At 37.7% G+C, this 230,686-nt stretch carries 226 protein-coding genes, 2 pseudogenes and 1 other annotated feature (1 of these 229 cut by a window edge); of the genes and pseudogenes, 42 read left to right on the forward strand and 186 right to left on the reverse strand.

Translation table 11 applies throughout. From position 1 onward, the window contains the following. Nucleotides 1-446 precede the first annotated feature (446 nt). From rpsB to smc, 56 genes are all read right to left on the reverse strand, one after another. Nucleotides 447-1,205: a 30S ribosomal protein S2 gene (rpsB, locus tag MHH51_RS14400; RefSeq protein ID WP_077601189.1), complete on the reverse strand. Its 759-nt coding sequence runs from the start codon at nt 1,203-1,205 to the stop codon at nt 447-449. A 179-nt stretch (nt 1,206-1,384) separates the two neighbouring features. After that, the gene (locus MHH51_RS14405) at nt 1,385-1,849 is read right to left on the reverse strand and encodes a hypothetical protein (protein WP_147209527.1); all 465 of its coding nucleotides are present in this window, start codon (nt 1,847-1,849) and stop codon (nt 1,385-1,387) included. Nucleotides 1,850-1,877: 28 nt separating this feature from the next. Beyond that, nucleotides 1,878-2,654 (reverse strand): FliA/WhiG family RNA polymerase sigma factor, encoded by a 777-nt coding sequence (locus MHH51_RS14410; RefSeq protein WP_339282371.1) that lies wholly within the window; start codon nt 2,652-2,654, stop codon nt 1,878-1,880. A gap of 26 nt (nt 2,655-2,680) precedes the next feature. Next, a complete protein-coding gene (locus tag MHH51_RS14415) occupies nt 2,681-3,172 on the reverse strand; it encodes a chemotaxis protein CheD (RefSeq protein ID WP_147209529.1) in 492 nt (163 codons plus the stop codon). 1 nt (nt 3,173) lies between these two features. Further along, nucleotides 3,174-3,809, reverse strand: a complete 636-nt coding sequence (locus MHH51_RS14420; RefSeq protein ID WP_339282372.1) for a chemotaxis protein CheC — start codon at nt 3,807-3,809, stop codon at nt 3,174-3,176. A gap of 2 nt (nt 3,810-3,811) precedes the next feature. Continuing rightward, entirely contained in the window at nt 3,812-4,285 is a 474-nt protein-coding gene (locus MHH51_RS14425; protein ID WP_147209531.1) for a chemotaxis protein CheW, read from the reverse strand. Between the two features lie 23 nt (nt 4,286-4,308). After that, nucleotides 4,309-5,376, reverse strand: coding sequence for a chemotaxis response regulator protein-glutamate methylesterase (locus MHH51_RS14430; protein ID WP_339282373.1), 1,068 nt, complete (start codon nt 5,374-5,376; stop codon nt 4,309-4,311). A gap of 4 nt (nt 5,377-5,380) precedes the next feature. Beyond that, nucleotides 5,381-6,232, reverse strand: a complete 852-nt coding sequence (locus MHH51_RS14435; protein ID WP_156986086.1) for a MinD/ParA family protein — start codon at nt 6,230-6,232, stop codon at nt 5,381-5,383. Then, nucleotides 6,229-7,338, reverse strand: a complete 1,110-nt coding sequence (gene flhF / locus MHH51_RS14440; protein ID WP_147209534.1) for a flagellar biosynthesis protein FlhF — start codon at nt 7,336-7,338, stop codon at nt 6,229-6,231. Before flhF ends, MHH51_RS14435 begins: the two co-directional genes overlap by 4 nt. Continuing rightward, a complete protein-coding gene (flhA, locus tag MHH51_RS14445) occupies nt 7,335-9,368 on the reverse strand; it encodes a flagellar biosynthesis protein FlhA (RefSeq protein WP_147209535.1) in 2,034 nt (677 codons plus the stop codon). The genes flhF and flhA overlap by 4 nt, the downstream gene beginning before the upstream one ends. Before the next feature lie 20 nt (nt 9,369-9,388). Continuing rightward, nucleotides 9,389-10,468 carry a flagellar biosynthesis protein FlhB gene (gene flhB / locus MHH51_RS14450; RefSeq protein ID WP_339282374.1) on the reverse strand — a complete coding sequence of 360 codons (1,080 nt, stop codon included), beginning with the start codon at nt 10,466-10,468 and terminating at the stop codon, nt 9,389-9,391. A 1-nt stretch (nt 10,469) separates the two neighbouring features. Further along, entirely contained in the window at nt 10,470-11,249 is a 780-nt protein-coding gene (gene fliR / locus MHH51_RS14455) for a flagellar biosynthetic protein FliR (RefSeq protein ID WP_339282375.1), read from the reverse strand. A 5-nt stretch (nt 11,250-11,254) separates the two neighbouring features. Then, a complete protein-coding gene (gene fliQ / locus MHH51_RS14460) occupies nt 11,255-11,524 on the reverse strand; it encodes a flagellar biosynthesis protein FliQ (protein WP_040980134.1) in 270 nt (89 codons plus the stop codon). A gap of 28 nt (nt 11,525-11,552) precedes the next feature. Continuing rightward, nucleotides 11,553-12,218, reverse strand: coding sequence for a flagellar type III secretion system pore protein FliP (gene fliP / locus MHH51_RS14465; RefSeq protein WP_077601177.1), 666 nt, complete (start codon nt 12,216-12,218; stop codon nt 11,553-11,555). Then, nucleotides 12,211-12,879: a flagellar biosynthetic protein FliO gene (gene fliO, locus MHH51_RS14470; RefSeq protein WP_198048623.1), complete on the reverse strand. Its 669-nt coding sequence runs from the start codon at nt 12,877-12,879 to the stop codon at nt 12,211-12,213. The genes fliP and fliO overlap by 8 nt, the downstream gene beginning before the upstream one ends. Nucleotides 12,880-13,014: 135 nt before the next feature. Beyond that, entirely contained in the window at nt 13,015-13,377 is a 363-nt protein-coding gene (locus tag MHH51_RS14475; protein WP_147209539.1) for a response regulator, read from the reverse strand. 27 nt (nt 13,378-13,404) lie between these two features. Then, on the reverse strand, nt 13,405-14,637 hold the full coding sequence (gene fliY / locus MHH51_RS14480; protein WP_339282376.1) for a flagellar motor switch phosphatase FliY: 1,233 nt from the start codon (nt 14,635-14,637) through the stop codon (nt 13,405-13,407). Further along, a complete protein-coding gene (gene fliM, locus MHH51_RS14485; RefSeq protein WP_147209541.1) occupies nt 14,627-15,619 on the reverse strand; it encodes a flagellar motor switch protein FliM in 993 nt (330 codons plus the stop codon). Before fliM ends, fliY begins: the two co-directional genes overlap by 11 nt. Before the next feature lie 31 nt (nt 15,620-15,650). Then, a complete protein-coding gene (fliL, locus tag MHH51_RS14490) occupies nt 15,651-16,070 on the reverse strand; it encodes a flagellar basal body-associated protein FliL (protein ID WP_147209542.1) in 420 nt (139 codons plus the stop codon). Further along, nucleotides 16,063-16,281 carry a flagellar FlbD family protein gene (locus tag MHH51_RS14495; protein WP_147209543.1) on the reverse strand — a complete coding sequence of 73 codons (219 nt, stop codon included), beginning with the start codon at nt 16,279-16,281 and terminating at the stop codon, nt 16,063-16,065. The genes fliL and MHH51_RS14495 overlap by 8 nt, the downstream gene beginning before the upstream one ends. Nucleotides 16,282-16,337: 56 nt before the next feature. Continuing rightward, nucleotides 16,338-17,195, reverse strand: coding sequence for a flagellar basal body rod protein FlgG (gene flgG, locus MHH51_RS14500; protein ID WP_147209544.1), 858 nt, complete (start codon nt 17,193-17,195; stop codon nt 16,338-16,340). Nucleotides 17,196-17,282: 87 nt separating this feature from the next. Next, nucleotides 17,283-17,648 carry a TIGR02530 family flagellar biosynthesis protein gene (locus tag MHH51_RS14505; protein ID WP_147209545.1) on the reverse strand — a complete coding sequence of 122 codons (366 nt, stop codon included), beginning with the start codon at nt 17,646-17,648 and terminating at the stop codon, nt 17,283-17,285. Then, a complete protein-coding gene (gene flgD, locus MHH51_RS14510) occupies nt 17,648-18,157 on the reverse strand; it encodes a flagellar hook assembly protein FlgD (protein WP_307725834.1) in 510 nt (169 codons plus the stop codon). The genes MHH51_RS14505 and flgD overlap by 1 nt, the downstream gene beginning before the upstream one ends. Before the next feature lie 38 nt (nt 18,158-18,195). After that, complete coding sequence (locus MHH51_RS14515) at nt 18,196-19,992, reverse strand: flagellar hook-length control protein FliK (protein ID WP_339282377.1); 1,797 nt, start codon at nt 19,990-19,992, stop codon at nt 18,196-18,198. 67 nt (nt 19,993-20,059) lie between these two features. Further along, entirely contained in the window at nt 20,060-20,707 is a 648-nt protein-coding gene (locus MHH51_RS14520; protein ID WP_147209547.1) for a hypothetical protein, read from the reverse strand. Between the two features lie 5 nt (nt 20,708-20,712). Next, nucleotides 20,713-21,159, reverse strand: coding sequence for a flagellar export protein FliJ (fliJ, locus tag MHH51_RS14525; RefSeq protein WP_156986075.1), 447 nt, complete (start codon nt 21,157-21,159; stop codon nt 20,713-20,715). 13 nt (nt 21,160-21,172) lie between these two features. Then, nucleotides 21,173-22,483, reverse strand: a complete 1,311-nt coding sequence (gene fliI / locus MHH51_RS14530) for a flagellar protein export ATPase FliI (protein WP_156986074.1) — start codon at nt 22,481-22,483, stop codon at nt 21,173-21,175. After that, entirely contained in the window at nt 22,480-23,217 is a 738-nt protein-coding gene (gene fliH / locus MHH51_RS14535; protein ID WP_198048622.1) for a flagellar assembly protein FliH, read from the reverse strand. The genes fliI and fliH overlap by 4 nt, the downstream gene beginning before the upstream one ends. After that, the gene (gene fliG, locus MHH51_RS14540; protein ID WP_147209551.1) at nt 23,210-24,220 is read right to left on the reverse strand and encodes a flagellar motor switch protein FliG; all 1,011 of its coding nucleotides are present in this window, start codon (nt 24,218-24,220) and stop codon (nt 23,210-23,212) included. Before fliG ends, fliH begins: the two co-directional genes overlap by 8 nt. Nucleotides 24,221-24,232: 12 nt before the next feature. Then, nucleotides 24,233-25,846, reverse strand: coding sequence for a flagellar basal-body MS-ring/collar protein FliF (fliF, locus tag MHH51_RS14545; RefSeq protein WP_339282378.1), 1,614 nt, complete (start codon nt 25,844-25,846; stop codon nt 24,233-24,235). 300 nt (nt 25,847-26,146) lie between these two features. After that, nucleotides 26,147-26,449 (reverse strand): flagellar hook-basal body complex protein FliE, encoded by a 303-nt coding sequence (gene fliE, locus MHH51_RS14550; protein WP_147209553.1) that lies wholly within the window; start codon nt 26,447-26,449, stop codon nt 26,147-26,149. A 20-nt stretch (nt 26,450-26,469) separates the two neighbouring features. After that, entirely contained in the window at nt 26,470-26,925 is a 456-nt protein-coding gene (gene flgC, locus MHH51_RS14555) for a flagellar basal body rod protein FlgC (RefSeq protein ID WP_156986071.1), read from the reverse strand. Between the two features lie 2 nt (nt 26,926-26,927). After that, nucleotides 26,928-27,320, reverse strand: coding sequence for a flagellar basal body rod protein FlgB (flgB, locus tag MHH51_RS14560; protein ID WP_147209555.1), 393 nt, complete (start codon nt 27,318-27,320; stop codon nt 26,928-26,930). 659 nt (nt 27,321-27,979) lie between these two features. Beyond that, the gene (gene codY / locus MHH51_RS14565; protein ID WP_077601158.1) at nt 27,980-28,759 is read right to left on the reverse strand and encodes a GTP-sensing pleiotropic transcriptional regulator CodY; all 780 of its coding nucleotides are present in this window, start codon (nt 28,757-28,759) and stop codon (nt 27,980-27,982) included. Nucleotides 28,760-28,788: 29 nt separating this feature from the next. After that, nucleotides 28,789-30,186, reverse strand: a complete 1,398-nt coding sequence (hslU, locus tag MHH51_RS14570; protein ID WP_156986070.1) for an ATP-dependent protease ATPase subunit HslU — start codon at nt 30,184-30,186, stop codon at nt 28,789-28,791. A gap of 161 nt (nt 30,187-30,347) precedes the next feature. Further along, complete coding sequence (gene hslV, locus MHH51_RS14575; protein WP_147209557.1) at nt 30,348-30,893, reverse strand: ATP-dependent protease subunit HslV; 546 nt, start codon at nt 30,891-30,893, stop codon at nt 30,348-30,350. Nucleotides 30,894-31,041: 148 nt separating this feature from the next. Next, complete coding sequence (xerC, locus tag MHH51_RS14580; protein WP_339286312.1) at nt 31,042-32,007, reverse strand: tyrosine recombinase XerC; 966 nt, start codon at nt 32,005-32,007, stop codon at nt 31,042-31,044. 479 nt (nt 32,008-32,486) lie between these two features. Further along, nucleotides 32,487-34,565 carry a type I DNA topoisomerase gene (gene topA / locus MHH51_RS14585; protein ID WP_147209558.1) on the reverse strand — a complete coding sequence of 693 codons (2,079 nt, stop codon included), beginning with the start codon at nt 34,563-34,565 and terminating at the stop codon, nt 32,487-32,489. Between the two features lie 431 nt (nt 34,566-34,996). Further along, nucleotides 34,997-35,884: a DNA-processing protein DprA gene (gene dprA, locus MHH51_RS14590; protein ID WP_339282379.1), complete on the reverse strand. Its 888-nt coding sequence runs from the start codon at nt 35,882-35,884 to the stop codon at nt 34,997-34,999. 118 nt (nt 35,885-36,002) lie between these two features. After that, on the reverse strand, nt 36,003-36,905 hold the full coding sequence (gene sucD, locus MHH51_RS14595; RefSeq protein WP_339282380.1) for a succinate--CoA ligase subunit alpha: 903 nt from the start codon (nt 36,903-36,905) through the stop codon (nt 36,003-36,005). 61 nt (nt 36,906-36,966) lie between these two features. Beyond that, nucleotides 36,967-38,127 carry an ADP-forming succinate--CoA ligase subunit beta gene (sucC, locus tag MHH51_RS14600; protein WP_339282381.1) on the reverse strand — a complete coding sequence of 387 codons (1,161 nt, stop codon included), beginning with the start codon at nt 38,125-38,127 and terminating at the stop codon, nt 36,967-36,969. Nucleotides 38,128-38,241: 114 nt separating this feature from the next. Further along, nucleotides 38,242-38,523, reverse strand: coding sequence for an EscU/YscU/HrcU family type III secretion system export apparatus switch protein (locus tag MHH51_RS14605; protein ID WP_339282382.1), 282 nt, complete (start codon nt 38,521-38,523; stop codon nt 38,242-38,244). Next, nucleotides 38,520-40,679, reverse strand: a complete 2,160-nt coding sequence (locus tag MHH51_RS14610) for a hypothetical protein (protein ID WP_339282383.1) — start codon at nt 40,677-40,679, stop codon at nt 38,520-38,522. Before MHH51_RS14610 ends, MHH51_RS14605 begins: the two co-directional genes overlap by 4 nt. Nucleotides 40,680-40,700: 21 nt before the next feature. Beyond that, nucleotides 40,701-41,471 (reverse strand): ribonuclease HII, encoded by a 771-nt coding sequence (locus MHH51_RS14615; protein ID WP_156986066.1) that lies wholly within the window; start codon nt 41,469-41,471, stop codon nt 40,701-40,703. A gap of 167 nt (nt 41,472-41,638) precedes the next feature. Continuing rightward, nucleotides 41,639-42,478: a ribosome biogenesis GTPase YlqF gene (ylqF, locus tag MHH51_RS14620; RefSeq protein WP_156986065.1), complete on the reverse strand. Its 840-nt coding sequence runs from the start codon at nt 42,476-42,478 to the stop codon at nt 41,639-41,641. A gap of 135 nt (nt 42,479-42,613) precedes the next feature. Continuing rightward, a complete protein-coding gene (gene lepB / locus MHH51_RS14625) occupies nt 42,614-43,162 on the reverse strand; it encodes a signal peptidase I (RefSeq protein WP_147209564.1) in 549 nt (182 codons plus the stop codon). Between the two features lie 259 nt (nt 43,163-43,421). Further along, entirely contained in the window at nt 43,422-43,766 is a 345-nt protein-coding gene (gene rplS, locus MHH51_RS14630; RefSeq protein ID WP_077601146.1) for a 50S ribosomal protein L19, read from the reverse strand. Between the two features lie 126 nt (nt 43,767-43,892). After that, nucleotides 43,893-44,624 (reverse strand): tRNA (guanosine(37)-N1)-methyltransferase TrmD, encoded by a 732-nt coding sequence (trmD, locus tag MHH51_RS14635; RefSeq protein ID WP_156986063.1) that lies wholly within the window; start codon nt 44,622-44,624, stop codon nt 43,893-43,895. Beyond that, the gene (gene rimM / locus MHH51_RS14640; protein ID WP_156986062.1) at nt 44,625-45,137 is read right to left on the reverse strand and encodes a ribosome maturation factor RimM; all 513 of its coding nucleotides are present in this window, start codon (nt 45,135-45,137) and stop codon (nt 44,625-44,627) included. It lies immediately after the preceding gene. Between the two features lie 14 nt (nt 45,138-45,151). Then, on the reverse strand, nt 45,152-45,541 hold the full coding sequence (locus MHH51_RS14645) for a YlqD family protein (protein WP_156986061.1): 390 nt from the start codon (nt 45,539-45,541) through the stop codon (nt 45,152-45,154). Nucleotides 45,542-45,680: 139 nt separating this feature from the next. Further along, a complete protein-coding gene (locus MHH51_RS14650) occupies nt 45,681-45,908 on the reverse strand; it encodes a KH domain-containing protein (protein WP_156986060.1) in 228 nt (75 codons plus the stop codon). A gap of 13 nt (nt 45,909-45,921) precedes the next feature. Next, nucleotides 45,922-46,194, reverse strand: a complete 273-nt coding sequence (gene rpsP / locus MHH51_RS14655) for a 30S ribosomal protein S16 (RefSeq protein WP_040980064.1) — start codon at nt 46,192-46,194, stop codon at nt 45,922-45,924. A gap of 120 nt (nt 46,195-46,314) precedes the next feature. After that, nucleotides 46,315-47,661, reverse strand: coding sequence for a signal recognition particle protein (gene ffh, locus MHH51_RS14660; RefSeq protein ID WP_156986059.1), 1,347 nt, complete (start codon nt 47,659-47,661; stop codon nt 46,315-46,317). 13 nt (nt 47,662-47,674) lie between these two features. Next, nucleotides 47,675-47,992: a putative DNA-binding protein gene (locus MHH51_RS14665; protein WP_147209570.1), complete on the reverse strand. Its 318-nt coding sequence runs from the start codon at nt 47,990-47,992 to the stop codon at nt 47,675-47,677. 87 nt (nt 47,993-48,079) lie between these two features. After that, entirely contained in the window at nt 48,080-49,090 is a 1,011-nt protein-coding gene (ftsY, locus tag MHH51_RS14670) for a signal recognition particle-docking protein FtsY (RefSeq protein ID WP_339282384.1), read from the reverse strand. Nucleotides 49,091-49,102: 12 nt separating this feature from the next. Then, entirely contained in the window at nt 49,103-52,672 is a 3,570-nt protein-coding gene (gene smc / locus MHH51_RS14675) for a chromosome segregation protein SMC (protein WP_339282385.1), read from the reverse strand. Nucleotides 52,673-53,145: 473 nt separating this feature from the next. On the opposite strand from smc, the gene MHH51_RS14680 reads away from it, so the two are divergent. Further along, on the forward strand, nt 53,146-53,367 hold the full coding sequence (locus MHH51_RS14680; protein WP_147209573.1) for a DUF1128 domain-containing protein: 222 nt from the start codon (nt 53,146-53,148) through the stop codon (nt 53,365-53,367). Between the two features lie 91 nt (nt 53,368-53,458). Here the strand turns inward: MHH51_RS14680 and rnc are convergent, their stop codons facing one another. The 11 genes from rnc to MHH51_RS14735 all read right to left on the reverse strand — a co-directional run bounded on the left by rnc (nt 53,459) and on the right by MHH51_RS14735 (nt 64,589). Continuing rightward, complete coding sequence (gene rnc, locus MHH51_RS14685; protein WP_147209574.1) at nt 53,459-54,145, reverse strand: ribonuclease III; 687 nt, start codon at nt 54,143-54,145, stop codon at nt 53,459-53,461. 293 nt (nt 54,146-54,438) lie between these two features. Then, nucleotides 54,439-54,672: an acyl carrier protein gene (gene acpP / locus MHH51_RS14690; protein WP_077601135.1), complete on the reverse strand. Its 234-nt coding sequence runs from the start codon at nt 54,670-54,672 to the stop codon at nt 54,439-54,441. Between the two features lie 65 nt (nt 54,673-54,737). Beyond that, complete coding sequence (gene fabG / locus MHH51_RS14695) at nt 54,738-55,478, reverse strand: 3-oxoacyl-[acyl-carrier-protein] reductase (RefSeq protein WP_147209575.1); 741 nt, start codon at nt 55,476-55,478, stop codon at nt 54,738-54,740. Continuing rightward, nucleotides 55,478-56,416, reverse strand: coding sequence for an ACP S-malonyltransferase (gene fabD / locus MHH51_RS14700; RefSeq protein WP_147209576.1), 939 nt, complete (start codon nt 56,414-56,416; stop codon nt 55,478-55,480). The genes fabG and fabD overlap by 1 nt, the downstream gene beginning before the upstream one ends. Then, nucleotides 56,417-57,418: a phosphate acyltransferase PlsX gene (gene plsX / locus MHH51_RS14705; protein ID WP_147209577.1), complete on the reverse strand. Its 1,002-nt coding sequence runs from the start codon at nt 57,416-57,418 to the stop codon at nt 56,417-56,419. Between the two features lie 4 nt (nt 57,419-57,422). Next, nucleotides 57,423-57,995 (reverse strand): transcription factor FapR, encoded by a 573-nt coding sequence (gene fapR, locus MHH51_RS14710; protein ID WP_147209681.1) that lies wholly within the window; start codon nt 57,993-57,995, stop codon nt 57,423-57,425. A 432-nt stretch (nt 57,996-58,427) separates the two neighbouring features. Continuing rightward, the gene (recG, locus tag MHH51_RS14715; RefSeq protein ID WP_339282386.1) at nt 58,428-60,455 is read right to left on the reverse strand and encodes an ATP-dependent DNA helicase RecG; all 2,028 of its coding nucleotides are present in this window, start codon (nt 60,453-60,455) and stop codon (nt 58,428-58,430) included. A gap of 289 nt (nt 60,456-60,744) precedes the next feature. Further along, a complete protein-coding gene (sdaAA, locus tag MHH51_RS14720; protein WP_156986057.1) occupies nt 60,745-61,620 on the reverse strand; it encodes an L-serine ammonia-lyase, iron-sulfur-dependent, subunit alpha in 876 nt (291 codons plus the stop codon). Nucleotides 61,621-61,641: 21 nt separating this feature from the next. Then, nucleotides 61,642-62,304 (reverse strand): L-serine ammonia-lyase, iron-sulfur-dependent subunit beta, encoded by a 663-nt coding sequence (gene sdaAB, locus MHH51_RS14725; RefSeq protein WP_156986056.1) that lies wholly within the window; start codon nt 62,302-62,304, stop codon nt 61,642-61,644. A 244-nt stretch (nt 62,305-62,548) separates the two neighbouring features. Beyond that, entirely contained in the window at nt 62,549-64,207 is a 1,659-nt protein-coding gene (locus MHH51_RS14730) for a DAK2 domain-containing protein (RefSeq protein WP_339282387.1), read from the reverse strand. 22 nt (nt 64,208-64,229) lie between these two features. Then, nucleotides 64,230-64,589, reverse strand: a complete 360-nt coding sequence (locus MHH51_RS14735) for an Asp23/Gls24 family envelope stress response protein (RefSeq protein WP_339282388.1) — start codon at nt 64,587-64,589, stop codon at nt 64,230-64,232. A gap of 963 nt (nt 64,590-65,552) precedes the next feature. Between MHH51_RS14735 and rpmB the strand changes: the two genes are divergently transcribed. Continuing rightward, a complete protein-coding gene (rpmB, locus tag MHH51_RS14740) occupies nt 65,553-65,741 on the forward strand; it encodes a 50S ribosomal protein L28 (RefSeq protein WP_010649390.1) in 189 nt (62 codons plus the stop codon). A 121-nt stretch (nt 65,742-65,862) separates the two neighbouring features. Here the strand turns inward: rpmB and spoVM are convergent, their stop codons facing one another. From spoVM to MHH51_RS14810, 14 genes are all read right to left on the reverse strand, one after another. Next, nucleotides 65,863-65,946: a stage V sporulation protein SpoVM gene (gene spoVM / locus MHH51_RS14745; protein ID WP_042535106.1), complete on the reverse strand. Its 84-nt coding sequence runs from the start codon at nt 65,944-65,946 to the stop codon at nt 65,863-65,865. Between the two features lie 42 nt (nt 65,947-65,988). Beyond that, a complete protein-coding gene (locus MHH51_RS14750; protein WP_147209582.1) occupies nt 65,989-66,636 on the reverse strand; it encodes a thiamine diphosphokinase in 648 nt (215 codons plus the stop codon). After that, the gene (rpe, locus tag MHH51_RS14755; protein ID WP_147209682.1) at nt 66,636-67,289 is read right to left on the reverse strand and encodes a ribulose-phosphate 3-epimerase; all 654 of its coding nucleotides are present in this window, start codon (nt 67,287-67,289) and stop codon (nt 66,636-66,638) included. Before rpe ends, MHH51_RS14750 begins: the two co-directional genes overlap by 1 nt. Before the next feature lie 2 nt (nt 67,290-67,291). After that, the gene (gene rsgA, locus MHH51_RS14760) at nt 67,292-68,173 is read right to left on the reverse strand and encodes a ribosome small subunit-dependent GTPase A (protein WP_339282389.1); all 882 of its coding nucleotides are present in this window, start codon (nt 68,171-68,173) and stop codon (nt 67,292-67,294) included. After that, nucleotides 68,174-70,318 (reverse strand): Stk1 family PASTA domain-containing Ser/Thr kinase, encoded by a 2,145-nt coding sequence (gene pknB / locus MHH51_RS14765; protein WP_339282390.1) that lies wholly within the window; start codon nt 70,316-70,318, stop codon nt 68,174-68,176. It abuts the gene before it with no gap. After that, entirely contained in the window at nt 70,315-71,076 is a 762-nt protein-coding gene (locus MHH51_RS14770; protein ID WP_147209585.1) for a Stp1/IreP family PP2C-type Ser/Thr phosphatase, read from the reverse strand. The genes pknB and MHH51_RS14770 overlap by 4 nt, the downstream gene beginning before the upstream one ends. 288 nt (nt 71,077-71,364) lie before the next feature. After that, the gene (gene rsmB, locus MHH51_RS14775) at nt 71,365-72,711 is read right to left on the reverse strand and encodes a 16S rRNA (cytosine(967)-C(5))-methyltransferase RsmB (RefSeq protein ID WP_339282391.1); all 1,347 of its coding nucleotides are present in this window, start codon (nt 72,709-72,711) and stop codon (nt 71,365-71,367) included. 7 nt (nt 72,712-72,718) lie between these two features. Next, entirely contained in the window at nt 72,719-73,660 is a 942-nt protein-coding gene (fmt, locus tag MHH51_RS14780) for a methionyl-tRNA formyltransferase (RefSeq protein ID WP_339282392.1), read from the reverse strand. Nucleotides 73,661-73,678: 18 nt separating this feature from the next. Continuing rightward, on the reverse strand, nt 73,679-76,087 hold the full coding sequence (gene priA, locus MHH51_RS14785) for a primosomal protein N' (protein ID WP_339282393.1): 2,409 nt from the start codon (nt 76,085-76,087) through the stop codon (nt 73,679-73,681). Next, a complete protein-coding gene (coaBC, locus tag MHH51_RS14790) occupies nt 76,084-77,292 on the reverse strand; it encodes a bifunctional phosphopantothenoylcysteine decarboxylase/phosphopantothenate--cysteine ligase CoaBC (RefSeq protein WP_339282394.1) in 1,209 nt (402 codons plus the stop codon). Before coaBC ends, priA begins: the two co-directional genes overlap by 4 nt. Nucleotides 77,293-77,630: 338 nt before the next feature. Beyond that, on the reverse strand, nt 77,631-77,825 hold the full coding sequence (rpoZ, locus tag MHH51_RS14795; RefSeq protein ID WP_147209589.1) for a DNA-directed RNA polymerase subunit omega: 195 nt from the start codon (nt 77,823-77,825) through the stop codon (nt 77,631-77,633). Next, complete coding sequence (gene gmk, locus MHH51_RS14800) at nt 77,822-78,442, reverse strand: guanylate kinase (protein ID WP_339282395.1); 621 nt, start codon at nt 78,440-78,442, stop codon at nt 77,822-77,824. The genes rpoZ and gmk overlap by 4 nt, the downstream gene beginning before the upstream one ends. A gap of 27 nt (nt 78,443-78,469) precedes the next feature. After that, nucleotides 78,470-78,730: a DUF370 domain-containing protein gene (locus tag MHH51_RS14805; RefSeq protein WP_042535126.1), complete on the reverse strand. Its 261-nt coding sequence runs from the start codon at nt 78,728-78,730 to the stop codon at nt 78,470-78,472. A gap of 780 nt (nt 78,731-79,510) precedes the next feature. Beyond that, nucleotides 79,511-82,165 (reverse strand): cation-translocating P-type ATPase, encoded by a 2,655-nt coding sequence (locus MHH51_RS14810; protein WP_339282396.1) that lies wholly within the window; start codon nt 82,163-82,165, stop codon nt 79,511-79,513. Nucleotides 82,166-82,265: 100 nt separating this feature from the next. Here MHH51_RS14810 and MHH51_RS14815 point away from each other — a divergent pair, with 100 nt between their 5' ends. Together MHH51_RS14815 and MHH51_RS14820 are read left to right on the forward strand one after the other, a co-directional pair. Then, complete coding sequence (locus MHH51_RS14815) at nt 82,266-83,969, forward strand: NFACT RNA binding domain-containing protein (protein ID WP_339282397.1); 1,704 nt, start codon at nt 82,266-82,268, stop codon at nt 83,967-83,969. Nucleotides 83,970-83,994: 25 nt separating this feature from the next. Further along, a complete protein-coding gene (locus MHH51_RS14820; RefSeq protein WP_339282398.1) occupies nt 83,995-84,537 on the forward strand; it encodes an NAD(P)H-dependent oxidoreductase in 543 nt (180 codons plus the stop codon). Nucleotides 84,538-84,651: 114 nt separating this feature from the next. Here the strand turns inward: MHH51_RS14820 and MHH51_RS14825 are convergent, their stop codons facing one another. Together MHH51_RS14825 and MHH51_RS14830 are read right to left on the reverse strand one after the other, a co-directional pair. Next, nucleotides 84,652-85,074: an organic hydroperoxide resistance protein gene (locus MHH51_RS14825; RefSeq protein WP_339282399.1), complete on the reverse strand. Its 423-nt coding sequence runs from the start codon at nt 85,072-85,074 to the stop codon at nt 84,652-84,654. Between the two features lie 90 nt (nt 85,075-85,164). Next, complete coding sequence (locus MHH51_RS14830) at nt 85,165-86,031, reverse strand: LysR family transcriptional regulator (protein WP_156986048.1); 867 nt, start codon at nt 86,029-86,031, stop codon at nt 85,165-85,167. Between the two features lie 136 nt (nt 86,032-86,167). Here MHH51_RS14830 and MHH51_RS14835 point away from each other — a divergent pair, with 136 nt between their 5' ends. Further along, nucleotides 86,168-86,929 (forward strand): methyltransferase domain-containing protein, encoded by a 762-nt coding sequence (locus MHH51_RS14835; protein WP_339282400.1) that lies wholly within the window; start codon nt 86,168-86,170, stop codon nt 86,927-86,929. A 50-nt stretch (nt 86,930-86,979) separates the two neighbouring features. Here the strand turns inward: MHH51_RS14835 and pyrE are convergent, their stop codons facing one another. The 37 genes from pyrE to MHH51_RS15020 form a co-directional block, all read right to left on the reverse strand. Continuing rightward, a complete protein-coding gene (pyrE, locus tag MHH51_RS14840) occupies nt 86,980-87,588 on the reverse strand; it encodes an orotate phosphoribosyltransferase (protein WP_147209597.1) in 609 nt (202 codons plus the stop codon). Continuing rightward, nucleotides 87,578-88,267, reverse strand: a complete 690-nt coding sequence (pyrF, locus tag MHH51_RS14845; RefSeq protein WP_339282401.1) for an orotidine-5'-phosphate decarboxylase — start codon at nt 88,265-88,267, stop codon at nt 87,578-87,580. The genes pyrE and pyrF overlap by 11 nt, the downstream gene beginning before the upstream one ends. Further along, a complete protein-coding gene (locus MHH51_RS14850) occupies nt 88,264-89,178 on the reverse strand; it encodes a dihydroorotate dehydrogenase (protein WP_339282402.1) in 915 nt (304 codons plus the stop codon). The genes pyrF and MHH51_RS14850 overlap by 4 nt, the downstream gene beginning before the upstream one ends. Further along, nucleotides 89,175-89,930: a dihydroorotate dehydrogenase electron transfer subunit gene (locus tag MHH51_RS14855; RefSeq protein ID WP_339282403.1), complete on the reverse strand. Its 756-nt coding sequence runs from the start codon at nt 89,928-89,930 to the stop codon at nt 89,175-89,177. Before MHH51_RS14855 ends, MHH51_RS14850 begins: the two co-directional genes overlap by 4 nt. Beyond that, nucleotides 89,930-93,130 carry a carbamoyl-phosphate synthase large subunit gene (gene carB, locus MHH51_RS14860; protein WP_156986043.1) on the reverse strand — a complete coding sequence of 1,067 codons (3,201 nt, stop codon included), beginning with the start codon at nt 93,128-93,130 and terminating at the stop codon, nt 89,930-89,932. Before carB ends, MHH51_RS14855 begins: the two co-directional genes overlap by 1 nt. Beyond that, entirely contained in the window at nt 93,123-94,223 is a 1,101-nt protein-coding gene (locus tag MHH51_RS14865; RefSeq protein ID WP_156986042.1) for a carbamoyl phosphate synthase small subunit, read from the reverse strand. The genes carB and MHH51_RS14865 overlap by 8 nt, the downstream gene beginning before the upstream one ends. Then, nucleotides 94,216-95,499: a dihydroorotase gene (locus MHH51_RS14870; protein ID WP_339282404.1), complete on the reverse strand. Its 1,284-nt coding sequence runs from the start codon at nt 95,497-95,499 to the stop codon at nt 94,216-94,218. Before MHH51_RS14870 ends, MHH51_RS14865 begins: the two co-directional genes overlap by 8 nt. After that, nucleotides 95,456-96,385 carry an aspartate carbamoyltransferase catalytic subunit gene (locus MHH51_RS14875; RefSeq protein WP_147209603.1) on the reverse strand — a complete coding sequence of 310 codons (930 nt, stop codon included), beginning with the start codon at nt 96,383-96,385 and terminating at the stop codon, nt 95,456-95,458. Before MHH51_RS14875 ends, MHH51_RS14870 begins: the two co-directional genes overlap by 44 nt. 151 nt (nt 96,386-96,536) lie before the next feature. Continuing rightward, nucleotides 96,537-97,085 (reverse strand): bifunctional pyr operon transcriptional regulator/uracil phosphoribosyltransferase PyrR, encoded by a 549-nt coding sequence (pyrR, locus tag MHH51_RS14880; RefSeq protein ID WP_339282405.1) that lies wholly within the window; start codon nt 97,083-97,085, stop codon nt 96,537-96,539. A 164-nt stretch (nt 97,086-97,249) separates the two neighbouring features. Then, entirely contained in the window at nt 97,250-98,161 is a 912-nt protein-coding gene (locus tag MHH51_RS14885) for an RluA family pseudouridine synthase (RefSeq protein WP_339282406.1), read from the reverse strand. Beyond that, nucleotides 98,158-98,628: a signal peptidase II gene (gene lspA, locus MHH51_RS14890; RefSeq protein ID WP_147209606.1), complete on the reverse strand. Its 471-nt coding sequence runs from the start codon at nt 98,626-98,628 to the stop codon at nt 98,158-98,160. Before lspA ends, MHH51_RS14885 begins: the two co-directional genes overlap by 4 nt. A gap of 446 nt (nt 98,629-99,074) precedes the next feature. After that, complete coding sequence (gene ileS / locus MHH51_RS14895; RefSeq protein WP_156986038.1) at nt 99,075-101,831, reverse strand: isoleucine--tRNA ligase; 2,757 nt, start codon at nt 101,829-101,831, stop codon at nt 99,075-99,077. Between the two features lie 70 nt (nt 101,832-101,901). After that, nucleotides 101,902-102,118, reverse strand: a binding site (T-box leader). A gap of 93 nt (nt 102,119-102,211) precedes the next feature. Continuing rightward, nucleotides 102,212-102,715, reverse strand: a complete 504-nt coding sequence (locus tag MHH51_RS14900) for a DivIVA domain-containing protein (protein WP_077601503.1) — start codon at nt 102,713-102,715, stop codon at nt 102,212-102,214. Between the two features lie 79 nt (nt 102,716-102,794). After that, nucleotides 102,795-103,571 carry a YlmH/Sll1252 family protein gene (locus tag MHH51_RS14905; RefSeq protein WP_339282407.1) on the reverse strand — a complete coding sequence of 259 codons (777 nt, stop codon included), beginning with the start codon at nt 103,569-103,571 and terminating at the stop codon, nt 102,795-102,797. A 21-nt stretch (nt 103,572-103,592) separates the two neighbouring features. After that, nucleotides 103,593-103,856, reverse strand: coding sequence for a YggT family protein (locus tag MHH51_RS14910; protein WP_147209608.1), 264 nt, complete (start codon nt 103,854-103,856; stop codon nt 103,593-103,595). Between the two features lie 6 nt (nt 103,857-103,862). Further along, on the reverse strand, nt 103,863-104,300 hold the full coding sequence (locus MHH51_RS14915) for a cell division protein SepF (RefSeq protein ID WP_147209609.1): 438 nt from the start codon (nt 104,298-104,300) through the stop codon (nt 103,863-103,865). 15 nt (nt 104,301-104,315) lie between these two features. Continuing rightward, a complete protein-coding gene (locus tag MHH51_RS14920; protein WP_339282408.1) occupies nt 104,316-104,996 on the reverse strand; it encodes a YggS family pyridoxal phosphate-dependent enzyme in 681 nt (226 codons plus the stop codon). Nucleotides 104,997-105,008: 12 nt separating this feature from the next. Next, nucleotides 105,009-105,827 carry a peptidoglycan editing factor PgeF gene (pgeF, locus tag MHH51_RS14925; RefSeq protein ID WP_339282409.1) on the reverse strand — a complete coding sequence of 273 codons (819 nt, stop codon included), beginning with the start codon at nt 105,825-105,827 and terminating at the stop codon, nt 105,009-105,011. A 134-nt stretch (nt 105,828-105,961) separates the two neighbouring features. After that, nucleotides 105,962-106,222, reverse strand: coding sequence for a YlmC/YmxH family sporulation protein (locus MHH51_RS14930; RefSeq protein ID WP_147209612.1), 261 nt, complete (start codon nt 106,220-106,222; stop codon nt 105,962-105,964). A gap of 497 nt (nt 106,223-106,719) precedes the next feature. Continuing rightward, entirely contained in the window at nt 106,720-107,502 is a 783-nt protein-coding gene (gene sigG, locus MHH51_RS14935; RefSeq protein WP_147209613.1) for an RNA polymerase sporulation sigma factor SigG, read from the reverse strand. 121 nt (nt 107,503-107,623) lie between these two features. Beyond that, nucleotides 107,624-108,343, reverse strand: coding sequence for an RNA polymerase sporulation sigma factor SigE (sigE, locus tag MHH51_RS14940; RefSeq protein ID WP_147209614.1), 720 nt, complete (start codon nt 108,341-108,343; stop codon nt 107,624-107,626). A 15-nt stretch (nt 108,344-108,358) separates the two neighbouring features. After that, entirely contained in the window at nt 108,359-109,279 is a 921-nt protein-coding gene (spoIIGA, locus tag MHH51_RS14945) for a sigma-E processing peptidase SpoIIGA (RefSeq protein ID WP_339282410.1), read from the reverse strand. Between the two features lie 424 nt (nt 109,280-109,703). Then, nucleotides 109,704-110,861 carry a cell division protein FtsZ gene (ftsZ, locus tag MHH51_RS14950; RefSeq protein WP_147209616.1) on the reverse strand — a complete coding sequence of 386 codons (1,158 nt, stop codon included), beginning with the start codon at nt 110,859-110,861 and terminating at the stop codon, nt 109,704-109,706. Between the two features lie 65 nt (nt 110,862-110,926). Beyond that, a complete protein-coding gene (gene ftsA / locus MHH51_RS14955) occupies nt 110,927-112,213 on the reverse strand; it encodes a cell division protein FtsA (RefSeq protein WP_147209617.1) in 1,287 nt (428 codons plus the stop codon). Nucleotides 112,214-112,410: 197 nt separating this feature from the next. Then, complete coding sequence (locus tag MHH51_RS14960; RefSeq protein WP_339282411.1) at nt 112,411-113,223, reverse strand: FtsQ-type POTRA domain-containing protein; 813 nt, start codon at nt 113,221-113,223, stop codon at nt 112,411-112,413. 537 nt (nt 113,224-113,760) lie between these two features. Then, the gene (spoVE, locus tag MHH51_RS14965; protein WP_307725836.1) at nt 113,761-114,885 is read right to left on the reverse strand and encodes a stage V sporulation protein E; all 1,125 of its coding nucleotides are present in this window, start codon (nt 114,883-114,885) and stop codon (nt 113,761-113,763) included. A 140-nt stretch (nt 114,886-115,025) separates the two neighbouring features. Further along, a complete protein-coding gene (gene murD / locus MHH51_RS14970) occupies nt 115,026-116,375 on the reverse strand; it encodes a UDP-N-acetylmuramoyl-L-alanine--D-glutamate ligase (RefSeq protein WP_339282412.1) in 1,350 nt (449 codons plus the stop codon). Next, nucleotides 116,375-117,355 (reverse strand): phospho-N-acetylmuramoyl-pentapeptide-transferase, encoded by a 981-nt coding sequence (gene mraY / locus MHH51_RS14975; RefSeq protein WP_147209621.1) that lies wholly within the window; start codon nt 117,353-117,355, stop codon nt 116,375-116,377. The genes murD and mraY overlap by 1 nt, the downstream gene beginning before the upstream one ends. A 312-nt stretch (nt 117,356-117,667) precedes the next feature. Further along, on the reverse strand, nt 117,668-119,023 hold the full coding sequence (murF, locus tag MHH51_RS14980; protein WP_339282413.1) for a UDP-N-acetylmuramoyl-tripeptide--D-alanyl-D-alanine ligase: 1,356 nt from the start codon (nt 119,021-119,023) through the stop codon (nt 117,668-117,670). 3 nt (nt 119,024-119,026) lie between these two features. Then, nucleotides 119,027-120,508 carry a UDP-N-acetylmuramoyl-L-alanyl-D-glutamate--2,6-diaminopimelate ligase gene (locus tag MHH51_RS14985; protein WP_339282414.1) on the reverse strand — a complete coding sequence of 494 codons (1,482 nt, stop codon included), beginning with the start codon at nt 120,506-120,508 and terminating at the stop codon, nt 119,027-119,029. Nucleotides 120,509-120,668: 160 nt separating this feature from the next. Continuing rightward, nucleotides 120,669-122,603, reverse strand: a complete 1,935-nt coding sequence (locus MHH51_RS14990; RefSeq protein WP_147209624.1) for a stage V sporulation protein D — start codon at nt 122,601-122,603, stop codon at nt 120,669-120,671. Nucleotides 122,604-123,105: 502 nt separating this feature from the next. Next, nucleotides 123,106-125,370, reverse strand: a complete 2,265-nt coding sequence (locus tag MHH51_RS14995) for a penicillin-binding protein (RefSeq protein ID WP_339282415.1) — start codon at nt 125,368-125,370, stop codon at nt 123,106-123,108. A gap of 17 nt (nt 125,371-125,387) precedes the next feature. Then, complete coding sequence (ftsL, locus tag MHH51_RS15000; protein ID WP_307725835.1) at nt 125,388-125,774, reverse strand: cell division protein FtsL; 387 nt, start codon at nt 125,772-125,774, stop codon at nt 125,388-125,390. Next, on the reverse strand, nt 125,759-126,739 hold the full coding sequence (gene rsmH, locus MHH51_RS15005; protein WP_147209626.1) for a 16S rRNA (cytosine(1402)-N(4))-methyltransferase RsmH: 981 nt from the start codon (nt 126,737-126,739) through the stop codon (nt 125,759-125,761). The genes ftsL and rsmH overlap by 16 nt, the downstream gene beginning before the upstream one ends. A 20-nt stretch (nt 126,740-126,759) precedes the next feature. Continuing rightward, entirely contained in the window at nt 126,760-127,191 is a 432-nt protein-coding gene (gene mraZ / locus MHH51_RS15010; protein ID WP_147209627.1) for a division/cell wall cluster transcriptional repressor MraZ, read from the reverse strand. A gap of 196 nt (nt 127,192-127,387) precedes the next feature. Beyond that, complete coding sequence (gene bshC, locus MHH51_RS15015) at nt 127,388-129,016, reverse strand: bacillithiol biosynthesis cysteine-adding enzyme BshC (protein WP_339282416.1); 1,629 nt, start codon at nt 129,014-129,016, stop codon at nt 127,388-127,390. 102 nt (nt 129,017-129,118) lie between these two features. Next, on the reverse strand, nt 129,119-129,499 hold the full coding sequence (locus MHH51_RS15020; protein ID WP_147209629.1) for a DUF3397 domain-containing protein: 381 nt from the start codon (nt 129,497-129,499) through the stop codon (nt 129,119-129,121). Nucleotides 129,500-129,861: 362 nt separating this feature from the next. On the opposite strand from MHH51_RS15020, the gene MHH51_RS15025 reads away from it, so the two are divergent. Beyond that, complete coding sequence (locus MHH51_RS15025) at nt 129,862-130,344, forward strand: N-acetyltransferase (protein WP_147209630.1); 483 nt, start codon at nt 129,862-129,864, stop codon at nt 130,342-130,344. A 248-nt stretch (nt 130,345-130,592) separates the two neighbouring features. Here the strand turns inward: MHH51_RS15025 and MHH51_RS15030 are convergent, their stop codons facing one another. From MHH51_RS15030 to MHH51_RS15040, 3 genes are all read right to left on the reverse strand, one after another. After that, nucleotides 130,593-131,060 carry a Myb-like DNA-binding domain-containing protein gene (locus MHH51_RS15030; RefSeq protein ID WP_147209631.1) on the reverse strand — a complete coding sequence of 156 codons (468 nt, stop codon included), beginning with the start codon at nt 131,058-131,060 and terminating at the stop codon, nt 130,593-130,595. Nucleotides 131,061-131,204: 144 nt separating this feature from the next. After that, entirely contained in the window at nt 131,205-131,378 is a 174-nt protein-coding gene (gene rpmF, locus MHH51_RS15035; RefSeq protein WP_077601073.1) for a 50S ribosomal protein L32, read from the reverse strand. A gap of 45 nt (nt 131,379-131,423) precedes the next feature. After that, nucleotides 131,424-131,954 carry a YceD family protein gene (locus MHH51_RS15040; RefSeq protein WP_147209632.1) on the reverse strand — a complete coding sequence of 177 codons (531 nt, stop codon included), beginning with the start codon at nt 131,952-131,954 and terminating at the stop codon, nt 131,424-131,426. A gap of 312 nt (nt 131,955-132,266) precedes the next feature. Here MHH51_RS15040 and MHH51_RS15045 point away from each other — a divergent pair, with 312 nt between their 5' ends. Then, nucleotides 132,267-133,472 (forward strand): nucleotidyltransferase, encoded by a 1,206-nt coding sequence (locus tag MHH51_RS15045; protein WP_339282417.1) that lies wholly within the window; start codon nt 132,267-132,269, stop codon nt 133,470-133,472. Nucleotides 133,473-133,638: 166 nt separating this feature from the next. Here MHH51_RS15045 and MHH51_RS15050 read toward each other — a convergent pair whose 3' ends face one another. Continuing rightward, entirely contained in the window at nt 133,639-134,664 is a 1,026-nt protein-coding gene (locus MHH51_RS15050) for a SepM family pheromone-processing serine protease (protein WP_339282418.1), read from the reverse strand. 438 nt (nt 134,665-135,102) lie between these two features. On the opposite strand from MHH51_RS15050, the gene ylbJ reads away from it, so the two are divergent. Then, complete coding sequence (gene ylbJ / locus MHH51_RS15055) at nt 135,103-136,311, forward strand: sporulation integral membrane protein YlbJ (RefSeq protein WP_147209635.1); 1,209 nt, start codon at nt 135,103-135,105, stop codon at nt 136,309-136,311. A 156-nt stretch (nt 136,312-136,467) separates the two neighbouring features. On the opposite strand, the gene coaD is transcribed toward ylbJ, so the two are convergent. From coaD to MHH51_RS15090, 7 genes are all read right to left on the reverse strand, one after another. Beyond that, nucleotides 136,468-136,947, reverse strand: a complete 480-nt coding sequence (gene coaD, locus MHH51_RS15060) for a pantetheine-phosphate adenylyltransferase (protein WP_147209687.1) — start codon at nt 136,945-136,947, stop codon at nt 136,468-136,470. Between the two features lie 3 nt (nt 136,948-136,950). Continuing rightward, nucleotides 136,951-137,520 (reverse strand): 16S rRNA (guanine(966)-N(2))-methyltransferase RsmD, encoded by a 570-nt coding sequence (rsmD, locus tag MHH51_RS15065; RefSeq protein ID WP_147209636.1) that lies wholly within the window; start codon nt 137,518-137,520, stop codon nt 136,951-136,953. Between the two features lie 439 nt (nt 137,521-137,959). Next, nucleotides 137,960-138,232 carry a DUF2129 domain-containing protein gene (locus MHH51_RS15070; RefSeq protein ID WP_147209638.1) on the reverse strand — a complete coding sequence of 91 codons (273 nt, stop codon included), beginning with the start codon at nt 138,230-138,232 and terminating at the stop codon, nt 137,960-137,962. A 215-nt stretch (nt 138,233-138,447) separates the two neighbouring features. After that, complete coding sequence (locus tag MHH51_RS15075; protein ID WP_156986032.1) at nt 138,448-138,885, reverse strand: YlbF family regulator; 438 nt, start codon at nt 138,883-138,885, stop codon at nt 138,448-138,450. Between the two features lie 401 nt (nt 138,886-139,286). Next, complete coding sequence (locus MHH51_RS15080; protein ID WP_339282419.1) at nt 139,287-139,520, reverse strand: YlbE-like family protein; 234 nt, start codon at nt 139,518-139,520, stop codon at nt 139,287-139,289. 10 nt (nt 139,521-139,530) lie between these two features. Continuing rightward, entirely contained in the window at nt 139,531-139,935 is a 405-nt protein-coding gene (gene ylbD, locus MHH51_RS15085; RefSeq protein ID WP_147209641.1) for a spore coat protein YlbD, read from the reverse strand. A gap of 193 nt (nt 139,936-140,128) precedes the next feature. Then, entirely contained in the window at nt 140,129-141,196 is a 1,068-nt protein-coding gene (locus tag MHH51_RS15090) for a CAP domain-containing protein (RefSeq protein WP_147209642.1), read from the reverse strand. A gap of 807 nt (nt 141,197-142,003) precedes the next feature. On the opposite strand from MHH51_RS15090, the gene MHH51_RS15095 reads away from it, so the two are divergent. Further along, nucleotides 142,004-142,369 (forward strand): YugN family protein, encoded by a 366-nt coding sequence (locus MHH51_RS15095; protein ID WP_147209643.1) that lies wholly within the window; start codon nt 142,004-142,006, stop codon nt 142,367-142,369. A gap of 106 nt (nt 142,370-142,475) precedes the next feature. On the opposite strand, the gene MHH51_RS15100 is transcribed toward MHH51_RS15095, so the two are convergent. From MHH51_RS15100 to cyoE, 7 genes are all read right to left on the reverse strand, one after another. Then, a complete protein-coding gene (locus tag MHH51_RS15100) occupies nt 142,476-142,931 on the reverse strand; it encodes a DUF420 domain-containing protein (protein WP_147209644.1) in 456 nt (151 codons plus the stop codon). Between the two features lie 239 nt (nt 142,932-143,170). Continuing rightward, on the reverse strand, nt 143,171-144,076 hold the full coding sequence (gene ctaG / locus MHH51_RS15105) for a cytochrome c oxidase assembly factor CtaG (protein ID WP_339282420.1): 906 nt from the start codon (nt 144,074-144,076) through the stop codon (nt 143,171-143,173). Nucleotides 144,077-144,376: 300 nt separating this feature from the next. Next, the gene (gene ctaF, locus MHH51_RS15110) at nt 144,377-144,697 is read right to left on the reverse strand and encodes a cytochrome c oxidase subunit IVB (protein WP_156986030.1); all 321 of its coding nucleotides are present in this window, start codon (nt 144,695-144,697) and stop codon (nt 144,377-144,379) included. Between the two features lie 3 nt (nt 144,698-144,700). Continuing rightward, complete coding sequence (locus MHH51_RS15115; protein ID WP_147209647.1) at nt 144,701-145,324, reverse strand: cytochrome (ubi)quinol oxidase subunit III; 624 nt, start codon at nt 145,322-145,324, stop codon at nt 144,701-144,703. Between the two features lies 1 nt (nt 145,325). Next, the gene (ctaD, locus tag MHH51_RS15120; RefSeq protein ID WP_147209648.1) at nt 145,326-147,179 is read right to left on the reverse strand and encodes a cytochrome c oxidase subunit I; all 1,854 of its coding nucleotides are present in this window, start codon (nt 147,177-147,179) and stop codon (nt 145,326-145,328) included. A 36-nt stretch (nt 147,180-147,215) separates the two neighbouring features. Then, the gene (gene coxB / locus MHH51_RS15125) at nt 147,216-148,298 is read right to left on the reverse strand and encodes a cytochrome c oxidase subunit II (RefSeq protein ID WP_147209649.1); all 1,083 of its coding nucleotides are present in this window, start codon (nt 148,296-148,298) and stop codon (nt 147,216-147,218) included. A gap of 68 nt (nt 148,299-148,366) precedes the next feature. Next, nucleotides 148,367-149,311: a heme o synthase gene (gene cyoE, locus MHH51_RS15130; RefSeq protein ID WP_339282421.1), complete on the reverse strand. Its 945-nt coding sequence runs from the start codon at nt 149,309-149,311 to the stop codon at nt 148,367-148,369. 497 nt (nt 149,312-149,808) lie between these two features. Between cyoE and MHH51_RS15135 the strand changes: the two genes are divergently transcribed. After that, nucleotides 149,809-150,726, forward strand: a complete 918-nt coding sequence (locus MHH51_RS15135) for a heme A synthase (protein ID WP_339282422.1) — start codon at nt 149,809-149,811, stop codon at nt 150,724-150,726. Nucleotides 150,727-150,973: 247 nt separating this feature from the next. Here MHH51_RS15135 and pyc read toward each other — a convergent pair whose 3' ends face one another. The 3 genes from pyc to MHH51_RS15150 form a co-directional block, all read right to left on the reverse strand. After that, entirely contained in the window at nt 150,974-154,414 is a 3,441-nt protein-coding gene (gene pyc / locus MHH51_RS15140; RefSeq protein WP_339282423.1) for a pyruvate carboxylase, read from the reverse strand. Continuing rightward, complete coding sequence (gene ftsW / locus MHH51_RS15145; RefSeq protein WP_147209653.1) at nt 154,411-155,595, reverse strand: putative lipid II flippase FtsW; 1,185 nt, start codon at nt 155,593-155,595, stop codon at nt 154,411-154,413. The genes pyc and ftsW overlap by 4 nt, the downstream gene beginning before the upstream one ends. 357 nt (nt 155,596-155,952) lie before the next feature. Further along, the gene (locus MHH51_RS15150) at nt 155,953-156,234 is read right to left on the reverse strand and encodes a YlaN family protein (RefSeq protein ID WP_077601049.1); all 282 of its coding nucleotides are present in this window, start codon (nt 156,232-156,234) and stop codon (nt 155,953-155,955) included. 490 nt (nt 156,235-156,724) lie between these two features. Here MHH51_RS15150 and MHH51_RS15155 point away from each other — a divergent pair, with 490 nt between their 5' ends. Then, nucleotides 156,725-157,171: a hypothetical protein gene (locus MHH51_RS15155; RefSeq protein ID WP_339282424.1), complete on the forward strand. Its 447-nt coding sequence runs from the start codon at nt 156,725-156,727 to the stop codon at nt 157,169-157,171. 133 nt (nt 157,172-157,304) lie between these two features. Here the strand turns inward: MHH51_RS15155 and MHH51_RS15160 are convergent, their stop codons facing one another. Continuing rightward, a complete protein-coding gene (locus MHH51_RS15160; RefSeq protein ID WP_339282425.1) occupies nt 157,305-157,577 on the reverse strand; it encodes a hypothetical protein in 273 nt (90 codons plus the stop codon). A gap of 152 nt (nt 157,578-157,729) precedes the next feature. On the opposite strand from MHH51_RS15160, the gene MHH51_RS15165 reads away from it, so the two are divergent. Next, complete coding sequence (locus tag MHH51_RS15165; RefSeq protein ID WP_147209657.1) at nt 157,730-157,933, forward strand: YlaI family protein; 204 nt, start codon at nt 157,730-157,732, stop codon at nt 157,931-157,933. 111 nt (nt 157,934-158,044) lie between these two features. Here the strand turns inward: MHH51_RS15165 and MHH51_RS15170 are convergent, their stop codons facing one another. Further along, nucleotides 158,045-158,353 (reverse strand): YlaH-like family protein, encoded by a 309-nt coding sequence (locus tag MHH51_RS15170; RefSeq protein ID WP_339282426.1) that lies wholly within the window; start codon nt 158,351-158,353, stop codon nt 158,045-158,047. A 155-nt stretch (nt 158,354-158,508) separates the two neighbouring features. Between MHH51_RS15170 and MHH51_RS15175 the strand changes: the two genes are divergently transcribed. Beyond that, nucleotides 158,509-158,682: a DUF5325 family protein gene (locus MHH51_RS15175; protein ID WP_186813573.1), complete on the forward strand. Its 174-nt coding sequence runs from the start codon at nt 158,509-158,511 to the stop codon at nt 158,680-158,682. Here MHH51_RS15175 and MHH51_RS15180 read toward each other — a convergent pair whose 3' ends face one another. Next, complete coding sequence (locus MHH51_RS15180) at nt 158,683-159,489, reverse strand: inositol monophosphatase family protein (RefSeq protein ID WP_147209659.1); 807 nt, start codon at nt 159,487-159,489, stop codon at nt 158,683-158,685. A gap of 162 nt (nt 159,490-159,651) precedes the next feature. Beyond that, nucleotides 159,652-159,840, reverse strand: a complete 189-nt coding sequence (locus MHH51_RS15185) for a hypothetical protein (protein WP_077601043.1) — start codon at nt 159,838-159,840, stop codon at nt 159,652-159,654. A gap of 240 nt (nt 159,841-160,080) precedes the next feature. Between MHH51_RS15185 and MHH51_RS15190 the strand changes: the two genes are divergently transcribed. Next, a complete protein-coding gene (locus tag MHH51_RS15190) occupies nt 160,081-160,704 on the forward strand; it encodes a DUF1054 domain-containing protein (RefSeq protein ID WP_156986025.1) in 624 nt (207 codons plus the stop codon). A 29-nt stretch (nt 160,705-160,733) separates the two neighbouring features. On the opposite strand, the gene MHH51_RS15195 is transcribed toward MHH51_RS15190, so the two are convergent. From MHH51_RS15195 to MHH51_RS15205, 3 genes are read right to left on the reverse strand one after another with little or no spacing between them, the layout of a single operon-like run. Next, entirely contained in the window at nt 160,734-161,003 is a 270-nt protein-coding gene (locus MHH51_RS15195; protein WP_147209662.1) for a UPF0223 family protein, read from the reverse strand. 2 nt (nt 161,004-161,005) lie between these two features. Then, nucleotides 161,006-161,968 carry a nitronate monooxygenase gene (locus MHH51_RS15200; RefSeq protein WP_147209663.1) on the reverse strand — a complete coding sequence of 321 codons (963 nt, stop codon included), beginning with the start codon at nt 161,966-161,968 and terminating at the stop codon, nt 161,006-161,008. Between the two features lie 18 nt (nt 161,969-161,986). Next, the gene (locus MHH51_RS15205; protein WP_339282427.1) at nt 161,987-162,868 is read right to left on the reverse strand and encodes a polysaccharide deacetylase family protein; all 882 of its coding nucleotides are present in this window, start codon (nt 162,866-162,868) and stop codon (nt 161,987-161,989) included. Nucleotides 162,869-163,028: 160 nt separating this feature from the next. Here MHH51_RS15205 and MHH51_RS15210 point away from each other — a divergent pair, with 160 nt between their 5' ends. Together MHH51_RS15210 and MHH51_RS15215 are read left to right on the forward strand one after the other, a co-directional pair. Beyond that, complete coding sequence (locus MHH51_RS15210) at nt 163,029-164,567, forward strand: BCCT family transporter (RefSeq protein WP_147209665.1); 1,539 nt, start codon at nt 163,029-163,031, stop codon at nt 164,565-164,567. A 311-nt stretch (nt 164,568-164,878) separates the two neighbouring features. Further along, entirely contained in the window at nt 164,879-165,259 is a 381-nt protein-coding gene (locus tag MHH51_RS15215) for a hypothetical protein (RefSeq protein WP_339282428.1), read from the forward strand. Between the two features lie 208 nt (nt 165,260-165,467). Here MHH51_RS15215 and lpdA read toward each other — a convergent pair whose 3' ends face one another. The 5 genes from lpdA to MHH51_RS15240 form a co-directional block, all read right to left on the reverse strand. After that, nucleotides 165,468-166,874: a dihydrolipoyl dehydrogenase gene (gene lpdA / locus MHH51_RS15220; RefSeq protein WP_147209667.1), complete on the reverse strand. Its 1,407-nt coding sequence runs from the start codon at nt 166,872-166,874 to the stop codon at nt 165,468-165,470. Nucleotides 166,875-166,877: 3 nt separating this feature from the next. Further along, nucleotides 166,878-168,161: a dihydrolipoamide acetyltransferase family protein gene (locus MHH51_RS15225; protein WP_339282429.1), complete on the reverse strand. Its 1,284-nt coding sequence runs from the start codon at nt 168,159-168,161 to the stop codon at nt 166,878-166,880. Between the two features lie 19 nt (nt 168,162-168,180). Continuing rightward, nucleotides 168,181-169,158, reverse strand: coding sequence for an alpha-ketoacid dehydrogenase subunit beta (locus MHH51_RS15230; RefSeq protein ID WP_147209669.1), 978 nt, complete (start codon nt 169,156-169,158; stop codon nt 168,181-168,183). 3 nt (nt 169,159-169,161) lie between these two features. Continuing rightward, nucleotides 169,162-170,244 carry a pyruvate dehydrogenase (acetyl-transferring) E1 component subunit alpha gene (pdhA, locus tag MHH51_RS15235; RefSeq protein WP_147209670.1) on the reverse strand — a complete coding sequence of 361 codons (1,083 nt, stop codon included), beginning with the start codon at nt 170,242-170,244 and terminating at the stop codon, nt 169,162-169,164. A gap of 558 nt (nt 170,245-170,802) precedes the next feature. Continuing rightward, on the reverse strand, nt 170,803-171,486 hold the full coding sequence (locus MHH51_RS15240) for a YkyA family protein (RefSeq protein WP_246145070.1): 684 nt from the start codon (nt 171,484-171,486) through the stop codon (nt 170,803-170,805). A 1,027-nt stretch (nt 171,487-172,513) separates the two neighbouring features. On the opposite strand from MHH51_RS15240, the gene def reads away from it, so the two are divergent. The 4 genes from def (at nt 172,514) to MHH51_RS15260 (ending at nt 176,204) form a co-directional block, all read left to right on the forward strand. Beyond that, nucleotides 172,514-173,065 carry a peptide deformylase gene (gene def / locus MHH51_RS15245; protein WP_339282430.1) on the forward strand — a complete coding sequence of 184 codons (552 nt, stop codon included), beginning with the start codon at nt 172,514-172,516 and terminating at the stop codon, nt 173,063-173,065. Between the two features lie 545 nt (nt 173,066-173,610). After that, nucleotides 173,611-173,820 carry a DNA-directed RNA polymerase subunit epsilon gene (locus tag MHH51_RS15250; RefSeq protein ID WP_147211071.1) on the forward strand — a complete coding sequence of 70 codons (210 nt, stop codon included), beginning with the start codon at nt 173,611-173,613 and terminating at the stop codon, nt 173,818-173,820. A 2-nt stretch (nt 173,821-173,822) separates the two neighbouring features. Then, nucleotides 173,823-175,490, forward strand: coding sequence for a ribonuclease J1 (gene rnjA, locus MHH51_RS15255; RefSeq protein ID WP_077601031.1), 1,668 nt, complete (start codon nt 173,823-173,825; stop codon nt 175,488-175,490). Between the two features lie 99 nt (nt 175,491-175,589). Beyond that, nucleotides 175,590-176,204 carry an SAM-dependent methyltransferase gene (locus MHH51_RS15260; RefSeq protein WP_339282431.1) on the forward strand — a complete coding sequence of 205 codons (615 nt, stop codon included), beginning with the start codon at nt 175,590-175,592 and terminating at the stop codon, nt 176,202-176,204. Nucleotides 176,205-176,297: 93 nt separating this feature from the next. Here MHH51_RS15260 and MHH51_RS15265 read toward each other — a convergent pair whose 3' ends face one another. The 4 genes from MHH51_RS15265 to MHH51_RS15280 form a co-directional block, all read right to left on the reverse strand. Then, nucleotides 176,298-176,960, reverse strand: coding sequence for a TrkA family potassium uptake protein (locus MHH51_RS15265; RefSeq protein WP_147211068.1), 663 nt, complete (start codon nt 176,958-176,960; stop codon nt 176,298-176,300). Between the two features lie 84 nt (nt 176,961-177,044). Continuing rightward, nucleotides 177,045-178,874, reverse strand: a complete 1,830-nt coding sequence (locus MHH51_RS15270) for an ABC transporter ATP-binding protein (RefSeq protein ID WP_147211067.1) — start codon at nt 178,872-178,874, stop codon at nt 177,045-177,047. A 17-nt stretch (nt 178,875-178,891) separates the two neighbouring features. Further along, complete coding sequence (locus tag MHH51_RS15275) at nt 178,892-180,640, reverse strand: ABC transporter ATP-binding protein (RefSeq protein ID WP_156986022.1); 1,749 nt, start codon at nt 180,638-180,640, stop codon at nt 178,892-178,894. A 244-nt stretch (nt 180,641-180,884) separates the two neighbouring features. Beyond that, a complete protein-coding gene (locus MHH51_RS15280; RefSeq protein WP_147211065.1) occupies nt 180,885-181,325 on the reverse strand; it encodes a thioredoxin fold domain-containing protein in 441 nt (146 codons plus the stop codon). A gap of 123 nt (nt 181,326-181,448) precedes the next feature. Here MHH51_RS15280 and MHH51_RS15285 point away from each other — a divergent pair. Then, nucleotides 181,449-181,646 (forward strand): annotated as a pseudogene (locus tag MHH51_RS15285) (AraC family transcriptional regulator); the annotation flags it as partial. A 57-nt stretch (nt 181,647-181,703) separates the two neighbouring features. Beyond that, complete coding sequence (locus tag MHH51_RS15290; RefSeq protein ID WP_147211064.1) at nt 181,704-182,081, forward strand: VOC family protein; 378 nt, start codon at nt 181,704-181,706, stop codon at nt 182,079-182,081. Between the two features lie 100 nt (nt 182,082-182,181). Here MHH51_RS15290 and MHH51_RS15295 read toward each other — a convergent pair whose 3' ends face one another. From MHH51_RS15295 to cbpB, 3 genes are all read right to left on the reverse strand, one after another. Then, nucleotides 182,182-183,300 (reverse strand): N-acetyldiaminopimelate deacetylase, encoded by a 1,119-nt coding sequence (locus tag MHH51_RS15295; RefSeq protein ID WP_339282432.1) that lies wholly within the window; start codon nt 183,298-183,300, stop codon nt 182,182-182,184. Nucleotides 183,301-183,316: 16 nt separating this feature from the next. Continuing rightward, entirely contained in the window at nt 183,317-184,024 is a 708-nt protein-coding gene (dapD, locus tag MHH51_RS15300) for a 2,3,4,5-tetrahydropyridine-2,6-dicarboxylate N-acetyltransferase (RefSeq protein WP_339282433.1), read from the reverse strand. A 223-nt stretch (nt 184,025-184,247) separates the two neighbouring features. Beyond that, the gene (gene cbpB, locus MHH51_RS15305) at nt 184,248-184,697 is read right to left on the reverse strand and encodes a cyclic-di-AMP-binding protein CbpB (RefSeq protein ID WP_147211061.1); all 450 of its coding nucleotides are present in this window, start codon (nt 184,695-184,697) and stop codon (nt 184,248-184,250) included. Between the two features lie 405 nt (nt 184,698-185,102). Between cbpB and MHH51_RS15310 the strand changes: the two genes are divergently transcribed. The 3 genes from MHH51_RS15310 (at nt 185,103) to MHH51_RS15320 (ending at nt 187,422) form a co-directional block, all read left to right on the forward strand. Then, nucleotides 185,103-185,948, forward strand: a complete 846-nt coding sequence (locus tag MHH51_RS15310) for a metallophosphoesterase (protein ID WP_339282434.1) — start codon at nt 185,103-185,105, stop codon at nt 185,946-185,948. A 174-nt stretch (nt 185,949-186,122) separates the two neighbouring features. After that, nucleotides 186,123-186,695 (forward strand): SCO family protein, encoded by a 573-nt coding sequence (locus MHH51_RS15315; RefSeq protein ID WP_147211059.1) that lies wholly within the window; start codon nt 186,123-186,125, stop codon nt 186,693-186,695. Nucleotides 186,696-186,951: 256 nt separating this feature from the next. Continuing rightward, nucleotides 186,952-187,422: a YkyB family protein gene (locus MHH51_RS15320; protein ID WP_147211058.1), complete on the forward strand. Its 471-nt coding sequence runs from the start codon at nt 186,952-186,954 to the stop codon at nt 187,420-187,422. Nucleotides 187,423-187,547: 125 nt separating this feature from the next. Here the strand turns inward: MHH51_RS15320 and MHH51_RS15325 are convergent, their stop codons facing one another. Together MHH51_RS15325 and MHH51_RS15330 are read right to left on the reverse strand one after the other, a co-directional pair. Continuing rightward, nucleotides 187,548-187,871: a hypothetical protein gene (locus tag MHH51_RS15325; protein WP_339282435.1), complete on the reverse strand. Its 324-nt coding sequence runs from the start codon at nt 187,869-187,871 to the stop codon at nt 187,548-187,550. A 265-nt stretch (nt 187,872-188,136) separates the two neighbouring features. Then, nucleotides 188,137-188,301, reverse strand: coding sequence for an FbpB family small basic protein (locus MHH51_RS15330; protein ID WP_077601015.1), 165 nt, complete (start codon nt 188,299-188,301; stop codon nt 188,137-188,139). A 111-nt stretch (nt 188,302-188,412) separates the two neighbouring features. Between MHH51_RS15330 and MHH51_RS15335 the strand changes: the two genes are divergently transcribed. From MHH51_RS15335 to MHH51_RS15345, 3 genes and pseudogenes are all read left to right on the forward strand, one after another. Then, a complete protein-coding gene (locus MHH51_RS15335) occupies nt 188,413-189,570 on the forward strand; it encodes an aminotransferase A (RefSeq protein ID WP_339282436.1) in 1,158 nt (385 codons plus the stop codon). 126 nt (nt 189,571-189,696) lie between these two features. Then, complete coding sequence (gene lepB / locus MHH51_RS15340; protein WP_281289854.1) at nt 189,697-190,221, forward strand: signal peptidase I; 525 nt, start codon at nt 189,697-189,699, stop codon at nt 190,219-190,221. 547 nt (nt 190,222-190,768) lie between these two features. Beyond that, nucleotides 190,769-190,849 (forward strand): annotated as a pseudogene (locus MHH51_RS15345) (YjcZ family sporulation protein); the annotation flags it as partial. 78 nt (nt 190,850-190,927) lie between these two features. Here MHH51_RS15345 and MHH51_RS15350 read toward each other — a convergent pair. Both MHH51_RS15350 and MHH51_RS15355 read right to left on the reverse strand, forming a co-directional pair. Continuing rightward, entirely contained in the window at nt 190,928-192,292 is a 1,365-nt protein-coding gene (locus MHH51_RS15350) for a TrkH family potassium uptake protein (protein ID WP_147211055.1), read from the reverse strand. 359 nt (nt 192,293-192,651) lie between these two features. After that, a complete protein-coding gene (locus MHH51_RS15355; RefSeq protein WP_147211054.1) occupies nt 192,652-193,053 on the reverse strand; it encodes a YwpF family protein in 402 nt (133 codons plus the stop codon). A 279-nt stretch (nt 193,054-193,332) separates the two neighbouring features. Here MHH51_RS15355 and nfsA point away from each other — a divergent pair, with 279 nt between their 5' ends. The 8 genes from nfsA to MHH51_RS15395 all read left to right on the forward strand — a co-directional run bounded on the left by nfsA (nt 193,333) and on the right by MHH51_RS15395 (nt 198,612). Next, a complete protein-coding gene (gene nfsA / locus MHH51_RS15360) occupies nt 193,333-194,079 on the forward strand; it encodes an oxygen-insensitive NADPH nitroreductase (RefSeq protein WP_147211053.1) in 747 nt (248 codons plus the stop codon). Nucleotides 194,080-194,886: 807 nt separating this feature from the next. Then, entirely contained in the window at nt 194,887-195,090 is a 204-nt protein-coding gene (locus MHH51_RS15365; RefSeq protein ID WP_147211051.1) for a DUF1657 domain-containing protein, read from the forward strand. Nucleotides 195,091-195,175: 85 nt separating this feature from the next. After that, entirely contained in the window at nt 195,176-195,619 is a 444-nt protein-coding gene (locus tag MHH51_RS15370; protein ID WP_339282437.1) for a hypothetical protein, read from the forward strand. A 63-nt stretch (nt 195,620-195,682) separates the two neighbouring features. Beyond that, nucleotides 195,683-196,162 (forward strand): stage V sporulation protein AC, encoded by a 480-nt coding sequence (gene spoVAC / locus MHH51_RS15375; protein WP_147211049.1) that lies wholly within the window; start codon nt 195,683-195,685, stop codon nt 196,160-196,162. After that, nucleotides 196,162-197,178 (forward strand): stage V sporulation protein AD, encoded by a 1,017-nt coding sequence (spoVAD, locus tag MHH51_RS15380; RefSeq protein ID WP_186813667.1) that lies wholly within the window; start codon nt 196,162-196,164, stop codon nt 197,176-197,178. Before spoVAC ends, spoVAD begins: the two co-directional genes overlap by 1 nt. Next, the gene (gene spoVAE / locus MHH51_RS15385; protein WP_147211047.1) at nt 197,175-197,525 is read left to right on the forward strand and encodes a stage V sporulation protein AE; all 351 of its coding nucleotides are present in this window, start codon (nt 197,175-197,177) and stop codon (nt 197,523-197,525) included. Before spoVAD ends, spoVAE begins: the two co-directional genes overlap by 4 nt. Before the next feature lie 11 nt (nt 197,526-197,536). Next, the gene (locus tag MHH51_RS15390; protein WP_147211046.1) at nt 197,537-197,740 is read left to right on the forward strand and encodes a DUF1657 domain-containing protein; all 204 of its coding nucleotides are present in this window, start codon (nt 197,537-197,539) and stop codon (nt 197,738-197,740) included. 14 nt (nt 197,741-197,754) lie between these two features. Next, nucleotides 197,755-198,612: a DUF421 domain-containing protein gene (locus tag MHH51_RS15395; RefSeq protein ID WP_147211045.1), complete on the forward strand. Its 858-nt coding sequence runs from the start codon at nt 197,755-197,757 to the stop codon at nt 198,610-198,612. A gap of 81 nt (nt 198,613-198,693) precedes the next feature. Here MHH51_RS15395 and MHH51_RS15400 read toward each other — a convergent pair whose 3' ends face one another. From MHH51_RS15400 to citZ, 6 genes are all read right to left on the reverse strand, one after another. Then, complete coding sequence (locus MHH51_RS15400; protein WP_147211044.1) at nt 198,694-199,239, reverse strand: GNAT family protein; 546 nt, start codon at nt 199,237-199,239, stop codon at nt 198,694-198,696. A gap of 25 nt (nt 199,240-199,264) precedes the next feature. Beyond that, a complete protein-coding gene (locus tag MHH51_RS15405) occupies nt 199,265-200,245 on the reverse strand; it encodes a zinc-binding dehydrogenase (RefSeq protein ID WP_147211043.1) in 981 nt (326 codons plus the stop codon). Nucleotides 200,246-200,449: 204 nt separating this feature from the next. Further along, nucleotides 200,450-201,862 (reverse strand): hypothetical protein, encoded by a 1,413-nt coding sequence (locus MHH51_RS15410; RefSeq protein ID WP_147211081.1) that lies wholly within the window; start codon nt 201,860-201,862, stop codon nt 200,450-200,452. A 209-nt stretch (nt 201,863-202,071) separates the two neighbouring features. After that, nucleotides 202,072-203,010, reverse strand: coding sequence for a malate dehydrogenase (gene mdh, locus MHH51_RS15415; RefSeq protein WP_147211042.1), 939 nt, complete (start codon nt 203,008-203,010; stop codon nt 202,072-202,074). Nucleotides 203,011-203,159: 149 nt separating this feature from the next. Further along, complete coding sequence (gene icd, locus MHH51_RS15420) at nt 203,160-204,434, reverse strand: NADP-dependent isocitrate dehydrogenase (protein WP_339282438.1); 1,275 nt, start codon at nt 204,432-204,434, stop codon at nt 203,160-203,162. A gap of 61 nt (nt 204,435-204,495) precedes the next feature. After that, nucleotides 204,496-205,614, reverse strand: coding sequence for a citrate synthase (gene citZ / locus MHH51_RS15425; protein ID WP_147211040.1), 1,119 nt, complete (start codon nt 205,612-205,614; stop codon nt 204,496-204,498). 752 nt (nt 205,615-206,366) lie between these two features. Between citZ and ytvI the strand changes: the two genes are divergently transcribed. Continuing rightward, on the forward strand, nt 206,367-207,473 hold the full coding sequence (gene ytvI, locus MHH51_RS15430; protein ID WP_339282439.1) for a sporulation integral membrane protein YtvI: 1,107 nt from the start codon (nt 206,367-206,369) through the stop codon (nt 207,471-207,473). 4 nt (nt 207,474-207,477) lie between these two features. On the opposite strand, the gene MHH51_RS15435 is transcribed toward ytvI, so the two are convergent. The 7 genes from MHH51_RS15435 to dnaE all read right to left on the reverse strand — a co-directional run bounded on the left by MHH51_RS15435 (nt 207,478) and on the right by dnaE (nt 218,560). Further along, complete coding sequence (locus MHH51_RS15435) at nt 207,478-207,873, reverse strand: FxsA family protein (protein ID WP_147211038.1); 396 nt, start codon at nt 207,871-207,873, stop codon at nt 207,478-207,480. 312 nt (nt 207,874-208,185) lie between these two features. Beyond that, nucleotides 208,186-209,946, reverse strand: a complete 1,761-nt coding sequence (pyk, locus tag MHH51_RS15440) for a pyruvate kinase (protein WP_147211037.1) — start codon at nt 209,944-209,946, stop codon at nt 208,186-208,188. Between the two features lie 43 nt (nt 209,947-209,989). Further along, nucleotides 209,990-210,949, reverse strand: a complete 960-nt coding sequence (gene pfkA / locus MHH51_RS15445; RefSeq protein ID WP_147211036.1) for a 6-phosphofructokinase — start codon at nt 210,947-210,949, stop codon at nt 209,990-209,992. Between the two features lie 357 nt (nt 210,950-211,306). Continuing rightward, nucleotides 211,307-212,263, reverse strand: coding sequence for an acetyl-CoA carboxylase carboxyl transferase subunit alpha (gene accA, locus MHH51_RS15450; RefSeq protein ID WP_339282440.1), 957 nt, complete (start codon nt 212,261-212,263; stop codon nt 211,307-211,309). Nucleotides 212,264-212,269: 6 nt separating this feature from the next. Further along, on the reverse strand, nt 212,270-213,124 hold the full coding sequence (accD, locus tag MHH51_RS15455) for an acetyl-CoA carboxylase, carboxyltransferase subunit beta (protein WP_339282441.1): 855 nt from the start codon (nt 213,122-213,124) through the stop codon (nt 212,270-212,272). Between the two features lie 555 nt (nt 213,125-213,679). After that, nucleotides 213,680-214,918 (reverse strand): malic enzyme-like NAD(P)-binding protein, encoded by a 1,239-nt coding sequence (locus tag MHH51_RS15460; protein ID WP_156986012.1) that lies wholly within the window; start codon nt 214,916-214,918, stop codon nt 213,680-213,682. A gap of 324 nt (nt 214,919-215,242) precedes the next feature. Continuing rightward, nucleotides 215,243-218,560, reverse strand: coding sequence for a DNA polymerase III subunit alpha (dnaE, locus tag MHH51_RS15465; RefSeq protein WP_339282442.1), 3,318 nt, complete (start codon nt 218,558-218,560; stop codon nt 215,243-215,245). Between the two features lie 353 nt (nt 218,561-218,913). Between dnaE and MHH51_RS15470 the strand changes: the two genes are divergently transcribed. Then, nucleotides 218,914-219,246 carry a YtrH family sporulation protein gene (locus tag MHH51_RS15470; protein WP_147211031.1) on the forward strand — a complete coding sequence of 111 codons (333 nt, stop codon included), beginning with the start codon at nt 218,914-218,916 and terminating at the stop codon, nt 219,244-219,246. Beyond that, complete coding sequence (ytrI, locus tag MHH51_RS15475) at nt 219,246-219,752, forward strand: sporulation membrane protein YtrI (protein WP_339282443.1); 507 nt, start codon at nt 219,246-219,248, stop codon at nt 219,750-219,752. The genes MHH51_RS15470 and ytrI overlap by 1 nt, the downstream gene beginning before the upstream one ends. Nucleotides 219,753-220,032: 280 nt before the next feature. On the opposite strand, the gene MHH51_RS15480 is transcribed toward ytrI, so the two are convergent. Continuing rightward, entirely contained in the window at nt 220,033-220,977 is a 945-nt protein-coding gene (locus MHH51_RS15480) for a bifunctional oligoribonuclease/PAP phosphatase NrnA (RefSeq protein ID WP_339282444.1), read from the reverse strand. A 247-nt stretch (nt 220,978-221,224) separates the two neighbouring features. On the opposite strand from MHH51_RS15480, the gene MHH51_RS15485 reads away from it, so the two are divergent. After that, nucleotides 221,225-221,518, forward strand: a complete 294-nt coding sequence (locus MHH51_RS15485; protein WP_147211028.1) for a YtpI family protein — start codon at nt 221,225-221,227, stop codon at nt 221,516-221,518. A gap of 161 nt (nt 221,519-221,679) precedes the next feature. Here the strand turns inward: MHH51_RS15485 and MHH51_RS15490 are convergent, their stop codons facing one another. The 4 genes from MHH51_RS15490 to MHH51_RS15505 form a co-directional block, all read right to left on the reverse strand. After that, complete coding sequence (locus tag MHH51_RS15490) at nt 221,680-222,987, reverse strand: DRTGG domain-containing protein (protein ID WP_147211027.1); 1,308 nt, start codon at nt 222,985-222,987, stop codon at nt 221,680-221,682. Nucleotides 222,988-223,059: 72 nt separating this feature from the next. Further along, nucleotides 223,060-223,287, reverse strand: coding sequence for a hypothetical protein (locus MHH51_RS15495; RefSeq protein ID WP_147211026.1), 228 nt, complete (start codon nt 223,285-223,287; stop codon nt 223,060-223,062). Nucleotides 223,288-223,387: 100 nt separating this feature from the next. Further along, nucleotides 223,388-224,071 carry a metal-dependent hydrolase gene (locus MHH51_RS15500; protein WP_339282445.1) on the reverse strand — a complete coding sequence of 228 codons (684 nt, stop codon included), beginning with the start codon at nt 224,069-224,071 and terminating at the stop codon, nt 223,388-223,390. A 92-nt stretch (nt 224,072-224,163) separates the two neighbouring features. Then, nucleotides 224,164-224,829 (reverse strand): PspA/IM30 family protein, encoded by a 666-nt coding sequence (locus MHH51_RS15505; protein WP_339282446.1) that lies wholly within the window; start codon nt 224,827-224,829, stop codon nt 224,164-224,166. A gap of 184 nt (nt 224,830-225,013) precedes the next feature. Between MHH51_RS15505 and MHH51_RS15510 the strand changes: the two genes are divergently transcribed. After that, on the forward strand, nt 225,014-226,111 hold the full coding sequence (locus tag MHH51_RS15510) for a Xaa-Pro peptidase family protein (RefSeq protein ID WP_339282447.1): 1,098 nt from the start codon (nt 225,014-225,016) through the stop codon (nt 226,109-226,111). A gap of 236 nt (nt 226,112-226,347) precedes the next feature. Next, entirely contained in the window at nt 226,348-226,776 is a 429-nt protein-coding gene (locus MHH51_RS15515; protein ID WP_147211022.1) for a universal stress protein, read from the forward strand. A gap of 109 nt (nt 226,777-226,885) precedes the next feature. On the opposite strand, the gene MHH51_RS15520 is transcribed toward MHH51_RS15515, so the two are convergent. From MHH51_RS15520 to tpx, 4 genes are all read right to left on the reverse strand, one after another. After that, a complete protein-coding gene (locus tag MHH51_RS15520; RefSeq protein WP_339282448.1) occupies nt 226,886-227,731 on the reverse strand; it encodes a DUF2785 domain-containing protein in 846 nt (281 codons plus the stop codon). 255 nt (nt 227,732-227,986) lie between these two features. Beyond that, entirely contained in the window at nt 227,987-229,171 is a 1,185-nt protein-coding gene (locus tag MHH51_RS15525; RefSeq protein ID WP_156986008.1) for an acetate kinase, read from the reverse strand. 22 nt (nt 229,172-229,193) lie between these two features. Continuing rightward, on the reverse strand, nt 229,194-230,186 hold the full coding sequence (locus tag MHH51_RS15530; protein WP_339282449.1) for a class I SAM-dependent methyltransferase: 993 nt from the start codon (nt 230,184-230,186) through the stop codon (nt 229,194-229,196). Between the two features lie 299 nt (nt 230,187-230,485). Then, nucleotides 230,486-230,686: the end of a thiol peroxidase gene (tpx, locus tag MHH51_RS15535; RefSeq protein WP_147211018.1), read on the reverse strand. 300 nt of this gene lie beyond the right edge of the window; 201 of the gene's 501 nt are visible here — the last part of the coding sequence; its start codon lies off the right edge, out of view; its stop codon occupies nt 230,486-230,488.

The raw sequence follows: 230,686 nt of genomic DNA on the forward strand, positions 1-230,686 counted from the left end.
TAAAATATTCGATTATACAAGCTGAATTTCTTTCCTAAGAAAAACCAAGAAAATCGCTTGGTCTTTAACATACTGATGTTCTTGCCAAGGAGATGTCCGCTGCGACGGTTTTCGATGGGACGAGTAATCGCAGCCCCAGAAGAAATACACGGAGACTCCTGTGGGAATGCGCAAAACGGAAGGAAGTTCGGTTAAGTTCGCGACATCCTGTCGCAACACCGAACTGACATACGTCCTGTATGCCTCCGCAGGAAAAAAGTGCTCTTCTTTTTTTCGAGGAGGCTGAGCTCAAGCCCACGGAAAGCGTAGTGTATTTCTGGGGTTGCGATTACTCCCCCCATGAAAACCGCTGGAGCGGCTATCCTCAACATTTTATACTTTCTTACTCTTTGAAAAAAGGGTGATAAAAGGCTTCTATCCTCTTATCACCCTCACCTTTTAAAAGATTACTCTTTGGAAGCAGCTTCTTCAGCAACTTCTGCTTCTAATTGGTCTTGTTCAGAAACAGGTTCTTCTGTTTCTTCACCTTGTTTTACTTCCAAAATAGCATCTGCCATTTTTGAAGTAAGAAGTTTCACTGCACGGATTGCATCATCGTTTGCAGGGATAACATAATCGATTTCATCCGGATCACAGTTTGTATCAACGATTCCGATGATTGGAATGTGTAGTTTATGTGCTTCTGCAATTGCAATACGCTCTTTACGAGGATCAATTACAAATAAAGCATCAGGAAGTTTTTTCATTTCTTTAATTCCGCCTAGGAATTTAACAAGACGATCTTTTTCTTTTAATAAATTTACTACTTCTTTTTTAGGAAGCACTTCGAAAGTACCGTCTTCTTCCATTTTTTCAATATCTTTCAAACGATTGATACGTTTGCGAATTGTTTGGAAGTTAGTTAACGTTCCGCCTAACCAGCGTTGGTTTACAAAGAACATTCCAGAACGGATTGCTTCATCGCGCACTGAATCCTGAGCTTGTTTTTTTGTACCGACGAAAAGGATTGTACCGCCGTTTGATGCGATTTCCTTAACGTAGTTGTATGCTTCATCCACTTTTTTAACTGTTTTTTGTAAGTCGATGATATAGATGCCGTTACGCTCCGTAAAAATGTATTTTTTCATTTTTGGATTCCAACGACGAGTTTGGTGGCCAAAGTGTACACCAGCTTCTAGCAATTGTTTCATTGAAATTGCTGCCATAATAAATTCCTCCTAATTGGTTGTATTCCTCCGCATTTATCTTCTTTATAAGAATACTGTCATTTCAGCACCAATCTTATAAATCCAAATGCGTGTGATTTTTATCTAACTAATTTATAGATAGACTATTTACACCAAAAGTTACTATACCATAACCTTCCTATGTAAGCAAGTAATTTCTATGACTTTTTCTGATACATTTTGATAATTATTTCAGCTTCTGTTTTTCCACAGTTTAATTTTTTAGCAATATCATCTATTGTTTCACCATTCGTATGAAGCTGAAGCACTTTTGCTTCTAAGGAGGTTTCTACTTCATCCTGATATGCAGCTGATTGAGGAATTTCAATATCAGGCCATTCCATCTCTGATTGTGCATCATTTTCTTTATTTTCTATTTGAGGCTTTAAAGATTCTGGTTTTACTTTTTCATTATTAAACGGCTTTTTATCTGGCTGCTTCTCTTCCACTAAGAGATTTTGCAATGTCCTGTTTTCCCTCTGAATTTCTTCCAGTGTCTCTTTCAATATCTTTTCCGTCTGTTTATTGCCGCCGGCGTTCTGTCTGTCTTTTAATAATAAATAAATAGCTAAAATGGAAATGCCGTGTAATAAAAAGCTGATCATCCATAATAATGTTGACATATACATTCCCTTCCATACCTGCTTTATATTAAATCTGGCTGATTTTCTGAAGCGTTGTACGTAATTTAACAATACTTCGTTTATGAATTTGTGAAATTCGGGACGTCGTTAAGCCCAGAACCTGTCCAATTTCCGTAAAGGTTAACTCTTCCTGATAAAAAAGACTGATTACAAGCTGTTCTTTATCATTCAGTGACTTGATGCCTTCTATTAATTCCTGCTTCCATTCTTCCTGGATAAGGCGGGCTTCCGGCCTTAAATCCGGTTTATCTGTTACGCTGTAGCCAATGCCTTCTTTGAGGTCATTCTCATGCCCTTTCGGCTTATCTTCAATAGAAAGCATGTTACTCATTACTGCATCCCGTAATGTGGTCTCTACGTCTTGTACAGTCATTCCAGTAATTTCAGCAATATCTTCCGGCTGCGCCTCCCGTTGATATTTTTGCTCAAAAGCTTCACTTGCCTGTTCTACTTTTTTTGTTTTTTCACGGATAGACCGGGGCAGCCAGTCCCCTTTTCTTAAGCCGTCCATAATCGAACCTTTTATTCGAAATGAAGCATATGTATCAAACTTCAAATCACGTTTCAATTCAAATTTGTGCAACGCATCATAAAGTCCAAGCAGACCATAACTGCGTATTTCCTCACGGTCAACACTGTTCGGCAGTTGACTTACAATTCTTTCCGTGTGAAAGGAAACAAGATACATATAGTTTTCAATAAGTATATTTGCTGCTTCATTATCTTGACTGGTCATCCATTTATTCCATAACGCTTGCTCTTGTGAAGGGTCCAATGAACTCAAAGAATGACACGCTCCTTTCAAATCGGTTAAATCGTATAAATATCATGATTGCGTTTTCTAATCGAAAGCCTTGACGTTTCTGGATCAAATTCAATTGTTCTTCCCAGATTCCCGCCAACGTCTGAGGAAACAATTCTTATATTTAATTTCCGAAGTGCTTCCTGTACAGCTTCTATATTTTTGTCACCAATTCGCATAAAGCTGGTTCCCTTTCCAGCTTGAAACATTTGAGCCCCGCCGGCCATTTTAGCTTTAATATCTCTGGCGCCCTGGTCCTGTAACATTTTTAAAAGCTGTGGAATGGCAGTATCTGCATATTTCATAGGATTAGAATTAGCTGCTCTTGCCTGATTAGAGTCTGGCAGTAAAATATGTGATAATCCCGCTATTCTGCGTTTCTCATCGTATAGTACCGTACCGACACAGGAGCCAAGTCCTAAAGTGCGAATCGTATTGGGGTGTTGAACTGTTTTCGTATCTGCAATACCTACATTGACAATCGTTTTTGTAGTAGTCATATTAATTCCATCCTAATTTGGCAAAGAGCTTTTGAAAGGATTCTGGATCAGGAATAAACAGGAAATTACCTTTAATATTTTCATGATTTTCTTCCTCTTGCCTTATTTCCGTATCAATAATAATTGCATAGTCAGTCACTTGAGAAATTTCTAATAGCCCCAATGTCATAATAGCACCTGCCATATCTATTCCCAGATGGGGCACAGAAGGCTGCAGATTCATCCCTGTAAAATCAGATAGTGCTGTAAGATAAGATCCTGTTAAAATATTTCCGATTTCACTTAATGCAGACATAGCAATTTCTAATTCAGTTCCATTTGTTTGTTCAGATAACCGGAATTGATCGTTATGAGTCAGCTTTTGTACCAGATACTCCGCCTCATCAATTTCGACGACAATGGCCATCACACCAGTGATTTCACCTTCTATCTGAAACATTAATCCGACAATGGGCTGTTCCGGGCCGCCAACTAATTCAATGACTTCATTAAAATCAGCAATCTCTACACTTGGAACCATCATGTCTATTTTTTGTCCAAGCAGCATCGACAGAGATGTCGCAGCATTTCCAGCACCGATATTACCTATTTCCTTTAAAATATCCTTTTGAAAAGTAGTTAATTGAAATGCATCCATGATTAATCATCCGTCTCTTTTGTCTTTATTTCTTCTAAATTTAATAACTTATAAATATCTAATAAAATAATAAGACGGTCATCAAAATTAACAACAGAATGCATATATTCTTTTTTAGCCATGCCAATTGTTTCCGGCGGTTCTTCCAAAAGACCGGACGGGATGTCTAAAACGTCATTGGCATTATCTATAATCAAGCCTACCTGCGTATCATCAATTCTGGTAATAATAATCTGGTCATCTGTACCATGTGCCTTCTGTTCCCCCAGGCGAATTCGCAGGTCTATTACAGGAATAATCTTTCCTCTTAAATTAATAACACCTTTAATGTAGCTTTTCTCGTGTGGAACACGGGTAATCGGCAACGATGTCTCGATAGATTCCACAAAGTTCACCGGTAAACCGTATTCACTGCCATTTAAATCAAAAATAATTGTTTTTTCCAGTCTTTCTGTAGTTAACTGTTCTTGTTCCATTCCAATCTATCCCTTCAAGTTATTTAGTCTACAAGATTGCTCAGCTGGCTGGCCATTTGATTCAAAGGTACTTGATAATCAGCTAACCCTTCATTGATAATTGATTTGGGCATTCCATAAACAATTGCCGTCTCTTCTGTTTCAGCAATAGACAATACATGTGGATTGGCTTTTTTCAGCTCTTTCAGACCGAGTGTTCCATCATTTCCCATTCCTGTTAAGACACATGTAATAATTTGATAGTTCTTCAACGCACACAAAGAGCGGAATAAAGTATTTACAGAAGGGCGATGTCCGTTATCTGCCGGTTCCTGGTTTAAAGAGACAATTAACGCCATGCCACTGCTCTTCACTTCCATATGATATCCACCAGGCGCGACATAAACAGTTCCCTTTTTCATTAACTCCCCGTGCTCTGCCTCTTTTACGGTCACCTTACTAATTTGGTTCAACCGTTCAGATAATGATGCTGTAAATCCAGGGGGCATATGCTGTACAACTGCCACAGGTGCACGAAGATTTTTTGGCAAAGCGGTAATCACTTCCTGCAACGCTCTGGGACCCCCGGTGGACGTTCCAATTGCAACTAATCTTTTAACGTTGAGTGATGGCTTCTCAGACAGGCTTATCGGCTGCCGAATATGCTCTATTGGTACATGCTTTTCTGCATTATTTATTTTTTTATGTACTTTGACTGCAGCTGCAGTGTATACTTTATTGCAAATTTCTTTTTCTACCGTTTTTATATCTAATGAAATAGCGCCAGACGGCTTTGTAATAAAGTCAACAGCACCAGTGGAAATGGCCTGGATGGTCTGATCTGCGCCTTTTCTTGTTTCACTGGAAAGCATAACTACCGGGGTAGGACATTGTTCCATAATCTGTTTTAGAGCTTCTAAACCATTAAGCTTCGGCATTTGAACATCCATCGTAATTACGTCAGGATGCAGTTTTTTTACTTTATTTACACCGTCCAAACCATGAACGGCTGTTCCAACAACTTGAAATCTGCCATCCTCTGTTAAAATTTCTGAAATCATTTTTCTCATAAATGCAGAATCATCTACGACAAGTACATTAATCAGAGTCATTCTCTCACCTCTCCATAAAATGTTTTATCCGCTCCATGAAACTGCCAGACTTACGTAAAGGCCCGCTTGTTTGATTTACATAGGTATGCAGAATTGAATCTACAGCTTTAGAAGCCTTTGTTTTCGGATATAGTATAGTATATGGTTTTTGATGCATTACTGCTTTCATAACATTTCCGTCTTCTGGAATGAACCCCAGACCTTGGGCTTCTCCATCTAAGAAACGGTGAATAATGGTATGAAAATTATTTAAAATATTTTGCCCATCCCTGCTATTTCTTGAACGGTTTAAAATAGTGTAAATTGGCATATCTGCCTGATTTAATAAAATATGCTTTATCATCCCATATGCATCTGTAATAGAAGTAGGCTCGGGTGTGGTTACGATAAAGCATTCATCTGCTGACATGATGAAAAATAACGCCGTTTCTGTAACACCGGCCCCCATATCAAACAGAACATAATCATATTCTCTTAATGTCAGCTCCAGCCCTTGATAAAAAATAGCTTTTTTATGCTGATCTATCTCTAAAAAGTCACGCAGACCAGAGCCCCCGGGAACGTAGTCAACGCCGTAGTTGCTTTTTACAATAGCATCTTGAATGGAGATTCGATTATTTAAAACATCTGCTATAGAATGCTTTGTCTGCATACCAAGAAGCAAATCAATATTTCCCATGCCAACATCCAGATCAAATACTAAAATACGATGTTTTTCTTTTGCAAGTTTAATAGAAAAATTCAAAGTGAAATTTGACTTTCCTACACCACCCTTACCGCTGCATATGGCTATCGTTTTCGCTGCTCTGTGCGGAGCAAGCTGGTTTCTTAGTTTTTCAGCCTGATCATAACTCATTGTTCATCACCTGCAATAAAACGACTAAGCTGCTTTATTGTTGGATCGACCATATCCTCCGGAACATCCTGACCATTTGTTATATACCCTATCCGAATGCCTGAATAACTTGATACCGCATTTAGGATATTGCCGTATTGTTCTGTTTCATCCAGCTTTGTCAATATAAGGCCATGTATTCCAATCGCATCAAACTTCCCGTAAATATCCAGAAAATCTTTCGGCTTTGCAGTCATGGACAAGACAAGATAATTTGTTACCTCGTCAGGGTTTATCCAGTCTGCTAAATCGTTTAAGTAAGCATCGTCCCGATAATTTCTGCCTGCTGTATCTACTAAAATCACATCATAGTCCTGTAATTGTTCTATATACTTGCGATATTCTTGTTTATTATAAGCCACTTGTACAGGTATATGAAGAATCTTCGCATATGTTTTCAGCTGTTCAACAGCTGCAATCCGGTACGTATCCAGCGTAATAAACGCTACTTTTTTATTCTCAGCTAGTTGCATCCGTGCAGCAATTTTTGCAATAGTGGTCGTCTTCCCTACACCAGTTGGTCCAACAAATTGAATCACCTTATGATTATAGGTGAAGCCTAATTCCAGACCTTCTAAACGTTTTTCTATCTTTTCGTGAACAGCTTGCTTTAATGTACTTGAATCTTCTTGAGAGGCAGTTCCTGGGTCGTTTCCTTCCTTCACGATATTCAAAGCAATATCAGGAAGTACTTCCTGCTGTATTAAGCCATCATAGATTATCTGTTCCTCTGGCGTTAACCTGAACTGCAGCTGTCTGCTTTGCGCTTCTAACAGTTTATAAACCTGTTCCATTTCTTTAGAACGCGGAGCATCTTTTATTTCTTCCCGAACCATTTCTTTCTTAAGAACAGGAGCTTCCTTTCGAATTGCAGCTTTTTTAGCAGGTTTCACCGGCTCTGGATCATAACCGGCAACAACCTCGATATAATTTTTTTTAAAGAGCCCTAAGATACCGCCTGATTTAATTTGTCTTGATTGTAAAATCACTGCATCTGTGCCAAAATCTTTTCTAACTTGCTTCATCACTTCCGGCATAGATGGAGCTTTATATTTTTTTATTTTCATGCGATATTCACCACCCCAACGCTTTGTACCTCAACAGTAGGTTCTAATTCATTATACGACAATACAACAACTTGAGGTAAAAACCGGTCTAACAATTGTTTTAAATACATCCGGACTGCAGGAGAGCAGATAATAATAGTTGTTTCTTCCTGTAAGGATACTTTTTCAGCTTCTTTATGAATTGCTTGAATAATAGCCTGCTGCTGATCTGGATCTAATGATAGATAATTTCCATGCTCTGTTTGTTGAATATGGTCAGCAATTGCTTTTTCGACTTTGCCGGAAACAGTAATTACCTTTAACAAGTTATCATCTTTCACATAGCTTTTTGTAATTTGTGATGCCAATGCTTGTCTAACGTATTCTCCTAAAACATCAGTATCATTTGTCAATTTAGCAAAATCAGCAAGCGTTTCAAAAATCACTGGCATATTTCGAATAGATACACTTTCTCTTAGCAGTTTTGCCAATACTTTTTGAATATCACCAATAGATAAAGGTTCAGGAGTTACTTCTTCCACTAAAATTGGGTTGGTTTCTTTTAAATGATCGATAAGCTGTTTTGTTTCTTCTCTTCCCAAAAGCTCAAATGCATGCTTCTTGATAACTTCTGTAAGATGAGTGGACACAACTGAAGGTGGATCAACCACTGTATAACCAGACAATTCTGCTTCATCTTTTACATTTTCACTAATCCATTTTGCCGGCAGACCAAAAGCCGGCTCTTTCGTATCAATTCCCTCTACATCATCCTCTAAAAAGTCAGGTGCCATTGCTAAATAATGATCCAGCATTAACTCCCCGCTGGCAACCGTGTCACCTTTTATCTTTAATTGATATTCATTCGGCTGGAGCTGTATATTATCCCGTATTCGGACTACTGGTATGACCATCCCTAATTCAATAGCAAGCTGTCTCCGAATCATAATTACTCTATCCAGCAGATCACCGCCCTGAGATGTATCGGCTAAAGGAATTAACCCATAACCAAATTCAAATTCTATCGGATCCATATTTAAGAGATTTATAACATTCTCCTGCTGTTTTAAAGCAGTTGATTCCGTTTCTTCTTCCTCTTCTTCTGTAACCTCTTCTGGTTCCGTCGTTCTTTTTTCCATCCAATAGCCGCTAAAAGCCAGGAAGGCTGCAAGAAGCGTAGTTAAGAAAAAGTTTATCGGTGTTAGACCAAGCAAGAAAATAGCTCCTGCTGCAATATATAAAAGCTTTGGGAACTGCAGCAGCTGATCTGTCACATCAGCGCTTAAATTACTTCCTCTGGCGGACCTTGTAACAACAATCCCGGTTGCGGTTGAAATTAGCAATGCTGGAATTTGGCTCACCAGGCCATCCCCGACAGTAAGTCTCATAAATAAATCAACAGATTCCTGCATGGACAGACCCATTTGCACAACACCAATAATCATTCCAAAAAGAATATTGATAAGAACAATAATAATTCCGGCTATGGCATCTCCTTTTACGAATTTACTTGCCCCATCCATGGATCCATGGAAATCTGCTTCATTTTCGATTTTTTCCCGTCGTTCCTTTGCCTGACTTTCCGTAATTAAACCGGCATTTAAATCAGCATCGACACTCATCTGCTTCCCTGGCATCCCGTCAAGGGAGAACCTGGCAGCTACTTCAGATACACGCTCTGCACCCTTGGTAATAACAATAAAATTAATAATAACCAAAATAATAAATACGACAAATCCGACTAAAGGATTGTTTCCAATTACAAAAGAGCCGAATGTTTCTACGACTCCTCCTGCATCACCTTCAGAGAGAATGGCCCGGGTCGTTGACACATTTAAAGCTAACCGGAATAATGTCAAAAGCAAAATCAGTGTTGGAAACACCGAAAACTGCAACGGTTCCGTTGTATTCATTGCCACTAAAATAACAACCAATGCAAGTATTATATTAATTAATATGAGAAAGCTTAAAAGTCCTCCTGGCATTGGTATAACCAGCATGACAATTACTAGTATAACGCCTAAGAGAACCGCAATATCCCGGACTTTCATTTCCATTCTCTCCTAACTTCTTACGCTTTTTTCTCCATTTGATAAACATAAGCAAGAACTTCTGCAACCGGCTGAAAGTATTCCTCTGGAATGACTTCGCCAATTTCTGCTGCTGCATATAATGCTCTTGCCAGAGAACGATTTTCTATCATATGTACATTGTGTTCCTTTGCAATTTCTTTGATACGCTGCGCAATGCTGTCCGTTCCTTTCGCAATAATAAACGGTGCCTCTGCCTTTGCTTCATCATATTTAATTGCAATTGCATAGTGGGTGGGATTTGTAATAATAACATCCGCGCCTGGAACTTCACTCATCATTCTTCTTGTTGCTATCTGCCGCTGTTTTTCTTTCATTTTTGATTTAATTAAAGGATCCCCTTCAACATTTTTATACTCATCTTTAATATCCTGCTTGGACATACGAATGTTTTTCTCAAAATCATACTTTTGATACATATAATCTAAAACACCTAAAAAAATTAATAAAGCAATAGCCGAAAATGCCATTATTGCTGTAACCCGTGCAAAGAATCCCAATGCTCCCTCTGCATCTAAAAAAGCTGTCATGAGCATCTGATCTTTATTCATCCAAATTACTGTAAATGTTACCGCACCAACCAATGTAATTTTTAATAAAGATTTTAAAAACTCCACTAACGCACGTATGGAAAAAATCCGTTTTGCTCCTTTAATAGGATCAATTTTTTTCAAATCAAACTTCAAGGGCTCTGTTGTAAATAAGAACCTGACCTGAAGCAGGTTAGCAGCCAAACCGGAAATAATGGCAATCAGCATGATGGGAGCAACCATTAAAACTGCTTGAAGAAATGAATCATTAAACATCGTTTGAATCGAATTATTAGTCACTTCCCAATGAATGTATTCCGTAAATGATTTTTTATAAAATCCTGTCATATACTGAAGTATATAACCGCCAAAAACAAACAAACCGATAAAACATCCAAGCAGCAGGACGGCTGTATTTATATCCTGACTTTTGGCAATCCGCCCTTTTTTGCGTTCATCCTGTCTTTTCTTTGGAGTGGCTTTTTCTGTTTTTTCACCCGCGAAAAATTGTAAGTCTAATGTCAAAAACACATTAAGCACCTCCAAATAAAGCCATTAATTCCACCATTACACGATACATTGCCTCAAAAACATATTGTAATAAGCCTATGTAAAGTGCGAGAAAAACAAGGATTGCTGCAAAGCTCACAAGAATTTTTATTGGCAAGCCGACAACAAAAACATTCATTTGCGGTACCGTACGCGCTACGATCCCCAAAGCAACATCTACTAAAAACAAGCAGCCTACAATGGGGATAGCGATTTGAAAAGCAATGAGGAACATCGTATTAAATGTCGTCAGTACAAGCTCAATAATACTCTCTTCGCCAAATGGGATAAATTGATCTAATGAAATATAAGAAAAGCTGTTCATCATTCCATTTAAAATCATATGATGGCCGTCTACAGATAAAAGAAATAATAACGCAATAATATAAAAATATTGACCTGTCAATGGACTTTGTGCACCTGTTTGCGGGTCTACAACATTGGCAATAGCAAAACCCATTTGGAAATCAATAAAACCGCCGGCAACTTGAATAGCAGATACTAAAATAAACGCAATTAATCCAATACAAATACCGACAAGCGCTTCTTTCACCAGCAGAAATATATATAAATCATTCAGGGCAACATTACCGATGTCCACTGAGGAAATTAAAATGATTGTCAGAAAAAAACTGATTCCTATTTTAAATTGAACCGGAACTGACCGATAAGAGAACAGAGGCATAATTACAAAGAATGCCATAATACGAACAAAAATCAGAATGAATGCCGGAACAAGATTCCAGTTTATAATATCAATCATTCGTACTACCCTATATATTGATTAATATTCATATATAAATTGGAAGTGAATTCAACGATTGTCGTTAACATCCATGGTCCGAAGAATACTAAACCAAGTAACACTGCTAAGATTTTTGGAATAAATGCCAATGTCTGTTCTTGAATTTGTGTTGTTGCCTGAAAAATACTTACAAGTAGTCCGACTGCTAAAGCCAGCAGCAGTAACGGGACTGTTATTAACAAAATTGTAAAAATCCCCCGTTCAGCCAGGGTTAATACCAATTCACTACTCATTGATTCTACTCCCTTCAATGAATCTCATCTAAAAACCACCGAGTAGTGACTGCGTAATCAAATACCAGCCATCCACCAGTACAAATAGTAATATCTTAAACGGCAATGAAATCATTACCGGCGGCAGCATCATCATCCCCATTGACATAAGAATACTTGCGACAGCCATGTCAATAATTAAAAATGGGATAAATATCATAAAACCCATCTGAAATGCTGTTTTTAATTCACTGATTGCAAATGCAGGAACTAAAGTGGTTAAAGGGATATCCTGTACGGTTTCTGGAGGTTCTGCCTCTGTATAACGCATGAATAATTGCAAATCCTTCTGTCTTGTATGCTGTGCCATAAATTCCTTTAAAGGAACACTTGCATTATCATAAGCTTCATCCAAGGTAATCTCCTCAGCAAAGAGCGGCGACAAACCTTGCTCATAGACTTCTGAGAAAGTCGGAGCCATGATAAAGAAAGTCAAAAATAACGCAATACCAATGAGCACCTGATTTGGGGGCATCTGCTGCGTTGCTAAAGATGTACGTACAAATGACAATACAATAATAATCCGTGTAAAGCTGGTCATTAAAATTAAAATTCCCGGAGCCAGAGAAAAAATCGTTAATAACAGCAATAGCTTCACTGATGTTGCTATATTCGTTGGATCAGAACCTGAAAATATATCTATAAATTCATTCATTTAAATCGTCCTTATGCTTCTTAATAAGATCTTGGCGATTTTTGCGGATTGACTGCAGCTCCCTAGTAAGTAATTGATTAAAGGATTTGTCAGATGACTTACTAGATTTTTCATTTTTTCCTTTTGAAAATAAGGATAAGGTATCCGGATTCTTTTCTTCCGATTGATCAATCAGCTGTTCAATCGTTTCAGGATCATCGATTTCCTCTAACAGCTCCACATTATCTCCAACACCAATAAGATAATATCTGTTTCCAACACGGATAATTTGCACAGATTTATTTGCTCCTACAGATACTCCACCCACATTGCGCAGGAGGCCTGGCTGCTGATTAAACCCATTTCTTTTTCCTAAAAGCTTTAATACGATATAGACTAACCCCAGTACCAGAGCCAGACCAACAATTAACCGGACAATTTGCCAGCCCATCGATGTATTTGAAGAATCATCTTCTATCAAAAATCCACTGTCATTTTCCAGGATACTGTCTTCCTCATTCGTATCCGGCTGCTCATTATCCATATTTTGTTCATCGTTACACTCCTCACCATTTTCAAGGCAGTCTAACACATTTGTTTCTGCGCTTATACTGACCGGGAGCAATATAAAAAACAACACTCCCGCTCCCAGTACAAATATACGCCATGATTGCTTCTTCAATCTCGTCAACTCACTTTTTAAACACACTTGGGGAGTAAATACATCCCTGTGATACCCCTTCACTTCATACGGGTGGACGCTGTCCCCCATTCATTAGTGAGAAAAGATATATCCGTCTCACTAAATGAAGTTTACTTATCCAAGTGCTTTTTGAATAGCTTCAATAACACGTTCTGCCTGGAATGGTTTAACAATAAAGTCTTTTGCTCCGGCTTGAATAGCATCGATAACCATAGCCTGCTGTCCCATTGCTGAACACATAATTACCTTTGCTTCTGGATTTACTTGAAGAATTTCTTTTAAAGCTGCCAACCCATCTTTTTCTGGCATCGTAATATCCATGGTCACTAAATCAGGTTGACTTTCCTTAAATTTTTCAACAGCTTCATTACCGTCTTGTGCTTCAGCAACTACTTCAAAATCATTTTTTGTTAAAATATCCTTAATCATCATTCTCATAAAAGCTGCATCATCTACGATTAAAATCTTTTTGCTCATTTTTTTCTCTCTCCTCATTATACTAATCTACTTTTTCAAATGTTGAATTCTATCTAACTGACTAACAATATCCGTTACACGTACTCCGAAGTTTTCGTCGATAACAACAACTTCCCCTTCAGCCACTAATTTTTCATTTACAAGAATATCTACAGGCTCCCCGGCCAACTTATCTAATTCAATAATGGATCCTGCTCCAAGTTCTAAGATTTCCTTAATGGACTGCTTTGTTCTTCCTAACTCAACAGTGACTTTTAAAGGGATATCCATCAGCATATCCAAATTACGTTGTCCCTGACTGCTTAAAGGGGGCTGTTTAAAATCTGAAAAAGCTGCCTCCTGTATATTTGCTTCATGCAGGCTGCCGTGTCTGCCCAGAATGTCATCATTTTTTTGATGTGTTGATTCTGTCCTTGCTGCTGTCCGGCTGACAGACTCTTCCGCTTGAATGTTTTCCTGCAGTGGTGCTGAAGGAGTATTTAAGCTTGTATTTACATTCGTTTCAGGGATATCAGCCGGTTCGCTTGCTGCTGCTTTCTCTGGCTTCTTTTCTGCCGGACTTTCTTCTGTAGCTGCAGGAGCCGGATTCATTAATTGCTGTACTAATTCTTTAGCAAAATCAATTGGAACAAGTTGTACCATATTAGAATCTATTAAATCTCCAACCATTAATTTAAAGAAGACTTTGACATAAACGTCATCTTCAAATAGACCTTCTTTTCTTTCATTCCCCAATCCATGAATAATCTGCGGAGGAGAAATGTCAATTTTCTTATTAAATACTGTGGACATACTTGTGGCAGCAGCACCCATCATCTGATTCATTGCTTCCTGAACTGCACTGAGGTGCATTTCGTTCAGTTCCTTATCCGGGCTTGTCCCATCACCGCCAAGCATAATATCAGCAATTACTTCTGCATCCTCTGATTTAATGAAAAAAACATTATTGCCAGTAAAGCCTTCTATGTAATTTACTTGAACACTTACAGGTTTAAATGTCACTTCTTCTTCTAATTCATCTTTTGTAATTGTTGTAACAGCTGGTGTTGTAATCTCTACCTTTTGGTTTAAAAGTGTAGACAGAGTAGTAGCGGAGCTTCCAAAGGAAATATTTCCAATCTCTCCTAAAGCGTCTTTTTCTATACTCGTCAGGAACTCGTCCCCACCCGTTTGCTCCTGCTGGTTTTCATCCTCTTTATTTTCAGATACATTAAGCAGTGCATCAATTTCTTCCTGCGACAGCTTGCCGTCATTCATCATTTTCCATCACCCCATTCAGTTCCTCTAATACTTGAACAGACATTTTATGCCGATACTTACCTGGCTGCACAAGAAACTTAAACTCATCATTCACAGCCATCTTTAACGGCGAATCAATCGGCTGATCTAATGCAATCACATCCCCGGCAGAGAACTTCAAAAATTCATCAATATTAATTGTTGCTTCACCAAGGATTGCTTTTACTTCAACATCCGTATTTTGAAGATACTGTGACATTCTTTGCAGACTTTTTTCATCTTTATTTTTATTCGTCTGCATCCAATAGCTTGCAGAGAGCTTTGGTATAATTGGTTCCAAAATAATATGCGGAATACATATATTAATCATACCTGATACTTCTCCAATCATAGCTGTTAAAGAAACAACAACAACTGTTTCTGTTGGTGCAACAATCTGCATAAATTGGGGGTTCTCTTCAAATTCTTCTAAAACCGGTTCAATATCTGCAACAGATGACCAAGCATTTTTTAAACTGTCTTCAGCTTTCTCAAACAATTGTGTGAGCAAAAGCTTTTCAATTTCTGTCAGACTGCTTTTTTTTGAATCACTGGAACCTTTTCCGCCCAGCAACCGCTCCAATAATGCGAAAGCGATATTCGGGTTAATTTCCATAATCAAATTTCCGTCCAACGGCTGCAAACTATAAATATTAAGCACTGTCCGTTTCGGTACAGAGCGTATAAATTCCTCATAAGGTACCTGGTCCACAGAGGTAACATTTATATTTACATACGTTCGGAGCTGCGTAGCAAAAAAGGTTGTAAGCAATCTTGCATAGTTTTCATGAAGCCTAGAAATGCTTCGTATCTGGTCTTTAGAAAAACGTAACGCTCTTTTAAAATCATATACGCGAATACGTTTTTCATCTTCTTCCTTTTTCAACTCTTCTGCATCCATTTCTCCTGATGTTATCGCTGAAAGCAAGGCATCAATTTCATTTTGTGATAATACCTCATCCATAAAATTTGGTCACCTCCTAGCATGATATAATCTATTGAAGTATTTTCTTAATGGTATATACTTCGGTAACCGTTCCTTCTGTCATCATTTCATTTAAATTTGTTTTCAGCGTCTCCTCCAGATCATCAAGACCTGTTTGAAAATCCTCTTCTTCCATAACAGCCAATTCTTTAATTAATAGATTGGTGATTTGGAAGTCTCTTTTTTGTAATTCTTCCATCGCTTTTTTATCATCTGTAATCACTTGAAACTGAACCTGTACATATCTATCATCTTTAATATCTGTTGTTACTTCCGGCGTTTCATAGGAATGACTGACCATATCATCAATAGATTGCTCGCCGGATGTTTCTTCCGGTTCATTCACATAGATGACAATAATAAGCGTAGCTACAACACCAACAAGTAAAGTAATGATTGACGTTACAGCTATTTTTAATATTTTACTCATCTTTTTCACCTGCCTTTAAAGGAAGTGCAGGAAACCCAATCTCGTGATAAAAGGCTGTTACCTTTTTAATAATTTCTTCTTCACTTTCTTTTACAAACACTTTTTTTCCATTTAACAATGAAATACTTGTATCTGCATGGGCCTGAACTTGCTCAATCATTATTGCATTAAGAACAAAAGGTTCATTATTTAATCGGGTCAATCGAATCATGATTTATCGGGACTAGTCTGAGCATGTTAGTTCAGGCTAGCCCCTTCCTCCCTTGCTTATCGTTTTAGATTAACAAGCTCCTGTAAAATTTCATCAGATGTTGTAATTATTCTGGTGTTCGCCTGGAATGAACGCTGTGCTGTAATCATTTCAGTGAATTCTTCGGATAAGTCTACGTTGGACATCTCAAGCTGACCAGTTCTAAGTACACCGGCGCCTTCCTGTTCCGGTGTAAAGAATTCTGCACCTCCTGGGGCAGGCATTATACCAGAGTTATCTGTTGCACGATACAAATTACCGCCTAATTTTTCTAAACCATTAGGATTGGAAAAACGGGCCAAGCCTATATTAACGTTATTATCTACAACTTCTCCGTCTGCATCTATATACGTAACTGATCCATCTGTTAAGATACTGAAATCCTGTGAACCTGGTGGAACCTGAATGGCTTCTCCCTCGCTATCTAATAAATAAAGACCTTCCGCGTTTACAATATATCCGTTATCATCAAAACCAAAGCTCCCGGCACGTGTATAGTATCTATCATTTGGATTGGTTGTCACTGTTGCTCCTGCCCCTTCACCAGTAACCTGACCACCGCCTACAACAAACATACCATCTCCATCAATCATAAAATCTAACGGATAATTTGTAGTTTGCGTAAATCCCTGTGTATGGACATTATTAATCGCTCCTTGCTGTGAACCAAGACCAACCTGTTTGGCATTAACACCGCCTCGATTTCCGCCAGCACCCTGTGCTCTTGATGAAGTTTGGCTCAGCATATCCTGAAAATTAATCGTTGCTTTTTTATAACCATTGGTATTAACGTTAGCAATATTATTTCCGATAATATCTAATTTTGTTTGTGAATTTTTCATTCCTGAAATACCTGCATACATTGAACGTAACATGATTATTTCCCCTTTTTCCTTTTAATTTGACCGCTTCTGTCATTCCGCGGTTACAGACTTCCCTTAAAGGGTCCAGCCTTTTTGAATTTACAATAAAATTGTTCCATCGATATTAGTAAATACTTTTTTATCTGCCTCGGATTGATTCAACGCAGTAATCACTGTATTATTTTTGACACTGACAACCATTGCGCTTCCATCAACAACAACCAAAGCATCCTTAACTCCCATTTGTTTAGCTTCTTTTACTTTCTCATGAATAGATTCCCATTCCTTGTTGCTAAACTGGATATTCCTCTCCCGCATTCGATCTGCTGCATGCTTGCTGACAGCCAGTCCTTGTTGCTGTTGGAGAATATCGCCAAAGGATACATTTCCTTTTTTCGGTGCCGCTTTTTGTATATATTGCTCCTGTGATATAGCTGGTACGATTGGTTGAATTGGGCGAACCATTATTTTTCCTCCTCATTCTCAGAAGGGTCTGTTACATTATTTTCTGATTCATCATCTGTTTCCTGTCCTGATGTTCCTACCTCAATCACTGTATCAGCATAGATTTTCTTACCATTTTCCAAATGGAAAACAGCCCATCCATCCTGCTGAGATACAGAAACAATTTTACTTGATTCAATACCTTTTTCTCTTCCTGTTTCCTCGTCAAATGTTCTATAATTCACCGTTTCGCCGATCATATGGCTATACTGGATAGCTGGAGAAACAAGCTGATTATTAACCAGTAGCTCCATCGACTTTGACATATTCATCATTTGCTCCAAGGAAGAAAAAGTTGCCATTTGGGCAATAAATTCACTTTCATCCATTGTGTTCATTGGATTCTGATTTTGCATTTGCGCAACCAATAATTTTAAAAATTCATCTTTTCCTAATTCAGATGAAGGTGCCCTTTGCGTCGATTGATTACTTAAATATAAAGATGGATCTATGGAAGTAATTATTGTCACCGCCTTTCAAAAATGGATAAGAGCCATTACAAGCTAGGTTAACTCTGTATCTGTTCTTCTTCATTTTGAGATAATAGCTTCTCCATAAACGATTCAAATGACTCTGTTTCAGAATATTGCTCCTGTTCATTTGACTCAGAAGACTCTTCAAAATGATCTGCCTGCTGCTGGTCATTTTGATTTTCTTTCGAATTTTTAGATGCATCCGTTCCGTTGGAAAGCATCACATTATCCTGCTTTTCAATAGTTACCTGATGCGGAGAAAATACATTTCTCAGCTGATGCAGATTAGATTCTAATACTTCTTTTACGGCCTTAGAGGATACGAGCATCTGTACTGTCAATTCACCATTTGTCTGAACAAAACGGATTGTCATTTCCCCTAAATTATCTGGCCTTAATTGAATAGATATCGGATTTTGTCCTTGTACAAAGTTGTGCAGACGCTGGCTTTGAACAAGACTTTCAATCTTATCAATCAATTCTTTTCCTGATAAAGCCTTTGACAAATCTGTTTGCCCCATATTGACAATAAATTGCTCTACTTTTGAGATAGGCAGGCTCTCTTGTCTGAAAACATTTGGAGATGCACCTTGAATAGTTGTTTGCAGCCAGGCAGCTAATTTCGGCTCTATACGCTGTGCAGCTTCAGATACTGTTTTTGCCGATTGAGCTTCTGTTTGATCTGCAAAATTAACATTACTGTTCTGCTTAATAACTCCTGGAGCTACCTCTTTAAAAATTGATTGCAGCCATGTTACTATTCTGGCTTCTGTGCGCTGTGATCCTTCCATAACTAATTCAGATCTAACTGCTTTTTGCGGTTGAATCAGTATTTGTTCTACCAGCTTCCAGTCTTGCAATTGTTTCATTATTTGCTTTACCGTCTGTTCAGCAACTGCAGGGTTAGCTTTTTCCATCTGTTGGCTTATGACTTGTATTAATTGCTGTATTCTTGCTTGCCTATTATCCTCTGCCGGTTGGTTGGCAGCTTGTCCAGCATTGCTTCCAATATCCTTCAACAATTGTTCTTCCATTAAACCTGACTCTTTGAATAAATCAGCGATCTGCTTTACCATTTGCTCTGCTGTTGCAGAATCAGCTCTTAATATGAATTGATTTAAATCCTGCAAAGCTTTATTTACCTCTACTGCTTTAGGATTCAATTCATCATTTGTCTCTGTTCCTTCAGGCAGATTGGCATCAAGCAATTGATAAACCATCTGGTTTACTGTCTGACTAAAAATGAATGAGTCAGCTCTTTGCATGTACTGATGAATATCGTCCAAAGCTTCTTTTTTATCCAACTCAGGATTTTCCTGGAAAAACCGATCCCAATCCTGCTTTAATTTTGCTAACAGACTGGCTGTATCATCTATAACCGCCATTTCACCTACACTTTGCAACAGATTTACTATTTCATTGTAAATATCTGCAGCTCCCTGTAAATCTGCTGTTTCTTCTGAAGGAGATAGATGCTGTTTAAGCAGTTTTTGAATAAGTAATTTCTGCTGCTCGTCATTATCATCCATAGAAACTTCTTGTTGAGAATATAAGCTTTGCATTACTAATGTAAGTATTTCTTCTTGCAAGCCATCATTTTCTTGCAAAATAGCGAGTACTTCATCTGGTAATAGCTCCTTCAGCTGTTGATACGTTTTATCCAGCTGTTTCTTCTTATTTTCTTGCATTGGGACTGATATATCATCGGATACTGGTACTGTTTGCCGTAATAATAAATCACGGAAACCCGAATTCTGGTTCATTCCCTGTCCGGTATGCATCTTCTGATTGGAAAGCATAAATTCAGGCATACTTAATATCATCGGATTCATTTATTCACCTCCCTTCAATTTTTTATAAATAAAGAAAATCTATGATTCTAACATAAAATTGTATTTATTAAGGAACAGCTACGTCCAGCTCAATCAACATTTTGGTATAGGTTGTCGCTGCTTCCAATTCCATTTTCTGTAAAATATCACCGCGATCACCCGTTGACATTTCTTCTAAAATATCAACAGCTAAATCATCCTCTAAATTTTCGAGGATAGCGGCTGCTTCTTTACTTTTCATACCTTCCAGCGTTTTCGTCATAGAACTTTTTTCTGAAGCATTTGCCTGCCCTTGCGGATGCTCTACCTCTTGCTCTCCATCCGCATTTTCTTCTGCATCAGCACTTGCTGTTTCTTCCAGTTCATCCTGCAAACTGCTGATCTGGCTTTCCAGTTCAGTGACGGTATCCTCAAGACCTTGAATTTGTTCATCCTTGTTATCAATAATTTTATCTTTGCTTTCCAGCTGATTTTGTAGTGCCTGGATGTCATTGCCAGCATTTTTTTCTTCATCATCTATGAACATTTCTCCAACAACAGGAATGGATTTCCCCTGTTCCTTCAGCCAATCCAACGTATTAAATCCTGCAATATGTAAAACAAAAACAACAATGACAGCCAGAATAAAGAGTGGCATAGCTATTAAAAACAGCTTCATAAAGACACCACTTGAAGACTTTTGAACTTCTGTTTCGCTTTGTTTTTTATTCTTCATTTTTTTCACCTTTGCTTTTGTCTCAGATACTGTTGCATTGACATTTCATCCATAAAACTGGCTTCCTGTCTTCTTACAATTGCTTGAGCTTCTTCTTTTTTCAATTCAATAATCTTGTCATATTTTTTATATTCAATATAAGCTTCAGATAATTTGCTTTGTTTCTTATTCATATCGTTTCTTGCTCTTTGAACTAAAAGCTGGACAGTTTGAATTTGATTTGTCAGTTTCTCAATATAGGCAGACTGTTCTTTTATTTTCTCGATCGATGTAGACGCTTGAATGGCAGTTTCAAAGGAGTTCTCTGCAACTTCTTTTTTCTGCAATAGATTATACAGCTCCGTAGCAATCTTCTCGAACGTTTCTTGTGACTGCGCATAAGCCTTCTGAGCTATTTGCTTCTCATTATCATGTATATCTCTTATCTTTGCTAAACTGGATATCCCAGCCATAAAAACAACTCCTTTATTCAACCAGATTTCTCATCATTTGAACGGTTTCTTCAAAGCTTACCTGCTCATACACCCCTTGTTTTAAAAAAGAAACAATTTTGGGATAAGATGAAACAGCTAAGTCTACCTCAGGATTTGTTCCTTTTTTATATGCGCCAATAGAGATTAACTCATTATTTTCTTCATACGTTGCAAGAAGTGTTCTTAAACCTGTCGCTATCTGTTTATGCTCATCTGTTGCAATAACATTCATCACCCTGCTGATTGACTTTAAAACATTAATTGCGGGATATTGACCTCTTTCTGCAATTTTACGGTCCAGAACAATGTGACCATCAAGAATACCTCTTACTGCGTCAGCAATCGGTTCATTCATGTCATCTCCATCAACCAGCACCGTATAAAATCCAGTTATTGAGCCTTTTTCATCCGTGCCGGCCCGCTCTAACAACTTAGGTAAAATAGAGAATACGCTTGGAGTATATCCTTTTGTCGTCGGCGGTTCGCCAACAGCTAAACCAATTTCTCTCTGTGCCATAGCAACACGTGTAACAGAATCCATCATTAAATTCACATTAAATCCTTGTTCTCTGAAATATTCACTGATAGCAGTCGCTGTATATGCTCCGCGAATTCGCATGAGTGCAGGCTGATCAGAGGTTGCTGCAACAATAATGGATTTTTTTAATCCCTCTTCGCCTAAATCATGCTCAATAAATTCACGAACCTCTCTTCCACGCTCCCCAATCAGTGCAATAATATTTACATCCGCATTACTATTCCTTGCAATCATTCCTAATAGTGTACTTTTTCCGACACCGCTACCGGCAAACAGGCCGACACGCTGACCGATTCCCATTGACAAAAATCCATCAATAGCCCGCACACCAATTTGTAATGGCTGTCTGATTGTCGGGCGGGAAAGCGGGTTAGGAGGCTTTCTCTCCGTCTGGTATCTTGTTAAGCCCTTTGGTAATGATTCAGAATCAGAAAGCGGCTTTCCCAAAGGATCTAATACATGACCTATCAGACTTCTTCCTACCTTCACCATTAATGGATTTCCAGTAGCCTCCACTAAACAGCCTGAACCAACTTCATTAACTTCCCGATAAGGCATCAAAATAATTTTTTCGTTCTGAAAGCCTACTACTTCTGCTAAAATGAGATTACCATCGTTTGTACTGGTATGTATGTAACAAACCTCACCAATATTCGCAGCCGGCCCTTCTGATTCAATCATTAAGCCTACTACGCGAGTAACTTTTCCAAATCGTTTATATGAATCAGTTTTTTCAATTATTGAGATGAGCGCCTCTGTATTCATTGCATATCCTCCATAACATAATCCATCAATGCCTCTCTTATTTTCTGCAGCTGTGCATTGACACTTGTTTCCACTTGCCCATGAGGGTATTGAATAATACAGTCTGTTGACTCGATATGTACATCTGCATGGATAGACAGCTTAGTATCGTCGCCTATTAGACGCTGCAGCTCATCCTGATGAGAATGAACCTCTTCATAATAATCCGGGTGAACAATGATTGTAATGGACGGCTGGGACTTCACATCTTCAATCGCCGCCTTGATTAATTCCATAATATAATCTGGTTTTCCCTTTAACTCCTGATGCAGGATTTTATTCGCAACTGTCATGGATATCTCCACAATGCTTTCTGTTTGCTTTTCCAAGGTTTGATGATAATCCTCTTTTGCTATATCAATGATATGATTAGCTTTGTTCAGCCGACTTTCAAACTGCTGAAAAGCCTCTTGCCTTCCATCCTCATATCCTTTTTGAAATCCTTGCTCCTGTGCTTCCTCAATTAACTTTTGTTTTTCTTCTTCCCACTTGCTGCGAGCTTCTTTTATCTGATTATCAGCTTCTTCAACCCGTTTGTCCTGCTGCTCTTCAATAGAGGCTAACTCTTGTTTTCGTAATAAAATGGTCTCAGATAATTGCTGATGCACTTTATTTGCGTCCTCTTGATGCGTATCTGCCGGCGGAACAATGGATTCAATCGGTTTAATCGATATTTGTTTTTTGTAACTAGACAATAATATCGTCTCCTCCGCCTCGCGCGATAACAATTTCTCCTTTTTCTTCCAGACCACGTATTACATTGACAATTCGTGTTTGTGCCTCTTCTACATCTTTTAAGCGCACTGGTCCCATATACTCCATCTCTTCTTTAAAGGTAGTCACCATACGTTCAGACATATTATTGAACACAATATCCTTCACCTCATTGCTGGCAACTTTAAGAGCTAATCGTAAATCATCATTATCCACTTCTCTGATGACACGCTGAATGGCACGATTATCCAAGGTAACAATATCTTCAAATACAAACATTCTTTTCTTAATTTCTTCTGCTAAATCCGGATCCTGAGACTCTAAAGCATCTAAAATTGTTTTCTCTGTTGCACGATCTACTCCATTAAGCACCTCTACCACCGTTTGAATACCGCCAGTCTGTGTGTAATCCTCAGTCATAGAAGAAGATATATTTTTTTCTAACACCTGCTCTACCTGGCTGATAATCTCTGGTGATGTTGAATCCATCGTAGCGATTCTACGGGCAACATCTGCCTGTACATTTTTAGGCAGGGCAGAAAGGATTTGGCCACTTTGCTCAGCATCTAAATACGAAAGGATAAGCGCAATGGTTTGCGGATGCTCTCCTTGAATATAATTTAAAACCTGCTGCGGGTCTGCCTTTCTTGCAAAATCAAATGGTCTTACCTGCAAGGAAGAGGTCAGACGATTGATAATGCTCGATGCCTCCTGCTTCCCGAATGCTTTTTCCAAAACTGTTTTGGCATATCCTATACCTCCTTGAGAGATATAATCCTGTGCAACTGCAATCTGATGAAATTGATCTAATATATCTTCTTTTAAATGTGAATCTACCTTTTTCACAGAGGAAATATCTAAGCTGAGCTTCTCAATTTCTTCTTCTGATAAATACTTATACACTTGTGCTGATACATCCGGACCTAATGAGATTAAGAGAATGGCTGCTTTTTGTCTTCCTGTGAGTGTATTTTTTCTTGCCATCAATAAAACCTCCTAGTCTTCATTCATCCAGCTCCGTAATAATTTCGCAAATTCTTCTGGTTTTTCATTTGCAATTTTCTCAAGCTGTTTTCTCCTGATAACTTCTTCTGTATCTTTTGCGGTAGTAAGATCTGGAATAACCGGTTCCTCGTTATTGGTTACAGATGTTAATGGCTGTTCTTCCTGTATTTCTTCTTCCAACCATTCTTCCTCAGCACGATTTCTTCTGAGCATAACTATTAAAATAACTATGACAATTAGTAATATTCCGCCGGCAATATACAGCCATAAAGGAATTCCTGCTCCAGATGGTTCTTCTTGTTCTCCGGCAGAAGCGCTGAATTCCTGGAAAACAATCGATGTATTAGCAACGGCCTCTTCATCCTGTAAATCACCATCAACCGATGTTTCGATGATAGAATTCAAAATGGATTCGACACCTTCTTGAACATCTGTCTGTTCTTGCTGGTTTAAAAATTCTGTTTCTCCATCTGCACTTTGTCTTGCGCTGTTAACTGCCACCTGTATACCAAGGTCTCTGACTTGGTAAGGACTTTCTACTATCTCACGACGGATACGGTTAAACTCATAATTAATGGTTTCTTTATCTAATTCGTATTCACCGTCGTCACCATCACCGGCAGGAAAGTTAGCAACATCTTCCTCTCCAGTGCCCGCAACACCATCCAGGCCTCCCTGGCCTGCATAAGACTCTTGTATCGTTTCTAAGCTGACAGGAATACCTTCCATTGCTTCTAAATCGACAGGCTCTACTAAGTCTTCTGTTCGATTCTCCTGTGAAAAATCAATATCTGCAGTAACGGAAACAACAATATTTTCATTTCCTAACATTGTACCGAGCATCTGCTGTAATCTTCGTTGAATATCCCGCTCTACATCTTTCTTAATAGATTGCTGATTTGAATATGTATCCTGACCTCCGGCAAATTGCGTATCCCGATCATAGTATTCAAAGTACTGGTTCATAATGATGATATCTTCCGGATCTAAATTAGGGACTGCCTTCGATACAAGATGATAAAGTCCTTCTACCTGATTTCCTTCAAATTGATATCCTGGCTGTGTATGCAGCATGATAGCAACACTTGCTTCTCCAGATGCTTCATCAGCAAATACAGGCTGCTCTGGCATGTTGATCATGACATTTGCATCTTGTATGCCATCGATACCGGAAATCAAATTCCCAAGTTCAGTTTGCATTGCATCCAGTTTCATAACACTAAATTCATTCTCTGTAATACCCCAGGAGGCATTTTCACTAAAAAAAGAATAATCTATACTTCCGCTGCTTGGAAGACCCATAGAAGCAAACTCCAATAATAACGAATCAACCTGTTCCTCGGGAACCAGAATAGAGGCTCCGCCATTTTCAAGCTCATATGGAACAGCTCTCGTATCCAGCTCAGCTGTAATCTGGCCAGCCTCTTGCAGGGATAAATTATTATACAGAGGAACAAATTTCGTATTTGCAGTAAAGAAAACCATCGCAGCAATCAGCATAATGATCAGAACTGCTCCACCAATCATTGTTCCTTTTTGTCCCTTAGATCTGGATTTCCAAAAAGTAAAAGTGGATTCTCTCCATCTTTGTAATCTCTCTTTCATATACACTACCCTCACTAAATTCAAAAAACTGTAATCTTTATTATTACTTACGGTATTCACTCCAAAATATGGAAACAAATTTCATCAGACGAGTACCCATAAACTTTCGCCAATTAGTTTAATTACCATCAGAATTAAATTATATTAATCTGATAACATTGGTAACCATAGTCCAGGCTCCAGTTCTGTATTAACTTCACACTGTCATAGTGACTTATGCACCAGCTATATAATATTCGTAATTCATTATTCCAATGCTTGTCATTTAGGAATTTTTTTAACATCCTCTTATAATTATCTTTACACCTGCATTCGCATAATTTCGTTGTATGCGTCAATTACTTTTCTCTGTACCTGTACTCCAGTTTCCAGTGTAATACTTGCTTTTTGAGCTGAGATCATTACATCATGAAGGTTCTCCACATTACCATTTGCTAATCCTTCTGTCTGCTTGTCTGATTCTAATTGAATATGATTTAAATCCTCTATAGCACTTTTTAACATGGAGGAGAAATTACTTTGTACTTCGTTTGGAGTTATACGCGAAGGTTGATCATTTCCAATTTCATTCAAAGAAGGAAAATTAGTTCCAGCTATGTTCATTCCACTATACCACCTTTATTTTAGTTTTTTCCTATTTCTAATGCTTTCATCAGCATTCCTTTACTGGCATTGAAAGCTGTCACGTTTGCTTCATAAGAACGGGAAGCGCTCATCATATCAACCATTTCTTTTAAAGGATCCACATTGGGCATCTCTACATAGCCATCCTCATTTGCATCTGGATGCTCCGGATTATATACAAGCTCAAATGGCGTCTGATCCTCGACAATCCCTGTAGCTCTCACACCATCACCAGAGTTATTGCCACCTTCAGCGTATTTTAACATTTGCTTAAATGAAGGCTGTCCCGTACCAAAGGTAGCCATTTTCCGACGATATGGCTCGAATTCCCCGTCTGCATTCTGTGTAGCCCGGGTTGTCTGCGCATTTGCCAAATTGGAAGATACTAAATCCATGCGCAGTCTTTGAGATGTTAGTCCGCTTGCGCTGGTATTCATCGACTGAAAGATAGACAATTTTAATTTCCTCCTCGGATAACTGATTGTAAACTGCTGAATTTCCCATTCATACGATCAATAAGACTATTATAATAGATTTGATTTTTAGCCAGTTCTGACATTTCTTTATCAATATCGACATTATTACCGTTATGATTATATGTAGTTGATGAATCTTTTACAATACGAAAAGCTTTATTTTCTCCATCATTAAAGCTCAAATGACGTTCATTAGTTTTTTTTGCTTGAAGAGCACCCAGTTCATTTTCTAAAGCAGATCTAAAGCTTACTTTTTCAGCTTTATAATTCGGTGTATCTGCATTTGAAATGTTATTGGAAATAGCATTATTCTTTGCAGAAGCATACTGTATCGAATTTTCTAACTGGCTAATAGTTCCACTAAATAAATCCATTTGTATTTCACACCTTCTTTTTTAACATTAACACCCATAAAAGATATTCATTATACGAATTAATTTTAAATTAAGTGATTGATAAAGTCTATGCAATTTCTACATAATTCTTGACAAATATCAAAATGAATCGTTCGAACTAGAACAAAACACCCAACTTATTGATATTTTGTAACAAATTATTACAAAATAATACAGAAAATAAAATTAACCTCACTTTTGCCAGCATAAATGAATAAGACTTTTTAATTAAAATAAAGCTATATATCAAATTTCGATCAAAAAACAGGTAATTAGACCTCTTTTTTTCATTTTACCCTTTCTTGCTCAGGAATTCAATATACTCATTTTAAATTATATTTAAATCTAATTTACTATAAATATATATTTATTTCTTATTACACATTAGAAAGCTTCCATTTTCACTTTTTCTTAAATGTTTTACATTAAGAATTTTACTGCACTGCGTTAAGTTCTCCTTTGAAACAGCCCTTACTTTTTCCTCATAACCTGTTGCAGTGATACCCGAAAATCATAATTAAATCTGATTTATTCATCATAGACATTTACAGAAGAACGATTTTGAAACTTTTCCAATCATTTTCTCACACAAAAAAAGCAGTGAGAGAATATTCCTCCACTGCTTTTTAACAGTTTATTTAGCGTGTACGGATTTTTTCCAGTTCTACTAAGAACTTATCATTTAATACTTTAATATAAGTTCCTTTCATACCCAGAGAGCGGGATTCAATAACTCCTGCACTTTCCAGCTTACGTAGTGCATTAACAATTACAGAGCGTGTAATCCCTACACGGTCAGCAATCTTACTTGCAACTAATAAGCCTTCTTTTCCGTTTAATTCTTCAAAAATATGATCAATTGCTTCTAGTTCACTATAAGACAGAGAGCTAATTGCCATTTGTACAACAGCTTTGCTTCGAGCTTCCATTTCAATTTCTTCTGTTTTCTCATGAAGAATTTCCATACCTACTACAGTTGCCCCATATTCAGCCAATAATAAATCATCATCATTAAATGTTTCATTTACGCGGCCAATGATTAATGTGCCAAGACGTTCTCCGCCACCGATAATTGGGACGATTGTAGTGTAGCCATCTTTAAATAATTCTTTATTTTCAACAGGAAACACTGTGTGCTTATTGTCAATATCAAGGTTTGCAGTAGTCTCGCGGATTTCCTGTAATCCTTCTGTATATTCTGCAGGAAATTGCTTTTCTTCAAGCATTGATTTCATACGATCATTTTCTACCTCTTGATTTACTGCGACACCTAATAATTTTCCGCGTCGGCTGACAATATAGACATTCCCGCGAATCACGTCACGTAATGACGCTGACATTTCATTAAAGTTTACCGACTTCCCTGTTGCTGTTTGTAACATTGCATTAATTTTTCTTGCTCTAGTTAATAAATCCATTTAATATTCCTCCATTTTAGAATTTTAAATTATAGTATAAATTGACTGAGATCCTTGTTTTGAGCAATAGTCGAAAGCTTATCATTAACATACCCTCCGGTAATTTCAACTTCTGTCATTGAAATATCAGGAGCTTCATAGGATAGGTCTTCTAATAATTTTTCTAAGATAGTGTGCAATCTGCGTGCTCCAATGTTATCTGTATTCTGATTTACATCAAAAGCAATTTGCGCAAGTCTTTCTATAGCTTCGTCCGTAAATTTAAGTTTTATACCTTCTGTTTCTAGCATTTTCTTATATTGTTTTAATAAAGCATTGGAAGGCTCTGTTAAAATTTGCTTAAATTCATTGATTGTAAGCTTTTCTAGCTCTACACGAATCGGAAATCTGCCTTGCAGTTCAGGAATCAAATCAGATGGCTTAGACATGTGAAAAGCTCCTGCTGCGATAAACAGGATATGATCTGTTTTTAGTGTTCCATGTTTGGTGACAATTGTTGATCCTTCCACAATCGGCAGAATATCTCTTTGTACACCTTCTCTGGAAACATTCGCAGAGCCTTCCTGTTTTCCAGCCACTTTATCAATCTCATCAATGAAAATGATACCTGTCCGCTCAGAACGTTTAATGGCTTCCTGGGTGACCTCATCCATGTCGACAAGCTTTTGTGCCTCTTGACGGGTCAGCACTTTTCTCGCCTCTGAAACCGTCAATTTGCGTTTCTTTTTCTTCTTGGGCATAAACTGACCGAAAGCATCCTGCATATTCATCCCCATTTGTTCCATTCCCGATCCTTGCAGCATGTCAAACATAGAAGGTGGAATTTCTTCGATTTCAACAGAAACATAATGGTCTTCCAACTCGCCTAAAGCTAATTGATGAGCTATCCGCTTTCTCTTTGATTTAATTTCTGATTCTTCATTAGAAGTATCATCCTCTTGATCTTCTTCTGAACCAGAAGCTTGAAACAGCATTTCAAAGGGGTTTTTCGCAGAATTTTTTGATTTTGTTTGAGGGACGAGCAATTTTATAAGCTTTTGATTCGCTTCTTCTACTGCTAAGTCCATAACATCTTCCATCTTTTCTTCTTTAACCATTCGAACAGCCTTTTCAACTAAATCACGAACCATTGATTCAACATCTCTGCCGACATAACCAACTTCGGTAAACTTTGTAGCTTCTACCTTAATAAATGGGGCACCTACCAGTTTTGCAAGACGTCTTGCAATTTCAGTCTTTCCTACACCTGTCGGCCCAATCATTAAAATATTTTTGGGCACAACCTCATCTTGAAAATCTTCATCCAGCTTCATGCGTCTATAACGATTTCTAAGAGCTACAGCCACAGATTTCTTGGCCTGCTTCTGCCCTATTATATATCGATCTAACTGAGTCACAATTTGCTTTGGCGTTAAGTTTGCCGTCATCAAAAGTATCCTCCTTTATCAAGACCTCATTAAAAGCATGCAATCACTTTAAAGAAAAGTCCAAAAAATCAGCAGCTTATCATTTAGGAAAATATTCGTAACCCCAAATGATAAGCTTTAATCTTTTTTGCTGATCTGTTTTTGAACACTTATTTATAGTTTTATTCTAACACCTTTAATGTAATCTGATCATTGGTAAACACACAAATATCTCCTGCAATTTCTAATGCTGTCTGTGCAATTTCAGCAGCAGACAGCTGAGGTGCTTTTTGAAGCAACGCTCTGCCTGCACTTAACGCATAATTGCCTCCAGAACCAATAGCTAAAATACCGTCATCCGGTTCAATAACTTCACCTGTACCGGATACAAGGTACATATTCTCTCTATTCATTACTATCAGCATAGCCTCCAGTTTTCTAAGAACTTTATCAGAACGCCATTCTTGTGCCAATTCAACAGCTGCTCTTGTCAAATTACCATTAAAAGCCTGTAACTTATTTTCAAATTTCTCAAACAGCGTGAAAGCATCTGCAACAGAACCGGCAAAACCTGCCAGAACTTTACCATTATACAAAGTCCTTACCTTTTTTGCAGTATGCTTCATAATAACGGCATTACCCAGTGTAACCTGACCGTCACCGCTCATTGCACACTTTCCATTATGCTGCACTGCAAATATAGTTGTGGCGTGCATTTGGGAATCCATATATCCACCTCATCTAATTTTTAATAGTAAAGTAAGAATACAATTTTGCAGAATTTATTTCTGTTTCGAGAATAGCTGCATCCAGCTCCGAGCGCCTAACAACTACCGCAACTTCCCTCAGCTCCGTACGATAAGTCAACATCGACTCCTACTGTCGTCGTGTTTCCTTTATCTCCTGCGCCTCGGTCCAGTTCGTACGTTGCTGAACGGGCGCTCTTCGCTTTAGATTCTCACTTGCGCGCGGATGGCTTTTCATATAAGCCTTCTTCAAATGCTCTTTAGAAACATGTGTATATATTTGTGTAGAGGATAAACTTTCATGCCCTAACAATTCCTGTACTGACCTTAAATCGGCCCCCTCATTCAGCATATGTGTTGCAAATGTATGTCTGAGTTTATGGGGATGTATTTGAATATTTAAAGAAGCTTTTTCTACTATTTTATTTAAAACAGTACGAATGCCTCTTATTGTTATCGGATTTCCTCTTGCATTTAGAAATACATTCTCTGTCATGTTATTTGATTTATTCAGTAAATTTTCCCTTCCATTAATCAAATACTTTTCTAAAGCAGATGCTGCAAAACTGCCAAAAGGAACATAACGCTCTTTACGTCCTTTTCCTTTGACAAAAATAGTTCCTATTGAAAAATCAATATCCTGCAGCTGCAGCTGCTGACATTCGCTGACACGGATTCCGGTTCCATACAAAACCTCCAGCAGCGCCTGATCACGCTGTCCCAGGTTCGACGTCAAATCACTCACACAAAAAAGATTCTCCAATTCTTCTTCATATAAAAAACCAGGTACAGGCTTTTCTGCTTTAGGCAAAGTGAGCTGTTTAAACGGATTCTCCAGAACGAGGTTTTCCCGTTCTAAAAAACGGTAAAAACTTCTTAACGAAGATATTTTTCTGGAAACAGACCTTCTGCTTAATGCAGCATCATATAATTCTGTGAGAAATATCCGGACTTCCCGATAACTTACTTCTCTTAAATCATTTATGCCTTCTCTTTGCATAAAAGCTTCGAATGTTTCTAAATCGCTCCGATAATATTGCACAGTATACGGTGAGGCATTTTTTTCAATTTGTAAATACTCTATAAATTGATCCATATATGCTTTTAATTTCACAAAGAATTCACCTCATCATCGTATAACGGATAAAGCATAGCATAATCCATATTAGAATGCAATGAATTTAACGAAATTGTAATAAAATTCTGAAAGATGCTTACGTTTAAGAAAATTCAATGAAATGAAGAAACAGGTAACCAGGTAATTAAAAGTTATATATATCCCCTCTGCCTTATTTATCTGTGAAATGATTGAAGAGAATCACCCGCTATAGTATAAGAATCTCTCTAAAGTTAAGGGATATGAATAACTGTTCAAATAATTGAAGGTAATATTTTCATTTGGCGTATCGTTTATCTTCTGTAAAGGTAATTACCTTACCAACTAGTGATTATAATAACAAATGTATTTTAAGTCAACTTTAATGTTCTTATATTTGTTATTACCTTTGAAACCAGATTGTTATCTTCAAATCCATATTTTCCACTCACAACAAAAATAGCTAATTAAATAATCAGCTATTTCTGTGCAACTTCCTTATATTCACAATTCGAGCATTGAACCTGCGTTTCTTTTTTACTTTTCTTTTCAACAAGCATGGAGTCACATTTCGGACAGCTTCTGGCGATAGGTTTATCCCATGAGACAAAATCACATTCCGGGAATTGATCACAGCCATAGAATGTTCTTTTTTTCTTTGATTTTCTTTCTACTACTTCACCTTTATGACACTTCGGACAGGTGACACCGATTTTCTTTAAAATAGGCTTTGTGTTTCTGCAATCAGGGAAATTGGAACATGCCAGGAATTTGCCGTATCGTCCCATTTTATACACCATTTCGTGACCGCATTCCTCACAAGTGATACCAGCAGGCTCGTCACGTATTTCTACCTTCTCCATTTCAGCGTCTGCTTTTTCAAGCCGTTTGCTGAAGTCTTGATAAAATGCATCAATAATTTGAATCCAGGCTGTTTTTCCTTCTTCTATAGAGTCTAAATCTGTCTCCATTTTTGCAGTAAATTCTGCATCAATAACTTCCGGGAAAAATTCTTCCACAAGCTCACAGACAATAGTACCCAGTTCAGTAGGAATAAACCGTTTATTATCAATAGATACATAACCTCTACGTTGAATTGTATCAAGAGTCGGAGCATAAGTAGATGGGCGGCCTATGCCCATTTCTTCCATTGTTTTTACCAGCCTTGCATCTGTATAGCGTGGAGGCGGCTGAGTAAAATGCTGATTCGGTTTCACTTCTTTGGATTCAACCTTTATACCTTCCTCCAGCTCAGGTAATATTTTATCTTCTACTTTTTTATTGTCGTCATTTCCTTCTACATAGACCTTCATAAAGCCTTTAAACTTTATTTTTGAACCGGTTGCACGAAACTCTACTCCGTTATTTAACAAGTGCACCGTCATTGTATCCATTACTGCCGGAGCCATTTGACTGGCAACAAAACGTTCCCAAATCAACTTATACAGTCTAAGCTGGTCTCTTGATAAAATATTCCTTAATTCTTTTGGGTCACGTAAGGTCGATGTCGGCCGAATTGCTTCATGGGCATCCTGGGCACCACTCTTATTTTTGGCAGGGCCCTGTTTGCCAAGGAAACTTTCTCCATAATTCTCTTTGATATAGCCTTTAACTTCTTCTTTGGCTCCATCTGAAATTCGTGTGGAGTCGGTACGCATATATGTGATTAAGCCTGTAATTCCTCCGGAAGAACGGCCCAGGTCAATTCCTTCATATAATTGTTGAGCGATCATCATTGTTTTCTTCGCCCGGAAGTTAAGTTTTCTTGCTGCTTCCTGTTGAAGTGATGAAGTAGTAAATGGAAGTGCAGGATTTCGTTTTCTTTCCTTCTTGTTCACACTGTTAACCGTAAACTCTTTCCCATTCAGCTTCTTCTTAATTTCATCAACATCTTCTTTTGTTTTAAGCTTTGTTTTCTTACCATCAACACCATAAAAAGATCCTTCAAATGTTTCATTCCCTTTTGCAAATACCGCATCAATGGACCAATATTCTTCAGGTTTGAAATTCTCAATTTCTTTTTCTCGATCAATAATCATTTTTAAAGCAACAGACTGCACACGTCCTGCACTCAATCCTTTTTTCACTTTCTTCCATAATATAGGACTGATGTTATAACCTACTAACCGGTCAAGAATACGGCGCGCCTGCTGTGCATCAACTAAGTCTAAATCTATTGGACGGGGATGCTTAAAGGATTCTTTAATGGCGTCCTTCGTAATTTCATTAAACACCACGCGGCATTTTGAATTCTCATCAACATCAAGAATATGCGCTAAATGCCATGCAATCGCTTCTCCTTCACGATCCGGATCGGCTGCAAGATATATTTTTTTTGCTTTTTTTGCTGATTTTCTTAGGTCTTTAAGTATATCTCCTTTTCCTCGGATAGTAATATACTTTGGTTTATAATTTTCTTCTACATCTACTCCCATTTGGCTTTTTGGCAAATCACGAATATGCCCCATGGAAGCCTTTACTGTATATTTTTTTCCTAAATACCGTTCAATCGTCTTCGCTTTTGCTGGCGATTCAACGATAACAAGATAATCTGACATGTACGTTCCTCCCATAATGAGGTTGACAATTTACGAATAGAAATCGCTCCTAATATTATAGATAGAATACGATTTTGTCAAACACTATTTATTGAATAATTCAAGAAATGCGCAGAGCACCCGTTTAAAAACGCAGAGATTGGAGCGTGGAGCGACACTACTGAGATAAAGGAATCATGTCCCTTTAGGGTATGCCGACGTTAGTCTTTAGCCCGGGGTTAGTCGGCTTTCCTTCACCTCGAACTGATGATGACATTCACCCTCAGGGCATAAGTTTGACTAAGGCTCTGTCTACGCCTGACGGATTGCTCATCGCCAAGTCTTCTTTATCATAGGGCGCTTACGTGTTAGCTCCCTAGTTTTGGCACTTTGAGCTAGACAGCTGCATCTCTAGCCCGAAAATAAATTTATGAAAAAAGTCAATACTTTCTTTATTTATGAAAATAATTCCACTCTGTGTAAATATCCTCGGCAGATTGGATTAATTTTGCGCCATTTTGAATAAGCTCATTACAACCTGTGGACTGTTTTAAAAATGGATTACCCGGTACAGCGAACACATCTCTTCCTTGATCCAGAGCTTGGTCAACAGTAATCATTGTTCCGCTCTTCTTCATTGCCTCAATAACTAAAGTCCCCATTGTCAAACCGCTTATAATCCGATTTCTTTCTGGAAAATGATATTTTTGAGGCGGCTGGTCAGGAGGATACTCTGATAGAACCAGCCCTTCTCTTGCTATTTGTTGGTACAGAGGAATATGCTCTCGTGGATATATTGAATGAAATCCGCTGCCCAAAACAGCAATCGTATTTCCTCCCCGCTCTAACGTCAAGCGATGTGCCATACTATCAATTCCCCGGGCCATCCCGCTGACAATAACCCATTTATTGTCTATAAGAGGAGTTACGGTAAACTTAAGCTTTCTAAAAGCTTCATTAGATGGATTTCTTGTACCAATAACACTAAGTGTCGGCTGTTTTTTTAAAAGACCGGGATTTCCTGCTCCATATAAAACTAGCGGCGCGTCTTTAATTGTATTTAACATACTGGGATAATATTCGTCAACTAAAGTGATGATATGAAAATCTCTTATTTCTGTCAAAATCTTCTTTTTTAGTACGTTATTATGAAGGTCTTTCAAGAGGATTTGTGCTTTTTTCTGAGGAATTTGAATAATTTTTGACAATTCTTGAGAGGAAATTTGATAAATCTTTTTTAAATCAGAATCTATTTCAAGCCATTTTCGAATAAAACCCCGGGTAGCGTAACGGCACCGGCTGAGATGAATGAAGTCTAGTCGATCAATATGATTATTCAATGCATATAATTCCCCTTTCACCTAAAATGAGAAGCCTGGACAGAATTTTGCTTCTATCTAACAGTAAGATAGAAGCTTCATATTCTGACAGGCTTCTTTAAAGCATACTATAACAGGCTTAGTGCGTTTTACATTTTTCTTCCAAACCATTTTCTTTTAATGCTTCAATCATTGTTTCTCCCATTACAGAAGGTGTAGCTGCTACTTTAATACCGCAGGACTCCATAACACGGATTTTTTCATCAGCTGTACCTTTTCCTCCAGAGATAATCGCACCGGCATGACCCATACGTTTTCCTGGAGGTGCTGTAACACCACCTATAAATCCGACTACTGGTTTTGTCATATTAGCTTTGACCCATTCAGCAGCTTCTTCTTCAGCTGTACCGCCAATTTCACCAATCATAATAACAGCTTCTGTTTCAGGATCATTATTAAATTCCTTCAACACATCAATGAAGTTGGTTCCGTTAACGGGATCACCGCCGATACCAACTGCTGTCGTTTGTCCATAACCAGCTTCTGTTAGTTGATGAACTGCTTCATATGTTAATGTACCAGAGCGAGAAACAACACCGATATGACCTTTTTTATGGATATATCCAGGCATAATTCCAATTTTTGTTTCATCAGCGGTAATAACACCTGGGCAGTTAGGTCCGACAAGGCGTGTTTTCTTGCCTTCCATATAACGTTTTACTTTAACCATATCCATTACTGGGATATGTTCTGTAATACAGATAACTAAATCAAGCTCCGCATCTGTTGCTTCAATAATTGCATCTGCAGCAAAAGGTGCTGGTACATAGATAACAGATGCAGTTGCTCCAGTAGCTTTTACAGCATCTTCAACTGTATTAAAAACAGGAACCCCTTCTACTTCAGTACCTGCTTTTTTAGGAGTAACACCACCAACAATTTTTGTACCATATTCTAACATTTGCTTTGTATGGAAACGTGCAGTTCCACCTGTAATCCCTTGGACTATTACTTTTGTATCTTTATTAATATAAACACTCATTCTAAGTCCGCCCTTTCCTATTATACGTCCTTTATTTGTAAGTAATCATACGGTAACTACTTTATTTCACTGCAGCAACAATCTTTTCTGCGCCGTCTGCCATAGAAGCTGCAGAAGTAATATTCAGACCTGACTCGTCTAAAATTTGCTTTCCGCGTTCTACGTTTGTACCTTCTAAACGAACAACTAATGGAATGGTTAAGCCAATTTGTTTGGTTGCTTCTACAACACCTTCAGCAATAACATCACATTTCATAATTCCGCCAAAAATGTTTACAAAAATTCCTTTTACATTTTTGTCTGAAAGAATGATTTTAAATGCTTCTGTTACTTTTTCAGCTGTAGCACCGCCCCCCACATCAAGGAAGTTAGCCGGATCCCCGCCATAGTGTTTAATAATATCCATTGTAGACATTGCTAAACCGGCACCATTTACCATACATCCAATATTTCCATCTAATGAAACATAGCTCAAGTCATGTTTAGATGCTTGAATTTCCTTTTCATCTTCTTCGCCTAAGTCACGTAATTCCGCTATATCTGGATGACGGTACAGCGCATTATCATCAAAGTTTAATTTTGCATCTAAAGCAAGCACTTCATTATCACCTGTTGTTACCAGTGGATTGATTTCAGCGATAGAGCAATCCTTTGCAACAAAAGCTTCATAAAGTGCTGTCATAAATTTAACTGCTTTCCCTAGTAATTCATTCGGAATATTAATATTAAATGCCAGTCTTCTAGCTTGATAAGGTGCTAAACCGACAACAGGGTCAATCACTTCTTTGAAGATTTTTTCAGGTGTTGCTTCTGCTACCTCTTCAATTTCTGTGCCGCCTTCTTCAGACGCCATCATAACAACCCTGGATGTTGCCCGATCCAGTACTACCCCTACGTAATATTCTTTTTGAATATCACAGCCTTCTTCAATAAGTAAACGTTTTACTTCTGTACCGTCAGGACCGTTTTGATGTGTTACAAGTGTCTTTCCTAAAATTTCATCCGCATATGTACGAACTTCCTCCAGGCTCTTTGCAACCTTTACACCGCCAGCTTTTCCACGTCCACCTGCATGGATTTGCGCTTTGACAACGGTTACAGGTGAGCCAAGCTTTTCTGCAGCTTCTACAGCTTCGTCAACTGAATAGGCAACATGACCGTTCGGAACTTTTACACCAAATTCTCGTAAAACTTGCTTACCTTGGTACTCATGAATGTTCATCTTCCATCCTCCTATCAAAATCAATGCAATACTATTGTATTAAAAATATATAAAATAAACAAGAAATAGGGAAAACAAATTGAATATTATTTCTCTATTTCATTTTAAACGGGCTTATCTGCTTTTTTCTTTTCCAGTTTGTTTATCTGTCCGATAAATAAAGGCAAACACCTCTGAAACTACTTGAAACAGCTCTTCTGGAATCTTTTTATTAATATCCAGTTCTCCCAAAAGCTCTACTAAAGATGGATCCTCTAAAATTGGTATATTGTGCTCAACGGCTCTTTCTATGATTTCATCAGCAATAAATCCTTTCCCGGATGCTGTCACTTTTGGGGCATCGTCCATATTTTGTTCATAGCTTAAGGCTACTGCTTTTTTCCGTTTCTCATTCACACTCGAAAATCCACCTTTCCCTGACCAGCCATTTCATCAGCTTTTCTTCCTGGCTGCTGCTGTCTATCAGCTTCTGTATAAGGTTTACAGACAATAGACGCTATCTGATAATTTATTTGCTCCAGCGCTTTCTGCAAATTGGGTCGAAATTTGTCTATTAACCCCGGTGTAGTAGATTGATCATTATAAATAGTAATAGATAGTGCCTTCTTTTGAACATGAAGGTCAATGATTGTCTCTTTCATACTTTGCAGCTGCAAATCAAAAATAATACGGCAATATTCAGGATCAATGTTTCCGTCAGCAGTTTTCTTTCCTTCAAAATGCAGATTAATATCCTTCGATAAACCAAGCTTTTGACTTGGGATCTGTATATTAGCCTGAACAAAATAACTGCTGTCATTTATATTATTTAATTGCATGCCATTTAAAAAGTGTAAAGCCTGCTGAGCATTCTCTCTTCCTGCCCCTCTACTGTTATTCTGAAGCATTTCCAATAATAAATGCTTCATCTGCATGGAGCTTGCATCATCTGTTTTTAATGAGCTTTCTGCATTTAAACCGGCATCGCGAAGAACCCACTGAATCTGGTGCAGGAATTGCTCCTTAGGATTATTAATTATATTTTCATTTGACGCTGTCCAAATATTCATAAGCCGTTCTATCGCTTGATAACTTTTCGCTTCTGCTAACGATTCCAGTAATGGACGGATTGCCCCCTCATTCCCTTGCGTAACCTGAACTGGATTTGTAAAGTACTGCGGAAATTGAGCAGTTAAATTTGCTTTTGGGTGTTCAGAAGAACTGGTCCCTTGCATCATTGCTCCATGTAACACTCTGGCTTCTGTCATTAATTGCTTTTGATTTTCCAAAATAGACTGCAGCTGCTCCCTTACTCCTTCAAAGCTTGTAGTAAATGGCGGAGTTACTGTACCCTGATTTTGCGCTCCAGGAGGATTCCATTGCTGTAATGTATTGGCCCACGCTTGCTTGTCCAGTATCTTTGAAATAAATCCTAAATCCTGCAAAAGAGGAAATAGTATCGGTTTTGCCTGCTTTGCATCAGTAGTCAGCACTATTTTTACAGCTTTTTCATTAGAAAACTCCAAAATATTCATGAGCCGCTCTAACACTTGAAAATTTTTAGGTTCTGATAGAGCTTCAATAACCTGGCGGGCAGCTCCTTGATCTCCTTGTACATGATTTGAAAAATATTTTGGAAATTGAGCTGCTAAATTAGGCCTGTCCTGTGCTGGAACAGAGCTTCCCTGTGCAGCGTTAGCTTCCATTATCAGCTGCTGTTGATTCGCTAGAATAGATTTAATCTGTTCCTTCATCCCTTCAAAGCTGGCAGTAAATGGTGCAGCTGCTGCTTGATTTTGTGAGACTGGTTGGCTCCATTGCTGTAAGGCACTCGTCCACCCCTGTTTATTTAGTGCTTTGGAAACGAGTCCAAAGCTTTTGAGAAGTGGAAATAAAACAGGTTTTTCCTGTTGTATATCAGCAGTTAAAATAGCACGTACGGCACTTTCTTCAGATACAAAGCCTTTTAAAACATGCTCTAAATTAGCTTGCAGCATTGGCTGCTGACCAGGTGGAAGTGAGCGTTGAAGTACTGCTAAACTTTCACCTAAATCACCGCTCTGATACGTTTGTACTGCCTGGAAAGAAGCTGCCGTCACTGGAATACGCAATTTCATCAATTGCATTAGAATTGGCTGAGCCTGCTGCGTTGAAATTTTATTATCCTGAATATATTGAATTGCCTGCAGCAGGTCCCTTCTCTGCATCGGGATTTGTTCTCTGACAAGCATACTGACCAATTGAGAAGATAGCCTGGTTTCTTTTATGCCAAGCTGTTGCAGCAGATTACCAATTAATTGTTTCCCGTTTTGCTGTTCACCTGTCATTACTTTCAATTCAGGCATTTTTCCTTCATTGGACGTTACTTGAAAAAAATACTTTCCTCCTACAGAAAGAGAAGCCTCAATCTGGGCAATAAGCTGATTGCCTTGCATTTGTATGACTGCCTTATGATTTGGATAAAGATGCTTTACAGTGCCTTGTAAAACATCCCCTGATTTCAAATTGTTAAGCAGGCTTGCTTTTGATGAATCCAATAATTTTCCCGCTGTCGTGTTTCCTTGAATCCTCATAGCTTCTCCTCTTTTTCTTTATCATTTTCCAAGAGTCTTAATTGGTGCAAATGATCTTCTGTGATAAGGTGTCACTCCAAATTCGGCTAATCCATCTAAATGGACTTTTGTGCCATATCCCATATTCTTATCAAATCCATAGCCGGGAAACTCCTTATGCAATTCCTTCATAAACTGATCACGAGCCACCTTTGCCAAAACACTGGCAGCTGCAATACTGATGCTTGACGCATCTCCCTTTATAATTGCTTCCTGGGAGCAGTTTAAATTCGGTAAATGGACTGCATCAATCAATACATGATCAGGAGATGCTGTTAATCCAGATAAAGCTTCATACATTGCTTTTTTTGTAGCTTCATAAATATTAATTTGATCGATAACCTGATTATTTATAAATGAAATATGATAACTGATGGCATGCTCCTTGATATAAGCACTATATTCTTCCCTTACATTTTCCTTTAGTTTCTTAGAATCATTTAAGCCGATTAACCGGAAATCTTTGGGCAGTATAACTGCCGCTGCAACAACAGGACCTGCAAGCGGCCCTCTCCCTACCTCATCTACACCTGCAATTCGTTCTGCGCCATTCTGAAAAGCTTTATTCTCATATTGCTGCATTTCTTCAAACTGATTGATTAAAATCTTCTCATGTTCTTTTTTTCGCTGATATGATTTTAAAAGTGTCTGCACACCTTTTCTATCATCTTGAACGAGTATTTCCCATTCTTCAGATGTCAGATTGTCTTCATTAAGTAATACTTTAATCTCGGCGATAGACTGCTTCTTCATAACTTTCCTACTTTCTTTTATTATCGTCATTTTATCAGACATATTAAGTCATCTTATTTCTTAAAATAAGAAAATAGCCTACAAAGAACAATCCCTTGCAGGCTACCGGTTGAATAAATTTATTTTTTGCTTTATCTGGAAATCTGTAGAGTTCGGGAGGGAGTGAATTACGGTTGTTCTAACGTAAATTTCCCCAGCTTTCCTGAACGTAAATCCTGAAGTACAATATCTGATACCTTATCAAAATTCACATGTCCTCCACTTTCCAATGCTCCACGTTTTCTCCCTATCCCTTCAAATAACTCTTCCATATCAGAGCTATCCTCAATGTCATAACGGTCCTTCAGAAGAGTGGGATATTCTTCAAACAGAAAACGAATAACAAATGCTGTTATATCTTGTAGAGGGAGCAGCTGGTCTTTTATCGTCCCTATTGCTGCAAGCCGGTATCCTACAATCTCTTCCTCAAATTTCGGCCATAAAATACCTGGCGTATCGAGTAGTTCAAAGTCTTTCTTTATTTTAATCCATAATTGTTGTTTTGTAATTCCAGGGCGGTCCCCTGTCTTAGCAATTTTTTTATTGGCAAGCCGATTAATTAATGTAGACTTCCCTACATTTGGAATACCGACAATCATTGCTCTTGCAGGTCTTGGTTTAATTCCTTTAGCTTTTAGCTTTTCCATTTTCTCCTGACCCATTGCTTTAGCCAGCTGAACAACTTGTTGAATATCTCCCTTTTGGTTCACATCAACTGCAGCTGCCTGTACCCCTTTTTCCTGATAGCTTTCTATCCACTCAAGCGTTCTTGAAGGATCTGCTAAATCCTTTTTCATTAAGAGAACAAGCTTTGGTTTTTGACCTAAAACTTCCTGCAGCATTGGATTTTGTGAGGAGTATGGGGCTCTTGCATCTACTAATTCAATGACAAAATCAACGAGCTTTAATTGCTCCTGCACTTCTCTCCGTGCTTTCGCCATATGACCTGGAAACCATTGTATAGGCATTTAGATTCACGATTCCTTTCACTCCTGAGAGTCTTTAGTACTTTTTATCTTTAATTGGTAAATCTGTAAATGATTCGTAAACATTGTACTTTTTGATCTCAAATAAAACATTGTTTGCGGACTATTTGATCACCCTTATTCACTGAAATGTATACGATCCAATGGCCAGTAGACGAATCTTGCTTTTCCAACAACCTCATCCATTGGTACAACGCCAATAATCCGGCTGTCTGTTGAGTTGCTCCTGTTATCACCCATCACGAAAACACTGTCCTCAGGAACTACTTCATACCCCTCTTCTAATTCTTCCAACTTAAAATCATTCGTATAGATCTGATCGTTTAGAAAAGGCTCATCTATAGGCTCTCCATCTATATATAATACATTATCCTTTACTTCTACATGCTCTCCAGGCAAACCAATTACACGCTTGATAAAATCATTTTGCTCAGGAGCATGAAAAACAACAATATCAAAACGATCCGGTTCCCCGAGTGTATAAGTAATTTTATTAACAATCATTTGATCGCGGTCATGCAGGGTTGGAAGCATGGAAGGCCCTTCTACAACGATAGGTGCAAATAAAAACATCCGTACGATGAATACAAAACCAACAGCAATCAGTATTGCTTTTATCCATTCCAACCATTCATTTTTTTTCTTTTTTTGCTCTTTCTCTGTCATCTGACTTCCTCCGATAACTTCAGTCTACTTTTTATTGTAGCTAGTAACCATTAGATAAACAACTTCTAAGTATTATTAATTTTTCTGAAGAGAAAAGAAAAATTGATAAACTGTTCTTTAAAAGGTGCTGGATAAGCACAATATCATATAAACTCTATTTAGCATCTGCTCTGATTATATTTTCCTTTACAATGAAAAAGAGCTACTGCCAATATTGACATAGCCCCTTTTTATTAGTTTCATATTTCTCACTCGTTGATTAACGACGTTCTTTAATACGAGCTGCTTTTCCACGAAGGTTACGCAGATAGTAAAGCTTCGCACGACGTACGATACCGCGACGAGAAACTTCAATTTTATCAACTCTTGGTGAATGTAATGGGAAAGTACGTTCAACACCAACACCGTAGGAAATTTTTCTTACTGTGAATGTTTCGCTGATTCCACCGTTTTGACGCTTAATTACAACACCTTCAAAAACCTGGATACGTTCGCGAGTACCCTCAACAACCTTAACGTGAACCTTTAAAGTATCACCAGGCCGAAAATCAGGATGATCTGTACGTAATTGATCTTTTGTTACATCAGCAATAATTTGTTGCATGATTTTCACTCCTTCCAAACTAATGCTCATGCCCTTATTTGAACAGCGGAACATCGTTCTACATGCTTATACGCATATAAGCACAATTAATAATATAGCATATCCTATCGTAAAGCACAACTATTTTTAGTCATTTTTTATTTCCTGAACTATTTTTTTATCTGCTTCATTCAGCTCATGATTTTCTAATAAATCAGGCCGTCTTTGGGCAGTCCGCTTCAAGGATTCCTTCCTTCTCCAGGCTTCAATATTGGCATGATTTCCTGATAATAATACATCTGGAACCTTCATTCCGCGAAAATCAGATGGACGGGTATAATGAGGGTGCTCCAGTAATCCGGTCGAAAAAGAATCCTGTTGTGCTGACTCTTCATTCCCCAACGCTTCTGGTAACAGCCGGACAACACTGTCAATAATAACCATCGCCCCTAACTCTCCACCTGTCAGAACATAATCCCCAATAGAAATTTCATCTGTTACAAGGTGTTCACGAATCCGTTCATCGTAACCTTCATAATGCCCGCAGATAAAAATAAGATGATCTTCCTTTGCCAGTTCCTCTGCTTTTCCCTGTGTGTATGTTTCTCCTTGAGGGCACAATAAAACCACACGGGGTTGTGATGCTTTTTCTTTTCTCACTGCTTCAACAGCATCAAACACAGGCTGCGGGGTCAGTACCATACCAGCTCCCCCGCCATAAGGATAATCATCCACCTTCTTATGTTTATGAGTGGAGTAGTTACGGAAATCAACAAGCTGATATGAAAATTGTTCCTTCTCTTTTGCTTTTTTTAAAATAGAACTCTCCATAACACCATGAAACATCTCTGGAAAAAGGGTCAGAATATCAATATGCATCTAATCTAACATCCCTTCCATTAATTCCACGGAAATTGTACCTGTTTCGATATCTACGTTTTTAACTACATCTTCAATATAAGGCAATAACAAATCTTTCTTACCGGGTCTCTGTACTACCCATACATCATTTGCTCCAGGAGACAATATTTCTTTTATTTTCCCTAAAGACTCACCTTCCGTTGTCTCAACCCTGCATCCGATAATTTCATGATAATAATAAGCATCTTCTTCCAATTCTTCAGCCTGATCCTTATCAATATACAAATTCATACCCTTCCACTTTTCAACATCATTAATATTTGAATATCCTTTAAATGTAATCAAATCAAATCCTTTATGGATACGGTGTGAATCAATCGTTAAAATGATATCCTTTTGTTCAGATGTAATAATCACTTCATTTCCTGGTGTAAAACGCTCTTCAAAATCTGTGATCCGCAAAACCTTTATCTCGCCGCGAATTCCATGTGTATTAACGATTTTACCAATTTTTAATTTCTCTGTATTCATATCTCTCACCTATTCTACTCATCAATTCGGATAACTTTATCATCTTTAATTACGATAGCCTGCTCTTTCATAATATGATTCCAATCAGAACCGACTTCGACCTCAACAAGAGCTTCAACCTCTTTTTCAACGATTTCGCTACCCATTTTTAACTCATCCAGCTGTTCTATTTTAAAATCCAATAGCTTCATTTTTTCCTGTCGATTTTTAATTTCCTGGTTAAACCGTGTTTCCATATCTGAACGAACATTAACACTTTTATTTTTTAATTTTCGTATTTCAAATTGGAGTTGTTGACACTCTTGTTCAAGACGTAATTTATGATTATTAAAATTCTTGCGGATCTTTTCTTTACTATCTTCTGTCACTACTAGCTTGATGGGAACTTTTTTTATTAATTTCATTCAGATTCAGCTCCTGCCTGATAGATTCGAGTAACAAATGTGTAAAAAAGGGAAAGTTGAGCCCCTAAAAGCAGGGTCAGCTTTCCCTTTACCAGTTTATTCAAAAAGACTGGATATATCAGCTTTTTGAATACGAACCTTACATAATATCCAAAAAAATGCGTTTATTACCACCAGTGTTCGCTGCATATACAACCGTACGTATCGCTTTAGCAATACGTCCATTTTTGCCAATGACTTTTCCAACATCATCCGGATGAACTGTTAAATGATAAATAACCTTTGAATCTTCTTCCGTTACTTTAATAACAATATCATCCGGATGATCTACTAATGAGGTAACAATCGATTTAATCAGGGCTTTCATGATATCACACTACTTATTTAGAATTTTTTTGTTCGTGAAATTTTTTCATGATGCCTTCGTTAGAGAATAAATTACGTACTGTATCGCTAGGTTTTGCACCTTTTGTCATCCAATCAAGTGCTTTTTCCTCATCTATTTTAACCTCAACCGGATTCACTACAGGATTGTACGTACCGATTTGTTCGATAGAACGTCCGTCACGTGGAGAACGAGAGTCTGCTACTACAATACGATAGAATGGATTTCTTTTTGAACCCATACGTTTTAAACGAATTTTTACTGCCATGCTTTGCACCTCCAATAATTATGTTATCACAAGAATTGATTCTAACAGATAGTTTTTAGTCTGTAAAGTATTTTTCCATTACAAGCATATTTTATTATAAAAATACGCAAGAATCAACCCTTACATGAAAGGAAATTTAAATCCGCCTTTTCCTTTTTTCCCTTTTTGCATATTGGTCATTTGCTTCATCATTTTTTTCATCTCTGAAAACTGCTTTAATAAGCGGTTTACAGCCGCAACAGAAGTTCCTGAACCTTTTGCAATACGTTTTCTTCTGCTTCCATTAATGATAGCAGGATCTTGACGTTCTTTCTTCGTCATGGATTGAATAATTGCTTCTACTTCTGTTAATTGACTTTCATCTAATTGCGCATTTTTCAACCCTTTCATTTTGTTAGCACCAGGAATCATTGCCATTAAGTCATCCAGCGGTCCCATTTGGCGAACCTGTCCCATTTGCTCCAAGAAATCATCAAATGTAAAGGACATCGTACGCATTTTTTCTTCTAATTCTTTTGCCTGCTTCTCATCAACATTAGTTTGTGCCTTTTCAATTAAGGAGAGAACATCCCCCATGCCCAGAATTCTGGACGCCATGCGCTCAGGATGAAAAGCCTCTAATTGATCCAGTTTTTCACCCATCCCGGCAAATTTAATCGGCTTATCTGTAACTGCTTTGATAGAAAGTGCAGCACCCCCGCGGGTATCTCCATCTAATTTTGTAAGAACTACTCCTGTAATATCAAGCTGTTCATTAAAGCTCTCTGCTACATTGACAGCATCTTGTCCCGTCATAGAGTCAACCACTAAGAAAATTTCATCCGGTTTGACATCTGCTTTAATCTGCTGCAATTCTTCCATAAGATTCTCATCAACATGAAGACGGCCTGCTGTATCAATAATGACATAATCATTATGATCTTCTTTTGCTTTGGCAATCGCCTGTTTAGCAATATCAACAGGATTCGCTTCTGTGCCTAATGAAAACACAGGCATATCCAGCTGTGTACCAAGTGTTTCCAGCTGTTTAATTGCCGCCGGACGGTAGATATCACATGCAACTAATAATGGATTGCGATTATGCTTCTTACGTAAATGGTTAGCCAGCTTTCCAGTTGTTGTCGTTTTACCGGCACCTTGTAAACCAACCATCATAATAACTGTTGGAGGACGGTCGGCCACTGCAATTTTACTTTGTTCTCCACCCATTAAATTCGTTAATTCATCTTTTACAACTTTAATAACCTGCTGTCCTGGGGTCAAGCTCTCCATCACTTCTTGCCCGACAGCTCTTTCTTTTATCCTGGCAATTAACTGTTTTACAACTTTGAAGTTTACGTCTGCTTCTAAAAGTGCCAGGCGGACTTCTCTTGTCATCTCTTTTACATCTTGCTCAGAGACCTTACCCTTACCAGTAATTTTCTTTATCGTACCCTGGAGACGGTCCGCTAATCCTTCAAATGCCATAGAAGGTATCCCCCTAATCTAAATCTTGTAATTGTTGAACATACTTCTTTACTTCCGGACTTGTTACAGCTTCCGAAAGCTTTGAGATAATTTGCGTACGTTTTTCAAACTTCGAAAAAAGATGAAGCTTATCCTCATAGGACTCTAACATTTTTTCCGTTCTTTTAATATTATCATATACAGCTTGTCTGGAAACTTCAAAGAGCTCGGAAATTTCGCCTAAAGAATAATCTTCGAGATAATACATTTCCATATAACTGCGCTGTTTTGGTGTTAACAGCGGTTGATAAAAGTCAAACAAATAATTTATCCGATTCGTCTTTTCCAGCACCGGGTACACCTCTTGTTAAGTGATTTTCCTTTACATTTATCATATCCAACAAAATCAGCAATTGTCAAGTAGACGAGCAGCTGTCGCCTATTTGTCTTCCTCTACTTCTTCATTTATTCCTAAATCAGCAAACAGCCCATATACAAATGCATCTGCATCAAATTGCTGCAGGTCGTCAATTCCTTCACCTAAACCGACAAATTTCACAGGAATCTGCAGTTCATTACGAATAGCTAACACAATTCCTCCTTTGGCAGTACCATCTAATTTTGTTAATACAATGCCTGTTACATCTGTTGCTTCTGAAAAAGTGCGTGCCTGCGTTAATGCATTCTGGCCTGTAGTCGCGTCCAAAACAAGCAGAACCTCATGGGGCGCACCAGGAATCTCACGTTCGATTACACGTTTTACCTTGGCAAGCTCATTCATCAGGTTTACTTTATTTTGAAGTCTTCCGGCAGTGTCACAAATCAGAACATCCGCTTCACGGGATTTAGCAGCTTTAATTCCATCATAAATCACTGCTGCCGGATCGCTTCCTTCACTATGCTTAATCACCGGAACATCGGCGCGCTCTCCCCAAACCTCCAGCTGTTCAATTGCTCCGGCACGGAAGGTATCCCCAGCTGCTAAAATGACGTTCTTGCCGTCTGCTTTCAACTGGTGCGCAAGCTTACCGATGCTAGTTGTCTTCCCGACACCATTAACACCCACAACAAGAATAACCTGCAATCCCTCTCCATCCAGCTGTAAATGCTGGATGGACTTATCTTCTTCACCATAATAAATTTCTACGAGTTTCTCCGAGATAACGTCCTTTATCTCAGAAGAATCCTTAATTTTTTGACGTTTCACTTCCATTTTCAGTTCCTCGACAAGATCCATAACTGTCGAAACACCTACATCTGCTGTAATTAAAACCTCTTCTAACTCTTCAAAGAAGTCCTCGTCTACTTTACGATAACGCGCAATTAAGTCATTTATTTTCCCTGAGAAGGTATTTCTTGTCTTCGCCATACCTTCTTGATATTTCTCAGAAACTTCCTTTGTCTCTTCATTTTGCTTAAAACGAGCTTTAAGCTTATCCATAAATCCCATATTGATATCCCCCTACGATTGAATCAATTCTTTTGTATCCTCTAAACGGACAGAAACAAGTCTTGATACGCCTGATTCCTGCATTGTTACACCATAAAGAACATCGGCTTCCTCCATGGTCCCTTTACGATGTGTTATTACGATAAACTGCGTCTCACTGCTGAATTTCTTCACATACTTAGCAAAACGCACTACATTTGCTTCATCTAACGCTGCTTCTACTTCATCCAATATGCAGAAAGGAACTGGCCGGACACGCAAAATAGAAAAGAGAAGTGCAATTGCAGTTAAGGCCCGCTCTCCTCCTGATAAAAGACTTAAATGCTGCAGTTTTTTACCTGGCGGCTGTGCGATAATGTCTACGCCGGTTTCTAATAAATTTTTAGGATCTGTTAATTTCAACTCTGCGTGACCTCCGCCGAATAAATGCATAAATACTTGGGAGAACTCTTCCTTTATTTTTGAAAAGGTTGACTCAAATCTTTCTTTCATTTCCGTGTCCATCTCTCCAATAACAGTATATAGCGTTCTCTTTCCTTCTACAAGGTCATCTCTTTGTTCCTTTAAAAACTGATATCTTTCAGAGATACGATCGTATTCACCAATAGCTCCCAGATTAATCGTGCCTAATTGGTTGATTTTATCTTTTAAGCTGCTGACAACTGTTTTTGCCTCTTCCATGTTTTCAACCTTAGGATAATCCCGTTTCGCCATCTCATATGTCATCGTATACTCTTTTTCAAGCTGATGCAGACGGTTATCAAGCTCTACATCCATGCGATTGGATTTCACTTCCTGCTTTTGGTAATGCTCATTTGTAATGGCATACTGCTTCTGGGCTTCTTTCAGCTTCTCTTCAAGAGTCTGCTGGATATCGGAGCTTTCTTTTCTTTTTTTTCGGAGCCTTTCAATGCTTTCAGTTATTTCTTGTTTGGAGCTTCTGGTGCGAATAATTTTTTCTTCTATTTCTTCCTCGGTCTCTTCTTGATTTTTAATTGCTGTTATTGTTTCAAGCTCTTCTTCTACCTGCTTCTTTTCAAGCACAGCCCGTTCAAGCTGTGTCTGCAACGCTTTTGTATTAGCCTGCTGATATTTAAAACGTTCTTCCTGCTCTGCTAATGCTACTTTAATTTCGTAGAATGAATCCTGTAATTTTGCACGTGTTTCTTTTAATTTTGATTCTTCTTCTGTTAAATCATCTACTTCTTTTTGTACAATTTGAAGCTGCTTACTAATTTTTTCTAATTCCTTTGTCAGCACTTCATTTCGGTCTTCTAATTCTGTATGACTCTTTTCATTCTGCTTTTTATCCATATCATAGATGGATAAATTATCATTTATAGATGTCAGTTTTGCCTGCAGCGTTTGAAAATCAGCTTGACTGTCCTGAACATCTTTTTGCATTTTCTGTACAGCTTGTTCAGTTAGATTTATTTTTTCATCTAATTCCCTTAAATAATCTCTTTTTTGTTGTACGCCTTTTTCGAACTGCTCTGTTTTTTGCTTGTATTCCCCTAATCTCATGTGCAGCTCTTGTAAATCTTTTTCACGGGTAAACAGAGATTGATTTTGCTTCTTCTGCGCCCCCCCTGACATAGACCCGCCCGGATGCACCATATCTCCATCTAAGGTCACAATCCGGTATCTCCTATGCAGTTTTATTGCAATATCATTCGCATCACGTAATGTTTTGGCAATGACAACATTTCCGATTAAATGCTGTACAGCTTTTGCATATTTTTTTGCCTTTGGGCGTACTAATTCAGAAGCAATCCCGATAAAGCCGGGATGATTTTTTAATTCCTGCTTTCCTTCACTTGATAAAAAGCGCGGCTGGATAGACTGCAGCGGCAGAAATGTTGCCCGTCCGCTATTGTTTTTTTTCAGCCAATTAATAGCTGCTCTTGCTGCCTGATCTGATTCCACAACAATATGCTGTGCCTGGCCTCCTAATACTGTTTCAATCGCTGTAATATAGTCCTTAGGGACATCAATCAGTTCAATTACTGCTCCTTCAATATCGGTTAATTTCCCTTCTTCTCTTGCCCGTAAAACCTGACGGACACCCTGAAAGAAGCCTTGGAAATCTTCCTTCATTTCTTCAAGCATTTCTTTTTTTGATTTTACCTTTTCAATATATTGATAACCTTGATAAAGCTTTGATTGTGCATCTTCGTATTTTGCCCGTTCCGACTGCATTTCAAGCTTTAACGTCTTTAGTTTCTGATTTTTAGCTTCTAAATTTTTCTGATGTGACTGCAGAATTGCTTCTACTGACGTTTGTTTATCCTCCAGCTCATTTCTTTCCGTGAGCATGCCTTTAAACTTCATTGATTGCGAAACATTTTTAGCATCAATTTGTTCCTGCTGCCGATTGACTGATTGCTTTTCATTTCGGTAAGCTGCCTGCTGATTCAATAATTCAATATACTCCGCCTTTAAATCCTCAATTCGATTTGCAACGTCTTCCGGGCTTATTGCTAAATTCTTTTCTATTTCTTTTTTTTGGGTTAAGGTATCTGTTTTTTCTGCTTCCAGCTGCTCCAGCTTGTTCTGCTCTTTTGCTTTTTGCTCCTCGAGCACTTTTACATTAGAGATAACCCGATCTAATTGCTGAGCAAGTTTTTCTTTATTTTCGTCTGCATGCTTGGAGCGTTCTTCAAATAACTGTTTTTTGCCTTCAAACTTCTCCAATCGTTCTGTTACATCTAATAAGTTTGACTGCTGCAGTTCTATCTCTGCTTCATACTGCTGTGCGAGTTCTTTTTCTTTACCTAAATCTTCTTCGATAAGACGAATTGTTTCCGATTGCTCTTTCTGTTTCCTCTCATTCACTGCTAAATTTTCTAAAACCCGCTGCCATTCATTATGAATCTGCTCCATTTCGGTAATTAACACTGAAATCTCTGTTTCTTGAAGCTCGGCCTGTAGGGTCTGATATTCTTTTGCTTTTTTAGATTGCTGTTCAAGCGGCTCCAGCTGCTGTTCTATTTCATGAACAATATCCTCGACACGGTTCAGATTTTCCTGTGTTTCAGCCAGTTTATATTCGGCTTTTTTCTTACGCTGTTTATATTTTAAAACGCCTGCTGCTTCTTCAAAAATGACACGGCGCTCCTCCGCTTTTGAGCTGAGAATCTCTTCTACCCTGCCCTGACTGATGATAGAAAAAGCTTCTCTGCCCAGCCCCGAGTCAATAAACAAATCAACAATATCCTTCAGACGGCACGCCTGCTTATTTATATAAAATTCGCTTTCTCCAGAACGGTAAACTCTCCTGGTCACACTGACTTCCTCATAATCCAGCGGCACACGCTGGTCTTTATTATCTAATACAAGTGTTACTTCAGCGATATTTAAAGGAGATCTTGAGTCGCTCCCCTGGAATATAATATCTTCCATTTTTGATCCGCGAAGGGATTTCATAGATTGTTCTCCCAGCACCCAGCGTATCGCATCCGTAATATTACTTTTCCCGCTGCCATTTGGGCCTACTACCGCTGTCACACCAGGTACGAAATCTACACTAATACGCTCTGCAAAGGATTTAAATCCAACACTTTCTAATCGCTTTAAATGCATAATCATTCTCCTAAAACTTACTAATCTTTATAGTTATTAAATCTATCGTACATGTTCAAAAAGTCGGTAAATCAGAAACTAGAAGACCACAAAATACTTATCATTCGGAACTCGGACTGTAGTTATCGATATTATCCGGTTAATGAAATGAGTTTTGATGGTAATACACTAACTAACGTAGTATTATTCTGTAGCGGTCTCCTTAACATGACAACATCGATGTAGTTACTCGTCCATCCGAAATCATTTGATGACTTTTTGTACAACTTCTTATATGATTGTCTTTCAAATTCTATGTAGAACATAATATGTTTTTCTATCATTTCCCGAATTCTTTAGCTAATATATTTTATCATATTATGTCACTTTAGCCTATGTGTTGCACGCTATTAATTAAGAAACCGGTCTTTAACGATTTAGAAAAATTATGCTATAATAAATTCTGGACTAGGGACAGATATAAGGAGGACATCATGCAATTAGAACAGCCAAGTATAGAAAATATGGAATACATGCTTCAAGAATTAGCTGAAAAGCTGCAAGTAGTAAATCGTTCTATTATGGATGCAGAGGATTACAATATCGAAAAATATGAAGATTTAAAATGGATGTATGATATGGTCGTAAGTAAAGGCCGTTTAAGCGCCTCAGAAACGCAAGCTTTTATTAATGAATTAGCGGCTATACGAAAATAAAGATTTAGTAAAAAACGTTACGCAAGAACAAGCAACCAAATTACTCTTGCGTAACGTTTTTTGAGTTTTTTTCAAGATAAGGAGCTCTTTTTTATTTTGGAAGTTTTTTCTCCAATGCTGCTTTCGCTGCCTTTTGCTCTGCTTCTTTTTTCGTTCTTCCATTCCCTTTTCCTGCCGGTTCTCCCTGAATCATAACCTGGGCAATAAACTCTTTATGATGAGAAGGACCCTGCTCACTAATAATTTGATATTCAATTTTTCTGTCTTTCTGCTGCTGGACAATTTCCTGCAGATGGCTTTTATAATCCATCACACTTGTTGATGTATCTACTGTTAATGTGGGGAAAATATGTGTGTTCAAAAAGTTCAGCACTGCATCAAAGCCTTGATCCAAATAGAGGGCTCCTAAAAAGGCCTCAAAAGCATCGGCTAAAATTGCCGGTCTTTGTCTCCCACCGGTCTTATCTTCTCCCTTCCCTAAAAGGATGTACTGTCCAAAGTTAGATTGCTTTGCGAAGACAGTTAAAGATGCTTCACAAACAATGGCCGCCCGTAATTTGGTCATTTCTCCTTCAGGCATATCGGGATTATTTCTATACAAATATTGTGAAACAGCTAATTCAAGCACTGCATCACCTAAAAATTCCAGCCGTTCATTATCCTTCAGCTTACTTTTTTTATATTCATTGACATAAGAAGAATGTGTAAATGCTTCTTTTAATAAATCCTTTTGTTGAAAGGTTATTCCTAATTCCTGTTCCAGCTGACTTAAGTCCATATTAACCTCCTTTATTGTGTAAGAAAAAACAAGAAAATTATTTGGTCTTTAAAATACTGGTGTTCTTGCCGAGGGGATGTCCGCTGCGGAAAGTCGCTTTCCGCGGGCAACGCCTCAGCCCCCGGAAAGCGTAGTGTATTTCTGGGGCCTAAGATTAATCACCCCATGAAACCCGTTGCGGCGGCTATCTCCAGCATTTTTTATACTTGCTTATTCTTATAAATATTTACTTCCTCATAAACAATACAAGGAAAGCCTCTTACAAAGAAGCTTTCCCCTTAGCCATTTATTCATTAAGATTTGCTGTTTATGTAATCCACAGCATCACCTACTGTATTAATCTTTTCAGCATCTTCATCAGCGATTTCAATATCAAACTCGTCTTCTAATTCCATAACAAGCTCAACAACGTCTAATGAATCTGCTTCAAGGTCATCTTTAAATGAAGCTTCTAAAACTACTTTTTCTTCGTCTACATCAAGACGATCAGCAATAATTGACTTTACTTGTTCAAATACGTCTGCCATTCCCGTTCACCTCCTTTCAAGAATATACCATTATTTTTTGTTTTTATTTTTGTTCTGCAATTGTATTACATCACCATTCCACCGTCAATATGAATGGTCTGCCCTGTAATATAATTCGCATCCTCGCTTGCTAAAAAGCGGACAACTCTTGCTACATCTTCCGGTTTTCCTAAACGCTCAAGTGGTACCAATTGTAATAAAGATTCTTGCTGTTCTTCACTTAATTGATCGGTCATATCTGTAGAAATAAAACCTGGAGCAACGGCATTCACCAAGATATTGCGGGAGGCCAGCTCTTTTGCTGTCGTTTTAGTCAAACCGATTACACCGGCTTTTGCTGCAACATAGTTAGCCTGTCCAGGATTTCCACTCACTCCGACAATAGATGCAACATTAATAATACGTCCTGCTTTTTGTTTCATCATTTGACGGCTGACTGCTTTTGTACACAAGAATGTACCTTTAAGATTTGTTTGAATCACCTGATCAAATTCATCTTCCTTCATTCGCATCAACAAATTATCTTTGGTAATCCCGGCATTGTTAACCAGAATATCTATCGAACCGAATTCTTTAATTGCCTGCTTCATTAATTGCTTTACAGACTCTTCATCAGCAACATTTGCCTGAATTTTAACTGCTTTTACACCAAGATCCTGGATTTCTCCCACAACCTCTTCGGCTTTTGCTTCACTTCCTGAGTAATTTACAATAATATTGGCTCCATTTTTAGCCAGCTCCAAAGCAATTGCTCTGCCAATTCCCCTGGAAGCTCCTGTTACTACTGCTGTTTGACCTTGTAACATTATTCTTCCTCCTTATACCAGCGAATAAACGCTTCGAGTGATTCCTGATCCTGGACAGCAAACGTTTTTGTTTTCCGGTCAATTTTCTTTAATAATCCGCACAATACTTTACCTGTACCCACTTCAACAAATGCATCAATATCTTCTTTTAACATATTTTGAACAGATTCTTCAAATCGAACTGGTGAGTATAGCTGCTGTACTAATAGTTCTTTAATTGTTTCCTTCGAAGTGACTGCTCCTGCAGAAACATTTGCATAAACAGGTATTTTGGCATCTTCTAAAGCTGTGTCGCTTAAATAAGCTGCAAAACCTTCGTTCGCCTGCTTCATCAATCTGGAATGGAATGGGCCACTTACATTTAGCGGAAGTACACGTTTTGCTCCAGCCTCTTTTAATAATACTGTTGCTTGTTCAACTCCTGAAACGGAACCAGAGATAACGATTTGACCCGGACAGTTTAAATTTGCCATATCTACAATTTCATCCGTTACTTGATTCAGAGCTTCCTGGACTTTGTCCTGATCAAGACCTAAAACAGCAGCCATCGTTCCTTGCCCTTTAGGAAATGCCTGCTCCATTAAACGGCCTCTTACTTTAACTAGCCGGATGGCATCTTGCCACTTGATTGCACCAGCTGCCACGAGTGCGCTGTACTCTCCTAAACTATGTCCGACAACCATAGAAGGCTGAATGCCGTTTTCCTCTAAAAGCTGAGAAACGGCAACACTGGATAGCAATAATGCAGGCTGTGTGTTTTCTGTCTCTGTTAATGTTTCTTTAGGACCCTCAAACATCAGGGTCTGTAAATCCATATCCAGAACTTCATTTGCTTCTTTGTACAATTCTTTCACCTGCGGGTAAGCATCATACAAGTCTTTCCCCATACCTACTGCTTGCGACCCTTGACCCGGGAACATAAATGCAATACGTTTCATTTATTTCTCCTCCTCGTTATTCATCATCTCAATCGTTTCTTGAATCGTTGCTGTTACATTATTGTCAACCATATAAACAGCTTGTTTTACAGCATTTGTTACCGCTCTGCTTTTTGAGGAGCCATGCGCTTTAATAACAGGCGCACGGAGCCCAAATAAGCCGGCACCGCCATATTCCGAGTAATCTAAACGATCCTTTATGCCTTTCAAGTCTTTTTTAACAAGCGTCGCAGCAATTTTTGTCTTCGTAGAGGACATAAACGCACCTTTTAAAAGTGAAAAGATAGTTTCAGCAACACCCTCCATTGTTTTTAATGCTACATTTCCGCTAAACCCATCTGTAACAACAACATCGGCAACACCGTTTAATATATCTCTCGCCTCTACATTACCAACAAAATGAATTGGAGCATTTTCTAAAAGCTGAAATGCCTTTTTAGTTAAATCATTCCCTTTTCCATCTTCAGTGCCTACATTTAATAATCCAACCCGAGGGCTTTTGATATTTCTTACCCTCTCTACATATATCGAACCCATAATAGCATATTGAAGCAGATGCTCTGGTTTCGCATCCACATTTGCTCCAACGTCCAGCATCAGGAACCCTTGTCCATCTACAGTGGGGAAAGTAGGACTTAACGCTGGACGGTCAATTCCAGGTATACGCCCCACGACAAATAAACCAGCGCTCATTAAAGCTCCTGTATTACCAGCAGAAATACAGGCGTCTGCTTCGCCATCTTTGACAGCCTTCGCCATTAATACAAGAGAAGAATTCTTTTTGCGGCGTACAGCTTTCACAGGCTCGTCCTCTGATGTAATTTTTTCATCTGTATGTATTATTTTGATTTGTCGATTATCCGTTAAAATTGGTTTAATCTGTTTCTCATCACCATAAAGTGTTATTTGTAAATCCTTATTTTCTTTTACAGCATCCATTGCACCTAAAACAATTTCTTTTGGTGCATGGTCGCCTCCCATTGCATCAATTGCTAATCGCATTCATCTATTCTCCTTTACTTTCACTGGAATGAAACATGAAAAATTCACCCGTAAGTACAGGTTCATTATTTACGAAGCTGTTTACTTCTACAATCGTGTGTCCGCGGTTATCCTTGCCTTTAACAACAGCTTTTGCAACCACTCGCTCTCCTTCTTTCACCTGTCTTTTAAAGCGCAGGTTAGACTTGGCTGTCAAAGCAAGTTCATCGTTAATTACAGCTACTGCCAATGAATTAGCCTGGGCAAACAGATGATGCCCTCTGGCAATCTTATTTCTGGAAAAAACAAACTCTGATGTTATATCAAGCATAGATATTGCCCGCTGATCCAATTCCAAATCTATGATATCTCCAATTACTTCTTCGACTGGCAAGGCTTTTACAGTCTCATTCCATTGCTTTGTAGCAACATACTTTATCCGTTCACGGAGTTCAGGAATAGATAGCTCCATACGGTCCAGCCGGATTGTTTGTATACTCACCTGAAAATCCTTCGCAAGCTGCTCATCTGTTACAAATGGAGAGTCTTCTATTTTTTCTCTTAATAACGATTGTCGTTCTGCTTTTGAGCGTCTCATTTTTACCATCAAACTTTCATTTAATATTTTTCAGAGAGTCAATTCAATTTATCAAAGTATAATTATCCGTCATTCCCCTATGGAAGTTCGAAGGAAACAATGCGTATAAATGGGGAAAACAGTCAGTTTATCTCCTGATTAGCTCAGGTTTCCGCAGGGAAAGAACCCAACCCCCATCAGAGAGAAGCATCGCTTTATGACTTGGTACTAATAGTAATATATAATAGCAGCCTTTTTTATGCAAGTAATCTATTAATTAATCGGTACACAAAGTAATACATTTTAACAGAAAGAAATCACTGTTGAGTAAACACATTCCCGGAGAAAATTCATAATAATAATGGTGTTTCATGCCTAATAGGTCAAAATTAAATTTCTAATATAGAGTCTGTCGTAAGATGATTCTTCACGATAGCCCGACTATACTTTTATTTAGTCCAATTTTTCCAAAAGACCTTCTTCATCTGCTAATATTTCTTTCAATTGCTGATAGTCTTTGGTTTGCAGTAAATTGTTCTCAACAATATTTTGGGCATCCTGCCGTGCGGTTTCCAGTGCTCGGTAGTCGTGCACCATATCAGCTACTTTAAATTCCGGCATACCGCTTTGTTTTCTGCCAAAGAAATCTCCCGGTCCGCGTAACTGCAGGTCTTGTTCAGACAGCTCAAATCCGTCACTTGTTTCTGACATGATGCGCATACGCTCCTTGCCGACCTCTCCTTTAGGCTCTGCAATCAGAATACAATAGCTTTGTTTATCTCCTCTTCCTACTCGTCCCCGAAGCTGATGCAGCTGTGATAAGCCGAAACGCTCGGCATCATAGATAACCATCACCGTAGCATTGGGAACATTTACCCCTACTTCAACAACAGTAGTTGATACTAAAACTTTTACTTTATTATCAGCAAAATCACGCATAACCTCATCTTTTTCTGCCGAAGATAAACGGCCGTGCATTAAACCAATTTCCATTTCATTATCGTAATAAGCTGATAACTGATGGTACAGATCAACAGCATTTTGAATATCTAATTTATCCGATTCTTCGATTAGAGGACTTATAATATATGCCTGCTCACCCTGTTTAACCCGCTCTTGAATAAAATCAAGAATCCGCTCAAACATATTTTCCTTGACCCATAATGTTTCTATCTCTTTTCTCCCGGAAGGAAGCTGATTAATGATAGAAACGTCCATATCACCGAAAGTTGTAATTGCAAGTGTCCGGGGAATTGGTGTAGCTGTCATAAATAATACATCAGGGTCCAGTCCTTTATCCCGCAATGTTCTGCGCTGCGCAACACCAAAGCGATGCTGCTCATCAACAATTGCTAAGCCGAGATTTTTAAACAGGACATCTTCTTGGATAAGTGCATGTGTGCCGATTACGATATCTATTTCCTGATTTTCAATTTTCTGTGTCAGCTCTTTGCGTTTCTTCCCTTTCACAGATCCGGTCAGCAAAGCGACGCTCGCTCTTTCCCCCAGCATAGACTGAAAAGATTGATAATGCTGTTCTGCTAAAATTTCTGTGGGTACCATTAATGCCCCCTGCTTGCCTGCAGTAACAGCAGCGTATAAACAAATTGCTGCCACAGCCGTTTTCCCAGAACCAACATCACCCTGGAGGAGCCGATTCATTCGATAGGCACTCTTCATATCTTTTAAAATCTCTGTCAACGCTTTTTGCTGTGCCTCTGTGAGGGTGAAAGGGAATGAGGCGATAAAACTATCTACCTTGTCCGTCTGAAACGCTTGAGCATTTCCTTTTGTTGATTCACGATTTATTTTTCTAATTAATTGCATTTTCAACTGAAACAGTAAAAATTCTTCATAAATAAACCTGCGCCGTGCATGTTTTAAAGCAACTCTGCTCTCGGGAAAATGCATCGTTTTTACTGCTTCTTTCCGTTTCGGAAGCTTATAATTTTCTAGATAAGAGACAGGAAGAATCTCCGTTACATCTTCTTCATGTGAGTCAAAGATCTGCTTTAAAAGCTTGTGAAATTTATAGGAAGTCAACTCTCCCTTCAACGAATAGACAGGAGTAATCGAATCATTTTCTTCCATTTTCCCTATTTTATATTTGCTGACTGTAATTTGCAGCCGGTAAGCATCCCATTTTCCTGTTAAGGTAATATCTTGTCCTTGCTGAATCTGTTTTTTTGCAAATGCCCGGTTAAACATAATTGCTTTGACAGCAATACCTTCTACTTCTATTGTAAAACTTAGCCTGGACTTTTTCTTTCCAAAAAAAGTAAGAGAAGGATCGTAAATGACCTTCCCTTTAATCGTGACCTTCTCATCATGCACCAGCTCTTGCAATGGTTTTTCTTCATAGATATCGTATCGATATGGGAAATATTCTAATATATCGTCAGTTTCATAAATATGCATTAAAGCAAGCTGTTCTGCTAACTTTTCGCCAACACCTTTAACTTCTAATATCGATTTGTTCATTTCCAACATCCTTTTCTAAAACTAAAAGCGCAAGCTGCGCCTATTTAAAAGCAAAGAGATTGCTCCCTCCATTTTCGGAGATGATTCGACTTTGGCCGAATTTTCTTTGCTCTTGAGGTATAGGAAGCATCCCCTTTTAAAGGGGTGCCAAAGTTATGCTTCAGCCTGTTTTTCAACTACATTCCGTCATTTTGAACCGATGTTGACTTTCACCCAAGAACATAAGTGAGATAGTTTTAACAAGGCGAATAATCCCAATGGTTTCGATGGGACATCATATTTCTATCAGCTAGACAGTTACGCCGAAGATTTTTTCTTTCAAAAACCGCCCTGTCGGTGTATCAGCCAGGCCGCCTTCTCCAGTCTCACGCAGAGATGAAGGCATTTGCTTTCCGATTCGGTACATTGCACCAATCACTTCATCACATGGGATACGGCTTTCTACACCTGCTAATGCCAAATCAGCTGATACAATAGCTAGAGATGATCCTGCTGCATTTCTCTTCACACATGGGACTTCCACTAAACCCGCAACCGGGTCACACACTAAACCGAGCATATTTTTTAATGTAATTGCAAAAGCATGAGATGATTGTCTGGGTGTGCCTCCTGCCATCTCTACAATAGCCGCTGACGCCATTGCTCCTGCAGACCCTACCTCAGCCTGACATCCGCCTGCTGCACCAGAAATAAAAGCATTATTTGCCACTACAAAGCCAAAGGCCCCTGAAGTGAATAGATAGCGTATCATTTCTTCTCTCGTCGGGTTTAACTGCTCTTTTACTGCAAATAATGTGCCTGGTACACAACCTGCACTTCCCGCCGTTGGTGTAGCACAAATAATCCCCATAGCAGCATTTACTTCATTTGTCCCCATGGCTTTACTGACAGCATCCATCATTAAATTACCGGAAAGAGGAGTCTTCTCCTTCATATATTTTTGTACTTTAACAGCGTCCCCTCCGGTGAGTCCCGTCACTGATTGGACACCTTTTAGAGCATCCTCAATAGCTTTTTCCATAACGACAAGATTTTTTTCCATTTCTGAAAAAACTTCTTCCCTTGACTTCTCTTTGACATCCATTTCTTGACGTATCATCACTTCTGAAATCGGAATATTCTCTTTTTCTGCCATCTCTATTAATTCTGCCACTGTTCTAAACATAATCTTCCCCCTTTCTCCTTTTTAACTAACAATCTTTGCAATAGAGGTAATATGGTCAGCTGCCTGAAGCTCCTGCAGTATAGCGTCATCTACATTCTGGTCTACTTCAATAACCATCAGTGCCTCTTTACCAATATCTTTGCGATTTACTTCCATATGACCAATATTCAATTCATGTTTCGCTAAGATCTTTGTTACGGATGCAATCGCTCCAAAACGATCATTATGCATTATTAGAATAGCCGGATGATTTCCGGATAACCTGAGTTCAAAACCGTTTAGTTCTGTAATCTCCACTTTACCGCCACCAATGGATATCCCCATCAGTTCCTGCTGTTCGCTGTCATCTCCAATTATCATACGAACCGTATTCGGATGATTTGCCGATGCACTATCTTCAATGAATTCAATCTCCAGTCCTTTTTCTTGAGCCAGCTGCAATGCTTTACTAATTTGGGGATCATCCGTTTCCATCCCTAAAAGACCGCCAACAAGTGCAAAATCTGTTCCATGCCCCCGATAGGTTTTAGCAAAAGATTCATAAAGGTGTATTTTCGCCCATTTAGGCTGTCTGCCAAAAAGATTCCTGGCTGCTTTGCCAATACGCGCAGCTCCAGCTGTATGTGAACTTGAAGGTCCAACCATAACCGGACCGATAATATCGAATACGGAATTATATTTCATAGAATAACACCGTCCTATAATTATTTAAGCCTACTAATATTATTATAACAAAAATCCGGGATTGATTCACAATTTAATCAAAAAAAGCAATCATGCGTTCGAATCCCTTATAAAAAATTAATACAGAACAAAGCCCAGCCTGATTATATACATCAGGCTGGGCTTTGTATCGATTAAAAAGGTTATAAACTATTCTTTAAGCTGGGAGCATTTCTCCCAACCTTCAAACATTTTAATTTTATCCTTATTCAACAGAAAATATATAAGAATAGATTGGCTGTTCTCCCTGATGAACTTCCACTTCCAGTTCATCGTATTTCTCTTCTACATAGGATTCTAACGCCTCGACCTCTTCTTCTGATACATCTTCTCCTGAAAGAATTGTTAATATCTCGCTGTCATCAGAAATCATTTTGTCAATAAGGTCCCGGGCTGCTTGTTGTTTATCCTTATGTGTTGTTACAATCTTACCCTCATCTATCCCCATAAAATGTCCTTTAGCAATATCAATCCCATCAATTTGAGTATCTCTTACTGCATAAGTGACCTGCCCGCTTCGTACTTGTTTACCTGCTTCTTCCATAGCAGATTTATTCTCATCTAAAGATGCTTCTGGATGGAAAACAAGCATAGCACTAATACCCTGAGGGATTGTTTTTGTCGGTACAACCTTGACATGGTCACCAGCCATTTCGGCTGCCTGCTCGGCTGCCATTAGGATATTTTTATTGTTAGGAAGGATAATAATTTTTTCAGCATTTGCTTTTTCTATCGCATCAGTAATGTCTTTTGTACTAGGGTTCATTGTTTGTCCACCTTCAATTACCACTGCAACTCCAAGATTCTCAAATAGCTCCTTCAGCCCATTTCCCATTGCCACAGTAACAATGCCGTAAGCAGATTTTTCTTTTTGCTTTTCATTTTTATCTCCAACGATAGCTGTATGCTGTTCACGCATATTTTCGATTTTTAAATTAATCAGGCTGCCGTACTGCTGGGCCAGGTTTAAGCATGTCCCCGGTGATTCTGCATGTACATGGACTTTTACAATATTTTCATCAGAAACAACCAGAAGGGAGTCGCCCCATTCGCTTAACTCATTACGAAAAGCCGTTTCATCAAATGGGTGCTGTTTTAATTTTTCATCCTCTAATTTCACCATAAACTCTGTACAGTATCCATATACAATATCTTCTGTATTCATAAAGTCCTGTGTTACTTTATGATGCTCAGCGTTAACCATTTCTTCCATTTTATTATCAGCATCAGATTCTTCCGGCAGCTCTTCTCCTTTTAAAGCAGCCAAAAATCCTTCATAGATGGTCACTAAGCCTTGTCCACCAGAATCAACTACACCTACTTCTTTTAGAACTGGCAATAAGTCCGGTGTACGCTTTAATGATGCTTTTGCTTCTTTTAATATTTCTTCCATAAATTCAATGATATCTAAATCATGATCTACGATTTCAACTGCTTTGTTTCCTGAGTCTTTTGCTACGGTTAAAATCGTACCTTCTACAGGCTTCATAACTGCTTTATAAGCTGTATTAACAGCGCCTTCGAAAGCCTCGGCAAAATCTTTCACATAGAGTTCTTCTTTACCTTCGCACGCTCTTGCAAAGCCTCGAAAAATCTGTGATAAAATAACACCGGAATTTCCTCTGGCTCCCATCAATAGTCCTTTTGCAAATGCACTTGTAACTTCATAAACTTTATCAGTATCCAGTTTTTTCACTTCATTTGCTCCAGAAGTAATTGTTAAATTCATATTTGTTCCGGTATCCCCGTCAGGAACAGGGAATACATTTAAAGCGTCAATTTTTTGTGCATTATTTGAAAGATGGTATGCTCCTGTCAGCACCATCTGCGATAATAACGCCGCATCAATTTTCTCGACTACCACATCTTCTCCTCCTTCTGCTCTATTATTTTTCTACTCGAACACCTTGAATAAATATATTTACCGAATCAATTTCTAAGCCAAGAGATTGACTAAGCGTATATTTCACTTGTGATTGGACATTATGCGCCACTTCAGAAATTTTTGTCCCATAGCTTACAATAATGTACAAATCAATATGTAGCTTTCCGTCTTCTTGACGAACAACAATTCCCTTGGAATAATTTTCTTTACGCAATATCTCTGCAATATTATCTTTAATTTGGCTTTTAGAAGCCATTCCTACAATTCCATAGCATTCAACAGCTGTTCCACCAGCTATTGTTGCAATAACATCTGTTGTTATCGTAACGAGTCCATCGTTTGTATGTAACTCTATTGACATAACTACAGCTCCTTTTATTACGAATTATGATTCATCAAATAATTTATAGTATCATCTTTTCAGACTTTACGTCTTGATATTTTCAATTTCTCAACTATTTATGCTTAAGATTATACTATACGCTCTGTTATTTTAAAAGTAAGCCTGCGAGAATCGGGAAACCTGCGTCCCCGCTATTCCCTATAAGTTTTTTTCATGAAGAAAAACTCCACTATTACAATGGATTATTTTTATTCATCTGTCAAGCAATTTTTCTTTATTACTTACTCAACTTTCGCACCCGAGAATAAACATCTATGCCTTACCATCCCAGGATGAACATGTTCTTCATTATCCTGCTTGTATTTTGTTAAATCATCTTACTATTGAAATGGAGATTGTGTATAGCTCCTGCAACCAACCACTACGCTTTCTGACGTACAAATGTTTTCGATGGGGCAAGTAATCGTGACGGGACATTTTTTATATGCACCACGAAAAAGATGTTCTTTACTGGTCTAAATTCTATTTGCTCCGTTGTATTAAACAGTATAGAATCCCCTGCTAGCGAAGGCGGACCGTTTTAACTCCTGAGGGATTAGCATCATCTGAAGATCCACTTTTGCCAAGTGCTCTTCTTGGCAAGAGTTAGCTGAAGAGTATACCCCCGGGAAAGAAAAACGGTCCACCGCAGCGGTGGCCTTACATGTTACCTTCTTTCTGGCAAGAGTTTATGCTTTGTCAAGAGATAGATGGAAGGAATGATCAGTATCTATCACTACGATAAGCAAGTTATTTTTTAGGTGCGAAAGTAGAGTTACTTATTTAACAAAAAAACATTTCAAAAGAGTAAAATAAAATGTTTTGAAATCTATTTGCTTTAGCTTCTCCTGCGATAATAAAAAGATTCAATTGCAATATTGGGTGAGTTATGATAAATTAAGTTAGTGGTATACTGATTTTGGAATGTAAGGAGGGAATAGCATGGCTAGAAAATGTGTTGTAACTGGACGCCAAACACGTAGTGGTAACCAACGTTCTCACGCTATGAATTCCAACAAGCGTAATTGGAAAGCAAATGTACAAAAAGTACGTATCATGGTAGATGGAAAACCGAAGAAAGTATATGTATCTGCTCGTGCATTAAAATCAGGCAAAGTAGAACGTGTATAATATACGAAAATATGTGCATATGCCCTAAAAACACCATAATTACATGGTGTTTTTTTGTTGTCTGGTCAAACCTATCCTAAAAAACGAGCTTTTGCCATCTGTGACAAAAGCTCGTTTACTATTACTTTTCTTTTTTGAATACACCAATGATGACTTTTACAAACCCGCCTACAAACTTAGGAAGCTTAATCGTATAGAATTTCATTTATAAAGGCCCTCCCTGTTTAACCATCCTGTTTGCTTCTAGTTAAACTGCATCAAAACTCTTTACTAGTATTAGTATGCCTTTACAGAAAGAAAAAGTACCTTTTTTTTGACTAAGCTCATTAGATATGCATAAAGAAGATCCCCAATGTATGGTCTGGTTCTCTAATGGATATAAAAATCCTGACAAAGTTAATCCGGCAACCTCCGGAGTAAATGATAAAAAAGAAATATAGGAATATCCCTCAGGCTCAATGGAATAAACACCTGGTTCAAACATTTCCATATAATTTCCTTGATCAATAATAACAGCACGCTTTCCCTGCTTTAATAATGGATATAGCAATTGAATATTCATTAATGCATGATCCAGTCTGCCTCCGGTTACACCAAAAAGATAAAATTCACTTGCTTCTTTCTCTATTCCCATATCAATAGCAATCTCTAAATCTGTCTGATTCTTCATCACTGGATGTTTATCAAAAACCTTTGCATACTTTTCGATTATAGAGTACTCATTTTCAGAGACAGAATCAAAATCTCCCAGTGCGACGTCAATAGTTATTCCTTGTTCTGCTAAATAAAGCGCTCCCCGGTCAGCACCAATCCAAAAATCCATTTTTTCCTGATAGTCTAAAAGAGTGGGTAGTTGCCCTTTAGGACCGTTACCCACAATGCCAACACGTTTCATTATTTCTTCGCACTCTTGCGAATCAAGTCAATAGCTTCTTTTCGATTACTCTGGTTAAAAACAGCACTTCCAGCAACTAATACATCTGCACCATTTTCGGTACAGATAGGAGCAGTTTCCTCATTAACTCCTCCATCAATCTCAATTTCAAAATCCAAGCCCATTTCTTCACGCCATGCTGCAATTTGAGCAATTTTAGGAACTACCTCTTTAATAAAAGATTGACCTCCAAAGCCTGGATTTACTGTCATTAATAATACAAGATCCACTTCTGTTAAAACAGGTTTAATCATTTCTGCCGGTGTTCCCGGATTAATTACTACTCCCGGCTTTACACCATGAGAACGGATTAATTGTAATGTCCGGTGCAGATGTACACATGCCTCCTGATGAACGGTGATGATGGAAGCACTTTTAGCAAATTGCGGTATATATGCATCCGGGTTTTCTATCATTAAATGGACATCTAACGGCAAATTCGTAATTGGCTTAATGGCATCTGCTATTAAAGGACCGATTGTAATATTAGGAACGAAATGTCCATCCATCACATCAACATGAATGTAATCAGCTCCGGCTTTCTCCACCTCTTTAATCTCTTCTCCAAGCTTTGCAAAATCCGCTGATAAAATAGAAGGTGCTATTTTTGTCATCATTAATACCTCGGCTTTCTTGTTTTAATTTCTTCCAAAAAACGTAAATAATGATTATATCGGAATTCAGCTATAGTACCATCATCAACAGCTGCTTTAACGGCACATTTAGGTTCTTTATCATGCAGACAGCCTCTGAACTTGCAATCTGACATATGAAGCCTTATTTCCGGAAAACAAACACCTAAATCCTCGGACTCTAAATCAGAAAACTCTAATGCGCTAAATCCTGGTGTATCAGCTACAAAACCTTCTCCGATTGTCAAAAGCTCAACATGTCTTGTTGTATGCTTGCCCCTCCCGAGACTTTTAGAAATCTCCGCCGTTTCTATAAACAAATTAGGATCGAGCGTATTTAACAGGGTTGATTTCCCTACTCCGGACTGGCCAGCAAATACGGAAACTTTATCTTTGAAATAAGGTATTACTTCAGAGATCCACTCAGGCTCTTTCGAAGATAATAATTTCACTTCATAGCCAATATGCTGGTAGGCTGCTTGATATTCCTGAATTTTGGCTGTTTCCTGAGGTGTCGTTAAATCCATTTTTGTAATAAAAATTAAAGGCTGAATATGCTTGGACTCTACAAGGACAAGAAACCGGTCAAGTAATAACGGATTAAAATCCGGTGAAGTAGCTGCATTGACAATACATACCTGATCAATATTAGCAATAGGAGGCCGAATAAGCTCATTCGACCTGTCTTTTATTTTCATAATATAACCTTCATCTTCGTTACGGATTTCAAATTCTACATAATCACCTACTAACGGAGAGATTTTTTTATTTCGAAAAAGGCCTCTCCCCTTGCAGGCATAAATTCCTTCATTTGACTGTACGTAGTAGAAGCCGCTTAATGCCTTAATAATTCTGCCTACTGCCATCTACTCTTCCTCTCCCTCATAGGATACAGTCCTTTCAGCAACTACCTCATCATCTCTGGTAATTCGATACTCTGCATCAGTTCCCTGTGCAATGGTCAGTGTAAACCTTACCTCTGTATCTTCTGTGATGGTCTGTTCTTCATATACATCTGAGATGTCGTTATTGGCATCACCGATATAAATTCGGACTATTTGTTCTCCAGACTCCTGGTTTTCAGTATCTTCTTCATTTCCTTCATCTGTATTTTCACTGTCTTCGTTTCCATCATCGGTATTTTCTTCGTTTGTCTCATCATTTTGATCTTCTTCATTATTTTCATCACCAGATGATTCTTCTCCAGCTCCGGGGTCTTCTTCATCCAATGTGTACGGAACCGTAAAAGAAACAGAGTGAGACCGCGGCGGTTCTTCTTCCGGTCCAAGAGAGAGATAAACATCTACTGTTGATCCTTTTTCTACCTCCGTTCCGGATTCAGGAGATTGACTGCTGACCAGCCCTTCCTCGACACTATCGGAATGCTCCTCATGCTGATTTATGCTTAATTCATTACGATCTAAATAAGCCTTTACTTCCTCTTCATTCATTCCTGTCAAATTATTCAGGCTCACCATTTCTGGTCCAGCGCTGACTTCAAAAATTACTTTTGTATCAGCTGGCACTACAGATGCCCCCGGATCCGGCTGGACTTGGGAGATAATCTCACCCACCGGCTGATCAGAATTTCTTTCAAATGGCGTGATATCGTCAAACCCTTCCTGATTCAGCTGTGTTTTAACTTCTTCAAAATCTTCTCCGACATAATCATCAAATTCCACCTGTTCAGGCCCTTGGCTGACAAACAGGGTTATCGTTGCCCCTTCTTTGACCGTTCTTCCGGCAACAGGATCTGTTCTTTCAACATATCCTGATTCAACCTCATCCGAATTGACCTCTTCTATTTCAACGATCAGGTTCTGGCTTTCCAGCGCATCTCTCGCCTCATCAGCCGGCTGATTGACAAAATCGTCTATCGTAACATCTTTCGGCTGCATAGCATACACAATAGCAACAGTGCCGATAGCAATAAGCAATAGTAAGATCAGAGAAATCCAGATTATTTTTTTCTTTTTACTGGAAGGCTTCTTTTTATCCTTCTTTTTCTTATTTTTTTTCTTCTCATTACTCTCTTCAGGGTAGCTTTTTGTCGGTTCCGTATCTGCCTGATGGACAATTGTCTGGCCTGCTTCATCCTCCGAGGACAAATCTTCATCTGTAATAATCGGAATTGCTTTTGTCTCATCGCCATCTTCATCCGGAATCTTAAATGGCTCTTCATTTAATTTTTCAGGTGAAAGTGCCGTCTCAAGAGCTGCCTCAAATTGATAGACATCCGCATAGCGGTAAAATGGATTTTTTGCTGTTGCCTGTAACACAATATTCTCCACACTCTGCGGGATATCCGGGTTAATCTCTTTAACAGACGGCGTATCATTTTGTAAATGCTTTAAAGCAATGGACACAGGAGACTGTCCGGAAAAAGGAAGCTTTCCTGTTAATAATTCAAATAGTACAATCCCTAAAGAATAGACATCGGATTTTTTTGTTGCCATACCGCCCCGAGCCTGCTCTGGTGACAAATAATGAACAGAACCCAAAATAGAATTTGTTTGTGTTAATGCTGTAGCACTAAGAGCCATAGCAATCCCAAAGTCTGTTACCTTTGCCTGGCCAAAACGATCAATTAATATATTCTGAGGCTTAATATCACGATGAATAATATCATTCTCATGTGCTTGTGCAATCGCAGAAGAAATCTGCTTCATAATATCCAGAGCAAGTGGAACCTCTACTGGTCCAAATTGTTGGATATATTCCTTTAAAGTCATTCCCTCCACATATTCCATGACCATATACAGTGTTTGGTCTTCCTCACCCACGTCATAGATATTTACAATATTCGGGTGGGAAAGAGAGCTTGCAGATTGTGCCTCACGGTCAAAACGGGCAATAAACTCCTGATCATGGATATAGTCAGTCCGCAATGCTTTAACTGCTACATCACGGTCAAGAATAGTATCTCTGGCAAGGAAGACATTCGCCATGCCTCCTCCGCCAATTTTTCTTTCGATTTTATAACGGTCATTTAATAAGTGTCCCTTTTTCATGCAGGTTCACCTGCCTCCGAGTCTGAACCGTCATGTGCTATTAATATAAGCGAAATATTATCTTCTCCACCGCGCTCGTTCGCTAAATCAATAAGTTCTTGACCTATCTCATTCATCCCTTTATCTGCTGTAATAAATTGTGCTAATTCAGTTTGACTCAGCTTATCAGATAAACCATCTGAGCATAATAATAATCGGTCTCCGGCATCCCATGTCAGAGTTTTTATGTCTGTATCCACTTGAGCCTCTGTCCCCAACGCACGGATAATATAATTTTTATAGGGGTGAACTTCAGCGTCCCCCTCTGTTATCTCGCCTCTTTTAACAAGCTCATTAACAAAGGAATGATCTTCCGTCACCTGTTCAACATGCTCGCCTCTGGCAATGTACAAACGACTGTCTCCAATATGGGCAATGGTAAGCGAACTGCCTGACATAACTGCAGCAACAAGTGTCGTTCCCATTCCTTCCAGTTGTTTGTTTTCTTGAGATTTCCGAAAAATTTGCTCATTCGTTTCTTTTATTATATTTTGAAGCCATTGTTCAATATCGTTTGGATTTTGAACTGTTTCTGTTTCTTCCCATCTTTTTTTCATATTTTCCACAGCCAGCATACTTGCTACATCCCCGGCTTTGTGACCACCCATGCCATCAGCTATAATCGCAATGGGCTGGCTGGTTTTATTTTCAAAAATACCGCCTGCATCTTCATTATGGTTGCGAACTTGGCCGCAATGCGTTAAGAAAAGCCCTTCCAAGAGCTGCTCCCCCCTTTACAGATCCAAATATATCCTTTTCAAACATTTATTATTACTTTGTTATTAAGTGCTTTTCAATAAAAATGTTATTACGAATTTCTCATTTTTTGAATAAATATTTCTATCCTTAATTATTGCACAATCTTCCGCATAATAAAACTATGCAGTGTACAAGTTGAATAATATATTTAAACTTCTTTCATATGCGTTAACTATAAAAGGGCTTAAATTATCCACTATCCGTTTGAAGCTTGGTATTCACGGCCGATTTTCCTTAATAAGAATTGCTCACTTATTCCGCTTAATCCGTGTAAGGAAAAATCCATCTGTCTGAAAATCCTGAGGAAACAGCTGTAAACCTTCCGGCGACCAGCCTGGAGCATGCTGTAATGGTTCGGAAAGCTCTTCCCTGAACGAGAAATCTATGCTAAAAGCTGGATTATTTTCTAAAAATGTTTGAACAACTTGATTATTCTCCAATTTATCAACTGTACAAGTACTGTAAATAAGCAGCCCCTCAGGCTTAAGCAGTTTGGCTGCAGACTGGATAATATCCAGTTGTACCGTTGCAAGCCGTTCAATATCAGACGCCCGCTTCTCATACTTAATCTCAGGCTTCCCATTAATAACACCTAATCCTGAACAAGGGGCGTCGATAAGAATCCTGTCAAAGCTCTCCTCTTCATACTGCTCATAAAGGTTCCTGGCATCGCCTTGAAAAGCAGATATAGCATGCAAATCCAATACAGCTGCCTTTTCTTCTATCAATTTCACTTTTTTCTTATGCAAATCATAGGCATGAATTTCACCTTGATCCACCATTTTTTCAGCAATGTGCGTAGCTTTTCCACCTGGAGCACTGCAAGTATCCAGCACTTTCATACCCGGCTTTAGCTTTAAGGACTCTGCTGCAAGCATAGAGCTTTGATCCTGTATGGTTATAAATCCCTCCTGCAACAGATTCGTTTTAAATATATTTCCTTTTTGAATCAGAATGCCCTGCTGTGAAAACTGTGATGCAGTTACAGTAAAGCCTTGCTTTTCTAATTGCTCCATAACAGCTTCACGATCCATTTTCATAGGCTGAACCCGGATAGACATTGGAAAATGCCTTAAATTCTCGCGGCACATTGCTTCTGTCCGCTCCTTGCCATACATTTCTGTCCATCTTTTAACAAGCCATACAGGATGGCTTGTCTCTATCGAAATCCGCTCTACAGGGTCCTTTATTAAAGTTAAATCTGGAAGACCGTTACGTCGAATGCTGCGTAATATACCATTTACAAATGAAGCTATTCCCTTATGTCCTCGGATTTTAGCAATTTCAACAGACTCATGAACCACTGCGTGATCTGGAACTTTTTCCAAATAAACCATCTGGTAAACAGACATTCTTAAAAGCTGTTTTACCCATAAATCTAATTTCTTTTTATTTTTCATAAAATGCGATATATAGTAATCAATCGTTATTTGATTCTGTACAGTTCCATAAACAACCTCTGTCAGTAATCTTTTATCCTTTTCGTTCAAATCCTTTTGCTGTAATTCATGATTTAAAAGCAGATTGCTGAAACCTTTATCTTTTTCAATCCGAATAAGAATGTCGAGCATTGTTTGTCTCAATTGATATTTCATAATTATATTATTCTCCTAGTATTACACCAATTTGAATCCTGTCCTGTGAAGCCTGTAAGTAATCTTTTACTTTCATACGTTTCTTTCCGGCAGGTTGAATTTCTTTTATTTTAATACTTGTTTGTTTCCCGCACTGAACAGTAAAGGATTCACTATCCTTGGCTATAATTTCACCTGCCGGGCTTGTTGAATTTGACTCAGAAACTTCTTCTCCCCACCAGATTTTCATTACTTTATCTTCATAGGTTGTAAATGCAACCGGCCAGGGGTGAAGCCCTCTTATTTGATTGTAAATCTCACCTGCTGGTCTATCCCAGTCAATTTTTTCCTGCTCACGTTTTATATTTGATGCAAAGGTTGCTAATTCGTCCTCTTGCTTTTTTGGTGTTATTTTATCTGCAAATAAGTCAGGCAATGTTTCAATCAGCAAGTCTGAACCGGCGGTGGCCAGCTTATCATGCAGTGTACCGACATGATCTGTGTCTTCTATCTCTACCTCCACCTGAGTAAGGATATCACCTGCATCTAATTTTTCTGCCATATACATAATCGTTACTCCTGTTTTATTCTTACCCTGTATAATAGAATAATGAATTGGTGCGCCGCCACGCAGCTCAGGAAGCAGGGAAGCATGGACATTGATTGCCCCAAAAGGTGCTATCTTAAGCACTTCTTTAGGAAGAATTTGCCCATAAGCTGCAGTGATAATCAAATCCGGTTTGGCATCAGCAAGTGCTTGGAAATCATTCTTTAGCTTTTCTGGCTGAAATACTTCTATCCCATGCTTTAAAGCTTCCACCTTAACCGGTGGAGGAGTAATGATTTTCTTTCTTCCTTTAGGTCTGTCCGGCTGCGTAACAACAAGAACTACATCATATTTATTTTCAATTATTTTTTGTAAAACAGGGACAGCAAAATCCGGCGTCCCCATAAAAACGATCCGTTTCATCATACTTACCTCATTTCCTTACATCATGTAATAGGGCTGCATATCAATAAACAGCTGCAAAGATTGTTTTCGAATCTCATCAGCATAAGCCGATTGAATATGCTCTAAATAACTTATTAATTCCGGTTCATTCTTGTATTTTATCATGCACTGGTATCGATATCTATCTTTTATCCGTGCAATAGTAGAAGGCGTTGGTCCCATGATAGTTGTACCCGGAGATACAACCTCACTAAGCTGCTTAACAATCTCTCCTGTAACCTGGACTGCCCGCACATGATTTTCATGTGACACAGTAATCAGCACAAGAAATACAAACGGTGGATATTGAAATGCTTTCCGAACGGCCATTTCATGCTGATAAAAATCAAGAAAATTATGCTTTGCAGCGTAGGTCACGCTATAATGCTCCGGTGTATAGGTCTGAACAATCACATTTCCTGTAAGCTCATGTCTTCCTGCTCTTCCACTCACTTGTGTCAATAATTGAAAAGTACGCTCCGAAGCACGGAAATCAGGAAGATGCAGCATCGAATCTGCAGATAGAACGCCGACTAAGGTGACATCCTTAAAATCAAGACCTTTTGCAATCATTTGCGTCCCTAATAAAATATCAGCTTTCTTCTCAGAAAACTGTTTTAATAATTTTTCATGTGCTCCTTTTTTTCTGGTTGTATCCACGTCCATTCGAATCACACGGGCTTCCGGTAAAAGCTTTGCCAAGGATTCTTCTACCTTTTGCGTCCCTGTTCCAAAATACCGGATAGTATCACTCCCGCAGGATGGACAGCTTTCAGGAACTGCCTGTTCATAAGAGCAATAATGACATTTAAGTCGATGGTTGTTCTTGTGATAGGTTAAAGCAATGTCACAATGTGGACATTCAGATACGTGCCCGCAATCACGGCACATCACAAATGTGGAATAGCCTCTGCGGTTCAGCAGCAGGACAATTTGTTCTCCCCGTTCTATACAAGCCTTCATATTCTCCATCAGAGAGGCAGAGAACATTGTCCGGTTTCCTGCATGCAGCTCTTTGCGCATATCAACAATCTCTACACTTGGCATTTGCTGATAATTTGTACGGTGGCTGAGCGTTAAAAGCTTGTAAACTCCCTTTTTAGCTCTGGCAAAGCTTTCTAAAGAAGGAGTCGCACTGCCCAGCACTACGGGGCAATGATGACTATTCGCCCGTTCAATCGCTACATCCCGGGCATGATACCTTGGCTGATCCTCCTGCTTATATGTTGTTTCATGCTCTTCATCAATAATAAAAATACCTATGTTGGAGAATGGAGCAAATATCGCTGAACGAGCTCCAACAACAACTTGAACCTGTTTCTGCTGAATTTTTCTCCATTCATCATATTTTTCTCCAGCGGAAAGCCCACTATGCATTACAGCTACATTTGACCCAAAGCGGCCTTTAAAGCGGCGGACCATTTGCGGTGTTAACGAAATTTCCGGGACAAGAACGATGGCCTCCTGCCCTTTTGAAATCACATGCTGAATAGATTGTAAATATATTTCTGTTTTACCGCTTCCGGTCACACCGTGCAATAGAAATACATTATCCTCTTTTTCATCTATAGATGCGATAATTGGATCCATAGCAGCAGCCTGTTCATCCGTAAGCTCGAAGGCTTCTGTTTGTTCAATAGACTGATTTTTATAGGGATCGCGGAATACCTCCTGTTGAAATGTCTTAACAATCCCTTTTGACACTAATGCTTTAACAGTCTGTGCTGAGGTGCCCATGATTTGAATTAATTTCGCCTGTTCAATCGGCTCCGAATTTTCTATAAAATATTGGATTAGCTCTTTTTGTTTCTTTGCTTGCTTCGATAAATCCTCCAGTGCCTCCATAGCATGCATTTCTGAAACATCTAACTGGACCATTGTCTGCTTTTTTTTTGTAATTCTCGACTTCACATGATAATAAATAGTGATATGCCCTGCTTCTATTTGTTTTTGTAAATAATAATAGCTGATAGAAGATGCTGTAAATTCTTCGAAGGGTATCGACTCTCTTCCTGCAAATAAATCTTCTAATTCAGGACTGAGGAATTCATCTGTCTCTCGAACTAAATCTTTTGTATACTGTGATTTTAATACTTGAGGCAGCATTGTCTGAAACACAGTAATATACAGGCTAAGCGTTTTTTTTGCTACAGATTTGCCAAGCTGAAGCAGCTCTTCTGTCAATACAGGTGTGATATCTAAAACCTCATGCAGTTCTTTTAATTTTGTTAAGTTTGTCTCATTCTTCAGCTGTACAACAAATCCCATGATTTTCCGCGGTCCAAAAGGTACAGTGACCCGCATACCAGGAGTAATTATTTCATGATATCTCTCTGGAACCAGATAATCGTATGTTTGATTTGTTGCACTTGATGGAACATCAACTATGACACTTGCAATTTTCAAATGGAATCATCCTTCATATCTTGTAAAATACAGTCTAAAAGCTGTACAGCTATCTCTTTTTTTGTCGCCTGCTGCAAATCAGTGACAGATTCCTTTTTATTAATATAGGTAACAATATTCGTGTCCCCTTCAAATCCTGCACCCTGGCGGCTGACATCATTGACAACGATAGCATCTAAATTTTTCTTTTTCAGCTTCCCTAATCCATATTCAATAGGGGTATCTGTTTCTGCAGCAAATCCAACCAGAAATTGATTTTCTTTTCTTTCACCAAGTTTTTTCAGGATATCTTTTGTTCGTTCTAAAGTGATGACATCATCGCCCTCTTGTTTTTTCATCTTTGAGGTATGTACCTCTTTCGGGCGATAATCTGCTACGGCAGCAGCCTTAATAACAATATCCTTGTCTGCAAACTGGTCGTTCATCACATGATACATTTCCTCGGCAGAAACCACATCAATTCGCGTAATAGCGGGGTGCTGTGCATCTATTGTAACTGGTCCGGCAACTAACGTAACATCTGCACCGCGTTCAGCAGCTGCTTCAGCTAAGGCAAAGCCCATCTTTCCTGAGGAACGGTTCGTAAAAAAACGGACCGGATCAATCATTTCCTTTGTCGGTCCGGCAGATATAAGTACTTTTTGCCCCTGCATATCAAGTGCTTTCTGCTGATGACGTTCCATTGCAGTGATAATTTCCTGCGGCTCCTCCAGGCGGCCTTTGCCAACATATCCGCAGGCTAAATAACCATCACCCGGCTCGATGAAATGATAACCCCACTTTTCAAGCTGCTTCATATTTTGAATGACAGCAGGATGTCCATACATATGAACATTCATTGCCGGGGCAATATATACGTCTGCTTGTGTAGCCAGCATTGTTGTCGAGAGCATATCATCAGCTTGTCCATGAGCTAATTTCGCAATAATATTTGCTGTTGCCGGTGCAATAATTGCAATATCCGCCCAATCGGCTAAATCAATATGGGCTATTTTCTTTGGATTTTTTTCATCAAAGGTATCCGTATATACCGGGTTTCTCGTCAAAGCTTGAAAGGTTAACGGTGTAACAAATTCGGTTGCACTTTCTGTCATAATAACCTTCACTTCTGCTCCAAGCTGCGTCAATGTACTTGCCAGAGCACACACTTTATAAACAGCAATACCACCAGAAACTCCCAGAAGTATTTTTTTCTGATTGAGCATGGAAAAACTTCCTCTCTTTGGTTTATTTTTCACATATTTATACTTTAAAAATCACTTTATTTAAATCTCTGTGTATTTTTTGATGGGTATGCCTGCTGTATAAAAAAGCTTAATCTATCCCGCTTCATTTGGAGGCATATTCCAATCTGTATTTTTATCTTCTCTATACATAGTTATAACATATTATCAGCTTCTTCTGCCGAATAAAGGCTTGTAGAAAAACTCCAATAAAAGAAAAAAAGAAGCATTGCAAAAAGAAAAACCTCTGCATCGCGAAAATTCTTGTATAAAGAATTTCACACTGTGCAAAGGCTCTTTTCAATTTGATATCTTAAGTTTTATTTCTTAATATACAGTTTTCCAGCTTCAATTTCTTCCAATGCTTTCCCAACAAATTTATGTGATTTTGGATGCTCTACTAAAACATCATTTGTTTCACTCAGTTCCCTGGCTCTTCTTGCTGATAAAGTAACTAGGCTGTACTTTGATTTAATTTTTGTTTGCAATGAATCAATAGAAGGTTCTAACATCATGATAACTCATCCTCCAAAATTTGCTTGTATTGTTTAGCGATTCTTTCACGCTTTAAGTGCTCACTTTTAATAATTGCTTTTACTTTGTCTACTGCTGTCTCAACCTTATCGTTCACAACAACATAATCATAAGCATCCATCATTTCTATTTCATTACGTGCTTCTTTCAGACGGTTAAGGACGAGTTCCTGCGATTCTGTGCCACGATTAACGATACGATTTTTCAACTCTTCTAAACTAGGAGGGAATAGGAAGATAAATACACCTTGAGGGAAATTTTTCTTCACCTGCATCGCTCCCTGCACCTCTATTTCAAGAAAAACATCAAATCCTTTTTCAATGGTTTCCTCTACATATTGTCTGGGAGTCCCGTAATAATTATTTACATATTGAGCGTATTCTAAAAGCTCTCCTTCTTCAATCAGCTCTTCAAATTCTTCCCGCGATTTATAGAAGTAATCGACACCATCAACTTCACCAGTTCTTTTATCTCTGGTGGTCATGGAAATAGAATATTGAAGATCCATTTCTTCCTCAAATAATTTTTTGCGTACTGTACCCTTCCCGACACCTGATGGGCCGGATAAAATGAATAAAATGCCTTTCTCTTTAATCAAACCATTTCCTCCTAATTTCCAGCTTCGTTATTCGTCTGCAATTTCATCGTTGGTAACAAGCCGTTGGCCTACCGTTTCAGGCTGCACTGCAGATAATACAACATGATCGCTATCTGTTATTATAACAGCTCTGGTACGTCGTCCATATGTTGCATCCACTAATTTATTATTATCTCTGGCTACGGTAATAATTCTTTTCACTGGTGCTGATTCCGGAGACACGATAGAAATAATGCGGTTTGCGGAAACAACATTACCAAAGCCAATGTTTATTAAACTTAAATTCAATTTTTTTCCCCCTAGCATTTCTTCTCTATCTATAATAGTACCATTATACTGTATCTTTATTGAATTTTATACTATAAACTTTTTTGTTACAAGAGCTAAACCAAGAAATAGGAAAATAGAGTGATGTCTTCGGGCTTTGTATTGCTTGTTTATCCATGTTATGAAATTCTTTCTATATAGGTTAAATTAAAAAATTCAACTTTCGCACCTAAGAGCAAGCGTCTATACCTTCCTATTCCAGAATGAACATGTTCTTCAATATCCCGCTTGCATGTTGTTAAATCATCTTTTTATTGAAAGGAAGATTGTGTATATCGCCTGATGGAGTTGGATGAAATAATCGCTTTTGGTTCAGTTGTATTAAACAGTATGGAATCTCCTCCTAGCGGAGGCGGTGCCTTACACGTTACCTTCTTTCTAGATAGAGTTTATGCTTTATCAAGAGATAGATGGACGGAACACCCAACACCTATCACTATGACAATCAAGTTATTTGTAATGTGCGAAAGTTGAGTTATATAAATAAAACAGCTATCCCAATCTGCTGAAAATGATACCGCATGGATGGAATAGCTGTTTCATTTTATTTTACAATGAACCTTTATTTTGTTTTCATATTGGCCCTTCACCTAAACCAAAGGTTACTATAAGCTGCCAATTATATTTGTAACACTAGTTAGCGGATGAAAAACACGGAGGCTCCTGCAGGAAAGCGTAGTGTTTTTCATCCACGGTTACAATGGGTCATAATTACACCTATTAAATTTTGGTGTTGGTTCTTTATTTTTTAGTAAATCCAAATAAAACGGTTGGCAATGCTCCCAGTCCGACAATAAGCAGCCAATCAATTGCTGATAAGGTTACTGTATGGAAAATCGGCTGGAGCGGCGGGAAGTAAATAACGACTAATAGCAACAGCATCGATGATAGTACAGCTAAAATAAGATAACGGTTTTCAAATAAATTTCTAGCAAAAATTGATTTCTCACTCCGGCAATCAAACACATGAATTAATTGTGCCACAACAAGAGTTGAAAAAGCGATGGTCTGAGCATAGACAAGATTACTTGGGTCATTTTGGTAGGCAACAATAAATGCAATTAAAGTTACAACCCCTATTAATATTCCCCTGCTGATAATCTTATAGCCAAGTCCGCGGGAGAAAATTCCTTCACGTGGATTTCGAGGACCCCGTTTCATCACGTCCTCCTCAGCCTGATCCACTCCTAATGCCATTGCCGGCAGCCCGTCCGTCACTAAATTCACCCATAGAATTTGCACTGGCACCAACGGCAGCGGCAGACCAAGCAGCATGGCAAAAAGCATCACTAGAATTTCTCCAACATTGGAAGCCAACAGGTAGCGGATAAACTTACGAATATTTTCATAAATATTTCTGCCTTCTTGAATAGCAGATTTGATTGTCGCAAAGTTATCATCCATTAAAACAAGAGATGAAGCTTCTTTCGTTACGTCCGTCCCGCTTATCCCCATTGCAATCCCTATATCACTTGCTTTCATTGCAGGTGCATCATTCACGCCATCCCCTGTCATCGCAACAATATGTCCTTTTTCCTGGAAGGCATTTACAATACGAAGTTTATGCTCTGGTGTTACACGTGCAAAAACGTACGTTTCTTCAATCTTATCCACCAATTCAGCATCTGACATTTGTGTTAATTCTTTTCCTTCCAGTACCTTCCCTCTCTCTGGAAGAATCTCTAAATGATTAGCAATAGCTTTGGCTGTATGTGCATGGTCGCCAGTTATCATAACGGTTTTAATTCCTGCTTCTTTACATTCACGAACAGCTGCTTTTACTTCTTTTCTCGGGGGATCCATCAGCCCGTATAAGCCAATTAACGTCAAATCCTCTTCCAATAATGCAGAATCCAGTGAATCAGAGGAAGATAATACCCGAAAACCAATCGCAATAGTACGAAGTGCCTTTTCAGCCATAGATACCATTGCCTGCTCCGTTTTTTTACTCTGTTCTTTTGTTAAAACAGTCTTCCCATCCTCGGTTTGAATGTAGGAAGATTTTGGAAGTAAAATATCAGGTGCCCCTTTTGTAATTAATAAGCGCATTCCGTTTTCATCTTCTATGACAATACTCATCCGTTTCCGATTGGAATCAAATGGTATTTCTTTCACAATTCGAAAAGGCTGCTTATCATTTTCATGGAAGCCATATTTATACGCAGCAACGAGCAGCGCGCCATCTGTCGGATCTCCATCTACAACGTTTTTTCCTTTTTTCAAAGAAATAGATGCATGGTTACAAAGCATCCCATAGAGCAGCATCGATTTCAAACTTGAATGAGTATCTTCTATCTTTTTTTGATTGTATAGAAAGTCCCCTTGAGTCTGATATCCATCACCCGTGACATATAAAGTTTTTCCGTTTATATATATTTCCTTTACAGTCATTTGGTTTTCGGTCATTGTCCCTGTTTTATCCGAGCAAATAACTGAAGCGCATCCTAATGTCTCTACTGCCGAAAGCTTTCTTACAATTGCCTTCTTTTTAATCATTCTCTGAACACCAAGAGATAATGCAACTGTAACAATAGCCGGCAAACCTTCAGGAATAGCGGCTACTGCCAAAGATATACCTGCTAAAAACATTTCATACATAGGATGCCCTCGGAAAATACCAGCTCCGACAACAAGTATCGTCAAGAATAAGGCAACAACAATTAATATTTTCCCTAACTCCGCCAATTTCATTTCCAGTGGTGTAATGGTCTTTTTGGTATTATCAAGCAATGTAGCAATCTGTCCCATTACAGTTTTCATTCCTGTACCGACAACAATACCCTCTCCTGATCCACGTGTAACAAGTGTCCCCATAAAGGCCATATTTACTTGATCCTGTGCTTCTAAACCATCCATTCTGATTTCTTTTGTATGTTTAGCAACAGGAAGTGATTCTCCTGTCAAAGCGGATTCTTCCGTTTCCAAACTGGTTGTTTGAATGACTCTGACATCTGCTGGAATTCTATCCCCGCTTGCAAATCTGACGACATCCCCTACAACGACCTCTTTCGATGGAATCTTCACCCATTGCCCGTCCCGTTTTACGCTGGCTATCGGGGCAGACAGCTCTTTCAGTTTTTCCAACGAATTTTCTGCTTTTTGTTCTTGAAAATAGCCGATAATCCCATTAATTAATACAATAACCATAATAGCTATTGCATCAATATACTCTCCTAATAATCCAGCAATTAACGTTGCAGCTAATAAAATTAATACCATAAAATCCTGGAATTGTTTTAGGAATAAAATCCATCCGGGTATTTTTTTCTTCGCTGCTAAAACATTTTCACCATACTGCTGACGTCTTTTCGCAACCTGCTTCTCCCCTAACCCGACATCTGCTTTTACCTGCAATGTCTCTTCTAATTTTTTTTGATTGAGCTGATACCATTTCATTATACATTCCTCCGGCAGACATGAATTGTACAAGCACTTAATCCATTTCTATGCCCGAACTTCTAAAAAGATGCTATAATTGCCGATGAGGTGATCACATATGCCATTTGACGGTATTGTAACAAGAGCGGTTACGGAAGAATTAGCAGCAAAATTAGAAAGAGGAAAAATTAATAAAATCTATCAGCCATCAGAAACAGAGATTGTCATGACAGTCCGCAGTCAATCTATAAATCACAGTCTGCTTTTTTCTGTCCACCCTACGTATGCCCGATTTCATATAACAAATGATTCTTATACAAATCCAAAAGAGCCTCCTATGTTTTGTATGGTGCTAAGAAAGCACTTGGCCGGGAGTGTTATTGAAAGGATTGAGCAAAAAGGGATGGAACGGATTGTGACATTTACTATCCGAACCCGTAATGAAATAGGTGACATCAGTTATAAACAATTAATTATGGAGCTGATGGGTAAGCACAGTAATCTTATTTTAGTAGATCAGGAAAAAGGACATATTATTGACAGTCTGAAGCATGTTTCTTTATCACAAAATCGCCACCGGACAATTTTACCCGGACAGACCTATCAATTGCCGCCTGACCAGCACAAATTTTCTATTTTAGATACAGACAGTGCATCGATAGTGAGAAAGTTAGATTTTAACGCAGGTAAAATGGATAAGCAGCTCCTCGGTTTATTAGAAGGCTTTTCTCCATTTGTTACAAAAAAAATGATTGAAAGTGTCAATCTTGGGTCCAACCAGGACTATGAGAATATGCTTTCTCATGTGCAAAAACAATTACAGGGAAATAATTATCAGCCCGCTATTTATCAGGAACCAAAGGAAGATTTTCATGTGCTGGCTTTCCCAGATGAAAAGGCAGATACTGTATTTGAAGAAGTCAACACAATGCTCGATGCATTTTATTCAGGAAAAGCTGAACGGGACCGTGTCAAGCAGCAAGCAAAGGACCTCTATCGTTTTATTAAAAATGAACAGGATAAAAATGTTCGGAAGCTGAAAAAGCATCGGCAAACCGTTGAAAAATCAGAACGGGCAGACCATTATCAAAAAATGGGTGAGCTTTTAACAGCACATATGCACCTGGTAAAGCCGAATCAAAAAGAAATCTCAGTCGTAGATTATTATGATCCGGATCAGCAGGAAATAACAATCCCTTTAAATCCAAATAAATCACCAAGTACAAATGCACAGAATTATTTTAAAACCTATCAAAAGCTGAAAAATTCCCGTAAAATTATGGAAACGGAAATCAAACGAACCAATGAAGAAATTGCTTATTTTGATCAATTGCTGCAGCAGCTGGATGTAGCAAGTACAGATGATATTGAAGAAATTCGTGAGGAACTCAGAGAAGAAGGATACTTGCGCAAGCAGCGTTCTTCTAAAAAAGCAAAAAAACCGCAGAAGCCCGCGCCGGAAACCTACCAGTCTTCTGACGGCATAACTATTTTAGTCGGTAAAAATAACAAACAGAATGAATATGCTACAATGCGCCTGGCTCACCGTGATGATGTGTGGCTGCATACAAAAGATATTCCCGGTTCACATGTTATCATCCGGGACAAAGAACCGAGTGAAAAAACTTTAGAGGAAGCCGCTATTTTAGCTGCCTACTTTAGCAAATCACAGCAATCTTCCTCTGTTCCGGTAGATTATACGTTAATCCGTCACGTTAAAAAGCCAAATGGTTCGAAGCCTGGTTACGTGACATATGATAACCAAAAAACATTGTTTGTTACACCGGCAAAAGATATTGTGGATCAATTACGGGTAAAATAAAAAGACTTGAAAAGGGGTTAAACAAATGAAACTTGTCGGAATATCAGGTGCTCCCGCCGGTGACAAAACTGCAATCGCAGTTAACCAGGTCTTAGTCCATGCCCGGCATTTCGATTCGAGCCTAAAAACAGAATTAATCGACATAAGGGATTATGAAATTGACTTTTTTAATGGCGCTCCCTTAGCAGATTATAATGATGATACCTGGAATATTGTTAAAAAGATTTCATCTGCTGATTTTCTCGTTTTTGGTACGCCGATTTATCAAGCATCCATATCAGGAGCGCTAAAAAATCTACTGGACCATTTGCCGGAATTTGTCTTCAAACGTAAAGTAACAGGCATGGTTGCAACTGGATGGTCAAACAAACATTTTCTTGTTATGGAATATCATCTAAGACCAATTCTGTCTTATTTTAAAGGTCTCGTTCCATCGGGAAATGTCTTTGTTCATAATAGTGCTTTTAATATGGATAGTGATGAAATTATTGATGAACGTGTGCTGGAAAGACTTCAAGCTCTTGCGGAGGAAATGGTTTCTTTGCAGCAGGGGATGAAGAACTATTAATTAGATCAGTCAATGAAAATTCCTGCAAAAGATTTTTCATTTTATTTATAGGAAGTACTTCTTATTACAAAAAACTCCAATCCTATGAGATTGGAGTTTTTTGTAATATGCTTTTTAAACCGCTGTCGGTTTCAATTCTACTTCAATATTGCCTCTTGTGGCTTTCGAATATGGGCAAAATTGATGCGCTGCTTCTGCCAGGTCTTCTGCTTCTTCCTGACTGACGCCTTCAATTTTAATATGGAGAGTGGCTCCGATTTTAAAGCCATCATCTGAAGGATCTTTCATGAAATGAACCTCAGCTGTTGTTTCTGAAGTAATATTTTTACCTTTATTGGATGCCATTAAATTAAGTGCACCATCATAACATGCCGCATAACCGGCGGCAAAGAGCTGTTCTGGGTTGGAGCCTTTTTCGCCTGATTTATTGCCAGCCGGATTGACTAAGTTAACATCAATAATCCCGTCATCTGATTTCACATGGCCGTCTCTTCCATTTTGTGCTGTTGCTTTTGAACTGAAAATAATGTTACTCATCGAAATCACTGCTCCTTTATAATTTAATCTAAAGGTACTATTTCCTTTATTGCATTCCTTTAAACCTTTTTTTCTAAAGTTACTCTATTTTTAATCTGCAATAAAATCATAGTTCTCCAATAGATTAAGAAAATGATCAACCTGCGGGAGCTGACGGATTCCTTCTTGAAAACAGACCCAGGTATCACGTGTCACTGCTTCTTTTTCTAAAAATAAAGGAATATATGGGTAATGCTCTTTGAGATGGTTCGAGACACTCCCTGGTAGTACAGCCATTCCTATACCCTGCTTCATAAATTGTTTACAGGTTTCAATTTGATCCACTGTCATCTTTTTTTGCGGTTTTATATAATTTTGCTGTTCAAATAACCAGCTGTCGACAAGTTCATGCATGCTGTCATCGCTTTTAAAAGAGATTATTGGTCTTTCTTTTATACCGTGCTCCGGAAAAGGTTCTGTATCAAAAATATAAAGAGGATCATCAAACAAATGCATTGATGTAGTCTCTTTTAATTTATCACCGCGAATAATACATACATGATATTGCTTATGGTTTTTTCTGATATCCTCACTGATTCCCGTTACTAAATCAACAGCTACCTTTGGATAGGCAGCCGTATATTCTCCTAAAATATCCGGCAGATAACGTTGACTGATTAATGAAGAACAAGCAATTGATAGTGTCCCCTGTATTTCTTCTCCAGTCTCTGCTAAACGATTTTTAAATAGATGCTCCTTCTCCACCATTTCTTTTGCATGCTGAATAACCCGTTCCCCGGCAGGGGTTGGTAATAATCGCTTTGATGTCCGTATAAATATCGTTTCTCCAAAATAGTTTTCCATGTATTTTAAGCGTTGTGTAACTGCCGGCTGGGAAATGAGAATAGCTTTTGCTGTTCCCCGTATTGTGCCAATTTCATAGAGTTTTAACAGGATTTCATAATCATCCATCCGCATAGGAAAACCCTCCAATAAGTATTAATTATCATTTTTGATTAAAATATAGTATTTTACTTATTTCATTATAGCATATAGTATTTAATTAAGAAGATTTTCTTTACTTTATATAGAGAAACGGAAGGAAGTATGTTATATGGATAAGAAGCTTTTAAACAAAGAGTTATTCTCCAAAAGAGAAGATGCTTATGTCAATAGCAGTACACACAGTAATCCAGCAGCTCTACAGAAAATTTCAGATTGGTTAAAACCAACTAAAGAACAAATTATTTTAGATATTGCTACAGGTGGAGGCCAGGTCGCAAAAACATTAGCTCCATCCGCCAAACAAGTTATTGCAACAGATTTAACACCAGCAATGTTATCAAATGTCCGAAACAGCATAAATGAAAACGACAACATTTTATTTATTATCGCGGATGCCGAAGAACTACCTTTTCTTGATAATTCTATGGATATTGTCACCTGCCGTATCGCAGCACACCACTTTCCACATCCTGAAAAGTTTATTCATGAAGCATATCGTGTTTTAAAACCTGGAGGAAAATGTCTATTTGTTGATAATGTCGCTTCCGAGAATGAAGCAGAAGATCAATTTTTAAATCAGCTGGAAGAAATGCGTGATCCAAGTCATGAGCGTGCCAAAAAGATTTCTGAATGGAAGGCACTTTTTTCAAAATGCCAGTTTACTTTGATTCAGGATGACATACGGATAAAAGAACTTCCTTTCCAAGACTGGCTTAATCGTACGGTGGATACGGTGGAAGTAAAACAGCAAGTGATTCATTTTATACAAACAGCAGATAAAAAGCTGCAAAAGTATATACGTTTACAGAAAGAAGAAGATGACATTCATACCTTTGCCATTGATGAGTGGATTAGTATGTGGGGAAAATAGTAATGAAAAAAGGATATGCTGCCTCCCCGGCCTCATATCCTTTTTTCATCTTATAACTTACTTCTCCAGGCAAGAACGGTTTCTTTTTCTGTTTCTGTAAGCTTGTTTTCTTCTATAAGTAGCTCCAATAACTGATCAAAGCCAGTAATAGAATGATAGCACAAACCAGCCTCTGTAAAAGCTTCCTCTGCTCTTGGAAGTCCATAAGTGAAAATGGAATATACTGCAGTAATTTCAGCACCTTCCTGCTCCAGTGCCTGTGCAGATTGAATGGAGGATCCGCCGGTGGAAATCAGATCCTCAATAACGAGTACCTTTTTCCCTTCTACAGATGCGCCCTCGATTTGATTGCCTTTTCCGTGTCCTTTTGGTTTAGAACGTACATATACCATTGGTAAATCCAATTCTTCCGCTAACCAGGCAGCATGCGGTATACCGGCAGTTGCACAGCCGGCAATTACTTCCGGTTTTGTTTCACTATTTTTCACCATTTCTGCAAATGCTTTAACAATTTTTTTGCGGACAGCAGGATAACTCATGGTTAAACGATTGTCACAATAAATGGGTGATTTTAACCCGGATGTCCATGTGAAATAATTATCTACATTTAATTGTACTGCCTCAATTGCTAATAAATCTTTTGTTACATTATTCTCCATGCTGCCACTCCTTCAATACTTGTTCATATGCTTTTCTAGGATTTTCTGCTTTGGTAATGCTTCTGCCAACAACAAGAAAATCACTGCCAAGTGCTTTTGCTTTTCCAGGTGTTGCCACGCGTTTCTGGTCATCCTGGGAAGAATCTGCTAAACGGATCCCGGGTGTTATTGATAAGAAATCCTTTCCGCAATGTTTTTTTATCACGGGTACCTCATGAACAGAGCTGACCACCCCGTCCGCCCCGGCTTCTTTTGCTAAAGATGCAAAGCGGATAACGTTCTCTTCAATATTCCCCTGTAAACCAAGCTCCTGATCTAATACGTCGTTATCCATTGAAGTAAGGATAGTCACTGCCATCAGCTTTGTCGATGAGCCAGCCAGCCCCTGCTTTGCCTGGTAGATCATTTCTTTTCCGCCGATCGCATGTGTTGTTACTAAATCCACATTTAAAGGAGCAATATTTTTCATTGCCTGATGAACTGTATTTGGAATATCATGAAGCTTTAAATCCAGAAAGATTGGATGATTATCCGCCTGCAGCTTTTCAATAATTGCCGGACCCTCACGATAAAAAAGCTCCATCCCTACCTTTACGGGGACTCCCGCTAAATCATTTTCTCTTAAAAAACGTTCCGTATCTGCCCACGTTGGAAAATCTAATGCGACATAGATGCTCATACTACTGCACCCCTTCTTTCAATAACATCTTGCACCGAAGTATATTGATATTTTATTAATGTTTCTGGAAGTGCATCAATAATGTCTACACAGGCAAAAGGATTTTGGAAATTTGCTGTACCGACTGCTACTGCATCTGCACCGGCCTGCAAAAATTCTAAAACATCCTCCGCTGTAGAGATTCCTCCCATGCCGATAATCGGGATGGATACCTGCTGCCGTACTTCATAAATCATCCGGATAGCAATTGGTTTAATCGCCGGTCCGGATAATCCGCCGGTCTGATTAGCAATTAGCGGTTTTCCAGTAGGCAGGTGAAGCTTCATACCAGTCAGTGTATTAATCATTGATAATCCATCTGCTCCAGCTTCTTCTACAGCTTTTGCCATTTCTGCAATATTTGTCACATTAGGTGACAGCTTTACGTAGACAGGAAGATTACTCGCTTCTTTTACTGCTGCAGTAACCTTCTTAGCCATATCCGGATCTGTCCCAAACTGAATACCGCCTTCTTTTACATTCGGACAGGATATATTTAATTCTAATGCATTCACATCATTTATTTCGTTAAATGCTCTGGCTACAAAAATATATTCTTCTAAAGAGCTCCCTGCAACATTTGCAATAATAGAAGTATCATATTCTGCAAGTCTTGGAACCTCATTTGCAATAATCCGCTCTACTCCAGGATTTTGCAGACCGATAGCATTTAACATGCCAGATGACGTTTCTGCAACCCTTGGCGTAGGATTGCCAAAGCGTTCAAATTGGGTTGCTGCCTTCATGATAATAGCGCCTAAACGGCTTAAATCATAAAATTCACTGTACTCCTTGCCAAATCCAAAACAGCCTGATGCCGGCATTATTGGATTTTTTAGCGTTAGTCCAGGTAGCTTTACCTCCAGGTTCATAAGATAACCTCCTGCGATGAAAATACTGGTCCATCACTGCAAATTTTTTTATAGTTGTTATCCACGGTTGGCAATACACATGCCATACACGCACCAACACCACAGCCCATTCTTTCTTCCAGAGATACCTTGCCTTTCGAGTCTTTTAACTCTGTTGTCACTGCACGCAGCATCGGCAGCGGTCCACAGCTGAAATACTGATCAAATGCACCGACCTCAGGGAATACATGTGTTACAAAGCCCTGATGTCCGTAAGAACCGTCATTTGTTACCACATACGTTTCAGCTATTTTCTTAAATGCTTCTTCATAAAAGACATAGTCCTTTGACTGAAATCCCAACACAGCAACAAGCTCCACATTTTTTTCACTTAAGCGTTTTGCAAGGTGGTAGATAGGAGGAATTCCAATTCCTCCACCTATTAACAGTACACGCCCGCCTTCTGATACATCATCTATAGAGAAGCCATTTCCATTTGGTCCAAGCGCATCAACGGTCATTCCCGGCTGATAAGCCGCTAAAGCTTTTGTTCCACCACCAACTATCTTGAATAAGATGGTAACTGTCCCCTCTTGCCTGTCTACTTTTGCAATAGAGATAGGCCTTCTTAATGTAAAGCCCGGAACAAGCAGATGCAAGAATTGCCCTGGCACCGTTTGTTGACTGACCTCTGGCTGATATAATTTCATTTCAACCGTTTCTTTAGCAATGGTTTCAACGGATAATACCTTCATTTCATGTCTTTTCTTCATCATGGTGTCACCTTTTGCTGACTGATTGGTTTTGCAGTAAATGTGGTAGAGTCGATGACGTTAATAATCGCATTAACAGTATCTAGATTGGTTAAACTTGCGATACCATGCTCTACAGCTTCACGACGGATTAAAAAGCCGTCTGATCTTGGCTTTTGCCCGGAATTAAGTGTATTAATAACAAATTGTACTTTTCCTTCCTCGATGATAGAAAGTACATTCGGTTCATCTAGTCCGACCTTGCCTACCTCAACAACCGGAATATCTCCTTCTTCACGGATATATGCTGCTGTTCCCTGTGTTGCATAGAGTAGAAAGCCAAGCTGATGGAATCGTTCTGCTACTTCCAGCATTTCTGCCTTGTCTTTATCAGCAACTGTTAATAATACGCCGCCTTCTTGCGGAACTTTTAATCCGGAAGCAATAAGTCCTTTATACAACGCTTTTTCTAATGTTTTATCATAGCCGATTGCTTCTCCGGTAGATTTCATTTCTGGTCCAAGAATCGTATCCACACTGCGCAGCTTTTCAAAAGAGAATACTGGAATTTTCACTGAAACAAGATCCTGCTCAGGTAAAATGCCAGTTTCATAGCCCATATCGGCTAATTTTTCACCCAGGATACATTTCGTCGCAATGTTTGCCATTGTTACGCCGGTAATTTTACTTAAGAAAGGAATTGTTCTGCTCGCTCTTGGATTTACTTCAAGTACGTAAACATCTTCATCACGGATAATGAACTGGATATTGATTAACCCTTTCACATTCAGTGCTTGTGAAATTTTTACCGCTGCATCTAAACATTTTTCTTTAACAGCTTCACTTAAACGCTGTGGAGGATATACGGCCATAGAGTCACCAGAGTGGACACCTGCACGTTCGATATGCTCCATAATTCCTGGAACAATGGTTGTTTCTCCATCACAAATTGCGTCTACTTCCGCTTCCATTCCTGTCAGATACTTGTCAATTAGAATTGGATGTGCTGAGTCAATGTTATCAGACTTCGCTAAATAGTTTTCCAGCTCTTTTTCGCTATAAACAATTTCCATGCGGCTCCCGCCAATTACATAAGAAGGACGGACAAGGACCGGATAGCCGATTTGGTTTGCTGTTTCGATTGCCTGATCTAATTTCGGTACTGCTTTCCCTTGTGGACGAAGCAAATCAAGCTCATCCAATAAAATTTCAAATTTATCGCGATCTTCTGCCCGGTCTATTGCTTCCAGACCAGTACCTAAAATTTTCACGCCGCGGCGTTCCAATCCGTCAGCAAGATTAATTGCTGTCTGCCCGCCGAATTGTACGATAACGCCTTCTGGTTTTTCCAGTTCAACTACATGCATGACATCCTCTAATGTGAGCGGCTCAAAATAAAGCTTATCGGAAATAGTAAAATCTGTAGATACCGTTTCCGGGTTATTATTCATAATAATCGCTTCATAGCCTAGCTCTTTAATCGCAAAGACAGAATGTACAGTTGCATAATCGAACTCAATCCCTTGCCCAATTCGGATTGGGCCGGAGCCGAGCACCAGGATTTTTTTACGCTCAGATACTTCTGATTCATTTTCCGTTTCATAAGTACTGTAGAAATATGGTGTTTCCGATTCGAATTCTGCTGCACACGTGTCTACCATTTTATAAACCGGGAAGATATTTTCTGCTTTTCTTAATGCGTATACCTCATCAAGAGAGGTGTTCCAGATTCGGGCAATTTGAGCATCAGCTATTCCTAATTGTTTTGCTTGTTTTAACACAGCTGTATCATTTTTATTTTCACTTAATGTTTTTTCAGTTTCAATAATTTTATTTAAGCTGTTTAAGAAAAAGCGGTCAATTTTTGTCATTTCAAAGATTTCATCAACAGTATAACCGCGGCGCAGGGCTTCAGCTAAAAGAAAAATTCGTTCATCATCTGCACGCTTCAAGCGTTTATTCAATGTTTCTTTATCTAATTCTACCGCTTTTGCCAGGTGAAGCTCCTCTGTGCCCATTTCCAGCGAACGTACACCTTTAAGTAATGATTCTTCCAGATTACGGCCAATCGCCATAACCTCTCCTGTTGCTTTCATTTGCGTCCCTAAACGGCGGTCGCCTGAGGTAAATTTATCAAATGGAAAACGCGGGAATTTCGTTACCACATAGTCTAATGCCGGTTCGAACATGGAATATGTTTTACCGGTAATTGGATTTGTTATTTCATCCAGTGTATAGCCGACTGCGATTTTCGCTGCAATCTTTGCAATTGGATATCCTGTTGCTTTGGAAGCCAGAGCAGATGAACGGCTGACACGCGGGTTTACTTCAATTATATAGTATTGGAAGCTGTACGGATCCAGTGCCAGCTGGACATTACAGCCGCCTTCAATTTCTAGCGCACGGATAATTTTTAAGGAAGCATTGCGTAACATATGATATTCACGGTCACTTAATGTCTGTGACGGTGCAACTACAATAGAGTCTCCTGTATGTATGCCGACAGGATCGATATTTTCCATATTACAAACAACAATGGCCTGGTCCTTATGGTCGCGCATTACTTCATATTCAATCTCTTTAAAACCGGCAATATTACGCTCGATTAAGCACTGGTTAACCGGAGAGAGCACAAGGCCGTTATGTGTAATTTCTCTAAGTTCCTGCTCATTGTAGCACATTCCTCCGCCTGTACCGCCGAGTGTATATGCAGGTCGTACAATCAATGGATAACCAATTAAATTGGCAAATTCTACAGCTTCGTCCACTGTATGTACTATCTCACTTTCAGGCACCGGCTCATTTAATTCATTCATCAAGTTACGGAATAACTCTCTATCCTCCGCCTTTTGAATGGACTCTGGCGCTGTTCCTAAGAGTTGCACATGATGATCTTCTAAAATTCCCTTTCGTACAAGCTCCATTGCAAGGTTCAAGCCCGTCTGTCCGCCAAGCGTAGGCAGAATAGCGTCCGGCTGCTCTTTACGAATAATTTTTGTTAAAAACTCTTCTGTTAAAGGTTCCATATATACTTTATCTGCAACCGTATTATCGGTCATGATCGTTGCCGGGTTAGAGTTAGCCAGGATAACATAGTATCCTTCTTCTCTTAATGCTTGACAAGCCTGTGTTCCAGAATAATCAAACTCAGCTGCTTGTCCGATAACAATTGGACCAGATCCAATTACGAGAATTTTTTGAATATCAGTACGTTTAGGCATTAATATGAACCTCCTGCTTCTTCTCTTGTTGCTTCATAAGCTCTAAAAATTCATCAAACAAATAATTTGTATCCTCTGGTCCTGGAGATGCTTCTGGATGATACTGCACCGAGAACGCAGGATAAATAGTATGTCTTACACCTTCTACCGTTCCATCATTGATTGCGATTTGTGTTAATTCAAGCTCCGTATTTTTTAACGTAGCCGGATTCACTGCATAACTATGGTTTTGAGAGGTAAGGTACGTTTTATCATTTTCTAAATCTTTTACCGGATGATTCGCACCTCGATGTCCAAACTTCATCTTTTCGGTATCTGCTCCACAGGCTAACGACAGAAGCTGATGCCCAAGGCAGATCCCAAATATCGGCACCTTGCCAAGAATTCCTTTCACCATTTCAATTGCCTCTGGTACATCCTTTGGATCTCCAGGGCCGTTAGTCAGCATAATCCCGTCTGGACGAAGGCGGAGAATATCCTCTGCACTGTAGTTATAAGGAACAACTGTAATTTGGCAATCGCGTTTTGTCAGCTCGCGCAGAATACCATGCTTTGCACCAAAATCTACTAATACAACCCGACGTCCTCTCCCCGGAACAACATATGGCTTGCCAGTAGAAGTTCTCTTTACTTGATCTCTTGGAAATTCTGTATTTCTTAGTTCTTCCACTGTTTTTTCTATATCTTCTTCCGCTGACACAATAGCTGCTTTCATCGTTCCATGCTTCCGGATGATTCGCGTTAATTTTCTTGTGTCAATTCCAGAAATACCAGGGATATTATTAGCTTTCAAGAAGCTGTCTATGGTCTCTTCATTCCGGAAATTAGAAGGCTGTTCACTGTATTCTTTAACAATCAACCCATGAATAAAAGGTGTAATTGTTTCGAAGTCATCCCGATTTATCCCGTAGTTCCCAATCAAAGGATAAGTCATTGTTACAAATTGACCGCAATAGCTTGGGTCAGTAATAACCTCCTGATATCCCGTCATACCAGTGTTAAAAACAATCTCTCCTTTAGAAACATTTTCACTTCCAAAGCCATATCCCTCAAAAACTGTTCCATCCTCCAGGATTAAATTACGTTTACGCATGGTTACCCTCCTCAAATACAACTTTACCGCCTACAATTGTTATGACAGGGAATCCTGTTACCTCCCAGCCATGGAAAGGGGTATTTTTCCCTTTAGATGCAAATTGATAACGATCAATCTTAGCTGTTTTTTCCAAATCAACAATTGTTAAGTCCGCAGGAGCGCCTTCTTTCATTGTTCCATAAGGAAGTCCGAAAACATCAGCCGGTTTTTTTGTCATTCTATCGATTAATTCATGTAAGTTTAAAACATTTTTCTGTACTAAATGTGTGTATAGCAATGGAAAAGCTGTCTCTAATCCAACGATACCGAATGGAGCTTCTAAAAATCCATTTGCTTTTTCTTCTTCACCATGAGGAGCATGGTCTGTCGCAATAAAATCAAGGGTTCCATCTAAAAGCCCTTCAATCAGTGCTGCTTGATCATCCCTTCCTCTTAAAGGCGGGTTCATCTTGAAGTTAGCATCATTTTCAAGAATATCTGTTTCATTCAAAATCAGATGATGCGGTGAAACCTCTGCAGTTACTTTAATTCCTGCTTTTTTTGCATCACGGATCACACGGACAGATTCCTTTGTGCTGACATGGCATACATGATAATGACAATCAGCTGCTTCTGCTAATAATACATCTCTGGCAATTTGTACAGATTCACTTAAAGATGGAATTCCAGGAAGGTTCAGCCTCTTGCTCACTTCTCCATCATGTGTCACCCCGCCATAAACAAGGGAATTATCCTCACAATGAGCAACAATTGCTGCACCGCATGCAGCTGCATCCTTCATTGCCTGAAACATTTGATTAGCTGTCTGAATACCTACTCCGTCATCTGTAAAAGCAAATGCGCCATGTTCGAACAGCTCTTTAATATTTGTACGTTCTTCTCCTTTTAAACCTTTAGTGATGGAAGCATATGGAAGAACGCGAACTACTCCATCTGCCTTAATTTTTTGCAGCAGCTGGTCTAACGTATCTGCATTATCAGGGACCGGGTTCGTGTTTGGCATAGAGCAAACTGTTGTGAATCCGCCTCTCGCTGCAGACTGTGTTCCCGTTGCAATCGTTTCTTTATATTCACCACCCGGTTCACGTAAATGAATATGTACGTCGATAAAACCTGGTGATACAAGGTTATTTTTTGCGTCGAGGGTTTGATCAGCCTGTTCAGTTATCTCAGAAGCTATTTCCCGTATTTTGCCGTCTTCGATTAAAATCTCACAGTTTACCAGTTCATTAGATGATGTTAAGCGCTTGGCGTTTGTTAATTTCGTTTTCATTAATAATCCCCCATTCTTTTAGTACATGCATTAAAATGGCCATTCTCACATAGACGCCATTTTCCATTTGTTTAAAAATACGTGATTGTTTACTTTCTACAAGCTTTGTATCAATCTCTACCCCTCTGTTAATCGGGGCAGGGTGCATAATAATGGCATGCTTCTTCATTTTTGCTGCTCTTTCCATTGTTAGTCCATAGAGAGAAAGATAATCAAAGGTCTCTGCCTTGTGAATATGACGCTCATGCTGGATTCTTAATAACATAACAACATCTGCAATTTCGACTGCCTCATCCATTGTAATGTACGGGAAGTGCAGAGAATCGTCTTCAAAGCCCGGTGCTGCGCTCAAGAAAACATCTGCTCCTAATTTTTCCAGAGCCAGTGCGTTTGATCTGGCAACACGGCTATGTTTTATATCCCCAGCGATAACAACCTTTCTCCTTTTCACATTACCGAATTCCTGGTACATAGTTAATAAATCCAGCATACATTGTGTAGGGTGCTCTTCTTTCCCTGAACCAGCGTTAATAACAGGGATACGCAGTTGTCCTTCTTCTTCTATTTCATCTATCCAATAATCAGAAGGATGACGGACAATTAATACATCTGCACCAATAGCTTCAAAGGTCTTGGATGTATCATATAATGATTCTCCTTTTACAAGACTGGATGCTTCTGTATGCAAATCTAACATTTCCAGTCCCAATTTTTTCTGGGCAACTTCAAAACTCATTTTTGTTCTTGTACTGGGTTCAAAGAATAGATTTGCAGCAAATAGCTGTTTATTAATCGTAATTGGTGACTTTCTTATCGATTCAGCTTCTTTAAGAATGTGATTAATCGTTTCTCCCGATAATTGCTGCATGGAAATAAAATGTTTCACGTCCCATCTCCCCTTCTTTGCTATCATTTTTTTTATAAAATTGTACAAAAAAACTCCCTGCAAAGGTTGCAGAGAGCTAGACGAATGCCCTAATTAAGCATCCGCTTTACTAAACAACCTTTCAAATCTCTCTGGATTTGATTAAAAGTTATCATGTATTCTTTTCATAAATAGAAACAAGGTCAATCTGGTCTTCTTCACTCAGCTGGACAACAACTATTTCTTGTTCAGCCGTAGGAATATTCTTACCCACATAGTCAGCCCGAATAGGCAGCTCACGATGGCCACGGTCTACTAAAGCACCAAGCTGAATCGTTGCCGGTCTGCCGACATCCATTACTGCATCCATTGCCGCACGGACTGTTCTGCCTGTATAAAGAACATCATCAATCAGGATTACCTGCTTGTTTGTTATATCCATGTCAATAGAAACTGAATTGATTTGCGGATCCTCGTGATTACTTTTTTTCTCCAAATCATCCCGGTACATTGTAATATCTAATTCACCAAAAGGAACATCAATCGATTCAATCTGTTTTATTTTTTCCTGAATAATTTTCGCCAGCGGAACGCCTTTTGTTTTGATTCCAATTAAAACAAGGTTCTCTCCACCTTTATTCTTTTCCAGAATCTCATGAGACATTCTGGTCAATGCTCTGTTTATTGCAGCCGCATCAAGAATCTCTGTTTTTTTCTTCATCCCGGTTCCGCTCCTTCCGTATAAAAAAGCCCTTTTCCTGTTGATGGAAAAGGGCATACGCATACCTTAAGCAAACTTGCTGACGTATCCTTCCTAGCCTCACAGGACTATTGTTAAAGGTCTTCATTTATTCTTATTTAGTATGTCAGAATGTGACGAATCTGTCAATACATTTTGCGGATTTGGTCGAGTGCCTCTGTAAAGACAGCAGGCGGTGCAGCTTCAAATTCCATCCATTCCTCTGTCCTTGGATGTATAAAAGCAATTTGCTTCGCATGCAGAGCCTGACCATGTACATCTAATGATTTACGCTGTCCATATTTAGGATCTCCCACAAGCGGAAAACCAATATATTGCATATGAACACGTATTTGATGTGTTCTTCCCGTCTCCAGCTGACATTCAACATAGGTATACTTAGGAAAGCGTTCCAGCACCCGGAAATGTGTAACAGCTGGTTTTCCACTATCAACAACTCCCATTTTTTGACGGTCTTTCGGGTCTCTGCCGATAGGTGCATCAATCAATCCAGTCTCATGACCAATTTCTCCATGCACAATTGCTTCGTATATTCTTTTTAACTGTTTTTCCTGCAGCTGTTTTGATAAATGCTGATGTGCGAAATCATTTTTAGCTACAACTAACAGTCCGCTTGTATCCATATCAATCCGGTGCACAATTCCCGGGCGTTCCACACCATTAATACCTGACAGATCTGTACAATGGTATAATAACGCATGTACTAATGTTCCTGTACGGTGTCCTGCAGAAGGATGTACAACCATTCCTTTTTCTTTATTAATCACCAGCAGGTCCTCATCCTCGTAGACAATATCCAAAGGAATATTCTCCGGATCGAGTACAAGCGGCTTTGTTTCTGGAATTTCCCAACTAATCATTTCATCTGATTGGCATTTTTGATTTGCCTTGACTATTTCACCATTCACCTTTACATTGCCTTCTTCAATCCAGCTTTGAATTTGTGAACGCGAATGTTCATGCAGTAAATCAGAGAGAATTTTATCAACTCTTTTTTTATGCTCTGTTTCCGTTACTGTGTGCTGGTTTACTGTCATTTTTTCTCTTTGCCCCGCTTTCTTTCATCCAATATAATTGCAATGATTACCATAATAACTCCTATGGTTAGTGAAGCATCAGCAACGTTGAATATCGGAAAGTTATAATTGAAAATATAGAAGTTTGCAAAATCAACCACTTCTTGAAATAAAATGCGATCAATAAAATTCCCAACCGCTCCTCCTATTAATACACCAACTCCTGCAGCAATCAGGAAATCTTGTTTTCCATGTGTATGTAAAAAGTATATTAATCCGGCAATAACAATTACTGTTATGATATAAAATAGCCACATTTGTCCTTCTAAAATGCCCCATGCTGCTCCAGAATTACGATGGGAGGTAATATAGAAGAAATCATTAATAATTGGTATTGATTCACCTATTTCCATTTTCGTAGCAACAAGCCATTTTGTCCATTGATCTATTCCAATTAAGACAAGTGCAATCAGATAGTATCTCCACATGTTCATTTCTCCAATCTAAGGAAGTCTTTTTTATCTTATCCTTTATGCTGGTAATTTTCAAGAAACAACCATAGGGAAAAGTGCTCTTGCCAAAGAGATGTCCGCTGCGACGGTTTTCGATGGGACGAGTAATCGCAGTCCCAGTCCCATGAAGTCGCTTTCCGCGGACAACGTTTAGCCTCCTCGGAAGAAAACCGCTTCCTGATCAGGTCTTCACCGGTTGCTTTTCCCACAGGAGTTGACTTCCATTCACTCCCATCTATGTGAAAATATGTTTCTTTTTCTTTCTTACAAAGAATTTATACTAATTCTAGCGGAGTGTATTTCTGGAGCCTAAGATTACTCCTCCATCAAACCCGTCGGAGCGGTTATCTCCAGCATTTTTTATACTTTCTTATTCTAAAAAAAAGCCAGCCCTATTTTCAAGACTGACTTTTTTTAGTATTTTAATTTGTATAATTTTCTTTTACAACACTGGCACATCTTGCACAAAGTGTCGGGTGGTCTTTATCTTCACCTACTGTTTCAGAAACAACCCAGCAGCGTTCACATGTTTCGCCGGGATGCTTTTCAACTGCAACCTCTACATAATCATATTCTTTTCCGATGCCTTTTTCACTTGCAATAACTGCTTCAGAAACAATGAAGTACTGATGCAGATCAGCTACATTTTCAAGCACCTGCTTTGTCTCTTCATCAAGAGGAGCTAATGTGATTTTAGCTTCTAATGATTTCCCGATAACCTTCTCTGCTCTGGCTTCTTCAAGAGCTTTCAGAACATCGTCTCTCACTTCCATAAAGTGATCCCATTTCCCGACAATACCTTCTGAATCTGCAACCTTACGCGGTTCAGGAATATCAGTAAAGTGGACGGTTTCCGCTTCTACTCCCGGAATGTATTCCCATACTTCCTCAGCTGTATGAGGAATAATTGGAGCAAGGACTTGCACAAGTGTTGTCAGGATTTCATAATAGCCTGTCTGAATACTGCGGCGACGCGGATGGTCAGCAGCTTCAATATATAGAATATCCTTCGCAAAATCTAAATAGAAGGAGCTTAAATCAACTGCACAGAAATTATGAACCTGATTAATCACCGGTGCAAACTCAAAGTGCTCATAATTGTCACGTGCGCCTTTTAACACTTGCTGCAGGCGATAAAGCATATAGCGGTCTACTTCCTGCAGGTCTTCATCCTTCACCCGGTCTTTAGCAGGATCAAAATCTGCAAGATTCGCTAATAAGAAACGGAAGGTATTTCGGATTTTACGATAGCTTTCAGATGTTTGTTTTAAAATATCATCAGAAATACGTACATCTGCCTGATAATCAACACTTGCAACCCAAAGTCTTAAAATATCTGATCCTAATTGTTTTTGTACTTTAGAAGGAACAATAACATTACCCAATGATTTACTCATCTTACGGCCGTTTCCATCAAGTACAAAACCATGGCTGATGATATTTTTATATGGTGCTTTCCCTGTCACTGCCACAGATGTAGATAATGATGAGTTAAACCAGCCGCGATACTGATCGCTGCCTTCTAAATAGATATCTGCCGGACGCTGAAGCTCCGGCCGGTTCATAAGGACACCTTCATGGGATGAACCTGAATCAAACCATACGTCCATGATATCAACTTCTTTTGTAAATTTACCGTTTGGACTATGCTCTGATGTAAATCCTTCCGGTAATAAATCCTCTGCTTCTCTTTCGAACCAAATATTTGAACCGTGCTCTCGGAAAAGATCAGATACATGAGAGATTGTTTCATCTGTAATAATCGGTGTACCATCTTCCCCGTAAAAGACAGGGATAGGAACGCCCCAAGCACGCTGTCTGGAAATACACCAGTCTTCACGATCTCTTACCATATTATATAGTCTTGTTTCTCCCCAATGCGGATACCAATTCACATTCTTAATTTCATCAAGGATTTCTTGGCGAAAGTCCTTGATGGAAGCAAACCATTGTGACGTCGCACGGAAAATAGTCGGTTTCTTGGTTCTCCAGTCATGCGGATAAGAGTGCGTAATAAACTCTAATTTTAACAAGGAACCAGTTTCATCTAATTTTTCCGTAATTACTTTATTTGCATCATCATAGAATAGTCCTTCAAATCCTGGCGCTTCACTTGTAAACACGCCTTTTTCATCGACTGGACAAAATGCATCGATACCATACTTACGGCAAACATAGAAGTCATCTTCCCCGTGCCCAGGAGCTGTATGAACACAGCCTGTACCTGCATCAGTTGTAACATGCTCTCCAAGCATGACAAGCGATTTGCGATCATAGAATGGATGCCGCGCTTCTACTCTGTCAGCTTCCTGACCTTTAAACTTCTTCACAACAGTTACATCTTCCCAGCCTAATACTTCTTTGACATCTTCGAGCAGAGCTTCTGCTAAAACATACTTCTCATCATTTACTTGGGCAACAACATAGCTTAAATCTGGATGCAGGCTGATCCCTAAGTTAGCAGGAAGCGTCCATGGAGTAGTTGTCCAAATAATGATTTTCTCATCACCATCAAGTACATCTTTACCATCTGTTACTTCAAAAGAAACATAGATAGAAGGTGAGCGCTTATCCTGGTATTCAATTTCTGCTTCTGCAAGTGCAGACTCCGAAGAAGGAGACCAATATACGGGCTTAAGACCTTTATAAATATAGCCTTTTCTTGCCATTTCTCCAAATACCTTAATTTGGGAAGCTTCATAATCCTTTGTTAACGTAATATATGGATTATCCCAATCTCCGCGAACTCCTAATTTTTTAAATTGCGTACGCTGACTGTCAATTTGTCCAAGTGCATATTCTTCACAAAGCTTACGGAATTCAGCAACAGACATCTCTTTGCGCTTTACTTTCTTTTTCTTTGTCAATGCAGTCTCGATTGGCAATCCATGTGTATCCCAGCCGGGAACATACGGAGCATAGTAGCCTGTCATAGATTTATACCGAACAATAAAGTCCTTCAGGATTTTATTAAGCGCATGTCCAATATGAATATCTCCATTCGCATACGGAGGCCCATCATGTAAAATAAATAATGGTCTTCCTTTTGTACGCTCTAAGCTTTTTTGATACTGGTTACTTTCTTCCCAATTCTTTTGACGTTCAGGTTCTTTATTTGGCAGATTTCCCCGCATAGGAAACGCTGTTTTTGGCATTAATAGTGTTTGTTTATATTCCAAGATATTCCCTCCTGTTATTTTTATGACCTAAAAAATAATTATTTATATACAAAAAGAGCCCTCTAATCCCTAAAGGGACGAGAAGACTCGCGGTACCACCCTTATAAATTTAATGCCCGGCATTAAATTCACTCGAAATCCGTAACGTGGACAGTCGGCTGTTACTACGTGTATTCATAACAGCTACTCCAGAGTGATTTTCTAAAAGATTTCTGTATCAGGCTTACACCATCCCTGACTCGCTTATACAGAATATTCTTCTATACTTTCTCTTTCATTGTATTCCTATAAACATCATGATTTTTTTAATGTAAAATAAGTGTCAAAAAAACATTATACTTGTATGAATTATATGTAATATACAATCCTAAGTCAAGCCTTTATGATTCATGCTCCATCAGTTCCAAGTCTTCATCTACTTCAGTATCAAATAATTCTTGCCAATCATCTGTACCCAGCATTTCCAATTGTGCCTGAACCAGCATGCGCATTCTTGAACGGAATACCTTCGCTTGTTTTTTCAATTCTTCTACATCAAGTGAAATTTTCCGTGCTTTACTTAATGCTTCATTTACAATTCGGTCGGCATTTTTTTCTGCTTCTTTCATAATTAATTTTGCTTCTTTTTGCGCGCTGCCTTTAATATCCTCTGCTGTTTCCTGGGCAACAAGAATAGATTTGTTTAGCGTTTCTTCAATGTTTGTAAAATGCCCTAATCGCTCTTGAAGCTCTTTTGCCTTTTGATCTAATTCATCTCTTTCACGGATAACAATTTCATAATCCTTCATTACTTGATCAAGGAATTTATTAACTTCATCTTCATCATAGCCCCGGAATCCTCTTGCAAATTCTTTATTATGAATATCTAATGGTGATAATGCCACCATCTCCACCTCCCTAATCGGTTCCAAGCTGTCAATTTCTCTCTTTATTATTCAATAATTCCAGCGTAAATGCCAGCACTTATTGTAAAATTGCAGCCGTCATTTTAATTTTGTCTTTCTTCGATCTCCCGCGTATTTCAACTATTTTGCTTCTGCCTTTTCCACGTACAGAAAGCATATCTCCTTCCTGTAGTTGGAATTTCACATCATCCACTACCCGATAATTTACTTTTACAAGCAGTTTTTGAATAAGTGCAGCTGCATCTTTTCGGGATAATCCATATATCTCTTTAATCACTGTATCTAATCGCAGGGAAGAGATTGTTTTATCATACTCTTTCCAATTTTCTTTTTTGACAGCCAGAGATTCAAGGGATTGTTCCTTAAAGGAGATACGGGATTTTTTGATTGAGGTCAAATTCATCTGAATAAACGGAACGACCTCTCCTGCTGCCAGCAAATGAATTTTCCCATCTGCTGCCGTAATATCTCCAAGTTTTTTACGCTTTACACCTTGTGATAAAAAAGCCCCCATTACATCACGATGCTCCAGACTTACAAATTTCTCTGGATAAACCGCTTCTAGAAGTTGAATTTGAAACGTATCCTTTGTAATGGTTTCATAAACAGGCGCAATAACTATCCTTTTCCGTTCGCTGTATTCTGACCCGCCAAAGGCTTCTGTTTGCAGTTCATCTTGGCTGGTTCCTAAAAGCATCTGTACAATTTCCTGCTCACGAGGATCCAAAAAATCAGTCAGCTTCGGAATATAAGACCGCTCCACCTGGTCTTTCCAGGAGAGGACCTGATCTATAAAAGGCTGTTCTTCTTTTCGAAAATGCTGATAAACTTCCATGGTCATCCCTTTCTCTGAATCCTAAAACATCATTGCAAATTGCATAAAGCCCTGTCTTGCAAACTGCAGCAAGAGTATAGCAACAATTGGTGAAAAGTCAATCATACCAAGCGGCGGAATAAATTTACGAAAAATCTCTAAATAAGGCTCACAAATTTTCCCTAGCATTTCCCCAAATTGTGACTCCCTTGCTCCCGGAAACCAGGACATTAAAATATATGCTATCAGTGCAAAGCTGTAAATGCTTAAAGCAAAACTTATTATTGAAACGATTTGTGCCAACATCTGCTGCTACCATCCTTTATCATAATCTTCCTGTTCATACAACATTTCAGAAATGCTTCCAGTAATCTCCACATTGTCTGGTGTACATAGGAATGTTTCAGAACCTAATTTCTGAATATCCCCTTTTACGGCATAGACCGTTCCACTCAGAAAATCAACAATACGCTTTGCCTGCTGATGATCCACCCGCTGCAAATTAATAATCACAGCACGTCTGTTCACAATGTTATCTGCTATGTCCTGAGCTTCATTATAATTTCTTGGTTCTGCCAGGACAACCTTTGAACTCGTATTTTGTATACTGGAAAGGTTCACAACATTTTTACTCGCTGCTGTTTTTTCCTGAGTATGAGGGGGTTCTTCTTCTTGTTCATTTTCTACATATTCATACTCATATTCATCATCCAGAGTGAAATAATTTTTAAGCTTCTTTTTAAAGCTCATTCTCTACACCTCACTTTAAAGTTCTTTGCCAACCAGTTTTGTCCCTATACGGATATGTGTAGCGCCTTCTTCTACAGCAACTTTATAGTCATTACTCATTCCCATAGATAAGTATTCGCATGGTGCATAGTCTAAATGCAGGCTCTGGATGTAATCGCGCAGCAGCCGTAATTTTTTAAACAGCGGACGGGCCTCTTCCGGATTATCAACATGCGGAGCCATTGTCATCAAGCCGACAACGCGGATATTCTTAAAAAGAGCCAATTCTTTTATAAAGGGTTCTACTTCGTCTTCAGCTAATCCATGCTTCGATTCCTCACCGCTTACGTTAACCTGAACAAAACAGGAAACTGTTTTCTGGCTCCGCTTATTAATTTCTTTTGCCAAAGATTTTCTATCTAGTGAATGAATATAATCAATATGATGAAGAATATCTTTTACTTTTCTGGATTGCAATGATCCAATAAAGTGCCATGTGGCACTTTCCCCAATCTCTTCAAATTTCGCTAAAAATCCTTCATTTCTATTTTCACCAAGGTTGGTTACCCCGGCAGATAATGCTTCTTTTGCTCGTTCTATTGTAACATATTTTGTTACAGCGATAATATTAATATCTTCTTTATTTCTGCCAGCTCTCTCCGCAGCCTGCTCTATATCTGCTTGAATTTTAATAAGATTTTCACTTACAGCAACCATTCTACTCCTCCATTACTTCTTCTGTTTCTCAAAGCCAATAAACCCCAGCATTCTTCCTGTTTTTCCTTTATCACGACGATGAGAGAAGAATATCGTCTTATCTTGGAAAGTACAATATTTTGTTATCTCTATATTATGACGAAAGACACCAGATTGTACAAGAATATCGACATTTAGCTCTTTTAAGTCAATTAAATATTGATTTGGTGATACTTCTTCGGTGAATTTTTGTTTTTGGTCCTCACTAAGATGAGATAGTACGGTATCATCAACAACGTAGCTTTCTTTGGAGATACTCGGACCAACTGCAACCTTCAGATCTTTTACAGATGCTCCGGCCTGCTCCAATTCCTGAACCATTTTCCCTGCAATCTGTCCAACAGTCCCTTTCCAGCCGGCATGGGCAATGCCAGCTATCCTTGTGGTTGGATCTACAAAAAACAGCGGAACACAATCTGCAAAGAAAGCTGTTGCAAGTATACGATCCGCTTCATTTGTAATTAATCCATCGACTCCAGATATACTGGAATCAAATGAAATACTGCCCTTTCCGGCATCTTCAATATCCAGCAGATGAATTTCTGTTCCATGAACCTGTTCGCCGCAAGCCCAGCGGTTAAGCGGGATATTAAGCTCCTGACTTAGAATACTCCGATTTTCCAACACCTTTTTTTCGTCATCAAATACATGGAGCCCCATATTTAATTGCCTGTAGGCTCCCTCACTTACTCCACCGTTTTTTGTTGTAAAGCCTGCAATCAGACCTGGAATTTCCTCCTCCAATGAAGATAAATGAAGTCTTGTCTCACTTTTAAGCTTAAATGGCTCCATGTCTCTTTCCCTCTTTTCGCTTTAATGATGAATTCAAATTCCTTTGATTACTATATTTTCATTAAATTTTTTGAGCAATCTTTTTAAAATCAATTTTGTGTCTTATTTTAACACATTATATCGATAATTTCTCCTTAATCTTCTGTATAGAGATCCGGTCCTTTTACTTTTTCCACTAAGATAACATCTTCTCCAATCCGTACAATTTTTTCCCAGGCAATAAAAAGCTCTCCTGCCTTAGCAAACATTCCTGATTTTTTGCCTTTTCCTTCCGCAATAATTGCAATAACCCTTCCAGTTCTCCCATCTATCTCTAAGTCTATAATATGTCCTAAACGTGTTCCATCGTCCATAACAATAAGTTCTTTTATTTGCAATTCAGATAGTTTCACCATCCCAGCTCCCTCCCTCTTATTATCCTATGCATGGGAACATGCTTTTTTTCATGGAAAATAAAAACCAGATGTTCTTGTGATGCAGAGGTTCACTTGCATGAGAAAAACCAAGAAAATCACTTGTTCTTGCTAAGGAGATGTCCGCTGCGAAGTTTTTTGATGGGACGAGTAATCGCAGTCCCAGTCCCAGAAGAAATATACGGAGACTCCTGTGGGAATGCGCGCAAAACGGAAAAGGAAGTTCGGTTAAGTTCGCGACGTTCTGTCTCAGGCACCGAATTGACATACGTCCTGTATGCTTCCGCAAGAAAAAGCGACTGTCGGCTTGCCAATTGCTAAGTCTTCTTTAGAGGAGATGAGCTCTGGGCCCACGGAAAGTGTAGTGTATTTCTGGGGCTGCGATTACTCACCCCATGAAAACCGTTGGACCGTCTAGTCTTCAGCATTTTTATATACTTTCTAAAAAAAAGCCTTACCGCTGTGGGCAAGGCTTATATTCATTCAAACATTTGCTTATTCATTTGGTTGATAGCACCTTTTTCAAGTCTGGACACTTGTGCCTGGGAGATTCCAATCTCATCAGCCACTTCCATCTGTGTTTTTCCTTGAAAAAAGCGCTTATTTAAAATCATTTTTTCTCTTGCATTTAACCTGTGCATTCCTTCTTTCAAGGATAGCTTATCTACCCATGATGAATCTTTATCCTTATCATCGCTCAGCTGATCCATTACAAAAATAGGGTCGCCGCCATCATTGTAAATTGGCTCAAAAAGTGAAACAGGATCTTGAATCGCATCCAGTGCAAAGACTATCTCAGCCTGCTCTACTCCCATTTCTTTCGCTATTTCAGCGGGAGATGGATCTTTGGATGTTTTACTGATTAATTGCTCTCTGACCTGCAGAGCCCGGTAAGCAATATCCCGTAAAGATCTGGATACCCGAATAGGATTATTATCCCGTAAATACCTTCTAATCTCACCAATAATCATTGGAACAGCATAGGTAGAAAAACGTACATTATGCGATAAATCAAAATTATCAATAGATTTCATTAAACCAATACAGCCAACCTGAAATAAATCATCAACATATTCACCGCGATTATTAAATCGTTGAATGACACTGAGAACAAGACGCAAATTGCCATTCACTAATTCTTCCCGGGCTGTTATATCATTTTCTTCTTGCATTCGAATAAATAATTTTTTCATTTCATCATTTTTAAGTACTGGAAGTTTTGATGTATCAACCCCGCATATTTCAACTTTATGTCTTGTCATTCCCGAAAACCTCCCCAATCTTAGATGCTGTTCAAGGACAGTATCTCCCCGGGGAGAGTTTTTATTCAGGGAAAAATTGTAAAAAAAGCAATGATATGCGGAGAATAATTGATATATCAAGCTAAACCATTTTATTAAATTCTTTTTTTAACCTCCGAATGATTTTCTTCTCTAAACGGGAAATATAAGACTGGGAAATTCCCAGCATATCAGCTACGTCTTTCTGCGTTTTTTCATCATCACCAATTAGTCCAAAGCGTAATTCCATAATCTGTTTTTCACGGGCATTTAATTTACCCAATGCTGATTTTAACAGTGATTTATCAACATTCGATTCAATACTTTTTGTAATAATATCCTCTTCCGTCCCAAGCACATCCGATAATAGGAGTTCATTGCCATCCCAATCAATATTCAGTGGTTCATCAAAGGAAACCTCTGTCTTTAATTTATTCGTTCTGCGCAAATACATGAGGATTTCATTTTCAATACAGCGAGATGCATATGTTGCCAATTTAATCTTTTTTTCTGGATTAAAAGTATTTACAGCTTTAATTAATCCAATTGTTCCTATACTGATCAAATCTTCAATATTGATTCCTGTATTTTCAAATTTCCTAGAAATATAAACCACTAATCTCAGATTTCTTTCAATTAACATAGATCTTGCAGCCTGATCTCCTTTAGGAAGTTTTTTTAACAGTTCATGTTCTTCCTGTTTTGACAAAGGTGGCGGCAATGCCTCACTCCCGCCAATATAGTAGATTTCCTTTGGCTTTAACCCAATCTTTCGCAGAAATTGATACCAGCGTAATTTTAATTTAAATTTCCAAACAGACACTTGACGCACTCTCCTTTATGCAGATTGTATAATAGATTGCTTAATCACAAGGGGATGCAACAGACAATGATATTGTCCATCTCTTTCCAGTTCCCCAAATTGAATTCCAATTAATACATTTGCCGTCTGTAAAACATCATTATTATAAAAAATAGTCAGCTCCTCAGCCCTGATTGCCAGCATAAAAGAATGTGCTCCATCAACTCCCTGATACGGAATCATATGCAGTTTATCCTCCCACTTCTTTGGCAGCTGTTCAAAATCAAGAGTCTCCTTAACCTGTTGCAGCTCTTCCCATTCTTTTTCATCAAACCACTGCTTTAAAAATGGCCGGTCACAAATAACTACAGGCTGTTTGGTTAGGGGGTCAATCAACTGATTTCCACTATCAATGTAGCCGACAGATTCAAAAGACTGATGATTCATCGTCAATATAACCTTATGCATCTCATCATATTTCACTTGCTCCCCCACATGCTCGTCCATTCTTCGCTTTGTGAAATACCAGATAATTGGAAAAAATGTTATAACAAATAACCAGCTGACAGGATCTCCATAGCCTTGATTAAAAGTAATAACGCCCTCTAGCGAAACAGTGACCGGACGCTGGAGGAAAAAGTGAATTGCCATTAATCCTCCCCCAATTGCAAAGGATACGAAATAAAAGAGCAATGACAGTTTAATAAAGCGATATAGACTTTTAAATCCGAATGTACTAAAAATGATGAGAAAAGAATAAATTAGCTTACCGGCAACATGATTAAAAAATGAATTTGGATATAAAATTGTCAGTGGAACAATGCATGAAGCAATAAATGCACCAATAAATAAACGAATCTTTTTTGCTGGACTTCGGGCAAGTAGCTGTACAAGCATCAGCAGCATTAAATCCACCATAAAATTTAATGTCCAAATTACGTCTAAATAAATAGACAATCTTTGCTGCACCCCCCTAAAATGTTGCTGATTGCCAGTGAAAAAATTACCTTCCATATGCTTTTTGAATATATGTTTAAATAGATAGGAAGTAATGTATGATGAAAGTATAGACAATTGAAAAAGAAAAGTCTGTCAATTCTTGTATGCAAAATTAAGCTATTTAGCACTTATTCTTAGAGTTAATGTCTAATGATTTTAGAAGGTAGTGGAGAGGCCTTATCAGCAGCCTTTATGATAGGATATAAGGAAAATAATTTTATAATTTGCTTTGCTAAATGCAAAAATATTATTAAATCAGGAACGTTTACTTTGTGTCCAAGGATATAGAGCATTTTAACTTTCTGTTTGGTTCTCAAAATCAAAAAAGCTCTGTGCTGGAGGATTTTCTCCAGCACAGAGCTTTTTATCTCATATTTACATCTTAACGATTACGATTGCGATTTCTCAGGAAAGTCGGGATATCTAACTCTTCTTCCTCTGGACGAGGCTTAGAAGGTGATGGATTGGAAGTTTCTCTTTCCCTGACAGGATGATTTGATTCATTTGATTGTTTCGCAGCAGCCTGCTGTGTTTGTCCTATATTTGGACGCTGTTGTTTTTGACGGGCATCTGCCTTTGGTTGTGCATTTTCATCAAAACCTGTAGCAATTACTGTTACAACAATCTCGTCATTAAGATTTTCATTAATAACAGAACCAAAAATTACATTAACTTCCTGATCGGCAGCAGAAGTAACTAAATCTGCTGCTTCCTGTACTTCATACAGACTTAAGTTTGTACCACCAGTGATATTCATTAAAATACCATGTGCTCCATCAATGGAAGTCTCCAGTAACGGAGAAGAAATTGCTTTTTTAGCAGCTTCTGTTGCTCTTGTTTCTCCAGTTGCAATACCAATACCCATTAATGCTGAACCTTTATCATACATAATCGTTTTCACGTCAGCAAAGTCAACGTTAATAAGACCTGGTTTTGCAATCAAGTCTGAAATGCCTTGTACACCTTGGCGAAGCACATTATCTGCTTCACGGAATGCTTCAAGCATTGGAGTGTTTTTATCGACAATCTCCAGCAAACGATCATTTGGAATCACGATTAATGTATCCACACTTCCTTTAAGTGTATCGATACCGGAAATTGCCTGCGTTGATCTTCTTCTTCCTTCAAAGGAAAATGGACGGGTAACAACGCCGACAGTCAATGCACCTAAATCTTTAGCTACCTGTGCAATAACTGGAGCTGCACCTGTTCCTGTACCGCCGCCCATTCCTGCAGTAACAAAAACCATATCCGCTCCTTTTAATACTTCTTCCAGCTGCTCTTTACTTTCTTCTGCCGCTTTCTTTCCTACTTCCGGGTTGGCACCAGCACCAAGACCGCGGGTTAATTTTCCTCCAATTTGTATCTTGGATTCAGCTTTGGAAAGATTTAAGGCTTGGGAATCTGTATTTACCGCGATAAATTCAACGCCCTCTACACCATGCTCAATCATACGGTTAACGGCATTATTTCCGCCGCCGCCAACTCCAATAACTTTTATCGTTGCTAATTCTTCCATGTTTGTATCAAAATCTAACATATTATGGTTTCCTCCTAGTCTACTAATTACGAACAATTTCCGATATAAACTTCTGCTGGCAGAAATCAATCAAAGAAATATTTGAATAGATTAGCAAATCCTGATTCTTTCTTCTTGTCTTTTTTCTTTTCTTTCTTTTCACTTGCAGGTCTGGACTGCTTTACCTGCCGCTGTTCACCTTCATCTCCCACTGCCACTGCAGGATACAATTCTTTCCCCTGAATTTTAGCGTTACGATAAGCAAACTGTAAGATACCGACACCAGATGTAAATTGTGCTTCTCTGACGCCAATATAGTCTGGAATAGCTACACGAACATTGGAGTAAAATAAATCCTGTGCCAGCTCTAAACTTCCAGGCATTGCAATGGTGCCACCTGTTAATACAAATCCGCCAGGTAATTCCTGATATCCCATTTTTCGAATTTCCCTATCAACATAAGTGTATATTTCTTCTAATCTGGCTTCAATCATATCAGCTAATTGAAGTTGATTAAATACTTGTTTCTGATTACTTCCAATAGTTGTTACTTCAAAAGTTTCTTCTTCAGAGGCATCGTTGTAAAATGCATATCCATAATTTAATTTGATTTGTTCTGCTTCTTCTGTAGAGATACGCAAACCGATTGATAAGTCTTTGGTTATATTATCTCCGCCTAAATTGATTACGCTTGTCGCAGCCAGATGATCATTTTCAAATACAGATACTGTTGTACATCCGCCGCCAATATCAATAAGGGCTGAGCCCATATTCATCTCATCCTTTGATAAGGCTACTGTACCAGCTGCGAGCGGCTGAAGACAAATATCTGAGACTTCTAGATTAGCACGCTCTACACATTTCAGGATATTATGAAGAATTGTCTTAGAGCAAGTGATAATTGTTCCTTCCATTTCCAAACGGACACCAATCATTCCTCTGGGATCTGTAATTTCATCCAATCCATCCACAATAAATTGTTTTGGAATAACATCAATAATTTCCCGTTCCGGGGGAATGGATATTACTTGAGCTCCGTCAATCACTCTAGTTACATCTTCATCATTAATTTCACGATTCTCACTTTGCACAGCTACTACGCCATGACACGACTGAAGCTGAATATGATGGCCGTTTACACCTACTACAACACGGTTAATTTCCATACCAACCATTCTTTCAGCCTGCTCGACTGCACTTCTGATAGAATGAACAGTCTGGTCGATATCAACAATAGCACCCTTCTTCATTCCATTTGATGCTGCAGTTCCTACTCCAATAATATTTAAAGAGTCATGTTGTACTTCTCCAATAATTACTTTTATAGTATTTGTCCCAATATCAAGACTAACTAATATTTCACTGTTGTTCAAAAAAGAGCACCTCCTCGTAAAAATATGCCTGTGATATTTTTACCGCCACGTTATCCTTTGTATAGTCTTTAATTCTAAAAGAAAATGAATAAAAAATAAACATATTTTATGCTTATTTTTTCAAGTAACCTATTTCTATAAAAATCGACAGTATACCATTCGTAAAAAAAGGATGATATATGACTTTATTCTGCAAATTATTCATTTCCTGTTTCTTCATCTTCTTCCATATCGTCTTCGATATCTACTTCTTCCATCTCATCTTTTTGGAAGGATTCAAAATAGACGCCGACCCCAATATGAATTATACCACTATCTCCCTCTTCAAGCTGAGAAACAATTGACGGGTAGTAATCCAATTTATCAAACATTTGGTCCGCTTTCCCCTGTACCAGATAACCATCACTCATATATAGTGTAATAAGTGAGGCTTTTTCATCTGTATCTGAATCATTCCGTTCAACTTCAGAAATCATATTAAAAATACTCGGACGAACATCCTTCATTTCTCCGGCCAGCTCTGTTAATTGCTCTTCATTAAATCCTGTCATTAATGGAGCATTGCTTAGAGAATCCTGTGCATTTTGCTGGATAACTTGGCCGTCCGCCAGAACTGGATAATACTCCCTGCCCTCCTGGGTATAACCAAGAACAGGCTGCTCCTCCACCTCAATTACTACAGTACGGGGAAAGCTTCGGGTAATAGATGCTTGTTCAATGACAGGATCATCTTCTATTTTTAATGCAGCAGAAGATGCATTCATAGACCAAATATTTGATCCTTCTGTTAAGCCCGATTCATCTATTATGTACTCATCCGTTAAAAATACATTACCGTTTACTTCAATCGACCGTATCTCACTCAATGGAGATTGTAAATAAACAATAATAGCAATGAGAAAGAAAAATATAGATAGATAAAATATTAATCGCCTGTTTGCTTTTTTCTTTCTAGCTTGTTTCAACTTTGGGATTCGATCCTCAATAGAAACGATATTTTTATCACTCATCTCCATTTCTTCCTTTACCCATTATTTTCAGAGAATAAAACTGTATGAGTCCATTCCCTCGTATTTACAAAAATTATATCACAAATTAAGGTGCTACACGTAGTTGACTTCGATTGTTTATAAAGTTTTTTCCTTTTTTTTAGAAAAACTCTAGCAGATCCAGCTAAAAAACAAGAATTGCAGCGTTGTAACGTGAAATCTTTAGTAGATTATCTATAAATAATAATCCACACAAAACAATTTTCTAACCGAAAAAACGATTTGTTCAAAACTGTAACTGAAATGAAAGTATAACTATGATTATGAAGCTGGCTGACGAAGGAAAAACATGGAGACTCTTGTGGGAAAGTGCAAAAAACGTTGTCCCAGCACTGAAATGACATACGCTTTGCATCGAGGAAATGAGTTTGTGACCGGCGGAAACATATTATTTTCCGCCGCTTAAGGTTAGTCATCCTGCAATAATCTGCAAAATCACCTGATGATATCTGATTTATCATCGATAAATTTTAATGCAGATTCTTATTTCCTAATAGTTTAAATGATTGGTTTCGTACTTTTCTCCATACTTTTGGCATGTCTGCTGATACTTAGCAGAATACCTACTGCACAGAGAGTCAAGGTTAACGAAGAACCCCCATAGCTGAGAAAAGGAAGTGTAATTCCTGTAACTGGAATCAATCCTATAACAACACTAATGTTAATCATCGCTTGTAACGCCAGCATACCTGCTACTCCAATTGCTAACAGTCTGCTAAATAAATCCGGTGCTTCAATTGCAATTTTAATTCCTCTCCATAATAACAGAAAAAACAATAGAATAGTTGTACAACCTCCAATTAAACCTAATTCTTCACCAATTATAGAAAAAATAAAATCAGTCTGCGGTTCAGGAAGATAAAAATATTTTTGCAAGCTATTACCTAACCCCAGTCCCATCAGCCCCCCTGGTCCAATAGCATAGAGAGATTGAATAATTTGAAATCCATGCCCTAAAGGATCCTCCCATGGATTCAAAAAAGCTAAAATCCGGTTAATCCTGTAAGGAGCAGAAGCTATCAATCCAATAAATCCGAGTACTCCAATACCTGCTAATCCAAAGAAATGGGACAGCCTGGCTCCGGCTACAAAAAGCATAATCATGCATGTAAGCACAAGTACCATTCCTGTACCTAAATCAGGCTGAAGCATAATTAGACCGAATGCTGTAAAAATTAAAAGCAGACACGGTAAGAACCCCTTTTTAAAAGAAGTAATATATTTTTGATGGTCAGACAAAATAGATGCCAGAAAAATGATTAGTCCCAGTTTCATAAATTCAGATGGCTGAATACTGAATGCACCGATGCCAATCCAGCTTTGTGCTCCTCCGCGAACCATTCCAATTCCCGGAATTAGTACAAGTATAAGCAGAGCAAAGCAAGCAAATAGTAATATTTTTGCATACTTTTTCCACATATAATAGGGAAAATAAGAAATAACAATCATCCCAATAAATCCGATTCCAGCAAATAAAAGCTGTCGTTTCAAGTAATAAAATGAATCATTAAACTTATACTCTGACCAGATATAAGATGAACTATAAACCATCAGCATACCCAGACATAGGAGGATTACAATTATTCCAAATAATATTTTATCCACTTTATTTTGATTTTGAATGAATTTATGCAAAAATACCCCTTCTTTCCATGAAATTAAACTTTGGAAATAGGGGCATTTTTAAATATGCTATTAACTAATCGGCTTGTCCGAATTTGTTTATTATTGTTATTTCAGATCCATTAATTTGCTCAAGCCCCTTAGTTTATTGTATGAACGGCTTGGACAAATATGTCTCCTCTTTCTTCAAATGTTTTATACTGATCCCAGCTTGCGCATGCAGGAGAGAGCAACAGAATATCTCCTGCATCTGTTAATGCAAATCCGATCTTTGCAGCATCATCAACACCTTCTGCATGCTTTATTACCTGGACGCCAGCCTCTCTTCCTATACGTTCTAATTTTGAAGCAGTCTCTCCAAATACAACCATTGCTTTTACATTTTTCAAATGAGGAATAAGTTCATCGAATTCATTCCCACGATCCAGCCCGCCTGCAAGCAGAACAATTCCTTTTTTAAAGGAATCCAGTGCTTTTTGAGTGGCTAATATATTCGTTGCTTTAGAATCATTGTAAACATAACGGTCTTGAATCATTCCAACAAACTCTAAACGATGCTTCACACCAGAAAAAGTTCTTAGGACATGCTGAATTCCTTCATTTGTTGCTCCATTTAGTTTTGCTGCTGCAACAGCTGCCAGGATATTCTCCAAATTATGCTTCCCGACCAGCACGATGTCTTCCAATGCAATAATTGCTTCATCGAAAAAGCATACATGCGTTTCATTTGCCCAGGCACCTTCCTGTTGCAGGTTTTTGGTTACAGAAAACGGTATTTTTTTTGCATTTGTATGAGTCACTCTTTCTTTAAGAGTAGAGTCATCCGCATTATATACAAGATAGTCATCCGCCTGCTGATTTTTAAATATATTACATTTTGCATTTACATAGCTTTCCAGATCACCATGATAATCCAGATGAGCTTCAAAAATATTTAACAGCACTGCTGTAGTGGGACGGAATTCTGATATTCCCTGCAATTGAAAAGATGACAGCTCAATAACCATTTTTTCATCTGCTTGCATTGTTTGTGCCACTTCTGTCGCTGCAATTCCAATATTGCCGGCAAGTTTCACATTGCAATCACTATATTTCAGCATCTCTGTAATTAACGTCGTAGTAGTTGTTTTCCCATTTGAACCAGTAATCCCTATGACTGGCTGTTGCGTTAAGTAAGACACAAGCTCTACTTCTGTGATTACAGGAATATTTCTCCTTATAGCTTCTGCGATAATCGGATGATCATAGCGGATGCCGGGATTTTTGACCACTACCTCTATCCCCCCTAAAACACTTAAAGGGTGAGAGCCAAGTACAAGGTGTGCTCCCTTTCTTTGAAGCTCCTGTACAGAATCATCGCCATAGGATGCCGCCTGATCATTCACTGTTACATCTTTACCACCGTCCAAAAGGACCCTGGCAGCAGCCGTACCGCTTCGAGCTAGCCCTAAGACAAGCACTGTTTTTGGAAATTGTTTCATTGTATTCATTACATACCCACCTCAATATAAATTGCAAGAATTGCAAATAGGAGACCGGCAAACCAGAACGTTGTAACGACTCTCCACTCAGACCATCCTACTAATTCATAATGGTGATGTAACGGACTCATTTTGAAAATACGCTTTCCAGTTGTTTTAAAGGAAATGACCTGGATAATTACGGATAATGTTTCAATGACAAACACACCGCCAATAATAATTAATAAAATCTCCAGTTTCAAAAGTATTGCAATTGCCGCAATAGCTCCGCCTAGCGCCAATGAACCTGTATCTCCCATAAATACTTTGGCAGGGTGTGCATTAAATACTAAAAATCCCAGTAAAGCACCAACTACTGCTAAAGAAAAAACTGTTACCATATCGTTAGGCACGCCATACCATGCAATAATTGCAAAAGCACCGAATGCAATTGCGGCTGTACCAGCCAATAAACCATCTAATCCGTCTGTTAAGTTAACAGCATTGGAAGCTCCTACAAGCATTACAATAATAAGAATTGCATAGAACCAGCCAATATCAAATTGAAAGGATGTCCCCGGAATTGCAATCTCTGTTGAGAAATCTTGTCCGCGTAAAACAAAATAAAATATAAGTGCAATAATAATTTGCCCAAATAGCTTCTGTTTCGATGTTAATCCTAAGTTTCGTTTCATTGCTACTTTTATATAGTCATCTAAAAATCCTAATAGACCATAGCCGAATAATACAAAAAGTAATAACCATAGTTCATAGCCTATTCCACTGTCCGTTCTCATTCCCATGATCAGTGATGTAATTACAATACTGAAAACTATCATAATTCCGCCCATTGTCGGAGTTCCTGATTTCTTTTGATGAGATTCAGGGCCTTCTTCTCTAATACTTTGTCCAAACTTTAATCGTCTTAAAAAAGGGATAAAAATTGGAGATAGAAGAACTGTAATAAGAAACGCTACTGCGAGTGTAATTAATAAACCTGTAATATTCATTTTCTCTCCACCTCATTTGTAACCTTCTATAGGTGTGGTTAAAAAAACACGATAGAATCAGTGCAATTCTCATGGGTTTTGTTCTTTAACTCCCAAAATACCGCACTGATTCCATTTCCTGACTGTTTTAAACACGCCTATAAGATGTCTTTAAGTACCTGTTCAAAAAGTCCGATAAATAGGACCAAGAAGTTCACGGCGATTGGCATTTTCCGAACGGAGCGTATACTTTATAATACGTGAGTATAGGAAAATGTCAGTCAACGCAGAAATTCGCCATGTCATCTTTATTGGACTTTTTGAACATCCTCTTTAACATAATTGCTCTAAAAATGTTTCAAATTTCATTCCTCTTGATGCCTTCAACAGGATAAGGTTTTCTGGTTGCAAATATTTTTCTACATGACCCGCAAGTTCATCTTTGTCTGCTAAATGTACAGCAGGCAGCTCAGGAAGCTTCCTTTTCAGCTCATCATGTATGTAATAGGAATTATTTCCATACGTATACACAGCTGTAATCTCAGAATTAATCACATCTGCAATACCCCGATGGAATTCTTCCGCATAATCACCAAGCTCTAAAATATCACCAAGAACAAGAATTTTATGCTGATATCCTTTCATTTCTTCTACAACTTGAATGGATGCTTTCATAGATGCAGGTGAAGCATTATAAGCATCATTAATTACTGTAATGCCTTTTTGGCCAACATGCTTTTCAAAGCGCATTTTTGTCATCTCTAATTGCCCAAATGCTTTGTGTATTGCCTCGGATGTTATTCCCAGTTCATAAGCCAGCTTAATAACATAAGCTGCGTTTTTCGCATGATGCCTTCCCAAGAGCGGAATTTGATAGGATTCCTCGCCAATTTCGAAAGTAGTTACTGTTTCTTCAACTGCTATATTGCTGACAACGACATCATTATTCTCACCAAGTCCCACTAGTGTTTTACGAACTGGTACAACGGCATCTGTTAAAAGAGATTCATCTCCGTCAATAATTAACATACCCTCCGGTTTTATCCCTGAAACAATTTCTAATTTTGCTTTGGCAATTCCCTCTTTAGAGCCCAGATTTTCAATATGCTGTCCGTCAATATTTGTAATTATCGCTATATCAGGTTCGCCTATATTACTTAAAAGCTCTATTTCTCCAAAGTGATTCATGCCCATTTCCAAAATCAGCACTTCTGTCTTCTGGTCCATAGATAAAATCGTTAATGGAAGTCCAATATGATTATTGAAATTCCCTTTTGTTGCATGAGTTTTAAAGGTTGTCTGCAAAACTGCTTTTGCCAGATCTTTTGTAGTTGTTTTTCCATTTGATCCAGTAATGCCGATTACAGTCGGATTAACTTCCCTGCGATAAACAGCTGCAAGCTTCTGCAATGCTTTTACTGTATCCTCTACAAAAAGAACCAGAAGAGAGGAAGGGAGATTTTCAGGCAGCGGTATTTCTCTTTGCCAAAAGGTTGCTACTGCTCCATTTTCTACTGCTCCGCCAATAAATTGATGCCCATCAAACCGTTCACCGGAAATAGGTACGTATAGCCCATTATGAGAACCGGTACGACTGTCTTTAATCACTTCATGAATTTCTAAACCAGCTGGTACACTCCCTTGATGCTGGGGGAATAATTCCATTAATTGTGTTGCAGTAATCAACATGCCTTACTCCCCTTTCTCTTTAATTGCTTCCCTGGCAACTTGACGATCATCAAAATCATATTTTGTTTTGCCAACAATTTGGTAAGTTTCATGCCCTTTACCTGCAATTAGAATAATATCGTCTTTTTGAGCCAGCTCTACAGCATGCTTAATTGCTTCTGTACGGTCGACAATCACTTCAAAGGCTGCTTCTTTATCAGATAAATGATTTGTCATATCGTCCAAAATTTGCACCGGGTCCTCTGTACGTGGATTATCCGATGTAAATAACGCGTGATCTGCATATTTCACAGCAACATCTGCCATTAACGGACGTTTAGTACGGTCCCGGTCACCTCCGCACCCTACAACAACATAAACTTTACGCTTCGCAAATTCGCGGCTGGTTTGCAAGACATTCTCCAAGGAATCAGGAGTATGTGCAAAATCAACAATCACAGAAAAATCCTGTCCTTCACTAATTGGTTCAAACCGGCCGTCTACTCCTGTGATATCCTCCAGAGCCTCTTTAATCACTTCTAAATCTATATCAGATGCGATTGCAGCGCTGCTTGCAGCAAGCATATTATACACATTGAACATTCCAATTAAATGGGTTTTAATATGTGTTGTTCCGATTGGAGTCACAAGATTAAATGCTACACCGGCAGGAGATAACATAATATTTTTTGCCATAACATCCGCATCCTGCTTACAGCTGTATGTAATCACCTGCTGGGCTGTACTGCGTTTTAATAAATCACTGGATTCATCATCCTCATTGATAATAGCACATTTCTTCTTACCTTGATGATAATCATTTCCTAATCCTGAAAAGAGAAGACTCTTCGCCCGCAAATAATCATCCATATCTTTATGATAATCGAGATGATCCTGTGACAGATTGGTAAAAATACCAATATCATAATCACAGCCAAAAACTCTTCCCATGTCTAAGGCATGCGAAGAAACTTCCATAATGACCTGATCTGCTTCCTTTTCCTGCATTTGATGAAAAATACGATTCAACTCTAACGCATCAGGTGTTGTGTTAGCTACCGGGAATGTTTCATTACCGATTTTTACCTGGATGCTTCCAATAATACCAGATTTCTTACCCTGTTTTTCAAAAATAGTATCTAACAGGTAGGTTGTTGTTGTTTTCCCGTTCGTACCAGTAACACCGATCAGCGGGAATTTTGTTGTTGGGTAATCATAATATACTGCTGCGAGCATTGCCAAAGCACGCCCTGTATCCTTTACGCGGATGAGCGGGATACTCCCGTCAACATCCACGTCTTTGCAGATAACTGCTGCTGCAGCTCCATTGTCTATTGCCTGCTTCAGAAAGTCATGACCATCTACGGTATAACCTTCAATGCATACAAACAAGCTCCCGGATTTTACTTTTCTGGAATCCATTTCTACATTTACAATTTCTATATCCTGTATTGATTCTGTTGTCTGATAGAACCCTATTCCATCTAATAATTCTATAAGTTTCATTTTTACACCCTATTTCTATTCTTTTCCCTTTAATGTATTCTCAACCAATCTTTGGTTTAAGAGGGTTGCCGAATAAGTTTTTACTTCAGAAAAGCTACTGTTTACTTTTTTATATTTGTAGTAAAGATAACAGAATCTATTATAGCAAATTTTTTAGGATTTAACGATCATTTTCATGACCTAAAAATAACCGGATGGTACTTCCAGATTCTAGCATTGTTCCCGCTTTTGGTGACTGATCAATAATTTCGTCTCCTTCGCCATTTACTTCAATGGAAAGATCTAAAGGATACTCGGCCAATTTATCCGTACTATCTCCAATAAAATCCGGTACTTCAATTTTAGGCTGGTCTGGCCAGGCATATTCTTTTTCTAATCCGTCTGTACGCTTCTCTACACCCATTGCCCGCAGACTGTCATCAATAATTGTTCCGACTACAGGTGCAGCAACAACACCACCAAATTGAATCGTATTTTTAGGATTATCGACAGCCAGATAAACGACAATTTCAGGATCGTCCGCAGGCGCAAAACCGATAAAGGATACAATATAGTTATTTTCTAAATAACCGCCGTTTGGGCCTACCTTTTGAGCTGTACCCGTCTTACCGCCAACACGATATCCATCCACATAAGCAGGTCTTCCCGTCCCCTGTGCAACGACTGTTTCTAATGTTTCCCGAATCGTTTCCGATGTATCCTGTGAGATTACCTGCCCCTTCAAATTGGGCTCATAGGATTCAACAACTTCTCCGGTTACAGGGTCAACCCATTCCTTAGCAATCATCGGCTCATATAAATAACCGCCGTTTACTGTGGCAGCAACAGCCATCACCTGTTGAATGGGTGTTACAGATACACCCTGTCCAAAGGAAGTAGTCGCTAATTCAACTGGCCCTACATTTTCCGGTTTAAAAAGAATCCCGTTTCCTTCCCCTTGTAAATCAATTCCTGTCTTTTTACCAAATCCAAAGGCATCGATATATGAAAAAAGCTTTTCTGTTCCAATCATTTGTCCTAAATTTACAAACCCCGGGTTACAGGAATTTTGAACAACCTCGAGATAGGACTGATCTCCGTGTCCTCCACGCTTCCAGCAATGGATTGTTGCTCCGCCCACTTTAATATCACCATCATCATAAAATCTATCTTTCTCTAAATCAACGACACCTTCTTCTAAAGCAGCTGCTAACGTTATAATTTTAAATGTTGATCCAGGCTCATACGTACTCCAAATAGGCAGATTTCTCCCAAATATAGAAGCATCTACATCCTGATAATTCTCCGGATCAAAATTCGGACGGCTGGACATCCCCAGAACGCCGCCTGTTTTAGGATCGACCGCAATTGCCATCGCTCCGTCTGGATTATATTCAGCTACAATTTGGTCCAGCTCTCTCTCCATAATTGTTGTTACTTTATTATTAATCGTGGTTTTCAAATTCAAGCCATCTTTTGGAGACTTGTATTCGTCCGCAAGCTGATCTAACCTTCCTCCTTTTGCATCTGAGTAAAACGATAAGCTTCCATTCTCACCTTTTAATTTATCATCATAGTATAATTCAAGCCCCATCAATCCCTGGTTGTCTATGCCAGTAAATCCTAACACATGTGATAAAGCACTGTGATTTGGATAATGTCTTTTTGAATCCTTCGCTAAATAAACGCCATCTAAATCTAACTCCCTGATCGCCTGCTCCTGCTCATTATTAATTTTAATACCCTCTGGTCTCACCATTACACTCATAGAATTTTGTGTAACTAATTCCATCATTCTTTCAATCGGCACATCGAGGATTTCCCCCAAAAGTTTGGCAGTATTTTCAGGTTCTTTAATTTGCCGCGGCATTAATAAAACAGTAGGAGCAGTTACATTCTCTGCAAGAATCTCCCCTTCCGAATCAAGAATATAACCTCTTTCTGCAGCAAATGTTATATCTCTTGTCCATAAATCATTGGCACTGTCTGATAAATCATCACTTAATACAAGCTGAACATAGGCCAGTCTTGCAATAATAACAAGGAATACAAGGATCGCAAATAAAAAAACGGTGACAATTCGTTTTTTTATTATAATTGTGGATGCGCGTTTCATGAAAGAACTCCTTTCATCGTGCTTTGTATCCACTATATGAATGAAAAAAATGGAATAGAACAAGCTATCTTTTATAGTTTCCATCTGTATATTTCTATAACAAGCCTGCTGCTCTTCTAAATTTCATCAAGCAAAACGCGATTATTTCATCCAACTCCATCAGGATATGACTCCTTTCATTCGCTGTAGTAACCTAATTGAGCGCAGACCAACCACGTAGACTCCTATGGGAACAGGGCGAGCTGAAGATCCACTTGAAAAGCGGGTTTCTTTTCAAGTTAGCTGAAGCCGTCCCCATGGAAAGCGTAGTGGTTGGTCGGAGCGGTGCTATACATAATTTCCATTTCAACAGAAAGATGATTTAACAACATGCAAGAAGGATAATATAGAACATGTTCATCCTGGAATAGGAAGGTATAGATGCTTATTCTCAGATGCAAAAGTTGCGTTTACAAACAGAAAAAAGCTTGCCGGAAAAGTAATTACTTTTTCGGCAAGCTTTTTATTCTTCTTCCGAACCTTCGTCTTCTGCTGTATCCTCTTCATCATTTTCAGTGTCTGCTTCATCATCTTCACTATCACCAGATGGTGTATCTCCAGAAGGTACTTCTAATTCAAAGCCTAAATAGTCACCTTCTTGAATTGGTTTTCCAACCTCAATGCTTTGGGAAGTAACATAACCATTACCAAATCTTTCTGTCTGTAATTGCAGCATATCAGCAAATTCCATCACTTCTCTTAATGACCAGCCTGTTAAATCTGGCATTGTTGGTTCATCTGTAAGTAATAGAACTTTTTCGTTTGGTAATATTTTATCTCCCGCTTCCACATTACTTGAAATAATTTTTTCTCCTTCACCAATTACAATTGGCCGGAGACCTTTTCCTTCCAAATCAGTCTGAATATTTTCTGTAGATTCATCCACTACTTCTGGAAATTCTACTTCATCAATACCGTCGGATTCATTTTCATCTGGTTCTACATCTAAATAATGGAGACTATTTTCTACCACATTGTTAAAAATAAATGAAAGAGGTGCCGAACCTGATTCTGTATCCTCGAGTTCCGGCTGCTGGATAGATACATAAACCATTAATTTAGGGTCGTCCATAGGAGCCATTCCTAAAAATGAAAACACGTAGTTCTCTCTTCCAGTTAAATAGCCGCCCCCTTCAGGGTTTGGCATTTGCGCTGTTCCTGTTTTACCACCGACAATATAATCATCTAACTTATATGGTGCACCAGTACCATTCTCATCATTTACTACGGAGGTTAGCAATTCTCTCATTTGTTCTGCTGTTTCTGCTGAAATCGGCTGACCGACATATTCCGGCTCCGTTTCTTCCATAACATTTCCTGTTGTAGAATCGACAATCTTGTCTACAACATAAGGCTTTACCATTTTCCCGTCATTAACAACCGCTGAAGCAGCTTTCATTTGCTGGATAGGAGTAACTGTTGTCCCCTGCCCAAAGGCCGTTCTTAATTTTTCTGAAGGCCAATTATATTGAATACGGCCGACAGCTTCATCAGGAAGATCAATCCCGGTGGGATCTTCAAACCCAAATGCCTTAATATATTCATAGAATTTATCTGCTCCAATGTCCTCCCAAAGTAATTTAGAAGCAGCTACGTTGGAAGAACGCATAAAACCTTCATCATAAGAAATTTCACCCCAGCCTTTACCCTGGTTATGATCTCTGATCTGCTCAATTCTCTCATTAGGCTGGTATGTTCCTGATTCAAATGTCTCTTCACCATTATAGACTCCCTCTTCAATGGCTGCTGCCCATGTAAAAATCTTGAAGGTAGAGCCGGGTTCAAAAGGAGAAGAAATCGGATCATTATACCAATTTTCAACATTATCAGGACTATTCGGGTTAAAACTTGGACGTGTACTCATCGCAAGAATTTCACCAGTTTTGGGATCCATAACTATTGCGTTCATCTTCGCAGGATTATATTGTTCATCTACTTGAGTCATTACATCTTCTAATAAAGTTTCAATTTTTTGATCAAGTGTTAAATAAACAGCATCTCCGTCTTCCGGCTCTTGAATTATTTCATCAGGATCCAATAGCTTCTTGTTATACCGGTCACGCTGATAAGAAATATACCCATCTTTCCCGCCAAGAACTTCATTCATGACATTTTCCATGCCAGTCACACCAGTAATGTTATGTTCGATACCATCCTCAGTTTCTTCCTCTATCTCACGGGCAAAACCAATAATATGCGACGCAAACATACCATTTGGATAATAGCGCATGGGTTCTTCATCAAAGTAAATTCCCGGAATTTCTGTATCCTCTATTTCCTCTTTAACCTGCTGGGAAAGCTGACGTCCCAACTTTCCAAACTCAACCTGAAATTTCCCTGTATTAACTGCATCATCCAATATACTTTTTATTTCACTTTCATCCACTTCTAAAATAGGCGCCAGCTTTTTTGCTGTTTCCTCTGTATTTGAAACATGCAGGTCTTTTGGTGAATTTTCTGAGTAAGCCTCATCCAATACAGCATACATGCGATATGCAGGGCGGTCATAAGCTAAAACCATGCCATTTTTATCCATGATTTGCCCGCGTTGCGCTTGCATTGTAAAAGAAGCCGAACGCTGCTTCTCTGCCCATTCGTCCAGCGCAACCCCGCTAACTTCACCTGTTGCCTGTATATACATAAACCTTCCTGCAATTACAAGGAATAGAGCAACAAAAATTAGCGTATAAACGCCGGCCATTATGTTTGCCGTCTTATTTTTTTTCATTTTAAAGAAACCCCTTGCTAGTTGTTAACTGTTTCTGCTTGTTTCACTTCCGAATTTTGGATTTTCAATCCATTTTTCTCCGCAATATCAGTAATTCTTTCAGGGCGCGATAATTCTTCCTTCTCAAAATTTAAATTTTCATTTACAATTTTTTGACTGTTTATATTGTTTTCTAATTGCTGCATACCACGATTCAAAGTATCTGTTCCAGAAGCAAAAGAGACGATTCCAATTCCAAATGCTAAAATTGCTGCACTTGTGACGGAATAAATCACTTTTTCTCCTTTGGTAATCCAAGGTGTTTTCTTTACCTTTTTGACTACTGTTTGGGATTCTTCTTGGGGATTATATCGGGGGTTTACTTGCCATTTTCTTGCCTGGTTTTCGCTCATCTCTTTTTCCACCCTTCTTCATAACGGAAATCATTATTCCATTCATTTATTTTTTCGACGATCCGTAATTTCGCTGAACGTGAGCGTCTATTTTCATCCAGCTCATCCATTTGAGCTATAACTGGTTTTCTTGTTATCAATTTAAAAGGAGCCTGATGTGATTCTGGTACAACAGGAATTTGTCTGGGTACAGGTTTATCTGTACTCCACATTTTAAAAGCTTGTTTACAAAGACGATCTTCCAATGAATGGAATGTAATTACTGCAATTCTTCCACTTTCAGCTATTACCTCAGCAGCCTGATGAAGTGCCTGATTAAATACTTCCAGCTCATCATTTACAGCAATACGTATTGCCTGAAAAATACGTTTCGCCGGATGCCCGCCTTTTCTGCGGGCAGGTGCAGGGATAGCATCTTTAATAATTTCTACTAATTCTCCAGTTGTTTCAATTGGCTTTGTTTCTCTTGCCTTTTCAATCTTTCGGGCGATTCCCTTGGAGAATTTTTCTTCACCATATCTGAAAAAAATGGATACCAGCTGTTCATAAGTCCATTCATTCACAACTTCAAAAGCAGAAAGAGACTGGGATTGGTCCATACGCATGTCCAACTTTGCGTCCTGATGGTAACTAAAACCCCTATCAGCCTGGTCCAGTTGTGGAGAGGATACTCCCAAATCAAATAGGATTCCATCAACATGTGTAACACCCTGTTCTGACAGTTTTTCTTTCAATCCCTGGAAGTTTGAATGTATAAATACAACTTTATCCTGATACGTACTCAAATTCTCCTTTGCAGCCTTTAAAGCATTTGTATCTTGATCGAAGGCAAAAAGCTTGCCATTTTCATTAAGCCTTGATGCTATTTCTAAAGAATGACCGCCTCCACCGACAGTACAATCAACATAGATACCATCCGGCTTTATTTCTAATCCTTTTATTGTTTCTTCTTTTAAAACACTGTAATGTTCAAACATCTAAAGCCACCAACTTCTTCTTAAATATCAAAATCCAACAGGTTTTCAGCGATCTCTGCAAATGATTCTTCAGATTCTTCCACATACGTATTCCAGTGATCGCTAGCCCAAAGCTCAACACGATTCGAAACACCAATCACACTGCAATCTTTTTCCAGATTAGCGTACTCTCGCAGATTTGCAGGAATGTTTATTCTTCCCTGTTTATCTATTTCACATTCCATTGCACCGGAGAAAAAGAAACGTGTAAAAGCACGAGCGTCCTTTTTAGTTAGTGGAAGCTGTTTTAACTTTCCTTCCAAAACTTCCCATTCATGCTTGGGGTAAGCGAATAAACATTTATCAAGACCGCGCGTCAATACAAAACTTGCCCCTAAGTCTTCTCTAAACTTAGAAGGGACAATGATTCGTCCTTTTGTATCAATGCTATGCAGGAATTCTCCCATAAACATAAAGACGCCCCCCACTTTCGTAAATTCATAATACCACATCCCCCCACTATGCTCCACCATTTCTTCAAAAATATTTTATATCCTTCATTTAAAGCTTCTGAATTCCTTTTTAAAAACCATAAAAAAAACTGTCATATCAATAGATAGACAGTTTTTATAAAAAATATAAGCTTGTGGTGGGGACTTGTGGGGGAATTTACTCAACCACCCAATGTCCGATTTCCATATCAAATGGAAATGCAGTCAGCTGCGAAATAATTTCTATACCATATTGATTTAATAAAAATAACGGATTCCAAATACGTTCCTGCAGACCTCCATATGGATGAAGTACCTGTTCCAACTGATTAAATTCATTTAATTCCCGAGAATGCTTCTTCTCAAATTCTTTATGAAAACGTTTATTCATAAATCGAATATCCTCTAATAGATAAGTTAAATTCTTTTTACTTAGAGCCTGTATGTCATCACCCATTTGATCAGCCATATTCTGAATAGGCAGATGTGCTTCTTTAATTTTTTCAATTACTCCATCCGTTACCCGATCTATTTCCTGTCGTCCGTTCGTTCGCATATACTTCTTCCTTGTTGCCTGGACACCATTTAATATAACATCTTTAACAGTCAACTGATATTTTGTTAATATCTTTTTCGTAGAAGCGTCCAGAAACGTGAATGAAAGCCTTGGAACCACTGGCGGCATTTGCAAGTTCATTGCATGAAAACCCGATTTCAATGCTGCCCAATAAGCTATCTCGCCAGGTCCAGCTATAAAAGCCAAAGTAGGAAACATATATTCCTGCATAATCGGTCTAGTTACGACGTTATTACTCAATTTCCAAGGTGTATTTCTGGCAATATCCATCAATTCCTGTTGCGTAAAAGAAATTTCCTGCTGTTTTCCAATCCAGCTTCCATTTTCAGCTGCTTTCAACAAAATTCTTCCTTGCATATCATCATGGTAAAATAAATTCCCGTCTGATTTTTCAGCATCTATAGCAAGTGGGTACTCAAGGCTTTCTAATTCTTTTAGAGTTTCAGCCACAGACTTACTAATTTGCGATTGTTTCTGAATCAATTCCCGAAAACAATCTTTCTCCAGCTTACGGAATGCAGGATTTCCAGAATCCACGAGGACAATCCCATGATTTTCAAACAATACAAGAATAAGACGTGCAAAGAAATCAATATAATTAGCTGCTTGATCCTCTACTTCTTGAATCAGCGTACAAAGTTCTTTTGTATGTGCTGTTTCCGGCAATGCTTCAAAAACAGCTGCAATCCACTTTTGCAATTCCTGCTTATCCAATTCCAGTTCTGAAACAGACTTCTTTCCAGCATCTGTATCTCTGGTATGAAACTTTAATTTTTTAAAGTCTCCGTCTTCTTTTGGACAGTGGATATGATTTATTTCCTCAAAATCATGATCTTCTCCAGCGATCCAAAATACTGGAATAACAGGTGTTCCTAATGCTTCTTCCTGCTGTTTCGCTAACTGAAGAATAGAAATAATTTTATTAATCGTATAGATAGGGCCAGTTAAGAGACCTGCTTGCTGGCCGCCAATGACAACTGTACTCTGCGTATCATTTAAGCGGTCAATTTGCTTTAAAGTTTCTTCTGGAGCTCCCCATTCCTTATTTAATTTATGTAATACATTTGTCAATTCATTTCGATTAAACTCTCTTTCTGATACATCTTGCAGCCGTTTATGAAAATCCTTATATGGATGGTAATCAAACAATTTTGTTATATTATCTGCTTCATTTTTATAATCAGCTACCAACTTATTAGCAGCTGGCAAAGTTAATGGATTTATTTGCATATCATTTTCCCCTTATATCGAATTGGATACATTCCGTATTGTACAGAAAAAACAGTAATAATCAAACTAATCTGCTTCCAGAGGAGATTAATTGGAGTTTCCTTACGATAAAACCTCAAAGATGATATAAATGAAGCTTAAAATAATATACGCAGAAGAAAACAATAAAAAGGCACTTCTCCAAACAATTTTAATTGCTTTGGAAACTTCTATTTCTGTCTGATTTCGATATTGATGAATTAAGATCCCCGCCAGACTGATTAAGAACAACAGGATAATCCATCCGAAAAAACTTTGGTCAAATAAAAGCTGTAATAAAATGCCGACACCTAAAATAAAAAATATCGCTGACCATTGGACAGCATTATGTACCGCTTTCCACGTATGTTTTTTAGTAAGCTTTGTTATCCAATATGCCAAAAAAGTAACAATGAATGGAAATGCAATAAAAAGAGCCAGTGTATAATAAATATAATCTCTCATTCTTTCCCCCCTGCCTAAGAAAAACCAAGAAAATCATTTGGTCTTTAAAATACTGATGTTCTTGCCGAGGAGATGTCCGCTACGGAAAGCGTAGTGTATTTCTGGGGTTGCGATTACTCACCCCATGAAAACCGTTGGAGCGGCTATCCTCAGCATTTTATACTTTCTTACTCTTAAAAAAACAAATAATTCCTAAAAAAGATACATAGATGTGATTTATTTTAGCTGATTTCGTAGGAAAATAACAGAAATAATTTTAAATTTGTCTCCTATGTATTATAATTTAGACAAAGAAGGAAATCCACATTCATCTTTAAATGTTCTTAATGAATAGGATACTACACTATGCAGGAGGAGTTAATATGGGAAATATAAAGATAGAAAATTTACTCATCAATTTTAAAACACTGGAAAAATTTAAGCGTTTTCGCGAATACGGTAATCAAGAATTGACGATGATGGAAGATTTGGAGAATAAGATTATTGAGAATAATAGTAAATCCCCTTTTTACGGAATCTATATTGGTGATAACTTAATAGCCAGAATGAGTTTGTACGAAGTGAGTAAGAAATATGATTTTTACTTTGAACCTTCGCAGGATTATCTTACATTGTGGAAATTAGAAGTACTTCCTGACTATCAAGGGAAGGGCTATGGAAAAGCACTTGTAGATTTTGCAAAAAGCTTTAATCTCCCTATCAAAACAAGTCCGAGAATTAACTCACATGGTTTTTGGGAAAAGATGCACTTTATCAAGCCGCATTATGAAATGGAACGTGATTTGGGAGAAAATCCATTACTCTGGTTGCCTGAAGGCGTTGAAGAAAAAGACACGAAGCAATAAGCTTCCTGTCTTTTTTTTTCATATTTAGAAAGTATAAAATTCCAGCGTACGTTTTGGTGGGACAAGCAATCGTAGTTCCAGGCACAGCCCTAGACCCATAGAAATATTTCCAGTTAGTAACATTTCAAAATGTATATCGTAAGAATTGAATAGCTGTAACCCTGACCGGTTAAATTTTAAAAATAGTTTTTATAAATGCGTGTTAAAAAAAGATTTGAATTAATTCCCAGAAATCAGGGCGAAGCGGTTTACAATCGGGTCTTTTGAACATCCTCTATAAGATGATTTATTTTCCCCCATACAGTTTCATATACTTCAATCCTCTTTTTTAAATCTCTATTTTCCTGAAGGGCTTCATTTAATTCTTCACGTTTCACAAAATCTTCCTGCTGCGGCATATCTGTCCGCATTTTTTCTAGCAGTTGAATGGCAGTATCAATAGAATGAATGGAGGAAGTTTCTATTGCTGGATAAGTGATTCGCTGCTTTAACCCTGCTTTTCTTTTTTCTTTTGCAGCTTGAACTTGCTCCTGACATTGCTTCCTTATCTTTGCATTCCAACGAAATCCGCATGCTGCTGCTGTTCTGGATAATTTTTCGGCAACTTCTTTAAATGCTTCTAATTGTGTTCTGCCTTCCTGGATACACTGTAATACTGTATCTGCTAATAATCTGTCTTCTTCTTCCGTCCAAGCATCCTGTCTTGTATCGTTCATAACATACCTCCTAATAGGGTTTGCTATCAATGTATGCAAAAAATAGGTATGCTAGAATCGTTTTATATTAAAATTATCCAAATCACTTCATTTTCCCCATAAAAAAACAGACCACGAATTGTGATCTGCTTTTATTATTTGGGATTAGTTACTTACAACTTCTTTTCCATCATAATGTCCGCAAGATTTGCAAACATGATGAGGTTTTGTTAATTCACCACAGTTAGAGCATTCTACCATACCAGGTACGTGTAATTTTTTATGCGTACGGCGTTGGTTTTTTACTTTTTTGGAAGTTCTTCTTTTAGGTACTGCCATGACTTACACCTCCTTCAAAATGAAAGTAAAACTTGAATCAGATTCTTATTTTTCTTTCTGGTTATTATTAAGGAGAGATTCCAATTTTTTTAGTCTTGGATCGATGGACTTCTCTTCCTTAGTTTCAGATACAAATTCCCAGTCCTTCCCACTAGAAGGAGCTGCCTCATCCGAATCAGCGTTATCAGCAAAAACGCGGAATGGAATTTCCAATAATATATTTTCCTTGATATATGGTGTTAAGTCAAGAACTTCTCCCTGAATTGGATGAATTTCTTGTTCCTGTTCTTCTCTTCCATAATAAGCAGACGCAGAAAAGACCTCGTTTGCATCTATTTGAAACGGATAAGGAACGTCCACCAATGTACGGGCACAAGGGAGTGTCATTTCTCCTTTTAAATGAAAGTTCACATAGAACTCTTCACCATGCATGGTTATTTGCCCTGTCACATGCACTGGAGAAATTTTACGAATATCATTATTCATCATTTCCAGTTCTGTCACATCTGCTTGGCCATCAAAGAAATACGGCTCATTTACGGAACCTTTTCTAATCTGATTAATAGTTAATTTCATTAAAATCACCTCTAGGCAACAAGATAAATGATAAAAGAAAATGCCACGTTTGTCAATATATTTTCTTTACAGAAGTAGTATTACCTAACAAAATAAGTACAAAACGTCAGCTAAACTCATTTTCACAGCAATTTTCCCTTATATCATCCTTTTGCTTTTATTATTATTACTGTTATTATTTTAATGCTTAATATGTATGAAATTATAACCTTTTTATAAGTGAATATCCAAACATAATACATATATTTTCGTAACTCTGTTTACAGCTCTGAATATGTTAAAATAGAATTACTTAAAAATAGAGGTGAGTGCATGAAAGCTTGCGGTTTAGTTGTAGAATATAACCCTTTCCATTATGGGCATCAATATCATTTAAAACAAGCAAAAGAAAAAACAAATGCTGATTGTGTCATTGCTGTTATGAGCGGGAACTTTTTACAGCGTGGCGAGCCAGCTATTATGGATAAATACAGCCGGGCCAAGGCAGCAATTCTTGGGGGAGTCGATCTGGTTATAGAGCTGCCTTATGTTTATGCTGTTCAGTACAGCGATTATTTTGCCAAAGGAGCGATCGACATCCTCTATCATTCTGGAGTAAATTCAATATGCTTTGGCAGTGAATCTGGAAATATCAATTCTTTTTCAGATGCTTATCTGCTCAAAAAACAGCATCATGATCAATATGAAGCTCACGTGAAAACATACTTAAATGAGGGATATGCATACCCTGATGCAGCAACAAAAGCTTATCAAAGTATTTTTGGCATTTCTAGTATACTTGATGTGTCCAAACCAAATAATATATTAGGTTTAAGTTATGTTCAGGCAATTAAAGACTCTCAGTATCCTATAAAGCCTATTACAATTAAACGTATTCAGAATAATTATCATGATACTGCAATCACAGGGAATATTGCCAGCGCGACAAGTATCCGTAAAGAAGTGCTTAAGAATCCTTCTGCCTCTGAAACGGCGGCAGAAACAATGTCGGCAACTACTTTAGATATTCTAAAAAGTTATAAATATGAAGCAGGCTGCTGGCACGATTGGGAGTTATATTTTCCTTTTTTAAAATATCGTGTGGAAACGATGACTTTAACGGAACTGCAACAAATAGAAGGCATTATAGAGGGTCTTGAACATCGAATCGCACGTACCGCTTCAGAAGCTTCATCTTTTCAAGGATGGATGACTGCTTTAAAAACAAAACGGTATACATGGACTAGACTTCAGCGTATATTTGTTCATATTTTAACTAACAAAAAAAAAGAAGAGAATATGCTAGCAAATAATATTGGGTACATGCGAGTTCTTGCTATGAATAAAACTGGACAAGCTTATCTAAATCAACAGAAAAAGCAAACTGAGCTGCCATTTATTACAAAAATTAATCAAATACAGCATCCATTCCTGCAAACAGAAGAGAGAGCTGCCAAAGCATATTACAGTGTCTTGCCCGGCAGTAAACATCGTAAATTCTTTTTACAGGAAATTAAATCTCCGATAATTATTAAGTGAAATTCTTTTCAGCAAGAGTTTTCGTTTTCTTCCATTGGATGGTATTACAGAAAATATTTGCTGTCGGAAATCGTAATTACTTGTCCTATCAAAGAAATTGATTTCTGCTTAATTTTAAAAATAAAAGGATTTCCGTATCAAGGTATGATACGGAAATCCTTTTATTTTATTCATCAGTGATGCTCTCTAAATACTCAACCGCATCTTCAAAAGTATCTACTGGAACGATTTTCATATCTGTTCCTATACTTTCTGCAGTCTCAGCCGCCACTTGATAATTTGAGCCTTCACGTCCGCCTTCATTTGGAGCAAAGAAAATGTCGACTCCCTCTTTGTCGGATGCTACGACTTTCTTGTCTATGCCGCCGATCCGGCCAACATTTCCATCATAATCAATTTCACCAGTTCCACCAATTTGTTTGCCGTCAGTTAAATCTTCTTCTACTAACTGGTCATAAATCTCTAATGAAAACATTAGTCCTGCACTTGGACCGCCTATACTGCCGCTGGAAAAATGAATTTTTGGATTTACCGTAACTTCCCGGTCTGTCACAAGATTAATTCCAATTCCTATACGGCTGCCTTCATCATCTAACGGTTCTAACGCCATATCTGCTGTATGCTCTTCATCATCTCTTTCATACATAACAGTTACAGTATCTCCCGTTTCTTTCCCGTCAATATAATTAATCAAATCTTGAGATTCATGGACTTCTGTATCATCAATCCCAATAATCCGGTCGCCGCTTTCTAATTTACCTTCTGCAGGCAGTCCTTCCACTGCGGCAACTACATATACACCATTGTAAGAAATATCTATATCTTTATCAGCCGCTTCATAAGCGACCACTGTTGCAGCTTCCTGAGAGCTTTCCATCACTTGAAGCTGTGCAGCCATATAATCTTCCTGGGTCATTCCTTCCGGGAATACCTGATCTAACGGTAGAATATCATGATGCGGTAATAATAAAGCAGCGGCATACAAAACGGGTGTGGCCTGCATTCCGCTGACAGTTACTAAATGCATATCACCTTCACTCAAATAGCCGTCTTCCACTTCTACAATAGGATCTAACGGGTCAGCTCCACCTGGTTTTTGTATATAATACGGTAATTGATAAACTCCTAAGAAGTAAACAATTAATACAACTGCTAATAAACCTATAACTCTCTTTTTCGATAAACGAAACACTTGTTATTCCCCTTCCTGGCACCCTTACTAAAAATATATCTATGGCATATTTTCATATGGTATTCGCGTATATATATCGTATATAACAAATTTATCACAGTGTAACTGGCTGTAAGAACTCCCTCTTCAAGGATAGAGAATAAATGAATATTCTAAACGGAAGCCGGACAGCCAGTAACATCCCGATTGGTTCAAGGGTCTTTAGGGAGGTCGCTTTCTGGTCATACCTTTAGGTACATACCCTTGTAGTACCGTCAATCAGCAGGGCAAAAAAGAAAACCCCGCTGATTAAAGTTTCACTTTATTTTATTAAAATTATACATCGGACAAGCTAGCATTATTCTACTACTTCCCACAATAATTGTACAGAGTGGATACTTCATTAAAGAAAGTATAGGCAACATAATGACACTTTCTTTCTAATAGGGGGACATCAGATTGAAGCAAAAACTAAAAACACTCGGCTATGCTGGCATATCAATTTTTTTATGCCTCAGTTTAATACGGTTTCCAGATCAGGCATTAGAGGCAGCTATCCGCGGATTAAATATGTGGTGGGAGGTTGTGTTTCCGTCACTGTTACCATTTTTTATAACCGCTGAGCTATTGTTAGCATTTGGAGTTGTTAAATTTTTAGGTGTTTTATTTGAACCGATTATGAGGCCATTATTTAATATACCTGGCGCCGGCAGTTTCGGATGGATCATGGGAATGGCAAGCGGTTACCCGACAGGGGCAAAAATAGCAGCAAGGCTCCGGGAAGAAAAACAAGTAACACAGATAGAGGCGGAAAGATTGGTATCCTTCACAAATAACTCCAGTCCTCTCTTTATATTCGGAGCAATTTCTGCAGGCTTTTTTTATAACATTAAGCTGGGTTTGCTGCTGGCAATTTGCCATTATTCAGCAAATACCATTGTCGGAGTCATCATGCGTTTCCATGGGAAGAAACAGGAACAGCACTTGACCAAGAAAAAAAGATATCCATTTTCACTGAGAAGAGCATTTCAAGAGATGCACCGAAACCGCTTAAAGAATACTCGCCCCTTTGGCGAAATATTGGGAGATGCAGTACTAAATTCGATCCAGACACTTGTTATGGTCGGTGGTTTTATAATTTTATTTTCTGTATTGATCAAACTTCTTTTTCTGATGGATATAACACCGATTATTGCATCTTTTATTGAACCAGTTCTTCCTATTTTTGAAATGCCAAAGGAACTGGGCCTGCCGTTCATTTCAGGGTTATTCGAAATTACTGTTGGATCGAACTTAATATCGCAGGTAACAACTGATTCTTTATTACAAAAAGCAATTTTAATCAGTTTCATCCTTGGATTTAACGGATTATCCATACAAGCACAGGTTGCCAGTATTTTAGCTAAGACAGATATCCGTTTCTACCCATATTTTTTAGCACGGCTCTTACATGGCACAATCGCTGTCATTCTAACCATTTTATTATACAAGCCATTATATCTTGATCGAATCGTTATCAATTCTAATGAAATTCCTGCTGCAACAATGCAAGATTCCTCGATTTGGATGAATACTTACTTTTTTTTACAGAGTATTGGCCCATCAATAACAATATTAAGTTTGGCAGCAGCTTCCTTTATTATTATCTATAAAATAAAAAAGAGATAAATTATATTCTTACTGCACAAACAAAAGAGAGCCGGATAAATCAGGCTCTCTTCATTGTAAAATAGGAATAAATATATCCACTGTATGAATTGCATTTTTTCATGTCAGTAAGTTTTAGCTTATATGTAATAAACAGAAATCATGCATTCAACATTTTTATTTAAATTTCTCCTTAAGCGCCTGCTCCACAACATCTGGAACGAGACCAGAAATATTCCCCTGATATTTAGCAGCTTCCTTTACCATGCTCGAACTTAAGAAAGAATATTTTGTATTTGTCATCATAAATAAGGTTTCTACATCTTCATTTAACTTCCGGTTCATCGAGGTAATCTGCATCTCATATTCAAAATCACTGACTGCACGCAATCCTCTGATTACAGCTGTCGCACCTATTTCTCTCGCATAATCCATAAGTAATCCGCTGGAAGAATCCACTCGTACATTGGGGAGATCCTTTAATGATTCCTCTAATAACTGTTTTCTTTCTTCGACAGTGAAGAGTGGTGATTTAGATTGATTATTAAACACTGTAACTACTACCTCTTCAAAAACTTTTGCACCGCGACTGATAATATCTAAGTGCCCGTTTGTAACTGGATCAAAACTCCCGGGGCATATCGCTAGTTTTCTCATCATTCATGCTTCCTCACTTTCTTCGATTTGGTAAATAGTAACTTGAACTAAGCCGCCATAATCTGCTTGTTTCACTGCTTTTAAAGATTTATACGTATTTGGCAGCATGTTAGACTTATCATGCTCACAATATACAATTGCATTCTTTTTAAGCATTTGATTATCGAGAAGGTAATCAAGTAATTTTAAATAGTCTTTATTTTTATACGGCGGGTCCAGAAGTACTAAATCGAATTGCAATTCACGTTTCGCAATTGCCTTTAAAGCACGCTGAGCATCATTTCGATATACTTCTGCCTGCTTTTCTAATTTTAGTGTTTTCAAATTCTCTTTAATGATTTGTATTGCCTTTGGATGCTTGTCTACAAAAATCACCTTAGACATCTCTCTGCTCAATGCTTCAATTCCAAGTGATCCGCTTCCAGCAAATAAATCTAATCCCAATCCGCCTGAAAAAAAAGGACCCATTATTTGAAATACAGCTTCTTTTACTTTATCAGTAGTTGGCCTTGTAGACTCGCCAGCAACACTTTTTAAACCTCTTCCTTTATGTATTCCAGCTATTACACGCACTCCAGGTCACCTCAGCTCTTTTTGGCTCGTCAATAGTCTACCACGATTCTTAGCTTTAGCAAATTATTTTATTTTGGGATGTATATTATTTTTTGCTTTGTCTATAATAACATAATGATTCAGCTAAACATGATTTAGTTGAAACGGAAGAAGGCTTATTCTTCCCCATAAGCTCTTCATCCGGTTTCTCCTCTCCCTTTAGCCTTTTATTTTTATTTAAAAATAAAAGCACCTGCAGTAGTTTTGACTGCAGGTTTTTTCTTTTTATATGCAATTTTATCGTAGCTTAGTCTGCTGTATAAATCCCGCTTCTGGAAATAAGGAAAAAAATAAATTCTAAGGAGGGGAGCGAGTAAACTCATGTCCACTCACTTTATCATAATATCATCCTCAATAAAAATTCCTGTTGCAAAATACAAGCTGTTCTATTCAATCACACTTAAATTCCCATTTTATAATCATATTGCTTCGCCTTATCCGGTTTTGCATTTTCATAATTTGTCGGAATAAATGGCTTTTGGGATCGTTCCACTTTAGAAACGAAAGCAAACTGATTAAACTTTTTTTCAATCGCATCAATATCCTCGCGATTAACATAAATAACAGCATATCTATGTTTTTTAGATACATGAATAAGGTGACCATGTTTTTTTAGTTGTCTGACATTTTTCATATGTTGAAACCAGACAACAATTCCCTGCCTTTCTATCATGCTGCCATCCTCCCTTTTGTTTATATGTATAAAACGAAACTTGATATAGTGGAATGTTTTTTCCACTATATCCTAGTTGAATTGATCAGGAAATGAAATGACCGTTTTTATCCTAATCATATTAATAAATTTCTTCTATATTCTATGGCGAAAATTACGGATATTCATCCTGTGACAAAGCAGGGTGTCTGCTCTACAGAACCTGCATGATTTTGTTATGATGCACAGCCGCAAGCTCCGCCACTGCCGCAGCCACAGCCGCTGTCTGTCAATGCTGCACCATCTTTAGGTGCTTTTATCTGCTCACTGACACTCTCAGCTACAAACTGGCTAATTTCATCCAAAAGTTTTTGCAGATTTCTTTCAGCAATTTTAAAAGCGGCTACTTTATCATGCATATCCATATCACGCTTTTTGGAACGCACCTGCTTCATAATATCATAATAATCCGGATGATACCTGCCGAACCGCTGTACATCTTCATAATGCTCTTTAACATCGGCAAATGTTTTAATTAGATTCTGCGCTTCCTTATCTTCATCCAGGGCTTTCTTTGCTGATTGATATTGTTCCATTACATCGGATTGTAAAATCATTTTTCCAACAAATTCCGATTCATCTAATATATCTACATATTCCATTGTAGCAATCATTTTCACACCTCCGCGAACAAACAAATAAATGTAATAAAAAGAGATTATCTCTTAAGTAAGGTTTATGCCATTAACTATTAAAATAGATGTTATTTAGCTTAGCTTTATTATTAATCCTTAATAGTTATCCTTTTTATCATACCATTTTATGATTTGAAAGAAAACAGAGGCGACTTCTGAAAATTAAACAATATAAATTATTGAAAATGGTTTTAGAGGGACTGGTAACCACAGCAATGTTGTCCAGTTAACGTGGCTGCTACTGCAGGTTATGATAAGCTGAGTCACCTTAGGTTTCAGAAAAACACTGCTCTTTCCGAAACACTTGATATACTGGCGTCGGCGTTATAACGCCGACGTCGATTTCTCAGCCTGCAATGAGGTTATTTGTTCTTTTGGCTTTAATCCTTCATCGATTTAGCCATCTCCGCAAACATTCTTACCATTTGTAATTGATTCGAGAAGTTATTTACTTTTTGGGGAAATGTTTTTCCATAAAATTTCTTTGCTTCTTTTTTTAGTTCGGTAAGACGATTAGGATCTCGCATCAAATAGCGATACCATATCGGATGATACCGGACAAATTCTGCAATATCTGGATTTTGTTTAAGATAAGTAATTACTTCATTATCCATTTTATCCCCTCTAATCTCTTCTTAATGAAAAAGGAGCATTAGGTGCCTTATTAGCAGAAGGCTTTTTAATATCACCAATCATTTCCTGGACAGTACCAATAGCTTTACTTAACTGCTCAATTTGTCCTTGTACCTTTTCTGTATCTAAATTTTGTGTGTAGTCCATAATCTGCCGGATAAGATCAGAATGATCCGTTTTCTTGCCTTTTTTGCTTTCTTGATTCTCCGGTTGTGTATCAATATCAGGTTCTTCGGTTTTAAATTCTTTCCAGAAAGGATCATCTTCATCTAAAATTGCCCACTTCTCATAAAATTCCTGCCATCCCCTGCCACTTTTTCTGATTTCCTCTAATAACTTAGGATGGCGATTCACAAAGTTTTTAAATGCTGCAACACTGGGATGTAATTGATTCATTCTCTCACCGTCCTTTTTTACAACTTCCTACAATAACTTATGTAAATTGCTTAAAAATGTGCTTATGACTCAGAATCCAAAATGTAAGCAGGGCCGTTTTTAACAATAGTTATTGATCCAAAAATATTTCATTATTTTTTAGCATAAATAAAGAAGTCAACAATCCTGATGACTTCTTTTACTAATAAGTATATTAGAATGGCTTTCCTAAAAAGTTCTGAGTGTAATAAAATCGATATACTCCGACTCCAAGATAGCTGTATTCATCACTTAATAATGCTTCCCGGTGACTTTCACTATTTAGCCACCCCTCCATCGCAGCAGGAGCATCCGGATACTGTGCAGCGATATTCTCTCCAGCCGCCACGTAAGCAACCTGTCTCGCCTCCAGCCGTTCTTTTAATCCATCCCCTTCTAAACTGACATGGGAAAAATAATCATTCTCATACATGTCCCTGCTATGATCATACGCAACCAGGCTGACCTGGTCATCCCACTCTAAACGAGGTAAGTCTCGCTGGTAACGCATAATATTAGAGATATCAAGAATTTGCTGTTCCATTCCAGTCTGAATTTCTCCCCATTCTTCCTCACTGAATTCAGGTTGTTCAGGCAGTTCGCCCCGATACTCAATTTCATATGGTCTCTGTAATAAAAGTGCATCTCCAGTAGAGATTCTTACTGAAGAAAGTGTTTCTGTAAATGTATCAAAATAGAATTGAATAAATGTATTATCGCTTATTTTTACTAAAGGTCTCATCTGAAGATCTTCTGTAGTTAATCGGAAAGTAAACGAAGAATTATCATCAGAATAGTCTACTTCACTTAAAAAAGGAAATTTATCTGCTATTTCCACATAACTAGCACCTGATTCTATTGGGGAAATCTCCAAGTCTTCTCCGATAGCATAAACTGATACAATCTCATCTCCCAAAACCCCAAACTGCCCATATTGGCTTTCCGAGTTATTATATACATACCATTCATAATTATATGCACTAACATCAATCCTATCCGGTTCTCCCAGCTCATCCGTAAGCTCCGTTGACGTCTTTCCTATCCATTGATATAAATCGCCTTCTAAATTCATCTGAGGAAGCTCTGCTGCTGTTCCCTTGGATTCTATTGAATCTTCATCTTCAGTCAAATGTGTTGTTACTTCCCTTACAATTTCTTTAGGTGATGAACTTATCTGGTTAATAACAATAAATATAAGGAGTGCAATAATCATGATTATCATAATATTACGAATCATTTTCATGATTTAACCCCCATCCAGCAGACAAATATATAATTGAAAATCTACTTATCTACTTTATACCCTATTGTTTACTATAGTATACTTTCAAAGTAAATTGCCGGTACTTGATATATCAACAATTCTTTATTATGTACGTATAAAAAAACGCAATGATTTCAGCTGGGTATTGATTACTGCGCTCTTTAGTGGGGCGAGTAACCACAAATGTTTCCGGTACCCTGACCTAGTTCCAGCCCAATTAGAAATAATAAAAACAAGGCGACGAGTTTTTACGGGCAAACTGTTACAAGATATTGCCTGCTTCCACGTAAAATAAGTGATTTTAACAAAAGTTCGTTACCTCGCCATTTATCGCTTAAATCACTTTTTGAACATCATATATAATCCATTATAAAGCAAAAACACAAATAAATGTATCTAAACTATCTAATTTTAACATGAACTTGGAATTATAAAATTAAAATGTAAGCAGATGTTTAGAAAAACAAGAAAAATATTTGTTTTTAGTACTTACTCACAAAAAAGAAATTGGATAATATTAAACTAATTGTTGAATCTATCTGCTTCCTTATTTCATGAATGTAATAAGGTTAGTATCCTTTTTGTTACTTTGTAATGAAAAGCTTTTATAGTTTTCTAAATTTATTTGATATAATTTTATCAGAACCTAATTTATCAATTGCTTTCATATAGATCTCTTGATAAGTATGCCCTTTCTTTACTATCATCAACGGTTTCTATTGCATCTATTACTGTTTCGTATTATCCTTAAATTAAGCAGAATATTTTTGATGAGGTGAAAGTATAATGAGATTTGAAAACACAGGGATAGAAGACACGGTTATTGATGTTCAGGTATTGGATCATGTAACAGCTAATCTGGCGTTTATCCGTGCAGGACAATGGGATTATGAACGTGTTACTTATGATTACAAAATTGGCTCCAACGAAAAAAACATTACATACTATATTCGCGTACAAGGATATGCTATCGATGGGGATGTCGATAAACGCAATGCTGTTATTAAATTAATTACTCCTCTCCTCGGTAAACATTATTATCCTCATGGAGTAGAGTATGGCGAGGAAGAGAACTTTCCTGAAAGCGTTGTAGAAAGAGCAAACACACTGCTTGCAAAACTTAGTGAAGAACTTCAGTATTACAAGAAATAATAAAAAAAGAAAGTCAAATGAAACACAACGAAAAAGGATACAATGCTTATGTACAAGCATTGTATCCTTTTTTAAATTTAGTCTATATCAAAGCGGAAATGGTATCCTATAAACCTAAAATAGCTTTAATCATACTCGTCGTTTCACCTGGATCGTACATTACATACAAAAAGATATAAACGAGAACTCCCGTAATTGCTGTAAAAAACCAAATAATACTTGTTACGGGACCAATCTTACGATGCTTCTTAATATTCCTTTTAAATGCTAGAACAAGCGTCACAATTCCAAATACAGCACCGACTGTTGCTAAAACAATGTGGAAAATCAGGAAAATAGTAAAATAAGTTTTTACATCATCAGGCCCGCCAAAGCTTGTATTTCCTATAAATACGGTGCGTGACACATAAATAATAAAGAAAAGCAGTGCACTGACAGCAGCTGCTATCATCACTTTTTTATGCTGCTTCCTTTTATTTTTGATAATTAATGCCCAGCCGATTGCTACAAGTATTGCACTTAAAGCAATAAAAAATGTACTTATTGTTGGTAGTAAATGCATTTCTTTATCCTCCAATATTTCTTTAAATATGTATTTAAAAAGATTATAAAAACATTCCTGCACGCAGAAAAAAGCGTTTTTCTTTTTCAAGGAACGCTTTTTTCACTCAGGGAAATTACTATTTTCTCTAAGAAAAGTAAGCTGGTTGGTTTATATATAATAAAATGATTTCCAAGCCTGCTTTTTAAAGCAGGCAAGTCCCGGTATAAATTCTTTTTATAACCCTCTTGAACACTTTTTTAATGTGATTCTGCTGTAGTTGGCGGCAGCGGATCTATTTTATTACTTTCCCCTCTAAACCATGAAAAGATAACAACTGCCAAAATAGCTCCATAAGTAAATTCCTGCATAATCTTCATTATAATACCGCCTAGCTGCTGATCCTCTAACGTACTAATCGGCGTAAACATTTCTGGTCCAGTTAAACCAGGAGCAAGTCCCTGTAAAACATTTCCCGGTACACACAGACTCATCGCCTGCATCCATGCGCCTCCCTGCGTATACGTGGCGTAAAGCGGTTCAGGAGCAAAAATAATCAATGCACATGCCGGTGTTATTAACACACTGTTTGCGAAAATATAGCCTATTTTCAATAAAGGCTGCATGCGGTCAAATTCCTTCAATGGAGACAGTAACGGAAATATCATGAAAAAAGCTGCAATAAATAGCACTCCATGCACAAAGAAATGAATGACTGGCGATGACTTCGCAAACTCAAAGAAAACAGGTACATGATACACAGAAAATAAGCCATTAAATACTAATAATGATATTAAAGGTTTTGTTCCTATTTCTACAATAGGTTTAACGAAAGGCCGGTTAATTACTATTTTCCAAAACCAGACTGGTATTCCTACAATTATTAATATTGGAACAACAAGCAAAAAAATCGCCATTTGAATCATATGAGCAGTCAGTGTTATATGTGAAAGTAAATCAATTGGCGCACCTTTAACTAAGTATAAACACAGCAGTGCAGTATAAAAAGAAAATTGCTGCTTCACAGACGCTCTATCGTGGCCGCCAAACTTATACCGGTATGGACCTGTAATTAGAAAATAAGCTAAAGCAACCAGAACTATAAAAATCATAAAGTAGGGACTCCACAATGCGCGAAACCCAAATATTTGTATATCTAACCACATACATAATCATCTCCACTTTAGTCTGCTCTGTCTATTATACCTTAAAACAAATAAGAATTCTCTAGTAGGATTGTGACGATTTTAAAACATATCTATATATTTCTCTATCTTAACATATGTAAACCAAAGAAACTGAAAACTCACGGGTTGCCTTCTCATCTTTCAGCATTCAAATCTCAACATGAATTTCCTTAAATAAGAATTAATTCAGTAAAATATTATATTTAAAAACGCTATGATGATTAATGAATCATCATAGCGTTTTTTAATTGAGAAGAGTTGAATTATACTATCTCTTGCTTACCACCAAGTAATAACCGTAAATGTTAATGCTACCATTACAGTAATGAAAACTCCTCCATAGATAATCTGGGAAGGTACTTCATGCCCTTTGTCCTTTAAGTGCATAAAGTAAAAAAACTGAAAACCTACCTGAACAAAAGCAAGGAGTAATATTATTGGAATAACGTAAGTAGATGGTACTTCTAACATCACAAGAGCAAATGCAACTAAGGTAAAGAAAATCATTAAAGCAAAACTGACTACCATTTTTTGCATTTCTTGTTTATTCTTTTGCTTTTGGAACGAATTAATTTTTCTTGTACTCATTTCATCCGTCATAAATTAACTCACCATCCCCATCAGATAAACAACTGTAAAGATGAATACCCATACTACATCGATAAAGTGCCAATATAGCGCAAATGTATTAAATTTAGGTGCATTATACAGATCCAGTCCCCGTTTCGCATTACGTACCATTAACGTGATAATCCATGATAATCCAAATACAACGTGCCCTCCATGGAACCCGACTAAAGCATAAAAGGCTGACCCGAATGCTGAAGATCGGAATGTAAACCCATAATCATGAATATAATGCGCAAATTCATAAATCTCACAGGCAAGGAAACCAATGCCCAATAATGCCGTAATCCCCATCCACAGCTGCATCTTTTTAAAGTCATTATTTTTCATGTGATAAATTGCATACACACTAGTTAAAGAACTTGTTAAAAGTAAAATAGTCATTAAAAATACTAACCCAAGGCCGTATAAATCCTGTGTTGTTGGTCCACTTGCATTAGAATTTTTCAAAGCAAGATATGTTCCAAACAGGCAGGCAAAAAGAACTGTTTCGCCACCAAGGAATATCCACAAACCCATAAATTTATGTTTTCCTTCAGTTGTTGCTTTTGAAGGATCTTTGGGCATATTCTTTGGATCAATGGAATGATCATGACTCATATTAATCACCCACCCTTTCTAGTTCTTCTTTAGAGATATGATGTCCGTGGTCATCTTTTAATGAACGGGTCAGCATACTGATCAATGCAATTGCCATTCCTGCATATACAGCAATTAACCAGTATTTGTTTCCTGTTTGATAAATAAATCCATAGGAAGCAATAGTAAACCCGATAGTCATAATTAAAGGAAGAATTGATCCATTTGGCATATGAATTTCATCCACAGGCTCTGCTGGAGTCATTTTTTTATTTCCTTCCATTTTTTCAATCCATAATGGATCCAATCCACGAACTAACGGCAATTGTTTATAGTTATAATGGACCGGCGGTGATGAAATTGTCCATTCAAGTGTACGCCCGCTTCCCCAAGCATCGCGAGGGGCTTTTTTACCTTTGATGGTTGTGTAGATTATATTAATCAAAAATACAATAACACCAAATGACATAAAGAAAGCACCAATGGAACTAATTAAGTTACCTGTATCCAACCCTTGATTTTCCAAGAATACCCAGTAACGACGCGGCATACCCATTAAACCTAAGAAATGCTGAATAAAGAATGTTAAATGGAATCCAACAAAGAATGTCCAAAAAGATATCTGCCCCAGTCCTTCATGTAAATATTTTCCAAACATTTTTGGCCACCAGTAATGCAGTCCAGCTAATATACCAAAAACTGTTCCTCCAACAATAACATAGTGAAAGTGTCCGATAACAAAGTAAGAGTCATGATATTGGTAGTCAGCAACAGCTGATGCAAGCATAACACCTGTCATTCCTCCAATAGTAAATGACGGAATGAAAGCCAACGACCATAGCATTGCTGAATTGATTTTAATGCTGCCTCCCCAAAGAGTGAACAGCCAGTTAAATATTTTAATTCCGGTCGGCACAGCAATTGCCATTGTTGCAACGGCAAAAATAGAGTTTGCAACTGGTCCCAGACCTACGGTAAACATGTGGTGAGCCCACACCATAAATCCTAAGAATGCAATTAAGAAAGTCGCAAATACCATTGCTGTATATCCAAACAAACGCTTCTTAGCAAATGTAGGGAAAACCTCACTAAACACTCCAAATACCGGTAAAATCAAAATGTATACTTCCGGATGTCCAAATATCCAGAATAGATGCTGCCAAATTACGGCGTTTCCACCTAATGCAGCATCGAAAAACGCAGAACCAAACATCCGGTCAAACATCATTAAGAATAATCCAACCGTCAATGCAGGGAAAGCAAATAGTATTAAGATACTAGCTACAAATGTAGTCCATGTAAACAACGGCATTCTCATATAAGTCATACCTGGTGCACGCATTAATACAATCGTAACAATAAAGTTAATACCGCCCATTAATGTTCCTGCTCCAGATAATTGCAGTCCCATAATATAAAAGTCAACACCATGACCCGGAGATTGTATTGATAATGGAGCATAATTAGTCCAACCGGCATCAGGTGCACCAGTAAACCAGCTAAGGTTTAATAAAACTCCTCCAAATAAGAATAACCAGAATCCTAAAGAGTTTAGAAATGGAAACGCAACATCACGCGCTCCGATTTGCAGCGGCATAATAAAGTTCATCAATCCTAATAATATTGGCATTGCTGCAAGAAAAATCATGGTTGTGCCATGCATGGTAATCATTTCGTTATAAAGACCTGCACTAATAAAATTATTCTCTGGTGAAATTAATTGAATACGAATAATTACAGCTTCAAGACCACCCAGCAAGAAAAAGAATCCTCCCCCTGCAAGATAAAGAATACCGATCTTTTTATGATCGACAGTCGTTAGCCAATCCCATAAGGTAGCCCCGAAACCCCTTTTTTGAGCACTAGTCATACCCAAATTTTAAACCTCCCTTTTATAACTGTCTTTCATGTTTTAATCTCCTGCACTTTCAGGTGTAATTTCTGAAGGCTGCAGCTGCAATAAATATTCTGCAATACTTTCAGCTTCATCCTGACTAAGATCCGGATACTGACCTGTCATTTTGTTTCCCGGCTTGATAGATTCAGGATCCATAATCCAATCAACCAGGTTTTCTTTATTATGTTCTAAAATACCTGCAACCCGGGAACGATCTCCAAAGTTAGTCAGGTTCGGTCCAAAAGGTCCATTGTTCTGCGGACCAGCTTCAATACCAGAAGCAGCCGAATCTGTCGCATGGCAGTTCATACAGTTATTAGCTTCGAATAACTCCTGCCCTTCTTGAGCTACAGCGTTTTCAGGTTCTGCATCAGCATCAACATTTTGCATGTCATTAACCCATTCATCATATTCCTCTGGTGAAACAGCAATGACTTTAAAGTCCATCAATGAATGTGAAGGTCCGCATAACTCAGCACACTTACCCCAGTATACACCCTCATCATAAGCTTCGATGTACATGGTATTTACGTTCTCTGCGTTAACATCCATTTTACCCGATATTGAAGGGACCCAGAATGAATGGATAACGTCAGAGGAGAGCATATGTAAATAAACTCGCTCACCAGTAGGGATATACAGGTCTTGACTTGTTTGGATTTCTTCTCCGGCATACTCAAAATGCCACCAATATTGATTTCCTTTTACGTTAACATTGATGAGTTCATCTGCCTTAGAATCATCTGCCAAATCAAATGTTGCCAGAACAGTAGGCACAGCAATAACTAACACCAAAATAATTGGAATGACTGTCCATATGACCTCCAGCTTGTGATTTCCTTCCACTTGTTTAGGAACATAATCTTCCTGTCCTTTTTTCCTGCGAAAACGGACCAGTGTAATCACATAAATCACCATAACCACAACGAACACGCCTGTCATGATTAATGTGGTCAGAATAATCAGATCCATGGATTTCTCTGCCCCATACCCTTTAGGTTCAAGTGCAGTCAGATTTTCGATTCCGCAGCCGGCAAGAAATAATGCAAGTAGCGTGAATACGAAAAATACTTTGGTTTTTCCCATCCAACCTCTCATGTAAGAATACCTCTCTTTCTTCTTGTTCTTTCCTTTTTATATTTTAATTTTTAAGGAATAACAAATCATTAATTAAATATCGGCAGTGTGACGATAATCATTAACGGAAATAAAATGGTTAAATAATTCAAAGAAAATATAAATACTAGATTAGCCCATTTCACATCTTTTTCCGTAAATAACCCCATAAAACCTATCACTAGCCAGGCAATATTTAATATTGTTGCCACAATGGTAAATGTCAACCCTAATGCAGGCATTAAGAAAAACGGCAATGGTAAAAGACAGGCAATATAAACAGCAATTTGTCTTTTAGTTATTTCCATACCTCTTACTACTGGTAACATTGGTACACCAGCCGCCTGATATTCTTCTTTCTTTTTCATTGCTAATGCAAGAAAATGTGGTGTTTGCCATATAAACATAATAAGACACATTACAAATGGAACCACATGAAAAGAAGGGTCAACTGCTGCCCATCCAATTAGAGGAGGCATTGCACCGGATAAGCTTCCAATAGCTGTGTTTAAAGTATACCTTCTCTTTGACCACATGGTATATAAGACTACATAGCCAATCCAGCCAATAAAAGCAAATAATGCTGCATACCAGGTAGTAAACATTAATACTGCAAAGCCAAGGAAACTTATAATAATTCCTGTTGTAAGCACTGCCCGCAATGAAAAGAATCCAGTTACAGTAGGTCTTTTCTTCGTTCTAGACATCTTAGGATCAATATCTACATCATACCAATTATTAATAATACATCCGCCGGCAATAACGAATGCACTTCCGATTATCATCAGAAGAAAGGCTCCCCAATAATCACTAAAGGAGGAGTTTGTTAAAGCGATGGCCACTAAAAAACCTGTTATTGCTGTAATTAAATTTGAATTTACAATTCCGATTTTTATAAGCGCCTTCACTTCTGACAGAAAAACAGTTACTTTTTGTTTGTTTGAAATAGTCGTGTTACCGATTAATTCCGAATAAGTCATATCTACTTTATCCATAATTTCCCCCCTTCGCACCAGTAGGAAGACATAATAATAAACAGAATACACGCGTTTGATTCTATGTACTCCGTTTCCTATCTAATTATAGCATGGATTTCTTTGACAATCTAATGAACTTTGAATATTATATTACAACAATTTGAACATCCAGCTAATAAGGAGATCGGAAAGTAGATAAAGAAAACAAATTATGTATATTTTCTATTTTTTTAGAACTTTAACTGTTCTTCTGCATACCCATCCATACTATATTTCTAGCAAACATAACTGAATTATGCAAGCTTTTTTTATTTGCTGATGAAAACTTTCAGAAAACATGATAGTATTAACAAGGGTTCGTTTATTATACTCTCTGCAGGCTGAAAACTGCCTTCATAACATGGATAGTTTTAGAGGTTGTTATATTTTGTTCAAAATTGGAAAGCGTTTCCCCCAGTATTTTTGGTAAACTGGAGATACTGTATATTTTTACATAGAAGTGAGGTTACATAGATATGTTGAAAAAACTAAAAATACTATCTGTGATAACGACCATAGGAATGCTTCCTCTTCTTCTCGGAGGAGCACTTGTTACAAAAACAGGTTCAGCAGATGGATGCGGAGACAGCTGGCCGCTTTGTGAAGGAGAATTTCTTCCTGCCAACCTGCATTTTGAAATGATAATCGAGTTAAGTCATCGAATGGTCAGTGGCGCAGTTGGTATATTAGTACTTTTACTTGCAATACTATCCTGGAAAGCATATAGAAATTATAAAGAAGTCATTTTCTTGAGTTTGTCTGCTTTATTTTTTATTATTGTACAGGCGCTTGTTGGCGCAGCTGCAGTTGTGTGGGGACAATCTGACTTTGTATTAGCTACACATTTTGGGATATCTTTAATTTGTTTCTCTTCCGTTTTTTTACTTATGTTATTATTCTTTGAAATTGATAAAAAGTTACATACAGAAGATATCCATATTAAAAAGCCCCACCGGATTGAAATCTATGCAATTTCTATTTACACCATGTGTGTAGTTTACAGCGGTGCATTGGTACGACATACAGAATCAAATCTGGTTTGTTCGGACTGGCCGTTTTGCTTCAACTCTGTGCCCTTTTCTATTGGAAGCTATACATTTAATCAATGGGTACAGATGGGACACCGTTTTGCAGCTGGAATTTTATTTTTGTGGACCATCTTCTTAGCGCTCCGCATGATAAAGAAGTATGGTGACAATAATGTTATGCGGTGGGGCTGGATTATAACGCCGGCACTGATTGCACTTCAGGTTATATTTGGAGCACTTGTAGTCTTCACGCAGCTTAATCTGTTTATCGCATTAATGCATGCCTTGTTTATCACATGTTATTTTGGAATGCTAAGTTACTTTATACATTTGTCATTCCGAAGCAGCAGAAAAGAAAAAGAATAGAATTTAACATATGGCTTAACTGTAAAACGAAAGGAACTACTGTTAAACAGGGTCCTTTCGTTTTTATCCTATAGTTGCGTATTTGTTCTATTAATTATTTAAAACCCAGGCGATGCGATTGCTTTATCTGGAATATACTTTTTGTTATGTAGAAAACATTCTAAAATTACTGTATTCTATTCGTCATATAATCACTCCTATAACATTACAACACCCCTGGCAAGCCTGCCAGGGGTGTTTATTTTGCTTATTCAAATTCGATTAATAAATCATTTACTGCAATAGAGTCTCCTGCCTGGACATGAATTTCTTTAATCACACCATCTAGCGGCGCCTGTACAGAGGTTTCCATCTTCATTGCTTCATTTGTCATTAGATGCTGTCCTTTTTTAACAGTATCTCCTTTTGCGCAATGAATTTCAAGAACTGTTCCCGGCATTGTTGCCCCTACATGATTTGGATTTGATTTATCTGCTTTCGGGTTCGCTAGAATAGCAGACTCTATATTATTATCACGAATCGTGATCTCTCTGGATTGACCATTTAATTCAAAATAAACAACACGTGTACCGTCTTCTTTTGGTTCAGAAATAGTAACTAATTTAACAATCAATGTTTTACCTTTTTCAATTTCTACTTCAATCACTTCACCAAGTTTCATTCCATAAAAGAAAGTCGGCGTATCTAATACAGACATATCACCATAGGTGTTCAAGAAATCTTGGTAATCTTTGAATACTTTCGGATAAAATGCATTAGAAATTAAATCATGGCTGTTAACCGGACGATTCAATTCATTATACAGTGCATCACGCATCTCTTTAAAATCTACATCCTCTAACAACTCACCAGGTCTGACCATAATAGGCTCTCTATCTTTCAAAATCAGTTTTTGCAGTTTTTCCGGGAAGCCTTGATATGGTTGTCCAATGTACCCTTGCGCAAATTCGATTACAGAATCAGGGAAGTCAATGGATGCACCTTTTTCATAAATTGTTTCCTCATCTAAATCGTTTTGCACCATAAACAGTGCCATATCCCCCACTACTTTAGAAGATGGAGTAACTTTTACAATATCTCCAAACATATCATTCACTTTACGGAACATATCTTTTACTTCATTCCAGCGATCACCAAGTCCGACAGCCTTTGCCTGCTGCTGCAGGTTACTATATTGTCCACCCGGCATCTCATGGTGATAAATTTCGGTATGCGGAGCCTTCATACCACTTTCAAAATCTTTATAGTACTCCCGGACACCTTCCCAGTACTGTCCAATTTCCTCATATTTCTCGATATTCAGCTCCGGCTGGTATTCCGTTCCATCTAATGCATAATATAGTGACTGCGCACTTGGCTGTGATGTCATTCCAGACATGGAACCAACAGAAACATCTACTGCATCCACACCTGCTTCAATTGCTCTTGAATATGCATAAACACCGTTTCCGCTTGTGTCATGTGTATGCAGATGAATTGGAATATCCACTGTTTCTTTTAGAGTGCTGATCAGCTGATACGCTGCTTCCGGCTTCAGTAATCCTGCCATATCTTTAATTCCCAGAATATGGGCACCTGCAGTTTCTAATTCTTTTGCCATATTTTTATAATAATCAATATCATATTTCGTTCTGCCTGTATCTAAAATATCACCAGTATAGCAAATAGCAGCTTCCGCAATTTTATCTGTTTTACGCACATTATCAATTGCTACCTGCATGCCTTCTACCCAGTTTAAGCTGTCAAATATTCGGAATACATCTATACCAGCTTCAGCGCTCTTTTTCACGAATAATTCAATAACATTATCAGGATAGTTCTTATATCCAACCGCATTGCTTGCACGCAGCAGCATTTGGAATAATACATTCGGCATGCGTTTTCTCAGCTGCAGCAACCTTTCCCAAGGGTCTTCTTTTAAGAAACGGTATGCCACATCATACGTTGCCCCGCCCCACATTTCTACAGAAAATAGGTTTGGAAGTAATTTTGCTGTCGGCTCTGCAATGTGAATTAAGTCATTTGTACGTACACGTGTAGCTAATAATGATTGATGTGCATCACGAAATGTCGTATCTGTTAATAATACCTGTTTCTGTTCTTTCAGCCATTTTGCAAGCCCTTCAGGACCGCGTTCATCTAAAATTTGTTTCGTCCCCGGCTGTATCTCTATATTTTCAGTGTTAGGGATAAACAATTTATCAAAATCCGGCTTTTCTTGTTTTTCAGCACCATCCACACCATTTAAAGTCGTATTTGCGATATACGTCAGCATTTTGGTTCCGCGGTCACGCCGTACCGGGAATATAAATAATTCTGGTGTTTTATCAACAAAAGTCGTATCATATTCCCCTGATAAAAATTGCTCGTGAAGCATAACATTTTCAAGGAATGGAATATTTGTCTTAATTCCTCTAATACGGAATTCCTTTAAGTTACGTACCATTTTAATTGTTGCCTGTTCAAAGTCAAGAGCCCAGGTAGAAACTTTAACTAATAATGAATCATAGTGAGGTGAAATAATTGCTCCCTGATATGCATTTCCAGCATCCAGACGGACACCAAATCCGCCCCCACTGCGGTATGCATTGATTTTTCCTGTATCAGGCATGAAATCATTCAACGGATCCTCAGAAGTTACACGGGATTGAATAGCGTATCCTTGCGTTGTAATTTTGCTTTGTTCCGGTATGCCGACCTCTTTATCGTGCAATCCAAAACCATCAGCAATTTTTATCTGTGTTTGAACAATATCAACACCAGTAATCATTTCAGTGATTGTGTGCTCCACTTGAACACGTGGATTCACCTCGATAAAGTAAAAATCATTATCAGTTACAAGAAACTCAACTGTACCTGCATTAATGTAGTCAACATTTTCCATCAAGTCTACAGCTGCCTGACAAATCGCTTCTCTTAAATCATCATTTAGCGACAGGCTCGGGGCAACTTCAATTAATTTTTGATGACGCCGCTGTACGGAACAGTCTCTTTCATATAAATGAACAATATTCCCTTGCTTATCACCAATAATCTGTACCTCAATATGCTTTGGGTTCTCAATTAATTTTTCAACATAAATTTCATCATTGCCAAAGGCAGCCTTTGCTTCTGATTTTGCGCGGTCATATGCATTTTCCACTTCATTTACATCCTGAACAACACGCATTCCTCTTCCACCACCGCCAAGCGATGCCTTAATAATAATTGGGTATCCATGCTCGTCTCCAAAAGCTTTTACCTCTTCTAAAGATTCAACCGGACCATCACTTCCCGGAATAATCGGCAATTTGGCAGCCAGAGCTTGTTCTCTCGCTTTTACTTTATCTCCGAACATATTTAAATGTTGGCTGTTAGGACCAATAAAAATAATGCCCTCTTCTTCACAACGTTTTGCAAATTCAATGTTTTCAGAAAGAAATCCATAACCTGGATGGATAGCATCCACATTTACTTCCTTTGCTAAAGCTATAATTCCTTCAATATCCAAGTAAGCATCGATTGGCTTCTTCCCTTCACCGATTAAATATGCTTCATCCGCTTTAAACCGGTGAAACGAATCAGAATCTTCGCTGGAGTAAACAGCGACTGTACGGACATTTAACTCCGTACAGGCGCGAAATACACGTATAGCAATTTCTCCTCTGTTTGCAACTAATACTTTATTAATCTGCTTTAAGTCTGTCATGCTTTACCACCTCTGTATGAATTAATAGATTTTCTTTGAAATAAGCCAGATTTGGGTGCCAGCTCTTCCTTTTCAATTTCTTTCTTATTAACCTGCATAGCTATATTGTTAAGAATTCCCATGGCTATCATCATGAACAATAATGAAGATCCTCCATAGCTAATAAATGGTAAGGGAACACCAGTAATTGGCAGAACCCCGCTAATGGCACCTAAATTAATAAAGGTTTGAATTCCTACCATTGATGCAATTCCAAGTGCAAGCAAGGATCCAAAACTATCCTGGCACTTTCTTGAAATATATAGTCCTCTAAAAACAATTGTTGCCAATAGACCTAAAACGATGGCCACACCTACAAAACCAAGCTCCTCTGCAATAATGGCCATAATAAAATCTGTATGACCTTCTACCAGAAAGCCAAGTTTTTGAATACTCTGGCCTAGCCCTTCTCCTGTTAATCCTCCATTACCAATTGCAACATACGATTGAATTAATTGATAACCGTTTAAATCCGGAGAATTAAATGGCTGGTAGGCTCCTGTAAAACGGGATAATCTTTCCTCTGTTACCATATTCGGAATTGCAAACGCCAGTAAGACCAGTCCAGCAAAAACCAGAAGAAACAGATGCCTCCATTTAATACCAGAAGCAAAAATCACGGAACACGCCATTAGAAAAATGATGGATGCTGTTCCGATATCAGGCTGCCCTACAATCAATCCAAGGACCAATGCAGTGATTATTAGCGGAGGCAATACACCTTTACTAAATTGGTCTAAGTATGCCTGCTTTTTAGAATATATAGCAGCCAAATAAATAATTAAGCCGAGCTTGGCAACTTCAGCAGGCTGTAAGCTGAATGGGCCAAAACGAAACCAAGATCTTGCATTATTTACTGTATCCCCAAAGAAAAGAACAGCTACCAGTAACACAATACAAGCTATAATGATTAGCTTCATCAATCGCTGGTAAGTCTGGTAAGGCAGGAAAGATATGATGGCAAAACCGATAAGCGCAACAATAAAGAATATTGACTGTCTTATAAGATAATAATTGCTGTTAAAACCATCTACAACAGCTACTACCATACTTGCACTATATACCATTACTACCCCAAAACCAGCTAATAGAATCGGCGCAATCATCAATGTGAAATCGAAGTGTTTCCAATTTTTTAACATTATATTTTTCTCCCAGTCATTATGTAAGATTAAGAGATTTTTAACAGTATATCATAATATCTATAGAGCTGTTATTATTTATCTCTCTTTTGCCAGTATACATTTTTTAACATATTTTAAACAATAGCGAGCTCTAAAAGATTTAAAAAGAGCTTCAAAACTTTAGATTATAAGCTTCAAATCTCTTCTTGGGCTAACTTTTGTTACAGATGTCTTTATTTGTAATGCTTTTTTTGAATACGCTTTAAGCTGTCCTTATGTTCTGCGCGGCCTCCTGTTATACTATAAAAAAACCTTGCCGCTCTTTCAATTGGCAAAGTTTTATTTTAGTACTGTCACAGTTACAGGCAGTTATAATCACAATGTGCTTTGTGAGGCCTCATGTAGTATATTAAGCTTTTTCTCCAGATTTCCTAATAGATTTCGTCCCTCTTCTTCTGTAATTAATTCTAGGCGAACGGCAAAATCAATCTCTCTAGATAAGCCAAACATCTGTGTATCCAGTACGTCCTCATATACAGGACATTGTGGCATTGTTAAATTTTCTATCTGAACCTCGATTAAACGAAGTATCTTTTCAGCATCAGCTTTTAAAAGAGCGTGGGCTTTTTCACGGTGATTAATCGTTACATCAGGCATCAATATAATCCCCTCCGCATTTATCATTCTTGATATAATATTATCGCTACAAGCGCAAAAATGCAAATCTAATTTAAGTATATTATTAAAATTACTCTGTTTATATCCTATTAGTACGTATTCAAAAAGTACAATGAAAAGGACCAGTCGATCAGGAAAACGTCGTCCTGGGACGCAATTGCTCACCCTATCAAAAAGCTCAGCAGCGCACTTTGCACGTGTTGTGTCGGCTTATGCGTTACCCGCATTGCAGGTGTTTTTAGTACAAAATTCTCTTATCACCGCGTCATTTTTACTGGATTTTTTGAACATCCTCTTTTATCCAATCTAAAATAGATGAAAGTAACTCCAATCTTTGCTATTGTTATAAACAGAAAGAATATGCACTGTACTTTTGATGAAGAGCGGGTTTATTCTTCATCCGTTCTCCCGCATGAAGCTTTCTCACATCACTGTACATATTGTAATTAATTTAGGGGGATAAGATAACATGATTGTAATGATTAAAGGAAATGTCGGGTACCCTATCACACTTGATCCAACTGTATGGATTTTTGATGATAGAAAAATTGAACTGGAAAAAGCTTTTATAGAAAGAGAAGAAAACAAAGACAGTGAATCCATTTTTCAGAAACCTCCCGTTAACAGAAGCATCTCTAAAATGGAGGGGGAAGAATACTTAAAGAACAGTTATGTGATCCCATTACATGACTTTCTTAATAATGCTGAACCTAAGCCTAATGCTAAAGAAGCCGAATTCATTAAAAACAATGGAAAAAATGAAAAAATATCATTAGAAGATGCAAAAAACGGCTACTTACTTTTCTCTCAAAAAGGTAAGCCCCTGCGTGAAGATGGTCCTGTACACTTTTATTATAAAGATGGCTCTAATCAGGATAATCCGATTAAACACATTAAGGAAATTCATATACACTAAATTATAGTTTTCCTTATATATTATTTTAAAGCTTCTGCAGAGAAACATTTTTGCAACACGTACTTTATGTAATAATTAAGCCTGCCTGCTGAATGCTGATAGTTTAAGCAAATTAGCAGGCAGGCTATTTATATTATTCATCTTCCTTGGACAGCTGATACATTTTATCCTTTTTTTCGTTGTAATACTGCACTCCAAATTGTGATCCTTCTGAAACCATTTTAGCATTTTCCAGCTGATCTAATTCTTCATCTGAAGACTCATCAGGTTTTCCCGCATTTTCAAAAACTCTCAGCGTACCTGAAACTGATTTTAATTTTTTCCGTTTTTTTCTATCTGACAATAATACCCCGGCAACTCCTGCTCCGACTGCTCCTAACGCTGATACAACATATCTTTTTTTCATATAATCACCCTTTCAAGATTCAGGCATTTACTTTAATTATATGATTCCCACTTTTCACCTTTTCAAACTTTGATTATTTAAATTGGTTTTAAAATTATGCTATACTAATAAAAGATATCGTTTTACTATTTTTGTCGAATTGGGGTGAAAAAATGCAGGTTAAATGCACCATATGTGATAAAGTAGAAGAAATAGAAAATGATTCGCCACACGCAAAAAGATTACGTAACCGCAGAAAAAATATTCATTTATGCACTCCATGCTATAAACGCATTGAAGAGAATACAAAAAAAAGGCTGGATACAGGTAAGTTTCGTTTCTACCAGGAAACAAAGAAAGTAGATGACTACTTATAACCCGTCGTAAATTTTTTTATCAGCTAAAAAAGCAGAGATCCCAAAATGGATACTCTGCTTTTATTATTGCGTATACAATATGCCAGAAATTCTTGCTGTAATCTGTGTACGTTACGAGCTGCTTTCCTGTACATCTTCCCGATCTTTTCTTTCTCGATGCAATCGAAATCGATAAATTCCCAGTACAAATATTATAATAACTAAACACTCCACGGTAGGCATTCTCATTACTGTTGAGAAGATTGTTACAACGAATGTACCAATCATCAATAATATGTATACAATCATATTTTTTAAGACCGGGAGCTTCTTAGCAAAGCCCAATTGATAAGCTATTGCTGAAAGAATTAAATTAATTACATAAAAAATCCAAAAGATATGCTCTGTTCCATTCATTTTAAGGATATACTCTAATACCATTATTCAAACGCCACCTTATCTTTACACTCCCTTTATCATACTAAAAGTGCTTCCATATGACTAGAGAAAAATATAAAATTATATGTCTGTTTTTTGAAGTTCTCCGCGCTATCCTTTATACTATTCTGTGGACAGATAATAAAGGCGGTTGAAAAATGAAAAAATTAGACATTCCAATGCTGTTATTAGCATTTCTAGTAGTTCTGCTATTTATTTTAGTTGGGCTGGCTATTGCTTTCCGAAGTGTTTGGGCTATCATTTTATGTATTATATTGGCATTTTCTACATTCGGATTTGCAATGTCTTACAAGAAAAAAAGGAAGGGATAATTATTTCCTTCCTTCCTTTATGAATTCTACGATAGATTGATGAATTGCCGGATTTGCAACTAAAGAAGATGATCTTTCCAAAGGATTCCAAGGATTTCCGTCAATATCTCCTGCAATACCGCCTACTTCTTCATTTAATATAATTCCTGCAGCTACATCCCACGGTGAAAGACTTAAAGCAAGATAAGCATCTTGAACTCCTTCAGCAATATACGCCAATTCTAATGACGCAGAACCGTGTGAACGTGTTCCTCTCACCTTGCGCACAAATTTTTGCATCACTGGATAATCTACCAGTTTATTCTCGCATAACCAAAAATGGTTCATACCGACAATAGCTTCTTCCAGCTTTTTCTCCTTGTCCAGCGGCGCTAATTTTGTATTATTTTTAAAAGCTCCTTCTCCACGTTTAACATGATATAATACATCACCCATAACATCATAAATAAAACCAATTTCACCCACGCCATTATGTAAAATACCAATAGATATGGCGAAAGTTCTCTTTTGATGGACAAAATTCATTGTTCCGTCAATCGGATCGATAATCCAAATTGTTCCATCAACTTCAGATAATGTATCTCCATATCCTTCTTCACCGATAATATGATGTTCTGGATAATATTGATGAATACGGTCTACAAAAAACTTTTCCGTCTGTTTATCGAGAACAGTTACTAAATCATTCGGATTTGATTTTGTTTCGATACCCAGCGGCTCATCCATATGTTCACGAATTAAATTTCCTGCTTCATATATCCAATTCTTTGCTGTCTCATAAATTTCTTGTCTTTGCTGCTGATTCATTATACATCGCCTCCAAAAACTTCAAGTAAGCTTATTTTATCAAACTCCTGTCCATTAGACCAATCCTAAACTTTTTAGTCAGAGTTTTTATCAACAAATAACCCTAATACGCCTCTTTCTTATATAGAAAGCTGCACTATATTAGGGTAAGCTAATCTCATATTAATCCATCAGAGCCATCCATTGTTCACTAAGCTGCTTTAATCTCTCTTTGGATTTAATTATTTGTACAGTATCCTCATCCTGCATAGCCTCGTACAATGTTGCCAATTCATAATCAATCTCTAATTTGATGACAGGGAGACGTTCTTCTGCTTCTTTTCGCCGGAGAGCTTCCATAACATATTTCATCCTATCACTCCTTAACGTGAAAACATATTGATTACTTTCGTTTCATGTATGTGCTATATATTATGATTTACAGAATAAATTGTTCACCTAAAATAATAAAAACAATTTATTGTTATCTGTCTATTCCCTCTATTTGATGAATTAAAACCTGCTTCTGGTCCGGCTTGACTTCTTTCTACAGATAAAGAATAATAATCTATATCAAAAAAGGTATGCAACATTAAAGAAAGGGTGTCATTTGTGAAATTACATCATTTTAATAAAGAAGATTTCCAAACATTTTTAATCGATGGCTTAGACGAGCGTATGGAAGCTATCCAAAATAGAATACAGCCAAAATTTCAGGCGATAGGTGAAGAGCTCGTATCATATTTATCAGAAAAGACTGGTCAAGAGCTATATTTACATATTGCAAAGCATGCACGGAGAACTGTCAATCCGCCGAAAGATACCTGGTTAGCCATTGCTGATAACAAGAGAGGCTATAAAAAACATCCTCATTTTCAGGTTGGATTATTTGATGATCATTTATTTATTTGGCTTGCACTTATCTATGAATTACCAAACAAGCAAAAAATTGCACAGAACTATTTAGACAGCTTTACTGAAATAAAAAGTCTTCCAAAATCATTTGTTGTCTCACTGGACCATACAAAAAAAGATTCTATTTCGTTAGAAGAGTTATCTCAAAAGGATTTAGAACGTTTCCGGGATGTAAAAAAAGCCGAGTTCTTAATTGGTAAGCATCTTTCTTATGATGATCCTATTTTACAAAACGATAAGGAGCTGTTCACCACCATAACAAAAACATATGAACAGCTGCTTCCTCTTTATCAATTAGCAATAGACAGCAGAGATGCATAAAAATAGCCCCTAAATTTTAGGGGCTATTTTTATGCCATGGTTATCAATGCTTCTTCCGACTCCCTTGCTTTTTTCACAACATGGTAGCTGGAATATCCGGAAGACCGTTTAAATTCCTCAAACAATTGCTTTTCTCTGCTTTTCGAAGGAACAATTTCCTTAAAACGACGATATAGATGAAGGAGGTCTGTACGTCTGACTTTTTTCTCGTATGCCTGTTCAATTAAAGAGAAAAAGTTCACTACATCAATAATTTCCTGCGTCGACCACGTCTCATCCATTGGATATGCGTAATTCATTTTTACACCTCTTTACTCCATTTTTCCCGAATCTGATCCGCTTCATGTATAATGGAGCTTATTAAATCTTCCACGCTTAAAATTTGATGAATACGGCTGGCCCCTTGGCCAGCCCATCCAAAACCTGCCGATTCCTCACCTGACTGAATATATTTTTGATTTACCTCTCCACTAATATAATCTTTTAACTTCTCATAATTATTCCCGTACTTTTCTTCCAAAGAAAGAATATTTTCTGTAAAAGAACTGCGTAATGCTCTGGCCGGAGTTCCTAACGAACGTTTTATCACAACAGTGTCTCCTTCATCTGCAGACAAAATCGCTTGTTTATAATTTATATGCGTGTGTATTTCCTTTGTTGCAATAAACCTTGTTCCCATTTCAATTCCCTCTGCACCAAGAGCAAGTGCGGCCATTAAGCCTCTTCCATCAACAATACCGCCAGAAGCAATTACCGGGATTTTAAGCGCATCAACGACATGCGGCGTTAAAACAATGGTACCTGTATCACTTCTGCCCAAGTGACCTCCACCTTCTTGTCCAACGACCATCACTGCATCTGCGCCTAATTCCTGGGCTTTTTGAGCCTGCCTTGAGGATGCTACCAAGACAAGTGTTTTTATGGAGGAATTTTTTAACATATCTAAAACACCAGCCGGGTTTCCGCCAGTAATAGAAACTACTGGGACTTGTTCATCGATGGCAACCTGCACCATGTGTTCAAATTTTCTGCCGTGCTGCCCAATTGCAAAATTTACACCAAACGGCTGAGTGGTCAGCTGTTTTACCTTATGAATTTCTTTTTGCAGACTTTCTGGAGTCGGTAAGCTCATCGCAGTAATTTGACCAAGCCCTCCAGCATTACTAACTGCTGCTGCAAGATCAGCATAAGCCAAATATGCCAATCCGCCCTGAATAATTGGATATTTAATATTTAACAGCTTTGTAATTCTCGTTTGGAACACAGTCTCCCCTCCATCTTTTTAGTCTATGGTTTCAATTAGATCTGGATCAACAATCTCATAGCCTTGTTCTCTGAAGCCGTCAATTACATCACCTAACGCTTCATTTGTCCATTCCCGGTCGTGCATAAGAATATTGGCGCCAGACCTCAATAAAGAGTGCTCCTCTCCAATTTCAGGAGCTTCTCCGCTAATCAGAGCTTCTTTCAGCTTGTCTGCATCTTGATACGGCTCAAAATAATCAAAACCATACGTCCAATTCATTAACACCATTCCTTCTTGCTCAACTACTTCACGAGAATGATCTGTATTCATCCCATGAGGCGCTCTGAAAAAAGCAGTCCGTTCCCCAATAATTTCTTCTACACGATCATTCACTGCTATAATTTCCTCTGTCTGCTCCTCTTCAGAAACATCAGGCAGCACCACATGCGTATTTGTATGATTTCCTATTGGAAAGCCCATTTCATAAATTTTTTTGAGCTTCTCTGCTCCTTCTTCGTCATCAATAAAATGACCATTAACAAAGAATATAGCCTTTGCATCCTTTTCTTTCAATGTTTCCGCCATCTCTAAAGCATTCTCATCAGGTGCATCATCAATTGTTAACAGTACTACCTTTTCCTCCGCATCATCAATAGGTTCTATTGATGATGTTTCTTCGGATATGTAATATTCCGGCTCTTTTTCTTCTGCCGCTTCGTCCTGTTCTTTATCTTCATCTGTTCCCTCAGACTGTGCAGATGCATCGTTTTCGTCAGTATTTTCTTCTGCTTCTGTGTCTTCTGTTTGGTCCTCCGCTTGCTCGCCGGTGCTGTCTTCATTATCATCACCAGAGCTGCACGCAGAAAGAACTCCAATGACAACAATTAACATAAAAATAACACTGCTTTTCCTTAACATTCTACAAAAACCTCCACGTTTCATAATAGTTTACTAGTTTTATTATAGGATAATATGTTACAATGAGCAATCGTACGGCTTGCATAGAAAACATAGAATAGCGCGTTTATTTCTTAACATTATGGGTATTTTACTAAAGAGCAGTCAGGAGGAGTTATTAGTGAGGAAAATAACAAATGTTTTCTGGATTTCGACAGTAATCGTACTTATTTTTATCATATGGGGAGTAATACCGTCCAGTATACTTCCAAATGCTAATTTAGATAATGTTACAAGTACAATTCAATCATTTATTGTAAGTCATTTTAGTTGGTATTACTTAATTGTTGCCACAATGTTTATCGGTGTTTCTTTTTTCTTGATTTTTTCGAAATATGGACTGATTAAATTAGGGAAACCGGAGGATAAGCCAGAATTTACTTATATCAGCTGGTTCGCTATGCTGTTCAGTGCAGGTATGGGTATCGGGCTTGTTTTTTGGGGTACTGCCGAGCCAATATTACACTTATTCGATAATTCACCTTATGGAGAGCTTGGAACAACTGAAACAGCTATGGTAGCTATGCAATACAGCTTTTTCCACTGGGGATTTCATCCGTGGGGGATTTATGCAATTGTCGGCTTAGCACTGGCATACTTTAAATTCCGGCATAATTCTTCAGGATTAGTAAGTTCCATATTAGTTCCTCTTTTCGGTGATAAAGTTAAAGGAAAATGGGGAACAGCCATTGATGTATTAGTTGTATTTGCTACTGTATTTGGTGTAGCAACATCATTAGGTTTTGGAGCCATTCAAATCAGCGGAGGTATCTCCTACGTTTTTGGTATTGACTCCGGCATATTATTACAACTGATTATTATTTTAGTCGTAACAGTATTATTTATTATTTCTGCTTTGAGCGGTGTCAATAAAGGCATTAAAATTCTCAGTAACGCAAATATTGTACTTGCAATTGCTTTAATGTTCCTTATATTAGTTTTAGGCCCAACAGATTATATTTTAAGCTTATTTACAAATACAGCAGGAAACTATATTCAAAACCTTCCCAGCATGAGCTTAAGACTGGATGCCTTTGGAACTGGGAATACAGAATGGATTAACGATTGGACTATCTTTTACTGGGCATGGTGGCTGGCTTGGGCTCCATTTGTGGGAACATTTATAGCCCGTGTTTCCCGAGGACGTACAATTCGTGAATTTGTCATTGGTGTTTTACTTGTACCTACTATTTTTGGCGCATTATGGTTTACTGTTTTTGGCGGTACAGCGATGTATTATGATTTACAAGGAACAACCAACATCGCCGGCCAAATTTCTCAATTCGGGGAAGAAGTAGCATTGTTCTCATTGCTTGAAAACTTCCCGTTAGGAACTGTACTTTCTTTAGTTTCTATTTTATTAATTGCTATATTCTTTATCACATCAGCAGATTCGGCAACATTTGTACTTGGTATGCAGACAACAGGAGGTAGCTTATACCCTCCTTATCAGATTAAATTAGTATGGGGAGTTATTCAGTCAGCAACTGCTGCTGTATTGCTATGGCAAGGCGGACTAAATGCATTACAGACTGCCTCTATTATTGCGGCATTGCCATTCTCCATTATTATGATTTTAATCGTATTCTCTCTGATGAAAACACTAAAAGCAGATGCAGCTAATATAGAACGAAAAAAAAGAAAAAGTTTAAAATCATAAATAAGTTAATAAAATGCAGAAAGCTTTCCTTGAGGCTACGGTAAATAATACGGAGTCCAAGGAGAGCTTTTACTATTTATAATCTTTTAATCTTTTTGCAACAAAAAAACTTATCATTTTACAGAATCTATTTTTCATTACTTTTCTTTTAAAGTATTACACTTTACTACAATTGAATGTTACTCTAATATCATTTTCTTTACTATTTTATAACATCTGCAAATTCATAAAATATATTTGTTAAGCTATGTATATCGTATGAAAATAAAAAAGTAGATACTTGTTTTATTTTCTGGAAGAGGTGGCATAGAATGAAGAAATTCAGTATCATTCTACTATTATTTACGATCATCCCTATATTAAATAGTTGCCAATCGGAAGAGGACATACAAGTAATCGAATTTCAATTTACGGATTATCAGGTTATATATGTACCTCCAGATGACGATAATGATAGCTATATGAATACATTTATTGACTTGAAGGCAAAGTATCCTAAAGAGCTTTCCAGTCCCGAAAAGCGTACAATGGATAATCAGGATTTACCTTCGGATTATACCTTAAGTACAAATAGTTTTTACTTACTTAAAGATGAATCAGTTGTTTTTTCAGTTGAAAATGCAATGTCACGCGGCCAAATCATGGATACATTAGAGTCTATTGTAGATACAAGCAATCAAATCGTATATTAAATACTTGCTAATGAAAAAAACATTAGAAGAAGTTATAATATGATAAAAAGGTATCAGCTTCTGTTTAAACATTTGCAGTAGCTGATACCTTTTTTATCCATCATCTGTATCATATTGTACGAGATTAAATTTAATACTTACTTGTAATCAGATAAAAAAAGACATGCCGGGCAGATTTACCCGATACATGTCTTTTTTGTTTAGGAACTTACATTGTGTGGATCGGTGTACCTAATCCAACTTCTGCAGCTTCCATTGTAATTTCACCTAAAGTTGGGTGAGCATGGATAGTTAATGCAATATCTTCTGCTGTCATACCAGCTTCAATAGCCAGTCCGATTTCAGAAATCATATCACTCGCATTTGGACCTGCGATTTGTCCGCCAATGATAAGACCGTCTTCTTTGCGGGTAACTAATTTCACAAAGCCTTCTGACGTATTTAATGATAATGCACGTCCATTTGCAGCAAATGGGAATTTCGCTGCTTTTACATCATAACCTGCATCTTTAGCAGCTTGTTCAGAAAGACCAACAGTTGCTAATTCAGGTTCAGTAAATGCTACTGCCGGGATAGCATTGTAATCAATGGCCACTTTCTCACCACTAATTGCTTCCGCTGCGATCTTAGCTTCATAAGATGCTTTGTGAGCAAGAGCCGGACCAGGAACAATATCACCAATTGCAAAGATGTTGCTTACAGAAGTTCTTCCTTGATTATCCACTTTGATCAAGCCTCTGTCATCTTTTTCAACGCCAATTTGTTCTAATCCAAGTTCTTCTGTATTAGGACGGCGTCCTACTGTAACAAGTACGTAATCTGCTTCAATTACTTCCTCTTTGCCATTTGCTTCATAAGTAACTTTTACGCCGTCTTTTGTTTCTTCTGCACCTTTAGCCATTGCTTCTGTAACAATTTTAGCGCCTTTTTTATCCAAAGCTTTTTTAACAACCTGTGTCATTTGTTTTTCAAATCCGCCAAGAATATCTTTCGCGCCCTCTAAGAAGGTTACTTCTGTGCCAAAGTTCGCATAAGCTGTACCAAGCTCTGTTCCAACATAACCAGAACCGATAACAACTAATTTTTTAGGAACTTCAGGTAAGTTCAATGCACCTGTAGAATCCAATACTCTTTCAGAGAACTTGAAAGAAGGAATTTCAATCGGTGAAGAACCAGTACCAAGAATACAGTTGTTAAATTTATAAGTTTGAGAGCTTTTTTCATCAGCAACTTTTACAGTATGCTCATCAACGAAGTAAGCTTCCCCTTTTACAATGTCAACTTTATTTCCTTTTAATAGTCCTTTAACACCAGAAGTAAGTTTGTTTACAACAGAGCCTTTCCATTCTTGTACTTTAGAAAAGTCAAGATTTACTTTTTCTGTTGTAATACCTAAATCTTCGGAGCCTTTAGCATTCTGATATTTATGCCCTGCTTCAATAAGTGCTTTAGAAGGAATACATCCAACGTTTAAACAAACGCCGCCCAATTCACCTTTGTCAACAATTGTAACCTTTTGTCCCAGCTGTGCTGCACGAATTGCTGCAACATAGCCTCCTGGACCAGCACCAACGACAAGTGTATCTACTTCTACCGGGAAATCTCCTACTACCATGACTTACGCCTCCATCATAATTAATTGTGGGTCATTCAATAAACGTTTGATTTGGTTCAATGCATTTTGAGCAGTTGCACCATCAACGATACGATGATCAAAGCTTAGTGATACAGCAAGAACTGGAGCCACTACGATTTCACCATCACGAACGACAGGTTTTTCTGCAATACGACCAATTCCAAGAATAGCAGCTTCAGGGTAGTTTAATACTGGAGTAAACCATTGACCTCCCGCTGAACCAATATTGGAAATCGTATTGGAAGCACCTTTCATTTCGTCTGGTTTTAGTTTACCATCTCTAGCTTTAACTGCCAATTCATTAATTTCGCTGGAGATTTGGAAGATAGATTTTTTATCTGCATCCTTCACAACAGGAACTAAAAGTCCACGATCTGTATCTGCAGCAATTCCGATATTGTAGTAATGTTTTTGTACAATTTCTTCTGTTTCCTCATCAATGTAAGAGTTAAAGATCGGGAATTTCTTAGTTGCAGAAACCAATGCTTTAACTACATAAGGTAAGTAAGTTAACTTAATTTCCTGTTCTGCAGCAACAGCTTTGAATTTCTTACGGTGTGCTACTAATTCTGTTACATCCACTTCATCCATCAATGTTACGTGTGGAGCTTTAGATTTAGAGTTAACCATAGATTTTGCAATTGCTTTACGCATTGCAGTCATTTTTTCACGTGTTTCTGGATACTGACCTTGTGGAGCAGCTGTTGTATTTTCAGATGTTGCAGTTTCTTTCGTTTCTCCAGCTTCTGCAGCATCAGAAGAAGCTTTAGGCTGATCTCCACTTAAGAAGCTTTCCACATCTTCTTTTGTAATACGGCCGTTTTTACCAGAACCCTGTACGTCTTTGATATTCACATCATTTTCACGTGCGAATTTACGGACAGAAGGCATCGCAATGACACGTTTATCATCAGAAGATTCATCTGCAGCTTCTGATTCTTGTGAAGCATTGTCATCTGTTTTTTCTTCTTTAGATTCAGAAGAAGTATCTTCAGATTTTGTTTCTTCCTCTTCTTCATCGTCATATCCTTCAGCATCGAATGAAATCAATGTATCACCTACAATTGCAACTTCACCTTCTGCTACGTGGATTTTAGTAACTGTTCCATCAACTTGAGACGGAATTTCAACGACAGATTTGTCATTTTGAATTTCACAAAGCACGTCGTCTTCTTTTACTTCATCGCCTTCTTTAACAAACCATTTAACAAGTTCGCCTTCGTGAATTCCTTCACCAATATCAGGTAATTTAAAATTAAATGCCATGAATTTGTCCTCCTAAAATTTAGAAATTAATTACTTCGTTTACTCTTTCAACAATATCTTTATGATCAGGTAACCAAACTTCTTCTGCATCAGAGAATGCATAAACTGTGTCTGGTGCAGTAACACGAAGAATAGGAGCTTCTAAATGTAAAATTGCTCTTTCTTGGACTTCAGAAATAACTTGTCCAGCAATACCAGCTTGACGTTGTGCTTCTTGAACAAATACAACGCGATTTGTTTTCTTAACTGATTTTAAGATAGTTTCATAATCAACTGGAGAAACTGTACGTAAGTCAATTACTTCAGCAGAAATACCATCTTTTTCTAATTCTTCAGCTGCTTTTAATGAAGAATGAACCATTGCTCCATAAGCAAGTAATGTTACATCAGATCCTTCACGTTTTACATCAGCTTTTCCAATTTCTACTGTATAAGCATCTTCTGGAACTTCGCCGCGGAAAGAACGGTATAATTTCATATGCTCTAAGAATACAACCGGATCATTATCACGAATTGCAGAGATTAATAATCCTTTTGCTTCATATGGTGTAGAAGGAATAACTACTTTTACACCTGGTTGTTGAGCGATAAGTCCTTCTAAGGAATCTGCGTGTAATTCAGGTGTATGAACTCCGCCGCCAAATGGAGCACGGACAGTAATCGGTGCATTATAATGACCGCCAGAGCGGTAACGCAAACGAGCCATTTGACCACTGATTGAATCCATTACCTCATAAACGAAGCCGAAAAATTGAATTTCCGGAACCGGGCGAAATCCTTCCATTGCTAAACCGATGGCTAAACCGCCAATTCCTGATTCAGCAAGCGGTGTATCAAATACACGATCTTCGCCGAATTCATCTTGAAGACCTTCCGTAGCACGGAAAACTCCACCATTTTGTCCAACATCTTCACCAAATACAAGCACGTTTTCGTCATTTTTCAATTCTACGCGCATTGCATCAGTGATTGCTTGAATCATTGTCATTTGTGCCATGATTTATTTCGACTCCTTTGCTTCGTAGATTTCTTTTTGCTCCTGTAAGTGAGTTGGAAGCTCTTCGTACATATGATTAATTAAATCTGTAACTTTTTGTTTTGGTTGTTGTTCAGCTTGTTTGATTGCTTTTTTAATATCTTCTTTCGCTTCTTCAATTACTTTGTTTTCATCTTCTTCAGACCAAAGTTTTTTACCTTCAAGGTATTTACGGAAACGAACTAGTGGATCTTTTTGTTCCCACTCTTTATCTAATTCTTCAGTACGGTAACGTGTAGGATCATCACCAGACATGGTATGTGGTCCAAAACGATAAGTTAATGTTTCAATTAATGTAGGGCCTTCACCAGCAACTGCACGTTCACGGGCAAACTTTGTTGCAGCATAAACTGCTAAAACGTCCATGCCATCTACTTGAATTCCTTCAATTCCAGCAGCAACAGCTTTTTGAGCTAATGTTTTTGCATTCGTTTGTTTTTCTACTGGAACAGAGATAGCAAAACGGTTATTTTGCACAACAAAAATTGCAGGAGCTTTATATGCACCAGCATTGTTTATTCCTTCATAAAAATCACCTTGAGAAGTACCACCGTCACCAGTATAAGTGATTGCTACATTTTTCTTGCCGCGTTTTTTCAAACCAAGAGCAACACCAGCTGTTTGAACATACTGTGCACCGATAATGATTTGTGGACTTAACGCTCTTACTTCATCCGGGTATTGATTCCCGTGAAAATGCCCTTTTGAGAATAAGAAAGCTTGATATAACGGAAGTCCTTGCCAAATTAGCTGTGGAACATCACGATACCCTGGTAAAATAAAGTCATCCTGCTCTAATGCAAATTGACTGCCTAACTGAGAAGCCTCTTGACCTGCTGTTGGTGCGTAGAAACCTAAACGTCCCTGACGATTAAGTGCAATGGAACGTTGGTCAAGTATACGAGTATACACCATACGTCTCATTAACTCCTTCAATTCATCATCTGATAAATCAGGGAGATCATTTTTGTTTACAACTTTTCCATTTTCATCTAGAACTTGGAACATTTCGAATTGGTTTTCAATATTTTCAAGTACCTGTTTCAAAATGATTCACCTCTTCCTTTCTTATATCAAAATTAAGTATTCTTTATCTATTCTACCCTTAAACAATAAAAATTACATACTAAAATCATTTACCCTGATATAGGATTTCCTAATCTGTGCTATTTTATCATTACTGTTCTAAAAGGACGAGCAATAGAAAGTAATACAATTTTTATCCTCTCTTATCTTAGCTCATTTTTTTATGATGGTCAATCACTTTGCTTCTTGTATTTTTAATATATTTCACAAGGACTTTCCCTCCATCATTCTTCTAAGTTTAAACTGTATTACTAAATAAAAAAACTGTATTAGTTTTGTCCCGAAACTTAACAAGCTGCTTTTCAAAAATATTTTTTGCATTATGGAAAAGCCCACCTGTGTTATTATTTAGAGCTCTGTTTCATAAGAAAAGCCAAGAAAAGCAATCGGTCTTTAAAACAATGGTGTTCTTACCAAGGAGGTGCCCGCTCCAACATTTTTATTTATATACTTTCTTATTCTTTAAGAAAGACACCCTATACCGTTGTTGCAACGGTATAGGGTGTCTTATCATTTTACTTATTCATCTGTTTCCGTTTCTGCTGCATCTTCATAGCTCACATTCAGATTAGAGGCTTCATAAAATGCACGTTTTGCATCGTTGTACTCTGCTGTTAATTGATTAAATTCTTCGTTAAACGAAATAATTGTTTCATAATTTTCATTTAGTGCTTCTAAATGGTTGGTTACTTCTTCTTGTTCAAGCTCTTCTAACTGCAGCATTTCATATAATTCTTTTTCCTGTTCTACTGAAGTTTGGTAGGTATCATTTAAATCATAATATGCTGCATACCGGTTTGTCATAATTTCAAACATTTCTTCTGCATCCTGCTTTAGGTTTTCATCCTCTAAATCTGTAATAATAGATTCGACCTGGACAAACTCCTCCTCTGATGCTTCTATACTTTCTCTTTCTTCACCGAGCTTTTCCTGTTTTTGATCAGAAATAGAAATTGCATTCTGCGACAATTCTTGAATTTGGTCAAATTGCTCCATATCAAGATCCACAATTTGATTAAATATTTCCTTTTCTTGCAATTCAAGTTCTTCAATTTCTCCCTGCATCGTTTCGTAATCTTCTTCTAAATTAATTGCTTCTTCTAAATGGTCATGTATTTTTTCTTCAGAAGATTTACTACTGCATGCCGTAACTAACAATAAAGATGAAATAATGATTGCAAACATATAAATCTTTTTTGACACAAAAAAACCTCCAATATGTATATTTCTTTTTTTACTTCATAGCTGTTCATTCAAATCCTTCGACCTTGAGACTATACATGAATAAAATTGTAACATACTCACTAAGAGTCAGGGAAGAAAAGAGTAAAAGCTTTTACATCTCCTTCTCCTATTTTATAATATGAAATATCCTTAATTCAAATATGTGTTACTATAAGCAACAGACTTGTCTAACGTAAATTTTTAATGTGTTATAAACTCAACTTTCGCACTTTAAAAAGAAACTTCCTATCCATAGGAACAGGGGTTGATCATCTCTTCCATATATCTGTTGACAAAGATAGAAGGTAAAGTGTAAAGCGACCGCTGCGGCGGACCGTTTTGCTTTCCTAGGGGCACGCTCTTCAGCTAACTTTTGCCAAGAAGATCACTTGGCAAAAGTGGATCTTCAGATGGTGCTAATCCCTCAGGAGTCAAAACGGTCCGCCTCCGCTAGCAGGATGTTCTATACTGAAATAACTGAACAAAAAAGGCAGATCTGACAGAACAAATTTTTCGTGTTGCATGGTAAACATGCTCAGCAATCCTTGTTTTTGGTGTATGAAAGCTATTCTTGATATGAATTATTCCTGCTGTCATGATTTGAACTGCTAAAAACCATTTGAAACACCAGCATGATTGTTTATTTAGGCTAAAAAACGATGATTTCATCTTACTTCATCAGGATATTATTTCTTCCATGCGCTGTAGAATCCTATTAGAGCGCAGGCCAACCACGTAGACTCCTATGGGAACAGGGCGAGCTGAAGATCCACTTGAAAAGCGGGTTTCTTTTCAAGTTAGCTGAAGCCGTCCCCATGGAAAGCGGAGTGGTTGGCCGGAGCGGAAGCTATACACAATAACCTGTTCAAAATATAAAAAGATAAGTTAACTAAAAGCAAGTATGTTAATAGAGACCATGTACATCTTGGAACAGCAAGGTTAGTGTGTTTATTCTTAGGTGCGAAAGTTGAGTTATAAAGATAAATCTATAAAAGGAGTCATAAACATGATAACAATGAATGATATTGTCAGAGAAGGACACCCTTCTTTAACTAAAAAAGCAGCAAAGGTCAATGTTCCATTATCAGAAGATGATAAACAGTTATTAGAAGACATGCTTCAATTCTTGAAAAACAGTCAAGATGAAGCAATTGCCGAAAAGTATAATTTAAGAGCCGGAGTAGGTCTGGCAGCACCACAGCTGGGTGTAGAAAAACAATTGATTGCACTGCACTTTGAAGATAGTAAGGGAAAAAAATACAGTATGGGATTAGCCAACCCTAAAATTATCAGCCATTCTGTAGAGCAGTCATATTTACAAAATGGAGAAGGATGTTTATCTGTTGACCGTGTTATAGAAGGATATGTTCCAAGACATGCCCGTATTACAATAACCGCAACAGATATTAATGATAATCCTGTTAAGCTCAGATTGAAAGATTATCCAGCTGTTGTATTCCAGCATGAAATCGATCATTTAAATGGTGTTATGTTTTTTGACCGGATTAATGAGGACAATCCATTCGAAATTCCGGATAATGCAATTGAGATAAGCTAAGCTGACACATATCTAATGTGATATTTCTTATCAAAATTGTATAATTTTGTTGATTTGGACGATGATAAATATAGTTTATACGATTCGATCAGACGTTTAGTTTTATAACGTCAAAAGTACGTCTTTCAAGGATAGGGCCTACAAGAAAAGCGTATTTATCCGCTCAATAAAAGATGGGCAAACTCGAGTTTTTCTAATTATTTATCGTTTTTTATTTAATTCTTTCCAATTTCGTACTATACTATAGATAAGAGGATTGGACGGTAGAGGGTTAAATTTGCTTTTCTAAATTATCGGAAGGAGAAGTGAGTCCTTATGCTGAAACGTCTTAAAGAGAAACTCAAAAAACGTTTAAAGGATTTACTGGGCAAAGAGGGGCGTGTACCAACTACTAATAAATAATTAAACCGCCAAACAATAAATTTTAACGGAAAAAGCCATTTTTCAGGTGAGCTGACGGAAACTTACCTTTTATAACGGAATATAACACATCTAAATAATAACCCTAATGAAATAAAGTTTGTAAATTTTAAAGGAGAGATGAAATGATTTTTAAAGTATTATATCAGGCATCACAAGATCAAGTGCCTGTAAGAGAACGCACGGAGAGCCTTTATGTAGAAGCGCAATCCGTAAGAGAAGCAAGATCAAAAATTAGTGACCGTAACATTAACATTGAGTACATTCAAGTATTAGATGAGGCACATCTCGAATACGAAAAAAGTACTGGCAAGTTCGAATTGGAGAATGTATAACAATGAAGTTTGTAAAAAATGATCAGACTGCTGTATTTGCCCTTGGCGGACTTGGGGAAATCGGCAAAAATACGTATGCAGTTCAATTCCAAGACGAAATCATCCTTATTGATGCAGGAATTAAATTCCCGGAGGATGAGCTTCTTGGTATTGATTATGTAATCCCGGACTACACCTATCTTGTACAAAACCAAGATAAAATTAAAGGTCTTTTTGTTACACACGGTCACGAAGATCACATTGGTGGAATCCCGTTTTTATTAAAACAAATTAATGTGCCAATTTATGCTGGAAAGTTAGCAATCGGTTTAATCCGTAATAAACTGGAAGAACATGGCTTATTGCGCAGTACAAAGCTAATTTCCATTCAAGAAGATGATGTTATTAAATTCCGTAAGACTTCCGTAAGCTTTTTCCGCACGACACACAGTATTCCAGATTCATTTGGGGTCGTTGTAAAAACGCCGCCTGGAAATATTGTGCATACAGGTGATTTCAAATTTGACTTTACCCCTGTCGGCGAACCTGCAAACCTTTCTAAAATGGCTCAAATTGGCGAAGAAGGGGTATTATGCCTTCTATCCGATAGTACGAATAGTGAAGTACCTGGATTTACAATGTCTGAAAGCGTTGTTGGCGAAAGCATCCAAGATATATTCAGCCGTGTTGATGGCAGACTGATATTTGCTACATTTGCGTCTAATATCTATCGATTACAGCAAGTTGTTGAAGCAGCCGTAAAGCATAACCGTAAAGTGGCTGTCTTTGGAAGAAGTATGGAATCCGCGATAAACATCGGTCTGGATTTGGGTTATATCCAAGCTCCAAAAGATACGTTTATTGAAGGAAACCAAATTAATCGTCTTCCAGCAAATGAAGTAACGATCCTCTGTACTGGTTCACAAGGCGAATCAATGGCAGCACTTTCTCGAATTGCCAATGGAACGCATCGTCAAATTCAATTAATTCCTGGAGATACGGTTGTATTTTCATCATCACCAATCCCTGGTAATACTGTCAGTGTAAGCAGAACAATTAATAAGCTGTATCGTGCAGGAGCAGATGTTATTCATGGAAAACTGAGTAATATCCATACATCCGGTCACGGAAGTCAAGAAGAGCAAAAGCTTATGTTACGCTTAATTAAACCAAAATATTTTATGCCGATTCATGGTGAATACCGTATGTTAAAAGAACATACAAAATTAGCTGAATTATGCGGGGTTGAAGAAAATCATTCCTTTATCATGGATAATGGTGATGTATTGGCTCTTGGAAAAGAACAAGCTTCAATCGCAGGCAAAATCCCATCTGGCTCAATTTATGTAGATGGAAGCGGCATTGGCGATATCGGAAATATTGTTCTTAGAGACCGCCGAATTCTTTCTGAAGAAGGTTTGGTTATTGTCGTTGTCAGTATTAATATGAAAGAATTTAAAATTGAAGCAGGTCCAGATATTATTTCTCGCGGCTTTGTTTATATGCGTGAATCTGAAGACCTTATCAATGATGCACAAAAGCTTGTTGCCAAGCATTTAGAAAAAGTAATGGAACGACGGACAACACAGTGGTCAGAAATAAAAAATGAAATTACAGATACGATTGCTCCGTTCCTATATGAAAAAACGAAGCGTCGTCCAATGGTATTACCAATCATTATGGAAATTTAAATAACTAAAGCTTCATTCTCCCGGACAGATTACCAGGAGAATGAAGCTTTCTTTAAATGAGTCAAATATTGCTGTCTATTTTAGAAAGAGGTACAGACAATGAAAGATAAATACTATGATAAGCTGCTAAATATTCATACCATGGAGAACAAGAAAACAGTATACCCCGAGTCACATCACTACAACCCTTATGAGCCTACTCCATATAGTGCTTTGGAAAAATTAACTAAAGCTTATCCCTTTGATAAGCAGGACTCGGTTATTGACTTTGGCTGTGGAAAAGGACGTTTACCTTTTTACCTTCATTATTTTCAGCATTTATCTGTCACTGGAATTGAAATGGATTCAAATTTTTTTAATGATGCCGAATACAATTTACAAGCATATAAGCAATTATTAAGTTCTGAAAATAACAAAGCTGACATTCGATTTATCTGTTGCTTGGCAGAAGAATATAAAATTGCCGCAAAAGATAATCGTTTTTACTTTTTTAACCCATTTTCTATTCAAATTTTCAAGCGTGTTATTTCCAATATTCAAGAGTCTGTAGAAAATACACCACGAGAAGTGGATGTTATCTTATATTATCCGCATAGTACTTATATTCATTTTCTAGAGCACTACAGTCCATTCGAGCTATTACTGGAAATAAAACTAAAAGCTTATTGGTTGAATGCAGATGAGCGAATCGTTATCTACCGCTTGAATAATTAAATTTTTGAACTACATATATTTTACAAACTAGAATCTGTCTCTCTAAGATTTATTAAAAAAGAACCTTTCATCTAATGGAAGGTTCTTATATTTTCAGTCAAAAATATAGGCTTTTTCAAACCGGTTTATATCATAATCTGCTCCTATAATAATAAGTATATCCCCCTCTTTTAAAGGTTTGTCCGCTTCAGGGGATACATCAATTTCCGTACCACTTTTTATTGCAACAATATTGCATCCGAACTTCGCACGGACATCAAGTGAGATTAAAGTCTTTCCAATCATTTTCTTACCGGCAATCACCTCTACAATACTGTATTCATTGGAAAGCTCCAGATACTCTAAAATATTATTTGAAATAAAGCTGTGCGCCAACCTTTTTCCCATATCCCGTTCTGGATGAACAACATGATGGACACCAATCCTATTTAATATCTTATCATGATAATCATTCTGAGCTTTGACAGTAATTCTCTTTATATCCAAATCAGTTAATATCACTGCTGTCAGAATACTTGCTTGGATATTTTCACCGATAGCAACGATAACATGATCGAAATTTGTAATACCTATTTCTTTCAAGGCATCTTCATCCGTTGCATCGAGCACCACAGAATGATAAGCGATATTTTTATATTCATTTACTTTAGCTTCATCAGAATCAATTGCCAGGACATGCATTCCTTTCTCGCTCAGCTCCTTACAAATGCTGCCTCCAAATCTGCCTAAACCAATTACTGCAAAATCCTTTCTCATAAGAAACCTCCATTCTTCTGTTCCTTATATTAACATAAAGCATAAAAGAAAGGGAGCAGTTCAACCATCTGCTCCCAGCCTATACTATATTGCATCCAGCATTGTAAACTGTGATTTTACAAGATCATAATATTTTCCATGCTGCTGCATTAACTCCTGATGGCTTCCATACTCTAAAACCTTACCTTGCTCCAGAACATAGATACAGTCTGCTTCCCTTATGGTAGACAGACGATGCGCAATAATAATGGAAGTTCTTCCTTTTAATAATCGTTTCAATGCCTTTTGAATTTTCACTTCAGATTCTGTATCAATACTTGCTGTTGCTTCATCCAATATAATAATACTTGGATTTGCCAGCAAGGCTCTTGCAAAAGATAACAATTGTCTTTCTCCAGCAGATAGAATATTTCCCCGCTCTTCTACTTCTGTCTCATAATCATTCGCTAAACGGCTGATAAAACTATCTGCACCGACAACTTTTGCTGCTTCTTTTACTTCTTCATCCGTTGCATCCGGCCGTCCAAAACGAATATTTTCCATGATTGTTCCTGAAAAAATAAACGTATCCTGAAGGACGACACTGATTCGTTGTCTTAAGCTGTCTAACGTGACATCACGCAGGTCATGGCCATCGACTTTTACCGCACCAGATGTGGGATCATAGAAGCGGCTTATCAGATTTGCAATGGTAGATTTACCGCTTCCTGTATGCCCAACTAGAGCAATCGTCTGCCCAGCCTGAATGTCCAGGGAAATTTTCTTTAAAGCTAAACGATCCGCATTATATGCAAATTCCACTTCATCGAATTCAATTTTTCCATCCATTTTTTTAATTTCATAAGCATTTTCTTTTTCAGCAACATTAGGCTGCTCATCCAGGAATTCAAAAATACGTTCTGATGACGCCATTGCCATTAAAAGCTGATTGTACATCTGTCCCAGCCTGGAAATAGGCTCCCAGAACATCCCCAGGAAAAAGGCAAAGGAAATAAAAGTTCCCAATTCAATTGTTCCATTAAGAATTAAATAAGAGCCAAAGGCAATTAGTATGATGGTTCCTGCTGCATCACAGATATCCACAAGCGGTCTGAAAAATGCACTTTTCTTCGCCGCATCACGGAAGCTGTTAAAATAGCCGCTGTTCACTCCATCAAAGAATTCCGCATTTTCTTTTTCCTGTGAGAAGGATTGGGTAATACGCATACCTTGAAGTCCTTCATTTAAATGCGAATTCATTCTAGATTGCTGCAGACGGACCATTTGCCAGGAACGTCTTATTTTCCTTCTTAATGTAGTAGATATAATAAACATCAGCGGAATAACGATGACAACAGCCAATGCTAAAGGCGGACTCATTATGAAAAGAATAATAATAATTCCACTTAACATTAAAATATCCATCAATAGATTAATAATTCCATTTGTAAACAGCTCTTGCAGGGAGTTGATATCATTTAAAATCCGTACAAGTATTGATCCCGCTGAACGAGTATCAAAAAAACGGTGGGAAAGTCTCTGTACATGGGAAAACAGCTTTTGTCTTAAATCATAAATAACATTCTGCCCTAGTATATTAACCCACTTTATCCGAAAACGATTGGCAATAAAACTGATCATATAAAGAATAGCAATACCTATAACGAGATAGACTAAAAGATTTGTATCACTGCGTGCAATTGCTATATCTACAGCTACTTTACCAATTAAAATAGGTATGGCTAACCTGACAGCTGTAGCAATAACCATCGCAATAATTGCGCCAGGCAGATATGTTTTTGAATATGGCTTTAAAAACTGAAGTAATCTCCACATCTGCTTCCAGTTAAACGGCTTCTCAATTGCCTGGTCTATCGTATAATGAAATCGCTCTAAATGCTTGCTTTGTTTTTTAGCTTCTTTTACTTTCGCCAAGATTTCTCCACCTCCCTTTAATGGACCACACTCATTATTTCTTCACGGTCCTGGTATTGGATATTATAAATACGTTCATAAGGGCCATTATTTTTTAATAAGAAATCATGTGTACCCCGTTCGACAATCTCTCCGTCCTCCAGCACTAAAATTTCATCAGCATGCTTTAAAGAGGAAATACGATGCGCAATAATAAAGGATGTTCTGTTTTTCATCACTTCCCGCAAAGCCTTTTGAATCTTATGCTCTGTCTGCATATCAACAGCAGATGTCGCATCATCTAAAACAAGAATACTCGGGTCGATACAAATTGCACGGGCAATTGCTATCCGCTGTTTCTGCCCTCCAGACAGACCCATTCCCCTCTCTCCGAGAAGCGTATCATATCCATTCGGAAGCTCCATGATAAAATCATGTGCTTGAGCCATTTTTGCCGCAGCTATAATATCTTCATCTTTAATTCCAGGTGTGCCATAAGAAATATTTTCTTTAATTGTTGTTGAGAACAGGAATGGCTCCTGCAAAACAAACCCGATTTGGCTTCGGAGACTTTTCAGCTTATAATCTGAAACAGGGTGTCCGTCAACCAGAACTTCTCCTTCCTCAGGCTCATAGAACCGTGTAAGCAGTTGTGTAATACTTGTTTTCCCGGAACCAGTTGCACCAATTAAACCAATCGTTTTGCCAGGTGGGGCATCGAAGCTGATATTCTTTAACGCTTCATCATCATCCTCAATATACGTTAACGTGACATTCTTAAATGTTACATGACCTTGAATCTCTATATCGATGGCATCAGGCTTTTCTTCGATGTCCTCATGCGCTTCCAGAATCTCCAGCAGCCGCTCTCCGGATGCTTTTGCCTGAGAAAATTGATTAATGATAAATCCTAAGTTCATAAGTGGTCCCATAATAAACCAGACAAGGCTGAAAAATGCCATTAATTCTCCTGTTGTCATGGAGCCGTTTATTACAAAAAAACCACCGAACGCTAATAAAACAACTGCGCTAACATTTCCGATAAATTCCATTACCGGGAAATACTTCGCCCATAAACCTGAAGTAAACAAATATTTTTGCCGATAATTATCATTACTTGCAGAAAATCTGCCAATCTCGAAATCTTCTCTTGATAATGACTTAACCGTGTTCATCCCGCTTATATTTTCCTGTACCCTGGTGTTTAATCTTCCAAAGGAACGTCTAATGCTCCGAAAGGCCGGATGAACCTGCTTATCAAATTTATAAACAACAAATGCCAGAAATGGCATTGCAGCCATTGTTATAAGTGCTAGAGGAATAGAATAATAAAACATAACTGAAATACTTATCAGCATTAAAGAAACAACTCGAATTAATTCTGCAAAACCGACAGAAAGGAAGAAACGGAAACCTTCCACATCTGCAGTCAGCCGGGACATAATATCCCCTGTTTTTGCATTATCATAATACTTGAATGCAAGCGCCTGCAGCTTATCATATAACGATTCACGCAGCTTATATACAGCAGTCATTCCAAATAAATCACCCAGATACTGAAAGAAAAAAGTGGACACCCCTTTTATCATCATTAAGCCTAAAAAGGCACCACAGATATAAGGAATCAATCCATATCTCTGTTCAGCAACTACTTCATCAATTGTAATTTGAAGTATAATTGGATAAACTACTGTAATAACTGTCACGATAAGCATACCAATAATTGACCAAATAAAGTATTTCTTATACGGCCAATAAAAACGCTTTAATTTTTTAAAAATATTCAAAATTTATTCCCCCTTTCACTTTTCCGTAATAACTAATATAACGGTTTCCGAAATAAATTTCTACTGTTTTGCGCTATTTTTTTGAAAATTATTTTAAAAAAGTTTTTTTCCATCAAAATACCTAGTTTAAGAGATAAACACCTCTAATTGTTCTGAATAATTCGTTTATTATCCATATCCTTGAAACTCTTTTTACTGCCACAACAAAAAAACTCCATTCTATAAAGAACAGAGAGATTTTTTCTTACTTTTCGTTTAATAAACGCTTTAAACGCTGCTCTATTAAATTTGTAGAAGATTTACCGCTTTGCTTAAACCGGAGTCTTTCCTGTTTGTCAAATAAATATAAAGCAGGTACATAGCGGAACTGAAATACAGCTGCGAGCCGGTCATCTATATCATCTAAAGAAACAGCATCAAAGTGCAGCTGATTCAGCTTATTCTTTATTTCTGATAAGCTTACCTGCTCCCTATCTAAATAAATATGAATTAAAATTGGAACAACTCTCTTTGACTTAATTTCCGGAACCTCAGCCAGCTGTTTTAAAAAATTACTACAGGATGAACAGCTTACGGACCAAAAAATAACAAGAACTGGTCTTCCGCTTGATAATAAAAGAGATCGGTTGCTGCCAGGTAAGGCTTTGATTTTGGATAAGTCAGGAAGAATATCATAAATCTGCATGATGTCACTCCTTATTTTTTACTCTTTAACTGATATATGACGAAGGAGAAAAATCTATGTATTTGTTTTTATTATACTCAATTTTCTGTATAATACAGACAAAAAGCATATGGAGATTTTATCATGACTCAAACTCGTTCAAGAGATTTCGTTCTTCATGCAAAAAGTCCTCAATTCTACTGAGAAGGTACTGGACAGTTATCCATTAAAACATTTTCTAATGGTAAAGTCTTTTACAGAACAAACAAAGGATTTTTCGCTGTTGAAAATAACAGATACCTGCTTCTTAATGAAAGTGCATACACCATCAGCATTGATGAAGCTGTTTCAGTTGAATTAAAATAGTCTTAAATTTATTGTTAAGGGAGAGATAATTATATGCAGGCAGATACTATTCAACACATTGGACAAATTGGTGTACCAATTAAAAATTTACAAAGAGCCATACTCTTTTATCAAGAAAAATTAGGGCTGTCCCTTTTATTTAGTACAGATAGTATGGCTTTCTTTGATTGTGACCGCCTAAGGATTATGTTGACGCTTCCGGAAAAAGAAGCATTTGCCCATCCGAGCTCCGTTATTTATTTTCAAGTAGATGATATTCAAAGAGCATATCAACAGCTTAAAAAAAAGCAAGTAATTTTTATTGATGAACCACATATGATTACGAAAATAGGAAATATAGAAACATGGATGGTGTTTTTCAGCGATACAGAAAACAATACTCATGCACTCATGAGTGAAGTGAAAATTTAATTTAGAAAAGAAAAATTTTGAGCGGATAAAAAAAGACTTTCTTTAAAATAACAAGAAAGTCTTTTTATCCTTTATAATGAAATCTATTTTCCGCAAACAATTAATCGAATGATCGAATAAATCTTTCTACTGCTTCTGCACCAACAGAAAGTGCAGCTTCATTCGGAGCCAGCTTCGCGTGATGTAGTCCGTATGGCGAATCTACTCCAAGCCAGAACATAAATCCTGGGATTACTTTTAACATATCTCCAAAATCTTCTCCAGTCATTGCTGCAGAAGCCTGGACATATTCAATGTCTGAACCTGCTAAGGATTCTTGAAACAGCTCTACATATTTTCCATCATTCACTACTTGGTAATAGTTAGATCCATAATCTACATTTATCTCACAATCATATGCTATTTCGAAGCCTTTAATCAGCTTTTCCAGTTTTTCTTTCACCAATAGAATAGAAGAAGCTTCTGTTGTACGGATGGTTCCTTCCAACCGCGCTGTTTCTGCTATAGCATTTTGTACAAATCCGCTTTCCATTTTCCCAATCGTAATAACAGAGCCGTCTAAAGGATTCAGCCCTCTGGAAACAATTTGCTGCAGCTGTACAACAAAGTTACTTGCTGCCACTGTCATATCCTTTGTTAAATGCGGATAAGCAGCATGTCCGCCGAGACCTTTAAAATCAATAAATAACTCACTTGTATTCGCGAATAAAAGTCCCGGTTTTGAAGACACTTTGCCGACTGGTAAATTAGGAGCAATATGCAGTGCAAAAATAGTGTCCGGTTTCCAATCAAGAAATTCCTTTGATTCAATCATTGGCTTTGCACCGCCCGGGCCTTCTTCTGCCGGCTGAAAAATAAATAGAACATTATCTTTTACAGGCTGTGCAATCAGTCTGCTGAGAGCTGCCAAAGCAATAGTCATATGGAAATCATGTCCACAAGCATGCATTTTCCCCGGATGTGTGGAGGAGAAGTCAAAACCTGTGTCTTCTAAAATCGGAAGCCCGTCTATATCTGTCCGGAAACCGATCCGCTTTGATGGATTGGTTCCAGATACATGTACTAAAATACCTGTCCGCCAAGTTTTGATGTCAACACGATCTGTCGCCATCTCCCGAATCTTCTCAAGCAAATACCTTTGCGTTTTCTCCTCTTTGAAGCCTAATTCAGGAATTTGATGGAGCTCCCTGCGGACAGTTTGCAAATCAAATGCTGTCATATCCTATTCATCTGCCTTAATTATCTAATTTACGAAGCTCTTGTTTAATTTCAGTTTTAGATTTAGTCTGCTCGTCAATTTCCTTTAACACACGTGCAGGCGTCCCACCTACTAATGTGTTTGGTTCTACATCCTTTGTAACAATAGCTCCTGCTGCTACAATAGAGCCTTTCCCGATAGTAATTCCTTCAAGTACTACAACATTTGCTCCAATAACAACATCATCTTCTACAATAACCGGTTTTGCAGAAGGGGGCTCAATAACACCAGCTAATACAGTACCGGCTCCAATATGACAGTTCTTTCCAACTGTTGCTCTTCCGCCAAGAACAGCGTTCATATCAATCATTGTTCCTTCACCGATTACAGCACCAATATTAATGGATGCACCCATCATAATAACGACGCCATCACCGATTTCTACCTGGTCACGAATAATTGCGCCCGGCTCGATACGTGCATTGATATTTTTTAGGTCCAGCATTGGAATCGCAGAATTACGGCGATCATTTTCTATAACATAGTCTTCAATAATAGATTCATTTTCTTTTAGGAATGCTTCTATTGCTTTCCACTCGCCAAATAATGTACCGCTTTTTGCATCTACAAATGCTTTAATCCCGTCTTGCTCAGGAAGCTTGTCTAAATTTCCTTTCACATACACTTTTACCGGGGTACTTTTCTTGCTATTAGAAATAAACTGTATAATTTCATTTGCATCCATAGTTAACTATTCCTCCATTTTTATAATCTCTTTATTACTTTAGCAGACGCTACCTTCAACGGCAACTAATATAATGCACTTATGTAAATAGAAAAGTCTGCTATCTTTTAAATAGGCTTTATCCCGCTGAAAGAGAAGTCTGCTTCTTAAAATTATACATAATAAAAAACCTCCATAATGCAGAATAAAGCGATTGTTCTTCCACATCATGGAGGTTTTATAATTATTTTTTATATGCATTCATATAGATATCCTTCTTCATTTGCTTTAATATGGCTCTTCTTGTCAGGATACCATCAAAATAACCATCTGCATCTACTAAACAAACAAACGGATGATCAATCGAAGCATTTAGACCGTCTAATAGATTATTTTCCCTTGTTAAGGTCGGCACGTCACTGGCCATTACATCCATTACCCGGATTTCTGACAGGCGATCCATTTCAAAGCTTTCTATCCCCAGCACTTCATTAAGAATAGCTGTTTTACCAATAATCCCCGAAAATTTATAAGCTGAATCAAGTACCGGAACTGCTGTATAACCGGATTTCATTAATACCAGTAATGCGTGTTCTAAAGGATTATTGAGCTGGACATGTGCCACCTTCTCAGCAGGTATAAGTACTTCACTTAACTTAATATCTGCCAACTGCTTATCTTGCGTTGCACTCACCTTATTTGCCCCCTTTTTTCATATAAACATTCGTATTTGCAAATTAATGATTCTTTTTAACATATCTGAAATTCTGTGAACAATTATCTATATATTACTTTTCTTGTATATCTGCTTCATATGAGCGTAACAAAACCCATGTGCTTTGTACCCTAAAACATTTATACATAAACTTCCAAATTAAATTATATTTCATTTTTATTTTATTCATACACACATTACCAGTTTAACACACTTCTGCTATTCTCTCACGATTATTGCATCAGCAAGTTCCTAAAGTACCAGGATCTGGTTCCTTTTAACGTTCTCTAATCTTCTTATGTAAATTAATGATTTTCCAAATGAAAAAAGCGCTCTATCCGTGCTATAATTTTTATAACAGGTTATCAGAAAGGAAATTATATAATGAATCGCAGAACATTTTTAAAAAGGTCTCTAGGAAGCTTGTTAACATTACTGGGTTTAAGTGGCGGCACTTATTTTTATGCTCGTGAGATTGAACCATCTTTACTGACAATTACGGAAGAATCAATTACTTCTCCGCAAATCCCCGCAGCTTTTAATCAATTTAAAATTGTCCAATTTTCCGATACACATTTAGGTTTTCATTATGACTTAGAACAGTTGGAATCACTTGTATCAAAAATTAACAATCTGAAGCCTGATTTAATTCTGTTTACAGGAGACCTGGTTGATGAACCCAATAATTATCATTGGAATAATAAGCTCATCCAATTATTGCAGCAGTTAGAAGCTCCAGAAGGAAAGTTTTGGATTTATGGAAACCATGATCATGGAGGCAATGGAACAGAAATTTTATATGAAACATTTGAAGCAGCCAATTTTACATTGCTACAAAATAGTGCATCCCGTATCCAGCGTGAAGATGCATCCTTCGTATTAGCAGGGATTGATGATGCTATGCTCGGTGATCCAGATATTAGTCAAGCTCTAGAAGAACGTACAGATTCTGACTTCACCATTCTTCTTGCACATGAGCCTGATCTCGCAGACGTAGTGAAGAATTACCCAGTGGATATTCAATTATCAGGACATAGTCATGGAGGACAGGTTCGTCTGCCATTTATCGGTGATCTATATACCCCTGCATATGCTGAAAAATATGTACAGGGAAAATATACTATTTCAGATAAATTGACGCTATATGTGAACAGCGGAATTGGAACAACCCGTTTACCATATCGGTTTTTATGCAGACCGGAGCTGCATGTATTTACACTTCATTCCTGATACAATTTTTAAAGACAGCAATTTCATAAAATAATGCAGCGAATCTTTGTTTTTTTATTAGCACTGTTTGAAGCAAGCTCTTAAATGTCATAATTCCTTCATAGGAGATGGTTTCTCAACATTTTATCCAATGCTATAATGAGTATAAGTATAGTTGGGAAAGGATTTAATGATATGAGACGCTACTTAGTACTTATTGGTTTATTTTTTCTATTGGCAGGGTGTGGGCGAAGTTATGCTATTGAAACAACCATGTCAGAACAGGTTCCCGATTTTGAATACACAACGCAGGATAAGGAGCAGCTTTCTCTGAGTGATTTAGAGGGAGATTGGTGGATTGCTGACTTCATTTTTACCAATTGCACAACAGTTTGTATGCCGATGACTCAAAATATGGCTCACCTGCAGTCCATGATGGAGGAAGAAGGGATTGATGCACAAATTGTTTCTTTTAGCGTAGATCCAGATTATGATACACCAGAAGTGTTAAAGGAGTACGCCTCTCATTATGATGCAAACTTTGATAACTGGTCTTTCGTAACGGGCTATGACTTTGAAACTATCCGTGAATTTTCCATTAAACATTTTAAGAATTTCGTTCAAGCCCCGGCAGATGGGGATGATCAAGTTATCCACGGAACCTCCTTTTTCTTAGTCAGCCCAGAAGGAGAGGTCGTCAAGAATTATGATGGTGTTGAAATGAAAAATATGGAGACCATCCTGGCTGATTTAAAAAAAGTAAATTAGACAACTCTGCTGTTACAATTGAAAGCAGCTCTTCCCGAGATCAGAAAGATTATAGTTCATTTGTTCAGCTAAAAGACCGCCTCTCTATGAATGCGGTCTTTTCCTTTTCTTCTTTTCAAACTTTATCACGTGCAAAAAACAAGCTCATTCGTTCGCATTTATTTTGATATAGTATTGAAATTGTATAAAGTTTAAGGTAGAGTAATAATTGAAATAAATTGATTTAAATCCTTTTTTAAAAGGGAGAGACTTGAAAATGAAACATGAAGTTGAGGTTCAAAAGATAGCACAAGCTTTATTTGTAATCAATAAGCATGCTAAAACAGCTCCTGAACCGAAGCAATTATATCAACTAAAAAAACAAGCTATCGAACAATTATTAAAAGAGAAGAGAGCTTTTAAAAAAGGGCTGCATTTTTCTAACCATCCAAGGCTTAGTAATCAGCATTCTACTGTACTTATTAAAGTTGGAGACTATTGTTTCCATATTCCTCCTGCAAAAGAGGATTTAAAACAGCTGGAGCATTTAGGTGCATTAGATCAAGCCTACCGAAATCCCCCGGTAAAAATGTCTTTATCTCAAGCAAAGCGGCTCATTTGCCAATATATTAACTGGAAACCGGAAAAATCAAAGTCCACATCGCCCAAGAAGCAGCGCTCAAGCTATTACGTCCCTTCCTCACTTGGCAAAATGGATTGGCCGCCTGTACGTTCTAAAAAGAAATAAGGAAATATCAGCCTCAGACGTTTACTACAGATTGCAAGAAATTAGGTAATGAGAGCTGTCTTCCTTATGTACAGGCTTTGTATCCAGTTTAAATAGGTGCCATCTATCTGACCTGCCGCGTATATTTATTTTCTTTTTAATAAAAATTGATGCAGCAATGGAAGCACAGCTAAGCTGATTCCTAAAAAAGCCAGACTTTGCATTGCTGCCTTTAAAAATTGCCACGCATTTCTTTCCTGAAGGACAGCTAAAATAACTGTTAAACTAATTATAATGGTGCTCGCACCAATGTAAGACATAAACCGCAACATTTGTTTTTTTATCGCCCATTTATATATTTTTTTCACTATATAGTAGACTGCTGCAGTGCATAGAAGCATCATGCCGAGATAAACATAAACAGCATTAATTCCAATATTTCCTATAGATACAATACCTGATAACGACATGTTCTCACCTTTCTTCCAGTTTTCACTTCTATCTAGTTTAGTCACTGCTGATTTTTTTATACAAATGTGCTCGAAAAGAACAAGCCGTCTAATAAAATGATCTCCCCCAACAGAAACTATATCTTTAGATATTTCAGTAATACTTTTAACGAGGAATGTTTTCAAGGTCGGTTAATCTCTGGCTCCAGTCCCATGACAAAGACGAAATTCCTTTTTTCATCATATCCATCCTATAAAAGTAAAAACCGCTTTAGCAAGGATTTCCTTACTCAGCGGTTAATTCATCTTTATTCTTTTTATGAGCCAGTAAAAAAGCTTCTTGTTTCTTTTCTAATTTCTCTTCAATTTGTGATATACTTTTTTCATCGTTTAATAATTCTTGTCTGTTCATATCAACCAATTGTTCGAAATTAAGTGATCTTGGACGCATGTTGTATTCTCCTTTCTATACTTTTTATTATACCCGTATTCGTTCATATTAATCCAAATTATTTGAACATTTATTGAAATTTTTATATTTTTTTAAGTGAAGGTGATTTTGTTGAAGCATTTAATAAACAATAATGTTAAAAATATTGAAATATCTGGAATTCGTAAATTTTTTAATCTCGTATCTGGTGAAAAAGATGTCGTTTCTTTAACCATCGGCCAGCCGGATTTTCATACCCCTGATAATGTAAAAAAAGCAGGAATACAGGCTATTGAAAATAACTTTACAACATATACACCAAATCAAGGGATTCTGGAATTGCGGAAAGCAATACATTCCTATTATCAGACAAACTATGAACTGACTTATCAGCCGGAAACAGAAATTATTGTTACCTCTGGTGCATCTGAAGCAATTGATATTACTTTTCGAACCATTCTTACACCAGGTGACGAGGTAATTTTACCAAGTCCGATCTATCCAGGTTACGAGCCGCTTATCACATTGGCGAATGCCAAGCCGGTTCATGTTAATACAGCAGGTACAGAGTTTAAATTCACTCCTGAGACACTTGCAGATGCCATAACAGAAAAAACGAAATGTGTTGTACTTCCATCTCCGTCTAACCCGACCGGTGCGGCGTATTCAAAAGTTGAATTACAGGCTCTCGCTGAAGTACTTAAAGGAAAAGAAATATTTATTTTATCAGATGAAATTTATAGTGAAATTGTATTCGATTTTGACCATACTTCGATTGCTTCTATTTCCGATTTAAAAAACCAGACGATTGTTATAAATGGGGTATCCAAATCACATTCAATGACAGGCTTTCGCATAGGCTACACACTTGCTCCGGAGTGGTTATCCAAGCAGATGCTAAAGGTGCATCAATATAATGTGTCCTGCGCTTCCTCTATCAGCCAATATGCTGCATTAGAAGCCCTGACAACTTATCAGCAGCACACAGCCCATATAAAACAGATTTTTAAAGAGCGCAGAGATTATGTCTATGAACGTTTATTAAAGATGGGATTGGATGTTGAACGGCCACAAGGAGCCTTTTATATTTTCCCTAAAATGCAATTAAACAACATGAATTCATTTGATCTTGGTCTCTCTCTTGTACGTGATGCCAAACTGGCCCTTGTTCCAGGCAGCAGTTTCTCTACTCATGGAGAAGGCTATATGCGTTTAAGCTACGCGTATCATGAAACTATTTTAAAAGAAGGCTTAGACCGGTTAGAAGCATACTTATCCACAAAAAGGTAAAGCAATAACCTGAAAGCTGGAGAAGCTGCCCTCATACTTTGAGGGCTCTCTGATTCGCATGTTTGCGCCAGATTACTTAAACATGCTACGATAAGAGAAGATTATGGACTTTTTGGAGATGAGCATGTGGAAAATATCAATCATAAAAAAGAATGGATAGGCTGGTTCAAGGCAATTGTTATTACCATCATGCTTGCCCTTTTTCTCAGGACTTTTATTTTTGCCACTTCTATTGTAGAAGGAGAAAGCATGTATCCCACCCTTCAGGACGGAGAACGTGTGATTTTTAATAAGGTTGTTTATTCTATCCATGAACCCGGTCGTGGCGATATTGTAATTATTCATCAACCTCCCAAAAACTACGTAAAACGTGTGATTGGATTGCCCGGCGAAACGATAGAAATTGAAAATAGTCAGTTGTATATTAATGGTGAGGCTTATCAGCAGCATTTTCTAAGTGATGAAGTAATTGCACAAACCAATAATTTTGGCCCTATTGAAATTCCTGAAGACAATTATTTTGTAATGGGGGATAACCGGTTAATCAGTAAAGACAGCCGAAATGGACTCGGATTTATCCCGCGGGATGATATCATTGGTAAATCCGAATTAATTATCTACCCTTTCAGCGAATTTGGCTGGGTAGAGTAAAAGCAGAAAACTGACGTCCTCTTCTCTTCAGAGAAATGGAGGCAGCTTTCTGCTTTTCTTACTATCTTGGAATTTATAGAATCATTCCCTCGTAGATAACTATTCTTTATCCATAACACAAAAACCAATATTTAATACAAGAATTGCAAAACACACCACACCAAAAAGCATTTCCATCCTAAAGCACTCCCTTCACTTATGTACATACCATTATTTAATATACCTATTCTAATACCATCTTATCAATATCCTCACATAAAATAAAGAAAAAAATGTGATTGTATGTTTTTTTCAAAAAAGGCTATTATTCGGATAAATACTTCCCAGAACCAAAAGCGAAATTGTATTTTTTTTACTTAAAACGGAGCCGGCTCAAGCTTTTCTACACTGCAATTACCTAAATGTCAGCATTCAGGTTCCGAGAAAAACTAGGGCAAACGTCTATACACATTTTATCTATCTGCATACAGTAATACTGTAAGTTCAGGAGGTGAAAAGCATGGGCTATGGATATGGTGGTGGCTACGGTTACGGTGGCGGCTATGGCGGCGGCTACGCTGGCGGCTTTGCGTTGATTGTTGTTCTTTTCATTTTACTAATCATCGTAGGAGCTGCATTTTACTGCTAATCAAAAAATGGCTTGTGCTGAAGGCACAGGCCATTTATTTTATATGGTCAACAAATTTTTTCCTTTTCATAAGCTCCTTTAGCCAATAATAATTCTTTCTTTTGGATAATTAAATTTGGCAGGATCCTTTTTACGTTTAAATATCATTAGAAAGGTAAGAATACCTACCCGTCCAATAAACATTAATACCATTAATATAATTTTACTGGCTGCGGACAATTCATCTGTAATCCCCAGGGATAAGCCAACTGTTCCAAATGCAGAGGTCACTTCAAAAATAATCGCATCCAGGGAAACAGGTTCTAACAGGGTAAGTATAATAATAGATGAAAAAACAACCATAATTGCAAAAAAAGTTACAGTAACAGCTTTATTTAAATCGACTTCATAAATCTCTCTATGAAATATTTTAACGCTCCTTCCACCCCGAATAAACGTAAATAGAAAAATGAGTACCAGTGCAAAGGTTGTTGTCCTTATACCTCCCCCGGCACTGCTAGGTGAAGCCCCAATAAACATTAATGCAGACATAAATAAATGATTTGTATCTGATAATAGGTTCAGATCCATTGTTGCCAGCCCGCCACTTCTAGTTGTGACAGATTGAAACAAGGCATAAAAGAACGACTCATGCCAGCTGATATCTTTAAAAAAACCATGAATATCAAATAAATAAACCCCTAATGCCCCAACCAATATTATAGAAAAAAAAGTTGTCGTTGTAAGTTTCGTAAATAAACTAAAATGAAATTGGTTTTTTAATTTTCTTTTATGAAATAAATATTCCTTTACTTCAATAATTACTGGATAGCCGATGGCACCAAGGATAATTAGCACCATACACATAAATTGGACAAAATAATCAGATCGAAAAGGAATTAATGACTGCCCGGTAATATCAAAACCGCCATTAGAAACTGAGCTGATTACAAAGAAAAATCCATGTAATAATGCTTCGCCAGCCGAAGAATAATACTTCATAAAATAAATTCCTATGATAATGAAAAAAACAGCTTCTATTATCAGCAGTACAAAAACAATATTTTTAATTAATCTTACCATACCATCAAAATGGGTTTGATTCTGGTCAGTCATAATCATATTTCTTTCTCTGAAACCAATCCGCTTCCCTAACATAATCCAGAGCATTGTACCTATTGCCATAATCCCTACTGCCCCGAGTTGCATTATAAGAGCTAAAATAATAATCCCAGTCGTGCTTAATGAATCAGCAATAGAAATTGTACTTAATCCTGTTACGCTAATCGCACTGACAGCTGTAAATACAATATCAATTAACGGAATATCGATACCTGGCTGATGAGAAACAGGTAAAGATAACATTACCGTTGATAACGCTATCGCAGCAATATAATAAAACAACAACAGCTGGAAAGGTGTCCATTGGCGGATATTCTTATATTTACTACGTTTTTTTTGCATTGTTTTCCCTTCTTCTTCTCAAATAAAAACCTAAAAATGTATGTGCAAAAAGTCCGTTAAATAGGACCAAGAAGTTCAAGGCGCCGAGATTTTTTACAAACGAGCTTTCACTGGAGATGGCGACTTCTGTGTTGTCCATAGAACGTGGACGGTCTTAGCAGAAGTTCCTCCATGCTTTTAAATACGTGAGTAACGCTTTTGGCGGGGCGAGTAATCGCAAGTCCCAGCCCCATTGGAAAACTCCCGTCAACCGACTTCCGCAGGATGCGGTGGCTTCTACGTTGCCCACACGACGTGGGCGTTCCTAGTAGAAGATCCTCTTATCCCGTGTCATTTTTATTGGACTTTTTGAACATCCTCTAATAAATTTCTTTAAATTTCTGGATTAAATTATCTCCCTCATATCCCTTCTCTATAAGTGTTGTTAAAAGCTGTTCCACATCTTTTTTTTGCTTATCGATTATTTTTCCCATCAGCATTACGTTCATTTGATTACCTATTTCATGCATCTCCGTCAATTTTGTTATAAATGAAGCGGGTTCATTCGTATCTTTTGTAATCGTCGCTTGGACCATCAGCTCTTCATTCTGCTTATCTTTAAAATACTCCCAATAAGAATGGTTGATAAACCCTTCGATTAACCATGTATCATAGTCATCTTCACGATTAATAATCAGCCCGTCGATCAGGTTTACTTCCGTTCCTTCTAATCCTTTATCATAATCTAAAATCACTAATTTACGCAGTTTAAATGTTTTCATACAATTCACTCCCCAGTATGAATCCTAATAATTTTACAACACTTCTCTTTGACAGTCCATCTCATTTTAATGTGAGGGCTTATGCTGCCCTTATAATAACACAGTTTTTATATTTCTTTCATGTAACAAAAATAATATTCTTTTCTGCAGCATATATGGAAGCAAGATTATTGGAATCAAAGGTAGTCCCATGATACACTTACTAGCAAATATTGTTTTTTTACAGGTTAGAAAATTTTAAAATTCATTTTTACAATATAGACGAAGGAGAGCAACTACATGAATCAAATCATTGAAACAATAATGAATCACCGATCTATTCGAAAATTTGCAGATAAACCTTTAAATAATGTTCAAATAAAAACAATTGTAGAATCTGCACAACGCGCATCGACTTCCAGTAATGTAATGGCGTATAGTATTATCGGCGTGTCAGACCTCGCGATAAAAGAAAAACTCTATGCAGTTTCCGGACATGCTCATGCGAAGAATAATGGTCATTTGCTGATTTTTTGTGCTGATTTGCACCGAATTAATCAATTAGAAGGAATCGAACATACAGGGACTTTTCAAAATAATATTGAAAGCACGGAACAATTTATAGTTGGCACAATTGATGCTGCTTTAGCTGCCCAAAATGCTGCCATTGCTGCAGAATCTTTAGGGTTAGGTATTTGCTACTTAGGAAGCCTGCGTAATGATATTCAGGCTTTTAACGATATTCTTCAATTACCGGCTCATGTTGTCCCGTTGTTTGGGATGGCAATCGGCTATCCAAAAGAAATACCGGATATCAAGCCGCGCCTCCCTCTTGCCGCAATCTATCACGAAAATCAATATATTCCTTTTGAAAAACAAAAGCACTTTATTCAGGAATATGATCTAACTATGAAAGATTATTATGAAACACGAAATTCCAATAACAAACAGGAAACATGGACAGAGCAAATCCGCCAAAAATATGAAAAACCAACTCGGATGGATGTAGGTCCATTTGTAAACGCAAAAGATTTAAACAAACACTAGAAACTGAATATATCCTTGGAGAAATTAATAAATCCCTCCATCTTATATCAAAAAACGACAGATAGCTGAACTGCACCTCCAATTGTTAATACATTTTACATTTGGAGTGAGGTTCAATAAACTGTCGTTTTTTATACATCAAAATTCAATTTTTCTTCAAACGTAAAAACTTTATTTTCCCCCATTCAATTGATAATAAACTTGAAAATAAATGATATTAATCCAAAAAATCAACATCTTCTATCTCGAATGCAGGCTGATAATAAATATAATTACTGTCTAAAGTTCGATAAACATATCCGCCCGATAACCGATGTACACCCTTATATGCAGATATGGAAACTAATGGTGTCTGGTGACGGATAGTTATATCCTCTTTTCCAATATACTGAAGAGAAGATTCCATATGAATATGTAATAAAATAAATCATCAAGAGGAATTGTCTCTGTCCAATCAATGTTGTCAAAAAAACCATAGGATTATTACTGCTGTTATGATGGTAAAAGCCGATATACTTCCCCAAATCGTAAAACGTTTCATAGCTAATCCCTCCTGCACTGCCACTTTTCTATTTAATGCTCTTATCTTTTTTTATTCAAAAATTTTTTCCATTATTATCAAATAAAAAATACTTAAACAGCAGCTAACCTTTTTAACTTTATTTACCTCTACTTATCCGTTTTCTTATTTCTTTACTAATCCTTGACTCCGTGTATATAGGCAGGTTTTTGGAAATTGTTTACAAGCATAAATAATGGCTTTTTTATCAAAATAATAAGTGCAAGATATGAAAAGGAGTGAAGGTAATGACAGTAGGTACGCAAGTTCAACAAACTATTTCAGGTTTAAAAAGTGCACAGGCAAGCCTTGAGCAGTTTGCACTTCAAACAGATAATAAACAGGCCAAGCAGCTGTATAAAAATGCAGCACAACAAACACAAGGTATTTTAGATCAATTAGAACCAAGAATACAACAAGTAATGCAGGAAGAGCCTCAGTACAAACAGTAATAAGATATGTTAGACAGTACAGTAAAACCGGGGACTATTCATACAGTCCCCTCTACATATCAGATAAAGAACAGGATGTGAGTATATGAATTCCAGAAAAATTACACTGTTGTTACTCTTTATTATTTTTTTAGCCGGTTGTAATCATAATGAATCTTCTTATTCCGATAATCCCAATATAACGCATTTATCCACGAGTTCTAATCAAGAAGCTGCTGTCCAGGCAAAAGAATTATTTACGGATAGAGAGGATATTGAAGCTGTTCATGCAGTAAATACAAAAGACACACTGCTGGTCACTATTGAAATCCCTCATCATGAGCGATTTTCACTGGAAGAAAAAAGTAAAACTTATCAAAAAGAACTGGAACGGGCTTTTCCCGATTTCACCATAGAATTGTCAACCGACAAAAAGATAATCATTGAAACAGCGGAGCTCGAGGAAAAAATAGTAAAAAATAATTTAATTGAAGACGAAATAAAGAAACAGATGGAGAAAATAATCCATTTATCCAAGGAACAGACTTAATAGGAGTGAATGCTTCAGCAGCCCTCCGTTTGTTTCATATAAACCCGAAAAGGAGTGTCTTAAATGGGAGATAAAAAGAAACAAAAATTACAGCCAAACCAACAGCAATATCAAGCTTTCCAACAAAAACGTGAAATAAAACGGCCCATCTTTAAAAATTGTATTAAGGCTTTCCTTATAGGCGGTTTAATCTGTCTTATCGGCCAGCTTATTTCTACCTTTTATATTTATCAATTTAATTTCACAGAAAAAACCGCCGGGAATCCAACCGTTGCCACATTAATTTTTATCACGATGCTGTTAACCGGTTTCGGTGTTTATGATCGTATTGCACAATTTGCAGGAGCTGGTTCTGCAGTTCCTGTAACAGGATTTGGAAACGCCGTTATCTCTTCAGCAATTGAGTACCGATCAGAAGGATTTATTCTCGGTGTAGGCAGCAACATGCTCAAACTAGCCGGACCTGTCATTGTTTACGGTGTGTTTTCTGCATTTATCGTAGCCCTCATTAAAACGATTCTCACGCAATGGGGGGGATTTTAATGCTACAAGGACACCAATCCTGGATTTTTGAAAATCGTCCATCTATTCTATCTACAGGAACTGTCGGCGGGCCTTTTGAAGCAAAAGGAAAAATTCCAGAAGCATTTGATATTCTTCATGAGGATATGTGGATTAATCAAGATTCCTGGGAGAAAGCTCAGCAAAAAATGTTGGAAGAAGCAATACAGACTACTTTGAAAAAAGGCCGTATTGAAAAGGAAAAGGTAGAATTTTTAATTGCCGGTGATTTAATTAACCAAATGACCCCGACCAGTTTTGCCGCAAGTACAAGCAGCATCCCTTTTTTAGGGACCTTCAGCGCTTGTGCCACCTCTATGGAAAGCCTGGCACTCGCTGCTTCTATTATTAATGCTAAGGGGGCAAATTATATTCTTTGCGCAGCTTCCAGTCATAACGCAGCGACAGAAAAGCAGTTTCGTTACCCGACAGAATATGGCGGACAGAAGCCTCCTACCTCTCAATGGACAGTTACCGGGGCAGGATGTGCGCTTGTTACTCAAAATGGGGCCGGACCCTCTATAACATCTGCCACAATTGGAAAGGTAGCTGATATGGGAATGACTGATCCATTTAATATGGGCGGAGCTATGGCTATTGCTGCCGCTGATACGATTGAAGCTCACTTTCGAGATATGCAAATTGATCCATCTTATTACGATTTGATAATAACTGGTGACCTTGGTCATGTTGGAAGGGAAGTTTCTCTGGATTTATTACACGACCGTAATATCCCGATTGATGCAGAAAAATATGTTGATTGCGGCATCGCTATATATCGTGAGGATCAGCCGGTACTTGCCGGGGGAAGCGGGGCAGCTTGTTCAGCCATTGTGACCTATGGGCACTTTCTTCAAGAAGTAATGAAAGGAAATTTAAAAAGAATTCTTGTCGCAGCAACCGGATCTCTTCACTCTACACTAAGTATTCAGCAAAAAGACCCCATCCCATGTATTGCACACGCTGTGTCAATCGAAGCAAGAGGTGAACACATATGATTTTTTTCTGGGCATTTGTTGTAGGAGGTCTTATCTGCGTTATCGGGCAAATTATGTTTGATGTATTTAAGTTATCTCCTGCACACACATTATCGATTTTGGTTATTGCCGGGGCTGTTTTGGATGGAATTGGCTGGTATGAACCGCTTATTGATTTTGCCGGAGCAGGAGCAACAGTACCAATCACAAGCTTCGGGAACTCTTTAGTCCACGGAGCAATGCAGGAAGCGGAAAAGCACGGGTTAATTGGTGTGGTAACAGGAATGTTTGAGGTAACAAGTGCAGGTATTTCTGCTGCGATTATATTCGGTGTCATCGGTGCTATTATTTTTAAACCAAAAGGATAGGGAGATGCTTTATGACAGTAGGATCACAAGTAAAAACATGTTATGCTACCTTAAAATCCATTGAAGCTGGATTAGATCTTTTACATGCTTCAACAACAGAACAAGATTTAAAAACAACTATAGACGAGACTTCTCAGTTAATTAAGATTGCACGTCAGGATATACATCAGCAAATTATTCATATTGACAAACAAGAACCGCAATATAAATCCTAAAGGGAGGGAAAAGCATGCCTGAATGGATATCTATTATTATTCGGTCCATTATTTTAATCACAGTCTTATTTTTCTTTGTAAAATGGCTGGGTGCAAAGCAATTATCTCAGCTCAATATATTTGAAACCATTTCTGGAATTGTACTCGGAGGAATCGCCGCCTTCCATACTGTTGATCCATACAATAGCTTTTATTATGCATTATTAGCCATGTTTGTCTGGTTTATTGCTGCATTCACAATTGAAAAGTTATCCTTGAAAAGCAAGCGTATACGGGACTTCACAGATGGAAAAAGTACTGTTTTTATTCAAAATGGGAAGGTGATGGAGGAAAATTTAAAAAAAGAAGGCTATTCTACCGATGACCTGTTAGAAAAGCTCAGGAATAACGATCAATTCCTTGTTTCCGATGTAGAATTTGCTGTTTTAGAGCCGACTGGAGAATTAAATGTTCTGCCAAAACGGGAAAATCGGCCAATAACCTTAAAAGACTTAAATATCGCTCCAGCACCTGACAAAGAACCGCAAACCGTTATTGCAGACGGTAATATACTGCTGGAGCCTCTGGCTAATGCTTCTTTAAATCCAACCTGGCTTGAAGCTGAATTAGAGAAACAAAACGTCACAATAGATAACGTTTTTCTCGGTCAAGTTGATCATCAGGGACAGCTTTTCCTTGATCTGTATGATGATCATATTGCCGTGCCTGAACCTGCACAGTCTGCTCTTTTATTAGCCAGTATGAAAAAATGTCAGGCAGATCTAGAACTGTTTGCTTTAGCTACAGATAACCCTCAAGCCAAGGAATTATACGACCGGAACCAAAAACGGCTTCAGGAAGCAATAAGACGAATAGAGCCTTATTTAAAATAATAGGAGCCCAATATTAAATAAGCAACAAAAATAGGCAGTGAGACTTTTTCAGCTATATGAAAGCCTCCTGCCTTTATTGTTTTATCTTTGCTCCCATTCCTCTTTTAAAAATGAATAAATACAGGTATCCTGAGAATACTCCGGCAGATTAATATAACTTCTTAACAATCCTTCTTTTTGAAATCCAAGCTTGTCTAATAACTGATTAGATGCCTTGTTTTCAGGATAGGTAATAGCGCCGACTCTTTTTAAATTCAATTGCTGAAAGCTATATTCCAGTATTTTTTTAACAGCCTCACTTGTATATCCCATTCTCCAAAAATCAGGATGCATATCAAACCCAATTTCAGCCCGTTTATTCCATATCTGCAAATTATTTAATCCGATAGTGCCTGCTAACTCTTCCGTATCTTTCGGTACTATCCCCCAACGAACAGCTCTATTTTCCTGAATATGTTTTTGGAAGGAATCAATCATTTTTTCGGCTTGTTCTATTTTTTGAAATGGCTCTATTCCATAATAGCGGGTAACTTCTTCCTTAGAAAAAATCTCAAATATCTTCTGTTTATGCTCCTGATTGATTTCGATTAAGCGCAGCCGCTCCGTCTCCATACTTGAAAATTCCATAGGCCTGCCTTCTTTCTTATTGGATTTAAGAAATACGAATAATTACCTTTCCAAATTGCTTTCCTCCGTCTAAATAGCTGAGTGCATCTAAACTTTGATCGAGAGAAAAAACACGATCGACCACCGGATGTAATTGGTATTGTTCAGCATGCTCAAGAGCAGCAATCAATTCTTCTCTGCAGCCCATCGTGGATCCAATAAGCTTGTACTGCCCATAAAAGAAAGAACGCAGATCAAACTCCACAATATCGTCCGTAGTTGCACCGAACGTTACAAATCTTCCTCCCTTCTTCAAAATAGTTAAAGAACGGCTAAAGGTTGCTTTTCCGTTACTATCAATAACCATATCGATTGTTTCATTCCCCAGTCTTTCCTTCCAGTCATCAGCTGTATCAATAACAACATCTGCTCCAAGTTTTACAGCCTTTTCTCTTTTCTCAGCACTTCTTGATGTTGTAATAACCCGCGCACCAATATTTTTTGCAAATGCAATTAGATAAGTTGCCACCCCTCCGCCTGCTCCAGGAATAAAAACAGTCTCTCCTTTTTGAAGCTGACCTTTTGTAAACATCGCCCGATAGCCTGTCAAGGCAGCCAATGGGAAGGCCGCTGCTTCTTCCCAGCTCATAAAGGATGGCTTGGGCTCTACCTGATCTTCGGAAATAACAATTTTTTCAGCAAACGTTCCATGATCCGGCATCCCTAAAATATCAAATTCTACCGGTGGAGCTTCATTATTTTTTACCCAGCGTAATGCAGGATTAATAATTACTTCATCTCCAACCTTTACATCTGTAACGTTTCTGCCTACTTTTTCAACAATTCCGGCCCCATCTGAACCAAGTATCAGAGCCTTGTCTGTTCCCTTTCTGCGATTAGGGATACCTAAATCTCGCCGGTTAAGGCCTGCTGCCTTCAGGCTAATAACTACTTCTGATCCCCCAGGCTCCTGCAATTCCATTTCTTTCATTTGTAAACTGCCGTTTTCATGTACAAGCGCTCTCATCAATCTAACCCCTCTCCATTATTCATATAATATTGTGATAGTTCTGCTGGTTTTGGAATATTATTTTTTCACAAAGAGATAATATTCAGCCTATATATTCATTTTAAAATACTAATGATTCTTTTACCCAATTATAAGCTCACGAATTTATTATGTACAAGAGCTCTCTTTATAATAAAAAAGAAAGCTCTTTATCTTAAAAGCCTAAAATATAAAAACAGCTGCAATTGTTGCAATAACTAAACCAATAACTACTGGAAAGAAATTTTTCCTCACTAATTCAATTGCAGAGACACCACAGAATCCTGCTACAGCAATAAGAGATGACCAAGCGATTAGTGCACCTCCGCCTGACCAAATTGCCCCAAGCTGACCAATTGCAGCTAATGTACTTGCATCTATAGAAGAAGATTGTAATGATGCAGCCAAAGCTCCTGTTAAAGGTAAGCCAGAAAAACCAGATCCATCTAAACCAGTGATAATACCAACTAACAATAAACTAAAAGCAACAAAGACCGTACTTTCTGGAAGAAAAGACTGGATAGAGGTAATAATTTCAAATAAAAAAGATGGCGCTTCTTCTACAAGCAGGATATCCTTGGAAAACTCAGCACTTCCTAAAAAGAAAAATCCGGCAATAGGAATGACTGGTCCCATTGCTCTAAAAGCAAAGACAAACCCATTCGTAATGTGATTACCAACATAATCCAATGCATTTCGTTTTCCGAATACACCTGTAGCGAGTAATAATAAAATAACCGCTACTCCTCCTACAAGAGCAGCACCTTCTCCGCCTATTAAATCACTGGATCCAAAAAATTTATTATAGAGCATATACCCAACTACGGCCAGTAAAACAACAGGCACCAGCCAAGCAAAAATACGGCTCCATTTGATCAGATGCTTTGAAGCTGCTTTATGCCCGGAAGAATCATAGTCTTGAATTTGTTCTGCTTCTACCTGATTTCTCGGGTCTTCTTTTGAACGGATAGATTTCCGATAAAATAAATAGGCTAATACAGAAGCAATTACTCCAGTAATAAGAGATAGAACCAAAGACCGGTCTGCAACTACTGAAGTTTCTACACCGGCAGCTTTCGCGGATAACGCCGGAGCTACCTGAACAATATAATCAGAGGACAGCGCCATCCCTTGGCCTGCAATGGTAATTGCAACTGCAGCTGTAATAGCGGGAAGCCCGGACCTTATTGCCGCAGGAACAAGTAAAGCGCAAATAAGCGGCACGGCTGGTGTTGGCCAGAAAAATAAGGAGATACAATACGTAACAATAATCAAAACAAAATAAGAAAGGTGTCCATTAGTCATGACCTTTTGAATCGGCTGAATCATAAGCACATCTGCCCGTAAATCCTTTAGTGCGTTTAACAATGCAAGCATAAAAGTAATAATCAAAAAGATGCTGAAAAGCTCTTGAGCTGCAACTAAATTAGCGTAAAAAATAGCCATAAACCCACTGACTATGCTTCCCTTATAGACACACGCAATAACAAACGTTCCCAGCAAGCTTGGAAGGACAATCCCTCTCCGAAAAATCATTGTCACCAAAATAAGCAAAGTGAAAAATCCATACAGTAAATGCGGGATAGTTAAACCCATCTTATTCATATCCTCTCCTTCAATGTGTACAATAGCCTATGCAGCAATGAAGACAGAGGGTACAAAAATAATAGAAATAGATGTAAGGGCTGTTTTATCATAGTAAAGAACAGAAAATCATGCGTAATAAAGTTTCGTTGTATAATATCTTACTTACTAAGGAAAAAACGCAGTGGTTTTGGAATTTACCACTGCGTTTTAACTGAAATTTATTCTAGAATATCTATAACTTTTTTTACTGAGTCTGCAGATTTATCTAATTGTATTTTCTCTTCATCTGTTAAATCCAGCTCGATAATTTCTTCCATTCCTTTTCCACCGAGAACAGTAGGAACTCCCAGATAAATCTCCTGATATCCATATTCTCCTTCTAAGTAAGCAATGGATGGCAAAATACGCCGCTGATCCTTGAGAATCGCCTCTGCCATCACTGCTAACGATGCAGCAGGTGCGTAATAAGCACTTCCGTTTCCTAAGAGATTTACAATCTCCCCTCCGCCAGTCCGGGTTCGCTGTACAATTTCTTCCAGCCGTTCTGGAGAAATAAGTTTTTCAAGCGGGATCCCTCCAGCATAGGAATAACGGGTAAGCGGCACCATATCATCACCGTGTCCACCAAGAACAAACCCGGTTATATCTTTTACAGAAATATTTAATTCCTCTGCAACAAAAGCTCTAAAACGAGCTGTGTCCAGCACACCTGATTGTCCTATTACACGTTCTCTAGGAAAGCCCGATGCTTTATAAACTGTATATGTCATTGCATCAACAGGATTAGTCAGAACAACAATAATTGCATTCGGGGAATACTTCACAATTTCTTTTGTAACCGACTTCATTATTTTTGCGTTTGTATTTACTAAATCATCCCGGCTCATTCCTGGCTTACGTGCAATTCCGGCAGTAATAATTACTAAGTCAGAATCTTTTGTATCGGCATAATCCGACGTTCCAGTTACTCTCGCATCAAAACCTTGAACCGGAGCTGCTTCCGCCATATCCAATGCTCTTCCCTTTGTTGGGTTCTCCATATCCGGGATATCAACGAGAACAACATCTCCTAATTCCTTTTGGGCAACCATTAATGCAGTAGTTGCTCCTGTAAAGCCAGAACCGATAACGGAAATCTTTTTACGTACAGAAACCATCAAACTACCTCCTACTATTTGTTCCTTTATTTGAAGAAAATGTTTGCAGCAAATGATAATTTATATCGTTGCTGCAAACATTTTCTCAAGATTAACAGAATTAATTACTCTGTTTCAATATTCTTTTTTAGAATAGAAAGCTGGCTTTTTTATGCTTTCATATTTTTAATAAGTTCATCAGCAAACTCAGAGCATTTCACTTCTGTTGCACCATCCATAAGACGGGCAAAGTCATAAGTCACCACTTTAGAACCAATTGTTTTATCCATTGATTTTGTAATTAAGTCAGCTGCTTCTCTCCATTCTAAATGCTCAAGCATTAATACAGCAGAAAGAATAACAGAAGACGGGTTAACTTTATCTAATCCTGCATATTTCGGAGCAGTACCGTGAGTTGCTTCGAAAATAGCATGTCCAGTATCATAGTTAATGTTTGCTCCCGGAGCAATACCAATACCGCCCACCTGTGCAGCAAGTGCATCAGAAATGTAATCACCATTCAGGTTCATTGTTGCTACTACGTCAAACTCTTTTGGACGAGTAAGAATTTGTTGTAAGAAGATATCTGCAATAGAATCTTTTACAAGGATTTTACCTGCTGCTAATGCATCATCCTGAGCTTTGTTTGCTGCATCTTTACCTTCCGCCTCAACAATACGGTCGTATTCAGCCCAAGTAAATACTTTATCACCAAATTCTTGTTCAGCAACTTCGTAACCCCAGTTTTTGAAGGCTCCTTCAGTAAATTTCATAATGTTACCTTTATGTACTAAAGTAACACTTTTGCGGCCTTCACTTAATGCATAATCAATAGCAGCACGAACAATACGTTTTGTACCTTCTTCAGATACCGGTTTAACACCAATGCCTGATGTTTCAGGGAAGCGAACATTTTTAACGCCCATTTCATTTTTTAAGAAGTTAAGAACCTTCTTAACCTCGTCAGTGCCTTCCTGCCATTCAATACCAGCATAGATATCTTCTGTATTTTCACGGAAGATAACCATATCAACATCTTCCGGACGTTTTACTGGAGATGGAACACCTTCAAAATAACGTACAGGACGCAGGCAGGTAAATAAATCTAATTCTTGACGTAAAGCTACGTTCAGAGAGCGAATACCGCCACCTATTGGTGTAGTTAATGGACCCTTGATAGCAATCTTATATTCATTAATTTTATCAAGCGTATCCTTTGGTAACCATTCACCTGTCTTATCAAAAGCTTTTTGACCAGCATATACTTCTAACCAATCAATAGATTTTTCACTATTATAAGCTTTCTCTACAGATGCTTCGATAACACGGCGGGCAGCAGCCCAAATATCCGGGCCAGTCCCATCTCCTTCAATAAATGGGATTACTGGTTTATTTGGTACATTCATTTCGCCGTTTTCTACTACAATTTTTTCACCTTGTGTCATAGATAAAAACCTCCTATTAATGATTCCTATTACATTCTACTACATTTTAACGATATTATCATTATCCTCTATCTTCAATAGCAACATAATCCTGTAAATCCGGTCCGTTATATTCAGCACGCGGGCGGATTAAGCGGTTGTCAGCATATTGCTCTAAAATATGCGCTATCCAGCCGGAAGTTCTGCTGACAGCAAATATCGGTGTAAATAAATCCTCATCAATTCCTAAGCTGTGGTAAACAGAAGCGCTGTAAAAATCAACATTTGCAGGAAGACCTTTATGCTCTTTTACATAGTCCTCAATTTTGATAGACATGTTATACCATTTTTCCTGCCCGGTACGTTTCGTCAATTGCTTAGACATTTCTTTTAAGAATTTAGCCCTTGGATCACCATTACGGTATACACGGTGCCCCATTCCCATAATTTTTTCTTTGTTTTCCAGTTTTTCTTTAATATAAGGGATAGCATTTTCTTCTTCACCAATTTCAAGAAGCATCTTCATTACATTTTCATTTGCACCGCCATGTAACGGTCCTTTTAAAGCTCCAATGGCTGCTACAAGTCCGGAATAAATATCGGAAAGTGTTGCTACACAAACCCTAGCTGTAAAAGTAGATGCGTTTAATTCATGGTCAGCATGAAGAACAAGTGCTTTATTAATTGCTTCTACTTCAATGTCCTCCGGATCTTTTCCATTCAGCATAAATAAGAAGTTTGCTGCATAGCTTAAGCCTTCTTTTGGCTGAACTGGATCTTTTCCATCACGAATTCTGGCAAATGCAGCTACGATAGAAGCAATTTTTGCCTGAATACGAATTGCTTTTCTCTTATTTGCTGCTTCATCCATATCGTCTGCTTCTTCGTCATAAATTCCTAATAATGAAACCGCTGTCCGTAGAGCTGCCATCGGATGAACACTTTTTAAATCATATGAACGCAAATGATTAATAATTGCGTCTGAAACGGTCATATTCTTTGCTAAATCAGCTTTTAGCGCATCTAGTTCTGATTTCGTTGGAAGCTTTTGATTCCAAAGTAAATAAATAATTTCTTCAAAGCTGGAATTTTCAGCTAAGTCATCAATTTTATAACCAACATAGGATAATTGATCATCAATGATCGAACTGATTGCTGATTGTGTTGCGACAATATTTTCTAATCCTTTTGTTGTTGACATATTACCCTCTCCCTTTCCAGTTAATCAGAGTATTACATATTTCTACATTAAATAAATAATACAAGGGTGACAAACTAAATTTTGGCTGTTTAAAGCTATGTAGGAATAAATTTAAGCAAATATTATTACATTCGCTTAGTATCAATCAGGTGATGGAACTCGCGTTTCGTGGACGATTAAACGTGGAACCAAAATCTTTTGAAAGTTACGAATCAAATAATTTATTATTCTACTTTTTAAACAAACTCAGAAAAACTTTATCTTTATTTGTACCCTGATTTGATTAAAGCAATCCTTTTTGCCTGCCCATCTATCATTATAAATGATAATAAGCAGAATGTGAATTGAAACCGTTTAAATTTTGTAAAATAACTGCTAACGGACTCTGTAATTGATTTTCTCATTATTTGCGTTAAATAAGCCCGGTTTATTAAGGGTGATTTCTTGAGTACGGTTTTTTACTTCTCTACGATGTGTTTAATTTTTTCTTTTAACTTTGTATGATAATCATTCCGTCTGAACCCGCCGTGTATTTTGAGATAAAAATCCGGTATCTTAATGACACATTCCAAACAGTCGTATTAGTATTTAAAATACCTTTGGAACAAGTTTCCTATACTTTTTTTGATGGAGCAATATTCTCCGCAAAACGAGTAATCCCAGCCCCAAATGCTAAATCAAACTCTTAACACTTCTACTTTGCTATCTAAAATCATAGATTACAATAAGGTCGTTTATTTGGGGGAAATATAATGCAATCAAAAATCGTTGGACAACTTATCCGCAGTCTTATTATCATTATCATTTTATTCGGCAGTATTTTTCTTCTTTATATGCTTTTCCCTTATATATATCCTATTCTGATAGCATTTTTACTGTCACTTCTCTTTCAGCCCTTCATCAGATTTTTTGCAGAAAAGTTAAAAATGCCGAGATTACTTGCTTTAGTCAGCACGTTTATTCTTTTTTTCAGCTTGTTCACTTTCGTTTTGTTCTTTTTAGTAAGTGAGGTCTACCAAGGTATTCTTTACTTATCGGACAGGCTGCCAGCTTATTTTCACCATATGATGGAACAGTTTCAACAACTGTTAGATACCCAAATATTACCTTTATATGATCAATTGCTTTCTCTTTTAACTACTTTACATGTTGATTATCGTTTGGAGGTCTATGAGTATATAAATTCCTTTACGGAATCTGTTACTGCAGCCTCAACCCGGTTCTTTCAAATGCTGTTACAGCAGTCGGCAAATTTTCTTATGATGCTGCCAAATTCCTTTACTGTTTTTATTTTTATTATATTGGCTACTCTTATGATCAGCTATGATTTTCATAACATCCAAAATAAGTTTCGCGAAATTATACCTTCCAATTGGTATGCTCTTCATAAAAAAATAGCCTCTCATTTAAAAGAAGCTGTAATTGGCTATTTTAAAGCACAACTCATATTGGTCTGTATTTCTGCAGTTATTTTATGGGTTGGGCTTTCCGTTCTCGGTGTAGAGCATGCATTTACGATTGTTTTATTTGCTGCGATTGCCGATTTTATCCCTTATTTAGGAATTGGAATTATTATTATACCCTGGATTCTTTTCAGCTTTTTAACCTTTAATTATCCTTTAACAATCGGTTTATCTGTTCTTTATGGCCTTATTATTATCATCAGGCAATTGATAGAGCCTAAAATTGTGGCAACTTCTATTGGTATTTCGCCTTTAATGATGCTCATAGGGATGTTTTTAGGTATCCAATGGCTTGGAGTCTTTGGATTTATCCTTGCTCCTGTGATTTTAGTAGTTATACTCGCCATCAAAAAATCAGGCGTATTCCAGCAATTATTTCTTTATATTAAGGGATAATTTATCACCATCGGCGGTAAATTATTGTGTTTCTGCCTACAAACTGCATTGCTATTTTCTTTAGTTGCTTTTTAAATTGATTTCTTGTCCAGGGTATCAGTAACAATAAACCAACTATATCTAAAACAAAACCAGGGATAATAAGCAAAAATGCTCCAAGCATCGTTGCCAGTCCATCGAGAATTTCATCGGTTGGTGGTGTACCTCTCTGTATTTGCAGCTGCGCACGTCTAAAAACTTCCATTCCCTGATACCTGGCTAGGAAAATACCCAATATAGCTGTTCCGATAATTAATCCAACTACCCATAAAACACCAATAAGCTGGCTTAACCAAAGAAACACACCAATCTCTACTGCCGGGATAATTATAAATGCCAGAAGAAGGTATTTATTTCTCATTTTCAACACCCTTTCTACTTTGATACGGTATTTTCACCCATTCCCAGAATATATATCCTAAATATATAAAAATAGAAATACCTATATTATCTATCCATTGAATTGTATCATTGAAAATGAGTTGTTTCACAGTTAAAAAAATGAAACAAAGAATTGGCAATCCGATATTCTTTTTGAACATATTACCTTCCCTTCGTAAATACGTCTCTTCACTAAAATCAATAAATAAGCCAGCTTTTATTTTACCATGTTCCCATACAGACTTAAAAATAAAACCCCCGAATCGGGGGTTTAACTTATTTTTTATATTTTTTATAGTACGCCTGCATGGCCGGCATATACCTGTCCACGGCTGCTGTCTACAGTAATATCTTGACCGTCTTCTAATACTTCAAAAACATTCTCTACGCCGACAATAACTGGTATTCCTATACTAACACCAACTACTGCCGCATGAGAAGTCAGACCGCCTTCTTCTGTAATAATTGCAGAAGCTTTCTCAATTGCCGGCATCATTTCTTTTTCAGTGGCATGGGTTACAAGAATATCACCCTCATTCATACGGGTTAATGCTTCTTCATTATTTTTAGCGAAGACAACATGCCCATATGCTTTACTTCTGCCGATACCTTGTCCTTTTGCAACAACATCTCCAATAACATGGACTTTCATTAGATTTGTTGTGCCCTTTTCTCCAGCAGGTACTCCTGCAACAACAAGCACTGTATCTCCGCGTTTGCATACTTCCGCTTCAAGCCCCCGTTTTACTGCTACTTCTAACATTTCGTCTGTAGATTTTGTCGGTGTGCCCATAACTGCATGGACGCCCCATACTAGCGAAAGCTGACGATTTACTATTTCATCCACTGTTACAGCAATAATCGTTGCTTTAGGACGGTATTTTGAAACCATACGGGATGTTGACCCGCTTTCTGTCGGTGTGATAATCGTACCGATATTTAAGTTATATGCTGTATGAGAAACTGATTGTGTAATAGCTTCTCTGATTTCCATATCAACATTTTTAGAACGCTCTTCTAAAATAGCTTTATGATCTAATGCAGATTCTGCTTTTAACGCAATATTACTCATGGTTTGTACAGATTCTACCGGATAATTACCAGCAGCTGTTTCACCGGAAAGCATGATTGCATCTGTACCATCAAATATTGCATTGGCAACATCGGAAGCCTCTGCACGAGTCGGACGAGGATTCCGCTGCATAGAATCTAACATTTGAGTTGCTGTAATAACTGGCTTTCCGGCTGTATTACATTTTTTAATAAGTTCTTTCTGTACTAGAGGTACATCTTCTGCAGGTATTTCCACGCCAAGGTCTCCACGTGCAACCATTAGACCATCACTAACTTCCAGGATGCTGTTAATATTATCTACACCCTCCTGGTTTTCAATTTTAGGGATAATTTTAATATGATCTGCATTATGCTGCTCTAATACTTCTTTAATTTCTAATACATCTGAAGGACGGCGGACAAAAGATGCTGCAATAAAGTCTACTCCTTGCTCTACCCCAAAGATAATATCATTCGTATCCTTTTCTGTAATTCCAGGAAGATTGACGGATACATTTGGAACGTTAACTCCTTTTTTATTTTTAATTTCTCCAGAGTTTAACGCAACAGTTATAATTTCTCCATTATCCTGGTTAATCCCTGTTACTTCTAATTCAATAAGTCCATCATCCAGCAGAATTTTTGAGCCTTCATGAACATCGTTGATTAACCCATCATACGTAATGGAGAATCGTTCAGAAGTACCTTCTACTTCCTTCATTGAAATAATCACTTCTTCACCTTGAACAAGATCCGCTCTTCCTTCTTTAAAGTTCCCTGTACGAATTTCAGGTCCTTTTGTATCAAGAAGAATAGCTACTGTTTTATTTTTCTTAGCTGCTGCTTCACGAATATTATTGATTCTGGCACCATGCTCATCAAAATCCCCATGCGAGAAGTTTAATCTGGCAACATTCATTCCTGCATCAATAAGTTGCTCCAATTTTTCTATTGATTCCGATGCCGGACCAATTGTACAAACGATTTTTGTGTTTCTCATTTTATTTCCTCCTTAAAATTCAACCAAAATCTATCTTTGTATGTTAGATAGAAAGTTCTTTAGATAGCTGGAACATTTCATTATTAATATGATGCTTCATTTTCAAGATATCATTAATATCATTATCCACGATTTGGTTGTTTCTAATTCCAACCATACGTCCGCCTTTATTATTTAGCAGCAGCTCTACAGCTGCAGCACCAAGCCGGCTTGCCAGCACTCTATCCTGGCCAGTCGGTGAACCGCCTCTTTGAATGTGTCCTAATACAGTTACCCTTGTTTCCAAATCGGTAGCCTCTTCAATTTTCTTTCCAACGTCAAATCCGCTGCCGACACCTTCTGCAAGCAGGATAATACTATGCTTTTTCCCACGCTTATGTCCACGGTTTAATCGATCAACGATTTGAGAGAATTCATCCTTCTGTTCCGGGATAAGGATACTTTCTGCACCAACTGATAACCCGGCCCAAAGCGCTAAATCTCCTGCATCGCGTCCCATTACTTCTATGACATATGTACGCTCATGAGAAGTAGCAGTATCACGAACCTTATCCACGGCATCTATAATTGTGTTAAGAGATGTGTCAAAACCGATTGTAAAATCAGTTCCTGCAATATCATTATCAATTGTTCCCGGTACACCGATACAAGGAACACCTTTTTCTGTCAGCTTCTGAGCTCCTTTAAAACTGCCATCACCGCCAATTACAATTAAACCTTCAATGCCGGCTTTCTTCATTTGTTCAACCGCTCTTAGCTGTCCTTCATCCGTTTTAAACTTCTCACTTCTTGCTGAGAATAGAATTGTTCCTCCACGATGAATAATATCGCCGACAGAGCCAAGATGCATCTCTTCAAAGTTACCATCCATTAAGCCTTGGTAGCCGTTTTTGACACCAATTACTTCCATCTCATGATAGATTGCTTTTCTCACAGTTGCTCTGATAGCAGCATTCATACCAGGAGCGTCTCCTCCACTAGTCAAAACACCAATTTTTTTCATTTATTTATTCACCTCATTGTTAAAATATCGCCATGTTCAGCTTATTTTTAAGCATTTGCGAAATATTGGAATCATCACTCCTGCTGTTTGAGGAATACAGGCAACTGTTATCAGACAGTTATACTAATTTGTCGAATTCCCTATTCTACAATTTTAAAACACCTGAACACGCTTCTTAATATAAATAAAAGATAAAGAATATCGTTAGACATAGTAATTATAAATCAAATTAAATCAATAATCGATTATTGATTTCTTATCTTTCATCCACTACTCTATCTATTTTACATGATTCTTTCATTATAATCCAAATTAAAATAAAGGCTGATATTCATTCTCAGCCTTTATAAACGATACTTAAACCGTTTGAAATGAACCTATCTTTTTATATTTTTGCCATCTTTCTTCTACAATATCCTCAGATGACAATTCTTTTAACTCTTTTAATGACTTTTCAAGTACTTGATCGATAAATACAGCTTGTTCGTCAATATCCCGATGTGCTCCACCTTTTGGTTCTGGTATCACTTCATCAATGACGCCCAAATTTTTCAAATCTGGAGCTGTAATCTGCATCGATTCAGCGGCCCGCTGCGCTTCTCCTGCATCCTTCCACAGTATTGCGGCAGCTCCTTCTGGAGATATTACGGAATATGTAGAATTTTCCAGCATGTGAACATGATTTCCTACACCGATTCCTAATGCACCACCGCTACCGCCTTCACCAATTACAACACACACAATAGGGACGGTTAAACCAGCCATTTCCATTAAGTTTTTGGCGATGGCTTCGCTTTGTCCTCTTTCTTCGGCTGCTTTGCCTGGATATGCCCCTTTTGTATCAATGAAAGTGATAATTGGACGGTTGAATTTTTCAGCCTGCTTCATATGACGCAATGCTTTTCTATAACCTTCAGGATGCGGCATTCCAAAATTACGTTTAATATTTTCTTTCGTATCTTTTCCACGTTGATGACCAATTATAGTTACCGGTTGATTTTTATAATAAGCAATACCGGAAACAATTGCTTCATCTTCACCAAATAAACGATCACCATGAAACTCAATAAAATCTTCAAACAGTCTTTCTACATAATCTAATGTAGTAGGACGATCTGGATGTCTGGCCATCTGCACCCGGTTCCAGGGCTTTAAATTGCCATAGATATCTTCTTCCAGCTTCGCTAAGCGCTCTTCCAGTGTTCTAATTTCATCCTTCAAATCAATTTCACTGTTTTCTGTGAATGCTTTTAGTTCTTTAATCTTTTCTTTTAAATTTACAATGGGTTTTTCAAATTCCATTATTGGCGCCACTTATGATTACCTCCCATCTGCATGCATGGAAAGAATTTTTCCAAGCGTTTTTTTCATGTCATGACGGTGAATAACCTTATCTATCTGCCCATGCTCTAATTGAAATTCAGCTGTCTGAAAATCGTTTGGTAATTTTTCACGAATAGTCTGCTCGATAATTCTTCGACCAGCAAAACCTATTAGTGCCCCCGGTTCGGCAAAATTATAGTCTCCAATAGATGCAAAACTTGCGGATACACCGCCGGTGGTTGGATGGGTCATAACAGAAATCATTAAATTTCCGCTGTCTCTGAACCGCTTAACAGCAAATGATGTTTTCGCCATTTGCATTAAGCTTAAGAGCCCCTCCTGCATACGGGCACCGCCGGATGCTGTAAATATAATAAACGGGATAGATTCTTTTCTGGCTTCCTCAATTGCTCTGGTTATTTTTTCTCCGATTGCGGAGCCCATACTCCCCATACGAAAATGTGAATCCATAACTGCAAATGCGGTCTGTTTACCTTCAATCGCCCCTGTGCCAGTAATAATCGCTTCGTTCAAGCCTGTTTTCTCACGGTCTTTCTTAATCTTCTCCTCGTAATCAGGGAAATTTAATGGATTTGCAGATGTTAAACCAGCATCCCATTCTTCAAATGTCCCTTCATCGAATAAGCTTTCAATTCTTGTCCATGCTGTCATCGGATGATGATATCCGCAGTTGGGACAAACATATAAAGATTTAACTATTTCTTTTCGATAATAGATTTGTTTACAATTATCACATTTCTGCATTAAACCCTCTGGAACATCAACTTTCGCCTTCTCGCTCGGGATTGATGCATACTTCTTACGCTTGCCGAAAAAATCTTTAAGTGGCAAGTTTATCCCCCCTTTTTCTACTACTAGATTATCTGAGCATATATAAACAGGCTGTGTATATTATCTAGTATTCAAATAGAGCTTTCAATAAGAGCTGTTTCCTATTTTACTATTGTAAACTATTTTGCCGAGTTATAATAGTTACTCCATAAAATGAAAGTATTTTTAGTTTTAGAATCCCAACAAATAGATTACCACCTGATGCCAAGTCGTGCAATCACGTTTTTCTTATTAAACATAATTTTTTCTCAAATGTAAGGTGAATTATGCTGTTTAACGAACGGCTAAAACGCCTTCTCCCACTGGAATTAACTTAAGATTTAAAAATAAAATAAATGCGTATGAAGAGGATATTCAAAAAAAAATGAAATAATAAGCTGCAGGGTATCAGTCTATTATTAACACATCTATAATCATTTGTCGGGCATCTTATTTCCAGAACTTTTGAACATGTACTATGAGAGCAGTATTCTTTTGAAGAAATTTGTCCTAAAACAAAATATCCCCAAAAACACTTTTACTAAAAATGTTTCCGGGGCTAATTATCAGAACAGATTATTTATTGATTTCTTTTGTCAGATTTCTTGTCTTCTCTGCTACTTCCTCAGGGTCTACTTGGACACGGGCCACACCGGATTTCATTGCCGCTTCAGCTACGTGCTTGGCCACAAGCGGGGCAACTCTATCATCAAAAGGAGAAGGAATAACATAATCCTCATTCAACTCATCTTCTGAGATCAAAGAAGCGATTCCTTCTGCAGCAGCAATTTTCATTTCTTCATTAATCCGTGTTGCTCTGACATCCAACGCACCCCTGAAAATCCCTGGAAAAGCAAGTACATTATTTACCTGATTTGCAAAATCAGACCGGCCGGTTCCAATAACCCTTGCCCCTGCTTCTTTTGCATCATCTGGTAAAATTTCCGGATCAGGGTTTGCCATAGCAAAGATAATTGCATCATCATTCATCTTCTTTACCATTTCTTTTGTTAATGCTCCGCCTACTGAAACACCGATAAATACGTCTGCACCCTCTAAAACATCTTCCAGGCTTCCTTCTATCTTCCGTGCATTGGTATATTTTGCAACAAGTTCTTTCACCCGGTTCATCCCATTAGGACGCCCTTCGTAAATTGCTCCTCTGGAATCACACATAATCATGTCATGAACGCCCAGGCTCTTTAACAGCCGAATGATTGCAATACCTGCTGCACCCGCCCCGTTAGCCACAACTTTTATATTTGAGAAATCCTTATCTACCAATTTTAAAGCATTCATTAATCCTGCAACAGTTACAATTGCTGTACCGTGCTGGTCATCATGAAAGATAGGGATATTTGTTTCACTTTTTAAGCGGTCTTCTATAATAAAACAGTTTGGTGCTGCAATATCTTCCAGGTTGACTCCGCCAAAGGTTGGTTCCATTAATTTCACTGTTTCTACAATTTTGTCTACATCTTGTGTATCCAGACAAATCGGAAAAGCATCTACTCCTGCAAAGCCTTTAAATAATACCGCTTTTCCTTCCATAACAGGTAAAGAAGCTTCTGCACCGATATTACCGAGGCCTAATACAGCAGATCCATCACTCACTACAGCAACCATATTTCCCTTCATCGTATAGTCATAGACAGTTTCTTTCCGTTCATAAATTTCTTTGCAAGGTTCTGCAACACCAGGGGAATACGCTAGACTTAAGTCCTCTTTGTTTTTCATGGGAACCTTTGATTTTATTTCTAATTTCCCCTGCTTTTGTTTGTGTAAATGTAACGCTTCGTCTCGTAGGTTTGCCATCGAATTCCGCTCCTTTGAATACTGTAAGTAATATGTATAATTATTACGCTTACAATTTGGGCCAAGCCCTTTTAAATCCCTTTTATTATAACAGATGATGAACCTGTGTAAAGTAACTCTGCATATAAAATTACTATCTTTTCTATCATTTGAATATTAGCTAATATATTGCCAAAAACACTCTGCTGCCGACAGTGCTTCACGACTCTTATGATAACTAAAAGCCAGGAGAGTCACTTCAGCAAAAGTAACTCCCCTAGGATTCATTCCAATCAATACATTTCAATTTATTTATCACTTTAATTTACATTCAGGCTGCAGGTACTACCTTTCTACCACATTCTCATTTCCAAAATAACTTTTCAGCTGTCTCATTTCTTTTTCCGTCAAATATAAAGCATAATCATTTGAAAGACGGTAGGTTTCCTTGTTTACAGGATTATAAACAATCACTGGTATTTTACCCGGATGCTGATCAGCTAATTGCTTTAAATACTGTAGAACATTGCTTTTATCCTGATTTGTCATTCGTACAAATAATTTTTTTGTTTCAGGTACACCTATCTCTGAAAGATCTAAAGCTCCAATTTCTTTTATAACAAGCTGAAGCTTTTGGTTTCTCTCTTCCACAGAAACACGCATCCAAACCATCTGCTCTTCCTCCAGCTGGTTGGAAATTTGACGGAATAAATCGGGGAAAATCACAGCATCCAACTTTTTATCCTCATCTGATACAGTTAAAAAGGCCATTCTTTCCCTATTTTTTGTTCGAATAACTTTTACCTCTTCCACAACACCAGCCGTATAAATTTCTTTTCTCTTACCAGTGAATTTGCCTGCCTGTTTGAGTGAAATAATTCCGTTCGCCCTTAAAACATCCCGGCAGCTTTCAAACGGGTGATTTGATATATAAATACCCATTAATTCTTTTTCAAAAGTGAGCTTCTGTATCGTTGAGTAATCTTCTATATCTGTATATTCCAATGCATCTTGAAATAAAGAAGCATCTTCGTACATCCCTTGAAAAAGCTCTTTCTGTTCAAGAGCCGGTTCAATGGAAGCAATCAGACTTGCCCGGTTGTGGTGAAATGCATCAAACACGCCGGCTAAAACAAGATTTCGAATAGCCGCCCGATTTACTTTTTTAATATCAACCCGCATACAAAAATCAAAAAAGTTGGTAAAAGAAGCTTCCTTCCGAATTTCTAAAATATGAACTAATGCCTGATAACTGATTCCCTTAATAGCGGCTAATCCAGCACGTATCATCTTTTTTTCAACTGTAAACTGCTGATAACTTCTATTAATGTGCGGAGGGAGTATATTAATATCAAGTTCTTTTAATGACTCCTGATAAGCCGACAACTTTTCAGGCTGGTTCTTGGCATCGGTCAACAGACATGAGAAGAACACTGCTGGATAATGTGCTTTCAGAAAGCTTAACTGATAGGATATTTTACTGTAGGCTACTGCATGACTTCTCGGAAAACCGTAATTGGAAAAACGGACAATCCAGCTGAATATTTCTCCGGCCACAGCGTGAGAATAGCCATTCTTTATGCACCCTTTGATAAAAGCCTCCTCTTGCTGCTGCATAACACCCTGCTTCTTTTTGCTTACCGCTCTTCTTAAAATATCAGCCTCACCAAGGCTGAAACCGGCAATACGGTGAGCAATTTGCATAATCTGCTCCTGATAAACCAGAACACCGTACGTTGATTTTAAAATCGGCTCCAGATCTGGGTGCGGATAGCTTACAGGCTCTTGTTTATATTTCCGCCGGATATATACAGGAATAAAATCCATTGGGCCTGGGCGGTAAAGCGCATTTACCGCTACAATGTCCTCAAATGAAGATGGCTGCAGTTCTTTAAGTACATTTTGCATCCCTGCTGATTCTAATTGAAAGACCCCGCTGGTTTCTCCTCTTCGCAACATAGTAAAAGTCTTTTCATCCTGTTCTGGAATATCCGCTAATATCTCATCTTTTTTTAAAGTATATGCTACACCATTTGTTACTCTTTCAATTAGTGAAAGGTTTCTAAGCCCCAAAAAGTCCATCTTTAATAATCCTGCTGCTTCCAGTTCATTCATTGCATATTGCGTCAAATACGTTTCTCCTGTGCCGCTTGTTAAAGGAACATCTGCCACTAAAGGGTTCTCGCTGATTACTACACCTGCAGCATGTGTGGATACATTTCTGGGTAACCCCTCTAATTTAATCGCTATTGAAAATAAAGTCTTTAATTTTTCAGATGATTTCACATACGCTGCCAATTCTGTTGAATCTTGTAACAGTCTTTGGATACTTTTAGAAGATGCTCCCTTCAGCTCTCGTAAAATATAGCTGACATCCTGATCATGAACATCCATTGTTTTCATCAGTTCACGAAGAATAGAACGCGTCGCAAAGGTTCCAAAAGTAATAATCTGCGCAACATGCTCTCTTCCATATTTATCTCTTACATAATCAATTACTTCGTCACGCCGAATATCAGAAAAGTCCACATCAATATCTGGCATGGTAAGTCTTTCCGGATTTAAAAAACGTTCAAATAACAGATTATATTTTAAAGGATCTACCTCTGTAATCCCTAAAATGTAAGCTACAATGGATCCAGCTGACGAACCCCTTCCTGGTCCGACCATAATATGATTATCTTTCGCAAATTGAATAAAATCCGCAACAATTAAGAAATAATCACTGTAATTCATGTTTATAATTGTGTCCAGCTCGTACTCAAGCCGGTTCCGATGTACCTCTGTAATGTTTGTATAACGAGCCTCCAACCCACTTTCACAGCACTGTCGCAAGTAAGTATCTGCAGATATCCGGTCTGGGGTTGGAAAGGATGGCAGATGCTGTTCATCAAAATTTAAGTATGTTGAGCATTTATCGGCAATTTCTTCTGTTTTATTGAGCAGCTCTGGCCAAGCGTGGAATAATCGTTTCATTTCTTCCGGAGAAGAAAAATGATGACCTTCAGGTAACTGTTCCTTCCGTTTTGGACCCCACTTCTCTCCAAAGCGCATCGATTGCAAGCAATCATATGCTAATATATCCTGTTCTTCTAAATACAGAACATCCTGCATAGCTGTATAAGAGAAGCCTGCTTCCTTCCAAACCTGGAGCTGATGGGCATCAGAATCAATTCCGACATAAAAATCACCTGGTTGAAAGTATGCTTCTACTTTTTTTAACTCTTGAAAGAATAAACCTGTATCAGCTTCTGCAGAATGATTACTGCCTTGAAGGAAATGTTTTCCTGATAAAACACCAATGACACCTTCTGTATATTTCGAAAGCTGGCTGGCAGTTAATATATCAATATGATTTGTTTGTAAATACGTACTTAACTTCAGCAGTTGTTGATATCCTGTCTTATTTTTGGCTAGTACAATAAACGGATTTCCTGGTTCATTTTCTTCTATTTGAACATTAACAGTCATTCCGATAATTGGTTTAATCCCTTGATCCATACAAGCTTTATAGAATGAAATGGCACCATAAAGAACAGCCTCGTCTGTTAAACACAGGCTTTGATAATGTAAATTTTTTGCTTTTTGAACAAGCTTTTGTATAGAAATGGTGCTCTCCATTAAACTATAGCCGCTTTTCACTGAGATATGTGTGTACGTCATTCTACTCCGCCTTCTTTCTAGAGGATGTTCAAAAAGTCTAATATGAATCGCATGTCGAGACGAGGAGTGTCTCCTAAAACCGCCCACATTGTTCAGGCAATATAGAAGTCACCGCTTCCTGAGAAGTTCGTTAGCTTACTTTTAGCTGTTCCTGCATCTAATAGTATAATTCTGCGCTGCCTCGAACTTTTTGAACACACATTTCTATGTCCATTATAACAAGATAGTACATATGTGCCTATAAATTTAGTTTTGCTCATATCCCGCCTATTTCATTCATAGGATAGAATATAGCACCTCCAATCATAAGGATTGCCAATTATAAGACAAGCTATAGCGCGAGGAGTGTCAATATGGAGGAAAGGTTTTTTGCTGCATTTATTCATTGTTTTTTCATTGCGTTAGGAGTTATCATCGGAGGCTCTATTATCGGGAGCATCGGAGATTTTGCAACAGGAGACGCTGCTTTAACTTCGATGAATCGAATCGCAGAACGCTTAAGGATATGGGGAATTGTTGCTGCTATCGGCGGAACTTTTGATGCTATTGCCAACTTTGAAAGAGGTTTATTTGATGGAACACCAATGGATTTAATTAAACAAATACTATTAATTTTATCTGCTATGGGCGGCGTAAAGGTCGGCCTGATTATTATCCAATGGTTTTCTCAAGGAGAGGTCCCATAATGCATATCCCGCCATATCATAAAAAAACAAACTGGCAGCTGATTTTTGTCGGTTTCTTTTTTGGCACTATTATTTCCTATATGGTTTTCACATATATGTACGGTACCATGTATGAAGAAGTGTTAAAAGAAAATATTGAATTGTCTAATGAAGTAACCGGCCTTGAGCACACAAATCAAACACTGCTGAAAGATAAAGAGGATTTGAGTGAACAATCCAGACAACCACTTACCATCTCAAAAATCACGGTTGAAATAGAAGATCCGGATTCTATGAAAATTGATTTATTAATGCAGGATCAGCTCCGCGCTTTAATCCGCGATGAAATCAATCATGTCATCGGCCAGGAGGTAGAGCTTATATCACGTTCAGATGAGCTGCTTATTTCTACCATTGAAAATAAAGCTTTCACTCTTGACGGCATGAGCTACCAGTTCACTGTAAGTCAAATTATTGCATTGGGATCAGAATTAAAAATAGCTGTCTTACCTGCTTCAGTAAGATAATTTACGCAACTGGAAACGTTTCAGTTTAATCGAATACCTAAACAGATTGCTAAGGATGTTATTGCATGAGCTGCTCCCACTTTAATTTCTGACAAAATTTGAAGCGGGAGTTTATCCAGTCCATGACAAAATCTCTTTATATTCCACGAGAGCGGAAATTCTTTAGTTAAAGTTCAGTAGATGTTTTATTTCAGCTCCTATTTTGAAACATAACGCCCTTAGCATTTTCTAGTAAAGCAGAAACTAATATTAACCTGAAGCTCCAGCATCTATAATCACTTTAAACGTATTCTCTGCATACTTTTTCTAAATCAGATACTAAATCGTTTCCTTCCTCCCATGAATACACTGTTGCACCAGAGGCTAATGGGTGTCCTCCACCATTATACTTACCTGCTATTCCATTAATAATAACTCCTTTTGAACGTATACGCACCCGTATCTGATCTTCTTCTTCAATAAGAAAAACCCAAGCTTTAATCCCTTTCACATCTGATACCACCTGAACCAGCTGATTGGATTCCTCTACGCTGACATCATATTTTTCCAGCAAATCTGCTGTTAACTTAATGACGCATAGTCCATTATCGGATAATTGAAAATGCTGTAAAATATAGCCGCTTAACCGCAGTACCTTTTCCTCTGCCTGATATAGTTCATCATAAAGACCTGATCTGTCAAAATCATAACGAACCAGTTCTCCGGCATATTGAAAGGTTTTTACAGTTGTGCTCGGAAATTTAAATCTTCCTGTATCACCAACAATTCCTGCATATAATAAACGGGCTGCATTATTATTCAGTGCCCAGCCCCGTGACTGTGCTTCTAAAGCAAGCTCAACAATCATTTCGGAGGTAGAACTTGCATCTGTGGACACCCATTCTATGTCTCCATAAGAATCTGTAACCGGATGATGATCAATTTTTATTAATTGTTTTCCTGTATCATAACGCTCATCATCAATCCTCGGCTGATTGGCTGTATCACAGACAATTACCAGACTCCCATAGTACGCATCATCTGATACTTGATCCATCTGCGCTAAAAAGGTTAAGGACTGAACATCTTCACCTACAGCATAAACTTCTTTTTCCGGGAAAGAGTTTTTGATTAGTGCTTTTAAACCCACCTGTGAGCCAATTGCATCCGGATCAGGACGCACATGCCGGTGTATAATGATTTTCCGACTTTTTTCAATCGCTTCAATAATTTTTGTAACTTCCATGACTATCTTCCTTTCCTATATATGGTATCTCAATTGGTTCTCTAAAATTAATTATAAATCAGAAACGCGGGACACATTTGCAAGCTAAGAGCGCTTATACACCAGCTCCTTAGTTTTCGGCACTCGCAGTTGATTGCTGTCATTCCCGCATAAGAATTAATTTCCGCAAAAATATTATACTTTCTTTCACATCTAAAAAACGGTACAATAAACATAGAATTTAGAATATGTAATTAGGAGCATTTAAATGGTTATCTTCCCAATAATAATTATCGTTTCAGTTGTTTTTTATATCTATTATAAAGTATCCATCCTGAAAGAGAAAAGCACGTTAACCCAAAAATATTACAATGGCAGATCGAAATCCTGTCTGGGAGCGTTTATGATGGCTTTTGCTATCAATCAATATACGCTTTACCTTACACAGCTTAGCCTGTTTATCGGCCTAGTTATCTTCATTTTAGGTTTAATGCAATTTATCCGCGGTTTTAAAGAAGCACGTCACTATCAAAAAGAGTGGAGAAGATTGCATCCACAATAAGAAAAAACGTGAGCTGTACTTGTTAAAAAGCAGAAAAACATTCTTCTGTTCTCTCACGAAACTGATTCAGCCAAACTTTCCCGCCTTGAGCGTAAAAACAACTGGAATAATATGATTCCAGTTGTTTTTTTATAGCCTGGCAACAGACAGATTTCCCTCAGTTACCGATTAATAAGCTGCGCCATAATCAATGCTCTGCCAACAGTAGTCTGTCCTTGCAGTACTTCTACATCTATTTTTGCATACAAACGTCCGACATCCAGAAGCACCGGCTTAATATGCAAAATACTATCAATTGGCACCGGCTTGCTGAAGTAAACTGTAATATTCTCAATCGAAATTTCTGCCTTCTTCTCGATTTTCATCATTTTATCACAGGCTTCCGTAATTAAAGCTGTAAAGACACCATGTGATAATGTCCCTAAATGATTTGTCATTTGCGGTATAACCCGTGCTTCAAACAAACCGCCCTCATCTGGATTCTGTGACATATTATTAGAAACAATATCTTCAATTGTTTCTCCAACCTGTGGCTGTCTCTGAATCTGCTGCATCGCCTTTAATACATCTTGTCTGGAAATAACGCCTTTTAACACATGAGATCCATCCACTACAGGAACAAGTTCAATTCCTTCCCAAACCATCATATGTGCAACAGATGCCAAGGATGTTTTTTCCTGAACAACTAATGGCTTGCGGCTCATGATACGATCAATAAAAGTACTCTGTTCTTTTCCGACAATGTCACGGGAAGAAACCATTCCTACTACCTTCATACGGTCATCAACCACCGGAAAGCGTGTGTGTGAAGACACTTCATTATTAATATACCAATCCTTCACCTGCTGTTTTGTTGTTAAATAATATGAAGATTCAAATGGCGTTGAAATATCTCCTACAAATACAATTTCCTTCTTAATCAATTGATCATAAATCGCCCTGTTAATCATTGCCGCAACTGTAAAAGTATCATAACTTGTCGAAATAATAGGTAATTGTTTTTCATTCGCCAGCTGTTTGATAGAATCGTCAGTATCAAATCCTCCTGTAATCAGAACTGCTGCCCCAGCTTCTAAAGCCAGCTTATGTGCCTCATGGCGGTTACCGACAATCAGTAATGAATCTGCTTGTGTATAACGCATCATAGCATTTAATTGCATCGCCCCAATGACAAATTTGCTGAGGGTTTTATGCAGCCCGTCTCTGCCGCCGAGTACTTGTCCATCAATAATATTTACAATCTCGGCAAAGGTCAGCTCTTCAAAATTATCTTTCTTTTTCTGTTCAATCCTGATAGTTCCTACACGCTCAATCGTACTGACAATACCTTGGTTTTCCGCTTCTTTGATTGCGCGGTAAGCAGTCCCATCACTAACATTCAAATCTTTTGCAATTTGACGGACAGATATTTTGCTACCTACTTGCAACGATAAAATATGCTGTAATATTTGTTCATGCTTGGTCGCCATCTGCCATCACCTTCTTTCAACTGTACTATATAAAACGTAATAGTTTTATTATACAATTGATACAGGATAAACTCAATGGCTGCGCAGTTTCTTCTTATTTATTCCTTCCTGTTCCATAACCGGCGGACGAGACATCTTTAAAAGTGTTGCTAGATTTGCACCAATAAATACAAATGCAAATAACAACCAGCATCCCCAAAAAAGGAACTCTAAAGAGCTGGTAGATTGCGGAATCATTGGCCAGGCAATATAGAGAAAAAAGCCAACTAATAATAACCTTAAAATAATATTTGTTCTCAAAGTTACATCCCCCTTTATTATAAGTGTATGAGGAATGGTTATTTCTATGCACCAGAAAACCACAGAATATAGCGATTCTGTGGTTTTTCAGGTTAGAATATTATTCTAAATCAATTGTTTCTCCAACTTGCATTACATGCGCATTACCGGCCTTTACTTTAGATGCCCAGGCTTCCGGGTCCTGTTCAATTGGCGGAAAGGTATTATAGTGAACGGGGACAACCTTCTTAGCATTCACCCACTCAGCTGCAAGAAGCGCATCACTTGGTCCCATTGTAAAATTATCACCGATTGGAATAAAGGCAAGATCAATATCATTTAGCTCACCATACATTTTTAAATCCGTGAATAACGCAGTATCGCCCAAGTGATAAATGGTTTTTCCATTCACTGTAAGAAGTATTCCACCGGGCATGCCGCCATAAATAACTGTGCCGTCCTCTTCTGTATAGGATGATCCATGAAAGGCTTGTGTAAATTGCACTTTACCAAACTCAAATTCACGGGACCCGCCGATGTGCATTGGATGTGTATTCAGGCCTTTTGATGCAAAATAATCAGCAAGCTCTGCCGTCGCCACAACCAGCGCATTATTATTCTTAGCAATCTCCACTGTTTCTCCAACATGATCATTGTGGCCATGTGTCAACAGAATAACATCTGCTTTTTCTGTACCTGGGTCTAAATCGCATGCTTTATTCCCATTGATAAACGGGTCAATAATGATTCGGTGCTTTCCTGTGTCTACTTTTACTACTGAATGTCCATGAAAAGATACCTTCACTCAAAATCTCTCCTTTGGTATAGTTGGATTATTATTAGATTTTGTACTGTGTTTTCCCGTTATCAATTAAATCTATGCATTTTTTTACAAATTTATTTATTGAGTTTCTTTTTTAGTACAGCCAGTTCATCATCTACACCATTGTCTTCAAGCTCTTTAAATTCATCATCTAGTGTTCGTGCACTTTCATTTAAATCTTCTGACGTCTCGGCTTCTGCTTCGTATTGAAGTACTTTTTCTTCCATTCTTTCAAATCCTTGACGGGACTGATCACTGCCGATAGAAGACATCGTACGATTCATTTTTGTTCTTGTTTTCGCAGATTCTGCACGTGCTTTTAAGGAGTCTTTCTTCAGCTTCATTTCCTGATATTCTTTTTTCATTTCAGATAATTTTTCTTTAAGAATTCTTACATCCTCATCAGCCCGTTCCCAGGAAGCCTGCAAAGATTCATACGACTTTTCCTGATGTCTTTTATCTTCTAATGCTTTTCTGGCTAAATCTTCATTATCTGCTTCGACTGCTTTTTCAGCTTGTTCCTGACGCTTTTCTACCATAGCTTTTGCATCATTTGCTTTCCGCTTCAGCATTTTTTCATTAGCCATTTGCTTTGCTACAGCTGCTTCTACGTCTTCGATATCCTTGCCCATATCTCTCAAGTATTGATCTAACATTTTGACCGGGTCTTCCGCCTTATCAATCATTGCATTCAATTCTGAACTGACAATTGTTTTCATTCTGTTAAAAAATTGAAACATACAAATCCTCCTCTTGGAATAAGTAATAGTAATGTACGATTCGTGTACAATAAGAAATACGATTGATTTCGCAAAAAGTTTCATTTTTATCGGATTTTTTCTTTCTATCTGCTATAATTTTTTAAAGGATGCTATTTATACATGCGGAATCGCAGCTATAATAATAAACTAGGAGGAAAAAATAATGTCAGAAAGAATTAATAAATTATTTGCCGAACTCAAAAAGCAGCAAGCGGACAGCTGTTTTATCAGTTCAAAAGCAAATGTATATTATTTAAGCGGGTATTACACAGATCCGCATGAAAGAGTTATTGGAATTATTGTTATGGATGGAATAGATCCTATTTTCCTATTGCCAAAAATGGAGGAAGAGGATGCTAGAAATGCCGGATGGAAACATTTAATTGTAAGTTATTATGATCACGAAAACCCTTGGCACGCTTTGCAGGTCTTTTTGAAAAAGCAAGAAAAAAATCCTTCTGTCATGGCAGTGGAAAAAGACCATCTGACTATTCAACGCTATAATCAGCTCCAAGAAGTTTTTCCGGAAGCTGCGTATATAGATGCAACACCGGCAATTCAAAATCTACGTCTAATCAAATCAAAAAAAGAACATGATTATTTAAGAACCGCTGCAGAATTAGCTGATTTAGGAGTTAAAACTGGGGTGGAAGCTTTAAAAGAAGGTGTCTCTGAACTAGAAGTAGTTGCTGCTATTGAGCACACTTTAAAAAAGCAAGGGATACGCGAGATGTCATTTCTAACAATGGCATTATTTGGTTCGAAAACAGCATCCCCTCACGGAAACCCGGATAAAAAACAATTGGAGAAAAATAATTTTGTTCTCTTTGACTTAGGCGTTATCTATCAGGGCTATTGCTCCGATATTACCCGGACAGTTGCTTTCGGTAATATTACTGATGAACAAAAACAAATATACGATACTGTATTGGAAGCTCAAGAAAGAGCAATTGATGCAAGCAGAACCGGCACAGCAGTCGGAGAGCTGGATAAAATTGCAAGAAATTACATCACAGAACAGGGATATGGTGATTATTTTACACACCGCCTTGGACATGGTTTAGGAATCGAAACACACGAATATCCTTCGATGCATAGCGAAAACACATTGCCTATCGAACCGGGAATGTGTTTCACGATTGAGCCAGGAATTTATGTGCCAAACGTGGGTGGAGTCAGAATTGAAGATATGCTGTTCACAACTAATTACATGCCATTAGAGCTGACAAAATATCCGAAAACATTACAAATCATTTCTTAAAAAATAATAAATGAATCAGTTTAACAATCCTCAAAACCCTGTTCTATATAAATCGGGTTTAAGTAACTTGCTACAGCCGGAAGCCTTAATAGCTTCTGCTGTCAAGCTCTTTACCAGATATTAAACTGATTCATTTATTTTTTGTCTTTTTTCCGAAATTTTATGTAATTTACTGATATTCGTTTGTAACGCTTTCAAAACAGGTATATAATAGTAGTAGAAAGGGGAGATGAATCATGGAATATAAAAATATTGTTGTCGCAGTAGATGGATCTAAAGCAGCTGAAAAGGCATTTAGTAAATCACTCGATATCGCAAAAAGAAATACTGCCCGATTAATCCTTGCTCATGTAGTGGATTCCCGTACTTTCTCAACAGCTGAAGCGTATGATCGTTCTTTATCTGAAAGAGCGGAAACTTATGCCAAAGAATTATTAGATGATTATGTAGCGCAAGCTGAAGCAGCTGGATTAACAGATATTATCCGTTGTATTGAATATGGATCTCCTAAAGTAAAAATCGCAAAAGAAATAGCTGGTAATTTTGAAGCCGATTTAATTATTTGTGGTGCAACTGGTATGAATGCTGTTGAACGTTTCTTAATTGGAAGTGTTTCTGAAAGCATTACAAGATACGCCAGCTGTGACGTACTTGTTATTCGTTAATCTATTGAACTTCCATCCTTTGGGAAACTCCTCTCAAGGGATGGAAACTAAATGCATAAAATCAAGAATAATACTGTATCTCAATGCCCAGTTTCTACTTAGAAATTCTTCACTTATTCAAGTTATATACTTCATCATGCCATTGCTCCAAAATAGCAGCAATATTGCTTCTTATCTTTGGATATGTATTTTTATACAGCAGCCGAAAATAAAATCCCCTCAAAAAGTTTATAACATTAGTTTTTTTCCAAAAAAAGTTTAAACTATATCCTTCTCTTGTTTTTAACTCCTGCAGATCACCAGTAATATTTAACACCAGACAAGCAATTTCCTCCTCTTTGATACCTTTATCAATAAGTGCTTCTAATACAAAAAGAAGTCTTTCCTCCTCATCATCAACGTAAGGAGCTTTTGCTATACTTTCTTTAAATAGACATCGTTTGATTGTTTCAAGGCATTCAAAAGATAGCCTCCTATCAAAACAGGGATGTTTAACTGCTTCTGTTAATAAATCCGCTCCATGCGCAATACTATGTGCCCATCCCTTACCTTCTACATAACCGCGAATATCTTTTTCAAGATTTAAATACGCAATACTCTTTTTAATTGTCTTGATAATAATTGCTTCCTGTAAGAAGACTTTTTGTCTATCTTTATGTAGAATTATTCCGATAACTAAAGCAGAAAAAGAGCGTGTAAAAACGAGGTTGCTTTCATTTTCTTCAATCCCCAAAAATAGTTTATCTAAGCAAACTTCAAGAATATGCTTCATTTGTTTATCGGTTAAAGAATCTTCCATAATCAATTTTCCAAACGTATTAAAAATCAATGTATCTCTCAGCTCCGGATCAATAGATCCGATATTATCTAACATTTTATCGATAAGAACATTTAAATCTTTTTGCTTTAGATTTATATCATAGTCTATTTCCTTCAGTTCTGCTTTTAATGTCATGCTGTCACCACTTTTCTATCTTTAAAATATCCATATTAAGGGACTAAAGTACATATTTTCACAGACATTATAGTTATAATAACACAAAATCACCTTCTCCCTATAAATTTGGGGGATGAGGAATAAAAAAGCTAACCTCTTTCCATGTAATTTTTCATTACACAGAAAAAGATCAGCTTTTTCATACCTGCTCTTGCTAAAATGGCTTTCATACGATCTGTGACAGCCGCTTAACCCAATAGCAATTGCCTTTTATTATTTACTTAAACGAACTGTATCCCGCGCAATCATAACCTCTTCATTCGTCGGGATGATCATTACTTTTACCGGAGAGTGCGGATAGTTAATAAACTGTTCTTTTCCGCGTACCTCATTAAGCTTCGGATCCCAATAAATTCCCATGAATTCCAGTCCTTTTAGAATTTTTTCACGGATAGTAATACTATTTTCTCCAATACCCGCAGTAAAAATAATGGCATCTACACCATTCATCTTCGCAGCATAGGATCCTATATATTTATGGATTCTTCCAGCAAATACATCTAAAGCCAGTTCTGCACGAGGGTTTGTATCTGCTTCACTTTCGATATCACGTAAATCACTGGAGAACCCGGAAAGTGCCAGCATTCCACTTTCTTTATTTAAAACATGAAGTACTTCATCTACTGTTTTACCAGTACATTGCATAATATAAGGAATTAATGCCGGATCAATATTCCCGGATCTTGTACCCATTGTAACTCCTGCAAGCGGTGTAAAGCCCATAGACGTATCCATAGATTTACCATCTTTAATTGCTGTTACACTAGCGCCATTACCGATATGGCAGGATATTAAGCGAAGGCTCTCTAACGGTCTGCCCAAAAGCTCTGCGGCCCGTTCAGAAACATATTTATGGGAAGTCCCGTGGAAACCATATTTACGGATGCCATAGTCTTCATAATAATTTCTCGGCAGGCTGTAAAGATAAGATGATTCCGGCATTGACTGATGGAAGGCAGTGTCAAACACAGCTACCATTGGAACATTTGGCAGAATTTCTTTGAAAGCACGAATTCCTGTTAAGTTGGCAGGGTTATGCAAAGGCGCTAATTCAGAAACTTCTTCAATTTTTTGAATTGCTTCGTCATCTAATAAAACAGAATCAGTGAAATACTCTCCTCCGTGAACAACTCGATGTCCAACTGCATCAATTTCATCAAATGATTGAATAATTCCTGTAGAAATCAAAGCATCTAATAGCATTTTTACTGCGACACTGTGGTCTGGAATATCTGTTACCGTCTTATCCTCTTTGCCGTTCGCCTCAATTTTAAAAATCGATTCCGGCATCCCGATTCGTTCTACCAGACCGATTGCAGCTACTTCTTCTTCCGGCATTTTAATCAACTGAAATTTCAAAGATGAACTTCCAGCATTAATTGCTAATACATTACTCATTTTCATTCCACTCCTATATTCTTCATTTAATCCTGTTTGGATAAGATGTAAACCATTGATTAATCTGTTTGATGATATCTGCCGTTGCATGAGCATTCTTAAAAGAAGGTAATTGTACAAGTAACGGTTGCTTCGGTTCTTTTGTACCATACCCTTTTTTCTGCAGGATTAATACACTTTTCGCCTGATTTTTTGATTTAAAAGATGTTTCCGGCAATCGGATGACTCCGACAATATGTGCTGTTTCCTGTAGAAATGCATGTAATTTTGCCGATTGATCACTATCAAATAAAAATTCTGGAATCACGCCAATAAAAAATCCGCCATCTTTTATATATTTTAAGCTTTGCTCTATAAATAAATGATGTGAATAAGAATGACCTTCATCTGCCTTTAACTGATACTCCTCTGCTGTTACATCATCCGGATAATATCCCACCGGAAGATCTGTAACAACAAAATCCACCGGCTCTATCAGAAAAGGTCTCAAGCTATCCTGATGATAGAAGCTGATTTCTCTTTTCTGCAAATTTGCATTTAATACAGCTAATTCAATCAAAGTCGGATCTACTTCAGAAGCATATGCCTTCACAGGATTTTTTATCTGATTTAACACAGCCGTAAGCAGATTAGCTGTTCCGCTGGCAGGGTCAAAAATGGTTATCTGTCCCTTTTTATCAATCAATTTATTTACTAAGTAACTGATTAAAAAACTAACCGTATCAGGTGTCATTAAATGCTGCTGTTGGGCTGCACCCTTCATTCCTTTTAGAATGGAAAGTCCCAATGCTTTTCGATACGATTCTGCATCAAACTCTTCTTCATTAAAAGCCTGAACAAGTTTTGTAACCTTGCGCTCCGTAACATCGTCCAATTCATTCCGAGTTCCATCGTCCAAGATAGTATCTAATGATAAAATCAAACTTTCCAGATAGGTTTCATTTTTTGCGCTTTGAATAATTTCAGTTACTTCATCAATACATTTAAATAATTTTTCGACATTCGATTGCTCCATGGTATGTCCTCCTATCCAAGCTGACAACTTTCTATTTTAACAATTCTCATACCAGATGTAAAAGGAATTTAATTATTTCCAAATAAAATATTTGCTTAGATAAGAGCTGCGCAAGACATAACCATTTTTAAACCAGGAAAGTACAGCTTTATTTTTATATTACAGGATCCGGTAATTGACAATTTGTTTAATATTATATCCGCACTTTTGCTTATCATTTTAAGTCTGTGATCTTAGCCTTATTTATGTATTTTATTTTAAAAAAAGCATGACTCAGACGGAATCATGCTTTTTTTTCATTATTTTGTTTTTAAATGCTCCAATACAGCATCGTAATTTGGATGGTTCGTTACCTCTGGTACGTATTCTACGTAGGTAATCTCATTATTTTCATCTACTACAAAAATTGATCTGGATAATAAACGGAGTTCTTCAATTAACACCCCGTAATTTTTGCCAAAATCCGCTAAGCGGTGATCAGATAATGTTTCAACGTTTTC

The organism is Oceanobacillus sp. FSL K6-3682 (genome assembly GCF_037976165.1).
GTDB lineage: Bacteria > Bacillota > Bacilli > Bacillales > Amphibacillaceae > Oceanobacillus > Oceanobacillus sojae.

Bases quoted from the DNA above. Each gene is read 5' to 3' on its own strand.
- rpsB (WP_077601189.1), bottom strand. From the start codon at position 1,205: ATGGCAGCAATTTCAATGAAACAATTGCTAGAAGCTGGTGTACACTTT.
- MHH51_RS14405 (WP_147209527.1), bottom strand. From the start codon at position 1,849: ATGTCAACATTATTATGGATGATCAGCTTTTTATTACACGGCATTTCC.
- MHH51_RS14415 (WP_147209529.1), bottom strand. From the start codon at position 3,172: ATGACTACTACAAAAACGATTGTCAATGTAGGTATTGCAGATACGAAA.
- MHH51_RS14420 (WP_339282372.1), bottom strand. From the start codon at position 3,809: ATGGATGCATTTCAATTAACTACTTTTCAAAAGGATATTTTAAAGGAA.
- MHH51_RS14425 (WP_147209531.1), bottom strand. From the start codon at position 4,285: ATGGAACAAGAACAGTTAACTACAGAAAGACTGGAAAAAACAATTATT.
- MHH51_RS14430 (WP_339282373.1), bottom strand. From the start codon at position 5,376: ATGACTCTGATTAATGTACTTGTCGTAGATGATTCTGCATTTATGAGA.
- MHH51_RS14435 (WP_156986086.1), bottom strand. From the start codon at position 6,232: ATGAGTTATGATCAGGCTGAAAAACTAAGAAACCAGCTTGCTCCGCAC.
- flhF (WP_147209534.1), bottom strand. From the start codon at position 7,338: ATGAAAATAAAAAAATATAAAGCTCCATCTATGCCGGAAGTGATGAAG.
- flhA (WP_147209535.1), bottom strand. From the start codon at position 9,368: ATGAAAGTCCGGGATATTGCGGTTCTCTTAGGCGTTATACTAGTAATT.
- fliR (WP_339282375.1), bottom strand. From the start codon at position 11,249: ATGATTGATATTATAAACTGGAATCTTGTTCCGGCATTCATTCTGATT.
- fliQ (WP_040980134.1), bottom strand. From the start codon at position 11,524: ATGAGTAGTGAATTGGTATTAACCCTGGCTGAACGGGGGATTTTTACA.
- fliP (WP_077601177.1), bottom strand. From the start codon at position 12,218: ATGAATGAATTTATAGATATATTTTCAGGTTCTGATCCAACGAATATA.
- MHH51_RS14475 (WP_147209539.1), bottom strand. From the start codon at position 13,377: ATGAGCAAAAAGATTTTAATCGTAGATGATGCAGCTTTTATGAGAATG.
- fliY (WP_339282376.1), bottom strand. From the start codon at position 14,637: ATGATGAATGACGGCAAGCTGTCGCAGGAAGAAATTGATGCACTGCTT.
- fliM (WP_147209541.1), bottom strand. From the start codon at position 15,619: ATGGATGAGGTATTATCACAAAATGAAATTGATGCCTTGCTTTCAGCG.
- fliL (WP_147209542.1), bottom strand. From the start codon at position 16,070: ATGAGTAAAATATTAAAAATAGCTGTAACGTCAATCATTACTTTACTT.
- MHH51_RS14495 (WP_147209543.1), bottom strand. From the start codon at position 16,281: ATGATTCGATTGACCCGATTAAATAATGAACCTTTTGTTCTTAATGCA.
- flgG (WP_147209544.1), bottom strand. From the start codon at position 17,195: ATGTTACGTTCAATGTATGCAGGTATTTCAGGAATGAAAAATTCACAA.
- MHH51_RS14505 (WP_147209545.1), bottom strand. From the start codon at position 17,648: ATGGTTCGCCCAATTCAACCAATCGTACCAGCTATATCACAGGAGCAA.
- MHH51_RS14515 (WP_339282377.1), bottom strand. From the start codon at position 19,992: ATGAATCCGATGATATTAAGTATGCCTGAATTTATGCTTTCCAATCAG.
- MHH51_RS14520 (WP_147209547.1), bottom strand. From the start codon at position 20,707: ATGAAGAATAAAAAACAAAGCGAAACAGAAGTTCAAAAGTCTTCAAGT.
- fliJ (WP_156986075.1), bottom strand. From the start codon at position 21,159: ATGGCTGGGATATCCAGTTTAGCAAAGATAAGAGATATACATGATAAT.
- fliI (WP_156986074.1), bottom strand. From the start codon at position 22,483: ATGAATACAGAGGCGCTCATCTCAATAATTGAAAAAACTGATTCATAT.
- fliG (WP_147209551.1), bottom strand. From the start codon at position 24,220: ATGGCAAGAAAAAATACACTCACAGGAAGACAAAAAGCAGCCATTCTC.
- fliF (WP_339282378.1), bottom strand. From the start codon at position 25,846: ATGAAAGAGAGATTACAAAGATGGAGAGAATCCACTTTTACTTTTTGG.
- fliE (WP_147209553.1), bottom strand. From the start codon at position 26,449: ATGAACATAGCTGGAACTAATTTTCCTTCTTTGAATGAAATTGGAAAT.
- flgB (WP_147209555.1), bottom strand. From the start codon at position 27,320: ATGGATTTATTTAGTGGAACTATTAGCCAGTTAGAAAATTCGATACAG.
- codY (WP_077601158.1), bottom strand. From the start codon at position 28,759: ATGGATTTATTAACTAGAGCAAGAAAAATTAATGCAATGTTACAAACA.
- hslU (WP_156986070.1), bottom strand. From the start codon at position 30,186: ATGACGGCAAACTTAACGCCAAAGCAAATTGTGACTCAGTTAGATCGA.
- hslV (WP_147209557.1), bottom strand. From the start codon at position 30,893: ATGGATTCCCAAATGCACGCCACAACTATATTTGCAGTGCAGCATAAT.
- xerC (WP_339286312.1), bottom strand. From the start codon at position 32,007: ATGGATCAATTTATAGAGTATTTACAAATTGAAAAAAATGCCTCACCG.
- topA (WP_147209558.1), bottom strand. From the start codon at position 34,565: ATGTCAGATTATCTTGTTATCGTTGAATCGCCAGCAAAAGCGAAGACG.
- sucD (WP_339282380.1), bottom strand. From the start codon at position 36,905: ATGAGTGTTTATATTAATAAAGATACAAAAGTAATAGTCCAAGGGATT.
- sucC (WP_339282381.1), bottom strand. From the start codon at position 38,127: ATGAACATTCATGAGTACCAAGGTAAGCAAGTTTTACGAGAATTTGGT.
- MHH51_RS14610 (WP_339282383.1), bottom strand. From the start codon at position 40,679: ATGAGGATTCAAGGAAACACGACAGCGGGAAAATTATTGGATTCATCA.
- MHH51_RS14615 (WP_156986066.1), bottom strand. From the start codon at position 41,471: ATGAAGAAGCAGTCTATCGCCGAGATTAAAGTATTACTTAATGAAGAC.
- ylqF (WP_156986065.1), bottom strand. From the start codon at position 42,478: ATGCCTATACAATGGTTTCCAGGTCATATGGCGAAAGCACGGAGAGAA.
- lepB (WP_147209564.1), bottom strand. From the start codon at position 43,162: ATGACAGAGAAAGAGCAAAAAAAGAAAAAAAATGAATGGTTGGAATGG.
- rplS (WP_077601146.1), bottom strand. From the start codon at position 43,766: ATGCAACAAATTATTGCTGATGTAACAAAAGATCAATTACGTACAGAT.
- trmD (WP_156986063.1), bottom strand. From the start codon at position 44,624: ATGCATATTGATATTCTGACCCTTTTTCCAGAGATGTTTCATGGTGTT.
- rimM (WP_156986062.1), bottom strand. From the start codon at position 45,137: ATGAATACAGAGAAATTAAAAATTGGTAAAATCGTTAATACACATGGA.
- MHH51_RS14645 (WP_156986061.1), bottom strand. From the start codon at position 45,541: ATGAAATTAATAAAAAAAGTTCCCATCAAGCTAGTAGTGACAGAAGAT.
- MHH51_RS14650 (WP_156986060.1), bottom strand. From the start codon at position 45,908: ATGAAAGCCCTGATTAAATCGATTGTTACCTCATTAGTAGATCATCCG.
- rpsP (WP_040980064.1), bottom strand. From the start codon at position 46,194: ATGGCAGTAAAAATTCGTTTAAAACGTATGGGTTCAAAAAGAAATCCA.
- ffh (WP_156986059.1), bottom strand. From the start codon at position 47,661: ATGGCATTTGAAGGATTAGCGGACCGTCTCCAGGGTACGATAAAGAAA.
- ftsY (WP_339282384.1), bottom strand. From the start codon at position 49,090: ATGGGATTTATGGATAAGCTTAAAGCTCGTTTTAAGCAAAATGAAGAG.
- smc (WP_339282385.1), bottom strand. From the start codon at position 52,672: ATGCATTTAAAGCGATTAGAAAGTGTTGGATTTAAATCCTTTGCAGAG.
- MHH51_RS14680 (WP_147209573.1), top strand. From the start codon at position 53,146: ATGCAATTAGAACAGCCAAGTATAGAAAATATGGAATACATGCTTCAA.
- rnc (WP_147209574.1), bottom strand. From the start codon at position 54,145: ATGGACTTAAGTCAGCTGGAACAGGAATTAGGAATAACCTTTCAACAA.
- acpP (WP_077601135.1), bottom strand. From the start codon at position 54,672: ATGGCAGACGTATTTGAACAAGTAAAGTCAATTATTGCTGATCGTCTT.
- fabG (WP_147209575.1), bottom strand. From the start codon at position 55,478: ATGTTACAAGGTCAAACAGCAGTAGTAACAGGAGCTTCCAGGGGAATT.
- fabD (WP_147209576.1), bottom strand. From the start codon at position 56,416: ATGAAACGTATTGCATTTATGTTCCCGGGTCAAGGGTCGCAAGCAGTA.
- plsX (WP_147209577.1), bottom strand. From the start codon at position 57,418: ATGCGATTAGCAATTGATGCAATGGGAGGCGACCATGCACCAAAAGAA.
- fapR (WP_147209681.1), bottom strand. From the start codon at position 57,995: ATGAGACGCTCAAAAGCAGAACGACAATCGTTATTAAGAGAAAAAATA.
- recG (WP_339282386.1), bottom strand. From the start codon at position 60,455: ATGAACAAATCGATATTAGAAGTTAAAGGTGTTGGCGAAAAGTTAGCA.
- sdaAA (WP_156986057.1), bottom strand. From the start codon at position 61,620: ATGTTTAGAACAGTGGCAGAATTAATAGAGATGGCAGAAAAAGAGAAT.
- sdaAB (WP_156986056.1), bottom strand. From the start codon at position 62,304: ATGAAATATAATTCCGTATTCGATATTATCGGTCCGGTTATGGTTGGA.
- MHH51_RS14735 (WP_339282388.1), bottom strand. From the start codon at position 64,589: ATGTCAATAGAGTTACATACAAACGATGGACTCGTTACGATAACAACA.
- rpmB (WP_010649390.1), top strand. From the start codon at position 65,553: ATGGCTAGAAAATGTGTTGTAACTGGACGCCAAACACGTAGTGGTAAC.
- spoVM (WP_042535106.1), bottom strand. From the start codon at position 65,946: ATGAAATTCTATACGATTAAGCTTCCTAAGTTTGTAGGCGGGTTTGTA.
- MHH51_RS14750 (WP_147209582.1), bottom strand. From the start codon at position 66,636: ATGAAACGTGTTGGCATTGTGGGTAACGGTCCTAAAGGGCAACTACCC.
- rpe (WP_147209682.1), bottom strand. From the start codon at position 67,289: ATGACAAAAATAGCACCTTCTATTTTATCAGCGGATTTTGCAAAGCTT.
- rsgA (WP_339282389.1), bottom strand. From the start codon at position 68,173: ATGGCAGTAGGCAGAATTATTAAGGCATTAAGCGGCTTCTACTACGTA.
- pknB (WP_339282390.1), bottom strand. From the start codon at position 70,318: ATGAAAAAGGGACACTTATTAAATGACCGTTATAAAATCGAAAGAAAA.
- rsmB (WP_339282391.1), bottom strand. From the start codon at position 72,711: ATGAAATATCAATTGAGACAAACAATGCTCGACATTCTTATTCGGATT.
- fmt (WP_339282392.1), bottom strand. From the start codon at position 73,660: ATGAAACGGATCGTTTTTATGGGGACGCCGGATTTTGCTGTCCCTGTT.
- coaBC (WP_339282394.1), bottom strand. From the start codon at position 77,292: ATGCTCAATCAGAAAAAAATACTTCTGGGAGTTTCTGGTGGTATTGCT.
- rpoZ (WP_147209589.1), bottom strand. From the start codon at position 77,825: ATGATGTTAGAACCTTCTATTGATTCATTGCAAACAAAAATTAAATCA.
- MHH51_RS14810 (WP_339282396.1), bottom strand. From the start codon at position 82,165: ATGAAATGGTATCAGCTCAATCAAAAAAAATTAGAAGAGACATTGCAG.
- MHH51_RS14815 (WP_339282397.1), top strand. From the start codon at position 82,266: ATGCCATTTGACGGTATTGTAACAAGAGCGGTTACGGAAGAATTAGCA.
- MHH51_RS14820 (WP_339282398.1), top strand. From the start codon at position 83,995: ATGAAACTTGTCGGAATATCAGGTGCTCCCGCCGGTGACAAAACTGCA.
- MHH51_RS14825 (WP_339282399.1), bottom strand. From the start codon at position 85,074: ATGAGTAACATTATTTTCAGTTCAAAAGCAACAGCACAAAATGGAAGA.
- MHH51_RS14830 (WP_156986048.1), bottom strand. From the start codon at position 86,031: ATGCGGATGGATGATTATGAAATCCTGTTAAAACTCTATGAAATTGGC.
- MHH51_RS14835 (WP_339282400.1), top strand. From the start codon at position 86,168: ATGGATAAGAAGCTTTTAAACAAAGAGTTATTCTCCAAAAGAGAAGAT.
- pyrE (WP_147209597.1), bottom strand. From the start codon at position 87,588: ATGGAGAATAATGTAACAAAAGATTTATTAGCAATTGAGGCAGTACAA.
- pyrF (WP_339282401.1), bottom strand. From the start codon at position 88,267: ATGAGCATCTATGTCGCATTAGATTTTCCAACGTGGGCAGATACGGAA.
- MHH51_RS14850 (WP_339282402.1), bottom strand. From the start codon at position 89,178: ATGAACCTGGAGGTAAAGCTACCTGGACTAACGCTAAAAAATCCAATA.
- MHH51_RS14855 (WP_339282403.1), bottom strand. From the start codon at position 89,930: ATGAAGAAAAGACATGAAATGAAGGTATTATCCGTTGAAACCATTGCT.
- carB (WP_156986043.1), bottom strand. From the start codon at position 93,130: ATGCCTAAACGTACTGATATTCAAAAAATTCTCGTAATTGGATCTGGT.
- MHH51_RS14865 (WP_156986042.1), bottom strand. From the start codon at position 94,223: ATGCGTAAACGTAATTTAATCCTGGAGGATGGAACAGTTTTTGAGGGA.
- MHH51_RS14870 (WP_339282404.1), bottom strand. From the start codon at position 95,499: ATGAAAACGAAATTAACAAACGCCAAGCGCTTAACATCATCTAATGAA.
- pyrR (WP_339282405.1), bottom strand. From the start codon at position 97,085: ATGAAGAAAAAAACAGAGATTCTTGATGCGGCTGCAATAAACAGAGCA.
- MHH51_RS14885 (WP_339282406.1), bottom strand. From the start codon at position 98,161: ATGACAGTAAACCAGCACACAGTAACGGAAACAGAGCATAAAAAAAGA.
- lspA (WP_147209606.1), bottom strand. From the start codon at position 98,628: ATGTGGAGATACTATCTGATTGCACTTGTCTTAATTGGAATAGATCAA.
- MHH51_RS14905 (WP_339282407.1), bottom strand. From the start codon at position 103,571: ATGGAAGTTTATCAGCATTTTCGAAAAGAAGAACAGCCTTTTATAGAT.
- MHH51_RS14910 (WP_147209608.1), bottom strand. From the start codon at position 103,856: ATGTTGGCACAAATCGTTTCAATAATAAGTTTTGCTTTAAGCATTTAC.
- MHH51_RS14915 (WP_147209609.1), bottom strand. From the start codon at position 104,300: ATGAGCTTTAAAAAGAAGCTTAAAAATTATTTCACTCTGGATGATGAA.
- MHH51_RS14920 (WP_339282408.1), bottom strand. From the start codon at position 104,996: ATGGTTGCTGTAAGTGAAAATCTTATTAAAATTCAAGCAGATATAGAG.
- pgeF (WP_339282409.1), bottom strand. From the start codon at position 105,827: ATGGAGCCATTTAAGCTTAAAAGTGAGACAAGACTTCATTTATCTTCA.
- MHH51_RS14930 (WP_147209612.1), bottom strand. From the start codon at position 106,222: ATGGTGAAACTATCTGAATTGCAAATAAAAGAACTTATTGTTATGGAC.
- sigG (WP_147209613.1), bottom strand. From the start codon at position 107,502: ATGACAAGACATAAAGTTGAAATATGCGGGGTTGATACATCAAAACTT.
- ftsZ (WP_147209616.1), bottom strand. From the start codon at position 110,861: ATGTTAGATTTTGATACAAACATGGAAGAATTAGCAACGATAAAAGTT.
- MHH51_RS14960 (WP_339282411.1), bottom strand. From the start codon at position 113,223: ATGAGTGATAAAAATATCGTTTCTATTGAGGATCGAATCCCAAAGTTG.
- murD (WP_339282412.1), bottom strand. From the start codon at position 116,375: ATGAATACAATGAAACAATTTCCAAAAACAGTGCTTGTCTTAGGGCTA.
- mraY (WP_147209621.1), bottom strand. From the start codon at position 117,355: ATGAATATTACAGGTTTATTAATTACACTCGCAGTAGCGTTTCTTATT.
- murF (WP_339282413.1), bottom strand. From the start codon at position 119,023: ATGTTGATTACTGCAACACAATTAATGGAATTATTCCCCCAGCATCAA.
- MHH51_RS14985 (WP_339282414.1), bottom strand. From the start codon at position 120,508: ATGAAACTTATAGAATTATTAGATGGAATAGGGTTCTATCAGACAACA.
- MHH51_RS14990 (WP_147209624.1), bottom strand. From the start codon at position 122,603: ATGAAACGCGCATCCACAATTATAATAAAAAAACGAATTGTCACCGTT.
- MHH51_RS14995 (WP_339282415.1), bottom strand. From the start codon at position 125,370: ATGAAAAAAAATAAGACGGCAAACATAATGGCCGGCGTTTATACGCTA.
- rsmH (WP_147209626.1), bottom strand. From the start codon at position 126,739: ATGTTTGAACATTACAGTGTTTTAAAAGAAGAAACAATAAAAGGATTA.
- mraZ (WP_147209627.1), bottom strand. From the start codon at position 127,191: ATGTTTATGGGAGAATTCCTGCATAGCATTGATACAAAAGGACGAATC.
- bshC (WP_339282416.1), bottom strand. From the start codon at position 129,016: ATGCAAATAAATCCATTAACTTTGCCAGCTGCTAATAAGTTGGTAGCT.
- MHH51_RS15020 (WP_147209629.1), bottom strand. From the start codon at position 129,499: ATGAGAGATTATATTTATTATACACTGGCTCTTTTTATTGCATTTCCA.
- MHH51_RS15025 (WP_147209630.1), top strand. From the start codon at position 129,862: ATGGGAAATATAAAGATAGAAAATTTACTCATCAATTTTAAAACACTG.
- MHH51_RS15030 (WP_147209631.1), bottom strand. From the start codon at position 131,060: ATGAACGATACAAGACAGGATGCTTGGACGGAAGAAGAAGACAGATTA.
- rpmF (WP_077601073.1), bottom strand. From the start codon at position 131,378: ATGGCAGTACCTAAAAGAAGAACTTCCAAAAAAGTAAAAAACCAACGC.
- MHH51_RS15040 (WP_147209632.1), bottom strand. From the start codon at position 131,954: ATGAAATTAACTATTAATCAGATTAGAAAAGGTTCCGTAAATGAGCCG.
- MHH51_RS15045 (WP_339282417.1), top strand. From the start codon at position 132,267: ATGAAAGCTTGCGGTTTAGTTGTAGAATATAACCCTTTCCATTATGGG.
- coaD (WP_147209687.1), bottom strand. From the start codon at position 136,947: ATGAGAAAACTAGCGATATGCCCCGGGAGTTTTGATCCAGTTACAAAC.
- MHH51_RS15070 (WP_147209638.1), bottom strand. From the start codon at position 138,232: ATGATAGAAAGGCAGGGAATTGTTGTCTGGTTTCAACATATGAAAAAT.
- MHH51_RS15075 (WP_156986032.1), bottom strand. From the start codon at position 138,885: ATGATTGCTACAATGGAATATGTAGATATATTAGATGAATCGGAATTT.
- MHH51_RS15080 (WP_339282419.1), bottom strand. From the start codon at position 139,520: ATGGATAATGAAGTAATTACTTATCTTAAACAAAATCCAGATATTGCA.
- ylbD (WP_147209641.1), bottom strand. From the start codon at position 139,935: ATGAATCAATTACATCCCAGTGTTGCAGCATTTAAAAACTTTGTGAAT.
- MHH51_RS15090 (WP_147209642.1), bottom strand. From the start codon at position 141,196: ATGAAAATGATTCGTAATATTATGATAATCATGATTATTGCACTCCTT.
- MHH51_RS15095 (WP_147209643.1), top strand. From the start codon at position 142,004: ATGAGATTTGAAAACACAGGGATAGAAGACACGGTTATTGATGTTCAG.
- MHH51_RS15100 (WP_147209644.1), bottom strand. From the start codon at position 142,931: ATGCATTTACTACCAACAATAAGTACATTTTTTATTGCTTTAAGTGCA.
- ctaG (WP_339282420.1), bottom strand. From the start codon at position 144,076: ATGTGGTTAGATATACAAATATTTGGGTTTCGCGCATTGTGGAGTCCC.
- ctaF (WP_156986030.1), bottom strand. From the start codon at position 144,697: ATGACGGATGAAATGAGTACAAGAAAAATTAATTCGTTCCAAAAGCAA.
- MHH51_RS15115 (WP_147209647.1), bottom strand. From the start codon at position 145,324: ATGAGTCATGATCATTCCATTGATCCAAAGAATATGCCCAAAGATCCT.
- coxB (WP_147209649.1), bottom strand. From the start codon at position 148,298: ATGAGAGGTTGGATGGGAAAAACCAAAGTATTTTTCGTATTCACGCTA.
- cyoE (WP_339282421.1), bottom strand. From the start codon at position 149,311: ATGGATAAAGTAGATATGACTTATTCGGAATTAATCGGTAACACGACT.
- MHH51_RS15135 (WP_339282422.1), top strand. From the start codon at position 149,809: ATGTTGAAAAAACTAAAAATACTATCTGTGATAACGACCATAGGAATG.
- pyc (WP_339282423.1), bottom strand. From the start codon at position 154,414: ATGACAGACTTAAAGCAGATTAATAAAGTATTAGTTGCAAACAGAGGA.
- ftsW (WP_147209653.1), bottom strand. From the start codon at position 155,595: ATGTTAAAAAATTGGAAACACTTCGATTTCACATTGATGATTGCGCCG.
- MHH51_RS15150 (WP_077601049.1), bottom strand. From the start codon at position 156,234: ATGCCTGATGTAACGATTAATCACCGTGAAAAAGCCCACGCTCTTTTA.
- MHH51_RS15155 (WP_339282424.1), top strand. From the start codon at position 156,725: ATGATTGTAATGATTAAAGGAAATGTCGGGTACCCTATCACACTTGAT.
- MHH51_RS15160 (WP_339282425.1), bottom strand. From the start codon at position 157,577: ATGAAAAAAAGATATGTTGTATCAGCGTTAGGAGCAGTCGGAGCAGGA.
- MHH51_RS15165 (WP_147209657.1), top strand. From the start codon at position 157,730: ATGCAGGTTAAATGCACCATATGTGATAAAGTAGAAGAAATAGAAAAT.
- MHH51_RS15170 (WP_339282426.1), bottom strand. From the start codon at position 158,353: ATGGTATTAGAGTATATCCTTAAAATGAATGGAACAGAGCATATCTTT.
- MHH51_RS15175 (WP_186813573.1), top strand. From the start codon at position 158,509: ATGAAAAAATTAGACATTCCAATGCTGTTATTAGCATTTCTAGTAGTT.
- MHH51_RS15180 (WP_147209659.1), bottom strand. From the start codon at position 159,489: ATGAATCAGCAGCAAAGACAAGAAATTTATGAGACAGCAAAGAATTGG.
- MHH51_RS15185 (WP_077601043.1), bottom strand. From the start codon at position 159,840: ATGAAATATGTTATGGAAGCTCTCCGGCGAAAAGAAGCAGAAGAACGT.
- MHH51_RS15195 (WP_147209662.1), bottom strand. From the start codon at position 161,003: ATGAATTACGCATATCCAATGGATGAGACGTGGTCGACGCAGGAAATT.
- MHH51_RS15205 (WP_339282427.1), bottom strand. From the start codon at position 162,868: ATGTTAAGGAAAAGCAGTGTTATTTTTATGTTAATTGTTGTCATTGGA.
- MHH51_RS15215 (WP_339282428.1), top strand. From the start codon at position 164,879: ATGAAGAAATTCAGTATCATTCTACTATTATTTACGATCATCCCTATA.
- lpdA (WP_147209667.1), bottom strand. From the start codon at position 166,874: ATGGTAGTAGGAGATTTCCCGGTAGAAGTAGATACACTTGTCGTTGGT.
- MHH51_RS15225 (WP_339282429.1), bottom strand. From the start codon at position 168,161: ATGGCATTTAATTTTAAATTACCTGATATTGGTGAAGGAATTCACGAA.
- MHH51_RS15230 (WP_147209669.1), bottom strand. From the start codon at position 169,158: ATGGCACAAATGACAATGATTCAAGCAATCACTGATGCAATGCGCGTA.
- def (WP_339282430.1), top strand. From the start codon at position 172,514: ATGATAACAATGAATGATATTGTCAGAGAAGGACACCCTTCTTTAACT.
- MHH51_RS15250 (WP_147211071.1), top strand. From the start codon at position 173,611: ATGATTTTTAAAGTATTATATCAGGCATCACAAGATCAAGTGCCTGTA.
- rnjA (WP_077601031.1), top strand. From the start codon at position 173,823: ATGAAGTTTGTAAAAAATGATCAGACTGCTGTATTTGCCCTTGGCGGA.
- MHH51_RS15260 (WP_339282431.1), top strand. From the start codon at position 175,590: ATGAAAGATAAATACTATGATAAGCTGCTAAATATTCATACCATGGAG.
- MHH51_RS15265 (WP_147211068.1), bottom strand. From the start codon at position 176,960: ATGAGAAAGGATTTTGCAGTAATTGGTTTAGGCAGATTTGGAGGCAGC.
- MHH51_RS15280 (WP_147211065.1), bottom strand. From the start codon at position 181,325: ATGCAGATTTATGATATTCTTCCTGACTTATCCAAAATCAAAGCCTTA.
- MHH51_RS15290 (WP_147211064.1), top strand. From the start codon at position 181,704: ATGCAGGCAGATACTATTCAACACATTGGACAAATTGGTGTACCAATT.
- MHH51_RS15295 (WP_339282432.1), bottom strand. From the start codon at position 183,300: ATGACAGCATTTGATTTGCAAACTGTCCGCAGGGAGCTCCATCAAATT.
- dapD (WP_339282433.1), bottom strand. From the start codon at position 184,024: ATGGATGCAAATGAAATTATACAGTTTATTTCTAATAGCAAGAAAAGT.
- MHH51_RS15310 (WP_339282434.1), top strand. From the start codon at position 185,103: ATGAATCGCAGAACATTTTTAAAAAGGTCTCTAGGAAGCTTGTTAACA.
- MHH51_RS15315 (WP_147211059.1), top strand. From the start codon at position 186,123: ATGAGACGCTACTTAGTACTTATTGGTTTATTTTTTCTATTGGCAGGG.
- MHH51_RS15320 (WP_147211058.1), top strand. From the start codon at position 186,952: ATGAAACATGAAGTTGAGGTTCAAAAGATAGCACAAGCTTTATTTGTA.
- MHH51_RS15325 (WP_339282435.1), bottom strand. From the start codon at position 187,871: ATGTCGTTATCAGGTATTGTATCTATAGGAAATATTGGAATTAATGCT.
- MHH51_RS15330 (WP_077601015.1), bottom strand. From the start codon at position 188,301: ATGCGTCCAAGATCACTTAATTTCGAACAATTGGTTGATATGAACAGA.
- MHH51_RS15350 (WP_147211055.1), bottom strand. From the start codon at position 192,292: ATGCAAAAAAAACGTAGTAAATATAAGAATATCCGCCAATGGACACCT.
- MHH51_RS15355 (WP_147211054.1), bottom strand. From the start codon at position 193,053: ATGAAAACATTTAAACTGCGTAAATTAGTGATTTTAGATTATGATAAA.
- nfsA (WP_147211053.1), top strand. From the start codon at position 193,333: ATGAATCAAATCATTGAAACAATAATGAATCACCGATCTATTCGAAAA.
- MHH51_RS15365 (WP_147211051.1), top strand. From the start codon at position 194,887: ATGACAGTAGGTACGCAAGTTCAACAAACTATTTCAGGTTTAAAAAGT.
- MHH51_RS15370 (WP_339282437.1), top strand. From the start codon at position 195,176: ATGAATTCCAGAAAAATTACACTGTTGTTACTCTTTATTATTTTTTTA.
- spoVAC (WP_147211049.1), top strand. From the start codon at position 195,683: ATGGGAGATAAAAAGAAACAAAAATTACAGCCAAACCAACAGCAATAT.
- spoVAD (WP_186813667.1), top strand. From the start codon at position 196,162: ATGCTACAAGGACACCAATCCTGGATTTTTGAAAATCGTCCATCTATT.
- spoVAE (WP_147211047.1), top strand. From the start codon at position 197,175: ATGATTTTTTTCTGGGCATTTGTTGTAGGAGGTCTTATCTGCGTTATC.
- MHH51_RS15390 (WP_147211046.1), top strand. From the start codon at position 197,537: ATGACAGTAGGATCACAAGTAAAAACATGTTATGCTACCTTAAAATCC.
- MHH51_RS15395 (WP_147211045.1), top strand. From the start codon at position 197,755: ATGCCTGAATGGATATCTATTATTATTCGGTCCATTATTTTAATCACA.
- MHH51_RS15400 (WP_147211044.1), bottom strand. From the start codon at position 199,239: ATGGAATTTTCAAGTATGGAGACGGAGCGGCTGCGCTTAATCGAAATC.
- MHH51_RS15405 (WP_147211043.1), bottom strand. From the start codon at position 200,245: ATGAGAGCGCTTGTACATGAAAACGGCAGTTTACAAATGAAAGAAATG.
- MHH51_RS15410 (WP_147211081.1), bottom strand. From the start codon at position 201,862: ATGGGTTTAACTATCCCGCATTTACTGTATGGATTTTTCACTTTGCTT.
- mdh (WP_147211042.1), bottom strand. From the start codon at position 203,010: ATGGTTTCTGTACGTAAAAAGATTTCCGTTATCGGTTCTGGCTTTACA.
- icd (WP_339282438.1), bottom strand. From the start codon at position 204,434: ATGACACAAGGTGAAAAAATTGTAGTAGAAAACGGCGAAATGAATGTA.
- citZ (WP_147211040.1), bottom strand. From the start codon at position 205,614: ATGTCAACAACAAAAGGATTAGAAAATATTGTCGCAACACAATCAGCA.
- ytvI (WP_339282439.1), top strand. From the start codon at position 206,367: ATGCAATCAAAAATCGTTGGACAACTTATCCGCAGTCTTATTATCATT.
- MHH51_RS15435 (WP_147211038.1), bottom strand. From the start codon at position 207,873: ATGAGAAATAAATACCTTCTTCTGGCATTTATAATTATCCCGGCAGTA.
- pyk (WP_147211037.1), bottom strand. From the start codon at position 209,946: ATGAGAAACACAAAAATCGTTTGTACAATTGGTCCGGCATCGGAATCA.
- pfkA (WP_147211036.1), bottom strand. From the start codon at position 210,949: ATGAAAAAAATTGGTGTTTTGACTAGTGGAGGAGACGCTCCTGGTATG.
- MHH51_RS15460 (WP_156986012.1), bottom strand. From the start codon at position 214,918: ATGGCAAACCTACGAGACGAAGCGTTACATTTACACAAACAAAAGCAG.
- dnaE (WP_339282442.1), bottom strand. From the start codon at position 218,560: ATGACGTACACACATATCTCAGTGAAAAGCGGCTATAGTTTAATGGAG.
- MHH51_RS15470 (WP_147211031.1), top strand. From the start codon at position 218,914: ATGGAGGAAAGGTTTTTTGCTGCATTTATTCATTGTTTTTTCATTGCG.
- ytrI (WP_339282443.1), top strand. From the start codon at position 219,246: ATGCATATCCCGCCATATCATAAAAAAACAAACTGGCAGCTGATTTTT.
- MHH51_RS15480 (WP_339282444.1), bottom strand. From the start codon at position 220,977: ATGGAAGTTACAAAAATTATTGAAGCGATTGAAAAAAGTCGGAAAATC.
- MHH51_RS15485 (WP_147211028.1), top strand. From the start codon at position 221,225: ATGGTTATCTTCCCAATAATAATTATCGTTTCAGTTGTTTTTTATATC.
- MHH51_RS15490 (WP_147211027.1), bottom strand. From the start codon at position 222,987: ATGGCGACCAAGCATGAACAAATATTACAGCATATTTTATCGTTGCAA.
- MHH51_RS15505 (WP_339282446.1), bottom strand. From the start codon at position 224,829: ATGTTTCAATTTTTTAACAGAATGAAAACAATTGTCAGTTCAGAATTG.
- MHH51_RS15510 (WP_339282447.1), top strand. From the start codon at position 225,014: ATGTCAGAAAGAATTAATAAATTATTTGCCGAACTCAAAAAGCAGCAA.
- MHH51_RS15515 (WP_147211022.1), top strand. From the start codon at position 226,348: ATGGAATATAAAAATATTGTTGTCGCAGTAGATGGATCTAAAGCAGCT.
- MHH51_RS15520 (WP_339282448.1), bottom strand. From the start codon at position 227,731: ATGACATTAAAAGCAGAACTGAAGGAAATAGACTATGATATAAATCTA.
- MHH51_RS15525 (WP_156986008.1), bottom strand. From the start codon at position 229,171: ATGAGTAATGTATTAGCAATTAATGCTGGAAGTTCATCTTTGAAATTT.
- MHH51_RS15530 (WP_339282449.1), bottom strand. From the start codon at position 230,186: ATGGAGCAATCGAATGTCGAAAAATTATTTAAATGTATTGATGAAGTA.